Origin of the sequence: Rhodoferax sp. (assembly GCF_023700745.1) — a bacterium.
Lineage (GTDB): Bacteria > Pseudomonadota > Gammaproteobacteria > Burkholderiales > Burkholderiaceae_C > Rhodoferax.
The window spans coordinates 1-182882 of record NZ_JAMPYG010000004.1 but is presented as its reverse complement, the minus strand read 5'-3'; the positions used below and the strand labels follow the sequence as shown (position 1 = coordinate 182882).

The following is a 182882-nucleotide window of genomic DNA, read 5'->3' as shown; positions in this document are numbered from 1 at the left end:
TGCGCTGACAAAATTTTCCCCCACCCCTGTCGTTCATATAAAAGGAGACAACCATGTTCAAACGCAGAACCATTGCATCGGTGATTGCCGGTGCCGCCTTGCTGGTGGCTACTTCCAGCTTTGCCCAGTTCGCCGAGCGCACCATCAAGTGGACCAACGGCGTCAATGAAGACCACTCGGTCGGACTGGGCGTCAAGAAGATGCAGGAGGTGCTTGATGCGAAGACCGGCGGCAAGATGAAGATCAACGCTTTCTGGGGCGGTTCTGCGGGTGGTGACCTCGCAGGCGCTCAGGCAACACGCGCGGGTACGCAGGAGATCGTGTGCACGTCCGGCTCGGCCTTGATGGGTATCGTCAAGGAACTGGGCGTCTTTGACCTGCCCTTCCTGTTTGCCAATGAGAAGGAAGCCTACGCTGTTCTGGACGGTCCGGCCGGCCAGTACTTCAACAAGAAGCTCGAAGCTGCCGGGCTGGTCAACCTGGCCTACTGGGAAAACGGTTTCCGCAACCTGACCAACAGCAAGCGTGCCGTGGCGAAGGTGGAAGACTTTGACGGCATGAAAGTACGCATCATGCAAAACACCATTTTCCTCGACACCTTCAAGACACTGGGCGCAAACCCCACGCCGATGGCCTTTGGCGAAGTGTTCATGGCACTGGAAACCAAGGCCATTGATGGCCAGGAAAACCCGTTCTCTACGATTGAGACGGCCAAACTCTATGAGGTGCAGAAGTATTTGTCGGTAACGCGTCATGCTTATTCACCGTTCTTTGTGCTTTACAGCAAGAAGTTGTGGGATCAGCTCAATCCGCAGGAGCAGGCAGCGTTGCGTGAGGCGGCATTGGCAGGGCAGACCGTCCAGCGCGATGCAAGCCGTGCGCAGGATGAAAAGTCACTTGCCATGCTCAAGACCCGGGGGATGGTGGTCACTGAGTTTTCTCCTGCTGAAAAGGCTCGCATTGTTGCCAAGCTGAAGCCGATCTATGACAAGCACGTTCCCAATATCGGAGCAGAAGCCGTCAACATCGTGCAGGATGCCCTGAAGAAGGTACGCGGAGGTTAGTCAAGCAAAACCAGGAGACCGAAAAGAGCAATTTTTGACGTCTTTTTGAGTCTGTCAAAAACGGATCTTTCCCAATGCGCGGCTGGTCCACGCATTGGTTTTACAAACTGGCCGGTCTGGCCTTTCGCAAGAGGTGCCGTGGCGGTGGTAGCCTGGCTGGGGGTTCAGGCCGTGAGATCACCAAAGCCATTTTGCCGCCAGGCCTCGAAGACGGTCACGGCCACCGCGTTGGACAGATTCAGGCTGCGCTGACCGGGCATCATGGGCAGTTTGATGGTTTGTTGCTGCCCAAACGACTGGCGCACGGCATCGCTCAGGCCCTTGGTCTCGGAGCCAAACACCAGATAGTCACCGGGCTTGAAGTTCGTTGCGAACACGTTTTGGCTGGCACGGGTGGTCAGTGCAAACAGCCGCTCAGGCAAAGGGTGCTCGTCATCCAGAAAGGTTTGCCAGTTGGCATGGCGTTTGACGGTGGCATATTCGTGGTAGTCCAGTCCGGCGCGGCGCATGTGTTTGTCGTCCATCGAAAACCCCAGTGGCTCCACCAGGTGCAAGGTGCAGCCGGTGTTGGCCGCCAGACGGATGACGTTGCCGGTATTGGGTGGAATTTCGGGCTCGACCAGAACAATATGAAACATGTCGCCATTGTCGCGCAGGCTTATTCGGTGCGCGCAATGACCAGGCCCGTAATGTGGGCTGCTCCCGCTGCCTTGAGCACCCGTGCGGCGGTGTTCAAGGACGCGCCGGTGGTCATGACGTCATCGACCAGCACCAGTCGCGCGTTCTTCACGACGGAGACCTTGAGCGGCTCTACGGCAAATGCCTCGTTCAGGGCGGTCAAGCGCTGGGCCCGTTTGAGGCCATGTTGTGCGGGTGTGTCGACCATGCGCAGCAACAGGTCCGTCCGTGTTTTTGCGGCATTGAGCTGGCGTGCCAGCAATTGGGCCTGGTTGTAGCCACGTACCTGCAAGCGTTGTCTTGACAGCGGCATGGGCAACAAATAATCAGCCCCCTCCAGCGCCGGTTCGACCCAGGGTGTGGCCTTGAGCAGGTGGGCAAAAAAACGGACCAATGCGGGTTGGTCATGGAACTTGAAATCGGCCATCAAATGTGCCCATGGGAAGGCGTAGGGCACGGCAGCCAGGCACATGTCCAGTGGCGGGGGGGCTTTCAGGCAGGCACCACACTGCGATAGACCGGCTGGCAAGGGCAGTGCGCAGGTGTGACAGCGTAGCTGGGGCTGGGCAAATTCGGCCACGCAGCGGTCACAAACGGGCTGCGCCGGCCACGTGCGGCAAATCCGGCATTGGCTGGCAGGTGGGCGCAAGACCCTTGAAAGCAAGCTGATGAACATACAGTCAATATACTCGCGTCTCTTTTCCAAATGCGTTATGGCTGATCAATCTCCCCCTTCTGTCGACTCTCAGGCTGCGCAGCGCTGGCACAACCGACCCGCAGCAGAGTCCGCTTGGCTGCACGAAGAAGTGGCTCGGCGCATGCAGGAGCGTCTGGATTGGATCACGGTTCAGCCCGAGAGTTGGGTGCATTGGTCGCCGCTCAACGGCGGGCTGGCGGCGCATGCGTTGTTGCGGCAACGCTATCCCCAGGCGCTTTGCACCTTGGTCGAGGCAAACCCGCAGCGGGCCCAGCATCTCGCGCGGGCTGTGACGCCGCCCTGGTGGCAAGTACAGCGCTGGTTGCGGTCCAGTCCCCAGGTGGTCAATCAGGTGACGCAGCCAGCCCGGATGTTGTGGGCCAACATGAGTCTGCACATGGCTGACCAACCCCAGGCCTTGCTGCAGCAGTGGCATCAGGCTTTGGTGGTCGATGGTTTTTTGATGTTTTCGTGCCTGGGGCCTGACACCCTCAAAGAACTCCGTGTGCTTTACCAGGCACTGGGCTGGCCAGCGCCCAGTCATGAATTTACCGACATGCACGATTGGGGTGACATGCTGATCGGGGCCGGCTTTGCCGAGCCGGTGATGGACATGGAGCGCATCACCCTCACATTCGAGTCGCCACAGCGCGTCTTGCAGGAGTTGAGGGGCTTGGGGCGAAATCTGCATGTCGAACGCTTCCAGGCATTGCGGGGACGACGCTGGCACAGTCAACTGCTCCAGGCGATCGAAAAAAATGCCATGCAACTGACCTTTGAAGTGGTTTATGGGCATGCGTTCAAGCCCGCGCCCAAACTCACGGTGCGGGCGCAAAGTGAAATCTCCCTGGACCAGATGCGTGCCTCCTTGAGGCGCGGCAAAGTCGCAGGCGCAGCACGATCCACCACCCACCTTGGTCAAGATGAATGAGATCAACGTTCACCGGGTGCTGATGGTGTTGCTGGTTGGGCTCACTGCCCGCACTTTCTGGGCGCCCTGAGGCCCATTCTGTAGCCGCCGTGCCGGCTGGCTTGGGGTTTTCCCTTGTCGTTTTGCGCGTGTTTCCTAGCCAATATCCTTTAGAATCGTTTGATAAATATCAAATAATTTTGAGATATTCAACCATGAGAACAGCATTCATGCGTGGCTTGTCTGCGTATTTCACGCAGTGCGAGTAATCACAAGGGCTCTCACACGCGCCGCACCGGCACCACGCAAGGCGTGGACGGCGGGTCGGTGCTGGAAGGTCCGACAGTCGGGGCCAATGAACACGTTTTTTAGTTGATCCTATTGATAGCCACTGACAAAGAAAACCATGAACCTTTCAGCGCCCTCCGCCAGAACCACCGACAACGATCCTGGTGATATGTTTAAAAGTGCCGCCAATCTTGCCGTTAAAGTGGCCATCGTGGCGGCGGTTGTGATCGGTGCAATCATTTTGCTGGCGGTGATGGCGGCGCCTGAGAGTTCGAGTCATGGCGATATGTCGGACAAGGCGGTGGCAGCACGCATTCAGAAGGTGGGCACTTTGACCTTGGGTGAGGCTGCCGGTAGCGGGCCACGCTCTGGCGAAGAACTGTTCAAGGTGCGTTGTGCCGCTTGCCACGCCGCTGGTTTGATGGGGGCGCCAAAGTTGGCTGACAAAGCCGCCTGGGGCCCACGCATTGCCAGTGGTTATGCCGCCCTGTTGAATGCTGCGCTGAAAGGCAAGAATGCCATGCCGGCCCAGGGTGGTGCAGATTACAGCGATGTTGAAGTGGGTCGTGCCCTGGTCTATATGGTCAACGCATCGGGCGCCAGTTTTGCCGAGCCTGAGGCTGAGTCTGCGGCCGCAGCGACGGCGCCCGCCGTCAAAAATGCCAAGCCCTGAAGTGCTGTTCAGTGCCATCGGTTTTCAACGTACGGAGTCGGGTGAATGTATCGCCGAGGTGGGTGCGGTTCGTCAAAAGAACCACGCCTTTGGTTAAATTTTTTGGCAATTTAGAAATGAAAAAACTGGTCTTCGCTCACTTCGCTTTGCTCATTGCCCTGGCATCGGGGCAATCTTCCATGGCGCAGACCGTGGAAGGTAATGCGACCAATGGCCGCCAGAAAGTAACCCAGTGCATCGGTTGTCATGGCCTTGAGGGTTATCGCGCCAGCTTCCCTGAGGTCTACCGTGTTCCCAAGATTGCCGGCCAAGGCGCCAAATACATTGCTTCTGCATTGACTGCCTACCAAAAGGGCGAGCGCCGACATCCGACGATGCGTGGTGTGACCAGCAACTTGAACGAGCAAGACATTGCCGATGTGGCTGCTTATTACGCCACTTTGGGGTCGGCTTCGGCGCAGGCTGACAACGGGGCGGGTCACGCCAATGCCAGAGCCTTGGCTTTGATCGAAAAGGGCGGCTGCAAATCCTGCCATGGCGACAACTTGAGCAAACCCATTGACCCCAGCTATCCCAAAATCGCTGGCCAGTACGCTGACTACTTGTTGGTGGCGCTCAAATCCTACAAAACAGAACCGAATGCTGTGGTTGGACGTGGTAATGCGGTGATGGGAGGCATTGTCAAGCAGTTCAGTTTGGCAGAACTCAAGGTGATGGCTGACTATGTTGGTTCGCTGCCAAGTGAGCTCAAGGTGGTGCAGGAGGCCAGGTTTCGTTAAAGGACGTGGGTTATTTTGCGCGTTGGTTCGGTCTGAGAAGGTCGACTTGGCGCGAGCCTGAAAAAGGTCTGGCTGAGGGGTTGCGCAGATGCGATGCACGCCTTCAATCAAGTGTCATTGTGTGATTTTAGCGCGTGGCGTTTGGCCTGAATGTGTCAATTAAGAATGGAATGAGTGTTCATGATGAGAATATTTAGCAAAGCTCTCCAGCGTCGATCGGCTGCGCTGCTCGCCTTGGGTTTGTCCGGTATGGCCAGTGTTGCCCATGCTGTGGCTGACTTGCCTGGCGGTCCTGCGGTCAATCAGTTGAATCTGCACCCGCCCGTCACTGAAATTGCAACAGGCCAATCGCAATTGCACTGGTTGATGCTGGTGATCTGTGCCATCATTTTTGTTGCTGTGTTTTCCGTGATGTTTTATTCGATCTGGAAGCATCGCAAGTCGGTGGGTCACAAGCCAGCCGATTTCCATGAGTCACTCACAGTGGAAGTGATTTGGACTGCCATCCCCTTTCTGATCGTGATCGGCATGGCGCTACCAGCCACCAAAGTGGTGATCGCCATGAAAGACACGACCAACGCCGATCTGACGGTCAAGATCACAGGGATGCAGTGGCGCTGGGGTTATGACTACCTGCGCGGCGAGGGTGAGGGCATTGGTTTCATTTCGGCGCTCGACCGCAGTCATCGTATTTTGTCGGATGAAGGCGGGCCAAAGGCGGGTTCCGATGTCGCTGATTACCTGTTGAAAGTGGACCACCCCATGGTGGTGCCTGTGGGGAAAAAAATCCGCCTGATTTTGACTGCCAACGATGTGATTCACTCTTGGGCTGTCCCGTCTTTCGGTGTTCACCAAGATGCGATTCCGGGTTTTGTGCGTGACACCTGGTTCCGCGCTGACGCGGTTGGTGACTACTATGGCCAGTGTGCCAAGATTTGTGGCAAAGAGCATGCCTACATGCCGATTCATGTGAAGGTGCTGTCCGCAGCCGATTACACGCGATGGGTTGAGGCTGAACAGAAAAAAATGGCTGCTCTGGCCGATGATCCGAACAAGGTCTGGGAGGTGGCTGAGTTGACCAAGCGTGGTGAAGCGGTTTACGCGGCCAATTGCGCCGCCTGCCACCAGCCCAATGGCAAGGGCATGGGCCCGATCATGGCTTTGGATGGCTCTGCGGTTGTGCTCGATGCCGACAAGTCGAACCAGATCAAGGTGCTTCTGAATGGCCGTGTGGGTGGCGCTGCCGCCATGCCGTCCTGGCAACAACTCAGCGATACCGAAATTGCCGCCGTCATCACCTATACCAAGAACAGCTGGTCCAACAAGACAGGTCAGCTGGTTCAGCCTTCTGAGGTTGCTCAGGCTCGCAAGTGAGCCGTGGTGAACAAGTTAGACAAATTGCCAAGGAGAATTCAATGAGCGCCGTTTTAGATCACCCAGCCCACGGGAACGATGGACACGCGGATCACCACGAACCGTCAGGCTGGCGTCGCTGGGTGTACGCCACCAACCACAAAGACATCGGCACGATGTACATGCTGTTCAGCTTGACCATGTTGATGGTTGGCGGGGTCATGGCGCTGTTGATCCGTACTGAGTTGTTTCAGCCGGGGCTGCAGTTCATCAACCCGGAGTTGTTCAACCAACTGACCACCATGCATGGCCTCATCATGGTGTTCGGGGCCATCCTGCCGGGTTTTGTGGGTTTTGCCAACTGGATGATTCCGTTGCAGATTGGCGCCAGTGACATGGCGTTTGCACGCATGAACAACTTCAGTTTCTGGCTGCTGATTCCTGCGGCCCTGCTTTTGGTGACCGGCTTTTTCCTGCCAGGCGGCGCGCCCTCTGGCGGTTGGACGCTGTATGCGCCCCTGACCCTGCAAATGGGCCCGGCCATGGATACCAGCATTTTTGCGCTGCACATCATGGGCGCAAGCTCGATCATGGGTGCGATCAACATCATCGTGACCATCCTGAACATGCGCGCGCCTGATATGCCGCTCATGAAGATGCCACTGTTTCCCTGGACCTGGTTGATCACGGCGTTTCTCTTGATCGCTGTGATGCCTGTCCTGGCCGGCGCGATCACCATGACCTTGACGGACCGCCACTTCGGCACCAACTTCTTCAATGCCGCCGGTGGTGGTGATCCGGTGCTGTTTCAGCACATCTTCTGGTTCTTCGGTCACCCCGAGGTCTACATCATGATCTTGCCGGCCTTCGGCGTGATCAGCCAGATCGTGCCGGCGTTTTCGCGCAAGAAGCTGTTTGGCTACACCTCCATGGTGTACGCAACTTCCAGCATTGCGATTCTGTCGTTCATCGTCTGGGGCCACCACATGTTCACGACCGGCTTTCCGGTCGCAGGTCAGCTCTTCTTCATGTACGCGACCATGCTGATTGCCGTGCCCACCGCGGTCAAGATCTTTAACTGGATTGCCACCATGTGGCGAGGTTCAATGACGTTTGAGACGCCGATGCTGTTTACGGTTGGCTTCATCTTTGTGTTCACCATGGGTGGTTTCACCGGTCTGATTCTGGCCATGGCACCGATTGATATCCAGATTCAGGATACCTACTACGTGGTGGCGCATTTCCATTACGTGCTGGTGGCGGGGTCCTTGTTTGCCATGTTTGCGGGCTACTACTACTGGTCGCCTCGCTGGACTGGTGTGATGTACAACGAGACCCGCGGAAAACTCCATTTCTGGTGGTCACTCATTTCATTCAACGTGACTTTCTTCCCGATGCATTTCTTGGGTCTGGCCGGCATGCCCCGTCGTTACGCCGACTACCCGATGCAGTTTGCTGATTTCAATGCCATCGCTTCTGTGGGGTCCTTCTTCTTCGGATTTGCCCAGTTGTACTTCCTGTTGTTCATTGTGCTGCCGACCATGCGCGGCCACGGGAAGCCGGCACCCCAGCGTCCCTGGGATGGCGCTGAAGGCCTGGAGTGGGAATTGCCCGCACCGCTGCCTTTTCATACTTTTGAAAACCCGCCCAAGCTGGACGCCACGGCGACCAAGATTGTCGGTTGACCAGGATGGACGTCATGGAACAATATGAAATCGATCCAGGAAAGGCGAAGGCCAACCGCAAGTTGGGCCTGACGCTGGCGTTGATCGCCGCCGTTTTCTTTCTTGGTGTCCTGTTGCGCATGAGTTTGTTTGGTCGTTGAGCCGTGAAGTTCTGGTCTGAAAACACCTCGTTGAAGTTCAAGCTGGTCTTGGTGGCGCTGTCGATGTTCGGCTTCGGTTATGCCATCGTGCCCTTGTACGAAGTGTTTTGCGACGTGACCGGCATTAAGGTGCTGGCTCTGGGTGATCGGTTCATCGAAAGCGCAGGCGACTACAAACCCTTGAACACCCAGGTGGACGACACCCGTACCGTGACGGTGGAGTTCGATGCGAACGTGCGCGGACTGTGGCGCTTCAAGCCAGAGAAGAGCAGTTTGCGTGTTCACCCAGGTGAGATGACCACGATCATGTATGAGTTTCAGAACATGCAGGGCCGCAGCATCACCGCGCAGGCTGTTCCCAGTTACGCACCTGAACAGGCGGGTCCGAATTTTCACAAGCTTGAGTGTTTCTGCTTCAAGGAGCACACATTGGCGCCTGGTGAGAAGAAGTCATGGCCTGTGGTTTTTGTGGTCGACAGCGGCTTGCCCAGAGATGTCAAGACCATCACCCTGTCCTACACCTTTTTTGAAGTCGGCGGAAAGACGCCACCCGTGCCGGTTGCCAGTAACGAGGCTAATGATAAGACCAAGGAGGGTTCCTGATGGCCGAACTTTTGCCTGAAGCCAAGGACTCCGGTAAGGTGTCTTTTTGGCGCACTCTCCGGGTGGTGGCCTGGGCCTTTGTGGGCTTGCGTAATCGCAGTGGACACCAACAGGATATGGCGCAGGTCAAGCCGGTGCATGTGATCGTGGTTGGTGTGCTGGGGGCCTTGTTTTTGGTGTTGGCGCTGATCTGGTTGGTCAACACCGTGCTGGCTGCGTAGGGCGGTTGGCGGTTTGGATTGGTGAAAAATTAAGCGTTAAAGGTGAAAATAGAATGAGTATTACTGAACACGACAAGACGCCCTATTACTTTGTGCCGTCGCCTTCCAGTCATCCTGCCCTGGGCGCTGTGGGGCTTTTCTTTGTGCTCCTGGGTGCCGGTAATTGGATGAATGGCATTGCATGGGGCAAATACTCTTTGGCTTTCGGTTTGCTGTGGTTCCTCGTGGTTTTGTTCCAGTGGTTCAAAGATGCCATCGGTGAAAGCGAAAGCGGAAAGTACAGCCGGCGCATCGACGTTTCCTTCCGTTGGAGCATGGGTTGGTTTATTTTCTCTGAAGTGATGTTTTTCGGCGGCTTTTTTGCCGCACTGTGGTGGTTGCGCGTGCACTCGGTGCCCAACCTGGCTAATGCCGAAAATGCTTTGCTGTGGCCTGAATTCAAAGCGCTGTGGCCCAGTGTGATGGCCGGCGTGACCGCTGCCCCAGCCGGCATCATTGAGCCGTTTGAAGCCATGACACCGTTCTGGCTGCCCACCATCAATACCGCCTTGCTGCTGACTTCCGGGGTCACATTGACCGTGGCTCACCATGCGCTGATTGCCGGTGACCGCCGTAAGACCATCAATTGGATGTGGCTGACGGTGATTCTGGGGTTGATCTTTTTGTTTGTACAGGGCTACGAATACTCCCACGCCTACAGTGAGATGAACCTGACGCTGGCCTCGGGGGTCTATGGTTCCACCTTCTTCATGTTGACCGGCTTTCACGGTTTTCACGTGTTCATTGGCATGTTGATGCTGTTGTTCATCACCCTGCGTCTGCGCAAAGGCCACTTCACGCCCGAGCACCATTTTGGCTTTGAAGGTGCCGCTTGGTACTGGCACTTTGTGGACGTGGTGTGGTTGGGTCTTTACGTCGTGGTCTATTGGCTCTGAACTTGGTCGCCTGCTCAGGCCCCGCCTTGCGCAGTGGCTGCCAAAAAACGCCTAGTGGGCGTTGGTTCCTTAGGGTGTGCCCGTGGGTGAAATCAGCCCCAGCCACCAGGCCACCAAAATGCTTGTGAACAGCAAAATAGACAAACCAACCCGTAGCGCCAGCGACTTGGCCATGTGCTTGGCGCGGTTTTTGTCACTGCCGTCTTTTTTCATCATGAAGACGAACGCCGAGGCCAGGCTGCCCAAAATACCAATGAAGGCCACAATGACTATGTATTTCATGAACGGGATTATCACGTGAGTGCACGCGGGCGTTTCTGGATCGTGAGTTGTTTCTCGTTGTTGGTATTTGTGCTGGGCCTGGCACTGGGGCAATGGCAGCTGGGCCGTGCCGTTCAGAAACTCGCGATGCGCGACGCGATCGCTGAAAACCAGGCCAGACCGCAACTGGATAACGAGGGTTTTCTGGCCATGCTTGGCACGGGTGAGCTGCTTTATCGGCGCGTGAAATTGACGGGCCGCTGGTTGGCCGACGCCACGGTGTTTCTGGATAACCGGACCATGAACAAACGCGTGGGTTTTGTGGTGGTGACGCCTTTGAAGCTTGAGCCCACAGGGCAGGTGGTTCTGGTGCAAAGGGGCTGGGTGGCACGCAATTTTGTAGACCGTCAAGCTTTGCCCCATGTTGCCAACCCATCGTCGGTCGTTCAGATTGAGGGCATGGTATCCCCACCACCGTCCCGCCATTTCGATTTGGGCGGTGGTGATGACGGGCGCATCAGGCAAAATCTCGATCTGAAGACCTATGGTGATGCTTTGGGTTTGGGTCTGGCGCCTATTTCCGTGCAAGAGACTGGCGATATGCGCGACGGGTTGTCCAGAAATTGGCCGCAGCCTAATACCGGCGTCGACACCCATTACGGTTATGCATTTCAGTGGTTCGCCCTGAGCGGGCTGGTCGCTCTCTATTACCTTTGGTTTCAAATTGTTAAACGATTCCGACGCAACCAAGTCTGAAGACTGGGATACACCGTTGACCATGGTTGTCAACACCGTGCCAACTGCAGAGGAGGCTCTGCGCGATCCGCCCGGGCGCACGCGCCGGGGGCGTACTTGGCTGTTGCTGGTCTGGCTGGTGTGTGCCGCGCCTGTTGTGGCGTCCTATCTGACGTTCTACTTTTTCAGGCCGGATCGGATCAAGAGTTTCGGCGAACTGATTGAGCCGCAGAGGGATGTGCCGGTTTTGCTGACCCATGGCCTTGATGGCAAGCAGGACCAACTCGTCTCGCTCAAAGGCCAATGGCTGCTGGTCAGCGTTGCCGGCGGTGCATGCAATGCACAGTGTCAACAGCACTTGTATTTGCAGCGCCAACTGCGTGAGACCATGGGTCGCGACAAAGACCGGATGGACTGGGTCTGGTTGGTGGATGACCAGGCCGAGGTGCCGCAAGCCCTGTTGCCGGCCTTGAGCAGTGCGCTGGTGTTGCGGGTGGATGCCGCAGGTCTGGCGCAATGGTTGTCGCCTGGCAAGGGGCAAAAGCTGTCTGATCATCTCTATGTGGTCGACCCTTTCGGCAAATGGATGATGCGTTTTCCGGCTGATCTCGACGTCAAGAACGCGGCCCAGGCCAAACGCGATCTGAGCCGATTGCTGACCGCTTCGACGTCCTGGGACAAGCCCGGGCGAGTCGACAAGCCTTGAGTTCACCGTGACTTCTTTGTACGATTTATCGCCTCTGGCGCAGATGCTGCTGATGGTGGCCTGCGTGGTGGTGCTGCCGATCGCCTGGATCTGGCGCCGCCACCCCACGCTGCAGGCAAGACGCCATGCTTTGACGGTGCTTCTCTTGTTCGTGACCTTTGACCTGGTGGTCTTTGGTGCCTTCACGCGGCTGACCGACTCGGGTCTGGGCTGCCCGGATTGGCCGGGTTGCTATGGCAGCAGTTCGCCGCTTGGGGCGTCACAGCAGATCGACGAAGCCCGGAGCGCGATGCCCAGTGGGCCGGTTACCCACAGCAAGGCATGGATCGAAATGTTGCACCGCTACCTGGCTTCAAGCGTTGGCGCTCTGATCGTGGTGCTGACGGCGCTGGCTTGGCGTCAGCGCTGGTTGGTGCGCAGTCAGGTTGATTTGACAACGCAGGCCGTGGCAGGTCCATGGCTGCCAACATTGACCCTTTTCTGGGTTTGTATGCAAGGCGCTTTTGGTGCCTTGACGGTCACCATGAAGCTGTATCCGGCGATCGTCACCTTGCATTTGTTGGGGGGTCTGGGTTTGCTGATGCTGCTTGGCCTGCAAACGACGCATGGAGATTCGATGGCACAGGCGCTGCCGGCCATCCCCCGTTCACTCCAGCGCTACTTGTCCCTGGTCCTGTTGATGTTGGTTGTGCAAGTCATGCTTGGAGGCTGGGTCAGCACCAACTACGCGGTGCTGGCTTGCGAGGAGTTTCCGAAGTGTCAGGGTCAGTGGTGGCCTGCGATGGACTTTCGCCAAGGGTTTGAGGTCTGGCGTGCGCTGGGTCTGACAGCCAGCGGCGTCCCCATCGACTTTGCTGCCCTGACCGCTATTCATTACGTGCACCGTTTGATGGCTTACCTGTTGCTGGCCTTGTTGTGTGTGTCAGCCTGTTGGTTACACCGCGCCAGTTGGCGGCGCCCGGCCAAGATGTTGGCCGTCTTGACCGCCTTGCAGTTGATCACGGGGCTGAGCAATGTGGTGTTTGACTGGCCTTTGCTTGCCGCCTTATTGCATACCGCCGGTGCGGCGGCCCTGGCCCTGTTGTTGACCTGGCTTGTGACAAAGTCAAGCGCATCTCGGACAGTGAAGCACGTGGCCACTCTGCCATGAAAGAATTCCGGAGCGTCGCATGAACCAAGCCACTCAACCGACCAAACCCAGCATGGCCAGGGAAGCCTCCATCTGGGCGCAGTACTACGCGTTGACCAAGCCGCGCGTCATTCAGTTGATTGTGTTTTGCGCCCTGATCGGCATGCTGCTGGCGGTGCCGGGCGTGCCGTCCTGGCATGAGGTTGGTGTGGCCGCGATGGCTTGTTTGGGTATTTGGTTGGTTGCAGGGGCCGCGGCCGCGTTCAACTGCATCCTTGAAAAAGGCATTGACGCCAAGATGAAACGCACCGCTTGGCGCCCGACAGCGCGGGGCCAACTGGGAAATCATCAAACCCTGCTGTTTTCGGCCGTCCTCTGCGCACTGGGTTCGACGCTGCTCTACTTTGCCGTGAACCCGCTCACCATGTGGTTGACGTTTGCCACCTTCATTGGCTACGCGGTGATTTACACGGTGATCCTGAAGCCAATGACCCCGCAAAATATTGTGATTGGTGGTGCCTCCGGGGCCATGCCGCCGGTGCTGGGCTGGGCTGCCATGGCGGGTAACGTGGGGCCGGAAGCGCTGATTTTGTTTTTGATCATCTTCCTGTGGACGCCACCGCATTTCTGGGCACTGGCGCTGTACCGGGTGGAGGACTATCGCAAGTCCGGCCTGCCGATGCTGCCTGTGACCCATGGCAATGAATTCACCCAGTTGATGGTGCTGCTCTACACCTTCATCCTGCTGGCGGCGTGTCTGCTGCCCTTTATCTACGGCATGAGTTCCTGGCTGTATCTGGTTGTGGCCGTGGTGCTGAACGCCGGATTCATCCTGCATGCCTGGTGGTTGTGGCGTGATTATTCTGATTTGCTGGCGCGTAAAACCTTCAGGTTTTCCCTCATTCACCTGAGCCTGTTGTTTGCCGCGCTGCTGATCGACCACTACCTGTAACGGCCAGGGCTTCAACCTGCCCGGTTTATCATCAACTTCATGAACAAACGAAACGCGCTCAAATCAATCACAGCTTGCGCTATGGTGCTGGGGACGACAGGTCTTTTCTCAGCCTGCTCGCCTAATGCCCCTCAGTTCACAGCCATTGACATCACTGGTGCGGATTACGCCAAAGGATTTTCCCTCACCGACCACAACGGGCAGACACGCACGCTCCAGGATTTCCAGGGCAAAATTGTCATGATGTTCTTCGGCTACACCCAGTGCCCCGACGTTTGCCCGACCTCCATGGCCGAGATGGCCCAGATCAAGCAATTGCTGGGCAAAGACGGTGAGCGTGTCCAGGGCCTGTTTGTCACCATTGATCCCGCACGCGACAAGCCCGAGATGCTCAAGGAATACATGGGCGCTTTTGATCCCTCCTTTCTGGCGCTGGTGCCAACACCTGAGCAGTTGGCCGTGCTTGCCAAAGACTACAAGGTGTATTACAAAAAGGTAGACGGTCCAACCCCCACCAGCTACACCATGGACCACACCGCTGGCAGCTATGTTTATGACCCCAAGGGCAAACTGCGCCTGTTCACCCGTTACGGTACCAAGCCTGAATTGACGGCGGCTGATATCAAACAGTTGCTTGCGTCGGCGTCCTGAGAGCCGGCTACAACCGTGTGAGGCCTTGCGCCGTGTGTGTGAAACCTGCGTATCCTCACCTTGCTGGTGCCGGGCTTGAGGTAAAGTGAAACCAGTTAATGAATTGCTTGTGCCGGACCAGTAGCCGGACTTAACCCAGGAGAACTCACATGCAAATTCAGGTGAATACCGACGACCACATTCAGGGTGGCCAGTCCCTGGCCCAATGGGTGCGCGAAGAAGCGGGCAGCCGTCTGGCCCGGTTCACAGACCATATCACGCGTCTGGAAGTCTTTTTGACCGACCTCGACAGTGCCAAGTCGGGTGTCAATGACAAACGCTGTCGACTCGAGGCCCGCGTGGCCAGTCGTCAGCCCGTCACCGTCACGGCCGAGGCCGACAAGATGGGCGTTGCCCTCATCAATGCGGTGGACAAGCTGGCAAGCGCCCTGGACGCCGACCTGGGTCGCGTCAAGGATCGCAACGGGCGTGACACGATTCGCGCAGCTGCACAAGATTAGGCGTCTGTCGACGTTTTTGCCGGGCACAGCCTCTCCATGGGTCAAAGGGCTTGCCCCCGGCAGGGTGACCCGTGTTGCCCGGATGTTGCCGCCATCGCTATTGGTTGCTCACGTCCAGTGTTTTGATGATGCCGCCATACATGCGGGTATCTGCCTGAATTCGTTTGACCAGGCCTTCCGGTGACGAGCCCACCACTTGCCAGCCCTGGGCGTACAGTTTTTGCCGTACCTCGGGTGTGCGGGCAATGTCACTGACCAGCACGGCCAGTTTGGCCACCAGGGCGGGGGGCATCGATTTGGGCGCGGCCACCGCATTCCATATTTCCAGGTTGAAGTCAGGCACGCCCACTTCCGCCATGCTGGGCAGATCGGGCGCCAGGGCGCTGCGGCCGCTTGAGGTCACGCCGATGGCACGCAGCTTGTCGCCCTTGACCTGGGCTATTGCCAATGCGGGCGGCAGCATTGACAGATGCAACTGTCCGCCAATCATGCCGGTGGCCACCTGCGCGTAACCGGGGTAGGGCACGTGCACGGCCTGGGTTCCGGTTTTGCTTTTGAAAAGCTCCATGCCAATGTGGCCGATGGTGCCGACGCCAGGCGAGCCATAGCTCCAGCGGTCGCCCGCTTGTTTGGCAGCCGCCAGAAAGGCTTGGGCATTGGCGCCAGGCGCAGATTTGGGCGCCATCAGTACCAGTGGCGAGACTCCCACCAGACTCACAGGCAACAAATCCTTGAGCGGGTCGTATGGCAGCTTGGGGTTAAGCAGTTTGGCGGTGGTCAGGTTGCCGTTGATCATCAGGCCCAGGGTATGGTTGTCAGTGGCCTTGGCCACGTAGTCGGCCGCAATGTTGCCACCGGCGCCCACCTTGTTTTCCACAATGACTGGCTGGCCGAGCGCTCTGGACAGGGGCTCAGCCAGCGTGCGGGCCGTCAGGTCAGGTGAAGAGCCGCCCGGGAAGCCGACGATGATGCGTAAGGTCTTGCTGGGCCAGGCCGGCACTTTGGGAGCAGCCTGAGCTGTTGCCAACAAGGGCAGGGTACTGGCTGCGATTGATATGACGGAAAGTTTGATCCATTGGCGGCGCATGATGACTCCTGTAAAAAAATACCCCTGACGTCGGGGCTGTCAGGGGTATTGTGGCGCAGAGCGCAGGGCAACCAGCGCCGCTTCGCCGGCGAATCAGGCAAATTCAACGAGCGCCTTCTTCATCTTTTTCATGGCGGCAACTTCAATCTGGCGAATGCGCTCGGCGCTGACACCATAAACCGCTGCCAGGTCATGCAGCGTCATGCCGCCCGAGTTGTCATCATTCACCTTCAGCCAGCGCTCCTCCACGATGTGGCGGCTGCGCTCATCCAGCGTAGCGAGCGCCTTGGCAATGCCGTCGCTGGCCAGCATGTCGCGGTGCTGTGCTTCCAGCATGGCGGTGGGTTCGTGCGCAGCATCGGTCAGGTAGGCAATCGGGCCAAACGCGTCTTCGCCGTCATCAGAAGGGCTGGGGTCCAGCAGCACATCACCGCCAGCCAGTCGCGCCTCCATTTCGATCACATCTTCGCGCTTGACGTGCAGCTCGACGGCCATGGCATCGATCTGGCTCTCGTTGAGCGTATTGCGGTGTGTATCAAGCTCAGCCGCTGCATCATCACTCTGGTAACGCTGCTTCATGGAACGCAGGTTGAAAAACAGCTTGCGCTGGGCTTTTGTCGTGGCCACCTTGACCATGCGCCAGTTTTTCAGGATGTACTCATGAATCTCTGCCTTGATCCAGTGCATGGCATAGCTCACCAGACGCACGCCCTGGTCGGGGTCAAACCGTTTGACGGCTTTCATCAGGCCGACATTGCCCTCCTGGATCAGGTCGCCGTGCGGCAAGCCATAGCCCAGATACTGGCGCGCAATGGACACCACCAGCCGCAGGTGCGACAACACCAGCCTTCCGGCCGCTTCCAGGTCATTGTCCTGGCGCAGCTTGTGGGCGTAGCTCTGTTCTTCTTCCAGGGTCAGCATGGGCATGCGGTTGACGGCCGCAATGTAGGCATCCAGATGGCCCAAAGCAGGCACCACTGACCAGGGATTTGCCAAGGTCAGCGGGGTGCCAGTAACGCCAGTGTAAGTAGACATGCCAGAACTCCTTGTTGCTCGAATTTGCAATGTTAGCACTCTATGTGATTGAGTGCCAATCAAAAAGTTCAAATTTCAGGCAGGCTTGTGTTTCAGCCGAACCTGGCTTGTAACAGGGAGGGCTCGATTGCACGGCAGTCGTTGGTTCAGATCGGTGATGACTTGACCGCTGGCGTGGCAAGCGGGGTGGTGGCCAGTTCTTCAGCCACAACATGCAGAGTCAGCAGATCACGGAAAGCCGCCAGATCCAGAAGGGGGCAAAGCTTTGACTTGACTTTGATGAAGAGGCAACTGTCAATGAAAGAGAGCGCCTGTTCGCCAGGCCAGAGGTGAGTCAGCATCGTCATGACTTGCGGGTAGGAGGCAAGGTCTCGACCCGGATGCCCAAACCTGGTCAGATCGGGAACCTGCACGTTGAAGTGCTGTCGGCAGACGTTGCGCAAGCGGTCGAATTCGTCGGCCTGGTTTGCGTGCTGGTAAATCCCCAGCAGGTCCATGCAGATCAAGGGGTTGGGCAGTTCGGCGTTGGCAATGTGCAGACTCAGGATATGGATGGCACGATCGGCTTGCCCCAGGGAGACAAAAAAATCAGCCTGCTGACGGATGTCCTGAACGACGTCCGGGTTGATTTGGAAAGGTGCGACAGACACGACTGGCACAGGCTCTTTCGGGGCCGGATTGCTTGCTTGCGCAGCGACGTCAGACGGCAAAAAAGCGACGGGCTCGTCTGCGGCAGGGTGCTGCCACCATGACTGCGCAGCCGTCGTCAACTTTTTCTGACCGCGCCAAAGCCAGAGCAGTCCAGCCACACCCAGGAGCAACAAGGCGATCAAGCCATAAAGAAGGGTGGTTGTCTGCTGTTGTGATTGCGCCAGTTCGAGTTGGCTGCGCAGCTCCAGCAGGGTGCGGTCGTTTTTGACAGTCAGGTCCCGCATGGATTTGACATCGGCTTGCAGGGCTGCGATTTGCCTGCTTTGCAGCAGCGCATCTTCGGCCGGCGTGAACGGCATATTGAGTTCCAGGTTGTCCATCCGGTCGGAGAGAATCTCCATGGGGTCGAGTTTGAGCACCGATTTGACCGGTTGAACGCCTCCTGTTTTCTGCTTGCGTTTGGCTGTGACTGCTTTAGCAGTTTGTTTTTTGACAGTTTTCTTGACTTGTCCTTTGGATGAGCCAGGTTTGCGCTTGGCCAGCACACTGGGTTTAGGTGTTTTCGCGACAGCCCCCTGGGCTAACACCACCTGGGCCGGCGCCAGTGCCGGATCGGTCCTGTCCAACGGGGTTGTGGCGGCTGGCAGAGGGGCGTTTGCCACCACGTTGGCACTGAAATCAGGCGGTAAATCCACCAGCAGCACATAATTCCGGATCTGGCTGGCGCCACAAAACGTACGCAGCTGTACGGTCACGACCGGTTCATTGACCGGCTCAGCCAGTTGCAACCGCAGTTGGCTGGCTTGAATGGTGAGGCGTGGCGATTTTTGCGGCGCGTCACCATAATGGATGTCGGCGCGCACGCACCCTTCAGAAAGTTCATCGCCCTGGCCGGCCCGGACCGGTACGCTCAGGTCCAGTGCACGACCCATCAGTGCCTGACCCTGGAGTTCCCCCAGCGTCATCGCATGGGCACTGAACACTGCCCCGGTCAGGAGGGCGACACCCAGGTTGGTGATTGCCCTAACACTATTTTTTGTGACAGCTTTTCTCATGTGCGTTGGGGTCATGGACGAATCAAATTTTTCGGAGGCAGCAAGAGAAGGACTTCATGTTCGTCATAATTAACAGCTGAAACCTCTGACAACATAGCCGATCAGGGGCGTTGTTGACCGTCATAAAGCGCCTTGTGTTTATTTTTGTAACTGAATAATAGCGCTTTTGGTTTGACTGCCGACTATGTCCTATGCCAAGGCCAAGGATATATGTGCCAACTTCTGGGAATGAACAGCTACTTGCCGGCCAGCCTGACGCTGAGTTTTACCGGTTTTTCGCAGCGCGGCGGCTGTACCGATCACCATGGTGACGGCTGGGGCATTGCCTTTTTCGAAAGCGACTGCGCCATTCCGGGTAAGGGGGTTCGCCATTTTGTGGACAAATCCAGTGCTGCCACTTCGCCCATTGCCCGCATGCTCAAAAGTTACCCCATCAAGAGCCACAACGTGGTGGCGCATGTGCGCAAGGCGACCGTGGGGCAGGTGGCGCTGGAAAACTGTCACCCTTTCGTGCGCGAGCTGTGGGGGCGCAATTGGGTTTTTGCCCACAACGGTGACCTGAAAAATTACGCGCCCAGATTGCATGGCAGCTTTTATCCGGTGGGCAATACCGACAGTGAACTGGCGTTTTGCTGGTTGATGCAGGAGCTCGCCAAATCTCACGTTGGTGTGCCGTCGGTGGGTGAGTTAAGCTGTACTTTGCGTGAGTTGGTGCCGCACATTGCAAGACATGGCACCTTTAATTTCTTGCTCAGCAACGGCCAGGCCTTGTGGGCACATGCCACGACCAAGCTGCACTACGTGCTGCGCAGCCATCCATTCCGTGAAGTACACCTCAAGGACGAAGACGTCTGCGTCAACCTGGCTGAACTCAACAGCCCCGAGGATCGTCTGGTGATTGTGGTCACCGAGCCCCTGACCACCGATGAGGACTGGCTGGCCATGTCACCCGGTGAACTTGCCGTGTTTGTGGACGGGGCGCGCACCACGCTCTGAGACAATGCCTTCGTGCTGCAAATTTTTGTCATTACCTTTCCCTTTTTTGCGTTGGTGCTGTGCGGCTACCTGGCCGCCCGCGCGCGCATGCTGCCGCTGGAGGCCATTCCTGGTCTGAACGGTTTTGTGCTGTTTTTTGCCCTGCCGTGCATGTTGTACCGATTTGGCGCCAACACGCCGATTGGACAACTGCTAGATATGGGCGTTTTTGCCACCTGGCTGCTGTGCGCACTGCTCACGGTGGGCTTGACGGTGGCGGTCAGTCTGAACGCCCGCATTGGCTGGAATGACGCCTCCTTTGGCGCGCTGGTGGCGGCATTTCCCAATTCCGGGTTCATGGGCGTGCCACTGCTGGTGGCTTTGCTGGGCGCGCAATCGGCCGGCCCGGTGATTTTGACCATGGTGATCGACATGATTGTGACCACCTCGCTGTGCATTGCGCTGTCACGACTGGATGGCGCTGAGGCGCACGGTGCCGCCAAGGCGTTCAAAAAAGCCCTCAAGGGCGTTCTGGCCAACCCGTTGCCCTGGGCTATTTTATTGGGAGCACTGGTGTCTGTGGCCGGTTGGGCGCCTCCCAAACCGGTGGCGCAAACGATTGGTTTGCTGGCCGATGCGGCCTCCCCGGTGGCGTTGTTCACGATTGGCGCGGTGCTGGCGCGCGCCCAGATGCTCGCCAAAGCGGGGCATGTTACCGCGCCACTGCTGCGGGATTATTTGCCGGTGGCAATGTTCAAGTTATTTGTGCATCCGCTGCTGGTGCTGCTGGTGGGCTCCGGGTTGATCAGTCTGGGGCTGCCCCTGTCGCGTTTCGCCTTGACGGTGATGGTGCTCACGGCGGCATTGCCAAGCGCCAGCAATGTGTCGTTGCTGGCCGAACGCTTTGGCGCTGACAACGGGCGCATTGCCCGCATCATTCTGGTCTCGACTGCCACGGCGTTTGTGACGTTTTCAATGGCCGTGGCATTGATGGTTTAGACGGGCCGGGCGCTTTCTTCCGCCAAAGCCTGTTTGCATTTTGATCCAAATCAATACAGGGTTTTCCCCCGGGTGTGTAATTGGTCTTGGAAATTTTTTGATGCCTTGGGTGGTTCACACGCCCGTTATTTGAAAGAATGCAATGCCCTCCTGGTTTTCATATACCTTCTTTACTGTTGTCGTGGTGCTGGCCAGCACCGCTTTGTTTTTCTTTACCTTGACTCGTGGCGCGCTGCTCATGCGCGGTATCACCGGACGACTCACGCACGATGCCGCGCATGTGTACCCGATCTATTCCAATATGCGCTTGATCCGTTTGATTGACTGGCAGCCCATCATTTCAGCGATTTTGCTTTTCCAGTACAGCCACCTGGTGTCCCTCATTGTGCACGGCCTGAATCGGGACAACTTGAAAGGCAAGCAGGTATTGATCACCTCCTGTGCCTTTGGCAATGTCATGCCGCGCGTGACGCAGGCTGCTGTCGACGCCGGGGCCAGCAAGGTACTGGTGGCCGACATCATTCAAAACGAGCTGGACCATGCCGAGCGCAAGCTGACCGCGCACGCCGACAAAACCATTTACATGCAGGACAATGCGATTGCCATGAACCAGGCTGACGGTTCAGTGCGCGCCAATGTCATGTTTTTCCTGTTGCATGAATTGCCAAATCACCTCAAGATTGAAGCGCTCAACGAAGCCATGCGGGTGCTTGAGCCGGGCGGCAAGCTGTATCTTGGCGAGTTCCACAAACCTCGCCCCTCGGTGCTGCGCGCCTTGAGCTGGACCTATTTCAAGGTTTTTGAACCCTATGGTCTGGCGCTGTGGAACACGCACGACCCGGTGTTGCAACTGCAGGCCATGCCTGGCGTGACCTGTGAGCGCCACACCGTATTTTTTGATAATTTCCAAGTGATTGTGGCTACCAAAGCAGCAGCCTGAACTTGGCCACTCGTGGATACTCGCTCAGATATTGTGCGGGTCCACGTCGATTGCCCAACGGATCACGCCTTTGCATTCTGGATGGGCACGTGTGCTGTGCAGTACCCCTTGCCAGGCACTTAAAAACCGCTGCAGCGCAGTGCGCGAAGGGCTTTCCACCAGCATTTGCGCGCGCTCGATGTTGGCAATGCGCGCCATGCTCATTGGCACCGCCGGGTAAAGTGTAATTTGTGTCAGCAGGGTTGCCGTGTCACTTTGGCTGCTGGCGGCTTGACTGGCCAGGGTTAAAAAGCCTTGTGCGGCTTCCTGGCTGCGCGCTTCGGACCGGATCAGCGCCTGGAAGCTGAAGGGCGGCATGGCAGCCTGCTGACGCTCTTTCAGCTGTGAGGCTGCAAAAGCGGGGTAGTCATGTTTTTTCAGCGCTTCATACAAGGGGTGTTTGGGCAGAAAAGTCTGCAGCCACATTTCGCTCTGGTTGGTCACGGTTTCATCGCGCCCGGCGCGTCCGGCGGCCTGCATCAACAGGCTGAAGAGTCGCTCGGGGGCGCGAAAATCGCTGGAAAACAAGGCGTTGTCAGGATTGACGGCGGCCACCAGCGTGATGCGCCGGAAGTCATGCCCTTTGGCAATCATCTGGGTGCCCACCAACACATCCACCTCGCCCGTGTGCACCTGGGCCAGTTGTGATTCGAGCGCGCCCTTGAGCCGTGTGGTGTCGGCATCAATGCGCACAATGCGCACCGGTTGTCCGTCCGGGCGCTGCACCCCTGCCAGCAATTCAGCCAGGTGTTCTTCCAGCCGTTCGGTACCTCGCCCCAGCGGGGTGATATCGGGGTTGCCGCAGGCGGGGCAGGCGCGCGGTACGCGCTCACTCAAACCACAGTGGTGGCAGCGCAGGGTGCGGTCGATCTTGTGGAACACCCGGTAGGCGCTGCAGTGGGGACATTCGCTTTTCCAGTCGCAGTCGCTGCATTGCAGCACCGGGGCATAGCCGCGCCGATTCAAAAATACCATGCTTTGCTCACCCCTGGCAATGCGCTGGGTGATCGCCGCCAGCAAGGGTGCAGAGATGATGCAGGACTTGGGCTGGTGGTTCATGTCGACCCGGCGCACCAGTGGCAACTGACCGCGGCCAATCCGGCTCGGCATTTCCAGCCTCAGGTAACGCCCGCCCTCTTCGGCCGGGCGGCTGTGGTGCCAGCTTTCCAGTGATGGCGTGGCTGAACCCAGCATGACCTTGGCCCCTTCCAAGTGGCCCCGGTAAATGGCCAGATCGCGTGCCGAGTAGCGCGCCCCCTCACTGCTTTTGTAGCTCGGGTCATGCTCTTCATCAACAACGATCAGTTGCAATTGCGGCATTGACGCAAATACCGCCATCCGGGTTCCGAGCACCACGCGCGCCGCGCCACTGTGGGCGGCCAGCCAGTTGTTCAGGCGTTGTGCCGGGCTCATGCCGCTGTGCATCGACACCACCGCATCTGCGCCGTACAGAGGACAAAAGCGGGCCTTGAAGCGCGCTTCTAGCTGGGGTGTCAGGTTGATCTCAGGCACCATGACCAGCGCCTGCGCTTCGGGCTTGCTGGCCAGTAGCGCAGCGGTGCAGTGCATGAAGACTTCGGTTTTGCCGCTGCCGGTGGCGCCAAACAGCAGGAAGGGTCCGGGCTGCTGGTGGAACTGGCTAATGGCCTGGTGTTGCTCCTGGGTCAGTACAACGGCTGGGGTTGCGGCGTCTGGTTCTGGTGTCGGTGCCGTGTCGGTCTCTGTGGCTGGTTTGACCACGGCTTGGGTGCGCTTTGCCGTCGCCGTGGCTAATTTCTTCAGCCGACGCTCCAGTTGGACGCTGCTCATGTCACGCAGTTGTGGCGGCAGGGCGGCCAGGGCCACCTCGCCTGCCGCGCGTTGGTAGTAGCTGGCGGCAAAGCGGATCAGGTCACGCCAGTGGGCGCTCAAGGGCGGCATAGCATCCAGGACCGTTGTCACCGGTCGCAGTTTGGCCGGATCAAGTGTCGCGTCAGATGCGCTGGTCGAATCGATGGACCACACGACGCCCAGCAGTTCGCGCTGTCCCAACGGCACGCGCACCAGGGTGCCTGGAGGCAGGGGGGCCTCGCTCCAATAACTGAGTGCACCCGCCATCTGGCTGTGCGCCGGGGTATGTACCAGGACCCGTGTCAAGCAGTTTCCAGGGACTGGTGGTTCGGGCATTTTGTTCAAGTGAACTTGCGAAAAAAGCGATAAGTGCTTGATTTTGAGGGCTTTTATAAGTCATCCAAGTTTTCTGTGGATAACTTTGTTGATAAAGAACCAAGAAGCATGGCCAAGCCTTGCAAATCAAGGCTTTTGTTAGCTTGCTCAGAAAAAAGGCAAATTTTAAAAACTATATAAATCAATAGCTTATGAAATTTTTTGCTTTAAGGGTAAGCCCGTGGAAAAAAATAAATCAGCTTCACTTCAACTCTGATTTTGTGCATAAGTAGCAAAGATTTTTGTCCTTTGGGCTGGTAAAACAGGCAAAAAGATGCTAGTGGCCCAATTCAGGCGAGATATTCTGGGGAGCACAATCCGTCAGTCTGCAGCGCGCATTTGGCGTGAGTGCTGATGTACGGCTTGCACCAATGCGGCGACATGCTCAGGTGCCGTGTGCTGGCTGATACCGTGGCCCAGATTGAAGATGTGCGTCGGACCGGCGCCACTTCCGAGATGCGGTGTGCCAAAAGCGTTCAGAGTCTTGATCACTTCAGCTTCGATTTGCGCGGGCTGGGCAAAAAGCACGTTGGGGTCGAGGTTGCCCTGCAACGCTTTGCTGCCACCCACCAGGGCGCGCGCCTTGGCCAGGTTGACGGTCCAGTCCACGCCCAGCACATTGCAGTCCAGTTCAGCCATTTCTTCGAGCCACAGGCCTCCGCCTTTGGTGAAAACAATGCTGGGAATGCGCGCACCGTTGTACTCTTTGTGCAATTGCGCCAGAACACGGCGCGTGTAGGCCAGGCTGAATTCCTGGAATGCACCATCGGCCAGCACGCCGCCCCAGCTGTCAAAAATCATCACGGCCTGAGCGCCGGCTTCAATCTGGGTGTTGAGGTAAAGCGCCACCGCGTCGGCATTGATCTGCAACATCTTGTGCATCAGGTCCGGTCGGCTGTACATCATGGTTTTCACCAGACGGTAGTCGTCCGAACCTGCACCTTCGACCATGTAGCAGGCCAGTGTCCAGGGGCTGCCGCTGAAACCGATCAGTGGTACTTTGCCATTGAGTGCTTTGCGGATCGATGTGACGGCATCGAATACATAGCGCAGCTTGGCCATGTCAGGCACCTCCAGCTTGGCCACAGCGGCTTCATCGCGCACGGGGGATGCGAATTTGGGGCCTTCACCCAAGGCAAATGACAACCCAAGACCCATGGCATCGGGCACGGTCAGGATGTCGCTGAACAAAATGGCGGCATCAATTGGAAAGCGCTCCAAGGGTTGCAGCGTGACTTCGGTGGCAAAATCGGTGTTGGTGGCAAGCCCCATGAAACTGCCGGCTTTGGCACGTGTGGCGCGGTATTCAGGCAAAAACCGGCCGGCCTGGCGCATCATCCAGATGGGCGTGTAGTCGGTGGCCTGGCGCAAACAGGCGCGCAGAAAGGTGTCGTTTTGGAGGGGGGCGAATGAGGATGGGGTGGTCTTCGAATTCATGCGCCGATTGTCGCATTCCGGCATAGCCAAAATGCGGCAGGCTGACAAATCCAGTTGCTAAAGCGTTGCCAGCGCGCTGCGCACTTCGGATACCGACAAAATTTCTGACAGCACCACAGGCGCACGTCCAGTCTGGTACAGCACGTACACCGGTACACCATTGCGCCCCAGCTGCGCCAACGCCGCGGTGATGTCGGCATCACGGCGCGTCCAGTCGGCACGCAGCAGTGTGACTTGTCTGCTGGCAAAGTCGGCCAATACCTCTTTACTGGCCAGTGTGGTGGACTTGTTGTACTGGCAGGTCACACACCAGGCGGCGGTAAAGTCCACAAACACGGGTCTGCCGGTTGCCAGCACCTGATCCACCTTGCCCGGAGCCCAGGGCTGCCACAGCGCTGTGCTGGCTGTGACGTTGTTGTTTTCCAGGGGTTTGATGACGTTTTGGCCGATAGAACCCGCCAAAAAGGCGAGCGTCGCCAGTGAAACTGTCGCCATCACCATGCGGCTGCGACCCTGCAAACCAAGCGCCCAGATCACCAGCGCCAGACTCAGCAGCAGCGCCAGCAGGGCCGCTGCACCATTGATGCCGCTTTGTTGGCCCAGCACCCAGACCAGCCAGACCACAGTAGCAAACATGGGGAACGCCATGGCGTGGCGGAAAGTCGCCATCCATATCCCGGGGCGTGGCAATTTGCGGGCCAGTGCTGGCGACCAGCTGACCGCCAGATAGGGCAGCGCCATGCCTAGCCCCAATGCGGCAAAAATCGTCAACGCCTGTGTTGCGGGCAAAGCCAGTGCCAGTCCGAGTGAGGCGCCCATAAAGGGGGCGGTGCAAGGCGAGGCAATGACCACCGCCAGAATACCTGACAAAAATGCATTGACTGACGGGTTTTTGGCCTCCAGCAAGGCCACACGGCTGGGTACAAACTGGCCAAATTCGAACAAGCCGGTCAAATTGAGTCCGATCACGGTGAACAGCACGGCCAGCGCCGCCACCATGGCCGGTGACTGCAGCTGAAAGCCCCAGCCCAGTTGTTCGCCGGCACTGCGCAGCCCCAGCATCAGCGCGCCCAGCGCGACAAATGACAGCACCACCCCTGCGCTGTAGGCGAGGCCACCGACGCGCTGATGGCGTTGGTTGCTGCCATGACGGGCAAACCCGACCACTTTGATGGCCAACACCGGGAATACGCAGGGCATCAGGTTCAGGATCATGCCGCCCAGCAGGGCGCCCAGCAAGGCCATCCAGAGTGAAACGGGCAGGTTTGAGGCCGCAGTTATGGGTGGGCTGGTTGCCGCTGCGCCGGACAGAGACAGAGGCGCCTTGACGGGCCAGCTACCGCTCACTTTGGCCTGGGTAATAAAGCCCAGGCGCTCGTTGCCCACTTTTCCGACCAGCACCAGCGGCATGACCTCCGGGCTGGCGCTGCGGTGTGGCGAGAGTGGCACCTCAGCCGTCCACACATCACCCTGCCAGCTTTGTTTCCATTGAGCTGCGGTCGCGATGATGTCTGGCGTTTCCGGGAAAAAGTCCAGGGTTTTCCCCTTTAAACTGACAGGCAACCCCGCCACGGACGCTTTGAGCGTCTGACCCTCAATGGCAATGCTGCCTGCCTCTTGAAGCGCCTGGGGCTGGGCTTTCAAGGCGGCATCGAAGGCCGCGCCATGGATGGCGGTAGAGCCCTTGACCGGAATGCGCAGCACAAATTCACCGTCCTGCGGCACACATTCGAGCTTGCACACCAGCCAGCTGGCTTGCAATTTGATGTCGAGTTCGGGGTTCACCACCGAGGGTTTGAAGTCGGGCGTGATGGTCAGTGGTACCGGCAGCAGCACGGTGTTTTCATAACCGTAGTTGGCGAGGTTGCCAATCGGGATCTTGACTGGCAGCGGCCAGGCAATGTCGCCAGCCAGCACACCGGTGGGGAGTGTCCAGCTGAGACGGGTGGCCAGACCGGAGTCGCCGGAGTTCTTCCAGTAGGTGTGCCAATCCGGCTGGTGGCGCAGTTGCAGCCCGACCCAGACCGTTTTGCCGGGGTCAACGCCATCGGGTGCGTGGGCTATCAGCTCGGCCTGGATCTGTTCGGTGGTGACGGTGTTTTTTACGCTGTCTTGTGCCATGACGCCTGTCGACAGCAAAGAAATGGCAGTGAAAACCAGGGCAGAGAAGGGGCGCGTCAGGCGTTTCAGGAGAATCATGGTGTTGTAGGAGGCAGAAGTGGTCTTGAAGTTCCGCGGATGAGCTGGCCGCTGTTTCAGACTACTGAAACTTCGGCACCAAGCAGCGATGTCTGCTCAGGTTGTGGGCTGAAAACCGTGGGCAGCTTGGTCGGGGCCTTGATGCGTAATTGCTTGTTGACGTTTTCCTGGCCAAATACCACCTCGATGGCGGCCACATTCACCCCGAATAGCGGCGCCAGAAAGCGCAGCATGTGGTCGGTGGCTTTGCCGTTCAGCGGTTTGGCCGTGACGCTGACCTTGAGTTGGGTGCCCTTGGGCTTGCCAATGGCATCCTTGCTGGCGCTGGGTTTGCCCAGGATATTGACCACCAGCACGTCGCCATCCCAGGCAAAGAAGGAGTCACCCGTGACGTTGCGTGAACTTTTTTGAGTCATGCGCGAATGATACGTGCAAGCTTCAGGTGATCCTGTGCGGCAGGCGCTGAGGGCCGCGCCTGCCAGCAAGTGGCCTGCTTTGTGTCACACTCATGTCACAGCAGCCAGTGCATAGTCGAGGGTCATTGGTTTTTCATTTCTCTGGAGATTTTGTATGTTCACTCCTCATCCCACCCGCCGTCGCGTCCTCGGCATGGCGCCTGTCGCAGGCCTGTCCGCCCTGGGCGTCAGCCTGTTGCCGCAGGGCCTGCTTCACGCACAGGGCACGGTGTCGGGCAATCTGTCCTTGTACACATCGCAGCCTGACCGCGACGCGCGTGGCACCATCGAAGCGTTCAATGCGCGTTACCCTGACGTCAAGGTCAATGTGTTTCGCTCCGGCACCACCGAGGTCATCAACCGCCTGCGCACCGAAATCGCCGCAGGCAGCCCACGTGCCGACGTGCTGCTGATTGCCGATGCCATTTCCATGGAGTCGCTCAAGGCCGATGGCCGCCTGCTGCGCATGACGCACCTCAACACCCAGCAAATTCCCGCGCGCTACTTCGACGCCGAGCGCACCTACATCGGCACCAAGCTGATCAGCACTGGCATCGTGGTCAATGCCAAGGCTGCCTTCAAGCCCAGGTCCTGGAAAGAGCTGCTCAACCCGGCGCTCAAAGGCCAGCTCATCATGCCCAGCCCGCTTTACTCGGGGGCCGCGGCCATCACCATCGGTGCCTGGAGCCGCGCGCCCGAGCTGGGCTGGCCGTTCATTGAAGGCCTGAAGGCCAACAAGATGATCGCCGTCAAGGGCAATGGTGCGGTGTTGCAGCAAGTGGCCACCGGCGAGAAAATGGTAGGTGTGCTGGTGGACTTCATGGCCTTCAACGCCAAGACCAAGGGCTCGCCGGTCGAATTCATTACTCCCAAGGAGGGCCTCACCTACGTGACCGAACCCGCCGCTATTCTGAACACCACCAGCAATTTGCCAGCAGCGCAAGCGTTGGTGAGTTTCCTGGTGTCGCCCGAGGGGCAGAAGTTCTCCACGACTTTGGGTTATTTCCCGCTGCAGGGCAATATCTCGGCGCCTGCGGGATATCCGAAAGTGGAGAGCTTGCGTTTCCTGCCGTTTGATGCTGACGCACTGCTCAAGGGAGCCGAGGCCGACCGCAAACGTTTCTCGGACATTTTTGGCGGTTGATGGTTTGACGCTTTTGACGGTTCCTGCGGCGGTGGTCTCGGATTCGGACGCGCAGGAGCGCGGTCTGCTCTGGCTGGCACTGCTTTTTCTCGGCCTGTTCACGCTGTTACCCGCGGTTTACCTGGCTGTTCAGACCGGGTTGGCGCTGGTCGGACCGGCGCGCGAAGCGGTATGGGCGACGCTGACCTCCGTTGACGCCTGGCGTGCCAGTCGGCACACGCTGGAAGTGGGCGTGGGCGGCACCCTGCTGGCGCTGCTGTACGGGCTGGTGTTTGCGCTGTTTGTCACACTCACCTCGGCGCGACCGCGCCAGTGGCTGGTGTTTGCTTTTGTGGTGCAGGCGCTGCTGCCGCCCCAGGTGGTGGCGCTGGCCTGGACGCAACTCTGGCTACCGCTCAAAAACGCGGTGATCGCCCTGGGCTGGAGCGACTGGCAGACTGTCAGCAACCCGCTGCAGTCGCGCGAAGGCATCGTCCTGCTGCTGGGTATCCACTACGCGCCGCTGGTGTTTTTGACGGTGCGCGCCGGCTTGCTCAAGCTTTCGCCCGAGGTGATCGAGGCGGCCCGGGTGAGTGGCGCTGCGCCGCGCACCGTTTTGTTCCGGGTGATCCTGCCGCTGGTGCTGCCTTCGCTGGTGGCTGGGGGCGCACTGGCGTTTGTGTCGTGCATCGGCAATTTCGGCATTCCGGCGTTTTTGGGCATTCCCGGTGACTATCTGGTGTTGCCAACGCTGATTTACCGTGAACTCTCAGGCTTTGGCCCGGCCGCCATCCCCAACGCGCTGGTGCTGTCGGCGCTGGTGGCGTTGCTGGCGGCGCTGGGCATGGGTGTGCAGCAGGTGTATTTGAAGCGCGGGCGCGTTGATGTGATTGCCGCGCACCTGAAAGTGGCGCCGTTCGACTTGGGGCGGGCGCAGCAAGTGGTAGCCATGGCGTTGTCGGTGTGGGTTGGTCTGCTGCTGTTGGCCCCCTTGTTGGCCTTATTGGCCAAGTCGGTGTCACCCGGCCTGGGTATCCCGCTCACCTTGGACAATCTGTCCCTGGAGCATTACGCCTATGTTCTGTTGCACAACGATGCCACGCTGCGCGCCTTTGTCAACAGTGTCAGCCTGTCGGTCGGCAGCGCGGCGGTGCTGGCGGTGGTGTCTCTGTTTCTGGCTTACCAGATGGAATACCGGCGCAGCGCGCTGCTGCGCCGGCTCATGCCGTGGATCGAGGTGCCCTACGCGATCCCGGGGGTGGTGCTGGCCATTGCCATGATCCTGCTCTACCTCAAGCCCTTGCCGCTGTTGGGCTGGTCGCTGTACAACACGCTGTGGATCATCTTCTTTGCCTACTTGGCGCGGTTTTTGACGATTCAGTTGCGCCCGGTCATCAGTGGCTTCATGCAGATGCCGCGCGACATGCTGGAAGCTGCCGAGGTGTTTGGTGGCACGTTGTTGAGCCGCATGCGACGCATCATCGTGCCGCTGATCTTGCCCTCGGTCACCGCCGGGGCCTTGTTGGTGATGCTGCTGTCGCTGAACGAACTCACCGTGTCCGCCCTGTTGTGGGCCAGCGGCACCGAGACGCTGGGGGTGCTGGTGTTCGGGCTGGAGCAGGGCGGCGAGTCGGCCGCCGCCTCGGCCGTGGGGGTGATCTCGATTGTGCTGACGTTGCTGTGTATGCTGCTGGCCTCGCGGCTGGGGCGTCGTTTACCTGAAGGTGTGTTGCCGTGGCGCGCATAAAACTACAAGATGTTCATAAGCACTACGGTCGTGGTGCGGCGGCTTTTCACGCCCTGCGCGGCGTTTCTCTGGAAATGTACTCCGGCGAATTTGTTGCTTTGTTGGGGCCATCGGGTTCAGGCAAGACCTCACTGTTGCGCGCCGTGGCCGGCCTGGAAACGATAGACAGTGGCAGCATTGAGCTGGCTGACGATGTGGTCGCAGCACCCGGCCGGCATGTGCTGCCTGAGCGGCGCAACGTGGGGGTGGTGTTTCAAGGCCATGCGCTGTGGCCACACATGACGGTTTTTGAGAATGTGCTGTTTCCGCTACGCGAATCCGGCTTGAACGAAGCCCAGGCGCGCCCGCGTGTGATGGAGGCGCTGGCGCAGGTGGAGCTGCAAGCCCTGGCCGGGCGCACCCCCGGCGAGCTCTCGGGTGGGCAAAAACAGCGCGTGGCACTGGCACGTGCCATGGTGGCCAATCCGCGCGTGATCCTGTTTGACGAGCCGCTGGCCAGCCTGGACGTGGAACTGCGGCGCGACATGATGCGCCACATCGACCAGTTGCGCCGACCTGACAGCAGCATGATCTACATCACCCACAACCAGGAAGAAGCGCTGGCGCTGGCGGACCGCGTGGCGGTGCTGTTTGACGGCTGTATCGCCCAGATCGACACCCCGGTGCGTTTGTGCCGCGAGCCTCAGACCGAGCGCGTGGCCCGGTTTGTCGGCGCGGGTAACCTGCTGCCTGCCCGGCGCGCCGGCACCGCTCATAACGGCTGTTCGCAAGTGGCGCTGGGTCAATACCATTTTTCGGCACGTGATACATCAACAGGCGTCAGCGAGACTTTGCAGCTGTGTCTGGGGCCCACGGCGTTTGCGCTGGTCGGGCCCGACGCACCGGGTCTGACCGTGCGGGTGGAGCATGTTTTTTTTCAGGGCAGCAGCTATGCGGTGGACGCGGTTCTGCAAGGGGCGCTGGCCGTGTCCTTGAGTCTGGTTCTGCCGTTTGAGACGCAACCCCGACGCGGCGACCTGCTGCGCTTGCAGGTGCGTGACGCATGGGTCATGCCCGGGCCTCCCGGTAGCGCCTGAGGCGCTGGTTCTGGACCGTGAACGGGCCTCGTACACTAGCAAGGCCGCTATCCTGCCATTCACTCATTGACGCACTCGCCATGTCCAACTTACCCGCCTGCCCCCAATGCACCCTGGAGAACACCTATCCGGACGGTGACAACTATGTCTGTCCGGACTGTGGTTTTGAGTGGCCGCAGGCGGTGGCGTCTGAAGGCAGTGACGAGGCCGGTGGGCCGGTCAAAGATGCCAACGGCAACCCGCTGGCCGATGGTGACACGGTGATCCTGATCAAGGACCTGAAGGTCAAGGGGTCTTCCATCGTGCTGAAAAAAGGCACCAAAATCAAGGGCATTCGCTTGCCCGAGGGCGCGGGTGACCACGAGGTGGACTGCAAGACCGACCAGGGCGGGTTCATGCTCAAGGCCGAATTCATGAAGAAAGCCTGAGCCCCGCCATGACCACTTCTTCCCGTTTCTGGGCTGACTGGACCACGCTTGACTTTGAGCGACTGCGCAGCGGTGGCGAGGTGGCGCGCACCATGGCCGTGTTGCCGGTGGCGGCAACCGAGCAGCATGGCCCGCACCTGCCCTTGAGTGTGGACAGCGTGCTGGTCGATGGCATCGTTACGGCCACGCTGGAGCACTTGCCGAACGGTTTGCCGGTGCTTTTTTTGCCAACGCAAAGCATCGGCCTGAGCCCCGAGCACGTATGTTTTCCGGGCACCCTGACGCTCAAGACCGAGACCATTCTGCGGCTTTGGACCGACATCGCCGAGTCGGTGGCGGCCACCGGCATCCGCAAGCTGGTGCTGTTCAACAGCCATGGTGGCAATGTCAGCTTGATGGACCTGGTGGCGCGCGACCTGCGTGCCCGGCTCGACATGCTGGTCTACAGCGTGAGCTGGTTCAATTTGCCGTTGACAGACGCGCAGGGACAGGATGTCAATGCTCTGTTCAGTGCCGAAGAACACCGCTTTGGTGTCCACGGCGGCGACATCGAGACGTCGATGATGCTGGCGCTCGACCCGGCCCACGTGGACATGGCGCTGGCGCGCAACTTTGAGTCCAAGGCACAGGCGCGCGCCAGCCACTTTGAGATTCTGGGCAACGGCAAAAGCGCCAAGCTGGGCTGGCAAACCCAGGACTACAACCCGGCTGGGGCGGTGGGCGACGCGGCCAACGCCACGGCAGAAAAGGGTCGGGCCATGGTGGCCGCAGCCGGGCTCGCGCTGGCCAGGCTGCTGGCTGAAGTGGATCGCTTACCCGCCGACACCTTGCTCCCCAAACCCGCGCTCGGGTAATGGCACCCTACGACCTGCTGGCCCTGGGGGCCGCTGCCTGCTGGGCGGTGGGCAGTGTGATGTCGGTGACGCCGGCGCGCCATCTGGGTGCTTTTGCCTTTACCCGCTGGCGCATGGCCATGGTGGCGGTGATGTTGTGGACCGTGGTGGCGGTCCAGGGCAGCTGGCACAGTTTCGATGGCCACGCCTGGGGCATCATGGCCATCAGCGGCCTGATTGGCATCTTTATTGGCGACACCGCGCTGTTCTCGGCCATCAACCGGTTGGGGCCACGCCGTGCGGGTGTGCTCTTTGCCACCCACGCCGCCTTCAGCGCGGCGCTGGGCTTCGCGCTGCTGGATGAAAGCATGAGTTTGCAGGCCCTGTCGGGCGGGTTGCTGACACTGGCAGGCGTGATGCTGGCCATTCTGCTGGGTCGCCATAAAGGCGAAACCCATGCCTGGGAGGCAGACCACGGGCATGTGGGAACGGGTGTGGCGCTGGCTTTGCTCGCGGCGCTGTGCCAGGCCGTGGGCTCCCTGATAGCCAAGCCGGTGATGGCGCAGCAGGTGGACCCGATCATGGCTTCGGCGGTGCGCGTCACGGTGGCCACTGCCGCGCACGCTGTGTTGTTGTTGGCGGGTTTTCAGGCTGCTCGCGCCAGCCAGCCGCCCACGCTGCAGGTGTTGGCGCAAACCGGCCTCAATGGTTTCATTGCCATGGGCATTGGCATGACGCTGGTGCTGCTGGCGCTGGAAAAAGGCGACGTCGGCATGGTTGCCATTCTGTCGTCGGTGTCGCCCATCCTGGTCTTGCCGTTATTGTGGCTGCAGCTCAGGCGTGCACCAGCCCCCGGGGCCTGGCTGGGTGCGGTGCTGACGGTGGTGGGAACGGCATTGATTTTGTGGCGTTAGGTGTCTGCCAGCTTGACCCGTTAGAGGTGATTCCCTAAATATTTTGCTGCGCTGCAACAAAAAAGACTTGTGCAGACCTGGGTTGTCCCTATAATTCAAACCATGCTGCACTGCAACATAAACCGCTCACCCGGATGTTTCAACGCAATTAACCCCATCAAAGGAACACATCATGTTTATCACTGCTGACCAAATCACTGCCTCCAACCAAGCCGCTTTCGACACCACCAAGGCGCTCGCTACCAAATCTTTCGCTGGCTTCGAAAAGCTGGTTGACCTGAACATGGCAGCTGCCAAGGCCTTGATGACCGAGTCTTTCAGCAATGCCCAGGCTGCACTGGCGGTCAAAGACCTGCAGCAAGCGCTTGCCCTGCAAACCGGCCTGGTCGCCCCTGTGGCTGAAAAGTCGGTGGCTTACAGCCGTCACGTATACGGCATCGCTGTTGAAACCGGCGCTGAATTCACCAAAGCCTTTGAAGGCAAAGCTGCTGAAGCGCAAAAGGCGTTCAACCAAGTCGTTGAAAACGTGGCCAAGAACGCACCGGCTGGTACCGAGTCGGCTGTGGCTGTGTTCAAGAGCGCTCTGGCTTCCAGCCAGACCGCCATTGACTCTGCCCAAAGTTCGGCCAAAAAGGCTTTGGCTGTGGCTGAAAGCAATATCGCTGCCGTGACCGAACAAGCACTGAGTGCTGCCGCAGCTGTTGCCAAGAAGGCTTGATCACCCACTGCCTGCGGGCAGTCTGAAAGGCACCTGCGGGTGCCTTTTTTTTGGAGAGGGCGCGGCGTCAGGTGTGGTGCATCCATTTCAACGTGAGACGTACCACGGGTTGGGCAACGCGCCCGGGCGCAACGTCATCGCATCAAGCCGGTAGACTGGCGGCGTAGCTTTTCAGTGCCACGGCCAATGCCGCCACGCCGCGGTGAATCTCGTCCACACTGGGTGTGACAAATGACAAACGCAGTGTGCGCTCGTCGCCATGGCCGGCGTAAAACGGCGCGCCCGGCACAAAGGCCACACCTTGTTCGACGGCAAAGGGCAACAAATCCACCGCGTTCATTCCTTGGGGCAGGCGTGCCCACAAAAACATGCCGCCTGCAGGGGTGTTCCAGGTCAGCGATTGATCGGGCCGGCTGCCGGCATCGGGGAAGTGTTGCGTCAGCGCATCCAGCATGGCATCGCGCTGTGCTTTGTACAGTGCGCGAATGGTGGGTACATGGCGGTCCAGAAAGCCGTCTTTCATGACCTCGGCAATCATGCGCTGGTTAAAACCGGGGCTGTGCAGGTCGGCAGCCTGCTTGGCTTGGAGCAGTTTGGGATAAACCGCTTTCGGTGCCACCACAAAGCCCAGGCGCAGGCCTGGTGCCAACACCTTGGAGAACGAGCCCAGATAAATGCAGCCATCCGGGTTGCGTGCGGTCAGGGGCGCGGGCGGCGGTGTGTCAAACCACAGGTCGCCGTAGGGGTTGTCTTCAATCAGGGGCAAGCGACGTTCAGTTGCCAAGCTGCTCAAGGCCGCGCGGCGGCTCTCATTCATGGTGTTACCCGTGGGGTTTTGAAAATTGGGCAGCACGTAGAGAAAACGGGCATCGTCGGCTTTTTGCGCCAGGTCAGCGATGTCCACGCCGTGCGCGTCACTGGCCACGCTCACCACCTTGGGTTCCATCGGGATGAAGGCCATGACCGCACCCAGGTAGGTAGGCGACTCGACCAGGATCTTGCTGTCCGCGTCAATCAGCACCTTGGCCACCAGATCCAGTCCCTGCTGTGAGCCGGTGGTGATCAGCACTTGCGCTGGGTCGACGTTCCAGGGCAGCATCTCGGCCACCTGTTCGCGCAGTGGCCCGTAGCCCTCGCTGGCGGCGTACTGCAGGGCACCGGACGGGTCTTCCTTGAGTACTTTGGCGCATGCGGCATCAAACTCCGTTACCGGAAAGGTTTGGCTAGAGGGTAGGCCGCCGGCAAAACTGATGATGCCCGGTTTCTCGGTGACCTTCAGGATTTCGCGGATGACAGAGGGGTTCATGCGTGCGGCGCGACGCGCCAGATGCCAGGGGGAAGCGGAGAGGGTCATGAAGATGGCTTTGAGGTTCTGGAAAAAACAGGGGGTGGTGCAGAAAAACGTTTGCCCAAAAACACGGTGGCCATCACCGCGAGTGCAAATGCCAATGTTACCCATTCCAGGGGTTCACCCAGGATGGGAACGGCTGCCAGAATGCTCAAGAAGGGTTGTAGTAGTTGCGTTTGGCTCACTTTCAGGGCGCCGCCCATCGCCATGCCGCGGTACCAGGCAAAAAAACCCGCCCACATGGAAAACACGCCCACGTAAACCAGACCCAACCAGGCCGATGGGTTGACGCTGTGCGCCGGCCAGGTGAGCAGCGCACCGGGCACGGTCAGTGGCAGCGCCATCACGCAGACCCAGCAAATGACGCGCTCGGCACCCAGGGCGTGGGTGACTTGCGCGCCGTACACGTAGCCCATGGAGGCTGCCAGCACGGCACCCAGCAGCAGCAAATCAGCCCACTCGAAGCCAAAGCCGTGACCCTGCTGGTGGGCGCGCAGCAGTGAAAACACCACCACCAGCGCGCTCCCCAGACCCGCACACAGCCAAAAACCCAGGCGTGCCCGTTGGTGCAGCACCCAGGCGGCAATGGCCGCCGTGGTCAATGGCAGCAGCGCGGTGATCACGGCGGCGTGGCCAGAAGTGACCTGTCGCAGTGCAAAACCCAGCAACAGCGGGTAGCCGATGGCGTTGCCCAGCAGTGCCATGCCCAGTGATTTGCGTTGCGTGACGGTGGGTAAAGCAGATCGGGTCACCAGCAGAAACACCAGCGACAGTGCTCCGGCGAGCGCTGCCCGCCCGAAGGTGACAAACCAGGGGGAGAGTTGGGGTGCCTCCACCGTGCCTGTGGCCAGCCGCGTCATGGGCAGAGTCACCGCAAAGATCGCGACGCCCAGCACGCCCAGCCACATGCCGAGAGTTTCATGCCTCATGGCGTTTGTGGGCATCGCGCTGACAGGAATGTGCTCATTGGTCGGGTGCCGTCGGCCTAGACCGTAGCCATCCACAGCGCGGTGGCCACCAGTACAGCCGCCATGCAGCGGTTGAACCAACGCAAGCGCCGCCCGCCATGTTCCGGGTCGGCCAGCCATTGGCGCAAGAGTGTGCCGACCAACGCGTAGCTCAGGTTGCTGGCCAAGGCAAAAGCCAGCAGCACCGGCAATACCAGCGCAAATCGCGCCCAGAGATCGGCGCGTCCGGCCAGCCAGCCGGCCACCACGGTGAGGGCCAGCATCCAGGCCTTGATGTTGAGAAACTGTAGCATCACGCCCTGCGAAAAGCTCACGTTAAGCTGCCTGGCATTGGCTTGAGAAAGTTGGTGGGCCTGCCAGAGCTTCCAGGCCAGCCAGAGCAGGTAGGCCACGCCTGCGCCTTTGACGCCCAAGCGCAGCGGCGGTAAGCTCACCACCAGCGCACCCACACCGCTGGCGCACAGGCTCAGCAGCAAGCCCCAGCCCACCGGCACCGCCAGCACAAAACGCAGCGCACGACGCAAGCCAAAGTTGGCCGCCAGTGCCGTGGAGAGCGTGGTGTTGGGTCCGGGTGTGAAGCTCACCGCTGTGCACAGCAGCAGCAATGCGGTGATCTCTGCGCCGCTCATGCGGTGTGCACACCGAGTTCAGGTTGCGCCATGGGACGCTGGCTCGGGGCAAGGGCAGGCACTCTAATCAACGGATGGATGGCTCAATGAATCACGACCGGGTTCTGCGCCAGTTCAGCATATTGCTCCAGCGTGTCTTCCACCTCTTCCTGCGTTGGCGTTTTGGTTTGCCATGCAGAAATTTGCTGTTGAAACAGCTCGGCCCAGGAGCCGTCGAGGTACACCTCCTTGTTGGCGCGCTTGTCGACAATCTCAAAGCCGTGGCGTACCAGTTGCGGCACGATCAGCAGTTGCTCGCCCGCCTTCATGTCATCCGGCTGAACGTCTGCCGTGACGGCATTGGCCAGCATGTGGGTAACAGAATAGGTCTCAGAGTCGTAAAGCGTGTGCATACGTCAAATTATCCATGAATCCAGATGATCTTGAAGCTGGTTGCAAATTGCGGGATTTCAAGGGCTGACTGTGGCTGCAGTCGCTTCCCATTTTTGATCCACGTAATCACCATTGGCTTCGGTGATGCGGATACGTGCGGGCAGGTAAGCCAGGCCGGGCGCCAGCCAGACCTCGAGTTTCTGGTCATACATCTGACGTGGCTGGCGTACCAGTTTCAAACCCTGCTGGGTCCCGCCGGGCAGTTCCAGGGTTTCCATGTTGCCAAACGTGAACAGCCAGAGGTCAGCACTTCTGGGGCCAATGGTTTGCACCTGCAGCGTGGTGCCGGGGCTGAAGCCCTGGGGCGCGCTGGCAACCAGGGCCGCAAGTTGCGCCAGCACGCTCAGACGATCCTGGGCGCCGGGTTGCAAAGGAATGCTGGGGGTATTGGCGCTGAAGCTCACCAGACCCTGCGCACGGTTGAAATGCGCGGCTAATTCGCTACGGTATTTGTCAGAGAAGCGCTCTGGCGCCAGACCCAGTTGATCAATCGTTCCGCGGCTGGTCTGCACCCGTGATTGCCCCAAAGCATTGATGCTCAGATGCGCCTGGTAACTGCTTTCATCGTGCTGCCAGGTCAGCTCGCTGCGCAGCGTGTAGGGGAACTTGTTGGCATCAACCCGGTACACCAGTTTGACGGAACCCGGCAAACCGTCGGCGCGAAAGGCGACTTCCTGAACGGGCAGAACGGGCCCTGCTTCCATCACGGGCGCTGGCTCGGCGCTCACAAGGGGCTGCTCTGTTGCCGGGATGGGGACACTGGCCGGAGCTGAAGCCGGACTGGCGATGGGCTCAGCCGTGGGTTCGACAACAGGATTCACGTCAGTGTCGGTCGTGTCGGCTGCTGCCATGGCTGAACTGATGTCTGCCGGAACTGAAGGCGCGGGCGCCGTGACTGGCTGGCGTACTGGTTTCGGTTTAGGGGCTGTTCGCCGGGCTGGCTTGCCCTCAATGGCTACCGTTTTGCTCGGGGCTGGTTTGGAGGAGGTCGCCAGCACGACCGTGCGTGTGGCAAAACTGGAGCTGCCTTCCTGGGGCAACGCAGGCACATGCAGGGGGATTTTTTGCAGCAATACCAGGTGCACCAGCAATACCAGCAGGCCCAGGCTGAACCAGGTTTTCAAGGTCATGATGCAGGCTTCAACTGGCTCTGGCGTTACAGCTTCACGCGCGCGCGTCGCTCGGATACCACGTGTGTGAGGGCGTTGGTAAAGACCGGGCTATTGCCAACCGGATCGGTGATCAGGCTCCGCAAAAAGGCGACTGAATCGAAGGTGTAATTCATGGCATGGCGAGCCATTCAACTGGCGTACAGCGTGTCGAGCGCGGCAAAGCCCTTGACCTCGATCGGGTTGCCAAATGGGTCACAAAAAAACATCGTCCATTGCTCACCTGGTTGTCCGGCAAAACGCAATTCCGGTGGCAGGATGAAGTCGATGCGGGCCTGCTCAAGGCGCTGCGCCAGCGCCTGCCAATCGGGCAGCGCCAGCACCAGGCCAAAGTGCGGCATGGGCACCAGGTGGTCGCCCACATGACCGGTGGGTGAGGTCTTGAAAGGCTCGCCCAGATGCATCGAGAGCTGGTGCCCAAAAAAGTCAAAATCGACCCAGGTGGCCGTGCTGCGGCCTTCGCGGCAGCCCAGCACACCGCCATAGAACTGGCGCGTGAGGTCGAGATCGGTGACGTTGAAGGCGAAGTGAAATAAGCTGTTCATGGCCGACAGAATAGCAGGCACGACGCAGGGACGACTTGCTGTGCAGCGTCAATGCCATAATCGCGCCCGATGAATTCCCTGCTCACGTTGCGCAACACACCCAGTCTGACCCACGTGGCGCTGTTTGGGCTTGACTGACTGCCTGTCAAAAGCGGCGCCAAGTGCGACAGCCTGGCGGTCGGCCCCATCAAGATTTTTTGTGCCCCGCGGCTGGGACGGCAGTCCTGGCATTGACCGTGTCTCTGCGCCAGTGCACTGATTAAACCCAAAGGAAACCCCATGAAAATCAATTCCCTCCTGGCTGCTGCAGTCTTGTTCACGACTGTGACCGGTGCGATGGCTGCCGATGCCGCACTTGAGGTCCAAGCCGCTTGGGCACGCGCCACTGTCAAAGGTCAAATGGCGACCGGCGCGTTCATGACGCTCACTGCCAAAACAGATGGCAAACTGGTCGGCGTGGTCTCCCCGGCGGCCGGCGTGGTGCAGGTGCACGAGATGAAGATGGAAGGCGGCGTGATGAAAATGGCCGAGGTCAAAGGTGGCCTGGCGCTGCCAGCGGGTCAAGCCGTCGAGCTCAAACCCGGGGGCTACCACGTCATGCTGATGGACTTGAAGCAACCGTTGCTCAAGAACAGCACCCTGCCGCTGACACTGGTGTTCAAGGATGCCAAGGATGTGGAAAGCCGGATAGAGATCAAGGTGCCTGTCGCGGCCACAGCACCCGGGGCCATGGTCAAGCCAGCGCCCATGGACCATTCGATGCACAACATGCAGGGGATGCAGCCGGCTCCCCGGCAATAACGCCTCGTTTGGAGCGGCAATGGGGTAAGCTGTCGCCTGTGCCGTGACAACCACCCTTTAGGAGAGCAATATGAGTGATTCACAAAACGCCGGTTTTGGCAAATTTGTCCCCGGGTTTGATTTTTTGCAGAATCTGGCCAAGGGCGCGACACAGGCCGTGCCGCAAATGCCCACCATGTCCAGCTGGATTGCGCCTTCACTCAACGAAGAAGAACTGGACAAGCGCATCAGTGAACTCAAGGCGGTGCATTTCTGGCTCGATCAAAACGCCAAGGCGCTGGGCGCCACGGTACAAGCGCTTGAAGTACAAAAACTCACCCTGGCCACACTCAAAAGCATGAACCTGAGCATGGGCGACATGGCCAATGCATTCAAGCTCAAGGCGGCCGACACGGTGGCCAGTGAGGATCAAGTTGCGGAAAAAGCCGAGGTCAAGGTCGAGGCAAAGGCCGAAGAAAAACCTCAGGCTGTCGCTGACAAGAGGGAAGAATCGGCCGTGACGCCGGCTCCCGCTGCAGGGGCCGCAGGTCTGGTTGACCCGATGCAGCTGTGGACGGCGCTCACCCAGCAGTTCCAGCATATTGCCGCAGGGGCCATGAAGGAAGCCGGCAAAGCGACCGCCATGAACTTGGGCAAAGGCGCCGGCAATGGAACGGCAAAAACCGCCACGTCGCCAGCCAGGAAAAAAACGGCTGCCAAAAAGGTCCCGGCCAAAAAAGCCCCGGTCAAGGCGGTCAAAAAAGCAGCTGCCAAAACCAGCGCGCGGGGCCGTTAACCCCGGGAATTTGAATCGCAGGTCCCGCGCATGAAGTTGTTTCCCTATGGCCACGCCACCCACCCGCAGTGGGGCATGGCGGCCAACTTGGTGCTGGCCCAGCTGCGTGCCCAGATGGCGCTGCACGGCTATGCCGGCAGCCCCACCCTGGCGTTGCTCTACATCACCGACCATTATGCGGCCCATGCCCAGGAGATTCTGGAACACCTGAGCGCTGAATTGCCCGAGATCACCGACTGGTCCGGCACGGTGGGCGTGGGCATTGCCGCCAACAACGTCGAGTACTTTGACGAGCCGGCACTGGCGGTGATGCTCCTTGAGTTGCCCGGTGACCAGTACCGGGTGTTCTCCGGCGTGGCGCCGCTGGGCCTGGCATTCGAGGCGGATACCGCGCTGGTGCATGCCGACGGCCAAACGCCTGACGTGGCCGAGCTGATCGGGGAACTGGCCCAGCGCACCGATTCCGGCTATGTGTTCGGCGGCCTGGCGTCCAGCCGCGGTGCGGCGGTGCAATTCGCCGTCTCGGGCAATGGCAATGTCAAGGGACAGGGGGCTGCCAGCGGCGTGTTCAGTGGGGGCTTGAGTGGGGTGGTTTTTGGCCCTGAAGTGGCGCTGGTGTCGCGCGTCACGCAGGGCTGCCTGCCCATCAGCCGGGCGCACCAGGTTACCAGCGCAGAGCGCAACGTCGTGTTGACGCTGGACGGTGAGCCCGCGCTGGAGGTGATGCTGCGCGAGTTGAAGGTGTCGCTGGACGCCCCGCGTGAGGCGCTGCAAGCTGTGCGCGCCACGCTGGTCGGACTGACCGAGCCCGCCACCCTGACCGATGTAGCTCCCACCGTGACGCGTACCGGCAATTTTGGCCCGGATGTGCTGGTGCGCCACCTCATCGGCCTGGACCCGGCGCGCGCCGGTGTGGCGGTGGCCGACTTGGTGACCGAGGGCATGGAGCTGGCCTTTTGCCAGCGCAACGTGCAGGCGGCGCGTGCTGACCTGATGCGCATTTGCGCCGAGATCCGTGAGGAACTGGAGCCGCAGGAACAGGCGCTGGAAACAGCCTCTGCCTTGGCGCAATCCGAAGCCGAGGCGGCGCCGCACCCGGCGCGCGCCATTGCCGGCGCCATTTATGTGAGCTGTTCCGGCCGCGGCGGCGCCCATTTTGGTGGTGACAGTGCCGAGTTGCAAATCATTCGCCGTGCCCTGGGCGATGTGCCGCTGGTCGGTTTTTTCGCCGGTGGTGAAATCGCCCGTCACCACTTGTATGGCTACACCGGCGTGCTGACGGTTTTCACCGGCAAGTAAAGCGCAGGTCTCCTTTTGCCACGATGGCGTCTCATGCCATGATTCGCAGGGACGACTTCAGACCCCGCGTGCCCGGTCGGCCTTGAATTGCTGGCGGAAGGCGCCAAAGCTGCCGGCATCGAGCGCAGCGCGCACCTCACGCATCAGGTTCAGGTAGTAGTGCAGGTTGTGGATGCTGGCCAGCATCGGGCCGAGCATTTCGCCGCAGCGGTCCAGATGGTGCAGGTAAGCCCGGCTAAAAGCTCCGCTGATCGTGCCGTTGGGGCGCGTTGTGCCTTTGCAGGCATAACAGGTGCAGGTGGCATCGAGCGGTCCGTGGTCAGCCTTGTGGCGCGCGTTGCGCATTTTCAGGTCGCCAAAACGGGTGAACAAGGTGCCGTTGCGCGCATTGCGGGTCGGCATCACGCAGTCAAACATGTCCACGCCTTGTGCCACGCCTTCGACCAGGTCCTCCGGCGTGCCCACGCCCATCAGGTAGCGCGGCTTGTGCCAGGGCAGGCGGTGCGGCGTGTGCGCCATGATGCGCAGCATTTCTTCCTTGGGTTCGCCCACGCTGACGCCGCCCACCGCGTAGCCGGGGAAGTCCATGGCCACCAGTTGCTCCAGCGACTCCTGGCGCAGGCCCTCGAACATGCCGCCTTGCACGATACCGAACAGGGCGTTGGGGTTTTCCAGCCGGGCAAACTCGTCCTGGCTGCGCTTGGCCCAGCGCAGGCTCATTTCCATCGAAGCCCTGGCCTCTTGTTCAGTCGTTTTCTGACCCCGGGTCTTGGGTTCGACCGACAGGTAGGGCGTGCATTCGTCGAGCTGCATGGCAATGTCGGAGTTCAGCGTGGTCTGGATCTGCATCGACACTTCGGGCGACATGAACAGCTTGTCGCCGTTCACCGGGCTGGAAAAATGCACGCCTTCCTCGGTGATTTTGCGCATGGCACCCAGGCTCCAGACCTGGAAGCCGCCCGAGTCGGTCAGGATGGGTTTCTTCCAGCGCTCAAAGTCGTGCAGGCCGCCGAAGCTCTGCATCACGTCCAGCCCCGGGCGCATCCACAGGTGGAAGGTGTTTCCCAGGATGATTTGCGCGCCCATGTCTTCCAGGCTGCTCGGCATCACGCCCTTGACCGTGCCGTAGGTGCCGACCGGCATGAAGATGGGGGTTTGCACCATGCCATGGTTGAGTGTGAGCGTGCCACGGCGGGCATGGCTGCCCGCATAACCGGTGTCGGCCACCGGCGGGTCGGTTCGGAGCAGGTCAAACTGAACCACGGGTTGCGCCGGGTGCGGATGCGGATGGTCGTGTGGGTGATCGTGTGTCATGGCAATGAAAAAGAACTTGGCTTAGGCGCGCGTCAGCAGCATGGCGTCACCGTAGCTGAAGAAACGGTATTTTTCGCGAATGGCATGGGCATAGAGCGCCATGATGTGCTCGTGGCCGGCAAAGGCGCTGACCAGCATCATCAGGCTCGACTTGGGCAGGTGGAAGTTGGTGATCAGCGCGTCCACCAACTTGAAGCCAAACCCCGGTGTGATGAAGATGCTGGTGTCGCCGCTCACCTGGCCACTCGAGGCCCAGGATTCCAGCGTGCGCACCGTGGTGGTGCCCACCGCGATGATGCGACCACCGCGCGCGCGGCAGTCGGCAATGGCCTGTTGAGTTGCTGTCGGCACCTCATACCACTCGCTGTGCATCTGGTGCTCGGACAGGTCTTCTGTCTTGACCGGCTGGAAGGTGCCCGCGCCCACGTGCAGCGTGACGTGCGCGCGCTGCACGCCCACGGCGTCAAGCTGCGCCAGCAGGGCTTCGTCAAAATGCAGCGCCGCCGTGGGGGCGGCAACCGCGCCCAGGTTTTTGGCGAAGACGGTCTGGTAGCGCTGGGCATCCTCGGCCGAGTCGGCATGGGTGATGTAAGGCGGCAGCGGCACGTGGCCGTGGCGTGCCATCAGGGTGTAGGGGTCATCGCCGGCGTCGTTGGCCAGCACAAAGCGGAACAGCGCGCCATGTGCATCGGGCCAGCGGCCCAGCAGCGTGGCGCTGAGACGCTCGGGGTGGCCGGGCGCGCTGACGAGTGTGACGGTATCGCCAATGGCGGGTTTTTTACTGACGCGCAGGTGCGCCGCCACCTGGTTGCCGCCCAGCACGCGCTCGATCAGCAACTCGAGTTTGCCGCCGCTGGCTTTTTCGCCAAACAGGCGTGCATTCATGACCCGGGTGTCGTTGAACACCAGCAGGTCGCCGGCCTTGAGCAGTGCTGGCAATTCCCTGAAAACCCGGTCGGTGGGCGCGCTGGCGCTGCCGTCGAGCAGGCGTGAGCCACTGCGTTCAGGTGTCGGATGCTGGGCAATCAGACCGGCAGGAAGTTCAAAGTCAAAGTCGCTCAGGCAGTAGCGACGGTGTGCATCAGGCGGATTGGACATGGGGCGGGCAAAGAGCGCGGCGTTGCGCTCCAGAAAGAAAAAACAAGCGCGATTGTCGCTGCGTTAGACCGGCCAGACCACGCCGTGATCGTTCAGAATGGCGTCCATCGGCAGGTCGTGCGGTTCGGGTTCAAAATCGGGCAAAAAGTCGGTGCCAAAGCCCAGGCCGACGGTGAACGGACGCGGCTTGATGTTGGCCAGGGTGCGGTCATAAAAACCGCCGCCATAACCCAGACGGTAACCGCCGGCGGCATAGCCGACACAGGCGACAAACAGCAGTGTGGGCGTGATGACCTCGGTGTCTTTGGGTTTCGGGATGCCGTAAGCGTCTTCTTCCATCGGACAACCGGGGTACCAGGTATGGAAGGCCATGGTTTTGTGAACTTTGTCCACCACCGGGAGTCCTATTTTTCGCAGTTGCTGTTGCTCGATGAGTTCGCCGTCTTCTTTCCAGCGGTGCAGGGCTGGCAGCGGGTCAAACTCCCCCTTGATGGGCCAATACGCGCCAATCACGGTGTCGGGACGCCCCACCAGCCAGATGCGCAGCACCTGCTGCAGCATGGCAACACGCTGCTGGCGGTCCGGTAGTCGCAAACGTTGCTCAATCAGCCGCTTGCGTAAAGCTTTTTTTTCAATGGCCTTTTGTTCGTCAGAATTATTCATAATCACACCATGCAGTTCAGAACCATTTTGACATTGATCGGCTTGCTTGGCGTGTTGGGCAGTGTGCCTGCCCCGGCTCAAGGCCAGGCATCCGGCTTGAACGCGTCCGATGCGGTGATCCTGGAGATGCGTGAGGCTTTTGCCAAGGGGCAAACCAGTCGTCTGACCGAGCTGTTGCCGCGAACCGGTGGCCATGTGCTGGCGCCCTGGGCTGCTTATTGGGAGCTGCGCGCCCGTCTGGAAACGGCTCAACCCGAGGAAATCAGCCGTTTTCTCTCCCGCTTTGCAGGCACTTACCAGGAAGACCGCTTGCGCAACGACTGGTTGCTGCTGCTGGGTAAAAACCGTGATTGGGCCCGTTTTGTGCAGGAAGCATCCAGTTTTCGCATGCAGGACGACCGTGAAGTGCGCTGTTATGTCCTGGCCATGGAGCACACTTTGGCCAGGGTGGACATGTCCCGGGAAGCCAAGACACTTTGGTTGGCCCAGAAAAACAGCGATGAGGGTTGTGCCTATGCGGTTCAGACCCATTTGGACAGCCAATTGCTGAGCGCGCAGGATGTCTGGGAAAAAGTGCGCTCGGCGCTGGAGCTGCGGCGTCTTGCAGCCGCCCGGCAAGCGTTTGACATGGTGGTGCTCCAGGCCGGCCCGCAATGGACCGCACTGACCGCCGGGCCCGAGCAATTCCTGGTCCAGACAACGCTGTCGAACCAGCGGCAAACCCAGGAGCTGGTGGTGCTGGCGCTGATTCGACTGGCCCAGAGCGACCCCCAGCGGGCCGCCGAGCTGCTGGCCGGTCGCTGGCAAAAACACCTGGGCCAGAACCAGCGCGACTGGGCCTGGGCCGCCATTGGGACACAAGCTGCGCAAAAACTGTCAAATGATGCTCTTGAATTCTTTGCCCACAGCAAGTCCTCGGCCATGCAGGACGAACATCTTGCCTGGTATGCCCGTGCCGCATTGCGCCAGGGGGACTGGCGGCGGGTGTTAAGCGCTATTGAGGCCATGACTGCCGGGACCGCGGCAGAATCCACCTGGGTTTATTGGCGGGCACGGGCCCTACTGGCGCTGCCCGGGAGCGACGACGCTGTGCGGCAGCAGGCGCGTCAGTTGCTGCACAGCGTGGCCGGCGTACAAGGGTTTTATGAATTGCTGGCGCTAGAAGAATTGGGTCGACCGATCACCCCGCCGCCTTTGCCCGAGCCCCTGACCGAGGCTGAAAAGGCGGCTGCCAGCAGCAACCCGGGCTTGCAGCGCGCACTTGTTGCCATTGCCCTTGGACTGCGCAGTGAGGGTGTGCGTGAATGGAACTACAGCGCCAACTTGCACACCCCGGGCGGCATGAGTGACCGCGAACTGCTGGCCGCGGCCGATCTGGCCTGCCGACATGAGGTGTGGGACCGCTGCATCAACACCAGCGAACGCACCAGGAGCGTGATGGATTTGACGCAACGCTTCCCCATGCCGCACAAACAGGCCGTGCTGGCGCGCACGCGTGACATCGGGCTTGACCCGGCGTATGTCTATGGCCTGATCCGGCAGGAGAGCCGTTTTGTTGTGGATGCCCGCTCGGGCGTGGGCGCTTCGGGCCTGATGCAGGTGATGCCCGCCACGGCCCGCTGGACTGCCAAAAAAATTGGCATGACCAGCTTCCAGCCCCACCAGATCACCGACCGTGACACCAATATTGCGATTGGCACCGGTTACCTCAAGCTGGTGCTCGATGACTTTGCCGGCTCCATGCCGATGGCCGCCGCCGCTTACAACGCCGGCCCCGGCCGGCCGCGCGCCTGGCGCGGTCAACCCGGCGCGCCGGTGCTGGAGGCCGCGATCTGGGTCGAAAACGTGCCTTTCAGTGAAACCCGTGATTACGTCAAAAAAGTGCTGGCCAACACCACCATTTACGCGGCCATGATCAGCGGCCAGACCCAGTCGCTCAAAGCCCGGCTGGGGCAGGTGGGGCCAGCCGAAGGCTCGCTGACAGAAAACCGTGAACTGCCTTGAGCCGCATGATGAAACTCTACATTGGCAACAAGAATTACTCGTCCTGGTCGATGCGCGCCTGGGTGCTGCTGACCCAGGCCGGCATCCCGTTTGAGGAAGTGATGGTGCGTTTTGACGCCTTCACCCCCGATTCGCAATTCAAGGCCACGCTGCGTACCTTGTCACCCACCGGCAAAGTGCCGGTACTGGTTGATGGCGCCCTGGTGGTGTGGGACACGCTGGCCATTGCCGAATATGTGGCCGAGCAGTTCCCTGACAAGGCGCTGTGGCCGCGGGACACGGCAGCAAGGGCCCGGGCCCGCAGCCTGTGCGCCGAGATGCACAGCGGCTTTACCGGCCTGCGCACGCATTGCCCGATGAACATCGAGGCCAGCCTGCCCGAGACAGGCGCACTGGTCTGGCGTGACCAGCCGGCGGTGCGCACCGACGTGGCCCGTTTGGTCAATATGTGGCAACAGTGTCTGGACGAACGTGGCGGGCCCATGCTGTTTGGAGACTTCAGCGTGGCGGATGCCTTTTTTGCCCCCGTTTGCGCGCGGTTGCTGACCTATGCCTTGCCTTTGCCCACTGACATTGCGGCCTATGTGAACCGTGTATGCCTGCTGCCGGGAGTCAAGGCGTGGATCGATGGCGCGCTGGCCGAGCAGGATTTCCTGGATTTTGAAGAGCCTTACCGCTTGTCGCGCTGAGGTGGCGGGGCCTGACATGCAGCTTTATATGGTTGGCGGTGCGGTGCGCGATGCGCTTATGGGGTTGCCGGTGAAGGACCGCGACTGGGTGGTGGTGGGGGGCACGCCGGAGCACATGCTGGACCAGGGTTTTGTCCCGGTGGGCAAGGATTTTCCGGTGTTCCTGCATCCCCAAAACCATGAAGAATATGCGTTGGCCCGGACCGAGCGCAAAACAGCACCGGGCTACCACGGTTTTGCCATCCATGCGGCACCGGATGTGAGCCTGGAGCAAGACCTGGCACGGCGCGATCTCACCATCAATGCCATGGCCGTTGCTGCTGCGCAGCTCGACCCGGACGGCGTATGGGACAAGCAAAATCCGATCGACCCTTATGGCGGTGCGCAGGATCTGGTGAACAAGGTGTTTCGCCATGTCGGTCCGGCGTTCCGCGAAGATCCGGTGCGCATCCTGCGGTTGGCGCGTCTGGCGGCCCGTTTTGCCGATTTCACACTGGCACCGGACACGCTGGCACTGATGCGCGAGATGGTGGCCAGCGGTGAGGTCGACCACTTGGTGCCCGAACGCGTCTGGCAGGAACTGGCCAGAGGCCTGATGGAAGCCAAACCTTCGCGTATGTTTGCAGTGTTGCGCGATTGTGGCGCGCTGGCCAGATTGCTGCCTGAAGTGGACCGCTTGTGGGGTGTTGCACAGCGTGCCGACTACCACCCCGAGGTGGATACCGGTGTTCATGTGATGATGGTGATCGACATGAGCGCGCGACTGCAGACCCCGCTGCCGGTGCGGCTGGCCTGCCTGTGCCACGACCTGGGCAAGGGCAACACCCCGGTCGATATCCTGCCGCGCCATCTGGGGCACGAGCAGCGCAGCGTCGGGTTGCTGCAAAGTCTGTGCGCACGCCTGCGTGTGCCCACCGACTGCCGTGAACTGGCCGATGTGGTAGCACGCGAACACAGCAATATTCACCGCTCAATCGGGCTCGATGCGGCTGCGCTGGTGCGTTTGCTGGAGCGCTGCGACGCGCTGCGCAAACCGGCACGTTTCGCGCAGATCCTGCTGGCCTGCGAATGTGATGCGCGCGGGCGGTTGGGTTACTTTGACGCAGCTTACCCGCAGCGTGCGCATTTGCAGGCGGTATTGCTGGCCGCCCAGGGGATCGACACCCATCAAATTGCCTCGGATGCCATGGCTGGTGGCGCCAAAGGTCAGGATATAGCGAAAGCCATGCAGGCCGCCCGGGTGGCAGCGGTCCAAGCGGCTTTGGCATGAAGGTGTCAGAGCGCATGAACTCCTCGGGTATGCTTGCATCATGTCCAGTTTGCTGATCATTGAAGACGACGAATTGCTGCGCGATGGCTTGTCTGCGCAGTTCAACCAGGCCGGCCACAGCGTTATGACTGCCGCGGATGGCGAAGCCGCACAGGCCCTGATTGAGTTGCATCGCTTTGACGGCGTGGTGCTGGACCTTGGGTTGCCAAAAATCAGTGGCATGGAATTGTTGCGCTGGGTGCGCAAACGCCTGCCCGCCTTGCCGGTGCTGATTTTGACGGCGCGTGAAGGGGTTGATGACCGGGTGCAAGGGCTCAACGCCGGGGCGGATGATTACCTCACCAAACCTTTCAATATGGCAGAGCTGCAGGCCCGCATGGGCGCCTTGTTGCGGCGCGCGCGCTTGCCAGCCTTTGGCGGCTCCCTGGAGTTGGCCGGCAGCCCGACGGCCCGGCCACTGCGGGTCGATGCCACGCTGCCGCAAGCCTGGCTGGGGGATGAGGCGCTGGAACTCACGCAACGCGAGTGGGCCCTGTTGTCGTTGCTGGTTTCCCAGGCCGGTCGCGTGGTCAGCCGGGAGGATGTGCTGGAAACCTGGCAGGGCGAGCCTGGTGAACCGGGTGCCTTGGCCTCCAATGCACTGGAGGTTTACATTCACCGCTTGCGGCGTAAGCTCGTGGACTCGGGTCTGAATATTCGCAATGTGCGTGGCCTGGGCTACATGCTGGAAACCTCCACGACATAGACCTGCCATGACCCAGGACACGGCCACCCCACTGAAGCCTCGCGGGCAAGGTCTGTCACTCAAGCGTCAGTTGTTGTTGTGGTTGTTGCTGCCCCAGCTGGTGTTGTTTCTGGTCGGCGGTGCCCTGGCTTACCGGGTTGCGCTGAAGTACGCCGAAAAAGCCATTGACCAGTCACTGACCCAGTCGGTGCGTTCGCTGGCGCGTCAGGTCAAGCCGATTGGTTCGGGCCTGCTGATTGACTTTCCGCGGGCCGCCCAGGACATTATTGAACAAGACCCCGAGGACCGTGTGAGCTACATGGTTTCGAGCCCGCCCGGTAGTTTTCTGCTGGGCAATGGCAGACTGCCGGGCCCGACTGAAGAACAGCCGCTGCCGACCCATGAAGCGCTGCTCTACAACGCCCAGGTGGACGGCAAGTCGATGCGTGTGGCGTTGCTGGAGGTGGACTACGGTGAAGCGGGCTCGCCCCAGCGCATGCGGGTCCAGCTGGCCAAAAGTCTGACTGCCCAGCAGCGATTGACCACCGAGCTGATCGCCGACATGCTGGCGCCGCTGCTGTTGCTGGGCATGGTGCTCAGTGTGCTGGTGTATGGCGGTATCTCCCGTGGCTTGCAGCCCCTGACCCGGCTACAGGCGCAATTGGGTGACCGGCGTGATCATGCCCTGTTTGATGTGTCGCCGATCGAGATGACCGAGGCGCCGCAGGAAGTGCACGCGCTGGCCGGTGCTGTCAACCACTTGCTGGCCGCAGTACGGCGCAGCCTGGGTCAGGAAAAGCGGTTTTTGAACGATGCCGCGCACCAGTTGCGCACCCCGCTGGCGGGATTGATCAGTCAAACCGAACTGGCGCTGGCCGAGCAGGACCCGCAAGCCCTGCGTGCGCGGCTGGGCAAGGTACTGGCTGGCGCCCAGCGCAGTGCCCATCTGGTGCAGCAGTTGCTGTCGCTGGCACGTAACGAGGTCGAGGTCAAGCTGAAGCCGCTCGATGTCGCCAGCCTGGCGCGTGAGGTGGCGCGCGACTGGACACCGCGCGCGCTCAAGGCCGGGATAGACTTGGGTTATGAAGGTGTCGACCACATGATGTTCCCGGGCGAGGCTTTTTTGCTGCGTGAAGCGCTGAATAATCTGATCGACAACGCCCTGATGTATGCAGGGGCCGGCAGCGAAGTGACTCTGAGTGTGCAAATGCAGGGAACGCAGCTTGTACTTGAAGTCGCCGACAACGGTCCGGGCCTGTCAGCGCAGGACTTGCCGCATGTGTTCGAACGCTTTTGGCGGGCCAGCGATGTGCCGGGGGGCTGTGGTTTGGGCTTGGCCATTGTGGCCGAGATCGCCCAGCGCCATGGCGGTGAGGCCCGGGTGCTGGCGGTCCAGCCCCATGGGCTGCGGGTGCAGTTGTGCTGGACAGTGGGTCATGCCGAAAATCAGTTTGTGTGACCCTCAGGGGCATTTTTTGGAAAAAGATTTATGGTCAATGTAGATTCTGTAACCAGTACCGGGCAGGCTATCGCCGAATTCTGGCAAACCTTGCTGGCCAGTATCAGTCAGGGTGTGTGCGTGTTTGATGCCAATGGCTGTGTGGACCATTTCAATCCCTGCCTGCCCGAGTTGCTTGATGTGCCGCCAGAGTTTCTGGCAAGTGGTCCCTCCCTGCGCGAGATTTATGATTTTCAGATGCAGCGCGGGGATTTTGCTGGCGCACCCCATCCGCTGGATCAGCCGATTCAGCAGACCTCGCCTGATGCTGACCCGGCGTTGGTGTCAGAACATTACTTGCGTTTGAAGCACCTCGGACGTACCCTGCAAGTGCAAACCAGACGCCTGCCGGATACCGGCCTGGTGCAGACGGTGTTGGATGTCAGTGATTACGTGCAGGCTGAGGCGGGCCGTAAGCGTGCCAACCAGTTGCTTTTTGCCACCCAGGCGCTGGCCGAACTGGGCGGCTGGGAAGTGGACTTGCAACACAAGCAGGTGACTTGGACCGACGGGGTGTACCGCATTTTTGAGACCACCCCGCAAGCCTTCACGCCGACACCTGCCACGGTCCTGGCCTTGTTCACCGACGAGTCGCTGGCCATCAACGAAGCGTCTTACCAGCCGTCGGGTCAGCCCACGACGACCCATGAGTTCGAAATTGAAATGCTGACCTTGAAGGGGCGGCGCATCTGGTTGCACTCACGCGGCACCACGACATGGGAGCAAGACCGACCGGTCAAGCGCACCGCCATCGTGCAGGACATTACCCGGCGCAAACAAACCGAGATGGCCTTGCGGGACAGCGAGGCGCGCTGGAAGCTGGCGCTGGAAAGCGTCGGTGACGGGGTCTGGGACCTGCAGGTGCAGAGCGGCGAACAGTACCTGTCGCCGAATCTGCTGCGCATGTATGGTTACGAAGAGGGCGAGCTACAGCCCAGCGTGGCCGAACTCGATGCACTGGTCCACCCTGAGGACTTGGGGCGTTTGCAGCACGACCGGCAGGCTCATCTGGACGGTATCACGCTCACCTACAGCAATGAGCATCGGGTGCTGTGCAAGGATGGCAACTGGAAATGGGTACACAGCCGCGGCATGGTGATCAGCCGGGATGTCAATGGCAAGGCGCTGCGCATGCTGGGCACCCATGCCGACATTACCGAGCGCAAATCAGCGGATGCACTGGTCTGGCAGCAGGCGCACTTTGATGCGCTCACCGGCTTGCCCAATCGGCGTCTGATGCGTGAACGGCTGATCCAGGAGATCAAGAAATGCCGTCGCACTGAGCAAAAACTGGCACTGTTGTTCATTGATCTGGACCATTTCAAGGAAGTCAATGACACACTCGGGCATGACCGCGGCGACGATCTGCTGGTCGAAGCAGCGCAACGCATTCAGCGCTGTTTGCGCGAAACCGATACGGTGGCCCGCATGGGGGGTGATGAGTTCACCGTGATCATTACCGGATTGAACGACGAGTCCAATCTGCAGAGCATCCTGCCCAAGCTGCTGAATGCCTTGAGCGCATCATTTCAGTTGGGTCTGGATCAGGTTTTTGTGTCTGCCAGCATGGGTGTGACGGTCTACCCGACCGATACGCTGGAGGTGGAAGACCTGCTGAAAAATGCCGATCAGGCGCTCTATGTGGCCAAGGCGGCAGGGCGCAACCGGTTCAGTTTTTTCACGCCGGCGCTGCAGGAGGCCGCCATGCAACGCGCCCAATTGACCCACGACCTGCGCGCGGCCTTGCCGGCGCAGGAGTTCCGCGTGGTGTACCAGCCCATCGTGACTTTGGCTACCGGAAAAATTCACAAGGCCGAGGCCCTGATCCGCTGGCAGCATCCCAGGCGCGGTTTGATCAGCCCGGCGGAATTTATTCCGGTCGCAGAAAGCAGCGGTCTGATTGTTGAACTGGGAGAGTGGATTTTTGCCCAGGCGGCAGCCCAGGTGAAGAACTGGCGTGCCGAATTGCACCCGGAGTTCCAGGTCAGTGTCAATAAATCTCCACTGCAGTTTGAAAATCCGAATCCCAACCATATTCCCTGGATCGACCAATTGCGTGTGCTTGGGCTGCCCGGTGAAAGTGTGGTGGTTGAAATCACCGAAGGCTTGTTGCTGTCCACCAGCAACGGTGTGGTTGAACAACTGCTGAAGTTGCGTGACGAGGGTATCAACGTGTCGCTCGATGACTTTGGTACCGGTTATTCGTCGCTGTCCTACCTGCAAAAATTTGACATTGATTTCATCAAGATTGACCAGTCCTTTGTGCGCCACCTGAAGGCGGCTACAACCGACCTGGTGTTATGTCAGGCCATCATTGCCATGGCCCATGCCCTGGGCATGAAGGTGATTGCCGAAGGGGTCGAGACGGAGGAGCAGCGTGATTTGCTGAAAGCCGCAGGCTGCGACTACGCGCAAGGGTATTTTTACTCGCGCCCGGTCAGTCCCGCAGAATTTGAAGCCATGGTGCAACGTTCGGGGGAAGCGCTGTACCAAGCTGGGTGATATACCCTGGCGTGTCAGGTCAGGTCAGGTCATGCCAGGCGCAGGCCGGTTTGCGCGTCGAACCAGTTGTTGTGGTTGCTGCTCACCGTCATGCCCACTGTGTCGCCCATTTTTACTTGTGTGTTTGGTGGCGTGCGCACCGTGATCAAACCGACATTGGTTTTTACCACCACGTAGGTGTCGGCACCGGTAGGCTCAACCAGCATCACCTGGCCGCGCCAGGAAGCGTCGTCGCTCAAGTGGACGTGTTCGGGGCGTTGTCCCAGGATCACACTGCCGGTAGCCGGACAGGGCAGTGCCAGGCTCCCGCCATCAAAAGAAAACAAACCGCTCTCACCTGCGCCACTGGTCTGACCCGTGATGAAATTCATGGTGGGTGAGCCGATAAAACCCGCCACATAGGTGTTGGCCGGGCGGCGGTAAATCTCATCGGGCGAGCCAATCTGCTGCAAGATGCCGTCTTTCATCACGGCAATGCGGCTGCCCAGTGTCATCGCCTCGATCTGGTCATGCGTCACATACACGGTGGTGATGCCGCTGACCAGGTGCAGGCGTTTGATTTCGGCACGCATTTCGACGCGTAACTTGGCGTCCAGGTTGCTCAGGGGCTCGTCAAACAGAAACAGTTGCGGGTCACGCGCCAATGCGCGACCCATGGCCACACGCTGGCGCTGGCCGCCCGAGAGTTGTGCCGGGCGGCGGTCCAGCAGGTGCTCGATCTGCAACATAGCGGCGACTTCATGGATGCGCTTGGTGCGCACTTCCAGCGGGACCTTGCGCATTTCCAGCGCAAAGCCGATGTTGTCGGCCACGCTCATGGTGGGGTAGAGCGCATAGCTCTGGAACACCATGGCAATGTCGCGCTGCGCTGGGGCCACGCCGATGACGTTTTTGCCGGCGATTCTGAGTTCGCCCTCGGTCGGGTCCTCCAGGCCGGCAATGATGTTGAGCAGGGTGGACTTGCCGCAGCCCGAAGGCCCGACCAGGATCAGGAACTCACCCGGCGCCACTTCGATGTCGATTTTTTTCAAAACCTCGACGGCCTTGTCGCCTTTGCCGTAAACCTTGCGAACGCCTGCGATGTGGAGTGATGCTGCCATGATGGGTGAGTCCTTCTTATCCTTTGACCGCGCCGGCAGTCAGACCTTTGACGAAATACTGACCGGCCAGTACGTAGACCAGCATGGTCGGCAGGCCGGCAATGATGGCAGCCGCCATGTCCACGTTGTAGCTTTTCACACTGCTGGTGGTGTTGGCCAGGTTGTTCAGGCCAACCGTGATGGGTTTGCTGTCGGCGCCGCTGAAGGCCACGCCAAACAGGAAGTCGTTCCAGATGTTGGTGAACTGCCAGATCAGCGTCACCATCAGGATCGGGGTCGACATCGGGATCACGATGCGGTAGAAGATGCGCCAGAAACCGGCGCCGTCCATGCGTGCGGCCTGAATGAGCTCACGCGGAATGGCGGTGTAGTAGTTTCTGAAAAACAGCGTGGTGCTGGCCATGCCGGCCAGACAATGCACCAGCACCAGGCCGGCGACCGAGCTTGACAGCCCCAGAAATCCCAGCACTTGGCTCATCGGCAACAGTACCACCTGGAACGGCATGAAGACGCCAAACAGCATGAAACCAAACAGCAGGTCGCTGCCCTTGAACTTCCACATACTCAGCACGTAGCCGTTCAAAGCGCCCCAGGCCGTCGAAATCAGCACTGCAGGTACGGCCATGCTCACCGAGTTCCAGAAATAGGGCTTCAGGCCACGGCAGTCGACACCCGTGCAGGCGGTCGACCAGGCCAGTTGCCAGGGCTCAAAATTCAGTGATGTCGGCAGGCTCAGCAGGTTGCCGGCGCGCAACTGGTCGGCGTCCTTGAGCGAGGTCACCAGCATCACGTAGAGCGGTGCCAGGAAGAAGAAGGCCGCCATGCCCAACACGGCGTACACCGCAAAACGGGAAATATTTTTAGCGTTCATGATCAGCTCCGAACTCAACGCTCGTGCGGCTTGGAGCGCAACTCGCTGTACAGGTAAGGCACCACCAGCGCGGCCACCATGGCCAGCATCATGGTGGCACTGGCTGCACCCAGGCCGATCTGGCCGCGGGTAAAGCTCATGGTGAACATGAAGGTGGCGGGCACGTCCGACGCATAGCCGGGCCCGCCGGCGGTGAGCGCCATCACCAGGTCGAAGGCCTTGATGGAGAGGTGCGACAACACCAGAATGGTGGAGAACACCACCGGACGCAGCACCGGCAAAATGATGCGCCAGTAAATCCGCGGCAGGCTGGCGCCATCCATTTGTGCGGCCTTGATGATGCTGTCGTCAATGCCGCGCAGGCCGGCCAAAAACAGCGCCATGGCAAAGCCCGCCGACTGCCAGATGCCGGCAATCACCACGCAGTAGATGGCGGTGTCGCTTTGCACCAGCCAGTCAAAGCTGAAGCTGGCCCAGCCCAGGTCCTGCATCAGTTTTTCCAGACCCAGGCTGGGGTTCAGAATCCATTTCCAGGCGGTGCCGGTGACAATGAACGACAGCGCCATGGGGTACAGGTACACCGTGCGGATCACGCCTTCAAAGCGGATTTTCTGGTCCAGAAAAATGGCCAGCAGCATGCCCAGCAGCATCGAGCCGCCGACGTACAGCACACTGAATATGCCGAGGTTTTTCAGCGCCACGTACCAGCGGTCCATTTCCCACAGACGCACGTACTGTTCCAGTCCGACGAATGCGTCGTAGTTGGGCAACATGCGCGAATTGGTCACGGACAACAAGCCGTTCCAGATCATGAAGCCGTAAATGAAGGCGAACCCGAGCACAAAGCCAGGCGCGATCACCAGCTTGGGCAACACGTTTTCAAAAGATTTCATAAACATTTCGCCTTTGGGTTAAAAAAGCTGTGGCTTGTTGGTGTCGCACCTGCGCTGCTAGCTGCTATTTGTTATCGGATCAGACGGGCCGGGTATTTCACTTCGTTCGTGTCCCCCGACCCTAAGCCTGCGGCTTAGGGTCTCCTCCTTTACCTCACTACGCGAAACACCCGCCCCGTCTGATCTTGGGAGGACTTTGCTTGGTTCAACACCAAGAACAAGTCAGGACCGGCAAGGTTTTGGGTTCCTGCCAGCAAACTCACCGCACAAGCAGAAGGGCTGGGGTGCATACCAAAGCGAAGTAAAGGAGGAGCCCGTCAGGGCGGGGGACATGAGCGGCGGTATGTACCCCAGCCCTTCTGCGGGCTTGGGTAACAGTCACCAACGTACCCCCACAGCTTTACTTGGTCGCCGCCGCCTTGGCGATGCTCTTCACCCCGTCTGCCACACTCATTTTGTCGTTGTTCCAGAACTGGCTGACGGCGTCCTTGATGGCGCCTTCGGCGGCAGGTATCACCGCCATGCCGTGCGCAATGGAGGGCAGCAGGCCACCCGATTTCGCGGTTTCAACAAAGTCTTTGCTGGACAGCTTGGCGCAGTCATCGAACTTGGCCATGTCCATGTTCAGACGTACCGGGATCGAGCCCTTGTTCAGGTTGAAAACTTCCTGGAATTCGGTGCCCATGATGGCAGCGGCCAGATCAGCCTGAGCTTTCTGGGCGGCGGCATCCTTGAGCTTGAACATGGCAAAAGAGTCCACGTTGAAAGTGAAGGCGCTGGCCGTGCCGGGGGCGGCCGCGCAGATGTAGTCCTTGCCCGGGACTTTGCCGGCGGCCGTGAACTCTCCCTTGGCCCAGTCCCCCATGAATTGGAAGGCGGCTTTTTCCTGGATCACCATGGCGGTGGCCAGATTCCAATCGCGCCCGGGGGCCGCAGCGTCGGTGTAAGCCTTGACCTTGCGGAAGGTTTCCAGCGACTTGGTCATGGTGGCGCTGGTGAGTGTCTTTTGATCCAGTTTGACCAGCGCATCACTGTAGAATTTTGCACCGCCCACCCCCAGCACGACCGATTCGAAGGTGGTGAAATCCTGCCAGTTCTGACCACCGTGGGCCACCGGGATCAGACCGGCTTTCTTGACTTTTTCAGCCGCCGCAAAAAACTCATCCCAGGTTTTGGGTGTGCCCGCGACACCCGTTTTTTTCAGCACGGCTGCATTGGCCCACATCCAGTTGACGCGGTGCACATTGACCGGTGCAGCGACAAAGTTGCCTTTGTATTTCATGACATCAGCCACCACCTTGGGCAGCAAGCTGTCCCATTTTTCGGTCTTAGCCGTTGCATCGAGGTTGGCCAATACCCCTTCTGAGGCCCATTCCTGAATCCCCGGGCCCTTGATTTGAGCGGCGGCGGGCGGGTTGCCAGCCACCACACGGCTCTTGAGCACGGTCATGGCGTTGTCGCCACCGCCGCCAGCCACGGCAAAGTCTTTCCAGGTGTGGCCCTTGCCCTGCATGATTCTTTTCAGCTCGCCGACCGACTTGGCTTCGCCACCGGATGTCCACCAGTGCAGTACTTCCACTTCACCGGCCATCGCTGCGCTACCAGCTGCTACCAAGGCCGCGGCTGTCGCCAATTTTGTAAGCTTGAGCATGTCATCTCCAGTTGGTGTGCCTGGATGGCCGACAAGGCCAGGAGGCGCGGGTTGAATCGGGCAGACACCATGTTGCCATAATTAATTAATTGTTAATTAATTTTCAATCCCGTGCAAGAGGGTATTTACCCTAACCCCCGGCCTTCTGATGAAGGAGATGTGTTTGACAAATTCTTGCGGCCTCTGCCCCCTTGCTGCCGATCGAAGCAGGAAGGGGGTTGGGTCGATGCGCTTATTTGCCGGCGCGGATTTTCTTCAGCTCGGTCTGGGTTTCGTTCCACAGGTCCATGCCGACATCGGCTGCCACAGAGGCGTATACCCTGGTCAGCTTGTCGCGCATGCGGGCGGACTCGGCCGGTGACAGCTCGTTGATTTCCATGCCTTTGGCTTTCAGGTCGCCCATGGCTTTGGCGGCTTCGGCGCGTGTGTCCTTGCGCTCAAAGTCGCGGCTGGTCTTGGCGGCGTCCATCAGCACTTTCTGCTCGTCCTTGGACAGTTGGTCCCACCACTTCTTGCTCACCGTGACGATCCACGGGCTGTAGACGTGGTTTGTCACCGTCATGTACTTCTGCACTTCGTAGAACTTGCTGGACAAGATGGTGTTGAAGGGGTTCTCCTGACCGTCCACCGTCTTGGTTTCCAGCGCGCTGAAGAGTTCGGAGAACGCCAGCGGAATGGCGTTGGCACCCAGCGTCTGGAAGCTGTTCAAAAACACGTTGTTCTGCATCACCCGCAGCTTGATGCCTTGCATGTCTTCCATCTTGGTGATGGGGCGCTTGCTGTTGGTCAGGTTACGGAAACCGTTTTCCCAGTACACCAGGCCCACCAGCCCTTTTTCTTGCAGCTTGGCTTTGATTTTTTCGCCCACCGGGCCGTCCAGGAGGGTGTCAGCCTCCTTGGCGTTGCTGATCAGAAACGGTGTGTCCCAGATGGCCATCTCCTTGGTGATGCCCACCAGCGTGGCCGTGGAGCCCACCATCATCTCTTGCGCACCACCAATCAACGCTTGCTGCATCTGGTTGTCCGGGCCGAGGGCGGCGGCACCGATGGCGCGCACCTTCATCTTGCCGCCCGAGAGTTTGGCCACCTCGTCGGCAAACACCTTGGCCGCGCGGCCCTGGTTGCTTTGCTCGTTGAGGCCGTAGCCAAAGCGGATCAGGCGCGGCTTGATGTCTTGTGCCGTGGCTGCAAACGAAGCGCTGAGCACCGCCACGCTGGCGGCGGCAATCAGGGTTCTGCGAATGAAATTCATAACAATCTCCTAGGGTTAAGGTCGTACGCGTGAAAAAAACGGTTGAAAAGTGAGGTCAGCGCATCCAGGCCACAGGTGCGGTGACGATCTGCGGGAACGCAATGAACAAGGCCAGAATCGACAGGTAGGTGATCAAAAACGGGCTGATGCCCCGGATCACGCTGTGCAGCGGCATGCGTCCCACGCTGGCCACCACATTGAGCACAGTGCCCACCGGCGGCGTGATCAGGCCAATGGAGCCGTTCAGGATGAACATCAGGCCAAAGTACACCGGGTCAATGCCCGCCTTCATGGCAATTGGCAGCATCACCGGCGAGAAAATCAGAATGGTGGGTGTCAAGTCGAGTGAGGTGCCGATCATGATCAGCACGATCATCATCACCACCATCAGCAGGCGCGGGCTTTCCACCAGCGGCCCCAGCCAGGCGGTCAGCACATTGGGCAGGTCGGCCAAGGTCACCATGTAGCTGGCCACCTGGGCGCCAGCGCACAGGAACATCACGATGGCGGTGGTGCGTGAGGCGCGCACCAGCACGTCGTACACCTGCACCAGCTTCATTTCGCGGTGGATGAACAGCGACACCACCAGCGAATAAAACGCCGCCACCACGGCAGCCTCGGTCGGTGTGAACAGGCCGGATTTCATGCCGCCAATGATGATCACCGGCATCAGCAACGCCCAGAAGGCCTGCAGAGTAGCTTTCAGGCGCGCCTTCATGGGCAACGGTTCGCCCTTGGGCAGATCCATGTCGCGCAGCACCAGCTTCCAGGCAACGATCAGGCCCGCACCCATGATCAACCCCGGCACGATGCCCGAGAGGAACAGCAAAGAGATCGAGGTGTTAGTCGTGACACCGTAAATGATGAACGGCATGCTCGGCGGAATGATCGGCGCGATGATGCCACCCGCACCAATCAGGCCGGCCGAGGTGTGCAGCGGGTAGCCTTGCTGGCGCATCATGGGTAGCAAAATGGTCGCCAGCGCGGCGGTGTCGGCCAGGGCTGAGCCGCTCATGCTGGCCATCAGTACCGCCGCACCAATCGCGACAAAGCCCAGACCACCGCGAATGTGCCCAACCCAGGCCTGCGCCATGGTGATGATGCGCTGGCTGATGCCGCCAGCATTCATGAGTTCACCGGCGAGGATGAAAAACGGCACCGCCAGCAGCGGGAAGCTGTCCACCCCGGCCACCAGGTTTTGCGCCAGCAGTTGGGTGTCCCAGAACCCCAGTACCCAGGACATGGCTGCACCGGTCAGCGCCAGCGCCAGGCCCATGTTCATGCCAATGCCCAGGAGCGACAGCATGCCGCCCAGGAAAACGATAAAAGCCAGACCTTCGGTAGACATGATGGCTTACTCCTGCTCTGCGGCAAAGCCCAGATGCAGGGGCGTGCGCTTGATCAATTCAACAACGGCCATCACGCAGATCGCGCTGGCACACAAAAAGGCCGGCAGCGGCAACAGCGCCGTGGGGTAGCGCAGCACCACCGAATAACTGTCCATGCCCACCACCACCTGCTGCCAGGCGCCCCAGGCAATCAGAGCGCTGGAGGTCGCCACCAGCAGGCGGATCAGCAGCGTAGCTGCCAGCATGGCGCGCGGCCTGTGGTGCAGCAAGCCCACCAGGCTGGTGAAGGTCATGTGCTCACCCACCGGGTAGGCAGCGGTGGCGCCAATGAACACCATCCAGACAAACAGCAGGCGAGAGAGTTCTTCACTGGCCGCCACACCGCTGCCAAAGCCGTAGCGCAGCACCACGTTGATGAACACCGACAAGGCCATCACGCCCAGGCAGCCAGCCATGACCATGCTGCTCACACGGCGAAACAGTCCCTCGCGGGGGGGCGAATGGGGTGCGGTGCTCATGTCAACTCCTTTGTCATCCAGGTGGCGACCTGGTCTGTCAGGTGCTGTAGCGGCTCGGTCGCATCCAGCGCCAGCACGCCGGGTTCACCGGTGGGGTCCTGCAAGGTGGCAAATTGGCTGTCAACCAGCGTGGTCGCGAAGAAGTGTTCTTTGGCACGGGCTTGCACCCTGACTTGGGCATCATTGCGGCTGATGTCAAGAAAAGCGAAGCGCAATGCCGGGGCAGCATGGCGCAAGCGGTCCCGGTAAACTTTCTTGAGCGCCGAACAGGTCATGACGACACCTTCAGGGTAGGCACGCAGTTGTTCGCACAAGGTATCCAGCCAGCCATCGCGGTCCGCATCGGTCAGTGCGATGCCCTGACTCATTTTGCTGCGGCTGGCAGCACTGTGGAAATTGTCGCCCTCAATCAAAGGAATGCCCAGGGTCCGCGCCAGCGCCGCCCCCAGGCTTGACTTGCCGCAACCGGCCACGCCCATGATCACGATTGAATTATTCATTTCAAAATTGGGATAGCGCTATCCAATAAAATCAAATAAAAGACCTTTTCAGGTCGACCAATTTTTCCGATGCATCCGGGCGAATATTGAAGAATTAAATTTAATTTCTTGCCAATCGACTACGGATAGCGCTATCCTACACCAACTGAACTTATCTGTCCTAAGTATTTACCCTAGGTTGCCCATGTCAAAATCTGCAAGATCACGCGCCACTGGCCGCACGACCCTGTCGGATGTCGCCCGCTTGGCGGGGGTGAGTCCCATCACGGTGTCGCGTGCGCTGCGCGGTGAACGCGCCGTGGAGGCCAGCCTGGTGGCGCGCGTTCAGGCAGCCGCCCAGGAGCTTGGCTATGTCCCCGACCCGGCTGCCAGAGCGCTGGCGTCCCGCCACAGCGCGCAAGTGGTGGTGCTGGTGCCGATGCTCTCGAATGCACTGTTCGTTGATCTATTGGAGGCGGTGCAACGCAGGTTGCGGCCTGCGGGCTACCAGATGCTGATGGGCGTCACCCATTACGATGCTGCGGAAGAAGAAAATCTGCTGCGTGAATTGCTGCAGCACCGCCCGGCGGGACTGCTCATTACCGGTCTGGAACAAAACGAAACCAGTCGCAAGCTGATCGCCCAGAGTGGCGTGCCTTGCGTGCATCTGATGGAGGCGGTTCAGGACGAAGGCGTGTACAGCGTCGGTTTTTCGCAGGCCGATGCGGGTGCCGAGATGACCCGGCACTTGCTGCAACGGGGTCGTCGTCACATTGTCTTTGCCGCCGCCCAGCTCGACCCGCGAACCCTGCAGCGACTGGCGGGCTGGCAACGCGAGCTGCTGCGTGTCGGCCTGTACCAGCCCGCGCTGGAATGGCGCAACCCGGCCCCCTCGTCGATGGCTTTGGGTGCCGAGATGTTTGACGCCATCCTGCAGGCCCAGCCTGACACGGATGCCATTTTTTTCTGCAATGACGACTTGGCCCAGGGCGCGCTGCTGGCAGCCCTGCGCAGCGGCATCAAGGTTCCCCGGCAGGTGGCCATCGCAGGGTTTAACGACCTCACCGGCAGTGACCAGATGTTGCCCGCGCTGACCACGGTGCGCACCCCGCGTGGTGAAATCGGCAGCGCGGCCTCGGCCATGCTGCTGGCGCTGATCAACGGCGAAGCCGTGGCCGAGCCACGGGTTGACCTGGGCTACCAACTGGTCGAGCGTTCCAGCACCTGAAGCTGAATTGGTCCAGCCTTCGAGCGGTATCAGGCCACCAGCGCCAGTGCGCCAAAGTCGCCCACACGCTCCCCCAGGCCGGCGCTGACCAGTTCGCAGCCATTTGTCAGGGCGGGCAATTTGCCTTGCAACTCGGCGCGCAGGCGGGGCAGCAGGTAGTCGCGGTGATGCCAATAAACACTTCCGCCAATGCTGATGCGTTGCAGGTCAAGCGTGGCGATCAGGTTGTAGAGCATGCGCCCCATCACCCGGCACAGCGCATCAATCAACCCGATCGCGGTGTTGTCCCCTGCATAAGCCGCCATGAAGAGCGCTGCAGCATCCGGATAACCCAGTGGCAGAAAACGCCGGGCGATGGCGTTACCCGCCACCAGGCCTTCGACATCGCCCACGTTGCCGCAGCCGCACAAGGCATCGTTGTTGTCGCTGACAAACAGATGGCCGGCATGGCCGGCGTTGCCATTCTTGCCGCGCAGCACATGGCCATCGACACACAGGCCGGTGCCAATGCCGGTGCTCCAGGTCACGTAGGCACAGTTGGCCAGCGCCACGCCGTCCGTTTGCAGGGCGCCCCAGCGCCGCTCGGCCTCGAGCGCGCCAATGCCGTCGTTTTCGACCCGAACCTGGGCAAAAACAGCGCGCAAGGGGGCTTCGAGCAGGGCGGTGGGCCAGTCGTTGGGCAGGCCGCGTGCCTTGCCCGCCAGACCACCGCAGATGTTGGGCGCGGCCAGCTCGACCAGGCCCTGGTTCAGCACAAACGGGCCGCAGGAGGATACCCCGACACGCGCAATGTCTGACGTCTGAACGCCGGCCAGCGCACAGCTCTGGTCGATCAGCCGGATGATCTGCTGCGCCAGTGCATCGTTGTGACCCTGGGTGGCGGTTGGCTCGGTGAGCTTGCCGTGGCTGCCCTGCTCATCGACGATGTTGACCGCCACCTTGGTGCCGCCAATGTCGACACAGGCCACCGCTTTGCTACCAGCCGGCAGGCGCAAGCCCTCGGTCAAAACGTGGGTGGTCATAAGAATTGGCTCAAAAATGAAAAAACATCAGCCCCGACCATAGTCGTCGCCCAGGCGCACGATGTCGTCTTCGCCCAGGTAGGTGCCAAACTGTACTTCAATAATTTCCAGGGGATCCGACGTTATATTGGCAAGCCGGTGCACCTGGCCCAGCGCAATGTCGCAGTGTTGTCCTACCGTGAGGTCAAAAGTTTCCGCACCGAGCGTGACACGGGCCGTGCCTTGCACCACCACCCAGTGTTCAGCACGTTGGCTGTGTTTTTGCAAGCTGATGCATTGCCCCGGTGACACGCCTATGCGCTTGGTCTTGTGCCCCGGCGCCTCAGCCACGGTTTGATACCAGCCCCATGGGCGCAGGGTGCACCCGGTACGCTGGGCAGTCTTGGGGTCGTTTGGCATGGTCATGGCGGTAAATTGTGAGGCCGCTATGCTAAACCCTGGCGTGGGTGCAGGTTACCTGGCCATTACGCCAATTGTTCAGCATGACGCGCCGTGATCGGATCTGGGTCAAACAGAAACTTGATTCCATTTGCGACGGCCGACTTCCTTGAGCAAGTGCTGCTTGAATGCCAAGGCCAGCGGCGACAATTTTTTGCTCGAGGGATGGACGATGTGCCAAGCAGAGGGCAAGGGGAAATTCTCAACGTCAATCACACAGACGCCATGTTCTTTTTGGTGACCGTGCAGGGCGTGGCGTGAAATCACACCAACACCCAATCCTCCCGCCACGGACTCCTTGATCGCCTCATTGCTTCCCAATTCGAGTCGAACGTCAGGCCGGAACTTCATCTTCCGAAAAAACTGATCTCCAGTCATGCGCGTTCCGGAGCCTTTTTCGCGCAGGATGAAGCGGCGCTGCGCTAGCTCATGCAAGGGCACATGATTCCGGCTGGCCAGAGGGTCCGAGGTTGGGGTAATCAGCACAATCGGATTGGCCATGAATACATCGTCGCCCAGGTCCATGTCTGGCGGCGGCTTCGACATGATGTAGAGGTCATCGCGGTTCTCGCGCAGGCGATGCACCACGCCGTCACGGTTGAGTATTTCCAATGAAACGTCGATCGAGGGATGTTTCTCGCAAAAACTGCCGATCAGGCGTGGCATGAAGTATTTTGCGGTGCTGACCACCGCAACCCGCAGTTTGCCCCGCGACAGGCCTTTGACTGCGTCCACGTTCTGCTCAAACGCATCCCAAATCTGCGTCATGGCGCGCGCGGTCGCAGCCAATTCCTTTCCCGTGTCGGTCAGGTAGATTTTCTTGGCCACGACTTCGTAGAGCGGCAGCCCCACGGATTGGGTCATTTCTTTCAATTGCATGGAGGCTGTGGGCTGCGTCACATGCATTGCCTTGGCGGCCGAGCTGACGCTCCCAGTGTCTGCCAACGCCTGGAACAGCCGCAATTGGCGGAAGGTGAGATTCATAGACTTTTATCTATACAAAGATGTATGTAAATCGATTTTACTTTAACTCCTGAAAATCTTAGGATACCCGGAAGGAAAAAAAAATGCACAACCTACTTGATCCAGCCATCCTGTTCTTCGTGATCGGCGTCGTTGCCGGCACCGTCAAATCGAATCTCGAAATACCCCACGCCATCTCAAGGTTCCTGGCCTTGTACCTCTTGATGGCGTTGGGGTTGAAGGGTGGTTTTGCACTTTCTCATTCAGGCCTGACGGCCAGCGTGGGCGCCAGTCTGGCAGCAGCCGTCTTTCTGGCCGTCTGCATTCCGCTGTTGGGCTACTGGATCCTGCGGCGTTTTGTTTCCGGTTTTGATGCAGCGGCAGTTGCCGCAACTTACGGGTCGGTCAGTGCGGTCAGCTTTGTCACGGCGGTCCAATATCTGGAAAATCAACAGCTGCCATATGGGGGGCACATGGCCGCGGCAATGGCTTTGATGGAGTCACCGGCCATCATCATGGCGGTTGTCCTGGCCAACGCGCTTCGCCAAAAGGCCAGCTCTGGCTTGATCGCCCTCGGTGGGGGCGTTGCCGGTTTGAGCGCTCAACCGGTCAGACAGGGGGGAGCGTTGGGGAAAATCCTGCATGAATCGTTCACGGATGGTGCGCAGTTGTTGCTCCTCGGCGCGATGGTCGTGGGGCTGCTCACTGGTGACGCCGGAAAGGTCGCCATGCAACCCTTTTCAGGCGACTTGTTCAAGGGCATGCTGGCGTTCTTTTTGCTCGACATGGGCTTGCTGGCCGCACGCAATTTTCCTCCGGCACAGGCCAGGTCGCATGTGCTGATTGCTTATGCGGTGTTGGGGCCGATTTTGCATGCCAGTCTGGCGTTGGGCCTGGCTTTCCTGCTGAAACTGCCGACCGGCGATGGCGTCTTGCTGATGGTCCTTGCTGCGAGCGCCTCTTACATTGCGGTACCCGCCGTACTCCGTCACGCACTGCCCGAGTCAAATCCAGCCCTTTATTTTGGCCTGAGCCTTGGCATCACTTTTCCCCTGAACATCATGGTCGGAATACCCGGTTACACGGCAGTGGCGCGAGCGGTTCTGCATTGACGCATCTTGCGTCGTGACATCCGGCGGATCAACACCTGACGCCAGGCTGTCGGGTTACGTACGTCAGCTGTGCGGCAAATGCTGCCGCGTCCAGCGCACAATGTCTGCCGCGCCCATGGCACCGGCCTGGCGCGCGACCTCCCGACCGCCAACAAACAAGGCCAGCGTGGGAATGCTGCGGATATTGAAACGCGCGGCCAGATTCTGCTCGGCTTCGGTGTCTACCTTGGCCAGCCGCACCGCAGGTTCCAACTGGGCAGCAGCCTGCTCGAAGGCGGGCGCCATCTGGCGACAGGGGCCGCACCAGGGTGCCCAGAAATCAACCAGCACCGGGATCTGGTTGCGCTGGATGTGGCGCGTAAAACTGGCTTCGTTGAGCATCACCGGGTGGGCGGTAAACAGCGGCTTGTGGCAGCTGCCGCAGTCTGGCGCGTTGCCCAAATTGGCGCGGCTGACGCGGTTGGTGGTGTGGCAATGCGGGCAGACAAGGTGCAGGAAATCGGTCATGGCAAATCCTTTCAGGTCCTGTAAATGGACACGCCCGGCATGAATTCAAGCGCCAGGATTAAAGGAATTTGGCAATCGCAGCCGCCACCAGGCTCAGCACAATGGTGGTTGTCAGCGGAATAAAGAATTCCTTGCCAAAAACCTTAAAGCGGAAATCACCTGGCAATTTGCCAAAGCCAAGACGCTGCAACCAGGGTGTGACGCTGTTGATCAACACCAGCACCAAAAAAACAACGATGAGCCAGCGGAACATAAGTCGGGCCCTGCTTACAGGGTGTGCGTTTTGTCGCCCAGATCGAACCCCAGCGCCTGCCAGGGATCGCCCTTGTAAAAACCGATCACCTTGAAGAGTTCACCCATTTCATGCTCCATGATGAGTTTTTGCGCCATGACCCGGGTTGGCAGGTCAGCGGCTTCCATCTGCTGGAGCAAGCCGCAGTTCATCAGAAACCGGCCCTGGTTGCAGTAGCCGAGCACGCCCAGGCCGGCGTCGATGCCGGCCAGCGCAATGCCGGTAAAGTTGACGTGGGCGGTGATGTCTTTCTGGCCGACCCGAGTCAGCGGATCTGGGTCCACCAGATGCGCCTGGTGGCACATCACGGTGCCCATGTGGCGCTGCGGGTGATAGTACTCGGCCTGCGGGAAGCCATAGTCGATCAAAAACACCGCGCCGCGTGACAGCCTGGCCGCCAGCGTGCGCACAAAGGATTCTCCTTGCTGGTGGATTTCGGTCAGGTAATCCTGGGGTCCATCAATGGCCAGTGGTGGGCGCAGCGCTGTGGGCCGGTCGGCCCAGGCAAAAGTGGGCGTGCCATTGGTGTCAACCATACCTTGCACGACGCCGCGCTCATGCCACTCGCCATGCACCCGCGCCAGCAATTTGACTGGCATGGCATCAAGCACCTCGTTGCCCAGCACCACGCCCTGCAAGTCGTCCGGCAGGGTGTCGACCCAGCGCACTTGTTCCGCAAAGGCAGCCAAAGTGGCTTGCTGGCGGGCGCGCAGACTGCTTGAAATGTCGACGATGGTGTAGCGCGGCAAGGGCATGCCCTGGGACTGCAGGGCTTGCAGAACCTGCAACGCCAGCGCGCCCGAGCCGGCGCCAAATTCCCAGATTTCCTGCGTTTTTGTCACCTCAAGCGCCTGCGCCACCTGTTGCGCCAGCGTCCAGCCAAACAACGGCGTGATCTCGGGCGAAGTGACGAAGTCGCTGCCGGCCATCCGCGCACCGTCCTGTACGGTGTAGGGCAGGGCGCCAAATTTGGTGCTGCCGTGGGCGTAGTAACCCAGACCGGGGGTGTACAGGGCCAGGTCCATGAAGACATCGAAACCAATCCAGCCACCGGCCTCAAGAATTGTCTGGTTGATGTGGCTTGCGAGCTCGCTCGTTAAACTGTGGGGTGTTGTCATAACCTGGAATTGTCCCCGAATGTCTCACCCTGTCGCGTTGCCGTAGTGTCCGGCCCCATTTTCATTGCCCCATTTCTTACACCATGACCTACTACACCAGCAGCCATACTTTGGGCCAGCAAATCCTGACGCTCACCGGCCTGCGTTTTGATGCCAATTTAGGCATCCTTGAAGCCGAAAAAATCGCACCGCAACCGATCCAGGTGGATGCCGAACTGAGCCTGGGGCTGCAAGCCCTGCTGCCGTCAGACGACGACATCATGCACGTGCTGGACTACCGCAAGGTGCGCAAAATCATCATTGACGAATGCACCGCTGAGCACGTCAATCTGCTGGAAACGCTGATTGGCAAGCTGGCCAACCGGCTCATGCAGCTGCCAGGTGTCAAGGGCGTGCGCGTCAAGATCGCCAAGCTCGAAATTTTTGCCGACTGCGAAGTGGCCATTCGCGTTGAAACCGGCCAGTGGAACAAGGATTAAGCGATGAATGCAGTCTGGACCGACATAGAAACCCAGGACGTCAACCTGACGCCTGACCCGCGCACCCCGGAGGCCGCGGTAGCGCGCGAACCCAAAATAGAGCGGGAAATCCACAAACTCGAGAAACGCCTGTGCCGCCAGGTTGGCCAGGCCATCATCGATTTCAACATGATCGAAGAGGGCGACCGCGTCATGGTGTGTGTGAGCGGTGGCAAGGACAGCTACGGGCTGCTCGACATCCTGCTGAAATTGCAGAAGCGCGCGCCGGTCAACTTCGAGATCATTGCCGTCAACCTCGACCAGAAACAGCCGGGTTTTCCAGCGCACATCCTGCCCGAATACCTGGCCAAGCTCGGCATCGAGTACCACATCGAGACCCAGGACACCTACAGCATCGTCAAGAAAGTGGTGGCCGAGGGCAAGACCATGTGCAGCCTGTGCAGTCGGCTGCGCCGCGGCATCTTGTACCGGGTCGCCGATGAGCTCAAGATCACCAAGATTGCGCTGGGTCACCACCGCGACGACATGCTGGCCACCTTCTTCCTGAACATGTTTTTTGGCGGCAAACTCAAGGGCATGCCGCCCAAGCTGGTGAGCGACGACGGCGGTCACATCGTGATCCGGCCACTGGCCAACGTGGCCGAGAAAGATCTCACAAAATGGGCCGCACACCGGCAGTTTCCGATCATCCCGTGCAGCTTGTGTGGCAGCCAGGAAAACCTCCAACGCCAGTTGATTGGCCAGATGCTGCGCGACTGGGAAAAACAATACCCGGGACGCACCGAGACCATGTTTACGGCTTTGCAAAACGTCGTGCCTTCCCATTTGATGGATGCCAGTCGCTATGACTTCAAAAACATCAAAATCACTGGACAGGCCGATGCCGAAGGTGACAAGGTCTTTGACGAGGAAGAATTTCCGCTGCCCAAATTGGCGGATTTTCAGGTCGTTCAGCTCTGATGGTGATGGCAATCCAGCTGCCCAGGATGACGATGTTCTTTCACTTGAAATTGAAGGGTAATAGGTTGTTCGCCGCGATAAATATGGCGAGGTTGGCCTTGTTGACTGTGGTTTTTCTGGCCACGGGTTGCACCAGCGTGCGACTGATTGACAGCCAGGTCAACAGCTTTGCGCCGCAAGTGATCGCTGCAGGTTCCAGCTACCAGTTTGAGCGTCTGCCTTCCCAACTGGCTGATCCGGTGAATCAGGCCAGGCTGGAAAAACTGGCCGAGCAGGCATTGGGCAAAGTTGGCCTGAAACGTCAAAATGGAAGCCTCTTGCGCGTTCAGGTGACCGCGGTGCAGCGTCAGGAAAATACGGTCAATCAGAGCGGTGTGGGTATTGGCTGGGGTCTGGGCTGGGTGGTGGGTCATGGCGAATTGAGTGTGGGCAGCCGTGGCACCCTGTTGCCATGGCTGGAGACACAAACCAGTTATTGGCGCCAAGTCAGTTTGATTATCCGCAACGCCGCGGGTGCGGTGGTGTTCGAGAGCCACGCCAGCCATGATGGCATCTGGGCCGACAGTGACGCGGTATTGGCCGCCATGCTCGATGCTGCCTTGCAGGGCTTTCCGACGCCGCCGGCCGGTGTGCGCCGCGTCAACATTGAAATTCCTAATTAATGCAAGTAACCCGCATCATTGCCATCCGCCACGGAGAAACCGCCTGGAACGTCGATACACGCCTGCAAGGCCATCTTGACATTGGGCTCAACACCAAAGGCGCCTGGCAGGCCGGGCAAGTTGCGCGCGCACTGGCTGGTGAAGCTGTCCAGGCCATCTACACCAGCGACCTGCAACGCGCCTGGCATACCGCTAACGCCATCGCGCAAACCACCGAGGCACCGATGGTGGCCAGCCGGGATTTGCGTGAGCGCTGCTTTGGCAGTTTTGAAGGCAAGACCTATGTCGAGCTTGAAGCGCAGTGGCCCGACGACGCGCTGCGCTGGCGCAAGCGGGAGCCCGACTGGGCACCACCTGGCGGCGAATCGCTGCTGGCCCTGCGCCAACGCATCAGCCGCACGCTGGCGGTCATGGCACAACAACATTTGGGTGGCCAAATCGTGCTGGTTGCCCACGGCGGTGTGCTGGACGTGCTGTACCGGCTGGCCACTGGTCAGGAACTGCAAGCCCCGCGCACCTGGCACCTGGGCAACGCTGCCATCAACCGCCTGCTGTGGACGACCGAAAGCCTCACGCTGGTGGGCTGGGGCGATACCCGCCACCTGGAAGAAGCGACGCTGGACGAAAGCAGCGTCTGACGCTGTCCCGGTACAGCGCAAGAGCCTTCAACCAGACCCCGTCACTGCGGGCGTAGCGCGGCAGTCCATGCCGTCGGAAGTCATGGATTGCCTCGCTTGCGTATCGCAATGACGACGTTTTTTGACGTTAACATGGTCATTTTTGGCTACCCATCCATGGAGAATCTCAGTGCAGCTCGTTTGTCTTGACCTTGAAGGTGTCCTCGTCCCTGAAATTTGGATCGAGTTTGCCCGTCGTACCGGTATCCCGGAACTATCGCGCACCACCCGCGACGAGCCCGACTACGACAAGTTGATGAGGTACCGGCTGGACCTGCTCAAGACCCACCAACTGGGCCTGCCCGATATTCAACAGGTGATTTCGGAGATGGGACCGATGGCCGGGGCACGCGACTTTCTGGACGCGTTGCGGCGCGACTACCAGGTCATCATCCTGTCAGACACTTTCTACGAATTTGCCATGCCGCTGATGGCCCAGCTCAACATGCCGGTGCTGTTCTGTCACAAGCTGGAAGCCGATGCCAATGGCTTTCTGGTGAACTACCACCTGCGTATGCCGAACCAGAAAAAAGAAGCGGTACAGCGCTTCCGTGAACTGAAGTTCAACGTGATTGCCGCAGGCGACTCGTACAACGACACCGCGATGCTGGCCGAGGCCAATGCCGGCATCCTGTTTCACCCACCGCAGAACGTGATCGACGAGTTTCCCCAGTTTCCTGTGACGCTGAACTACACCGAGCTGCGCGCCGAAATCGATCGGGCGGCCCGGCAGCTTTGCCTTTGAACGAGCCAGAAAAGGCCCTGATCCGAACCCTGTCGGCTTCCAGCGTATCGGTCGGCTCAAATTATGGTGGCGCCGCCGAGGTGCTCTCAGGCAGGTCTTCGCCAGGGAGTTCCAGATCCATTGCGGTTTGCACCTGATGCAGGGGGGCTTCGTTCTGGCGCCAGAGCTTGTGTTCTGACGCTGTCATCAGGGAGCCCACGCGCACCCCCAGCAGGCGCAGTTTTTGCTGTAACGGCACCCGCTTGAGGCAGTGGCCGGCATGGTGGCGGATCGTGGCCGCATCGGCGGTGTAATGGGGCAGCGTCGTGTCACGGGTGGCGCTTTTGAAATCGTCATAACGCAGCTTGATGCCGATGGTTCTGCCGACATAGCCTTTGCGCACCAGATCTTGTGCCACCTGTTCGCACAGGCGGGTAAAAATGGCACCCAGCTCGGCTTTGTCGCGCACTGCGTGCAGGTCGCGCTCAAACGTGGTTTCGCGGCTGATGGACACAGGCTCACTTTCCAGCACCACGGGGCGGGAGTCCACGCCGTGGGCGGCGTCAAACATCCAGGCGCCTGTTTTCTGGCCAAAGTGGTCGATCAGCCAGCCCACGTCTTTTTGCGCCAGCTCGCCGATGGTGTGGATGCCCAGTTGCTTCAGTTTTTCATCGGCCTTGGGTCCGATGCCGTTGATTTTGCGGCAGGCCAGCGGCCAGATCCTGCTTTCCAGATCGTCCTCGAACACGATGGCGATGCCATTGGGTTTGTTGAATTCGCTGGCCATTTTGGCCTGCAGCTTATTGGGTGCCACGCCCACAGAGCAGGTCAGCCCGGTGGCGTCAAAAATGGCTTTCTGGATCAGTCGCGCCAGCACCCGGCCACCTTCGCGCTGGCCGCCGGGGACCTGGGTAAAGTCGATGTACACCTCGTCAATGCCGCGGTCTTCCATCAGCGGGGCGATGTCCAGGATGATGTCCTTGAAGGCGCGGGAATAGTGCCGGTAGGCGGCAAAGTCGACCGGCAGCAAAATCGCCTCGGGACAGAGCCTGGCTGCCTTCATCAGCCCCATGGCCGAGCCCACGCCAAACTGGCGCGCCGCATACGTGGCGGTGGTGATGACACCGCGCCCGCTGTAGTCCTGCAGTCGGGGAAAATCGTTCACCGGGATTTTGTGCAGGGGGCGCTCGCCCTGGCGTTCTTTCAGATCGTCGTCCTGCGGCCTGCGCCCACCGCCAATGACGAGTGGCAGCCCTTTGAGCTGGGGGTAACGCAGCAACTCCACGGACGCATAAAACGCGTCCATGTCCAGGTGGGCAATGCGGCGTAGCGGGGCAGTCCGTGGAGTGTTCATGACGCCCTGATTTTCGGGGCAAATGGGGCCGGCTTGTGGGCTTGGGCGCAATGTGGCATAAAGTGGTGCAATTGCCTGTATCTCTCATGAGCCAGGTCAAAAAAGATCACGCCATTCCGGTTAAGCTCAGCCTCATTTGCAACAAGGACTATTTGTCAATAGGTGGCTTCATGGACAAGCATTTTTTGAGTTCTCTGTTTTCACCGGCCTCGATCGTGGTGTTTGCCGGCAAGCCCGAGGAGCCCGACACCCTCACGCCGCAGGCACGCGTGCTGCACCAGACCATTTCGGCCCAGCGCTTTACCGGTAGACTGATTTTCCTCGACATTCATGCCAGTGGCACCCTGGCCGACCTGGCCGCTGTCAATGCCGACTTGGCCATCATTGCGCTGCCGGCCGCCGAGGTTGCGGCCGCTTTGGAAATTGCCGGGCGCATCAAATGCCGTTCAGCCCTGGTGATTTCCAGCGGCATTGAGGCCGCTCTGGCAGCCGATCTGCACAAAATGGCGACGCGGGACGGCATTTATCTGTTGGGCCCCAACAGTCTGGGTTTTCAGCGGCCGCACCTGCAGCTCAACGCCAGTGTGGCGGGTGAGCTGGGATCGCAGGGGCCACTGGCGCTGGTGTCGCAGTCGGGGGCGCTAACGGCAGCGATTCTGGATTGGGCTAAAAAGAACGCGGTTGGCTTTTCAACGGTGGTGTCGCTCGGACCCAATACCGCGGTGGACATGGCCCAGGTGCTGGATTTTCTGGCATCGGACGCCAAAACACACAGCATCGTGATTTACATGGAAGGCATCACCAATGCCCGGCGCTTCATGAGCGCGCTGCGCGCGGCGGCCAACGCCAAACCGGTGGTGGTGCTGAAGGCCGGGCGCAAGGCTGCCAGCAATCAGGCGGCCTTGACCCATTCGGGCACCATTGTGGGGAGCGATGACGTCTTTGATGCCGCACTGCGGCGTGCCGGTGCGGTGCGGGTGCGATCGTTTGTGGCCCTGTTCTCTGCAGCCAAGTGCCTGGCCTCGCGTTACAAGCCGGTGGGCAAGCGCCTGGCCATCATCACCAACGGCGGTGGCCCGGGTGTGCTGGCCGCTGATTGGGTGAGTGAAATCAATCTGACGATGGGGCGGCTCACGTCTGAGCAAGCCCTGGCCATCAAGCCGCAAATGCCGCCCCTGGCCACCCTGGCTGATTTGATTGACGTTTCGGAAGAAGCCGGACCGGAACATTTCCGGCTCGCCATCGAGGCCGTCAGCAAAGCGCCCCAGATTGACGGTATTCTGGTCATTTATTCGCCCAAAATGGGCTCTGATGGTGATGCCGTGGCCAGCGCCATGGCCAACTTCAATCGTTATGTCAGCAAACCCTTGCTGACATGCTGGATGGGCGATGCCACGGTGGGAGATGCCCGGAAAATTCTGAACGACGCCGCCATTCCCACCTTTCGCACGCCGGAGGCGGCAGTGGGTGCGTTTGGCAATATTGCCTCTTTCTACCAAAACCAGCAGTTGCTGCAGCAAACACCTCCCCCGTTGTCCGACCTGGCAAAGCCTGATGTGGAAGGCGCCCGACTGCTGATCGAGAGCGTGTTGGCCGAACGCCGCAAGGTACTCACCGAGATGGAATCCAAGGCGCTGCTGGCGGCTTTTCATATCCCGGTGACCAAGACGATTCTGGCGCGCAGTGCCAATGAAGCCATGATGATTGCCACCCAACTGGGTTTTCCGGTGGCGCTCAAGATCGACTCGCCGGACATCAGCCACAAGTCCGACGTGCAGGGCGTGGCGCTCAATATTCTGAATGCCACCAGTGTGCGCGACACCTACCTCGCCATGATCCAGACGGTGACCAAATTGCAACCCCACGCCCGCATCAACGGGATAACGATCCAGAACATGGCGAACCAGAAGCGCGGCCGTGAGGTCTGCGTGGGGCTGGTGACCGACGAACCGTTTGGCCCGGTGATCGCCTTTGGTGCCGGTGGCACCATGATTGAACTCATCAACGACCGTGCCATGGAACTGCCACCGCTGAACCAGTTCCTGGCCCGCCGCCTGATCGAGCGTTCGCGGGTGGCGGAAACCCTGGGGGTGTGGCGCGGCGCGCCGGCGGTCGACATGGAGGCGCTGGAGCAGATCTTGCTGCGCGTGTCGGAGATGGTGTGCGAATTGCCGCAACTGCGTGAGATGGACATCAACCCCATCATCGTTGATGAAACCGGTGCGCTGGCCGTGGATGCCCGCATTGTGGTGGACAACGCCGCGCCGTCAGTACGCCATTACAACCACCTGGCCATCCTGCCTTACCCGTCGCAGCACGAGCAGTTGTGTCCCTTGGCCGGCGGCGGCGAGTACATTGTGCGCCCGGTCCATCCAGACGATGCCACCATGCTGCAGGATTTTGTGCGCAGCCTGTCACCCGAGAGCCGTTATTTCCGCTTTGTGTCGAGCATGCAGGAACTGCCGGCCACCATGCTGTCGCGCTTCACGCTGATTGACTATGACCGGGAAATGGCGCTGGTGGCACTCATCACCGAAGAAGTCACCAATGCGCAAGGGGAAACCGTGGCGGCCACGCGGATCATTGGCGTGTCGCGCTACATCACCAACCCGGATCGCGCAAGCTGCGAGTTTTCGCTGGTGGTGGCCGACGAGTTCAAGGGGCGTGGCCTGGGTTCACGCTTGATGCTGTCAATCATGGACTTCGCCCGTGAGAAAGGCCTGACCGAGATCGAGGGCCTGGTGCTGGCCAACAACCCCAACATGCTCAAGCTCATGAAAGGGCTGGGCTTTGTCGTCAAGTCCTTCCCAGAAGACCCCGACTTCAAGCTGGTGACGCACCATTTACAGGTGGTCTGAGTTGGACCTGATCCGCCATGGACATTGAAACTGAGCAGCAACTCCGCGCCATCTACCCCGCCCCCAAAGAGCGCATCATCAAAAAACAGCTCTCGGCTCTGGATGTCCACTGCCAGCGATTTATCCAGCTTTCCCCTTTTGTCGTTATTGCCAGTGCCAGCCGGTCGCTGGCAATGGATGCCTCCCCACGCGGTGGCGTTCCCGGCTTTGTCAAAGTATGCGACGAACAGACCCTGCTCATCCCGGATGCCCCAGGCAACAACCGACTCGATACGTTTGAAAATATCATCGAAACCGGACAGGTCGGTTTGCTCTTCCTGATCCCCGGATTTGACGAGACTTTGCGCATCAATGGTGCGGCACGCCTGTCCTGTGCTGAGGCGTTTATCGGTTATTTTGCCAACGAGCAACGTCCGCCCAAACTGGTCATGGAAGTCAAGGTTGACGCCGCCTATCTGCATTGTCCCAAAGCGCTGATGCGTTCAAGGCTATGGCATTCCTCGGCCCAAACGGATCGCACACTCTTGCCGACGGTGATCGAAATGATTAACGACCAAACCGGGATCAGTGTTCCGGTGCAATCGCTTGAGGCAACGCGGGCAAACTTTGCCCAAGACTTGTAGTCCAAAAAAACGGCTGAATCCCCAACCAAGGCAAGCTGAGTTCATCCGTCATGGTTTGAAAAGGATCGCAATCAGGGTGCCAGGATTGTTCTGGTTCCTAAGCGGGGTAGGTCCCTGGCAACAAAATCCTCTTGTCCACGTTGTCAACGTGCGTGTGGCCGCAAAAGGCCATGGTCAGATCGAGCTCCTTGTGGATGATCTCCAGCGCCCTGGTTACACCGGCTTCGCCCATGGCGCCCAGGCCGTACAGGAAGGCGCGGCCAATGTAGGTGCCGCGGGCGCCCAGGGCACGCGCCTTGAGCACATCCTGGCCACTGCGAATGCCGCCGTCCATGTGCACCTCGATCTGGCTGCCCACCGCATCGACGATGGCGGGCAGGGCGCGAATGCTGCTTTCCGCGCCATCAAGCTGGCGCCCGCCATGGTTGCTCACCACCAGCGCATCGGCCCCGGATGCAGCGGCGAGCCGGGCGTCTTCGACGTCCTGGATGCCTTTCAGGATCAGCTTGCCGCCCCAGCGTTGCTTGATCCACGCCACATCATTCCAGCTCAGCGTCGGGTCAAACTGTTTGGCCGTCCACTCGCTCAAGCTGCCCATGCTGTCGATGCCCTTGACGTGGCCGACGATGTTGCCAAAGTTGCGTCGCCGGGTGCTCAGCATGCCCAGCCCCCAGTGCACTTTGGTCATCATGTTGACCCAGTTGGGCAGGCTGGGCCGGGGCGGTACCGACAGTCCATTCTTGAGATCCTTGTGGCGCTGGCCGCTGATTTGTAAATCGAGCGTCAGCATCAATGCCGAGCAATTGGCCGCTTTGGCGCGGTCAATCAGGCGGGCGATGTAGTCGCGGTCACGCATCACATAGAGCTGAAACCAGAACGGATGCCCGCCGGTTTCCCTGGCCACGTCTTCGATCGAGCAAATGCTCATGGTGGACAGGGTGAACGGTACACCGAATTTTTTGGCTGCCCTGGCGGCCTTGATTTCACCGTCTGCGCACTGCATGCCGGTCAGGCCGGTGGGTGCCAGGGCGACCGGCATGGCCACGTTTTGCCCAATCATGGTGCTGGCGGTGCTGCGGTTTTCGATGTTGATGGCGACCCGCTGGCGCAGTTTGATTTTTTGAAAATCATCCGCATTGGCATGGTAGGTGCTCTCGGTCCACGAACCGGTGTCGACATACTCGTAGAACATGCGCGGCACGCGTTTTTGGGCCAGTACGCGAAGGTCTTCAATCTGGGTGATCACGGGCATAAGAGGGCTCCTGGACAGGGCCTCCATGGTAACGAGGTGCGGGGGCGAAAAACGGGACAGCCCTTCACTTACACTGTGGCCTGCCCGGGGTGTGCTGTGTCAGCACTGAGATGGACTTCCAAACCCGCGAACTTGATCCGGTTGATACCGGCGTAAGAAGTGCCAAGCGTTTTGTCATTGCCATGTTTCCTGCCACACGGGCATCATGGGTCAACCAGTGACCTGTCGCGTTTGATCTTGTCCTGTTTGCAGCTTGGTTGCCCAAACTCCCGCGCTGTTTTCAACCCAACAGGAGATCAATCCCATGAATGCCCCCGACAAATTCAGTCAGTTGATGCGTTTGACGCGCGAGCCCTTGCCGGCCTCGCGCAAAATTTATGTGCCCGGCTCGCGAGCCGATATCCAGGTGCCGATGCGTGAAATCATGCAGAGCAATGGCGAGGCAGTCACGGTGTACGACACCTCCGGTCCCTATACCGACCCTAATGCCGACATCGACGTGCGCCAGGGTCTGCCTGGTGTGCGCAGCCCGTGGATTGAAGCGCGTGGCGACACCGAGTGTTACACCGGGCGCGCCCCATTTGCGTTGGACGATGGCCTGAAAACCGGCGAATCCGAAGCGCTGGCGGCCTTGCGCGCGCAAGCCAGCGGGCTGCAACGTACCCCGCGGCGTGCCCGGGCGGGCGCCAATGTGTCGCAAATGCACTATGCCCGCCGCGGCATCATCACCCCCGAAATGGAATACGTGGCGATCCGCGAAAACCAGAAACAGGCCTGGATGGCGCAGTACCTGTCCAACGCCGAGCGCGAACAGCGCCTGGCCGGCAACAGCTTCGGCGCGGCCATTCCCAAAGTGATGACGCCCGAGTTCGTGCGCGACGAAATCGCGCGCGGCCGCGCCATCATCCCGGCCAACATCAATCACCCTGAAGTCGAGCCGATGGCGATCGGCCGCAATTTCCTGGTCAAGATCAACGCCAACATCGGCAACTCGGCCGTCACGTCGAGCATCGAGGAAGAAGTCGAGAAACTCGTCTGGTCGACGCGCTGGGGCGCCGACACGGTCATGGACCTGTCCACCGGCAAAAATATCCACACCACGCGCGACTGGATTTTGCGCAACGCATCGGTGCCCATCGGCACCGTGCCAATCTACCAGGCGCTGGAAAAAGTGGGCGGTGTGGCCGAAGACCTGAGCTGGGAAATCTTCCGCGACACGTTGATCGAGCAGGCCGAGCAGGGTGTGGATTACTTCACCGTGCACGCCGGCGTGCGTCTGGCTTTCATCCACCTCACGGCGCAGCGTGTGACCGGCATCGTGTCGCGCGGCGGCTCGATCATGGCCAAGTGGTGCATTGCCCACCACAAGGAGAATTTCATCTACAGCCATTTTGATGAAATGACCGAGATTCTCAAGGCCTATGACGTGAGCTACTCGCTGGGCGACGGCCTGCGCCCCGGCTCGGGCGCTGACGCCAACGACGAAGCCCAGTTTGCTGAACTGCGCACGCTGGGCGAGCTGACGCAGAAAGCCTGGCAGCAGGACGTGCAGGTCATGATCGAAGGCCCCGGCCACGTGCCCCTGCACATGGTGCAGGCCAACATGACGGAGCAGCTCAAGCACTGCCACGAGGCGCCGTTTTACACCCTGGGCCCGCTGACCACCGACATCGCGCCCGGCTACGATCACATCACCAGCGGCATCGGCGCCGCCATGATCGGCTGGTTCGGCACTGCCATGCTGTGCTACGTGACGCCCAAGGAGCACCTGGGTCTGCCGGACCGCGACGACGTCAAGGTCGGCATCATCACCTACAAGATTGCGGCGCACGTGGCCGACGTCGCCAAGGGCCACCCCGGCGTGCGGACGCGCGATGACGCCTTGTCGAAAGCGCGTTTCGAATTCCGCTGGTTGGACCAGTTCAACCTGTCGCTGGATCCCGACACCGCGCGCGACTTCCATGACGAAACCTTGCCCAAGGACGCGTCCAAGGTGGCGCATTTCTGCTCCATGTGCGGGCCCAAGTTCTGCTCCATGAAAATTTCGCAGGAGGTGCGCGACTACGCCAAGGACAAGGGCGTCAGCGATGAGCAGGCGATGACCGAAGGCATGGCCTCCATGTCGGATGCGTTCAAGCGTGCCGGTGGCGAGATTTACGTGCCGATCCAGAAAGTGGACTGACACGCGTTACAGTGTTTGCATGAGCTATCCCGATTGAAAACCATGCAAACCACAGACGTTCTCATCATCGGTGCCGGCATGGCTGGCGCTTCGGCGGCCTACTTTCTGGCACCCCATGCCAAGGTGGTGCTGCTGGAGCGTGAGCCGCAGCCTGGCTACCATGCCACCGGGCGCTCGGCTGCGCTCTATTCGGAAACTTATGGCAACGCCACGGTGCGCGCTATCACCACGGCTTCCAGGCCTTTTTACTTCCAGCCACCCGAGGGCTTTTCAGCCTATCCGCTGGTCACGCCACGCGGCGCCTTGATCGTGGGCGGCGCAGCCGAGCACGACGCGCTGCGCCAAACGCTGGACGCCATGCGCGCCCTGGTCCCCAACATCGAATGGTGGACGCAAGCGCAGATCATGCAGCGGGTGCCGGTGCTGCACCCCGAGGCCGCCGTCTTTGGCGTGTTTGAGCCCGATGCCATGGACATGGACGTGCATGGCATTCACCAGGGTTTTCTGCGCGGTGCCAAGGCGGCCGGGGCGCAACTCGTGTGCGACGCGGGCGTGAGCCGGATCAGGCATGACGGCCGGGCCTGGTGTGTGGACACTGCGGCAGGGTCGTTCAGCGCCCCCATCCTGGTCAATGCCGCCGGTGCCTGGTGTGACGAATTGGCACAACTGGCTGGCGTCAGACCGGTGGGACTGGTACCGATGCGTCGCACCGCGTTCACCTGTGAGGTGCCGGCGTCGGTGCAAATGCAGGATTGGCCCCTGGTGATTGATGCTGCCGAGACCTTTTATTTCAAGCCCGAGGCCGGCTTGTTGCTGGTCTCCCCGGCCAATGCCGACCCGGTGTCGGCGCAGGATGTGCAACCCGAAGAACTCGATGTGGCGATTGCCGTGGACCGGCTGGAGACGGCCACCACCTTGCAGATCCGGCAGGTACGGCGCAAATGGGCGGGTTTGCGTTCGTTTGTCGCTGACAAGACGCCTGTGCTCGGCTTTGCGCCGGATGCACCGGGTTTTTTCTGGCTCGCGGGGCAGGGCGGTTACGGCATCCAGACCGCACCCGCCATGGGTGAACTGACAGCGGCCCTGCTGCGCGGTCACCCGGTACCGCCCGCCATGGCGGCGCTGGGTGTGCGTCAGGCTGCGCTTGCGCCAGGGCGGTTCGGGGTTAATTAGTTGGGGTCAGAGCACATCGTTGCGGGAGTGGTCTGAATCCTAATCAGTTGAGGACAGAGCAAATTTGCTTCGCAAATCTTGGTCTGTCCCGCAAGGTCTCAGGTCTTTTAAAAAGCTTTCAGGATCAGCGCGCCGCGGTACAGGTAAGGCTGCAGCGGTTGCGCGCCTGGCTCGGCGCCACCGCGGTTTTCGACACTGATCGCCAGCTGCCGCACCGTGGCCAGGGCTTTTTCGGTCACCGGCAACTGGGCGGTCTTGAGCTTGGGTGTCAGCACCCCCAGCGATTGGGGTTGACCGCTGACGCTGGTGTCCCACAACTGGAGGCTGTCGTTGGGCCCTTCCTTGATGTCGGTCAGGCGCTGCAACTGCAACAAGCCGTCCTGCGGGTCAAAGGTGACCAGCACGCCGGGTGCCTGTTGGGCGTCGAGCAGCACCGCGATGTACTTGGTTTGCGGCACGTTCTTGAGCTTGGCCTGCAGGTGGCCGATCTGGGCGTTGAACATCTCGTACATGCCGACCCCGCTGGCCGCTGCCACGGCCAGGATCACCAGGCAGACGATGGTCGCCAGACGCCAGCCGGTGGTGTAAGGGGGAATCGGCTCGGTGGTTTCAGGTGTGGTCATGGGTTCAGCCCAGTCGGACCCGGTGCCTGGCAATTTGTGCACGCACCTGATTGGGTGCGGTGCCGCCCAGGATGTCGCGGGCGTTGAGCGAACCGCGCAGGCTCAACACTTCATACACGTCTTTTTCGATGTTCGGGTTATACCCTTGCAGCACCGCCAGCGGCAGTTCTGACAAGTCCACCTGGTGGCTGATGGCCGCCTTGACCGCATGGGCCACGGTTTCGTGGGCGTCACGGAACGGCAGGCCTTTCTTGACCAGGTAGTCGGCCAGGTCGGTGGCCGTGGCGTAGCCGCGCAAGGCGGCCTGCTCCATGGCAGGGGCGTTCACCGTGATGCCGCCTTCCTTTTTTCCGCTGGCCGGGTTCAACTGGCCGCCGATCATCTCGGCAAAAATGCGCAGCGTGTCGGTGAGCGTGTCCACGGTGTCAAACAGCGGCTCCTTGTCTTCCTGGTTGTCTTTGTTATAGGCCAGCGGCTGGCCTTTCATGAGCGTGATCAGGCCCATCAGGTGACCCACGACCCGGCCGGTCTTGCCGCGCGCGAGTTCAGGCACATCGGGATTTTTCTTCTGCGGCATGATGGAGCTGCCGGTGGTGAAGCGGTCGGCTATTTTGATGAAGCCAAAGTTTTGGCTCATCCACAGAATGAGCTCTTCGCTGAGGCGGCTGATGTGCACCATGCACAGGCTGGCGGCGGCGGTGAATTCGATGGCGAAGTCGCGGTCGCTCACTGCATCCAGCGAGTTCTGGCACACCTGCGCCTGGCCCTGCGCGTCGACCATGCCCAGGGCGCGGGCCACCCGCTCGCGGTCCAGTGGGTAGCTGGTGCCAGCCAGTGCGGCGGCGCCCAGCGGCAGGCGGTTGACCCGGCGGCGCACATCGGCCATGCGCTCGCCGTCGCGGCTGAACATCTCCACATAGGCCAGCAGGTGGTGGCCAAAGCTCACCGGTTGCGCCACTTGCAGGTGGGTGAAGCCGGGCAGGATGACGTCGACATGCTGCTCGGCCACCTCGAGCAGCGATTGCTGCACCTCCGTCAGCAGGGCGCTGATCAGGTCGATTTCACCGCGCAGCCACAGCCGCACATCGGTGGCCACCTGATCGTTGCGCGAGCGCCCGGTGTGCAGGCGCTTGCCGGCGTCGCCCACGAGCTGGGTCAGGCGCGCCTCGATGTTGAGGTGCACGTCTTCCAGATCGAGCTTCCACTCGAACGCGCCGGACTCGATCTCGGCGGTGATCTGCGCCATGCCGCGCGTGATGTCCGCCAGGTCCTGGGCGCTGATGATGCCTTGTGCCGCCAGCATGTCCGCGTGCGCCAGCGAGCCGGTGATGTCGGCCTGCCACAGGCGTTTGTCAAAAAACACGCTGGAGGTGTAGCGCTTGACCAGATCGCTCATGGGTTCGGAAAACAGCGCCGACCAGGCCTGGGACTTTTTGTCGAATTGGTTTTGGCTCATCGCGGATCAAAGTTAAGAGGAGGGCGGGTTGCCCGAGAATCATCAATAATGGCCCCAGTGACCAAGTGGGCCACCAATCAGGCAGATGCATGCAAGAACCCCAAATTTTATCGGTCTTCCACGACGCAGCCGCAACCCTGGCCGAGAACGCCGCGCCGGGTCAGGGCCGAGGTGCCCGCATGACCCTCCGCGTGTTGCTGGTGGACGACGAAAGCCTGGCGCGCAGCCGTCTGAAAACCTTGCTGGGCGATTGCATGCAGCCCGGTGCGCAGGTGCTGGGTGAGGCCGCCAATGCGGTGCAGGCGATCGATTTTTTGCAGCACCACGAGGTCGATGCGGTGCTGGCTGACATCCACATGCCGGGTGCCGATGGGCTGATGCTGGCGCAGGCGCTGCGCCGCTTGCCCCATCCGCCTGCGGTGGTTTTTGTGACGGCTTATGCCGAACATGCCGTGCAGGCTTTCGAGCTGGAGGCGCTGGACTACCTGACCAAGCCGGTGCGGTTCGAGCGCTTGCAGGCCGCGTTGCAAAAGATTGCCCGGGTGACACGGCAGGCGCAGGACACGGCCACGGACGTGGTCGAGGACGTCCTGGTGATCCAGGAGCGCGGCCGTGCCGAGCGGGTGCCGCTGGCGCAGGTGCTGTACCTGAAAGCCGAGCTCAAGTACATCACGGTGCGCACGGCCAGCCGCAGTTATCTGCTGGAAGGCACGCTGTCCGAGCTGGAAGCCCGTTATGGCAGTCGTTTCATTCGCATTCACCGCAATGCGCTGGTGGCCCGGCGTGCCGTGCGGGCGCTGGAAAAACACCATGACCCCGAAGAGGGCGAGGGCTGGGCGGTGCGGCTGGATGGGGTGGCGGAGGCGCTGTTTGTTTCACGCCGCCAGTTTGCCGCTGTGCGGGCGCTGGTGAGTGCGGTGTGAGGCTCATGGCACATACTGTCACACGCCTCAAAGTGCTGAGTGCCGGCATTTTTAGCCTGATTCTGGTGCTGGGTGTGGCCCGTTTTGCCTACACGCCGCTGTTGCCGCTGATGCAGCAACAGGCCGGCCTGGGCGTGGCAGAGGCTGGCTGGCTGGCAGCCATCAACTACGCCGGGTACCTGACGGGTGCGCTGATGGCCTCGCGCATCAGCAGCCTGGTGCTGAAAGACCGGCTTTATCGCATCGGCATGGTGCTGGCCATTGTCAGCACGCTGATGATGGGCCTGAGCACGAATCTGCTGGTGTGGGCCATCTCACGCTATGTGGCGGGCCTGACCAGCGCGGCGGGCATGCTGTTGGGCACCGGGCTCATCATGAACTGGCTGATTCGCCATAACCACCGTAGCGAGCTGGGCATTCACTTTGCCGGCATCGGCCTGGGCATCGCCGGCTGCGCCGGCGCGGTGATGCTGTTCACCCCCTGGCTGGACTGGCGCGAACAATGGTTTGCCTTCACCGCCCTGGGCTGCCTGCTGCTGGTGCCGGCGCTGCGCTGGCTGCCCCCGCCCGACACCAGCGGTCTCACCACCAGCGGCCAGAAGCTGCAGGACCAGCCGCCAAGCAGCCTGTATTTGCGGGTGTTCATGGCGGCCTACTTTTGTGCCGGCTTTGGTTATGTGGTCAGCGTGACCTTCATTGTCGCCATCGTGAACCAGCTGCCCGGTCTGCACGGCTGGGGCAATCTGGTGTTTTTGGCGATCGGCATCGGGGCGGCGCCGGCCTGCATCAACTGGGATTTCATCGCCCGCCGCAGCGGCGACCTGAACGCGCTGATTCTGGCCGCGCTGCTGCAGATTGTGGGCATTTTGCTGCCGGTGCTGGTGCCGGGACTGTGGGCCGCGATGCTGGGTTCCCTGCTGTTTGGCGGCACCTTCATTGGCATGGTGAGCCTGGTGCTGAGCATGGCCGGGCGCTACTACCCCGGCATGCCCGCCAAGATGATGGGCAAGATGACGCTGTCCTACGGCGTCGCGCAAATCATCGGCCCGGCCGTCACCGGCCAGATCGGCGCCCAGTTTGGCAGCTACAACGCCGGCTTGTACGTGGCGGCCGCCGTCATGGCGCTGGGTGCCGGGCTGCTGGTGCTGCTCAAGCTGGTGGAACGGCGCGACGCGCTCTCAGGCGCATGATCGGTGGTACGGCGATCATCGCCACGGCGCCGATCCACAAGCCCATGGAAATCGGGCTCTCGATCAAAATGCCCAGTTCGCCGTTGGTGATTGACAGTGCGCGGCGCAGGTTTTGCTCCATCATGTCACCCAGCACAAACCCCAGAATTAGCGGCGCCATCGGCACGCCCTGTTTGCGCAGCAGGAAACCCACCACACCAAAGGCCGACATCAGCATCAAGTCGAAGGTGGTGGCATGGACCGAATAGACCCCCACCGCACTCACGGCCAGGATGCCTGGCACCAGCGCCCAGTTGGGCATGCGCAGCACCCGGGTGAACACACCCACCATCGGGATATTGATCAGCAGCAGCAGCACATTGGCCACAAACATCGAGGCGATCAGGCCCCACACCAGCGTCGGGTTTTGCGTGAACAAGGCCGGGCCGGGGGTGATGTTGTAGAGCGACAGCGCCCCCACCATCACGGCAGTGGTACCAGAGCCCGGCACACCCAAGGTGAGCATCGGCACAAACGAGCCAGCAGCCGAGGCATTGTTGGCCGCCTCAGGGGCCGCCACACCGCGGATGTCACCCTGGCCAAACTGGCCACTGGCACCCGACAGGCGTTTTTCGGTGGAGTAAGCCATGGCGCTGGCGATCGTCGCACCGGCACCCGGCAACACACCCACCACAAAACCCAATACCGCCGAACGCACGATGACCCAGCGTGTGAGCAGCATTTCCTTGAAGTTGAACAACGAGCGTCCGGTCACCTGGAGCATGCCGTCGCTGCTGTGGTGCATCTCCAGCATTAGCAAAATCTCGCTGATCGAAAATACGCCAATCACCACCACAATGAACTGGATGCCGTCCGACAGGTGCAGGTTGTCGCCGGTGAAGCGGTACACGCCCGAGTTGGAATCCAGCCCGATGGTGGACAGCGACAGACCAATGATGGCCGCCAGCAGCGCCTTCATCGGTGCCTCACCCATCAGTCCGGTGATGCAGGCAAAGGCAAAACACATCAAGGCAAAGTATTCGGCCGGACCAAAGGCCAGCGCCCAGCGTGCCAGCAGTGGCGCGAACAACACGATGCCGATGGTGGCGATCAGTGAGCCAACGAACGAACTCCAAGCCGAGATCGACAGCGCCACACCGGCCATGCCTTTTTTGGCCATGGGGTAGCCGTCCAGCGCGGTCATGATGGCACCCGCGTCGCCCGGCACATTGAGCAGAATCGACGAGATGCGCCCCCCGTACTCACACCCCATGTACACAGCGGCCAGCAGGATCAGCGCGGTCTCGGGTGGCAGATGCAGGGCAAAGGCCAAGGGCATCAAGATGGCCACACCATTGATCGGACCCAGCCCGGGCAACATGCCGACCATGGTGCCGATCAAAGCACCGACGGCAGCCACCATCAGGTTGCTGGGCGTCATGGCAACGCCAAAGCCGGTCAGCAGGTATTGCAGCGTATCCATCAGCGGCCTCCGAAAATGAACGACAGCAAGCCGGTAGGCAACACCACGTCCAGCAATTTGTCAAACAGCAGGTAGAGCACCAAGCCCAGCCCGACACCACCGGCCAGAGATTTTTTCCAGCCCCCACCAAAGGCCATGCCCACTGGCAGCGCCATCAGCGCCGTGGCCAGGGTAAAGCCCAGCAACTGAAACAAGCCCGCATAAATAAACACCGCGAAGACCGACAGGCCAAACGGCAACAAATGGCTGCGTGGCATGTCAAAGACGTGCGGCCCCGGTCGCACCACCAGCCAGGCACCGGCCGCAGCCATCAGCCCGGCCATCAGCATCGGGAAAGAACTCGGGCCGACGGGCTCGTAAGAAATAGGCGCTACATAGCCGCGTGCTGCCCAGGCCATACCGGCGCCCACGGCAATGCACACCGCGCCAAGAATGCGGTCGCTCATTGATTTGTCTCCTTGAATTAAACCTGACCCGACCCGTGGGTCAGGTCATCACACGGGTTTACTTGGCGACGTTGAGGCCAAATTCAGCGGCCATGCCGCGGTAGGCCGTCACTTGCTTTTTCACATAAGCATCGAGTTCAGCACCCGTCATGGCGAACTTGAACAGGCCACGCTCACCGCGCAGTTTGTTGAATTCAGGCGTAGCCATCATCTTGTTGAAGGTATCGACCCAGACCTTGTAGTCCGCATCACTGACCTTGGGACCAACGTAAAAGCCGCGAACAATTGGCCATTCGACATCCATGCCCTGTTCCTTGGCCGTGGGTATGCTGGCCAGACTGCCTTCCAGGCGCTTGTCGGACATGACTGCCAGCAAGCGGATCTTGGCACCGCCCTTGATCTGCTCTTCGGCCTCGGAGGCGTCCCCCGAATACACCTGCACATGGCCACCTTGCAGTGCCGTGATGGCTTCGCCACCGCCTTCAAACGCCACAAAACGCATTGACTTGGGGTTCAGACCGGCAGCGCGTGCGGTCAGCGCAGCCTTCATCCAGTCCTGGCTGCCAATCGAACCACCGGCGCCAAAAACCACCTTGGTCGGGTCGGTCTTGACCGCTGCGATCAGGTCCTTGAGGGTCTTGAAAGGCGAGTTCTCAGCCACGATCACCGCGCCAAAGTCGCTGCCTACCGCCGACACCCAGCGCACATCGTTTTCGTTGTAGCGACCGAACTTGCCTTGCGCAATGTTCAGCAGTGAGCCGCCCGAATAGGCGACCAGGGTGTTGGCCTCGGCGGGGCGCTGCGCAATGATGGTGTTGTACGCCACCGCACCAATGCCACCGGGCATGTAGGAGATCCGCATCGGGTCGGCAATGTACTTGCCTTGCATCAACGCTGACTGCGCCAGTTTGCAGGTGAGGTCAAAGCCACCGCCCGGCTTGGCCGCTGCAATGCACTCGGTCTTATCGAGCGGACCGGCCGTGCCAATAGCAGCAACGCTGGCCAGGATCAGTGAAAGGAGGGGTGATTTCAGTTGCATGGTATCTCCAATAGTTTTCGGGTTACATCCCCTGCCATGGACGACGCTGCGGCAGGAGTGGGCGAACTTTATCGGGGTCGTGCTTTCAGGGTGCTTTCAGGAAAAATGCAAATTCATAAGGGAAAACCCTTGTCTTATCCGGCCGTTGGCCGGCGCGGCAAGACGATCGATGCGGCGAATCCCTGGTCATTGGCACCACTGTCCAGGCGCAGTTCCCCCCCATGTCGTTCGGCGATGGAGCGCACGATGGCCAGCCCGAGGCCGGTACCCTGCAGTGAGGCGTTACTGCCCCGAAAAAAACGATCAGCGGCGTGGGCGCGCTCCTGCATGGGGAGGCCGGGGCCGTTGTCGATCACGCTGATCACCCCCTCGCATTCGCTGTGCGTCAGCTTGACCGTGACCCGACCGCCACGCGGCGTGTAATTGAGTGCGTTATGCAGCAAATTGGACAAGGCTTCCTGGAGCAGCGCGGCGTCCGCCACCACACGCAGGGTCTCGGCGTCAGGCTCAAATCCCAGGTCGATGTTCAACTCACGTGCCGCCGGCCACCACTTGCGCGTTGTCTTTTCGACAAGCTCGGAAACATCCAGGGTGTCCGCCCTGAGCGCCGCGCTGTCCACGCGCGCCAGTGTCAGCATCTGATTGGTCTGCCACACGGTTTCTTCAAGCTGCGTCTTGATCGCGAGCAGTGCCTCGCGCTGCTTGGCCGGGTCGGGCTCACGCAAGGCAAATCCGATTTGCGTGGTCAGCGTGGCAAGCGGTGTCCTCAATTGGTGGGAGGCATCCTCTACAAAACGCTGGCGTGCCTGGGTTTGCTGGCGGCTGCGTTCGACATGGTGGTTGATCGCCTCGACCAGCGGCAGCACATCGGCGGGGATACCCATCGGCAGAATGGGGGTTAGGTCCAGAGCAGACCGTGCCTCGACTTCGTTGCGCAGCCGTGTCAATGGCCGTAGTGCCCAGCCGACCGCTCCTGTCATCAAGCCAATGGCCACGACCAGCAGCAACAGATCGCGCGCCACCGACTCCAGTACCAGCGCGCGCGTGAAGGCCTGACGCGACTCCAGTGTTTCTGCGATTTGAATGATCACGCGCTGCCCCGCAGCCTGCCCGGCCAGTGGCGGGTCGAGTACACGGGCGTATGAGCCAACCCGTACCGGTTCATCATAGTAGGTGGCGTCGCTGTATTGCGGTGATTCGGACACCAGCACCCGCGGCGGGGGCGGCAAGTCGGCGTTGCCAATGTCCACCAGGCCATCCTCCGTGGCGACACGGTAGTACACCCGGCCATTGGCGGTGAGTTCGAAAAACTCCAGCAAGCGATACGGCAGTTCGACACCGAGTCCGCCACTGGCGGTTGAGATGTTGGCGTCCATGGCCTTGATGGCACCAAGCAGCGATCGGTCGTAGGCGGCGTTGGCTGCGTCAACGGCGGTGCGCCAGGTCAGCCACACTTCGGCGCCGCCGACCAGCAACAATCCGGGAACAAGCACCAGCAGCAAGGTTCGCCGCAGGCTCAGGGTGTGCAAGGCGTTCAGGTTCACGGGTGGGCCTCCTCCAGCACGTAGCCCAGGCCGCGCAGCGTGGTGATGCGCACCGGGTGCCCCGCAAGGCGCTTGCGCAGCCGGTGCACCAGGACTTCAATGGCTTCCGGATGCACATCCTGCTCGTCGGAGAACACCCGGTCCAGGATGTCCTGCTTGGACAGGGGTTCGCCACTGTGTTGAATCAGCGCACGCAAGGCTGCGTGTTCGCGCGGCGTCAGCGTCAAGGGCTCGTGGGCCAGGGTGAACTGCCGGGTGGTGGCGTCAAAAACCAGTGGTCCGCAGGCGAAGCGCGGGTGCTCGCTGCCCCGCGCCCGGCGGATCAGCGCGATAAGCCGCGCCTCCAGTTCGGCCAGTTCAAACGGCTTGGCCAGAAAATCATCCGCACCCTCGCGCAAGGTGCTGACCCGCTCGGCCAGGGAGTCGCGCGCTGTCAGGATCAGGACGGGTAACCGATGATCGGCCTCACGCAGGTCAGCCAAGACGTCGTGTCCGCCCAGCCCGGGCAGACCGAGGTCAAGGATCAGGGCGTCGTAGCGTGTGCCTTTGAGGGCGCTGCGCACCAGCCGTCCGTCATTGACCCAGTCGACCTGAAAATCAACCTGCTGCAGCGCTCGCACCAGCCAAGTGGCGAGTTCGCTTTCGTCTTCTGCCAGGAGGATTCGCACGGTTTGGTTTCCGAAAAACTAGGATCAGGAGAATTCATGGGTCGGTGCGTGATTGTCTGGCAATAAATTGCGAAACGCGCGGACCCCAGACGAGCACCATCAGAAAGCGTGCCAGTTGCATCGCCATCACAAAGCCGGCATCGACGGCACTGGTCGCGGCGATGATGGCCACTGAATCTGCCCCGCCCGGACTGCTGGCCAGATAGGCGGTCAGCGGGTCATAACCCGCCCATTGGTTCAGGCCCACGGCAATGGCGACACCGACCCCCATCAGCGCCAAGATCGACCCCAGCACGGCGGGCAGGGCACGCAAGGCATGCCACAGGATGCTGGGTGTGAAGCGCAGGCCGATGCTCCAGCCGATCACGGCATAGGAAACGGCCAGCAGTGCGGGCGGCAATTCAATGACCAGCAGGCCCATGGCCTGCAATGCCGCGCCCAGGATCAGCGGCAGCACCATCGCGCCGCCCGGAATTTTCAGCCAGCGCGCCAGGCTTGAAACGGCAAAGGCGAGCACCAGGGTCCAGCCCAGGTTGCCTGTATGGAGGACCGAAAACCAATGCACTTCATGGGCTATGGGGGGCGCTGTCTGGATGGTCCAGAAATGGGCGACAAGCGCGGCCACCGCAGTCACCACCGCAACGCGCAAATACTGCATGAAGGCGACCAGCCGCACATCGGCCCCATAGGCCTCCGCCATCAAGACCATGGCTGAGGCCGCACCCGGTGCCAGGCCCCATACCGCTGTGGTTCCAGGGAACACCTGGCGCCGCATCAGGAACCAGCCCAGGCCGGCGCTGGCGGCGATGATCGAAACGGTTGCGCCCAGAAAGAGGGGCCAGTCCGCCGCGACCCGAGCCAGCGTGGCGGGTTGCAGGCTCTGGGCCATCAGGCAACCCAGCACACCTTGCGCCAGCGCAAACAGCGGCCTGGGGACACCCAGCCGAATATCCCGGGAAGACAGCAGGATTCCCGCCAGCATGCAGCCGAGCAGTACCCCGGCCGGTAAATGGAGTGTGGTAAGCGCCCAAGCCAGGACAGCACTGATCAGGAGCAGGACGCCCCACCATAAGGCAGGCATCGTTTGACGTGGGGTGGGAAGCATGGAAAGTCAAGATGCGACCAGCGATCTGGCCGCGAACGTTGTGCCGTTAGTTCAGGAAACTCAATCGAGGTGGTTCGTCAATGTCCGGGTTCAGGGCGGGTGCCTAGCCCGTATTGCGCAGCCCCGCGGCAATGCCGTTGATCGAGATGTGGATGCCGCGTTTGAGCCGGGCGTCGGTCTGACCGGCACGGAAGCGGCGTACCAGTTCCACCTGCAAATGGTGCAGCGGGTCGATGTAGGGAAAGCGGTGGCGGATCGAGCGTTGCAGTGCCGCGTTGTGCGTCAGGCGCTGTTTGTCGCCGGTGATCAGTTCCAGTGCCCGCGTGGTGCGCTGCCATTCCAGCTCGATGGCGCTGAAGATTTTCTTGCGCAGGCGTTTGTCGGCCACCAGCTCGGCGTAGCGCGAGGCCAGGGCCAGGTCGCTTTTGGCCATGACCATGTCCATGTTGGACAGCAGCGAGCTGAAAAAAGGCCATTGTTTTTGCATCTGTTGTAGCAGCGCCAGGCGTTGCCTGGTGATTTTTGCGGTGGCGCCGGGCGGCTTTAGAAACGTCTCCACGGCGCTGCCAAAGCCGAACCAGCCGGGCAGCGTCAGGCGGCATTGGCCCCAGCTGAACCCCCAGGGAATGGCACGCAGGTCTTCAATTTTTTGTGTCGCCTTGCGCGAGGCCGGGCGTGAGCCGATGTTGAGTTCGGCAATTTCCCTGATCGGTGTGGCATCGAAGAAATATTCGGTGAAGCCGGGGGTTTCGTACACCAGCTTGCGGTAGGCCGCCATGCTCGATAGCGACAGTTCGGCCGCCGTTTCCAGATAGGCGGGCTCAGCGGATTGGGTCGGGTGCAACAGGGTGGCTTCGAGCGTGGCCGCCACCAGGGTTTCCAGGTTGCGTCGGCCGATTTCGGGGTTGGCGTACTTGGAGCCAATCACCTCGCCTTGCTCGGTCAGGCGAATCTGGCCGCGTACGGTGCCGGGGGGTTGCGCCAGGATGGCCTCGAAGCTGGGGCCGCCACCGCGCCCCACGGTGCCGCCACGGCCATGGAACATGCGCAAGCGGATCGGGCTGACTGCGCTCTGGTTGATGCCGTCAAACATGTCCACCAGCGATATTTCAGCCTGGTACAGCTCCCAGTTGCTGGTAAAAATGCCGCCATCCTTGTTGCTGTCAGAGTAACCCAGCATGATGTCCTGCTCGCCATACTGGTCTGGCGCACCGCGTTGCACCATCGCCAACACGCCGGGCAGGGCGTAATACTCGCGCATGATGCTGGCCGCATTGCGCAGGTCTTCGATGGTCTCGAATAGGGGCACCACGATCAGGTCGCAACTGGCATGGCCGTCCAGCGTGCCCTGCATCAGGCCCACTTCCTTTTGCAGCAGCATCACTTCCAGCAGGTCGCTGACGGTTTCGGTGTGGCTGATGATGTAGTGGCGAATGGCCTGGGTGCCAAACAGGGTGCGCGATTGTTTGGCAGTCTCGAAAATGCTGATTTCGCTGTTCACATGGGCACTGTAGGCATGGCCCATGACGCGCAGCGGGCGCGCGTCCCAGAGTAAATCCATCAACAGGGCCCGTTTGGCGGTTTCGTCGAGTTGCCCGTAATGCGGTGTGATGCGGGCCACGGCCAGCAGTTCGGCCAGCACCGCCTCATGTTGGTCCGAGCTTTGCCGCAGGTCGACCGTGGCCAGGTGAAAACCGAACACTTCCACCGCCCGGATCAGCGGTTGCAGCCTTTGCCCGACCAGGGCTTGTGCCTTTTGCGTGATCAGGGACGATTCGATCACACGCAAGTCGCGCAGCAGTTCCTCGGGTGTCAGGTAGGGGTTTTGCGGTGCCACCGCATGGCGCGCGGCTTCACCGCCGCTGAGGTCCTTGAGGGTGGCGGCCAGCCGCGCATAGACGCCGATCAGGGCACGCCGATAAGGTTCGTCCTTGCGGTGTTCGTTGGTGTCGGGCGAGCTTTGGGCCAGCGCCTGCATCTCGGGCGGAAAGTCCATCAGCATGGCAGACAGCGACAGTTCGCCGCCCAGGTAATGCACCTCGGTCAGGTAGTGTCTGAGCGCCATGTCCGATTGGCGGCTTAAAGCGTGGGTCAGGGTTTGGGCGTTGACGTTGGGGTTGCCGTCGCGGTCGCCGCCAATCCACTGGCCCATGCGCAGGAAACTGTGCACCGGGTGCGACCCCAGGGCCTGTTCCAGGTTGGCATAGAGTTTGGGGATTTCACGCAGGAAGGTGGATTCGTAATAACTCAGCGCGTTTTCGATCTCGTCGGCCACCGTCAGTTTGGTAAAACGCAGCAGCCGGGTGTGCCACAACTGCAGCACAAGGGCGCGCAACTGGGCCTCGTTGCTGGACAATTCGCGCGGGGTCAGTGCATCGTGCGCGACCTTGTTGGCGGCCGCCTGTGCCAGGATGTCGTCGCGTGCGGTGAGCAGCTGGGCAATGGCGCGTTCGGCGTCCAGAATGCTTTTGCGCTGTACTTCGGTGGGGTGGGCGGTGAGCACGGGTGAGACAAAGCTGTGAGCCAGCATCTCGCTGATGGCTTGCGGCGTGATGCCGCCACTGCTCAGGCGCTTGAGGGTCATGTCGATGCTGCCGGGGCGGATGCTGCCAGCACGCTCATGCACGGCGCGGCGGCGGATGTGGTGGCGGTCTTCGGCCAGGTTGGCCAAGTGGCTGAAATAGGTGAAGGCCCGCACCACGCTCACGGTCTGGTCGCTGCTGAGGGACTTCAGCAATTTGTTGAGCGCCTTGTCTGCCACCGGGTCGGCATGGCGGCGAAAGGTGACCGAGAGCTGGCGGATTTGCTCGATCAGGGCATAAGCAGCCTCGCCTTCCTGTTCACGAATCACATCGCCCAAAATGCGCCCGAGCAGGCGGATGTCTTCTACCAGTGGGCGCTCGCTGCTGGGGATGGCAGTATTTTTGGGTGCGGGGTTGGGCTTGGGCATGGCAGTTTTGAGAGTCGGTAGGAAATAGCTTAAGCAAAAGCCATGCTAGCATTCCCGGATTGAACAAGATTACGAAAAGGTTACGGCATTGTGCCAATCAATATGCATCAATTCACCATTGCAACAAGAGAAAGTCGCCTCGCCATGTGGCAGGCCGAGCATGTCCAATCCCTGTTGAATGACATGGGCCATCGGGTTGCGCTTTTGGGCATGACCACCCAGGGGGACCAGATTCTGGACCGCGCCCTGAGTCAGGTCGGTGGCAAAGGCCTGTTTGTCAAGGAACTCGAGGTGGCACTGGAAGAAAAGCGCGCCGACCTGGCTGTGCATTCGCTCAAGGATGTGCCGATGGAACTGCCCGAGGGCTTCAGTCTGGCCTGCGTCATGGAGCGCGAAGATCCGCGCGATGCCTTTGTGTCAAACACCTATGCCAATCTGGATGCCTTGCCGCAAGGCGCGGTGGTGGGCACCTCCAGCCTGCGCCGCGTGGCCTTGCTGCGCTCCCAGCGACCCGATCTGCGCATTGAGCCCTTGCGTGGCAACCTTGACACCCGTCTGCGCAAGCTCGACGACGGCATGTATGACGCCATTGTGCTGGCCGCGGCCGGTCTCAAACGCCTGGGCTTGTCGTCCCGCATTCGTGCCGTATTTGAACCCTCGGTGATGCTGCCAGCTGCGGGCCAGGGCGCGCTCGGCATTGAGGTGTGCTCCGATCGTGCCGATGTGGTGGCGGCGCTGGCACCGCTGGTGCACAGAACCACCTGGCTGGCCGTGGCGGCAGAGCGTGCCGTGAGTCGTGCCATGGGGGGTAGTTGTTCGATGCCGCTGGCGGCCTACGCCACGCTGGCCGACGACACCCTGACGATCGATGCGGCCTGGGGTGATACCGAGGGGCGGTTGCCGCTGGTGCGTGTATGTTTGAGCGGTCCGGTGAGTGATCTGGCCAGTGCTACCGATCTGGGTCAGCGCGTAGCGGATGACCTGCGCGCCAAGGTGCTGGCGCAAGGCGGTACTTTGGCGCATTTGGCCGGATCCGCCAGTCAACCGGTGTGAACGTGCGGCTCATCGTGACCCGGGTGCAGCCGCAGGCGCAGCAGTGGGCTGACCGGTTCCAGGCCATCGGCCATGATGCGCCGGTGTTGCCGCTGATTGAGGTGCGTGGTCTGGCCGATGCCACTGCGGTGCATGAGGCCTGGCTGGATCTGTCCCGCTACAAGGCGGCGATGTTTGTCAGCCGTCATGCGGTCGACTACTTTTTTCAGGCAAAACCGGTTCCGGAAATCGGTGCCCAGGCACTGGATGCCATGGCCACAAGATGGTGGTCCACCGGCCCCGGAACGGCCCATGCCCTGCTGGCGCACGGGGTGCCAAGGCCGTTGCTGGACACGCCTCCGGAACAGGCCGGGCAGTTTGACTCCGAGGCGCTCTGGCAACAGGTACAGACCCAGGTCCGACCAGGCGACAAGGTGCTGATCGTGCGCGGTGACAGTGTGGTGTCTGACGGTGCATCGGTGGATGACAATGACCAGGGTGTTGGCCGCGAATGGTTGGCCGAGCGGCTGCGTCAAAGTGGTGCCCAGGTAGATTTTCTGGTGGCATACCAACGTGGCGCGCCCGTTTGGACCAGCCAGCAACGTGCGCTGGCGCAGTCTGCTGCCAGCGATCGCTCGGTCTGGTTGTTCAGCAGTGCCGAAGCGTTGGGCCACTTGCACAGCTTGTTGCCTGGTCAGGACTGGTCAGCCGCACGTGCTGTGGCGACCCACCCCCGGATTGCGGCGGCAGCCCGGGGCTTGGGCTTTGGTGTGGTAGCGCAGACACGGCCCACTTTGGAAGATGTACTGGCCTCGATAGAATCCCTGGCATGAACCCCCAGCATTCTCCTGATCCCGCTGACATCAGCCTCCCAGCTGAACCAAGCTCCGGTACGGTTGCTGTGGACGCAGGCCCTGCGGCTACCAGCGCAACGATAGCGCGATCAGTCTTGTGGGTGCTCGGTTTTACGGCCTTGCTGGCCTTGTTGACGGTCGCTTTGCTGTGGCAAAAAGTTGCCGGCATGCAGGAGCAGCTGGCGCGCCAGAGCGCAGAGGCGCAGTCGCAGTCGCTGGAAGCGAGGGCACTGGCCAAGCAGGCGGTGTCCCTGGCGCAGGATACCGCAGCTCGCGCTGCGGTACTGGATTCACGCTTGAGCGAAGTGGCCCTGCAACGCAGTCAACTTGATGATCTGATGCAGAGCATGTCGCGTTCGCGCGATGAAAACCTGGTGATTGATATCGAGGCCGCCCTGCGTCTGGCCCAGCAACAGGCGCAGTTGACGGGCAGTGTGGAGCCCTTGCTGGCGGCCCTGAAAAGTGCTGATCAGCGTATCGTGCGGGCGGCGCAGCCTCGCCTGGTTTTGCTGCAAAACGCCATTGCTCGCGACATTGACCGGGTCAAGTCTTCCGCCGTCAGCGATACCCCCACCTTGCTTGTCAAGCTGGACGAATTGGTGCATCTTGCCGATGAACTGGTACTGGCCAATGCGGTGGCACCGGCGCGCCAGAATGAGAAAAGTCTGGTCGTGCGCCCGCCGTCTCCCGTCAGTTGGTGGCAAAGCGGGTTGCAGATGGTGATCGGGGAAGCGCGTAATCTGGTCAGGGTAAGCCGTGTCGAGACGCCCGATGCAGCGCTGCTGTCGCCCGAGCAGTCGTTTTTTCTGCGGGAAAATTTCAAGCTCAAGTTGCTTAACGCCCGTCTGGGGCTGCTGGCCCGGCAGATTGATTCGGCGCGGTCAGACCTTGCCGATGCCGAAGCCATGTTGAAGAAATACTTTCAGGCCAATGCGCGTAAAACCCAGGCGGCGGCTGCTTTGCTGCAACAGGTGCAGGGGCAAATGCGCACCCTGCAGTTGCCACGCATTGACAACACGCTGGCGGTGCTGGCGACCGCCGCTGCCGGACGCTGATCATGCGCGCCGCCTTGTGGTTTTTGGGTTTGTTCGGTGTGGCCGTCTTGCTGGCCTTGTTTGTCAGCAGCAATGAGGGCACCATCACCGTCTTCTGGCCCCCGCATCGGGTTGACCTGTCGCTCAATATGGTGGTGGTGCTGTTGGGCCTGTTGTTTTTGCTGGTCCATCTGGCGCTCAGGGCCCTGGCTGCCGTGTTTGCCCTGCCGGGACAGGCGCGCTCGTGGCGTCTGCGTCACCAGGAGCAGGTCATGCATGCCACCCTGCTGGAAGCCTTGTCCCATTTTGTTGCGGGTCGGTTCCTGCGGGCCAGAAAGGCGGCGCTGGAAGTACTGGCGCGTGAATCGGCCATGGCGGGGGGGGAGGGCGGTTCTGCCGCTGTGCGTTTGCGGGTAATGTCTTATCTTCTGGCGGCTGAAAGTTCCCAGGCATTGCAAGACAGGTCCGCGCGCGATGCTCACTTACAAAAGGCCTTGGCACAGTCTGCCAGTCTGGGTGCTTTGGGGGTGCGCGAGGGATTGTTGCTGCGTGCCGTGCGTTGGGCGCTGGAGGACCGTGATGCAGAGGCGGCTCAGGACTGGTTTGGGCTGTTGCCGTCCGGGGTGGCGCGGCGCACCGTGGCCTTGCGTTTGCGACTCAAGTTGGCGCGTTTGACGGGGCAGTCCGGTCTGGCGCTCGATACCGCCCGCTTGCTGGTCAAGCATCGTGCCTTTTCAGATGTCTCTGGCCGTGGGTTGGTGCGTGCCCTGGCGCTGGAAAACATTCAGGATGCCCGTGACACCGAACAACTGCAGCGCGTCTGGCACAAGCTTGAAGCTGCCGAACAAGCCATGCCCGAGGTGGCCAGTCTGGCCGCAGAGCGCTACCTGCTCCTGGGGGGGGATCATGCCCTTGCCCTGGACTGGCTGCTGCCGGTGTGGGAGCGCATGCTGACAACCCAGGAAGGCTTGGGTCAAAGCCAGAAAATTGGCCTGATCCGGGTGCTTGAAACGGTATTTTCCCGTTCCGTCGATTCGGTCTGGCTGGCTCGTATAGAGCAGGCGCAAATAGCCCAGCCGGGCGATGCCGTGTTGCAGTATCTGGCGGGCGTGGCTTGTCTGCACCTGGAGCTGTGGGGCAAGGCCCAACAATTGATCAAGCAGGCCTTACCGCGCCTGCACGATCACCGCCTGACAGCCCGTGCCTGGTTGATGCTGGCCGACCTGGCGCTGCGCCAGGGCGATACGGAACAGGCTGCGGCGGCCTGGCGACAAGCCGCACAGCTGGCGTTGCGCCAGGACGATTGATCAATTTGCTGTGGTGCAAGCTCACTTGCAGACTTTTTCCAGCTTGGTTTCTTGTTGCGGATGGTCTGGCGGTTAAAGTTGCCGGATGCACATCGCCATACTGACATTTGACGGGTTCAATGAACTCGATTCGCTGATTGCTCTCGGGATTCTGAATCGCATCCGCAAGCCTGGTTGGCGTGTCACGCTGTCCTGTCCTACGCCGACAGTGACCTCCATGAATGGTGTTACGTTGCACGGTCAGTCCACACTGGCGGAGGCTTGTGACGCAGACGCAGTGCTTTTTGGCAGCGGTATGAAAACCCGTGAGATCGTCAACGACCAGAGCATCATGCGGCAATTGAAGCTGAGCCCCTCAAGGCAGCTGATCGGGGCCCAATGTTCGGGCACGCTGATGCTGGCCAAACTCGGTTATTTGAAATCGATTCCCGCCTGCACCGACCTGCTGACGAAGCCGTGGGTACAGGAAGCCGGGATTGATGTCCTGAATCAGCCCTTCTACGCAGATGGCAATGTCGCTACAGCGGGTGGTTGCCTGTCTTCCCAGTATTTGGCAGCATGGGTCATTGCGCGTTTCGAGGGGCTTGATGCCGTCAGGTCAGCGCTGCACTACGTCGCCCCGGTCGGCGAAAAATAACTTTATGTTGGTCGTGCGCTGGCCAATATCTTGCCCTATCTGCCGATAAATTCTCGGCAATAAAAAAGGCACCCGAAGGTGCCTTTTGACTGGCGTGGCCAGGTGTTACGCTTCTTCGGTCTGCTCGAACGGCAGCTTCTGGTCGCGCAGGTCGCGTTTGGTCTCCACCAGGACCAGCGGCTGGTCGTCCAGCACGGGCAGCGGGGGGCGTTGACGGGGCACATGGACCGGCTTTGGCGTCGCTGCAATGGCTGCCTGGGCCGTGGCGACCTTGCTGGCATCGGATTGCACCCACTGCAAACCTGACGACTCGGCGACTTGCGCCAATTCGTCCAGCGGCAAGGCGAAGGGCTGCACCGCAGGCATGGCTTTGGCAGGTGCTGCCGGAGCTGCTGCCACAGGGGCTGCAACTGCTGCCACCTTGACGATCGGTGCAACAGTGGCAACTGGTGCCGGTGCAGCGACCGCTACTGCAGGTACGGTTTCTTGCGTTGCCACAGGCGCTGCCACGGGTATTGCCGGGGCTGCCACTACGGCTTCGGGCTGGCTGCTGGCTGCGGGTACCGTGAAGTAAGACTTGCGCACCGGTTCCTGTTCAGCGGCGGCTTCCGTAGCCTGCGGCTCCTGGTCTGGCTGATCGGTCGGCTCGCTGCGTTCAGTGCGCTCGGCGCGGGGTTTGCGGTCGCGGCCATAACGGTCACGCGAGCGTTTCTCCCTGGGGGCACTGTTTTCATCACGCACGGTGTTGTCCGCGCCGACCTGGTCCGCCAAGGTGGCGGAGCTGTCTGCCGCTTCGGCAGCGGCGGTGACACCTGACTCACTGGTGCGGAGTTCTTCTTCGGGGCGGGGGGCGCGCTCTGGGCGTGGCGGACGATCTCCGCGCTCGTTGCGGCCACCGCGTTCGGTGCGTGGCGGGCGATCGCCGCGCTCGGCATTGCGGCCACCGCGATCGGGACGTTGCTCGCCGCGAGCGGCTGTATCTGGCGCAGCGTTCAGTTCGGGGGTGACATTACCCGCGTCAAAAGAGCTTTGCACTTCTGTGCGGTCCTTGCCGGAGCCATTGCGATCAGGGCGACCTTGGCGGTTGCCCCGGTTGTCGTTGCGGCCCTCGCCGCGGCCACCGCGTCCCTGTCCCTCATTTCGCGGACCGCGTCCTTCGGGGCGGCCTTCGCCACGACCGTCCGGGCGACGGGTGCCGTCTCGGCCAGGACGGCCTTCACGCGGTGCGCGGGTTTCATCTTTGCTTGCAGCTGCGGCTACGGGAGCGACCGGGGCAGCCTCCGGGGCGGCGCCAAATAGATTTTTGAGCCAACCGAAAAAGCCTTTTTCGGCCACCACAGGCGCGGTTGCAGGCTTGACTGGGCGCGCCACCGGGGCGACCGCCTTCACTGGCTCGGGCTTGGGAACGGCCACGGGTGCGGGCGCATCAGGCAACACGCCCTTGATCACCGGGGTTTGCCGGTTGGTGGGTTCTTGCGAGCGACGTGTGACGGCCGTTGCTTCTTCAACTTCATCGGCCATTTTGTAGCTGGCTTCGATGTTGTCCAGACGCGGGTCGTCGTGTTTCAGGCGCTCCAGCTTGTAGTTGGGTGTTTCCAGCGATTTGTTGGGCACCATCAGCACGTTGATGCGCTGCTTGAGCTCGATCTTGGCGATCTCGGTGCGCTTTTCGTTGAGCAGGAAGGACGCCACTTCGACGGGTACCTGGCACAGCACGGAGGCGGTGTTGTCTTTGAGTGACTCTTCCTGGATGATGCGCAAAATTTGCAGCGCGCTTGATTCGGTGTCACGGATGTGGCCGGAACCACCGCAGCGCGGGCAGGGAATGGAAGCGCCTTCCGAGAGTGCCGGGCGCAGCCGCTGGCGGCTCATTTCCATCAGGCCGAACTTGCTAATGGTGCCGAATTGCACACGGGCGCGGTCCTGGCGCAGCGCGTCGCGCAGGCGGTTTTCCACTTCGCGGCGGTTGCGGCTTTCTTCCATGTCGATGAAGTCGATCACGATCAGGCCACCGAGGTCGCGCAGGCGTGCCTGGCGTGCCACTTCGTCAGCGGCTTCCAGGTTGGTGCGGGTGGCGGTTTCCTCGATGTCGCCGCCCTTGATGGCGCGGGCCGAGTTGACGTCGACCGACACCAGTGCCTCGGTGTGGTCAATCACGATGGCGCCACCGCTGGGCAGCGTCACGGTGCGGGCATAGGCCGATTCGATCTGGTGCTCGATCTGGAAGCGGCTGAACAGCGGTGCGTCGTCGCGGTAGCGTTTGACGCGTGCGGCGTGCTCGGGCATCACATGCGCCATGAACTGCTGGGCCTGCTCGTACACGTCGTCGGTGTCGATCAGGATGTCGCCAATGTCGTGGTTGAAGTAGTCGCGGATGGCGCGAATCACCAGGCTGGATTCCTGGTAAATCAGGAACGCACCCTTGCCGCCCTTGGCCGCGCCGTCAATGGCGGACCACAGCTTGAGCAGGTAATTCAGGTCCCACTGCAGCTCGGGCGCGGCGCGGCCAATACCGGCGGTGCGGGCAATGATGCTCATGCCGTTGGGGTATTCGAGCTGGTCCAGCGCCTCTTTGAGCTCGGCGCGGTCCTCGCCTTCAATGCGACGCGAGACACCGCCGCCACGCGGGTTGTTGGGCATCAGCACCACGTAGCGGCCGGCCAGCGACACAAAGGTGGTCAGCGCTGCGCCCTTGTTGCCGCGCTCTTCCTTTTCCACTTGCACCAGCAGTTCCTGGCCTTCCCGGATGGCGTCCTGGATGCGCGCCTGACTGACCGCGACGCCTTGCTGGAAATACTGTTTGGAGATTTCCTTGAACGGCAAAAAGCCGTGACGCTCCTCGCCGTAGTCGACAAAGCAGGCTTCCAGTGACGGCTCCACCCGTGTCACCACGGCTTTGTAAATATTGCCCTTGCGCTGTTCGCGCCCTTCAATTTCGATTTCGTAGTCGAGTAATTTTTGTCCATCGACAATGGCGAGGCGGCGTTCTTCCGCCTGCGTCGCGTTGATCAGCATCCGTTTCATGGGTCGCGTTCCTTCAATTCAAATAGCAATAACAAGCTCATGACGAGCATTGATACACGAACTGACGCTTTGAAACGAGGCGGAAATAGCCGGAGAACCCAAACTCAAGTACTGAGTCTGGGTATGGGCGCGTGGAGGGGAGCGATCGGGATGGGTGTTGGGTTTGCTATTGATCTAATAGCTTTTTGCGTCCGTTTGGCGGGCGCCGAAACCTGATAAATGCCAAATAGCAGCATGGCTTCACGCTGCAGGCAATTACACATCAGGTTGATCAACACAAACATATCGCTTCATTCCATTCACAGCACAGGTCTGTGAATTTTGGGTATTCCATATCAGGGTTTCAATGCGTCGTTTTGACCCTTCACCCACTCTGCCATGGCTGACAATGGGTCAGACATTTGCGGGCAAGGTGTCAGGCGGTATCGACTTTTCTGGCAGGGCAAGAGGCGCGTGAACTAAACTTCACCGACCTAAAGAATGAATGATTCGTTAAATCAACCACTTACAGCACACCACCAGTGAAAGTCATTATAGAGGGCAAACCCTCTGCGTCCGCACCCCAGGTTAAAACCGTCTGCATCGATGAGGACAGTGCCGGCCAGCGTGTCGACAATTTCCTGATGCGGCACCTCAAGGGCGTGCCAAAAACCCATATCTACCGCATGATCCGCAGCGGCGAAGTGCGCATCAACAAGGGCCGGGTGGGCGCCGACACGCGCCTGGCCGAAGGCGATCTGGTCCGTGTGCCGCCGGTGCGCGTGTCGGAACGGGTGGTCGAAAAGGCGCAGGCCATGGCCCAGGGCGCCGTGCGCGGTGTCCCCGCGCGTGACTTTGCGGTTCTGCTCGAAGACGAGCACCTGCTGGTGATCAACAAACCGGCGGGGGTGGCCGTGCATGGTGGTTCTGGCGTAAGTTTTGGCGTGATCGAGCAATTGCGCATGGCGCGCCCGCAGGCCAAGTTCCTGGAGCTGGTGCACCGGCTGGACCGTGAAACCAGCGGTATCCTGCTGGTGGCCAAAAAGCGCAGCGCGCTGAAAAACCTGCAAGACCAGTTTCGCGAGCGTCAGACCGGCAAAACCTACCTGGCCATGGTGCGCGGTGCCTGGCCTGCAAAGCTCAAGGTGCTTGACAAGCCTTTACACAAGTATTTGCTCGACGGCAAGGACAACCAGGCCGGGGAGCGTCGCGTCAAGGTGGTCGCGCGTGATGACGCCGACGGCATGCCTTCGGTGACCTTGGTCAAGGTGCGCGAGCAACTGGCCCAGGGCACCCTGCTGGAGGTCACGATCAAAACCGGCCGGACCCACCAGATACGGGTTCATCTGGCCAGCGAAGGGTATCCGATTCTCGGCGACGACAAATATGGCGACTTTGATCTCAACAAAGTGCTGGCCAGCGCCGCGGCCCGGCCCGGCCTCAAACGCATGTTTTTGCACGCCTGGCGTTTGCAGTTCAATCACCCCGCCACCGGCGAGCGCCTGGAAATTCTGGCAGAGTTGCCGCCCGAACTGGCTCAATTTTCTTCATCCCCGGCGCCTGTGCGCCCGCTACCATGACTTTTCGACGTTTTGACCTGATCGCCTTTGACTGGGACGGTACCCTGTTTGATTCCACCGCCATCATTGCCCGCTGTATCCAGGCGGCCGTGCTCGACGTGGGCGGGCAAAAACCCAGTGACGCGGCAGCCTCTTATGTGATTGGCATGGGCCTGATGCAGGCCCTGGCCCACGCGGCACCTGATGTGCCCAAGGAGCGCTACCCGCTGCTGGGTGACCGTTACCGGCACCATTATTTTGCGATTCAGCATGAGATCAGCCTGTTTGAGGGCGTGTTGCCGATGCTGGCGGCGCTCAAGGCACGCGGCCACCTGCTGGCGGTGGCGACTGGCAAAAGTCGCCGCGGACTCGACGAGGCCTTGGCCACGTCCACGCTGGCGGGCACGTTCGATGCCTCGCGCACGGCCGATCAGACCGCCGGCAAGCCCGACCCCTTGATGTTGCGTGAACTGATGGCCGAGTTTGATGTGCCGCCCGAGCGCACCCTGATGATTGGCGACACCACCCACGACCTGCAAATGGCGCTCAATGCCGGCTGCCCCAGTGTCGGCGTGAGCTACGGCGCCCATGAGCCGGAGGCATTTGTGGAACTCAAGCCGCTGGTGGTGGTGCACGATGTGGCGCAACTGCATGACTGGCTGCATGCCCACGCCTGAACGCAAGCCATGACCCAGGCGGTTTTCCTGTGTGAAGCGCACGCGCTGGTGGACAGCAGCCTGGCTGTGCCTTTCGAAGTGCGCTTTTTGGGCAAGAACCATGCTGCCTTTGCGGTGCGTTACCAGGGTCGGGTCCATGCCTATCTGAACCGTTGCAGCCATGTGCCGATGGAGATGGATTACCAGCCCAATCAGTTTTTTGACCTCTCCGGACAATGGCTGATGTGCGCCACCCATGGCGCCACCTATGCGCCGCAAACCGGTCAGTGCCTGCTGGGGCCCTGCCGTGGTGGCCTGGAAAAAATTGAGTTGAGCGAAGCCGATGGCCTGGTGCACTGGCATACTTCAGATAAATTTCAACTGCCTATCTAATATGAACGAACCTGTCCCCGAACCCTCCGAGCCGTCGACCGGGGCGCCCGAAACTGCGCAGGATCAGGCGCCAGGTCAAGCCATGAAGGCCCCCAAGGCGACAAACAAAAATGTAGACATGGCGTTACAAGATGGCCCGACTTGGGAACGCGCCACGCTGGAAAAGCTGCTTTTCGCGAATTTGCATGAGCAACGGCTGGCGCGTCGCTGGCGCACTTTTGTCCGGCTGGCCTGGCTGCTGTTTTTTGCGACACTGGGTTGGCTGGTTTTCAGTGAAGGGGTGGCCAATCAAAATGTGTCCACGCCGCACACGGCTGTGATTGAAATCAAGGGTGAAATTGCCTCGGGTGCCGAGGCCAGTGCCGAACTGGTCGTCGACTCCGTGCGTGCGGCATTTGAAGACACCGGCGCCCAGGCGGTGGTGTTGCTGATCAATTCACCCGGTGGCAGTCCGGTGCAGGCCGGCATCATCAACGACGAGATCAAACGCCTCAAGGAACTGCATAACAAGCCGGTCTATGCCGTGGTGGAGGAGTCGGCGGCTTCGGCGGCTTACTATATTGCGGTGTCGGCCGACAAGATTTTTGTCGACAAGGCCAGCATTGTCGGCAGCATTGGCGTTCTGATGGACGGCTTTGGCTTCACCGGCCTGATGGACAAGCTCGGCGTCGAGCGCCGGCTCATGACGGCGGGCGCAAACAAGGGTTTCCTTGATCCGTTCAGCCCGCAAACCGAAACCCAGCGCGCCTTCGCCCAGGCCATGCTGGACCAGATTCATCAACAGTTCATTGCCGTGGTCAAGGAAGGGCGGGGTGAACGCCTGAAAGAAACCCCCGAGACGTTCAGCGGTTTGTTCTGGAGCGGACAACAAGCCGTGGAAATCGGACTGGCCGATCAGTTGGGCAGCCTGGATTTTGTCGCGCGGGAAGTGGTCAAAGCCGAAGAAATCATCGACTACACACGCCGGGACAACGTGGCGGAGCGGCTGGTCAAACGCTTTGGCGTAGCCATGGGCGCCGGCGTCATGTCGGCGCTGAAGGCGGGCACGGCCCCGCACTGACGCTTTTGACCGGGCTGTTCAGGCCCTTCTCCGTCAAACAGGCGGTTTTCCTGATCAGCGGCCGATGGCAAACACGGCGGGTGTGGTGTTATACAGGCTTACCGGCTTGTTTTTCCAGTTCTTGACGCTGTCGCTGGCGATGCTGGCGCTCTCCAGGGTGAGCCCACTGCTGACGGCCAGCCGGGTGTTGTGCTGCAAGGTTTGCAGCAGAGCCTGCAGCATGGCCAGGTTGCGGTAGGGCGTCTCGATGAACAGCTGGGTCTGGCCGGTTTTGAGTGCCAGCCCTTCCAGTTCCCGAATGCGCTGAATGCGTTCCTGCGGGTCCTGCGGCAAGTAGCCCACAAAAGCAAAATTCTGGCCATTGAGCCCGCTGGCAGCCAGCGCCAGCAGCAAGGACACCGGTCCCACCAGCGGCACCACCCTGATGCCCAGATCATGGGCGGCGCGCACCACCGACGAGCCGGGGTCGGCGACGGCGGGCATGCCCGCCTCGCTGAGCAGGCCCATGGGGTGACCTTCGAGTGCGGGTTGCAACAGCGCACGGGCATCGAAGTTGCCGTTGTGGTCGCCTTTTTTGTGCACTTCGCGTGGCAGTTCCACCAATGCCAGGGCCTGGATCGGCTGGCACAGCGGCGTGATTTCGTTGACGCGTTTGAGGTAGGCACGCGCCGATTTGGCGTTTTCACACACCCAGTGCGCCAGGCTGGCCGCCATCGTGATGGTGGCCATGGGCAGGGTGTCGCGCAAATCGGCGCTTTGGACGCAACCAAAGTCCAGCGGTGCCGGCACCAGGTAGAGCACGCCTTTCATAACACCGGGCGCCCGGCGGCTTCGAGCAGGTGGCAGGTGCGAATCAGCGGCAGACCCACCAGCGCGCTCGGGTCGTCGTTGTCGATGCGCGCCAACAAGGCAATGCCAAGCCCCTCGCTTTTGGCACTGCCGGCGCAGTCGTAGGGTTTTTCAGCCAGCAGGTAGTGTTCGATCTGGTCGTCAGTCAGATTCTTGAACTGGACTTTGATGGGCGCGAGCTCGGTTTGGGCGAACCCGCTGGCCTGGCATACCAGCGCCACTGCGGTTTGAAAAATGACCGTCTGTCCGCGCATGCGCTGCAGTTGCGCCACGGCGCGGGCATGGGTACCGGGCTTGCCCAGGGCTTCACCATTGAGGTCGGCCACCTGGTCGGAGCCGATGACCAGGCAGTCGGGATGCAGCGCGGCGACCGCTTGCGCCTTGGCCAGTGCCAGGCGGCGGGCCAGTGGCTCGGGGCCCTCGCCGGGCAGTGCCGCTTCGTCCACATGCGAGGCGATCACGGTAAACGGCAAGCGCAGGCGTTCCAGCAACTGGCGGCGGTAAATAGAGGTGGAGGCCAGGATGATCTGGCGTGGCGGGGTTTTGATCATGCCCCGATTCTCTTACACTGCACCCATGACGCTACACCAACGCCCCCCAAAACTTGATGTCAGGCAAGCCGGACAAGCAGCGCAGCACGTCGTCGGCCAGGACGTGCTGTCCAATTACGAACGCCTGATGGAGGAAACCCAGGGTCTTGGCGCGCACAACACGCTTCATTGGACCGTGCGGGGTGATCTGCAGTCAGACGCCAAAGGCCAGCCACAGGTCTGGTTATTTTTGAAGATCAACACCGTCCTGCCCCTGACCTGCCAGCGTTGCCTCGGGCCGGTGGATGTACCGGTGCAGATCGAGCGGGCTTTCCGCTTTGTCGAGACCGAGGCGCAGGCCGAGTTGGAGGACGACACCTCTGCCGAGGACGTGCTGGTGCTGAGCCGGGACTTCGACCTGGCTGCGCTGATTGAAGACGAGGTGTTGATGGATTTGCCGGTGGTGCCGCGCCACGACACCTGCCCCTCGCCGGTCAAGCTGTCCGCTGTGGATGCTGACTTTGAAGAACCCTCGCCCAAGCCAAGTCCCTTTGCGGTGCTGGCAGGGCTGAAAGTGGTCGACAAGCGGTGATGTTTTCAAGTCTTCAAGCTTGAGTTATACTCTACAGCTTTTGCGCATGACGATGTGCGCTTTTTAATAATCCCAATGGGTTGCCGATGCGGCAGCTTATAGCCTTAAGGAGCGGAACATGGCCGTCCAACAAAACAAAAAGTCCCCTTCCAAGCGCGGTATGCACCGTTCGCACAACGCTCTGGTCGTGCCCGGTATCGCCGTGGAAGCCACCACCGGCGAAACCCACTTGCGCCACCACATCAGCCCCAACGGTTTTTACCGCGGCCGTCAGGTGATCAAGAGCAAGACTGAAGCCTGATTCTGTCAGACACCCAAGGCCCGGGGCTACCCAACGCGTAGCCCCGGGCCTTTGCTTTTTTGAGTCTGATGCATGTCGGACGCGTCATTGATGTTTGTTGGGCGACCTGTTATTCATGATCACTATTGCTGTTGACTGCATGGGGGGCGACCATGGTCCTGAGGTCACGTTGCCTGCGTGTTCCCGTTTTCTGGACCAGCACCCCGATGTGCAACTGATCCTGGTCGGTTTGCCGCAAAGCATGGCTGGCTTCACCCATGCGCGGGCGACCGTGGTGCTGGCCAGTGAGGTGGTCACCATGGACGATCCGCTGGAAGTCGCGCTGCGGCGCAAAAAAGACTCTTCCATGCGCGTGGCCATCATGCAGGTCAAGGACGGCGCGGCCCAGGCCGCGGTGTCGGCGGGCAATACCGGTGCCCTGATGGCCATTTCACGTTACCTTCTGAAAACCTTGGACGGGATTGACCGCCCCGCCATTGCCGGGCAAATTCCCAATGCCAAAGGTGCCGCTACCACCGTGCTCGACATGGGTGCCAATGTGGATTGCACGGCCGAACATTTGCTGCAGTTTGCCGTGATGGGGTCGGCGCTGGTGTCGGTGCTCAGCGGTGAAGACAATCCAAGTGTTGGGCTGCTCAATATCGGCGAGGAAGCCATCAAGGGCAATGAAGTCATCAAGCAGGCCGGCGAGTTGCTGCGCGCCGCCGGCAAGGCGGGCGACCTGAACTTTTATGGCAACGTTGAAGGCAATGACATCTTCAAAGGCACGGCCGACATCGTGGTGTGTGACGGTTTTGTCGGCAATGTTGCCCTGAAGGCCAGTGAAGGTTTGGCCGGCATGATCGTGGACTTCCTGAAAAAAGAGTTTTCGCGCAATATCTTCACAAAAATGTCAGCTCTGGCGGCTTACCCTGTGATTGCTGCACTCAAGAAGCGCATGGACCATCGGCGTTACAACGGCGGTGCCTTGCTGGGTTTGCGCGGTCTGGTGTTCAAGAGTCATGGCTCGGCCGACCAGATGGCTTTTGGCTACGCCCTGACGCGGGCGTATGATGCAGCCCGCAATAATTTGTTGGATCGTGTTCGGGTCCGGATCGCCCATGCCGCTCCGCTGTTGGCGGGTGACGACGTGCCAATTTAATCGCAGACGACTTCTTCGGTTTGATTCATGAAAACTTACTCTCGTATCACTGGTACCGGCAGCTATTTGCCACCACGACGGCTCACCAATGCTGATTTGGTGGCTGAACTTGCCACCCAGGGTGTGGCGTCCAGTGATGACTGGATTGTTGAACGTACGGGTATCCGTGCCCGGCATTTTGCCGCTGCCGGTGTGGTTAGCAGTGAGCTTGCCTTGCCTGCTGCGCGCCAGGCGCTACAGGCTGCCGGAGTACAGGCCGAAGACATTGACCTCATCATTGTGGCCACCTCGACGCCCGACATGGTGTTTCCCTCGACAGCCTGCATTTTGCAGGGCAAGCTTGGCGTCAAGGGTGGTGCTGCCTTTGACGTGCAGGCGGTTTGCAGCGGTTTCATCTACGCCCTGACCATTGCCGATTCCCTGATCAAGTCGGGTACCGCGAGCAAGGCGCTGGTGATTGGTTCCGAGGTGTTTTCGCGCATCCTGGACTTCAAGGACCGCACCACCTGCGTGCTGTTTGGTGACGGCGCCGGCGCGGTGGTGCTGGAAGCGTCCACCGAGCCCGGCATTTTGGCGACCGACATTCACGCTGATGGCAGCTATACCAACATCCTGTGTGTGCCAGGGCATGTCTGCGGCGGCAGCATTCTGGGGGACCCCCTGCTGCGCATGGATGGCCAGGCGGTGTTCAAGCTTGCGGTCGGGGTGCTCGAAGAGTCGGCGCGTGCGGTCTTGACCAAGGCGGGCAAGACCGATGCCGACATCGACTGGCTGATCCCGCACCAGGCCAACATCCGCATCATGCAGAGCACCGCGCGCAAGCTCAAGTTGTCGATGGACAAGGTGGTGGTCACGGTGGACCAGCACGGCAACACCTCGGCGGCCTCAATTCCGCTGGCCCTCGACACTGCGGTACGCCGTGGCCAGGTCAAGCCCGGGCAAACCCTGCTGCTCGAAGGCGTTGGGGGCGGTTTTACCTGGGGTGCTGTGCTGCTGAAGCTGTAGGCGACCTGCTTGCCTGTTCACGGACAAAGTCGTTTCCCTCCTTTCCATCTGAAAAAATGAAACCTTTTGCATTTGTATTTCCGGGCCAGGGCTCGCAATCCGTGGGCATGCTCGATGCCTGGACTGATCATCCGCAAGTCAGGCAAGCCCTGCAAGAGGCCTCTGACGCGCTGGGTGAAGACATCGGCCTGCTGATCAAGGACGGCCCCAAGGAGGCGCTGGCGCTCACCACCAACACCCAGCCCGTGATGCTCGTGGCCGGTGTGGCGGCCTACCGGGTCTGGATGGCTGAGGTGGGTGTGGCGCCGCAGGCCCTGGCGGGGCATTCGCTGGGTGAGTATTCGGCGCTGGTTGCTGCGGGCGTGTTGACGCTGTCGCAAGCGGCACCCCTGGTGCGTTTTCGGGCCCAGGCGATGCAGGACGCCGTACCGGTGGGCATGGGCGCCATGGCGGCCATTTTGGGCATGGATGCTGCGCAGGTGTCGGCCGGCTGTGCCGAGGTTACGGCCTCTTTTGGTCAAAATTCTGCCGAGGTCGTAGAAGCAGTCAATTTCAATGACCCCGGCCAAACCGTGATCGCGGGCTCCAAAGCGGCCGTCGAACAAGCCTGTGTGGCGCTGAAAGCCCAGGGTGCCAAGCGTGCCTTGCCCTTGCCGGTGTCGGCACCGTTTCACTCCAGCCTGATGAAGCCGGCCGCGCTCAAGCTCAAGGAAAAACTGCAGGCCACGGTCTTTGCTGCACCCCGGATTGCGGTGGTCAACAACATTGATGTCGCTGTCGAGCAGGAGCCCGACCGGATTCGCGACGCGCTGTACCGCCAGGCCTTTGGTCCGGTGCGCTGGGTCGAGTGTGTCCAGGCCATGGGCGCGCGCGGCTTGCCCACTCTGGTCGAGTGCGGCCCGGGCAAGGTGCTGGCGGGCATGACCAAGCGTATCAACGCCGAGATGCAGGGCATGTCCCTGTTTGATCTGGCCAGCCTGGCGGAAGTAAAAACTTTTATTCTGGATGCGCAATAACATGAGCGAAGTGAAATTTGAAGGTCAGGTGGCCCTGGTGACGGGTGCTTCGCGCGGCATTGGTGCGGCGATTGCGCTGACGCTGGCCGCGCGCGGCCTGAAAGTCATTGGCACGGCGACCAGCACCGACGGCGCCGCCAAGGTGTCGCAGTCGTTGTCGGCCTTTGCCGGCTGTACCGGCCGGGTGCTGGATGTCAATGACCCGGCCGGCGTGGATGCGCTGATTGACGCCATTGTCAAGGAGCACGGCGGCTTGCAGATCCTGGTCAACAACGCCGGCATCACGCGCGACAACCTGGCCATGCGCATGAAGGACGACGAGTGGGACGCGGTGCTCGACACCAACCTCAAGGCGGTCTTCCGCATGAGCCGTGCGGTCATGCGCACCATGATGAAGCAGCGCTACGGCCGCATCATCAGCATCACCTCGGTGGTGGGTGCTTCCGGCAACCCGGGGCAGGCCAATTACGCGGCTGCCAAGGCGGGTGTGGCCGGCATGACGCGCGCCCTGGCGCGTGAATTGGGCTCGCGCAACATCACGGTCAACTGCATTGCGCCTGGTTTCATTGAAACCGACATGACCGCCAATTTGGCCGATGAGCAGCAAAAAGCCTTGCTGAGCCAGATTCCCCTGGGTCATCTCGGCAAACCGGCCGACATCGCGCATGCGGTCACTTATCTGGCGTCGCCGCAGGCGGCCTATGTGACGGGTCAGGAATTGCACGTCAACGGTGGTATGTTCATGGCCTGAGGGCCAAGGCGCCATTGATGTCACAATAAAGCCGCGTTATCCGTACGGCAGCCGGGTTCAGGAGTCCTCTCCAAGCCCGGCTAAAATCACGGATCTTTTCACAACCCTTTGAGGGAACCCATGAGCGATATTGAAGCACGCGTTAAAAAAATCATTGCCGAACAACTCGGTGTTGAAGAATCCCAAGTCACCAACGAAAAAGCCTTCGTGGCTGATCTGGGCGCAGACTCCCTGGACACCGTTGAACTCGTGATGGCACTGGAAGACGAGTTTGGCATTGAAATCCCGGACGAAGATGCTGAAAAAATCACCACGGTGCAAAACGCTGTCGACTACGCCACCAACCATAAAAAAGCGTAAAGTTGCAGGCTGACGCCCTGCCTGGGCGTCGCCACGGTCAGCATTACAGGCCAGTCCTTGACCGGGTCTTGGATGCTGGCAGTACCCCATTCTGATCCCACCCTGTCTCGGGGTGAGATCCCATTTGGACGAACCTCTGACTGCTTATGAATATGCCCCGTCGTCGCGTTGTCGTTACCGGTTTGGGTTGTGTCAGTCCCGTTGGCAACACGGTTGACACGACCTGGGCCAACCTGTTGGCGGGTCAGTCCGGCGTCGGCCTGATCACCCATTTCGACGCATCCACGTTCAACTGCAAAATTGCCGCTGAGGTCAAGGGCTTCGACATCGAGTCCTACATGAGTGCCAAAGAGGCGCGCACCATGGACACTTTTATTCACTACGGCATTGCGGCCGCGGCTCAGGCTGTGGCAGATGCCGGCTTGCCTACGGGTGACGAACTGAGTGAAGAACTGGCCACGCGCATTGCCTGTGTGATCGGCTCCGGCATCGGCGGCCTGCCCATGATTGAAAACGTGCACGCCGAATTTGTGCAGCGCGGCGCGCGCCGGATCTCGCCGTTTTTTGTGCCGTCCACCATCGTTAACATGATTGCTGGCCACGTGTCGATTCGTTTTGGCTTCAAGGGCCCGAACCTGGCCATTGTGACGGCCTGCACCACCGGTTTGCACTGCATCGGCCAGGCAGGGCGCATGATCGAATACGGTGACGCCGATGTGGTGGTCGCCGGTGGTTCCGAGGCCACGGTGTCGGCGCTGGGTGTGGGTGGTTTTGCCGCCATGCGTGCGCTCAGCACCCGCAATGACGACCCCGCCACGGCCTCGCGCCCCTGGGACAGGGACCGCGACGGTTTTGTACTCGGCGAAGGTGCTGGTGTCATGGTGCTCGAAGAGTACGAACACGCCAAAGCACGCGGTGCCAAGATTTATGCCGAGCTGGCTGGTTTTGGCATGAGCGCCGATGCCGGCCACATGACCGCGCCCAACATGGACGGCCCGCGCCGTGCCATTGTCAGCGCCCTGACCAATGCCGGCATCAATGCCGACCAGGTGGACTACGTCAATGCCCACGGTACGTCAACGCCGCTGGGCGATGTCAATGAATCCAACGCTATCAAGGCAGCTTTGGGCAGTCATGCCAAAAATGTGGTCGTGAATTCCACCAAGTCCATGACGGGCCACCTGCTTGGTGGCGCGGGTGGACTCGAGTCTGTGGTCACGGTGCTGGCCTTGCACCACCAAAAAAGTCCCCCGACGACCAACATCTTCAACCAGGATCCCGAATGTGACCTGGATTACTGCGCCAATACCGCGCGTGACATGAAAATCGAGGTGGCTGTCAAAAACAACTTTGGCTTTGGCGGTACCAACGGGTCCCTGGTTTTTAAACGGGCGCCCTGACGTTTCGGCATCTGCCTCAAGCCCCATGTACAACGCCCCAGCGGTGACTTATCCGGTGGGGCGTTCGCATTTTCAGGCGGGCTTGACGCTGGCCGTGGTGGCGGCGGGTGCCTTCGCCCAAGGCGCCTGGGGGCTGTTGTCGGTCGCGTACGGTGCAGGTCATCTGCTTGGTTTTTTGCTTTGGCTGCTTGTTGGAGCCTGGGCGCTCTGGTCTGTCTTGCACACGCCCCGGTCGGAACTGGTTTGGGATGGCCAGAGCTGGTACAGGACCGCTGGTACAGCCATCCTGCTGGAGCGGCCGCAGGTGATTCTGGATGCCCAGCACAGTTTGTTGCTTTGTGTTCGGCAACAAGGAGGCGCTACGGCATGGCTCTGGCCTACCCAACGGACGCAGCCAGAGCGCTGGCTGGCCTTGCGTCGTGCGCTGTTCAATCCTGCGTCCCCAGAGGTCTGAATGCCGGCCGATCAGTTACCCGACAAAGACTTTGAACCGCAATCCGGCGACAGTGATGCCATGCTGGTGGAGCGGGCGGTTGCTGGTGACCAGCGCGCCTTTGAATTGCTCGTGATCAAGTACCAGCGCCGCATTGAGAGGCTGATCGGGCGCATGGTGCGCGACGCCAATCTGGTGGAAGACATTGCCCAGGAAACCTTTATTCGTGCTTATCGGGCGTTGCACCAGTTCCGCGGAGATGCCCAGTTCTACACCTGGCTTTACCGTATTGCCGTCAATACCGCCAAGCGTTTTTTGCTCAAACTCAAGCATGAACCTGCTGTTTTGCAGAGCGCCATGCAAGCCAATGACGAGGACGATGAAACTTTCCAGCGTAAAAATGAACCAAGTACAGACGAAACACCCGAGTCGGTGTTGGCGGCCAAGGAAATTGGCCAGGCAGTCAATGACGCGCTGGCGGCCTTGCCTGACGATTTGAAACAGGCATTGACCCTGCGCGAAATAGAGGGGTTGAGCTACGAGGAAATTGCTGACGTGATGAATTGCCCTTTGGGTACGGTGCGTTCGCGTATCTTCAGGGCGCGCGAGGCTGTTTCCAGCAAGGTGAGACCCATGCTGGAAAAGCAGACTGGCAAGCGTTGGTGAAAACAGTGGTTCTGATAAGGACAAGGCATCACGGCAAAGGCATATAAAAGCATGACAGACAGCTTGATTGAAAACAGTGAATTGGTTTCGGCCCTGGTTGATGGGCAATTGCGCGAAGCCGAATTTGCCCGGGCCATGGCGCACTTGGAGAGCAGCAGCGAGGCACGTCAGCGCTGGCACAGCTACCATGTGCTGGGCGACGTCATGCGTACCGGGCAAGCCGGCGTGCGAGCCCGTGATGCCGACTTTGTATTGCGGCTGCGCGCCAGATTGCAACAGGAAGCCGTGCCTCTGGTGGTGCCGAATGCGCCGTCTGTAATCGTTGCTGGCAGCAGCAAGTCAAGCGCCAACGACCATCGCTGGCGGCTGGTGGTGGGCTTGGCTTCGGTCGCCATGGTGGCGGTCGTCGCATGGCAAGGTTTTCAGGGTCAGGCTTCACCGGATCCGCAATTGGCCGCGGCTCCTCCCAGCGCTCAACCCACAGCGTCCCCGCTGGCGCAGTCCGGTGCACTGGCTAATGCGATGGGCGGCGCACCGGTCATGATTCGTGATCCGCAGCTTGATGCCTTGCTGGCGGCGCATCGCCAGTTTGGCGGCACTTCGGCATTGCAAATGCCCACCGGCTTTCTGCGCAACGCCACTTTTGAAGAAGGTGCGCGTTGAGTCGGCGCGGCGTTTTATTACTGGCCTTGAGCCTGGCCTGCATCGCCAGTCCGGGCTGGGCGCAAAGCCTGTCCAGCCCGCCAGTCACCCAGGCAATCAAGGCTGAAGACACGCCGATCAGTCGCTGGCTGATGCGCTTGCACGATGCCGCCAGGCAACAGACCTATGTGGGCACCTTTGTGGTGACAGCGGGTGACACCATGTCGTCCTCGCGCATCTGGCATGTGTGCGACGGCCAGCAGCAAATGGAGCGGGTAGAAGCCCTTACCGGTGTGGCCCGTACCACGTTTCGCCGAAATAACCAGGTGGTGACGTTCTTGCCTGAGCGCCGACTGGTCATTTCTGAAACCCGCGAGTCGTTCGGTCTGTTTCCCAATTTGCTGAACCGGGCCGATTCATCGATTGCCCGGTTTTACGGCCTGAAAGTTCTGGGGCGTGAACGCGTTGCAGGCCTGGTTTCTGATGTGGTGCAACTGGTGCCGGTGGATACCCTCCGATTTGGCTACCGGGTCTGGACTGAACGGGAAACCGGTGTGGTGCTCAAGCTGCAAACCCTTGATGCGACCCAGGGGGTGCTGGAGCAGGCTGCATTTTCAGAATTGCAGCTGGGCGAACCGGTCAGCATGGCCAGGCTGGCGGCACTGATGGACAACACAGAGGGGTTCAAGGTGCTCAAGCCGGAACTGGTCAAAACCACGGCTGCCCAGGAAGGCTGGTTGTTCAACGGCCAGGTGGCTGGGTTTCAATCCATGGCTTGCCAGAAGCGGGTGAGCGCAGCGCAATCAGGGGCCAGCGCCAATACCTTGCAATGGGTTTTTTCGGATGGTCTGGCGTCGGTGTCGCTGTTCATAGAAAACTTTGATGCTGCACGACATCGCGACATGGTGCCGCACGAGTCGCTTGCCATTGGTGCCACCCATATGCTGACGCGGCGCCTGGGGTCCTGGTGGATCACGGCCGTGGGCGAGGTACCGTCAACAACCCTGGCTATTTTTGTCCAGGGGCTTGAAAGAAACAAATGAGTCTCCAGATTTCTGTGTGTTTTTTAAAAAGGCCGATCATGATTCGATTCAACTTTAAAGCTTTGTCTGCCTGTGCCCTCAGTACCGCTCTGGCTGCCACGGTATCCACGGTGCTGTTGCCCATGACTCCGGCTGTTGCCCAAGTGCGCGTATTGCCTGACTTTACCGACCTGGTGGAGCAGGTAGGGCCGTCAGTGGTCAATATCCGGACGCTGGAAAAAGTTTCGCCCCGGTCGGCGCCAGGTGGCCAGTTCGATCCGGACATGCTGGAGTTTTTCCGCCGTTTTGGCTTGCCTATCCCCAATATTCCCAATGGCCCGCGGCAAAGCCCGCCACCCGGACATGGCCAGCAACCCAACCAGGAAGAGCAACCGCGCGGTGTCGGTTCTGGCTTCATTCTGACCTCGGACGGCATGATCATGACCAATGCCCATGTGGTCGATGGGGCTGACGAAGTCATCGTGACACTCACCGACAAGCGCGAATTCAAAGCCAAGATCATTGGTGCCGACAAGCGCAGCGACGTGGCGGTGGTCAAGATTGAGGCCGCCGGCCTGCCTGCGGTCAAGGTGGGGGATGTGAGCCGGCTCAAGGTGGGTGAGTGGGTGATGGCAATTGGTTCACCGTTTGGCCTGGAAAACTCGGTGACGGCCGGCATTGTGAGCGCCAAGCAGCGCGACACCGGGGACTATTTGCCCTTTATCCAGACCGACGTGGCCATCAACCCGGGCAACTCGGGCGGGCCGCTGATCAACATGCGTGGTGAAGTGGTCGGCATCAACAGCCAGATTTATTCCCGCTCGGGCGGCTCCATGGGTATTTCTTTCTCGATCCCGATGGATGAAGCCGTGCGCGTGAGCGAACAACTGCGTGCCACCGGGCGCGTGACGCGGGGCCGTATTGGCGTGCAAATTGAACAGGTGACCAAGGAGGTGGCCGAGACGAACGGCCTGGGTACGCCTTATGGCGCGCTGGTGCGCGGCGTCGAAACCGGTGGTCCGGCCGACAAGGCGGGCGTTGAAGCCGGTGACATCATCATCAAATTCGATGGCAAGAAAGTTGAAAAATCCAGCGATCTGCCGCGCATGGTGGGTGGCACCAAGCCGGGTGTCAAAAGCAATCTGACGGTGTTTCGACGTGGCGCAAGCAAAGACCTGACAGTCACCATTGCCGAGATCGAGGCTGAAAAAACAGCCGCAAAAACGCCAGAGAAAACACCAAAAGAATCCAAAATGGCTCAGGCGATGGGCCTTGAATTGAGCGATTTGACCGATGCCGTCAAGAAAGAGTTGAAGATCAAAGGTGGCGTGCAGGTCAATGCCGCCAGCGGTGCGGCCGCGCGCGCGGGTTTGCGCCAGGGTGACGTGATTCTGTCGGTGGCCAACGTGGCGGTGGCCAGTGTGGCCGGTTTTGAAAAAATTGTCGCTGATCTGGACAAATCCAAACCCGTCAATATCCTCTACCGTCGCGGCGACTGGGCCCAGTACACGGTGATCCGGTTCAATCCCTAATCAGTTGGGGTCAGAGCACATCGCTGCGCGAGTGGTCTGACCCGCAAGGTATTAAACGGTTGGGTTCAGAGCACGTCGCTACGCCAGTGGTCTGACCCGCAAGGCATGTCGGATGGGTACTGCCTGACTTAATTACAATCGGGCACTTAAGTTTGGTATAGCCAATCCGTTTGGTTCGGGGCGCGTCTCTCTGGAACGCGCCCTTTTTTCTGTTGCTCAATCACTCTTTACATCGGTTTCTTGGATGCATCACATCAGAAATTTCTCCATCATTGCCCACATTGACCATGGCAAGTCCACGCTGGCCGACCGTCTGATCCAGCGTTGTGGTGGTTTGCAGGAACGCGAAATGGAAGCCCAGGTGCTCGACTCGATGGACATCGAAAAAGAGCGCGGCATCACCATCAAGGCGCAAACTGCGGCGCTGCATTACAAAGCCCGCGACGGTCAGGTTTACAACCTCAATCTGATCGACACCCCCGGCCATGTGGACTTTTCCTACGAGGTCAGCCGTTCCCTGTCGGCTTGTGAAGGGGCCTTGCTGGTGGTCGATGCCAGTCAGGGTGTCGAAGCGCAAACGGTAGCCAATTGCTACACCGCGCTCGATCTCGGGGTGGAAGTGGTGCCGGTGTTGAACAAGATGGACCTGCCCAACGCCGACCCTGACAACGCCCGCTCTGAAATTGAGGACGTGATCGGGATTGACGCCTCCGAGGCGATCGCCTGCTCGGCCAAGAGTGGCATGGGCATTGACGACATTCTGGAAGCCGTGGTGGCCCGCATACCGCCACCCAAAGGCAATCCGAACGGCCCCTTGCGCGCCATGATCATTGACAGCTGGTTTGATCCGTACGTCGGCGTGGTCATGCTGGTGCGCGTGGTCGATGGCCGCCTGGCCAAGGGTGAGCGCATCAAGCTCATGGCCACCGAGACCACCTACAACGCCGACAGTTTGGGTGTTTTTACGCCGGCCAACGAGCCGCGCCAGGCCCTTGAAGCCGGCGAGGTGGGCTATATCATTGCCGGTATCCGCGAACTGCAGGCCGCCAAAGTGGGCGATACCATCACCCTGATCAAAGCCGGCAGCGGCGGCGCGGCGTTCACGGCCACCGAGCCTTTGCCGGGTTTCAAGGAAATCCAGCCGCAGGTCTTTGCCGGCCTGTATCCGACCGAGGCCAACCAGTACGAAGGTCTGCGCGACAGCCTGGAAAAGCTCAAGCTCAACGACGCCTCGCTGCACTACGAGCCAGAAGTTTCGCAAGCCCTGGGTTTTGGTTTCCGATGCGGCTTTTTAGGCCTGCTGCACATGGAAATTGTGCAGGAGCGGCTTGAGCGCGAATTTGACCAGGACCTGATCACCACCGCGCCGAGCGTGGTTTACCAGGTGGTGTCGGTCGACGGTGAGGTCAAGATGGTGGAAAACCCGTCCAAAATGCCCGACCAGGGTCGTCTGGACGAAATCCGTGAACCCATCGTCACCGTCCACCTGTACATGCCGCAGGAATATGTCGGGCCGGTCATGACCTTGTGCAACCAGAAGCGCGGCGTGCAACTCAACATGGCCTACAAGGGGCGCCAGGTCGTGCTCACCTACGACATGCCGCTGGGTGAGATCGTGATGGACTTTTTTGACAAACTCAAAAGCGTCTCGCGTGGTTATGCCTCGATGGACTACGAGTTCAAGGAATACCGCCCGGCCGACGTCGTCAAGGTCGACATCTTGCTCAACGGCGAGAAGGTCGACGCGCTGTCGATCATCGTGCACCGTTCCCAGTCGCAGTACCGCGGCCGCGCGGTGGTGGCCAAGATGCGCGAAGTGATCTCGCGCCAGATGTACGACGTGGCCATTCAGGCAGCCATCGGTGCCAACATCATTGCGCGCGAAACCATCAAGGCGCTGCGCAAAAACGTGATCGCCAAGTGTTATGGCGGCGACATCTCCCGTAAGCGCAAGCTGCTGGAAAAACAGAAGGAAGGCAAGAAACGTATGAAGCAAATTGGTTCGGTCGAAGTGCCGCAAGAGGCCTTCCTCGCCATTTTGAAGGTGGACGCGTGATGCAAGCGATCACTGCCGTGATTCTGGCCGCCTTTGTCGGCTATGTGGGGGCCTGGTATCTGGGGGCACTCGAAGGCAACTTCGCCCTGCTTCTGTTCCTGGCCACCGTGGTGACAGGCATCTACTGGCTTGCTGAGCGCTTTTATTTTTTGCCGAATCGCCAGAAAGCGGCTGCTGCCCTGGAGGCGCAGGCCATCACACGCCAGGTCGAACTCAGCAAAATGGGCATCAGCAAGGTTGACGGTGATCTGGCTGAGGGTAAGCAGCGCATCCTGGCACAGCCCTGGTGGCTGGATTGGACGGCGGGCTTGTTCCCGGTGATCATTGGCGTTTTCATCCTGCGCTCGTTCCTGTTCGAGCCTTTCAAGATTCCATCGGGTTCCATGATCCCGACGCTGTGGGTCGGTGACCTGATTCTGGTCAACAAGTTTCATTACGGGCTGCGCTTGCCGGTGCTTAACACCAAGATCACTGAAGGCACGCCGCCACAGCGCGGTGATGTCATGGTGTTTCGCTACCCACCCAAACCGAGCCTGGACTACATCAAGCGCGTGGTCGGGGTGCCTGGCGATGAAGTGGCCTACATCAACAAGCGACTGACAATCAATGGCAAGCCGTTGCCCACCAACGCCTTGCCTGAGTTCTTTGACGAAGACACCATGCGTTACTTTCCTCAGTTTGAAGAAACCCTGGGGGCACAGCCGCATCGCCTGCTTAACGATCCGGCGCGGCCTGCTTTTATTCCGGGTGTTGATGAATTTGAATTCAAGAACAATTGCCGCTACAGTATTGAAGGCGTGGTGTGCAAGGTACCCGAGGGGCATTACTTCATGATGGGCGACAACCGCGACAATTCGCTGGATTCGCGCTACTGGGGGTTTGTGCCCGACAAGAACATTGTGGGCAAGGCTTTCTTCATCTGGATGAATTTCGGCAACCTCAAACGCATCGGCTCTTTCAATTGACCAGGAGACGGACATGATTTCTTCTTGTAAATCCGGCCAGCGCGGCATCACCATGATCGGTGTGCTTTTTGTCGGGGTGCTGCTGGCGGGAGCGGGTGTGCTGACCGCCCAGGTGGTACCCACCGTGATGGAATATCAAACCATCTTGAAAGCCGTGAACAAGGCGAAAGAAGGCAATACCGTTCCCGAAGTGCGCATGATCTTTGACAAGGCCGCGAGCATTGACAACATCAGTTCAGTTTCCGGAAGAGACTTGGAGATTACTAAAGAAAATGACAAGGTGGTGGTCCGCTTTTTCTATGAACGCGAAATTCACCTGATGGGTCCGGCTTTTCTGACCCTCAAGTACAGCGGGAAATCGAATTGAAACAACAGGTGATGGTTTGAATGCCGGTCTGGCCGCGCTGCAACAGCGTTTGCAGCTTCAGTTTGCTGATGCCGATTTATTGAAGCAGGCGCTCACGCATCGCAGTTTTTCATCGGATCACAACGAACGCCTGGAGTTCTTAGGCGACTCGGTGCTCGGCGTGGTGGTTGCGGACATGTTGTTCCGGCGTTTGCAAAAATTGCCCGAAGGCGATTTGTCCAGGGTGCGGGCCAATCTGGTCAAACAAGACACGCTGCATCAACTGGCGGTGTCGCTGGGCTTGCCCGATGTGATTTTGCTGGGTGAGGGTGAACTGCGCTCTGGCGGCCAAAAACGACCTTCCATTTTGGCTGATGCCCTGGAGGCCGTGATTGGTGCGGTCTACCTGGATGCCGGTTTTGCCGCTGCGCAAGCTTTGGTGCAGCGGCTCTACCAGGCAGTGCAAATCAACTCCGAGATGGAGGCCATTGGCAAGGATCCCAAAACCGAGTTGCAGGAGTGGCTGCAGGGACGCCGCATGAAGCTGCCCAATTACCGGGTGGTGGCGACGCTGGGTGCTGCACACAAGCAGAGTTTTGATGTGGAATGCGAAATTCCTGAACTCAACCGTGCCGAGCGTGGCCTTGGCGGTTCGCGTCGTGCTGCAGAACAGGCGGCTGCGACGGCAATGTTGCAATTTTTGAAAGCGACGGTGACCTGATATGAATACCTCCAAGAAAACAGCTTCCGATGCCCCAGCAGTTGAGGTGCAGGACAACCTGGAGGATCTGTTGGCAGGCATGCGCCACGACATGCGCCCAGCGGGCGTCGCCGAAGCGCCGGTCGTGGGTCAGCGTTGCGGCCTGATCGCCATTGTGGGTAAGCCCAATGTTGGCAAATCCACCTTGCTGAATGCACTGGTGGGGCAAAAAATCAGCATCACCTCGCGCAAGGCGCAAACCACGCGCCATCGCATCACCGGCATGCACACCATGGGTCTGACCCAGTTTGTGTTTGTTGATACGCCGGGTTTCCAGACCCTGCATGGCAATGCGCTGAACAAGTCGCTCAACAAAACCGTGGTCGGCGCGGTGGCCGATGTGGACCTGATCCTGTTTGTGGTGGAAGCCGGCAGCTTCACTCCGGCCGATGCCCGCGTGCTGGCGCTGCTGGACAAAAAAATCCCCACACTGCTGGTTGCCAACAAGCTCGACAACGTGCACCGCCGTGGCGACATTGCACCCTGGCTGCAGACCATGCAGGAAAAACACGCCTTTGCCGAGTTTGTGCCGATGTCGGCCAAGAGCGCCAAAGATGTGGAGCGCCTGCTGGGTATCTGCGAAAAATACCTGCCCGAACAAGCCTGGTGGTACGCCGCCGATGAGCTCACCGACCGCAGTGAACGCTTCATGGCCGCCGAGATGGTGCGCGAAAAGCTGTTTCGGCTGACTGGTGACGAACTGCCCTACACCTCGACTGTCATCATCGACAAGTTTGAAGAAGAGCCACCCCAGAAAAAAGGCCAGAAGCGCCTGCTGCGCATTGCTGCCACCATTGTGGTCGAGCGTGACGGCCACAAGGCCATGGTGATTGGCGACAAGGGCGAGCGCATCAAACGCATCGGCATGGAAACCCGCGTCGAGCTTGAAAAACTCTTTGATTGCAAGGTCTTCATCGAGATGTGGGTCAAGGTGCGCTCGGGATGGGCCGATGACGAAGCGCGCGTGCGCTCCTTCGGGTACGAGTAAGTACGTTGAGAGGTGGCTACCAAGCGCATTTCTGACGAACCCGCCTTCGTGCTGCACCGCTACGACTGGAGCGAAAGCAGCCTGATTCTGGAGGTGTTCACCCGCCACCACGGTCGCATGGCGTTGGTGGCCAAAGGTGTGAAGCGGCCCAGTTCCAGTTTTCGGCCTATTTTGCTGCCGCTGCAACCGCTGCATCTGGCCTATGGTGGCGACGCTGAAATCAAGACGCTCAAAGCCGCCGAATGGCAGGGCGGTCACGTCATGCCCACCGGTGATGCGCTGATGTCAGGCTATTACCTCAATGAACTGTTGATGCTGCTGCTGGCGCGCGAAGACCCGCATCCGATGCTGTTTGATGTCTACGCGACCATCGTGCAGATCATTGCCAGCGAGCATGGTGAAGTGCTGGAAGCGGCCTTGCGCGCCTTTGAGTTGCTATTGCTGCGCGAAATTGGCCTGTTGCCCGTGCTTGACGCCCAGACCATGACGCTGCTGGCGCTGCACCCTGACGAACATTACAGCCTGGTGCCCGAAGGTGGACTGCGTCAGGCCAACGACACCGACCGCAGCAGCCTCAGCGGGGCCCAGTGGACGGCGCTGCAACAGGCCCTGGGCGAGCGCGTGCCGCTGACCACCGTGCTGCGCGTCTGCGCTGAAGTGGCCAGCGCGCTCAAGCCCCAATTGCGCGCCTTGCTCAATTACCATTGCGGGGTGCCCACCCTGCGCACCCGGCAAATGATGATCGACCTGCAAAGCCTATGAAAACTACTTCCTTGTCCGTCAACCTCAACAAGGTGGCGCTGGTGCGCAATACCCGGCACCTGGGGATTCCGAGTGTCACGCGCGCCGCCACGCTGTGCCTGCAGGCCGGTGCCAACGGCATCACCGTGCACCCGCGCCCCGATGAGCGCCACATCCGGGCCAGCGATGTGCCAGAGTTGGCAAAGTTGCTCCAGGACTGGCCGGACCGTGAATACAACATCGAAGGCAACCCCCTGCACAACCTGATGGACGTGGTGGGGTCGCTGGTGGCGCAGCAGCTGCCGGTGCACCAGGTCACGTTTGTGCCCGACGCGCAAGGCCAGTTCACCAGCGACCATGGCTGGACCTTCCCGGCCGATGCCCCCGTTTTGAAGCCGCTGATCGCCCAGGCCCATGCCTGGGGCCTGCGTGTCAGCTTGTTCATGGATGCCGACGCGGCGGCCATGGCGGCGGCCAAAGCCGTGGGTGCCGACCGGGTTGAGCTCTACACCGAGCCTTATGCCGCCGCCTGGGGCACGCCTGGTGAGGCCGCGCAACTGGCACGTTTTGCCCAGGCCGCCCAGGCGGCGCTGGACGCGGGCCTGGAAGTGAACGCCGGCCACGACCTGAACCGCGACAACCTCACAACCTTCATTGCCCAGGTGCCGGGTGTCAGCGAGGTGTCCATTGGCCACGCGCTGATCGCCGATGCGCTGGAGCTGGGCTACAGCGCCACCATCAAGGACTACCTGCGCTGCATTCGTGACGCCGCATGATTTACGGCATTGGCACCGACATCTGTGACGTGCGGCGCATCCAGGCCAGCCTGGACCGCCACGGCGAGCGCTTTGCGCAAAAAATACTCAGTGAAGCGGAACTTGCCACCTGGCATCAGCGCACGCAGCGCTGGCCAGAGCGCGGGGTGCGCTACCTGGCCACGCGGTTCAGTGCCAAAGAGGCCTTCAGCAAAGCCATTGGCTTAGGGATGCGCATGCCCATGACCTGGCGCCTGTGTGAAGTGGGCAAGCTGCCCAGTGGCCAGCCACACATCGTGTTGCACGGCGAACTCAAAACCTGGTTCGAGGCCCAATCCTTAAGCGCCCACATCAGCGTGACCGACGAGACCGACTATGCTGCGAGCTTTTGTGTGGTGGAAATCATTGGCAAAAACGGTCTTTAATCGCGATACATTCAGCGCCTGACGCAATTTACCTGGGAACACATCATGACCCTGCACGCCCCCCTGATCATCGACATCGCCGGTCTCACCCTCAGCAAACAGGACAAGCAGCGCCTCAAGCACCCGCTGGTGGGCGGCATGATTTTGTTTGCCCGCAACTGGCAGAGCCGTGACCAGCTCATGGCCTTGTGTCACAGCATCAAGAAAGTGCGCAAGGATTTGCTGATTTGTGTCGATCACGAAGGCGGTCGTGTGCAGCGTTTCAAGACCGACGGCTTTACCCATTTGCCGCCCATGCGCGCCCTGGGCGAGCTCTGGCTGAAAGACGGCAAAGCGGGCGAGGGCAGTGGTGCCCTGCGGGCCACCCGCGCCGCCACCGCCTGTGGCTACGTGCTGGGCGCCGAGTTGCGTGCTTGCGGCGTTGACCTGAGCTTTACCCCGGTGCTGGACCTCGACCATGGCGACAGTGGCGTCATCGGCGACCGCGCCTTGGCCCGCGACCCGCGCGTGGTGAGCCTGCTGGCCAAGAGCCTGATGCACGGCTTGTTGCAAAGCGGCATGGCCAACTGCGGCAAACATTTTCCTGGCCATGGTTTTGTCAAGGCCGATTCGCACACCGACATCCCGGTCGACAAACGCAGCCTGAAAGCCATTCTGGCCGACGATGCCCGGCCTTACGACTGGCTTGGCACGACGCTTGCCAGCGTCATGCCGGCGCATGTGATCTACCCCAAGGTCGATGCCCGGCCGGCTGGTTTTTCAGACAAGTGGCTGGGCGACATCCTGCGCGGTCAGCTTCGCTTCAACGGCGCGGTGTTCAGTGACGACCTGTCGATGGCCGGTGCCCGCGTGCTGGACGGCCAGCCGGTCAGCCCCACCCAGGCAGCCGTGGCAGCGCTGAATGCGGGTTGCGACATGGTGCTTTTGTGCAACCAGTCAACAGGCGAAGGCACCGAGCTCGATGCCCTGATCAACGGCCTGACCGAAGCGCAAGTCAAGGGGCTCTGGCTGCCGAGCGATGCCAGCGAAGACCGCCGGCTGGCCCTGTTGCCCGTCGGCCACGCCACGCCCTGGGACGATTTGATGGTGCAACCGGCCTACATGCAGGCGCTGGACCTGATCCCGTAAGTTCAGGGCGAACGGTGCAACCGGGGCGCCGACAACTCGGCGATCATGTCATTGGTGGCCGCGTCTACATTGGGCTGGGACTTGAGCAGGTTGGCCGCGCTCAGTAGCTTGCGCAGGTCCTGCAGGTCTTTGACGGTGGGCGCCACCTTGATCTGGGCAATGGCGGCGGTGCTGTTGCCGCCCTTGATCAAGGCGACGATTTTGGGTGCCCAAACGCTGGGACGTGACATGAGCTGATTCCTCTGAATGGGGTGGGGGCCTATTTTGGCTGATCCGGCCGCCTTGTGCGAGACAATGTGAACCTAAGAACTTTGCGGGTCAGACCACCCGTGCAGTGACGTGCTCTGACCCCAACGAATATGAAAGACAAACTCCTCAGCAGTGGCCTGGTGTACAGCACCGACAGCGGCCGCATGTGCCCGCAATGCCGCCGACCTCAGGCGCAGTGCAGCTGTCGCCTGGCCGTCAAACGCCCGGCGGGCGATGGTATCGTGCGGGTGTCGCGCCAGACCAAGGGGCGTGCCGGCAAGGGTGTGACGCTGGTCAAGGGGCTGGCGCTGGACGATGCGGCCCTGAACGCGCTGGGCAAGCAGCTCAAAACGGCCTGTGGCTCGGGCGGCACGGTGAAAGATGGCGTGATCGAAGTGCAGGGCGACCACATCGAGCGCGTCATGGAACTGCTCAAGGCCCAGGGCCACAATGTCAAACGGGCCGGCGGCTGAGATGAACCCCGACGACCTGCTTCTGCTGGTAACGCGAACGATGCCCTTTGGCAAGTACAAGGGCCGCCTGATTGCCGATTTGCCGGGCGACTACCTGCGCTGGTTTGTCCGTGAAGGGGTGCCCAAAGGGGAGATGGGCCGCCTGCTCGCGCTGATGCACGAGATCGATCACAACGGCTTGTCTGACTTGCTCAAGCCGCTGCGCTGATCAGTTGGGGTCAGAGCACGTCGCTGCGCGAGTGGTCTGACCCGCAAGGCCTCACGATGCCTCCCACAACCGCACACCTGCGGTTTCCAGGTGGGTCAAGTACACCCGCACCTCGAATTCAAGCTGGTGGTAGCCGGGCTCCATGTGCTTGCAGAGCTGGTAAAAAGCCTTGTCGTGGGCTTTCCCCTTCAGGTGCGCCAACTCGTGCACGGTGATCATTCTGAGGAATTCGTCGGGCACATTTTTGAACAGCGTGGCAATGCGGATTTCGCGCTTGGCCTTGAGTTTGTTGCCCTGCACGCGTGACACGCTGGTGTGGGTGCCCAGGGCGTTTTTCACCACATGCAGCTTGCTGTCAAAAAGCACCTTGTTGACCGGATCGGCACCACGTAGATAATCGGTTTTAAGCGCCTGCACGTAGTCAAACAGGGCGCGATCGGTGCGTACCGTGTGCGCCTGCGGGTATTTTTGCAGCAGCCAGTCGGCCACCTTGTCGTGCTGCAGCATCTGCGCTACCTGCACCAGCGTGGCAGCAGGGTAGCCTTGCAGGTATTTCAGCGCGACAACAGGTGGGGAGGCGAGTGAAGGGTTCATGTTCAGGTAGGGTGGCGGATCACCATGGCGCGCCTTTTACAATGCGCACTCTTCATCTTAGTGGCAGTGTTGTCCATTTCCCATTTTCATGCATCTCCCTCACGAACCTTCCCATTTACCCGTCGAGGTGCCAGACCCTGCCGCGCAGGATGAGCGCACCGTGGTCCCGCTCAAGATCGAGGACTGGCTCACCGTGATCGTCATGGGCTTGCTTGCACTCATTACCTTTGCCAATGTGTTGGTGCGCTATTTCACCAACCAGTCTTTTGCCTGGACCGAAGAGTTATCCGTCTTTTTGATGATTGTGCTGGCGTTGGTGGCGGGCTCGGCCTCGGTGGCGCGTAACCGCCACATCCGGATTGAATTTTTTGCCGACGCCGGGTCCCCCGCAAGGCAGCGGGCGCTGGCGCGTTTTGGCGCCCTGGTGGTGGCTGGGCTGTTCGCCTTGATGGCTGCCTTGAGTATGCGCATGGTGTATGACGACTTCCAGTACGGCGAAACCTCGCCCGGCATCGGTGTGCCGCAGTGGTGGTACAGCATGTGGCTGCCCATACTTGCCAGTGCAATTGCACTGCGGGCCCTGGGCCTGTTCATTCGCAGGGGGCGACGCACGTGATTGCCACACTGCTGTTTGTCGTATTCTTGGTCATGATGCTGGTCGGTGTACCGATTGGCGCCGCTTTGGGCTTGGCGGGTGCGGCCGCCATTGGGCTCGCCAACGCGGATGCGCAATGGTATGGCCTGCTGGCGGTACCGCAGAACTTCTATGCGGGTCTGGGCAAGTACCCCTTGCTGGCGATCCCGATGTTTGTGCTGGTCGGCTCCATTTTTGATCGCTCGGGTGTGGCGCTGCGCCTGGTCAACTTTGCGATTGCCATCATTGGGCGCGGCCCCGGCATGCTGCCCGTGGTGGTGATTGCTGTAGCCATGCTGATGGGGGGTATCTCCGGTTCCGGACCCGCCACCGCTGCGGCCGTCGGGGGCGTGATGATTGCCGCCATGACCCGCTCGGGCTACCCGCCGGCGTTTTCAGCCAGCGTGGTGGGTGCGGCGTCGTCGATCGACATCCTGATTCCGCCCTCGATCGCCTTCATCGTTTATTCGGTGCTGGTGCCGGGCGCCTCGGTACCGGCCATGTTCGCCGCTGGCATGCTGCCGGGCTTGCTGGTGGGTTTGGCCTTGATGGTGCCAAGCGTCTGGCTGTCGCGCAAATACCATATGGGCCAGCACGAGGCGCAGTTGCCCAAGCCGCCGTTCTGGGCCAGCCTGCGTGAAGCCTCTTGGGGCCTGGCCGCACCGGTGTTGATTCTGGGCGGCATGCGGGCGGGCTGGTTCACGCCGACCGAGGCGGCCGTGGTCGCGGTGTTTTACGGACTCTTTGTCGGCATGGTGATCTACCGCACCATCCGGGTTCGCGACCTGTTCCACATCCTGCGCGAATCGGGCGAGTTGTCGGCCATCATTTTGCTGGTGGTGGCGTTGGCGGGCATTTTTGCTTATTCGCTGTCCACCCTGGGCATCATTGACCCGGTGACGCAAGCCATTGTGAACTCGGGTCTGGGTGAATACGGGGTGCTGGTGCTGCTGATTTTGATGTTGGTGGCGGTGGGCATGTTTCTGGACGGGATTTCGATCTTCCTGATCTTTGTGCCGCTGCTCCTGCCCATCGTCAACTTCTACCACTGGGATACCGTCTGGTTCGGCGTGTTGTTGACGCTGATGGTGGCGCTGGGCCAGTTCACACCGCCGATTGCGGTGAACCTGATGGTGTCATGCCGCATTGCCGGGGTACGCATGGAGGAAAGTGTGCGCTGGGTGTTGTGGCTGATGGCCGCGCTGTTGTGCGTGCTGTTGCTGGTTATCATCTTCCCTTCGATTGCGCTGTGGCTGCCCACGCGCCTGGGCTATTGAGCTCTGTCATTTTTTTTTAAACAAGGAGATTGATGTCATGAAAGTTCGTTCGTTACTCAAATGGGTGCTGGCCGCTGGTGCACTGAGCGTGGCCACGCTGGGTTCTGCGCAAAGCTATAAGTCGGAATACCGCATGTCGCTGGTGCTTGGCCCGGCCTTCCCCTGGGGCAAGGGTGGCCAGATCTGGGCCGACCTGGTGAAGGAGCGCACGCAAGGCCGCATCAACATCAAGCTGTACCCGGGTGTGTCGCTGATCCAGGGCGACCAGACGCGCGAATTTTCAGCGCTGCGCCAGGGCGTGATCGACATGGCGGTGGGCTCCACCATCAACTGGTCACCGCAAGTCAAGCAGCTCAACCTGTTCTCCATGCCATTCCTGATGCCCGACTACGCCGCCGTTGACGCACTGACCCAGGGGCCGGTGGGCAAACAGATTTTTGCCACGCTGGACAAGGCGGGTGTGGTGCCGCTGGCCTGGGGCGAAAACGGCTACCGTGAACTCTCCAACTCCAAGCGCGCAGTGCGTGCACCGGCCGACCTCAAGGGCATGAAAATCCGTGTGGTTGGCTCACCGCTGTTTCTCGACACCTTCACCGCCTTGGGTGCCAATCCGACGCAAATGAGCTGGGCCGATGCGCAGCCCGCGTTTGCCAGCGGCGCCGTGGACGGTCAGGAAAACCCGCTGTCGATCTTCACCGCCGCCAAGCTGCACAACGTCAGCCAGAAGCATGTGACGATGTGGGGTTATGTGGCCGACCCGCTGATTTTTGTCGTCAACAAGGAGATCTGGGGCTCCTGGACGCCGGCTGACCAGGCCATCGTGCGCCAGGCTGCGCTGGATGCGGGCAAGCAGGAAATTGCGCTGGCCCGCAAGGGTCTGGTGGAGGCCGAACAGCCGCTGCTCAAGGAAATTGCTGCCCTGGGTGTGACTGTCACGCACCTGAGCCCGGCTGAACGCGACGCCTTTGTCAAGATGACACGCCCGGTCTACGACAAGTGGAAAAACACCGTGGGTGCAGACCTGGTCAAGACCGCCGAAGCCTCCATTGCGGCGCGCAAGAAGTAATTCAAGTCCTCTTGCCTGTACTGGCCTCCCTGCCCGGGAGGCCTTTTTTTTTGGCCTGACGGAATGGCGTCAGGCCGGTTCGTTGGTCAGCACTTCGCCGCGCAGCGTGAAGGTGCGGGTGTCGGTGATGGTGACGTCCACCATCTGCCCGACCAGGCGTGGCTGGCCGACAAAATTCACGACCCGGTTGCACTCGGTGCGCCCCATCAGTTCGGTGGCATCGCGCTTGGAGGCGCCCTCCACAAGAATGCGCTGCACCGTGCCCATGCGGCTCTCGGAAATGCGCTTGATGCTGTCGTTGATCACGCCTTGCAGGTGCTGCAGCCGGCGCAACTTGACCTCGTGCGGCGTGTCGTCGGCCAGATTGGCCGCTGGTGTGCCGGGACGCGGGCTGAAGATGAAGCTGAAACTGTTGTCGAATCCGATGTCGTCAATGAGTTTCATCATTTTGCCAAAGTCTTCCTCGGTCTCACCCGGAAAGCCCACAATGAAGTCGCTGCTCAGCGCCATGTCAGGGCGGATGGCGCGCAGCTTGCGCACCGTGCTCTTGTATTCCATGGCGGTGTAGCCGCGCTTCATGGCCATCAAAATGCGGTCGCTGCCGTGCTGCACCGGCAGGTGCAAATGGCTGACCAGTTTGGGCAGCTTGTCGTAGGCGGCGATCAGCGAGGGTGTGAATTCGTTGGGATGGCTGGTGACATAACGGATGCGCTCGATGCCGGGAATGTCGGACACGTATTCGAGCAGCGTGGCAAAGTCGGCCACCTCGGCGCTCGCCCCCATCGGCGCGCGCCAGGCGTTGACGTTTTGCCCCAGCAGGGTGATTTCCTTGACCCCCTGGTCGGCCAGCCCGGCCACTTCCACCAGCACGTCCTCGAACGGGCGGCTCACTTCTTCGCCGCGCGTGTAAGGCACCACGCAGTAGCTGCAGTATTTGGAGCAGCCTTCCATGATGCTCACAAAAGCGCTGGCGCCTTCCACGCGGGCGGCGGGCATGTGGTCGAATTTTTCAATCTCGGGAAAGCTGATGTCGACCTGCGAGCGGTCAAGACGGGCGCGCTCGTCGAGCATGTGCGGCAGCCGGTGCAGGGTTTGCGGACCAAAGACCACATCGACATAGGGCGCGCGGGCAATGATGGACTCACCTTCCTGGCTCGCCACACAGCCGCCGACACCAATCAGGGCGCCCCGCTTTTTCAGGTGCTTCACGCGCCCCAGGTCCGAGAACACTTTTTCCTGCGCTTTTTCGCGCACCGAACAGGTGTTGAACAAAATCAGGTCGGCCTCTTCCACGTTGTCGGTCGGCTCGTAGCCCTGGGCGGCGCCAAGCACGTCGCTCATCTTGTCCGAGTCGTACTCGTTCATCTGGCAGCCGTAGGTTTTGATGAATACTTTTTTGCTCATGGTAGAAATGGTGTGTTGTGTGTTGGTAAGGGGCACGCTTCGGGACGATGGCTTGTCAGGGGGCAATCGCGGCGAGGGCGCCGCTCCCACAAGGCGCCGCTCCCACAGGGTGCAGGTCCCACAGCGGGCAAAGCCCGAAATCTCACTGGCCCTGGTTGAACTTTGGCAACTGGTTGAACGGGGTTTTGCCGTCGTCAGTCTTGGGCTTGTCGGCATCCGAGCCGAAGACAAAGTTGGTCACCGGCTCCATGCCGGCGCGCTTTTCTTTCGCTTCGGCCGGATTCAGCAGCCACACTTCATGGACCTGGCCCTGCAGGTCGCGCAGGTAGTTGATCAGCAACGCCTGGCCGACCAGACTGCCCGACAGAACGATCATGTTGCTGGGGTTCTTGATGCGGGCACCGGGCGACAGGCGCTCGGGTTGGCCGTTGATCAAAATGTTGGGCGGCTGGGTGACTTCCAGCGTACCGCGCTTGGCCGCAGCCGGGAATTGCCGCACCAGGCCTTGCGCAGCCAGTGGTTCGGGCGCGAGCGTGACCAGCATCAGCAGCAGGGACATCAGTCCCAAAGACAAGCCCTTGAGGGCAGCGAGGCAGCGGTTCATGGTGTAAATCCAGAGGCTGTGAAAGAAGCCGCGATTTTAAGGCACAGGCGTTTTGCTGTTTGACGCCAGTGCGCGCAGCTTGTCTTTTTTGCTCGGGCGCAGGCCCTTGACGCCGCCGTTGCTGGGAGCGTCGGGAAGGTTTGAGGCTGGCGGGGCGGTCTCAAGGGCTTCAAAACCGGGGATGCTTTCCAGTTCAAGCGCCAGCCGCTGTCGTTTGGCGATCAACCGCCAGTGCGGCAGCGTGGCGGCACTGACAAAGCTTACCGCCAGGCCCGGTTCGCCAGCGCGGCCGGTGCGGCCGACACGGTGGGTGTAGTCGTTGGCCGAGCGCGGCAAGTCAAAGTTCAGCACCACCGGCAAGCCCGCAATGTCCAGGCCGCGCGCCGCCACATCGGTGGCCACCACCACGGCCAGGCGTTCTGCCTTGAAATCGGTCAGCACCTGGGTGCGTTTGCCCTGGCTCAGTTCGCCGTGAAAGGGCTCGGCCGTCACACCGACCTTGCGCAGCTTGTCGGCCACAATCTCGGCGGCAAATTTGGTGGCCACAAAGACCAGCACCCGTGACCAGGCGTTCTGCTGGATCAGGTGGCGCAGCAACTGGGTGCGCCTGGGTGTGTCGACGGCAATCGCGCGCTGCACGATCTCCAGCGGTGGCGCGGCGTCGGGACGCACGTCCACGCGCACCGGGTCGTGCAGCAGGGTGTTGGCCAGCGTCTGCACCGCTGGCGCGAAAGTGGCCGAGAAAAACAGGCTCTGGCGTTTCGCAGGCAGGAGCGCCAGCAACTGGTTCAATTCTTCGGCAAAACCCAGGTCAAGCAGGCGGTCGGCCTCGTCAAGCACCAGCAGCTGCACCCCCGAGAGCTTGACCGCGTTGTGCGCCACCAGGTCCAGCAGCCGCCCCGGTGTCGCCACCAGTACCTCGGTGCCGCCGCGCAAGCCCATCATTTGCGGGTTGATCGAGACGCCGCCAAACACCACGCTGACCCTGGGTGGCCGCGGCAGGTGTTGTGCCAGGGTACGAATCGTGTCGCCCACCTGGGTCGCCAGTTCGCGCGTGGGCACCAGCACCAGCGCCTGGGCCTGGCGGCCGGGCGAACCCGACAGGGTTTGCAGCAAGGGCAGGGCAAAGGCCAGCGTTTTGCCCGAGCCGGTGTGCGCGCAGCCCAGCAGGTCGCGGCCCTGCAGTGCCGGCCCGATGGCGCCGAGCTGGATGGGCGTGGGGGTGTCAAAACCCAGGCTGCTGACAGCTTCAGACAGCGGGCTGGACAATCCAAGTGTGGAAAAGGACATAAACGTGGTCTGAAGTGAGGGCAGGAGCGGCAAGCAGGAATAGCGACGTAGTGGGGCAGTTTACGTGTTTCGCACCGGCCGGTGCTGGCGGGCGGCGGTGATGGGGCTGGACGCATAATCACCCCCACGCATGGCAGCCTTGGCAGGCCGCCAACTATCGCTTCAAAGGACAGCATGAAAAAAACATTCCAACTCAACATCGAAGGCAAAAACCGCGACCGCGTGCTGGACGCCACCAAGCATGAAATCCGCCAGTACATCAAGCGCGAGCGCCGCAAGGCGCTGCCCGAAGGCGTCGACTTCTGGGACTTTGACTGTAAATTTGGCACCACCGCAGAGAATGCGCAGGGGGTTCACCTTGCCACCCTGACGGCTCTGATCGATGCAGTGGTCAAGGAGGGTGGCGATGCGTTTTACCTGGAACTGCTGGCCAAACCAGGGCACCGCATGCCTCGTACCGGCGCCGAGTCAACAGGTGCCGCCCTGCAGTAAATGAAAAAGCCGCAAAGGCTGTTGCCGATGCGGCTTTCAGGTGACCAAACTAAGCATATACCCTGATCCACAAAGATTTTTTCGTCTCGTGGATGCTGCGATTGGTCGAATCTGTCCCGTGCGGCCTATGCCGCCGCCTGGGTTTTGATGTAGTCACTGCCCGCGTCCATGTTGCAGAAGTTGCAACCCACGGTGCGCTCATCCGGTCAATGGCACGGATTTCAGGTCGCGTTGGCTGGCAAAATACTTTTCAGACCTGCCAGAAATGATTTGATTTGCAGTTCAATCACCTTCTCGACGTTCAAGGCCGTCTGGTCCCGGTAAATGTGTCGGCGTATCGCCAGATGGGACACTGCGCCATGCAAAATCCAGCAGATTTCCTGGGCCTGGGCTTGATCGATTGGACTTTGCAGGCCGGCCTCGTCAAGTGCCTCTTTCATCACGATGTCGAGCAAGTGCTTGATGATGGACCCAATATAGGTTGGCGCCATTTCAACTTCCGCCAGTGATGCATACAAAAACAATCGCATCCAGCTACGCGTCAGGACGGTATCGTAATACTCGCAATAAAAATCCTTGAGACGCTGTTCGATGGGCTTGCTTCTGTCCTGGAGCTGTACAAACCATACAGCCTTGAAGACGCCGGCAATGGCGGTTTCGTATACGGCATTGATCAATGCCGATTTGTTGGGAAAGATGCTGTAGAGAAGCCTTTGCGATACCCCGCAGGACTCGGCCAGTGCGCGTGTTTGTGCGGTCAGACCATATTCCGAGAAGAACTCGAAGGCTTTTTTCAGGATCTGTTCACGACGTTCTGCTGCAGGCATGCGCACGGTGACGCGCCTGCCCTTTCGTGTGGGAGCGCTATTTGCGGACTTTTGACGCAGGGTCGTTAGATGATCTGATTTGGCGCGCATGTGACGTTTAAATTGAAAAGGGTTCTACTTTAATGGCAAAATAAATCTTCAGTTGACGATGAGTGAAATGAAACTACTTTATGGCGTGCCTTCGGGTATTCCAAACCATTTATATATGGGGAAAAATCATGATTCTAGAAATGCGTACGTATCAGATTCAGGCTGGAAAAGCACCTGAGTTTCTGAAAATTTACCAGGCCAATGGCTTGCACATCATCACCCGTTATGCCAGATTAATCGGCTGCTGGACCAAGGAATCCGGGGTGCTGAATTCTGTTGTTTTCCTCTGGGCTTACGATGATTTTGCGCACCGCAGCGCCCAGCGCACCAAGATGGCTCAAGACGCCGAGTGGACGGCCTTTGTGCCCTCGATCCTGCCCTATCTTGTGCATCAGGAAAGCGTGTTTCTTAATCCCGTGGGTTTTTCGCCGATCCAGTGAGGCAGACCGGGTCAGGCTTGTCTGCACCGGCAGGGTGCATCAACCCTGGCACGCAAAATGCTTGGTCTGATTTGCCGAATATTTGTGCAAGCACGTTAGGGTTATCGTCAATTGACGATATAAAAAATTGGCGTAACAATGAACTCGGTTCAGTCTGACGGTGGGCGTCAATCTGATCGATAACAAGCAGCCATTTGGCGTGCTGTGGCCATCAACATAGGAGAAGGAAATATGAGCAATATATGGACAGAAGGTTCGAGTCGTCGTGATTTTCTAAAGATGACTGCCTCGGCTGGCGTGGCTGGATCCGGGTTGTTGTCGCTGCCCGGTCATGCGCAGACTGCGCCGCTGAACTTTTACACGTGGTCGGCTGCGGTGGATACCGTCAAGAGTCACCTGGGGGCGTTCGAGGCCAAGACCGGCATCAAGGTCAACTACAACAATGCGCCTTGGGCGCAGTACCGCGACACCATGGTGACCAAGTTTGTGGGCAAGGCGCCGCTGGACGTTTTATGGGTTTCCGACAGTTGGCTGCCTGAATGGGCGGACGCGGGTTGGTTGGCCCCAATCAACAATTTTCCCGAGTTGATGAAATACAACGCAGAGGCAGACGACTTCAGCACGCAGTCGATGCAATACAAAGGCAAGCAGTATGGCTTGAGCTATTACACCGACTATATGGCGTTCTTCTATGACGAGGAAAAGCTGAAAAAGGCCGGCATCAAGGCGCCACCAACGACCTGGGACGAGCTGGTTCAGCAATCACTCAAGATCAAGGCGGCCGGCATCTCCGAGTACCCCATGATGTTGCCCATGGCGCGTGAGAGCTGGCTGATCGAATTCCTGACCGCCATGGTGTATTCCAATGGTGGTGGGTTTACCGACGCCAGCGGCGCGGCCATCATGAGCGATCCGAAAAAAGGTGCCGTGCAGGCCTTGCAATGGATCGTCGATGCCGTCAACAAGTACAAGATCATTTCGCCTGCCTGCGTTGAAACCGGCGAGCTCAACGGCCTGAAGTCATTCAGCTCCGGCAACCACGCGTTTGCCCTGCTGAGCCGCTACCGCATCCGCACCCTCAACGATCCCAAGCAGTCGCAGATTGCCGGGCATGTCAAGCAGGCGCTGATGCCGGCTGGCGTCGGCGGATCTCATGCCACCGTGGGATGGATGCGTTTTCACGGCATGACGGCGCAGGCTGCCGCCGATAAAACGCGTGCCGCCAATGCGGCCAAGCTGATCGAATGGTTTGGCGGCAAGGCCGAGGGTCAATACCGGTTCCAGAAAATGCTCTTTACCGACATTGGCTCCGGTTTTGCGGTGAAGGACTTGTTCAAGGACCCTGAAGTCCAAGCCTCCTACGCAAAATACTCCGATATAGCCATGTTCGAAAAGCAGCAACAGTTCGCTCGCAAAAAGGACGTCATCACGCGTTGGTTTGGCGAGTGGGACGAAATCAACGGCTCCGCCTGGCAGTCGGCCGTCATCGGCAAGATCACGCCGGCTGACGCGCTGAAGAAGTCGGCCCAGGCCTGGAACGACCTGCGCAAGCAGTCCTGAGCATATGGCGATTCCGGGGGGGGACTCACAACGCCCCCGGATGTGCATCCTGAAAGAGGCAATTAGATGAGCAACAAAAGCAAGGGGCTACGCCGGTTGATCGGCACCCCGGTCAGTGCGTATGACCAGAAAAGTGCCATGCTTTTTCTCGCACCCATGATGGTCATCCTGACTGCCGTGGCGGTTTTTCCGATCCTGTATTCGTTCTGGATCAGCCTTTTCGACCTCAAGCTGACGCGCCCGCACCGTGCGCCCTTCGTCTGGTTCGACAACTATGCCAACATCTTTCAGGATCAGATGTTTTGGGATTCGGTTGGGCGCAGCACAAGCTTTACCCTGATGTCGGTGACGGCCATCATGTTGATCGCGATGCTGATGGCCTTGCTGCTCAACGAGGAATTCCGGGGCCGCCGCATTCTGTCGGCCATTTTGTTGATTCCCTGGGCGATTCCCTATGTGGCCAACGGGCTCATGTGGAAATGGATTTACGACTCCGGCTACGGCGCCCTCAATGGTCTCCTGTTTCAGCTCGGTCTGATCGACAAGTACCTGGTGATGCTCGGGGACGTCGAGAAGACCATGTTGCTCATCACCAACTCTTTTGTCTGGAAAGAGGTGCCACTGGCCACCATTCTGTTGCTGGTGACGCTCAAATCGATTCGCGCTGACTTGTACAGCGCCGCCAAAGTCGATGGCGCCAATGTGTGGCAGCGCTTCATTCACATTACCCTGCCGGCGCTGACGCCGGGCTTTGCCTTGGTCATGATTTATGAAACGATGATGGCCATACGGCATTTCGATCTGTTTTTCATTCTGACCGAAGGCGGACCGGCCGATGCATCGCACGTGGTCGCTTGGCAGGTTTACGTGGAAACCTTTCGCAAGCTTGCGTTTGGTACCGGGGCGGCGCTCGCCTACATCATGGCGATCGTCACCTTCACGCTGGCCTTTTTCATCATCCGAAGCACGAGCCGCAAGCTCTAGCCGGACATTGCAACCCGAGTTCCATGCAACCTATGAAAATCCCCCACCTTGGCAGACGGGCGCTGCTCTTTTTTGCCTCGCTGCTCTTTGCCCTGTATGTGCTGGCGCCGATCGGCTGGCTGGTCTCATCGTCATTTCAGTCGGAGGCAGAGATCACTTCGGTGCCACCGCACTGGATACCCGATCATCCCACGCTTGAAAATTTTGCGACGATCTTCACCGCCAAGGACAAGGTGGTGACCTATGAAAATCGCAAGGAGGGGGATACCGCAACGGGAGGCTTCATTCCTTCCACGGCCAAAAATCTGCTCCCGTCCATGTGGAACAGCCTGGTGGTGGCGGTGGCGGTGGTGATCCTGAACCTGCTGGTCAGTGTGCCGGCGGCCTATGCGCTGGCCAAGATCCGTTTCATCGGGCGGGACAGTTCGATCTACTTCATGCTCACCACCCGTGTGATCCCGGACATTGCGCTGGTGGTGCCGTTCTTCCTGTTCGTGCAGCAGCTCGGCTTGCTCGACAGCAAGCTGTCGCTCATCATCACCTACCTGGCCATCACGGTGCCGTTCAGCACTTTCATTCTGACCGGCTACTTCGAGTCGCTGCCGGATGACCTGGACAAGGCGGCGCGGGTGGATGGCTGCTCACGCTTCCAGACCTTGACGCTGGTGTACCTGCCACTGGCCCTGCCATCCCTGGTGGCGGTGGTTCTTTTCACCTTCCTCACCAGCTGGAATGAGTTTTTGCTGGCGCTGATGTTCACCCAGACCCTGGCATCGCAAACCATGCCCATCGTGGTGGCTTCGTTCACATCGGATTTCAACATCAGCTTTTCGTTCATCAATGCCGCTGGCGTGCTGGCCATTGTTCCGCCGGTGGTGGTGGCCATCATGTTTGAGCGCTATATCGTCTCCGGCCTGACCGCCGGTGCAGTCAAAGGTTAAAGGAGTAAATACGTGGCCCGGATCAAATTTGAAAGCGTCGGTAAACATTATCCCAATGGGTTCGTCGCACTGGAAAATCTCAACCTCGACATCGCCGACAAGGAATTCCTGGTGTTGCTCGGCCCCTCCGGTTGCGGCAAGTCGACCACCCTGAACATGATTGCGGGGCTGGAAGATGTGACCGAGGGAAATCTGTATTTCGACAACGAGGTGATGAACATCGTCCCGCCGCACAAGCGCGATGTGGCGATGGTGTTTCAGAGCTACGCGCTGTACCCGAACAAGACGGTGTACGAGAACATCGCGTTTGGCCTGCGCATGCGCAAACATCCCAAGGATGAAGTGGATCGCCGCGTGCGCGATGCGGCACGCCGGCTCGAGATCGAGCCGCTGCTGGAGCGGCGCCCGGACCAGTTGTCAGGCGGCCAGCGCCAGCGCGTGGCACTGGGGCGGGCCATGGTGCGGCAACCTGCGGTCTTTTTGATGGACGAGCCGCTGTCGAACCTGGATGCGACGCTGCGTATTTCCATGCGGGCCGAGATCAAGCAGTTGCATCAGGCCATGCAGACCACGTTTGTCTACGTCACGCACGATCAGGCCGAAGCACTGACGCTGGCCGACCGCATTGTGGTGATGCGCAGCGGCGTGGTGCAGCAGATTGGCAAGCCGGACGACATTTACGAGCGCCCGCGCAACATGTTCGTGGCTTCGTTCCTGGGCAATCCGCCGATCAATTTCATGGACGGCACCCTGGCCATGGAGGGAGGACAGATGGTGTTCCGGCGTGGCCAGCTGACGCTGATGCTGCCGCCACACGTTGCCGAGCGGGTCAGCGGTCAGGCCGGGCGCGACGTGGTGCTCGGTATTCGCGCCGAGGACGTGACATCGCACAGCGGCGAATCAGCCGGGGATTGCCTGCAGGGCCGCATCCTCTCGGTGCTGCCGGTCGGGTCCGACCAGTTCCTGGAAGTGGAAGTGGAGGGAACCAAGTTGTTCTTCCGCGTCGGCAAGGAAGGCCAGCACAAGGACGGCGAAAACGCCGTCCTGCGCGTGAACCTGAACCGCCTGCACTTGTTCGACAAGCAGGACAGCCAGAGCCTGGTCTGGTAGGACGCGTTTGTGAAACCCGCTGCATTTGACTACCTGCGCCCCAGCTCGCTCGAAGAAGCGCTGCAACAACTGGCGGCTGGCGGTGACCATGCCAAGGTGATTGCCGGTGGCCAGAGCCTGGGGCCCATGTTGAACATGCGGCTGGCGATGCCGTCGGCGCTCATTGACCTGAATGACTTGACGGAGCTCGCCTACATCCGCGAAGGTGGCGCTTTTCTGAGTATTGGCGCGCTGACCCGACATGAGCAGATTGCCGGCTCCGCGCTGGTGCAATCCCGCTGCCCCTTGCTCGGGCAAGCGGCAAAAACCATTGGTCACTATGCGATTCGCCAGCGCGGCACCCTCGGCGGGAGTCTGGCGCATGCCGACCCGGCCGCGCAGTTTCCCCTGATTGCGATGACGCTGGGCGCGGAAATCGAGATCGCACGCCAGGGCGGGTCGCGCCGTGTGCCGACCCAGGCCTTTTTCCAGTCCGCCATGACGACGGCGCTGGCGCCGGATGAAATCATCCGTTGCGTGCACTTTCCGACGCTCAGCGGGAATGAGGGGACGTCTTTCGAGTTGTTCAATCGCCGTCATGGTGACTACGCGATCGTCGCGGTGGCCGCCACGGTGGCACTGCAGGACGAGCGCGTCGTGCGCGTGCGCCTGGGCCTGAGCGGCGTGAGTGCCATCCCGCGGTCGTGCGATGACACGGTGCGCCCGTTGCTCGGTCAGCTTGCCAATGCGGCCTGGGCGGCGGACGTGGCGCGCGTGGTGCGTGCCGCCGTGGCGCCCGAAGACGACGCGGGCGTCACGGCGGTGTACCGCAAGGAATTGACCGAAAAGCTGGTGCAACAGGCATTGGAGCGCGCCTTGGGTCGCGCCAAAGGATGAATCAAATGAGTCATGTGGAGAAACGAGCGATCACGCTGACGGTGAATGGTGAAAACCACGAACTGTGGGTTGAACCCCGCAAGCTGTTGGCAGATGCACTGCGCGAGGACTGCCGTTTGACCGGCACCCATGTCGGCTGCGAGCATGGTGTGTGTGGCGCCTGCACCGTGCTGGTGGATGGCAAGCCGGTGCGCTCTTGTCTGACCTACGCCATCCAGATGGAGGGGCATGAGGTGTCGACGATCGAGTCGGTGGCCGTCAACGGCGCCTTGTCACCGTTGCAGCAGGCGCTGCACGAGGTCCATGGCTTGCAGTGCGGCTTTTGCACGCCCGGCATCGTGATGACCTTCGAGGCCTTTCTCAAAATCAATCCGGTACCAAGCGAAGAAGAGATTCGTGATGTGCTGTCGGGCAACCTGTGCCGCTGTACCGGCTACCAGAATATTGTGAAGGCCATCCAGATGGCGGCGGCCCAGATGAGAAGGAATGCGGACCATGTCGCAGCCTGAATTTCGTCACATCGGCCAGCACCTTCCGCGCAAGGAAGACTACCGGCTGCTGACCGGGCAGGGCCGCTTCGTGGACGACATCGACATACCGGGCGCCCTGCATGCCTGCTTTGTGCGTTCACCCCATGCCCATGCCCGCATCGTTGCCATCAACGCCAGCCCGGCGCGTGAGATGCCCGGTGTGGTGGCGGTGTTCACGGGGCAAGATCTGGCGCAGTGGACCACGCGTCAGCGCATGGCGCCGCCCATCGCGGGGCTGCAGCCGATGGAGATGGACACCCTGCCCATCGACAAAGTGCGCTTTCAGGGCGATCCGGTGGTCTGCGTGCTGGCGACCGACCGTTATCTGGCAGAAGACGCTGCCGAGCAGGTGCTGGTGAATTACGACGTGCTGCCTGCGGTCAGCACCATGTGGCAGGCGCTGACGCCGGAGGCTCCCCGGGTGGATGACAGTCTGAGCTCCAACCTGTTGTCGCATCAGCATGCGGACCACGGTGATGTCGCAGCGCGCAAGCGCGAGGCCTACCGGGTGATCGAGAGCACTTTTTCCCAGCACCGGCAGACCCATTTGCCGATTGAGACGCGCGGCTGCATCGCGGTGTGGGATGACGGGCGCCAGCATCTGACCTTCCACGTCGGAACCCAGGTACCGCATCCTTACCGTACCACCTTGGCCAGCCGATTGCGCCTGTCGGAATCCCAAGTCAGTGTCATTTCGCCGGATGTGGGAGGCGGCTTCGGCCAGAAAATCGCTCTGTACCGTGAAGAGTTGACGGTGGCTGCGCTGGCGCGTCAGCTGAAGCGGCCGGTGCGCTGGCGCGAGGACCGGCTGGAGAACCTGTTGGCCTCTTCACAGGCGCGAGAAGACTTCTGCCGGACCCGTGCCGCGGTCAGCGCCGACGGCCGCCTGCTCGGCCTGGAGCTGGAGATCGTGGAGGACTTTGGCGCCTACAGTTTTTATCCGGGCAACTATCTGGCCCGCGTGGTGGCCATGATCCTCACCGGCCCCTACAAGGTGCAGGACTACAGTTACGACGTCAAGGTGGTGTTGAGCAACAAGGTCGGCAATGGCCCGATGCGCGCGCCCATGGCCATCACGAGCTGGGTAATGGACGGCACGATGGACGCGATTGCGCGCGAACTTCAGCTGGATCCGGTGGCCGTGCGGCGGCTCAACATGCTGCAGCCACAGGATTTTCCGTACACCATGGCGACCGGCGAGGTATTGGCCGACATCACCCCGCGCGAAACCCTGGAAGGGGCGCTCGCCGCCATCGATTACGAGAATTTTCGCCAGCGCCAGCAGCAGGCGCGCGCCCAAGGGGTTTATCTGGGTCTGGGCATTTGCACGGTGGTCGAGTCCACCACCTATGGCTCCCGTTTTTACAAAGCCGCCGGCATTGCGGGGTCGGGGCATGAAGCGGCCTGGCTGCGCATTGAGCCCTCGGGCGCGGTGAATGCCTCGGTGGGCCTGGGCGCCACGGGCCAGGGCTATGAAACCTCGTTGGCCCATGCCGTGGCCGAAGGCCTGGGTATTTTGCCGCAGCAGGTGCATTTGCATATCGGCCATACCGACATCGCCCCCTACGGCATGGGTAGCCGGGGCGCCCGCGGCGGTACGGCTGGCGGTGGCACGCTGTATTTGTGTGCCCAGGAGGCGCAGGTCAAGGTGCTGGCGATTGCAGCCAGGCTGCTGGACCTGGGCGACAGCGTCGCGCTGCGCTTGCAGGATGGCTGCGTCGAGAAGATCTGCGACGGCGTCTGGACCGCCACCGGCGTGGGTTTGGCCGATGTCGCGCGCACGGCCTATCTGGACCCCTTGGCCTTGCCCGCCGGGATGGCTCCCGGGCTGGAGTTTCACAAGACCTATGAGCCACCGCCCATGACCTATTCCAATTCCACGCATGTGTGCGAATTGGAGGTGCAGGTCGCCACCGGGGCCATCCGTTTTGTCCGTTATGTGGTGGCGGAGGATTGCGGCACGGTGCTGAGCCCGGTGGTGGTGGAGGGGCAGCAGCACGGGGCGATTGCCATGGGCTTGTCCGGTGCATTGTTCGAGCAGGTGCGGTACGACGCAGCCGGACAGAACCTCTCGGGGACCCTGGCCGATTACCTGGTGGCCACGGCCTGTGAACTGCCCCATTTCGAGCTCATTCCGATGCACACGCCGAACCGGGCGACGCCGGCGGGCATCAAGGGCATGGCCGAGGGCGGCGTGATGGGCGCCATCGGGGCGCTGACCAACGCCGTCAATGATGCGCTCGCACCTTTCGACGTGGTGGCCGACCAGCAGCCGCTGACCCCAATGTATTTGCGCGATCTGCTGCGCGAAAAAACCGTATTCATCAACAAGGTATGACAAATGACTGATAGCAAAAACAAACCCCGCGTGGGCTTTATCGGATTGGGCAATATGGGCCAGAGCATGGCCGGGCACATCCTGCAGGCGGGTTATCCGCTGCGTGTCTACAACCGGTCACGCGACAAGGCAGAGACCTTGCTGGCGCGTGGTGCTGTCTGGTGCGACAGCCCGGGCGAGCTGGCAGCCAACGCCGACGTGATCATCACCATCGTCGGTTATCCGCATGACGTGGAGCAGGTCTATCTCGGCGACAACGGCATTGTGGCGCGGGCGCGCGGGGCCTTGCTGATCGACATGACAACCTCCAGCCCCGAGCTGGCGCAACGTATTGCCAAGGCGGCTGCCGAGCAGGGCTGCAGCGCGCTGGACGCGCCGGTTTCCGGTGGCGACATTGGTGCACGCGACGCCAAACTCGCCATCATGGTGGGCGGTGCGCAGGCGGCGTTCGATGCCGCCCTGCCGATACTGCAATTGCTGGGCCCCAACATTGTGCTGCAGGGCGGCCCTGGTGCTGGACAGCATACCAAGATGTGCAACCAGATTGTGATTGCTGCCACCATCATGGGCGTGTGCGAAGGGCTGGCCTACGGCAAGGCTGCCGGGCTGGACCTGCCGACCGTGCTCAAATCCATTGGCGGTGGCGCCGCGTCGGGGTTCCAACTGACCGTGATGGGGCAGAAAATCATCAATGGTGACTTCGCCCCGGGTTTCTACATTGAACACTTCATCAAGGATCTGGGCATTGCCCTGGCTGAAGCCCAGCGCATGCAGCTGGACCTGCCGGCGCTGGCATTGGCACGCCGGCTGTATGAGGAACTGGCGCAGCAAGGCCACGGCCGGCTCGGTACCCAGGCGCTGTTCAAACACTACGAGGCATAAAACATGGCGATGGAATTCTCCGGGGAATACCGCATCCCTGCCCGGCAGCAACAGGTCTGGGACGCGCTCAATGATCCCGCGGTGCTTCAAGCGTGTATCGTTGGTTGCAAGCAACTTGAGAAATTGTCGGATACCGAAATGTTTGCCACCGTGGTGGCCACCGTGGGCCCGATTTCGGCGACTTTCAAAGGCAATGTGGTGCTCAGCGACCTCGATGCGCCCAATGGCTACACCCTGACGGGGCAGGGGCAGGGTGGCGCGGCCGGTTTTGCCAAGATGGCGGCGAAGGTCGCGTTGAGCGAAGATCAGAACCAGACCGTACTCAAGTATCTGGCCAGCGCCGAAATCGGTGGCAAGCTGGCCAGTGTTGGCAGCCGTCTGGTGCAGACTGTGGCGAAAAAAAATGCAGATGACTTTTTTGCCGCCTTTGCCCGCCAGCTGGGCGGCACGGGCGTGAAAGAAGCGGTGGTGTCAACGCCAGCAGCCGCGCCAGCGACGCCGGTGCCCGGCGCGATAATGCCGGTCGCAGCTGCTCCTGCCAGATTATTCAGCTCGCTGGGCGCGCCGGTGCCGGCCTGGCTGGTGGTGTTTGCCTGCGGTCTCGGCATTGCGCTGGGCTATTGCTTCGCACGCTTGCCCTGAGCGTCGGTATTACACATCCTGTTGGGACCGCATGGCTATATCAGTCTTTGATTTGTTCAAGGTGGGCATCGGCCCCAGCAGCTCGCACACGGTAGGCCCGATGCGCGCGGCCGCCATGTTCGCGCTGTCGCTGGAGAAAGAGGGGCTGCTCGATCAGGCCGCCAGCGTCAAGGCCGAGTTGTATGGCTCGTTGGGTGCGACCGGCAAAGGCCACGGCTCCGACATCGGCATCATGCTCGGCCTGATGGGCCAGACGCCGGAGTCGGTTGACGTCGATGCGGTACCCGGTCTCATCAAGGCCGTGCGTGCACAGCAGACGCTGGCCTTGCTGGCGCGTCAGCCGATCGTGTTTTGCGAGAAGGAACACTTACTGATGTACCGGCGCGAAGCGCTGGCCGAGCATCCCAACGGCATGCAATTCAGCGCCTTTGATGCGGCAGGCGGCCTGCTACGTCAAAGCAAGTACCTGTCCGTGGGCGGCGGTTTTGTCGTCACGGTGGGCGCCTGCAATGATCAGGTGCTGACGGCCTACCAGCAGGTGCCTTATCCTTTCACCTCGGGTGACGAACTGCTGGCCGTGTGCCAGCGCCAGGGCTTGACGATCAGCGAGGTCATGTGGGCGAACGAGCGCACCTGGCGCAACGATGATGAAATCCGCTGCCAGTTGCTGGCGCTCTGGCGCACCATGCGCGAGTGCGTGCAGCGGGGCCTGACGCACGAGGGCACGCTGCCGGGCCCGTTCCGGGTGCAGCGCCGGGCGCCGGTGCTGGCGGCACAACTGCGGGCCCGCGCGGAACGGGTGCTGAGTGACCCGCTGTCGGTGCTGGACTGGGTCAACGTCTATGCCTTCGCCGTGAACGAAGAGAACGCCGCCGGTGGACGCGTGGTCACGGCGCCGACCAACGGTGCGGCAGGAGTGATCCCGGCCGTGCTGCATTACTACGACAAATTCATCACCAATGCGACCGACGAGGGCGTTATGGAGTTCCTGATGACCGCAGCGGCCATCGGTATTCTCTACAAGCTCAATGCCTCGATTTCAGGCGCCGAAGTCGGCTGCCAGGGCGAGGTCGGGGTGGCCTGTTCCATGGCTGCGGCTGGCTTGGCGGCGGTGATGGGGGGCAGCCCAGGGCAAATCGAAAACGCCGCCGAGATTGGCATGGAGCACAACCTGGGGCTGACCTGTGACCCCGTCGGCGGCCTGGTCCAGGTGCCGTGTATTGAGCGCAACGCCATGGGGGCGGTCAAGGCACTCAATGCGGCACGCATGGCGCTGCAGGGCGACGGCCAGCACGTGGTGAGCCTGGACAAGGTGATCAAAACCATGCGCGAGACTGGTGCGGACATGAAAACCAAATACAAGGAAACCGCACGCGGCGGGCTGGCGGTCAATATTGTTGAATGCTGAACAGGAATCGACATGAAAGTCATTGAATTCATCGCTGCCCAGGCGGCGACCCTTGCCGTGGCCCGGCGCGAGATCCACTCCCATCCCGAGTTGGGTTTTGAGGAAATTCGTACCGCCGATCTGGTGGCCCGGAAGTTGACCGAGTGGGGCATCCAGGTGCATCGCGGCCTGGGCGGAACCGGTGTGGTCGGCATGGTCAAAAACGGCAGCTCGCAGCGGGTCATCGGCTTGCGCGCCGACATGGACGCGCTGCCCATGCAGGAGTCCAATACCTTTGCGCATGCCAGCCAGCATGACGGAAAAATGCACGCCTGCGGCCATGACGGTCATGTCGCGATGCTGCTGGCAGCGGCCCAGTACCTGGCGCAGCACCGCAATTTCGATGGCACGGTGTACCTTGTTTTTCAGCCGGCCGAAGAAAGTGGCGGCGGAGCGCGCGAGATGGTGCGCGACGGCCTGTTCGAGAAGTTTCCGATGCAGGCGGTGTTTGCCATGCACAACTGGCCGGGTATGCCGGTTGGCAGCTTTGCCGCCAGCCCGGGACCGGTGATGGCATCCAGTAGCGAGTTCAAGATCACCATCCGTGGCAAGGGCGGGCATGCGGCCTTGCCACACAACGGGCTCGATCCGGTGCCCGTCGCCTGCCAGATGGTGCAGGCCTTCCAGACCATCATCAGCCGCAACAAGAAGCCGATTGACGCCGGTGTCATCTCGGTCACCATGATCCATGCCGGCCAAGCCAAAAACGTGATCCCGGACAGCTGCGAACTGCAGGGCACGGTGCGCACCTTCACACCGGAAGTCCTCGATTTGATTGAACGGCGCATGCAGGAGGTGGCCGAACACACCTGCGCGGCATTTGGGGCCAGCTGCGAATTTGAATTCGTGCGCAAGTATCCCTCGACCATCAACTCGGCCCGTGACGCCGCCCTGGCCCGTCAGGTGATGATCGACATTGTGGGCGAGGCCAATGTGCTGGTGCAGGAGCCGACCATGGGCGCTGAAGATTTTGCTTTCATGCTGCAGGCCAAACCGGGGGCCTATTGCTTCATCGGCAACGGCGAAGGCAGCCACCGTGAGATCGGCCATGGCGGCGGTCCCTGCATGCTGCACAACCCGAGTTATGACTTCAATGATGCTTTGATACCGCTGGGCGGTACCTACTGGGTTCGATTGGCAGAAGCATGGCTGGCGCAGGACGTGTGACCAGACGCCAATGGCAGCCTGATTTGAAAATGTTGAGGGGGATGGATGGAAAGCCTTGATCTCAGAGTGCTGGCAGATGCCCTGGCGTGGCGCCGTGCCAGTCATGCCGTCACACTGGTGACAGTTGTGCAGACCTGGGGCAGCGCGCCACGGCCAGCAGGTTCCATGTTGGCCGTGCGCGACGACGGCGTGGTCAGTGGCTCGGTGTCCGGTGGTTGTGTTGAAGATGATTTGATTGCCCGCACCAAGGCTCGTTTCAGGCAAGTCGATGGCGGAGCTTTCGGGCTGGAGAAGCCCGCCATGATGGCCTATGGTGTCAGCCAGGACGAAGCTGCCCGCTTTGGCTTGCCCTGCGGCGGCAGCTTGCGACTGGTGCAGGAGCCTCTGCTGGACACCGCCTGGGTCGAACAATTGCTGGCCAGCACGGCAGCCCACCAGTTGGTGGCACGCACGCTGACCTTGGCGACCGGCGCGGTACAGCTCACCCCTGCGCTGCGTGGCCATGCCATGCAGTTTGATGGCAGCACGCTGACCACCGTGTTTGGCCCGAAGTGGCGCCTGCTGCTGATTGGCGCCGGCCAGTTGTCGCAGGCGGTGGCGCAGATGGCCATCATGCTTGATTTTGACGTGCTGGTATGCGACCCGCGCGAGGAATATGCCGCTGTCTTGATGGCGGGCATGCCAGGGGTGCGGCGTATTGACGGCATGCCCGATGATGCTGTTCGCGAACTGGTACCGGATGCCCACACGGCCATCGTGGCCCTGACGCATGACCCCAAACTCGACGACATGGCATTGCTCGAAGCGCTGCAGTCCAATGCCTTTTATGTCGGCGCCTTGGGCTCGCGGCGCAACCAGGCAACCCGCAAGCTGCGATTGGCTGAACACTTCGATGTGAGCGCCGAGGCGCTGGGCCGCCTGCATGGTCCGGTGGGGCTGGCGCTGGGCGCAAAAACGCCAGCCGAGATTGCGGTCTCCATCGTGGCCGAGATTGTGCAGACGAAAAATGCGGCTGCCTCTGTCACGGTGACAGCCCGTCCGGACAGCGGGGTGCTGACTTGAGTTTGCCCACCGTCGTTATTCTGGCCTCAGGGCGTGGGGAACGTTTTGCTGCATCTGGCGGAACCACCCATAAATTGCAGGTGCGGTTAATGGGGAAAACCGTTCTGCAGCACACGCTGGACGCCGTGCGGGGCAGTGGGTTGCCGTGGCATCTTGAAGAAAGCGCACATCCCGGCATGGGCGACTCCATCGCCGCGGCGGTACATAAAACATCGCAAGCGGCTGGCTGGCTGATCCTGCCGGCGGATTTGCCGCTCATTCAAAGCGGCAGCCTGGTCGCGGTCGCGACTGCGTTAACGGGGCAAGACGTGGTGGTGCCGGTGTACCGGGGGCGGCGCGGCCACCCGGTGGGTTTTTCCGCTGTTTGTCGCCGGTCCCTGCTGAACCTGAAGGGAGATAGGGGCGCGGCTCTTGTCGCTCAAGCTTATGCTGCTATGGAATTGGTTGTGGAGGATGTCGGTTGCGTGACTGACATTGATACCATTGATGATCTGCGAGTCGCAGAGCGTCTTTTGCACAATATGGGTGTCTACGGGCAGTGTTTTGTTGATGGATATGCCTTGCCCCCGGATTGCCTTGGCAGTCAATTCCCGTCGATAGCAGCCGATAGACGCAAAAAAACCCTAAGCCGTTGAATAACTTAGGGTTTTATGGTTTTCGACAGGCGAAAGCATGAATCTTGGTGGTGATAGGTGGATTTGAACCACCGACATCAGCATTATGAATGCTGCGCTCTAACCAACTGAGCTATATCACCAACGAGGCGAAATTATAGCGGGTTGTGAGCCGCTTTTGGCGGCCTGGCGTCATTGGTGGGTAAAAACGGCTTTGCGTTTGTTGACGAACGCGTCCATGCCTTCTTTTTGGTCTGCCGTGGCAAACAAGGCGTGAAACAGGCGGCGCTCAAACATGATGCCGTCGTTCAGGGTACCCTCGAAGGCGCGGTTGACCGACTCCTTGGCCGCCATAACGGCCACCTGCGAGAATTCGCTGATCATCAGGGCGGCGCCCAGCGCTTCTTCCATCAGCTTTTCCAGCGCCACCACACGGCTGACCAGTCCTGAGCGCTCCGCTTCCACAGCGTCCATCATGCGCCCGGTCAGTGCCAGGTCCATGGCCTTGGCCTTGCCCACGGCACGCGGCAGGCGCTGGGTGCCACCGGCACCGGGGATGATGCCGAGCTTGATCTCGGGCTGGCCAAAACGCGCGTTGTCGGCGGCAATGATGAAGTCGCACATCATGGCCAGCTCGCAGCCGCCACCCAGGGCAAAACCGCTCACCGCGGCAATCACGGGCTTGCGCACAGAGCGGATTTTTTCCCAGTTGCGGGTGATGAAGTCCTGCTTGTAGACATCGGCAAAGTTGTAGTTGCTCATGGCGCCAATGTCGGCACCGGCGGCGAAGGCTTTTTCACTGCCGGTGATGATCATGCAGTGGATGCCGGCGTCGGCATCGAAGGCTTGCAGTGCGTTACCGAGCTCGGTCATGAGCTGGTCGTTGAGCGCGTTGAGCTGCTTGGGGCGGTTCAAGGTGATGATGCCCACCTTGTCGGCTTCGGTGCGGACGGTGATCAGTTCGTAAGTCATCGGGTCTCCTGTATGGTAAAAAAATAAGGGATCAGGCGGGGCTTTTGCCATCAAGCCAGGTGTCGACCTGTTTCGGGTCAGTCACCCCGAGTTTGACATTGCGCACCGTGTCCGGCAAGCTCAATGACAGCGTCAGCAGGCGCTGGTCGCGGGCAATCAGGGCTCGGCAGTGGGTGTCGCTGCCAAGGTAAGTGGCCAGATCGTCGAGCTTGTTCAGGCGCCAGCGTTGGCTGCTTTTGCCCTGGCCTGTGGCCACGCCCAACCACTCGTCACCGGCGGCAAAACCCGCCTGTTCGGCGGCACTGCCGCGCAGCACGCTCTTGATGCGGATGCCTTGTTGCTCATGGACTTTCATGCCCAATTGATCCGGGCGTGGAACGGGCTCTTCGTCATAACGGACGCCGTGCTGCTTGAGCAACTTTTTAAGCGGCAGGTCGGCCGTGCCATGGACCCACTGCTGCAATTGCGCCGCATAGGATTGGCCCGACAAGTCTGTCAGCACCGCCAGCAGGTCGTCCTGCGTCATGGGGCCGCCCTGGCAACGCTGCCACAGCGCGCGCATCACCGCATCCAGGCTGGTTTTGCCGCCGTGGCGCAAGCTCAGGTCCAGGCACAGCGCAACCAGCGAACCCTTGGTGTAGTAACTCACCGTGGCATTGGCCGTGTTCTCATCCTGCCGGTAGTACTTGACCCAGGCGTCACGGCTGGACTGGGCCACGCTTTGCACCTGGCGTCCGGGCGTTTGCAGCACCTGGTTGATGGTTTTGGCCAGTAATTTGAGATAGTGCGTGGTGTCAATCCGCTTGGCCCGACGCAGCAGCAGGTCGTCAAAATAGCTGGTAAAACCTTCAAAAAACCACAGCAACTCAGTGTAATTTTCCTGGTCGTAGTCGTAGCGGACAAATTCGGCCGGGCGCAGCCGCTTGACGTTCCAGGTGTGAAAGTACTCATGGCTGATGAGGCCGAGCAGGGTGGTGTAGCCATCGGATGGCTCGCCCGTGCCGGCTTGCCCCAGGCGAGGCAAATCGGCCCGTTTGCAGATCAGTGCGGTCGAATTGCGGTGTTCCAGCCCGCCATAGCCGTCCTGCACGGCATTGAGCATGAACAGGTAGTGGCGCTGCGGGGCCTGTTGCGGCTGGCTACCGTGCCAAAAGCTGATTTCAGCCTCACAAATGGCCTGGGTATCGGCCAGCAGGCGCGCGCCGTCAAAGCTGGCGGACGCGCCCGAGACAATAAATTGGTGCGGGATACCGGCGGCGACAAATTCACCGCGCCAGAACGGGCCAAGCTCGACCGGGCTGTCCACCAGTTCGTCGTAATTGGTGGCCAGATAATCGCCAAAACCGCGTTTTGTGACGCGTTGTGCGCTCAGCGCCGTGGCGGCTTGCCAGTCTTTGGGCAGATCATCGTCGGTCAGTGTCAACTGGTGTGGCCTGTCTTCCTGTCCGTGCACGCGCAGGCACAGGCTGGTGCCGTTGAAAAAACCGCGCTGGCTGTCGAGCCAAGCCGTGCGCACCGAGCTGTCAAAGGCATAGACTTGGTACTTCAGCGCCAGCGCCTTGCCTGCTTGGGTGTGGATTTGCCAGCTGCATTTGTCAAGCTGGCTGATAGCCACCGGTTTGTTGCCTTGCCGCGCCTGCAGGCCCTGCAGGTGTTTGGCGAACTCGCGCACCAGGTAGCTGCCCGGAATCCACACTGGCAAACTGACGACCTGATCGGCAGCGGGTTGGGCCACGGTGAGCGTGACTTCGAACAGGTGCGCATGAAGGTCCAGCGCGCGCACCCCATAGCCCACCTGGGCTGGGGCGGTGGAGGGCGTCCGCGATTTCATCAGTTCAGGCGTTTTTCAACCTGATCGGCACCAATCGCGCCGGGCACGCGGCTGCCGTCGGCAAACACCAGCGTCGGCGTACCGTTGATTCTGAACTTGCGGCCCAGTTCCACATTGCGGGCCACGGCTGCGCTGTCGCAGGTGGCCGCTGTTGGCGTGACATCGCGCACCATCCAGTCCTGCCAGGCCTTGGCCTTGTCCTTGGCGCACCAGATGTTTCTCGACTTTTCGCCAGAGTCGGGGCCCAGGATCGGGTAGAGAAACATGTAAATCGTGACATTGTTGACTTTTTGCAGGTCCTTTTCAAAACGCTTGCAGTAGCCGCAGTTGGGGTCCTCGAAGACCGCCAGCTTGCGCTTGCCGTTGCCGCGCACCATGGTGAAGGCATCCTTGAAAGGCAGGGCGTCAAAGTCAATGGCCGAGAGTTTTTCGATGCGCTCTTCGGTCAGGTTGCGCTTTTGCCGGGTGTCGATCAGATTGCCTTGTACCAAGTAGTTGGCCTCGGCGTCGGTGTAGTAAATCTCGTTGCCATTGACGCGAATCTCGTACAGGCCGGGGATGGGCGATTTGATGACCTCGTCAAGTTGTTGCAGTTGCGGAATGCGTTCGCCCAGATTTTTGCGAATGGTGCTTTCTTGCGACCAGGCCGTGCTGGCCAGCAACAAGGCGCAAGCCATCAGGGAAGTGAAGAGTCTTTTCATGGATGTCCAGTGAGGTGTTAAGTGGTGTCAGACCAGCTTGCGTGCAATAAGTTCTTGGTTTTGCGTTCAGATGCCCATGGCCCGTCGCGCTGCCCAGTGTTTGGAGAAGCCCACCTGCTCAAAGCCCGACATGCCCCAATTGCGCAGTTTTTGCCAGCCATCGCCAGGCTTGTCGAACAGCTGTTGCAAGGCTGTCATGGCGGCGTCGGTGGCGGTGACTTCGGTTTTGCGGGCACGTTCGTACTGGCGCAGCAACCTGACATCGTTCACCGGGCGCCAGTAGGCCCGGCTGTGCAGAATGTGCGTGAGCTCGGCCACGTCCCCCAAGCCCAGGTTCAGACCCTGGCCCGCCAGCGGATGCACGGTATGGGCTGCGTCTCCTGCCAGCGCCCATGATTGACCATCGGCGACGCCGATCCAACGACTGGCCTGCGCCGACTGCAGCGGCCAGGCTTTGCGCGGGCTGACCAGCGTGAGTTTGCCCAAAACGCCTTCGCTCAAGTGCTCAATCTGCTCGCAAAAGGCGTCTTCGCTGTCGTCGAGCATCTCCAGCGTGCGGCCGTCGCGGACCGACCAGACCATGGCCACGGTGTTGCCCCGGGCACCGTGGAGCGGCAAAAAAGCCAGAATCTCACCCTGGGTGAACCACTGGCGTGCGACTTGCCCATGCGGTTTTTCGCAGGTGAGCCGTGCGGCAATGGCGTGTTGCGGGTAACGCGTGGCGGCAAATTCGACGCCAAATTCTTCGCGTGTGCGGCTGGCCTTGCCTTCGCACACCACGGTCAGGGTGGCCGGACGAGGTGCGTCAAGCAGTTCGATATGCGGCTGGAAACGCACCGCGTCCCGCAACTGGGCTTCCAGCGCGGGTACATCCACAATCCAGGTCATCGCGGGCACCGCCAGTTCGGTGGCCGAAAAATTGACCAAACCACCGTCATCGCCCTTGACCTCCATGTCCAGCACCGGCGTGGCATGCGCCAGGTCGGGCCAGCAGCGCACCGATTCGAGCAGCGCTTTCGATTTGGCGTTGAGCGCATAAGCCCGCACGTCGGGCTCGTTGTTGGCAGGCATTTCGGGTGCGAACAAGCCAATACGCAAGCGGTCGCGCGCCAGCAACAGCGCCAGGGCATGCCCCACAATGCCACCACCACGGATACAAATATCAAAACGTTGTGTCATGGCCGGGATTGTAGGAGGTGGTTAGCTCGGCACAAGCAGGTGAAATCAAGCGTTTGACTCGGTCAGACCGGCATTCCTTTCAAGGACTGGCAGTAGTTTGCTACAAACCAGCTTCACACGAAGGCTAAACGCCACGGCGTTTGCGTGTAAAAATTCCTTCCATGTGGCAACGATTGATTTCCAGACTCTCACCTTTCAGAAGCATGCGCGGACGATTTTCTGCGGCCATGGGGGTGAGTGGCATTGTTTTTGGTTTGTTGTTGACTGGACTGATGCAGTGGCGCTGGGAGGCCAGCGCCAAAAACAGCGAATTTGAGGCGCTCCATCAGATCGCGCACCGGATTGCGAGCAGCCTGGATCAGGACTTGTCGCACCGCAAGGAAGAATTGCAAATAATCTCGGACCTGTTGCAGCGGGCCAAGCTGTCCAACCCGACTGAGATTCGCGGCGTCTTTGACAAGCTGCAAGCCAGTCAGCCGGAATACGCCTGGATTGGCTTGGCTGGATCCGATGGCACGGTCCTGGCGGCCAGCGCCGGCTTGCTGGAGCAGCAGGACGTTTCGAAACGCCCTTGGTTTGTGGGTGGGCGACAAGGGCTTTTTTTTGGTGATCCACATGTAGCCGAACTCCTGGCTTCGGTCCTGAACGTACCTGAATCGGGTGAACCCCTGAGGCTTGTCGACGTGGCCGTACCGGTCAAAATCGCCGGTAATTCCAACACCGGGGTATTGGGTGCACACCTGCATTGGCATTGGGTCAGGGGCATTATCGAAGCAAGCCTGGACGCCACAGACAAGAAAAAACAGGTTGAGGTGCTGATCGCCGATGAGCGGGGGGAGTGGCTGCTGAAACCCCCTGCAGAAAGCGCCGCTAATCTTGTGGCGCTTAAAGAGCAAACAAGCTGGCGCGACTATTTTTCCGCGGAGACACGCATTCAATCCTCCCCGAGCCAGCAGGGACTCGGGTGGGTCGTTGTTGTGCGCGCATCATCAAGTCTTGCGCTTGCCGACATTCACCAGACACGCCTGTTGATGTTATGGCTCAGCTTGATATTTTCCGCCAGCTTCGCGGCCGTGGCCTGGTTCATCTCGGCAAGGGTGGTACGGCCCATTGAGGCACTGGCTGATCAGGCCAGGGCGCATCAAAACGTCAGGAGTGTGCCTGCAGATATCAACCGGGAACCCCCGTCCCGCGATGAGGCTGGAATGCTCGGCCAGGTCATGCATGAGTTGGCCTTCTATGACAGGGTCACAGGACTGGTGAACCGGCGCTTGTTGATGGAGCGCCTGGAAATGGCCTTGAGTGACAACGCCAGGACGCGCAATCAAGGCGGTCTGATTCTGATCAATCTGGACCATTTCAGCTTGCTCAACAACACCCGCGGCCATGATATTGGTGACCTCTTGCTGATTGCAGTGGCCCAACGCTTGTCGACGGTGGTCCGTTCCCAGGACACCTTGGCGCGCCTCCGGAGTGATGAATTTGGCGTCTTGTTGGGTTCCCTTGATCCTGAGCCTGACAAGGCCAAACAGCAAGCTTCGGCCATTGGAGCGCAAATTTTGGCGAGCTTTCAGCAGCCTTTCGAACTCGCGGGTGAAGCGTATACAGGTAAAGCTTCTATCGGCATCAAGATGTTCATCGGGGGTGATATCTCCGCTACCGACGTGATCAAGCATGCCGATGTTGCCATGTTCGAGGCCAAGCGCGTCGGGCATGACCGTTGCCAGTTTTTCGATGACAGCCTGCAGGTCTTGGTGGATGAACGATTCCAGCTGGAGCGCGACCTGCGCAAGGGGATTCCGGCTGAGCTTTTGCTTTTGTACCAAAAGCAGGTTGATAGTCGCGGTCATATTCTGGGCGCCGAATTGTTGGTCCGGTGGACCCACCCGGTCCTGGGGATGGTGTCCCCCGCCAAATTCATTCCGCTGGCAGAGGAAACCGGTTTAATCATGATGTTAGGCAGTTGGGTGCTGGAAACCGCTTGCACCCAGCTCAAACGCTGGGAGCAGCACCCTGAAAGACGCGACCTGGTGCTGGCTGTGAACGTCAGTGCCAAAGAATTCAACCAACCCGGTTATGTGGAAAGTGTTGTCGGCACGCTGAAGCGCACAGGTGCCAACCCGAACCGCCTGAAGCTTGAAATGACCGAGAGCATTCTGGCGGCAGATATTGAGTTGGTGGTGCAAAAAATGCAAGTCTTGCGTGCCCTTGGTGTTAGCTTCTCGCTGGATGACTTTGGTACGGGTTTCTCTTCCTTGGCCTACCTTCAGAAAATGCCGCTTGATCAGCTCAAGATCGACAAGTCATTCGTGCAAGATATGGCTACCAATGTGAACGATGCGGCCATCGTGCGCACGGTGATTGGCTTGGGCCAAAGCCTTGGGCTGCAAGTGATTGCCGAGGGTGTTGAAACTACCGAGCAGCTAAATTTTCTTGAAGTCAACGGCTGTCATCTGTACCAGGGCTACCTGTTCAGCCAACCCATCACGCTGGAAGAGTTTGAAAAACAAGTAGGGGCTTGATACATCAGACGGTTGAGGCTGCTCGGTTTAAATGATCAGCGTTGCTTTGTCCAGCTTGCCGACCTCGCTGCATAAGTACAATCGATGCCACTTCTCCAGAATAAATGCCGGACAAAACTTTGCAATATTGCGATGTTTTGAAACGTCGCGTTTTGGTCTTTTTTGCCTCGCTGTCAGCTATGGATCGGGTGCGCCAGAGATGTCCGCAAAGGATTCGATGGTGCGAGCGGGTTGTTGATTCTTAAGGATATTTCATGAAATGTGGCATCGTGGGCTTGCCCAACGTCGGTAAATCGACCCTGTTCAATGCGCTGACCAAGGCGGGCATTGCGGCTGAGAACTACCCCTTTTGCACCATCGAGCCCAATGTGGGCATCGTTGAAGTGCCTGACTCGCGGCTTGACGCGCTATCAGCCATCGTGCACCCGGAGCGCGTGCAGCGCGCCATCGTCGAATTTGTCGATATTGCCGGCCTGGTGGCTGGCGCCAGCACCGGCGAGGGCTTGGGCAACAAGTTTTTGGCGCACATCCGCGAAACCGACGCCATCATCAACGTGGTGCGCTGCTTTGAAGACGACAACGTGATCCACGTGTCGGGCCGGGTTGACCCGATTTCTGACATCGAGGTGATCCAGACCGAACTCTGCCTGGCCGATCTGAGCACGGTCGAAAAGTCGCTGGCGCGTTATCAGAAAGCAGCCAAATCGGGCGGCGACAAGGAAGCGGCCAAACTGGTCGGCATCCTGGAGCGCTGCCAGGCCGCCCTCAACGAGGCCAAACCGGTGCGCGCACTGGACTTCAGCAAGGAAGAACAGCCCTTGTTGAAACAGTTTTTCCTGATCACGGCCAAACCCGCCATGTTTGTCGCCAACGTGGCCGAAGACGGCTTTGAGAACAACCCCTTGCTGGACCGCCTGACCGCCTACGCCGGCGCACAGAAAGCCCCGGTGGTGGCCATTTGTGCCAAGCTGGAGGCCGAAATGGCCGACATGAGCGACGAAGACCGGCAGATGTTCCTGGAAGAAATGGGCCTGCATGAGCCGGGCCTGAACCGCCTGATCCGCGCCGCCTACGATCTGCTGGGCCTGCAGACCTACTTCACCGCCGGTGTCAAGGAAGTACGCGCCTGGACCATCCACAAGGGCGACACCGGCCCGCAGGCGGCCGGCGTGATCCACACCGATTTTGAAAAGGGCTATATCCGCGCCCAGACCATTGCCTATGACGACTACATCACCTACCAGGGCGAGCAGGGCGCCAAGGATGCCGGCAAGATGCGCGCCGAAGGCAAGGACTACGTGGTCAAGGACGGCGACGTGATGAACTTTTTGTTCAGCTCCTGAAATTTTTTCTAGCCACCAAAAACGCCCATCAACGCCGCCGTCATGGTGATATAGCGGGCGCATTTGCCGATGGCCATGTAACCCAGGCAGGGCCAGAACGGCAGTTTCAGCCAGCCTGCGACCGCACACAGCGGGTCGCCCACAATGGGCAACCAGGCCAGCAGGCAGGCCTTGGGGCCGAGCCGCTCCAGCCAGGCCAGGGCGCGCAGGTGGTGTTTGGAGTGCTGGTATTTGTCCACCACCTTGTGCGACGCCAACCCCATCCACCAGCTCACGGCGCCGCCCAGGGTGTTGCCGATGGTGGCCACGGCGATGGCCGGCCAGAACAGTGACGGATTGAGTTCCACCAGGCCGAACACCGCAGGCTCCGAGCCCATGGGCAGTAATGTGGCTGACACGAACGACACCACAAAAACACTGCTGAGTCCAAACTTGGGCAGTGCCAGCAGGGTTAGAAGGTGATCGAGCCAGAGGTCCATGGGTGACGGAGTATAGGTTTTGTGCCCCATCTCCCCCACATCGGTATTTATTTCATTTGCTGAAATTTTGGGCAGCTAGAATCCTCCATCCCCAAACACTTTGTTACCTATCTTCCGTTGGCATTTCCATTTGCTTTGAACACGTTCGCATGAACATCGGTCCCTACGTTTTGCCCAATACCTGTTTTGTCGCCCCCATGGCCGGGGTGACCGATCGGCCGTTTCGCCAGCTGTGCAAGCGGCTCGGCGCGGGCTACGCGGTGAGCGAGATGGTGACCAGCCGACCCGACCTGATGCGTTCGCTCAAGACTTCGCAGCGCGCCAACCACGACGGCGAGCCCGGCCCCATTGCCGTGCAGATTGCCGGCACCGATGCGCCGATGATGGCCGATGCAGCGCGCTACAACATCGACCGGGGTGCCCAGATCATCGACATCAACATGGGCTGCCCAGCCAAAAAAGTGTGCAACAAGTGGGCCGGTTCCGCCCTGATGCAGGACGAGGTGCTGGCGCTCGACATTGTCTCGGCCGTGGTGCAGGCCTGTGCGCCGCTGGGCGTGCCGGTGACGCTCAAGATGCGCACCGGCTGGTGCCATACCGCCAAAAACGCGGTGCAATTGGCCAGGGCGGCCGAGTCGGCCGGCGTGCAGATGGTGACCGTGCATGGCCGTACCCGCGAGCAGGGCTACCGCGGCCAGGCCGAGTACGACACCATCGCGGCGGTGAAAGCCGCGCTGCGCATTCCGGTGGTGGCCAATGGCGACATCGACAGCCCCGGGAAAGCGCGCGCCGTGCTGGCTGCCACCGGTGCCGACGCGGTGATGGTTGGCCGCGCAGCCCAGGGGCGGCCCTGGATTTTCCGGGAAATCGTGCATTTTCTGGCCACCGGTGAGCAACTGGCGCCGCCGCTGGTGGCCGAGGTCAAGCAACTGTTGCTGGCCCATCTGCAGGACCATTACAGCCTGTACGGTGAATTTATCGGTGTGCTCAGTGCGCGCAAGCACATTGGCTGGTATGTACGGGCGTTGCCTGGTGGCGAGGCCTTCCGGGATCTCATGAACACCTTGCCGGATTGCCGGACGCAGTGGGCTGCGGTGGCTGATTTTTTTGACGAACTCAATGCGCGCATGGATCGCCTGCCCCAGCCCATGCGCCCGACACATCACCTTGATAGCGACCTCAATAAGAACATGGAGACACTTCAATGAAACCTCTGCATATTGCAGATTGTGTACGTAGCAACCTGGAAAATTACCTGAGCGATTTAGGCCACAGCGAGCCCAATGGCATGTACGACATGCTGCTGGCCGTGGTGGAAAAACCGCTGCTGGAAGTGGTGATGCAGCGCGCTGACAACAACCAGTCCAAAGCCGCCCAGTACCTCGGTTTGAATCGCAACACCCTGCGCAAAAAACTGCTGGAACACAAGCTCATCGAATAAGCCAATGAAGTCTCGCGACTTGACCACCGTCACTGCGAGGCCGCAGGCCGCGGCAGTCCATGAACTCTGGATTGCCGCGCCAGGCGCGCAATGACGAATTCGGGGCTCCCTCCTTTTTTTCCTAAATTAACCACCTTTTAACCCATGAACGCTCTTCTATCTGTCTCCGACAAAACCGGCATTGTTGAATTTGCCCAGGCGCTGCACGCGCTTGGCATCAAGCTGCTGTCCACCGGCGGCACAGCCAAACTGCTGGCCGACCAGGGCCTGCCGGTGACTGAGGTGGCCGAAGTGACCGGTTTCCCCGAGATGCTCGATGGCCGCGTCAAAACCCTGCATCCCAAGGTGCACGGTGGCCTGCTGGCCCGGCGCGACCTACCCGAACACATGGCCGCGCTCAAGGCCCATGCCATCGACACCATCGACCTGCTGGTGGTCAACCTGTACCCGTTCGAGGCCACCGTGGCCAAGGCCGGCTGCACGCTCGAAGACGCGATCGAGAACATCGACATCGGTGGTCCGGCCATGGTGCGCAGCGCAGCCAAAAACTGGAAGGACGTGGCGGTGCTGACCGACGCCTCGCAGTATGCGCAAGTGCTGACCGAACTCAAGGACGGCGGTTTAACGCTCCAGACCAAGTTTGCCCTGTCGGTGGCGGCGTTCAACCGCATCAGCCAGTACGACGGCGCCATCAGCAATTACCTGTCGTCGATCGCGTTTGAAGAAGGCGCCAGCACGCCGGCGCGCACCCTGTTTCCGGCGCAGGCCAACAGCCAGTTTATCAAGCTGCAGGATCTGCGCTACGGTGAAAACCCGCACCAGAGCGCTGCCTTCTACCGCGACCTGTACCCGGCCCCTGGCTCGCTGGTGACCGCGGTGCAATTGCAGGGCAAGGAACTCAGCTACAACAACATCGCCGATGCCGACGCCGCCTGGGAATGCGTCAAGAGCTTCGACACGCCGGCCTGTGTCATCGTCAAGCACGCTAATCCCTGCGGCGTCGCCGTGGGTGCCGACGCGCTGGAGGCCTACAGCAAGGCCTTCCAGACCGACCCCACCTCGGCCTTTGGTGGCATCATTGCCCTCAACTGTCCGCTTGATGAGCGCGCAGCGCTGCAAATGTCCAAGCAGTTCATCGAGGTGCTGATGGCGCCCAGTTTCACGCCCGAAGCGCTGGCCGTGTTCAAGAGCAAGGTCAACGTGCGCATCCTGCAAATCGACCTGCCGCCGGGGGGCGCCAGCGACTGGGACAACGGCCGCAACGCCATGGACATCAAGCGTGTCGGTTCCGGCCTGTTGATGCAGACGGCTGACAACCACATCCTCACGCTGGCCGACCTCAAGGTCGTGACCAAACTGCAACCCACGCAGGAACAGTTGCAGGACCTGCTGTTTGCCTGGAATATTGCCAAGTTCGTCAAGAGCAACGCCATCGTCTTCTGCAAGGGCGGCATGACCATGGGTGTGGGCGCGGGCCAGATGAGCCGGCTTGATTCGGCGCGCATTGCCAGCATCAAGGCCGAACACGCGGGCCTGAGCCTGAAGGGCACGGCGGTCGCCAGCGACGCTTTCTTCCCGTTCCGCGACGGGCTCGATGTGGTGGTCGATGCCGGCGCCACTTGTGTCATTCAACCGGGTGGCTCCATGCGCGACCAGGAGGTGATCGACGCAGCAGATGAGCGCGGTGTGGCCATGGTGTATTCAGGCGTGCGCCATTTCAGGCATTGAGCTGCCAGGAACCGCTGTCAGTTGCCCCGATGGGGGCTTGGGCCCCCGCCTCATACTGTCAGACGCCCAGAAATCGGCGGGAACCCAAGCCCCCATCGGGGCAGGGTCTTATTGCTTTGACAAGGCCTTAAATACCTCTGCCGCCGCCGCCACGGTCTCTGCAATGTCGGCATCGGTGTGGGCCGCGCTGACAAAGCCGGCTTCGTACAACGCCGGCGCAATGTAGACGCCACGGTCGAGCAGGCCGTGGAACAGCTGGTTGAATTTGGCACCATCGGTCTTCATGACCTGGCTGTAGGTGTGGGGCAGGGTGTCGAGCAGGAAAAAGCCCATCATGCCGCCTTCCGAGTCGCCACTGAATGCCACGCCTTCGGCTTTGGCAGCCTGGCTCAGACCGCTGATCAGGGCGCGGGTCTTGCGGGCCAGCTCCTCGTAAAAACCGGGCTTGGTGATCTCATTCAGTGTGGCCAGACCGCAGGCCGTAGCCACCGGGTTGCCACTCAGGGTGCCAGCTTGGTACACCGAGCCCAGCGGCGCCAGGTGTTCCATCACCGCCCGCTTGGCGCCAAAGGCGGCCAGCGGCATGCCGCCGCCAATCACCTTGCCCATCACCGTCATGTCGGACTCGAAGCCCGGAATTTCTTTGGCATAAACACTTTGCGCGCCGCCCAGCGCCACGCGAAAACCCGTCATGACCTCGTCCAGCACCAGCAGTGCGCCGTACTGGGTACACAGCTCGCGGCAGCGCTTCATGAAGGGCACGGTGGCGCGCACGAAGTTCATGTTGCCGCAGATCGGCTCCATCATCAGGCAGGCGATCTCGTTGCCTTGTTCGGCAAAGGCGGCTTCGAGTTGTTCGATGTTGTTGAATTCGAGCACCAGCGTGTGCTGCACCACTTCGGGTGGCACGCCGGCACTGGTCGGGTTGCCAAACGTGGCCAGACCCGAGCCGGCCTTGACCAGCAGCGCATCGGCATGGCCGTGGTAGCAGCCTTCAAATTTGATGAGCTTGCTGCGGCCGGTGGCACCGCGCGCCAGGCGGATGGTGCTCATGCCCGCTTCGGTGCCCGAGCTCACCAGGCGCACCATGTCCATGCTCGGCATGAGTTTCAAAATAGCCTCGGCCAGTTCCACCTCGCGTTCGGTCGGGGCGCCGAAAGAGAAGCCTTCCAGCAACGCTTTTTGCACGGCTTCCACCACCGCCGGGTGGCCGTGGCCCAGGATCATCGGGCCCCAGGAGCCAATGTAGTCGGTATAGCGCTGGCCGTTGGCGTCCCACATGTAGGCCCCTTGGGCCCGGCTGATGAAGCGGGGTGTACCGCCGACTGCACGAAAAGCGCGCACGGGCGAGTTGACACCCCCCGGGATCACCTGTGTGGCGCGGGCAAACAAAGTGGCATTGCGATCAGAGGAGTTGTTCATGGTTTGGATCAGGCAGAATAAGGCGATGGGTACCGGGCTTGTTTGTTGGAATCAAGTCAGGGTGCGAATGATGAGACATTCTATTGGAAGGCCTTGGACACTGTGACGCAATCGACAACCTGGATGTGCCTGATTTGTGGCTGGATTTACGACGAGGAAGCGGGCGATCCCGAACATGGCGTGCCGGCTGGCACGGCCTGGCGCGATGTGCCACTCAACTGGACCTGCCCCGAATGCGGTGCCCGCAAGGAAGATTTCGAGATGGTCCAAATTTGAGGCCTTCCCGGATTGCGCTGAACTTCATCCGTGCTACTTTGCCTCCGGCACACCTGACTTCTTGACCACCGCATAGCGCTGCAATGTTTTGGCCCGGGCCTCGTCGTGGGCCACCACGGGGTGCGGGTAGTTTTGGCCCAGCACCACGCCGGCCATTTGCCGCTCCAGCGGTTTGGCGGCCCAGGGTGCGTGGATGGTTTTGTCGGACAGTCCGGCCAGTTGCGGCAGGTAACGGCGGATGAATTTGCCTTGCGGGTCGAACTTTTCACTCTGACTGACCGGGTTGAAGATGCGAAAGTAGGGTTGGGCATCACAACCGCTGGACGCCACCCACTGCCAGCCGCCGTTGTTGGCCGACAGGTCGAAGTCGTTGAGTTTTTCGGCAAAGTAGCGCTCGCCCCAGCGCCAGTCAATGCCAAGATCCTTCACCAGGAAACTGCCCGCCACCATGCGCAGACGGTTGTGCATGTAGCCGGTCTGGTTGATCTGTGCCATGGCCGCGTCGACCAGCGGGTAGCCGGTGCGCCCCTCACACCAGGCCTTGAACAGTGCTTCTGCGCCCGGACCACTCTCCCACTGGATGGCATCGTATTCGGGCTTGAAGGCGCGCTGCGCCACCTGCGGGACGTTGGCCAGAATGGCAAAGTAAAAATCACGCCACACCAGTTCGCTGAGCCATACCGCTGCGCCCGCGCTGCCCGCGGCCTGGCGTTGCAGGGCGATACGCACCAGCTGGCGGATCGACACGGTGCCAAAGCGCAGGTGCACGCCCAGGTAACTCGGGCCCTTGACCGCCGGGAAATCCCGCGTGGCGTGGTAGTCGTCCATGCGCTCAAAAAAGGTGTCCAACAAGGCCTGGCCACCGCTTTCACCGGTTGGGATTTTCAGGTTGGCCAGGTTGGTGGGCTCGAAACCAAGCGCGTGCAGGCTGGGCACGGGCTGTTGCAGTGCTGGCGGACGTTCCAGCAGGCGCTGCCCCAGCGGCGTGCTGTCGTGCTGCGCCAGGTGTTCCGGCGCGACCCGTGACAGCCAGTTGTTTTTGTAGGGCGTGAAGACGCCGTAGGGCGTGCCGGACTGGGTCAGGATCTCGTGGCCTTCAAAAATGACCTGGTCCTTGCAGGTAAAAAACGCGCAGCCGGCTTGTGCCAGCGCTGCGCGCACTGTGTCGTCGCGCGCCAGCGCTTGCGGCTCGTAGTCGCGCGCGGCAAATACCGCCTGCACTTTTAGAAGCGCCGCCAACCGGGGCAACTCGTCGCTGGCCAGCGCATGGCGCACGATCAGGCCGGCCCCCACCTTGCCACTGAGCTGGCGCAGGGCCGCGTCCAGTTCCACCAGGGATTCGCGGATAAATTCGACGCGCCGGTCCGCGTGCGGCAGGTCCGCCAGAATCGCTTTGTCATAAATAAAAACGCAGTGCACCTGACGGCACCGGGAGAGTGCCAGGTGCAGCGCGGCATTGTCCGCCACGCGCAAATCGCGCCGGAACCATATCAGACCGGTGTCAAGATTTTGGGTCATGTTCATCGCTAAAATTGTTCCATGTCTTCTGATTCTGCTCCCATCAACCTGACGAATCATTTTTTGATCGCCATGCCCGGCCTGCAGGATCCGCTCTTTGAACACAGTGTCGTTTATCTGTGCGAGCACAGCCCACGGGGAGCCTTGGGGCTGGTCATCAACAAACCCTGCGACATTGACCTCAAGGGTCTGTTTGACAAGGTGGAACTGCCACTGAGTCGCTCCGACCTGCAAACCGCTCCTGTTTTCTTTGGCGGGCCGGTGCAGACCGAACGCGGCTTTGTCCTGCATGAAGCCACCTTTGCCGATGATGCTCAGCCCGAGCAACCGGTTTATGCCAGCACCATGGTGATCCCTGGCGGCCTGGAGATGACCACCTCGCGCGATGTGCTGGAGGCCATCTCTACCGGCGCTGGGCCACGCAAGGTTTTGATTTCATTGGGGTATTCTGCTTGGGGTGAGGGTCAACTGGAATCTGAACTGGGTGACAACAGTTGGCTCACTGTCGAGGCCGACGCCCGGCTGATCTTTGAGACCCCGGTGCCCGAGCGCTATGCCCAGGCCCTCAAGCTGCTGGGCCTGGAGCCCTGGATGCTGGCCCCCGACGCCGGACACGCATGAGCACTTTGCCGGACAGTTCAAGCGTCAACCCACAGCCGGTGGTGCCTACCCATTTGCAAACCTTCATGGCGTTGGACTTCGGCCTCAAGCGCACCGGCTTTGCGGTGGGCAACCGACTCATGCGCACTGCCCAGCCGCAGGGCACGATCGTTGCCGAGGGCAAGGCCCGGTTTGACAAGGTGGCGCAGCAGCTCAACACCTGGCAGCCCGACGCGCTGGTGGTCGGCGTGCCGTTTCACCCCGATGGCGCCGCGCATGAAAACACGGTGCGGGCGCGCCGCTTTGCGCGCCAGTTGCACGGTCGCTTTAGCCTGCCGGTCTTTGAGGTCGATGAGCGCTACACCACCACCGAGGCCCACTCGCATGGTGCCCGCGACGCCGATGCGGCGGCCGCCTGCATCATCCTGGAACAGTTTTTAAGGAGTCTTCCATGAGCACACTGGCACTTGATGCCGAGGCCCTGTATGCCGATCTGGCACACAATTTACGCCCCTTGCTGCAACCGGACACGCAGCTGTTGGGCATCGCTTCGGGCGGCGTCTGGCTGGCCGAGCGCCTGCAGCAGGACCTGGGCCTGCTGCAGCCGTTTGGCGTGATCTCGTCGGCCATGCACCGCGACGATTTCGCCCGTCGCGGCATGACCAGCAGTGCGCAGACGCAAATCCCGTTTGACGTCAACGGCGCCCATGTGCTGTTGCTCGACGATGTGCTGTTTACCGGGCGCACGGTGCGCGCCGTGCTCAACGAGCTGTTTGACTTTGGTCGCCCGGCCAGCGTCAGGCTGGCGGTGCTGGTGGACCGCGGCGGCCGCGAACTGCCGATCCAGGCCGACCTGTGCAGTGCACGCATCCATCTGCCCGCCAGCCAGTCGTTGGCGCTGGTGCGCCATGAGGATGGTCGCTTCAGTTTTAACGTGAAGGACATTTAGCCATGTTGTACCAGCGTAACCCGCAGCTCAATAAAAACGGCGAGCTGATCCATTTGCTCTCGACCGAGGGCCTGCCCAAAAGCATCCTGACCCAGGTGCTCGATACCGCCGCCAATTTCGTTTCGGTGGGCAACCGCGAGGTCAAGAAAGTTCCTCTGTTGCGGGGAAAAAGCGTCTTCAACCTGTTTTTTGAGAACTCCACGCGCACCCGCACCACGTTCGAGATTGCCGCCAAGCGTCTGAGCGCCGACGTCATCAACCTCGACATTGCCAAGTCGTCCGCCGCCAAGGGCGAGTCGCTGCTCGACACCATTGCCAACCTCAGCGCCATGGCTGCCGACATTTTTGTGGTGCGCCACAGCGAGTCGGGCGCGCCTTACCTGATCGCCCAGCACGTGGCGCCGCATGTGCACGTGGTCAACGCCGGTGACGGCCGCCACGCCCACCCCACCCAGGGGCTGCTCGACATGTACACCATTCGCCATTACAAGGGCGACTTTGCCAACCTCACGGTGGCCATCGTGGGCGACGTGTTGCACTCGCGTGTGGCGCGCTCTGACATCCACGCGCTCACTACGCTGGGCTGTGCCGAGGTGCGCGTGGTCGGCCCCAAGACCCTGGTGCCGTCAGACATGGCGCAGATGGGCGTGCGGGTTTGCCATACCCTTGAGGAAGGCATCAAGGACGCCGATGTGGTGATCATGCTGCGCTTGCAAAACGAGCGCATGAGCGGTGCGCTGCTGCCGTCCAGCCAGGAATTTTTCAAGAGCTTTGGCCTGACCCCGACCAAGCTGCAATTGGCCAAGCCCGACGCCATCGTGATGCACCCCGGCCCGATCAACCGCGGCGTCGAAATTGATTCGGCGGTGGTCGATGGGCGCCAAAGCGTGATCCTGCCGCAGGTGACCTTTGGCATCGCGGTGCGTATGGCGGTGATGAGCATCGTGGCTGGCAACGAAGCCTGAACTTTTTTGAGAACAACCAATGAACAAGCAAACACGTGTGCTCATTCAAGGCGGCCGGGTCATCGACCCCGCCAGTGGTCTGGACGCCAAAGCGGATGTCGCCCTAGCCAATGGCGCGGTCGTCGCGATTCAAGATATCCCTGCGGATTTCCAGGCTGATGTGACGATCCAGGCTGGTGGCTGCCTGGTCTTGCCGGGCCTGGTGGATTTGGCGGTGCGCCTGCGCGAGCCGGGCAACGAGCACGCCCGCATGCTCGAATCCGAAATGGCCGCAGCCATGGCCGGTGGCGTCACCAGCCTGGTCTGTCAGCCTGATACCGACCCGGTGCTGGACGAACCGGGCTTGGTGGAGATGCTGCGCTTTCGGGCCGAAAAGCTGGAGCAGGCGCGCGTTTACCCGCTGGGCGCGCTGACGCGCAGCCTCAAGTGCGAAACGCTGACCGAGATGGCGATGTTGAGCGACGCCGGTTGTGTGGCTTTCAGCCAGGCCGAGGGAATGCTGGGCAATACCCAGGTGCTGCAACGCGCTTTCCAGTACGCGACCACTTTTGGCTACGCGGTGTGGCTGCGCCCGCAAGACTATTTTCTGGGGCAGGGCGTGGCGGCCAGTGGCGCACTGGCCACCCGCATGGGCTTGAGCGGCGTGCCGGTCATGGCCGAGACCATTGCCCTGCACACCATTTTCGAGTTGATGCGCGCCACCGGGGCGCGTGTGCACCTGTGCCGCATCAGCAGCGCCGCTGGTGTCGCCCTGGTGCGCCAGGCCAAGCTGGACGGCTTGAAAGTGACTTGCGACGTCAGCATCAACTCCTTGCATCTGACCGACGCCGACATCGGCTACTTTGACAGCCGCGCGCGCCTGAACCCACCCTTGCGCCAGCAGCGCGATCGCGACGCGCTGCGCGCCGGTCTGCTGGATGCCACCATCGACGCGCTGGTGTCGGATCACACGCCGGTGGATGAAGACACGAAGAACTTGCCGTTTGCCGAAAGCGAGCCCGGTGCCACCGGCCTGGAGCTGTTGCTGAGTCTGGCCTACAAATGGCATCTGGACAGCGGCATCGATCTGGCGCGCGCCATCGCGGTGGTCACCGACGGCCCGGCCCAGGTGCTGGGCGCGGCGCTGGGCCCCCGGCTCGGTCGCACCGGACGCTTGCAGGTGGGTGGTCTGGCCGATGTCTGTGTGTTTGACCCGCAAGCCGGCTGGACGGTGCAGGCCGACAGCCTGGTCAGTCAGGGTAAACACACGCCGTTCTCGGGCTACGAGTTACCTGGACGTGTGCGCTGCACCCTGGTGGCTGGTCGCGTGGCGTATCAGGCGGGTTGATCTGGCAGTCCATGCATGAAAAAAGTTTTCTTTGCCCTGGCTTTCCTGTCCGCATCGCTGGGCGGTGTTGCTGAAACCGTGGGCGACGTCAGTACCACCTTCAAATTATTGAGTCCCAACGACAAAGTGGTTGTGGAAGTGTTTGATGATCCTGACGTGGCCGGGGTAGCCTGCTATTTGTCGCACGCTAAAACAGGTGGCTACAAAGGCGCGCTGGGCTTGGCAGAAGACACGTCTGACGCCTCGGTGGCTTGCCGCCAGATCGGGCCGATTGCCTTCAAGGGCAAGATCGCCATGCAAGACGAAGTGTTCAATGCCCGCACATCTTTTCTGTTCAAGCATGTGCGCGTGGTGCGTATGGTTGACCGCAAGCGCAACACGTTGGTCTATCTGGTGTACTCCGACAAACTCATTGATGGCAGCCCGAAAAACAGCGTGACGGCAGTGCCGGTGCCGGCAGCGCAGCCCATACCGCTGAAGTAAGCGCTGGTCAATGGTCTCGGGTCGGTCGAAACCGGTCGGGGTGGTCAAACCGGGATCGCGTCACACGCCGGGTTCAATGCTCTCAAGCGGGCCAGCTTTGCGCAGCAGGCTGGCGAATTCTTCTGCGGGGACCGGATGTCCAAAGAGGTAACCCTGAATTTCGTCGCACCCCTGGGCACGCAAATAATCAAGTTGGAACTGTGTTTCCACACCCTCTGCGATGGTCTTGAATCCAAGCCCGTGGGACATATTGATGATCGCTCGCACAATGGCGCCGTCATTGTCATCATGCCCCAACTCGCGCACAAATGACTGGTCAATCTTGAGTTTGTCGATTTGGTAGAGCTTGAGGTAACTCAAAGAGGAATACCCGGTGCCGAAGTCGTCAATCGACAACGTGACACCCATGGCATGCAGCTTTCTTATCTGCTCAACTGCCAAGCTGGAATCCTCCATGGCAATGCGCTCGGTCAATTCCAGTTCCAGAAGCGCAGGCGACAACTGGCTGTTCTGCAAGGCCGCACCTACTGTTTCACACAAGGTGGACTGGTGAAACTGGAGCGCCGATAAATTGACTGCCACGGGGACAACGGACAGACCTTCGCGTTGCCAGCTGGCGACCTGCTGTACTGCCGTGCGCAAAACCCAGTCACCGATCGCCAGGATCTGACCGCTGTTTTCCGCAATGGGAATAAAGCGGCTTGGCAAGACCAGGCCCCATTCAGGGTGCTGCCAACGTATCAGTGCTTCTGCGCCAATCATCCGACAAGTCAGAGCATCGACTTGCGGTTGGTAGTAAAGCAGCAGTTCCCCCTTGGACAGCGCTTGGCGGAGCTGATTCTCGATGAGCAAGATGTCGTTCACCTGCCCATGCATTTGTTCGGTAAAAAACTTGAAGTTGTCTCGGCCGTTGAGTTTGGCCTGCTTCAAGGCGGCACCGGCACACTGCGTCAATTTTTCAAGGTCAGTGCCGTTGTCGGGGTAAATGGCTGCCCCGACGCTGGCTGTCAGCCGTAGCTCCTGCCCGCTGTCAAGCACCACAGGCTCTTTGATGATGGCCAACATTCGACTGGCCGCGTGTGCCGCGCCGTGGGCGCTGGTATTGGGCAGAAGCAAGATAAATTCATCAGCGCTGTGCCGGCACACGGTGTCATCGGCCTGCAAGTTCCTGACCAGGCGGGTGGCAATCGTCCGCAAAACCTGATCACCCACAGACCGGCCAAGTGAGTCGTTGATGTACTGGAAACGGTCGATGTCAAGAAACAACATGGACACGCGGCCGCTGGTGCGTTTGGCGGTTGCCAGCGCAAGGGCGGCTCGGTCAAACAAGAGATCAGAATTGGGCAGCTGGGTCAGTTTGTCATAGTGGTCCAGGTAAGCAATGCGCTCCTGGTCAGCTTTCCTGTCGGTGAGGTCTGACAGGATGCCGATGTAGCTGGTAATACTTCCCGAAGCGTCTTTGACGGCACTGATGGACAGCCACTCCGGATAAATGACCCCATTTTTGCGTTTGTTCCATAACTCTCCCTGCCAATAGCCATCCGTCTGGATGTCCTGCCACATCGCAGCATAGAAGGCCTGGTCGTGTCGACCGGATTTAAGGAAGCCGGGAGAGCGGCCAATGGTTTCGGCTTCGCTGTAGCCGGTAATGGTCGTGAACGCCGGATTGACCGAGAGCACACGGTTGCGTGCATCGGTGATCACGATGCCATCGCGGCTGGAGGTGAACATCTGCGCGCCAAGTCGCAATTGCTCCTCACTTTTCTTGCGTTCCGTGATATCACGCGAAATCACGATGAAACGGGGCTCGCCGGCACCGATGTCATTTTTGCGGGCAATGGAGAGCTCAAACCAGTGGAGCTCGCCGCCAATCGGAATCTCGATTTGTTGCCCTATGGAAAAGCCATTGGCATTGGCCTCCTGCAAGGCGTCGCGGGAAATCAAGGAGGCCTGTGCAGGCAGGACTTCGGAGATCAACTTGCCCAAAAACATTTCTGGCGGAACCGCCAACAGGTTGAGCCGGGAGGTACGAAACGCGTGATAACGCCCCGCCAGATCGACTTCGAACAAAACATCAGGCACGGCATCCAGCGTGGCTTCCAGCTCGGCCTGGGTCTGGCGTAATTCCTGCGTCATTTTGCTGGCCAGTACAACGGCCCGTTCACGCCCGGTCAAGAGGAGCCAGGACAGCCAACCCAGCAAGAAACTCAGTGCGATGCCCATGAGGGCGATCAACGAATGTGCATGTGTGTTGTTAAAGTTGTTTTCAAATGCCGGCAGTGTGCGAAAGACCAGGGTCCAGCGCTTGCCACCCATCTCCAGCGTTCGGGTGATGTTCAGCTCAGATGTCGGGTCTGTTACACCGGACGCAGTTTTCCAGCCAACAAGTTGCGCCCCCGGCAACGCTGCTTCGCCTTCATAAATGTCAAAACCAACATCGTCTGGAATCTGTTGTTCCATGCTGCGCAACAGGTTGTGTATGTGAAAAGGGCCGCTGACCCAACCAACCAGCGCCTCACGGCGCCCCTCTTGCGTACCGATGCGTCCGTCTTTGGCGTAAATGGGTACATACATGACAACGGCTGACAAAGCATCCGTGTCGTCTTGCACCAGTTTGATGCGACCGGTCAATGCCATCTCTCCCGTGTCGCGCGCCCTTTCCAGTGCGTCTAGCGAGCCAGGGTTGGACGTAACGTCAAATCCAAGCGCTTTGACATTGCTGCCCTCAAAAGGCTCAATCAAAACAATCGGTGCATATTGGGCGCGTTCTCCTTCCGGCTTGATCCGGTAGTCGGAAATACCGAGGCTGTTCATCTCAGCAAGGTGGCGGGGCTTGTGTGCCTGGGACACCCGGACGGCGATGGCAAGCCCCTGCAGGCTGTGCCTTATATGTTCCAATTCCAGCGACTTGTAGTACTGTCGAAAGTCGCTGCGCGTTACCTCACTGGAGCTCTCGTACAGCCCCTTGACGCCGCGCAGTACCACATTGATATTTGAAATGCTTTGGTCAATGTTTTGTGTGACCAGATTGGCGGCCTCCTGAAAAACTTGCTGACGCTTAGCAAGCAACTCACTTTCCTCGTTGGCCCAATAGCCAGCCGTGACCCCCAGCATGGTCAGCGTGACCAACGGTGCGACTAATTTATTCGGTTGCCAATGAGTGGACATCTTTTGACTGACATTTTGAAATAGCAGCTTGTCATGCTACATGCGTTCCTGCTGATGCCTGAACACAAATGTCAGTCAAATCGAATATTTTTCTGGGTGCTGCACCAGCTCGGCCGGTCGCACGGTGTACTCGCAGGGCATGCGGCACATGCGGCCGTCGTGCTGCGGGCAGTCGCGGTTGAAGGTCACCACATGGTCAACCTGGGCGCGAATGCCAATCCACTCGCCCAGGGAATGGTCATGATGACTGGGCACCAGCGCCATCACGGTTTCGCCTGTGGCCAGGCGCAGCGTGTACAGGAATTCGGCACCGCGAAACGCCTTGCGCATGATCTGCGCCTTGACCGGCGCATCGTCGTCGTGCACGATGTCGTCGGCGCGCAGCAATACATCACAGGCACCGTTCGAGTAGGCGCAGGGCAGCGGGCACTCGGCCATGTCCGACAGGTTGCCCAGCGGCGTTTGCACCACCACCTGGCCTGCCACGTCGCGGATCACCGCCGGGGTAAAAACGCCATGGCCGATGAACTCGGCGACAAAGCGCGAGGCCGGACGGTGGTAAAGCGTGTAGGCGTTGTCCCACTGGTGCAACTGGCCCTCGTGCATGACGCCAATGGTGTCGCCCACAGCAAAAGCCTCCAGCTGGTCGTGGGTGACAAACAGGGCTGTGGCATGGGCCGCCTTGAGGATGCCGCGCACCTCGTAGGCAAGCCGCTCGCGCAAGTCCACATCAAGGTTTGAAAAAGGCTCGTCGAGCAACAACAAGCGCGGTCCGGGCGCGAGTGCGCGCGCCAGCGCCACGCGCTGTTGTTGTCCCCCCGAGAGCTCGTGGGGGAAGCGTTTCTCCTGCCCCTCCAGACCCACCAGCGCCAGCACCTCGGCCACCCGGGCCTGGCGCTCGGCACGCGGCAAATGCGCAATGCCAAAGGCCACGTTGCGGCCAATGCTCAAGTGGGGAAACAGCGCGTAGTCCTGGAACACCATGCCCACATGGCGCAACTCCGGCGGCAGCGACTGGCCGGCCTGGCTTACCACCTCACCCCCGAGTCGGATGACACCTGCGCTGGCTTGCTCCAACCCGGCCACCGCGCGCAACAGCGTGGTTTTGCCGCAACCCGACGGCCCGATCAGCACGCCAATATCCCCGGCACGAAGGCCGAAAGACACGTTCTGCACGGCCGGACTGCTTTGACCGGCATAGGTGACACTGAGCTGAGAGACTTCTAGAAACATGAAAATGATTGTAAATGCCTACAATTCGCATTTGCTCTTTTAACCCATTTATCCCTACATGCGCTTGCTCAGACTGCGTCAGTTTTTGTTTTTGCTGTTGACGGCGGTCTTCATGCTCCCGGTGTTGGCCGTGATGGTTTCCTGGTTGTCCATGGGCGACGCCGACAGTGCGGCCTGGCAAATCCTGCGTGAGATGGCGCAAACCGTGTTGCCTGATTACCTGGGGACGACGCTCGTCCTGAGTGTGCTGGTGGGTGTCGGGGTGGTGGTGGTGGGCTTGTCTTGTGCGGCGGCGGTCACGTTGTTTGATTTTGCCGGAAGGCGGTTTTTTGAGTGGGCGTTGCTGTTGCCGCTGGCCATGCCGGCTTACGTGGTGGCTTATGCCTACACCGACTTTTTGCAGTTCAGCGGCCCGTTTCAAACCATGGTTCGCGAACTCACGGGCTGGCAGGGCAGGGTGTTTCCCGAAGTGCGCAACCTGGGCGGTGCCGCCTGGGTGTTCATCTTTTCGCTCTACCCCTATGTCTATTTGCTGGCGCGCACCGCCCTCAGTGAACGGGCGGCGCAGTTGATGGAGGCTGCCCGCCTGCTCGGCGCGCCCATGCGCCGGCGCATGTTCGAGATCGCCTTGCCACTGGCGCGTCCGGCGGTGGCGGCTGGTACCGCGCTGGCCCTGATGGAAACCCTGGCCGACTTTGGCGTATCGAGCTACTTTGGCATTCAAACTTTTACCGCGGGCATCTACAAGGCCTGGCTTTCAATGGACAACCGCCTGGCTGCGGCCCAGTTGTCCACCATGCTGCTGGTGATGGTGGCGCTGCTGCTGTTTCTGGAGCGCCGTTCCCGCCAAAAATTGCGCTTTGCGGCCAGCCGCGGCGCCCGGGCCGGGTCCATGGATGCGCGGGCGCAGCACCTCACGGGCGGGCAGCTGGGTCTGGCCTGGCTGCTGTGTGGCTTGCCGGTGCTGGCCGGCTTTGTGTTGCCGGTGTTGTTCATGCTGCGGCCACTGATTGCCGATTGGTCGGTGCTGTCCTGGGGCTCATTTTCAGGCTGGGCCCTGAATAGCGTGCGTTTGGGTTTGATCAGCGCGGTGCTGGCGGTTGCCCTGGCTTTGGTGCTGGCGTTCAGCGTACGGCGCCGCCCTGATGCGCCCACCCGCTGGGCGGTGCAACTGGCGGGCCTGGGTTATGCGGTCCCTGGCGCAGTGATTGTGGTTGGCCTGCTGCTGCCCGTGGGCTGGTTGCAGGCCCGCTGGCCCGGGAGCGGTGCGGGTTACCTCATGACCGCCACGGCGCTGGGTCTGGTGTGGGCCTATCTGGTGCGCTTTTGTGCGGTGGCACTGCAGTCGGTGCAAAGCGGCTATGCCCGTATCCCGGCCAGTTTTGACGACTCCGCACGCATGCTGGGCAGTGGCGAATGGGGGCTGTTGAAACGGGTGCACTGGCCGCTGCTCAGGCGCTCCACCGCGGGTGCCTTGTTGCTGGTGTTTGTCGATGTGATGAAGGAGTTGCCCGCCACCCTGGTGCTGCGTCCCTTCAACAGCGACACCCTGGCCGTGGTGGCTTACCAGCTGGCGCGCGACGAGCGTCTGGGTGAAGCGGCGCTGCCGTCGCTGGTGCTGGTACTGGTCGGCTTGATTCCGGTGATCATGTTGAGCCGCACGCTCAGGTCCAGTCCGGCTTGAACGTAAAATCAAAAATGTAAGTTTGTTGCAAGTTGCGAGTAAACTTTTGATAGCTTCAAGAACAGATTTCACCCGAGCTCCATGAGCCATAAGGACACTGCGTCATGCCACTTCAGCCGACTTCCACGGATAAGCCAAAAACACTCAAAACCGATCAGACGTTTGAGTCGGCTGCTGACTTGTTTCGTGTCATGTCGGCGCCCATGCGGCTCAAGATCATCAATTGCCTGTGCGATGGCGAAAAAAATGTCAGCTACCTGCTGACACAGGTGGACACCACGCAGCCCAATATGTCGCAGCATCTCAATACCCTGTACCAGGCCGGTATCCTGGGCAAGCGCCGCGAGGGTGTGCAAATTTTTTACCGCATCATTGATCAGCGCATCGTGTCGATTTGTGAGGCGGTGTGTCACGAAATCGACCGCAAGTCAACCCCTCATCCGTGATGACGGAAACACACACTGCGTGCCCTGGCGGATGTGTCTATCTGGTGGGCGCCGGCCCGGGTGAGCCCGAGCTGTTGACGCTGCGCGCCGTGCGCCTGCTCCAGCAAGCCGATGTGGTCGTTTATGACAACCTGGTGTCCGATGGCGTGCTTGAATTTGTGTCGCCCAAGGCCGAGCGCATCTACGCTGGCAAACGGCGCAATGAGCACACCCTGCGCCAGGCGCAGATCAACGCCCTGCTGGTGAAGCTGGCCCGCGAGGGCAAGCAGGTGGTGCGTCTCAAGGGCGGCGATCCCTTCATTTTTGGCCGCGGCGGCGAAGAACTCCAGGCGCTGGTCTCCGCCGGGGTGGCATTTGAAGTGGTGCCCGGCGTGACGGCCGCTGCCGGGGTGGCGTGTTATGCGGGCATTCCGCTCACGCACCGCGATTACGCGCAGCGTTGCCTGTTTGTCACCGGTCACCTCAAGGATGGCACGGCCGACCTGGACTGGCCCAGTCTGGTCAGATCCAATCAGACGGTGGTCATTTACATGGGACTGAGTGGCTTGCCCGATATATGCAGGCAGATGGTGCTGCATGGGGCGGCGCCCGACCTGCCCATTGCCGTGGTTCAGGACGGCAGCATGCCGACCCAGGTGGTTGTCACCGGTACCTTGTCGAACATGGCAGAGCGGGTGGCGCAAGCCGGTCTGAAATCACCGTGCCTGACGATCATTGGCGAAGTGGTCAAGCTGCACCAGGAACTGGCCTGGTATGCGCTTGCCAATGCCACGCTGGACTGACTGACGCAGTCTGCGTTATCCGCGCCACGGTGGCGCAGCAATTCGATCGATCTCACCCGGGATGGTCGCAAAGCCGCCATCCGCCCAGCGCCTGGCTGCTTCGGCAATGCGCTCCCGATCCGATGCCACGAAGTTCCACCACATGCGTACCGGCTGTGCCAGTGGCGCGCCACCAATCACCACCAGCCGCGCGCCACGCGGGCCGGGGCGCAGTGTTGCGCCTGAGTGGGTGGGCAGCACGGCCATCTCCTGTGCCGCCATCGCCTGACCGTTGACTTGAAGGCTGTGCTCCGGGCTGTAGAGCGCCATCTCGGCGGCCAGTGGTGGCAGCGTCCATTCACGGTGTGCGGCCAACTGCAGGTCTAGGTAAAGGGTGGGCGACGCGGTCAGCACCGGGCTTTGCACGCCAAAGGCCGCGCCGACCAGCACGCGGATGAGGATGCCGTCGTTTTGCTCCAGCGTGGGCAGATCGGCCGCTGGCACATGCTGAAAAGCCGGGTCACATGTTTCGCGTGCCGGTGGCAGTGCCACCCAGAGCTGCAAACCGTGCAGGCGGCGTGACTTGCCACGTTGCGCATCCGTCACACGCTCGCTGTGCACGATGCCGCGCCCGGCCGTCATCCAGTTGATGGCGCCCGGTGTGATGGTCTGCACCGTTCCCAGACTGTCACGGTGCAGGAGACTGCCCTCAAATAAATAACTCACCGTCGCCAAGCCAATGTGCGGGTGGCCGCCAACATCACTGTCAGTGCTGGCCTGCAGGGTGACGGGGCCGAAGTGATCAAAGAACACAAAGGGCCCGACCGCGCGCCGGGCTGCCGAGGGCAGGATGCGGCGCACTGTCAGACCTTCAGCCAGGTCGCTCACACGGCCGCTCAGGCGCAGAAGTTCGGTCATGGTGGTGCTCTCTCAGGCGATTTCCCCGAGCCGGCCATCGCGGAAATCGCTCAGCGCCTGGTAAATCTCATCCTGCGAGTTCATCACAAAAGGGCCGTACTGAACGATCGGTTCCTTCAGGGGCTGGCCTGAAACCAGCAACACCCTGGCGTCCACGCTGGCCTCGATCACGACCCCATCGGCCTGCGCCGCATTGGCCAGTATGGCCATGCGCTGAGCAGGCACCGCCTTGCCGGCAATGCTGACCTCACCGCGGTAGACATACACAAAAGCATTGTGACCGGCCGGCAACTGCTGGGCAAAATGCGAGCCACCCGGCAAATGCAGATCCAGGTAATTGGGCTGCGTGGCATCGCGCGTCACGGCACCGTGCACGCCATGACTGGCGCCGGCAATCACGGTGACAACCACACCTTCTGCCGTGGTGAACTTGGGCAACTCATCGGCCTTGAAGTCGCGGTACCAGGGCGTGTTCATCTTGTCGCGCTTGGGCAAATTCAGCCAGAGCTGAAACCCCTCCATCACACCTTCTTCCTGCTGCGGAATCTCGGAATGGATCACGCCCTTGCCGGCGGTCATCCACTGCACCCCGCCGTTCTCCAGCAGGCCTTCATGGCCGGCGCTGTCACGGTGCAACATGCGCCCGGCAATCATGTAGGTAATGGTCTCGAAACCGCGGTGCGGGTGGTCGGGAAAGCCGGCGATATAGTCGTCAGCCTGGTCGCTGCCAAAAGCATCGAGCATCAGGAAAGGATCGAGCCGATGCTGCAGGTTCTGCGTCAGCACGCGGTTGAGCTTGACGCCAGCACCGTCCGAGGTGGCTTGGCCGGCAACCAGCCGCTCAACCGTGCGCGTGACCTCAACACTGGGCTTGTTCGTGGTGGTATTCATGTGCAAATTTTTCATCAGGCCAGGATGCGCATCGGCACCCTGGCGGGTTCAGGCGTTCTTCAAAAACCAGATTCAAGCGCGGCGCGAATCGAGACTCCAGGCGCCTGCGCCATTGGCGGCAATCGCCAGCAAGCCACCGACCACGGCCATGTTCTTGTAAAACAGCAGTTGCTGCATGAAAGCCTGATCGGCAGGAACACCCCAGTAAGCGTGGAAGAAAAAGCTGGCCACCAGCGTGAATGCCGCCAGCACCAAGGCCGCGATGCGGGTACCGAAACCCGCCAGCAGTGCCAGGCTACCGACAATTTCAACGATCATGGCTACGGCGGCTGCCAGAGTGGGCAGTGGCAAACCCACCGAAGCGATATACCCCACGGTGCCGGCAAAGCCGGTGAGCTTGCCGATGCCGGCGGGCAGGAACAAGGCGACCATGAGCAGGCGGGCGGCCAGGTTAAGCGGGTTTTGAATGGCTGTGGACATGATGGGATTCCTTTAAAAGTTGAGATGAACTTAGGGTGTTGCGATGGATGAAGTTTATTTGTCAACAATGAAATTGAGAATCCCTTGATATGGATATGATTGATCCAATTTAGGAACAATCAAACCCGGGCATGGACCCCAATGCACTCTTGACATGGCCAACGTCGTGGCCTTGGGGCAGCGCCGGGCCTGCCGGTTCAGGCGCGCTCAGGCGCCGAACAACTTGTTGGCGGTCTCGGCGATCAACCTGCCCTGAAAGCGGGCCCCGTCCAGCTCAATGGCGCTGGGTTGACGCTGGCCCTGGCCACCGGCGATCGTGGTGGCACCGTAGGGGCTGCCGCCGACGATCTCATCGAGCGTCATCTGACCCTGATAGCTGTAAGGCAGGCCAACGATGGTCATGCCGAAGTGCATCAGGTTGGTGATGATGGAAAACAGCGTGACTTCCTGCCCGCCGTGCTGGGTGGCGGTGGAAGTGAAGGCGCCGCCCACTTTGCCGTTGAGTGCGCCGCGCGCCCACAGGCCGCCCGCGGCATCGAGGAAAGCGGCCATTTGTGCCGGCATGCGGCCAAAGCGGGTGGGCGCACCGACGATGATGGCGTCGTAGCTTTCCAGTTCTGCCACGGTCGCTACAGGAGCAGCCTGTTCGACCTTGAAATGGGCCGACCTGGCAATCTCCAACGGCACCGTTTCTGGCACGCGCTTGACCTCAACCGTGGCCCCGGCTGAGCGAGCCCCCTCTGCCATCGCTTGCGCCATGGTCTCGATGTGGCCATAGGTTGAGTAATAGAGGACGAGAACTTTGGACATGGAAGCTCCTTGGGGAAGATTGCGCCTGTTGAATCGCCGGCCGCATCGCGAAAAGCACTATGGGCCGTCCATCTTAATCACAAAGTCAGGAACGCGTTGATTGGCCAATTGTTGGCGTTGTCCGCAGGGGCGCCATTAGCAGACCTCACAGGCCTGTACCGCCTGGTTGACTTCGATGCGCGTCTGCTCAGTCAGATACTCCAGGAAAACACGTGTGCGCTCAGGCATGAATTGACGGCTGGGAAGTGCTGCATACAAGCTGAGCCGGCCCGTGATCCACGGGCGCAAGACGCGCACCAGTTCACCGCGTGACAAGTAGGGCGCTACCAAATCGACGGCGACCGAGGTAATGCCGGCCCCATCCAGGGCCGCCCGCAGCAGGGTATCGGTATGGTTGATCCACAGACCGGGTTCCACCATCACATCCAACGCCTCGTCCTGACGCGCTGAATTCAACAAGCGCCAGGTGTGCGACCGCAGGCCCGGCGCCTTCAAGCGCAGAATCTCATGGGCAGCCAGATCCTGCGGTGTTGCTGGCGCGCCTTTACGCTGGAGGTAGGCGGGTGAGGCGACCAGAACGGCTTCCGTGGCGGAAATCTTGCGCGCAATCACATTGGCGTCAAAGGCTTCATCGGTCGGCAGCAGCGTGATGTCGTAGTCCTCAATGGGTGGCTCCTTGAAAGAGGCCACCTCGATGTTGAGCAGGATCTTCGGGTAAAGCTGCCTGAACCCTGCAATCAGGGGGGCCAGAATATGTGATGCCAGCACGGGTGGCGCCAGCACACGCAAGACACCACTGAGTTCATGCGTTTGGGAGCTTGCCAGCCTGTCGGCCTCGTCAATGTCCTGCAATATGGCGCGCAACCGTTGCAAATAGGTCTCACCTGCCACACTGAGTGACAAACGGCGGGTGCTGCGGTGCAGCAAGCGCGTGCCCAGATGGTCCTCCAGATCGGCCACCAGGCGCGTCACCACCGCTGGCGACATGTCCAGCGCCCGGGCGGCTGCGGCAAAGCCACCTTCATCGATGACTTTCTGAAAAACCCGCATTGACATCAATCGATCCATGGTACTTCCGGTGAATTGGACGCCGTGATTATTGCGCAATCAACAACATGCCAATGATTATTGCATCATTTATCTTTTGAAATAGAAATTTAATAATTCAACCCATCGATGAGGCGCACACCATGAAACGCTTCAGAGAGAACGGACAGGCAAGAAATGACCTTCATCTGCCCAGACTTTTTTAACTTATCAAGGAACCT

The 182882-nt window shown here is 60.4% G+C and carries 183 protein-coding genes, 1 tRNA gene and 1 riboswitch; of the genes, 114 read left to right on the top strand and 70 right to left on the bottom strand.

The annotated features are described in order from the left end of the window. The first annotated feature begins 53 nt into the window (after window positions 1–53). Window positions 54–1064: a TRAP transporter substrate-binding protein gene (locus NDJ10_RS06125; RefSeq protein WP_296160314.1), complete on the top strand. Its 1011-nt coding sequence runs from the start codon at window positions 54–56 to the stop codon at window positions 1062–1064. Window positions 1065–1228: 164 nt separating this feature from the next. Here the strand turns inward: NDJ10_RS06125 and trmL are convergent, their stop codons facing one another. Continuing rightward, the gene (gene trmL, locus NDJ10_RS06120) at window positions 1229–1702 is read right to left on the bottom strand and encodes a tRNA (uridine(34)/cytosine(34)/5-carboxymethylaminomethyluridine(34)-2'-O)-methyltransferase TrmL (RefSeq protein ID WP_296160313.1); all 474 of its coding nucleotides are present in this window, start codon (window positions 1700–1702) and stop codon (window positions 1229–1231) included. 20 nt (window positions 1703–1722) lie between these two features. Beyond that, window positions 1723–2322 carry a ComF family protein gene (locus NDJ10_RS06115; protein WP_363318688.1) on the bottom strand — a complete coding sequence of 200 codons (600 nt, stop codon included), beginning with the start codon at window positions 2320–2322 and terminating at the stop codon, window positions 1723–1725. Between the two features lie 133 nt (window positions 2323–2455). On the opposite strand from NDJ10_RS06115, the gene NDJ10_RS06110 reads away from it, so the two are divergent. From NDJ10_RS06110 to NDJ10_RS06070, 9 genes are all read left to right on the top strand, one after another. Next, window positions 2456–3370, top strand: a complete 915-nt coding sequence (locus tag NDJ10_RS06110) for a biotin synthase (RefSeq protein ID WP_296160311.1) — start codon at window positions 2456–2458, stop codon at window positions 3368–3370. A gap of 385 nt (window positions 3371–3755) precedes the next feature. Further along, the gene (locus tag NDJ10_RS06105; protein ID WP_296160310.1) at window positions 3756–4310 is read left to right on the top strand and encodes a c-type cytochrome; all 555 of its coding nucleotides are present in this window, start codon (window positions 3756–3758) and stop codon (window positions 4308–4310) included. A gap of 116 nt (window positions 4311–4426) precedes the next feature. Beyond that, window positions 4427–5089, top strand: a complete 663-nt coding sequence (locus NDJ10_RS06100; RefSeq protein ID WP_296160309.1) for a c-type cytochrome — start codon at window positions 4427–4429, stop codon at window positions 5087–5089. Window positions 5090–5269: 180 nt separating this feature from the next. Continuing rightward, window positions 5270–6463, top strand: coding sequence for a cytochrome c oxidase subunit II (coxB, locus tag NDJ10_RS06095; protein ID WP_296160308.1), 1194 nt, complete (start codon window positions 5270–5272; stop codon window positions 6461–6463). Between the two features lie 41 nt (window positions 6464–6504). Further along, the gene (gene ctaD / locus NDJ10_RS06090) at window positions 6505–8127 is read left to right on the top strand and encodes a cytochrome c oxidase subunit I (protein WP_296160307.1); all 1623 of its coding nucleotides are present in this window, start codon (window positions 6505–6507) and stop codon (window positions 8125–8127) included. Between the two features lie 14 nt (window positions 8128–8141). Next, window positions 8142–8267, top strand: a complete 126-nt coding sequence (locus tag NDJ10_RS06085; protein WP_296160306.1) for a cytochrome oxidase small assembly protein — start codon at window positions 8142–8144, stop codon at window positions 8265–8267. Window positions 8268–8270: 3 nt separating this feature from the next. Beyond that, window positions 8271–8870, top strand: coding sequence for a cytochrome c oxidase assembly protein (locus NDJ10_RS06080; protein WP_296160305.1), 600 nt, complete (start codon window positions 8271–8273; stop codon window positions 8868–8870). Beyond that, window positions 8870–9091, top strand: coding sequence for a DUF2970 domain-containing protein (locus tag NDJ10_RS06075; protein WP_296160304.1), 222 nt, complete (start codon window positions 8870–8872; stop codon window positions 9089–9091). Before NDJ10_RS06080 ends, NDJ10_RS06075 begins: the two co-directional genes overlap by 1 nt. Before the next feature lie 53 nt (window positions 9092–9144). Beyond that, window positions 9145–10026: a cytochrome c oxidase subunit 3 gene (locus NDJ10_RS06070; RefSeq protein WP_296160303.1), complete on the top strand. Its 882-nt coding sequence runs from the start codon at window positions 9145–9147 to the stop codon at window positions 10024–10026. Between the two features lie 69 nt (window positions 10027–10095). Here the strand turns inward: NDJ10_RS06070 and NDJ10_RS06065 are convergent, their stop codons facing one another. After that, window positions 10096–10308, bottom strand: coding sequence for a twin transmembrane helix small protein (locus NDJ10_RS06065; protein WP_296160302.1), 213 nt, complete (start codon window positions 10306–10308; stop codon window positions 10096–10098). 15 nt (window positions 10309–10323) lie between these two features. Between NDJ10_RS06065 and NDJ10_RS06060 the strand changes: the two genes are divergently transcribed. The 6 genes from NDJ10_RS06060 (at window position 10324) to NDJ10_RS06035 (ending at window position 14960) form a co-directional block, all read left to right on the top strand. Beyond that, window positions 10324–11043 (top strand): SURF1 family protein, encoded by a 720-nt coding sequence (locus NDJ10_RS06060; protein WP_296160301.1) that lies wholly within the window; start codon window positions 10324–10326, stop codon window positions 11041–11043. A gap of 22 nt (window positions 11044–11065) precedes the next feature. Beyond that, on the top strand, window positions 11066–11728 hold the full coding sequence (locus NDJ10_RS06055) for a hypothetical protein (protein ID WP_296160300.1): 663 nt from the start codon (window positions 11066–11068) through the stop codon (window positions 11726–11728). A gap of 7 nt (window positions 11729–11735) precedes the next feature. Next, a complete protein-coding gene (locus NDJ10_RS06050; protein WP_296160299.1) occupies window positions 11736–12878 on the top strand; it encodes a COX15/CtaA family protein in 1143 nt (380 codons plus the stop codon). 19 nt (window positions 12879–12897) lie between these two features. Beyond that, entirely contained in the window at window positions 12898–13809 is a 912-nt protein-coding gene (cyoE, locus tag NDJ10_RS06045) for a heme o synthase (RefSeq protein ID WP_296160298.1), read from the top strand. 39 nt (window positions 13810–13848) lie between these two features. After that, on the top strand, window positions 13849–14460 hold the full coding sequence (locus NDJ10_RS06040; RefSeq protein ID WP_296160297.1) for an SCO family protein: 612 nt from the start codon (window positions 13849–13851) through the stop codon (window positions 14458–14460). A gap of 149 nt (window positions 14461–14609) precedes the next feature. Then, entirely contained in the window at window positions 14610–14960 is a 351-nt protein-coding gene (locus NDJ10_RS06035) for an HPF/RaiA family ribosome-associated protein (protein ID WP_296160296.1), read from the top strand. 97 nt (window positions 14961–15057) lie between these two features. On the opposite strand, the gene NDJ10_RS06030 is transcribed toward NDJ10_RS06035, so the two are convergent. From NDJ10_RS06030 to NDJ10_RS06020, 3 genes are all read right to left on the bottom strand, one after another. Beyond that, on the bottom strand, window positions 15058–16047 hold the full coding sequence (locus tag NDJ10_RS06030) for a tripartite tricarboxylate transporter substrate-binding protein (RefSeq protein ID WP_296160295.1): 990 nt from the start codon (window positions 16045–16047) through the stop codon (window positions 15058–15060). Between the two features lie 93 nt (window positions 16048–16140). Continuing rightward, window positions 16141–17082 carry an RNA polymerase sigma factor RpoH gene (rpoH, locus tag NDJ10_RS06025; protein WP_296160294.1) on the bottom strand — a complete coding sequence of 314 codons (942 nt, stop codon included), beginning with the start codon at window positions 17080–17082 and terminating at the stop codon, window positions 16141–16143. A gap of 146 nt (window positions 17083–17228) precedes the next feature. Next, complete coding sequence (locus tag NDJ10_RS06020; RefSeq protein WP_296160293.1) at window positions 17229–18716, bottom strand: hypothetical protein; 1488 nt, start codon at window positions 18714–18716, stop codon at window positions 17229–17231. 282 nt (window positions 18717–18998) lie between these two features. Between NDJ10_RS06020 and NDJ10_RS06015 the strand changes: the two genes are divergently transcribed. The 3 genes from NDJ10_RS06015 (at window position 18999) to NDJ10_RS06005 (ending at window position 21702) form a co-directional block, all read left to right on the top strand. Then, window positions 18999–19784: a class II glutamine amidotransferase gene (locus NDJ10_RS06015; RefSeq protein ID WP_296160292.1), complete on the top strand. Its 786-nt coding sequence runs from the start codon at window positions 18999–19001 to the stop codon at window positions 19782–19784. A 12-nt stretch (window positions 19785–19796) separates the two neighbouring features. Next, window positions 19797–20762 (top strand): AEC family transporter, encoded by a 966-nt coding sequence (locus NDJ10_RS06010; protein ID WP_296160291.1) that lies wholly within the window; start codon window positions 19797–19799, stop codon window positions 20760–20762. A gap of 142 nt (window positions 20763–20904) precedes the next feature. Beyond that, window positions 20905–21702 (top strand): class I SAM-dependent methyltransferase, encoded by a 798-nt coding sequence (locus NDJ10_RS06005; RefSeq protein ID WP_296160290.1) that lies wholly within the window; start codon window positions 20905–20907, stop codon window positions 21700–21702. Window positions 21703–21726: 24 nt separating this feature from the next. Here NDJ10_RS06005 and priA read toward each other — a convergent pair whose 3' ends face one another. From priA to NDJ10_RS05985, 4 genes are all read right to left on the bottom strand, one after another. Further along, the gene (gene priA / locus NDJ10_RS06000; RefSeq protein WP_296160289.1) at window positions 21727–23907 is read right to left on the bottom strand and encodes a primosomal protein N'; all 2181 of its coding nucleotides are present in this window, start codon (window positions 23905–23907) and stop codon (window positions 21727–21729) included. A gap of 360 nt (window positions 23908–24267) precedes the next feature. After that, window positions 24268–25383, bottom strand: a complete 1116-nt coding sequence (hemE, locus tag NDJ10_RS05995) for a uroporphyrinogen decarboxylase (RefSeq protein WP_296160288.1) — start codon at window positions 25381–25383, stop codon at window positions 24268–24270. 57 nt (window positions 25384–25440) lie between these two features. After that, window positions 25441–27504 (bottom strand): thioredoxin family protein, encoded by a 2064-nt coding sequence (locus NDJ10_RS05990; RefSeq protein WP_296160323.1) that lies wholly within the window; start codon window positions 27502–27504, stop codon window positions 25441–25443. Window positions 27505–27638: 134 nt separating this feature from the next. Then, a complete protein-coding gene (locus tag NDJ10_RS05985; protein WP_296160287.1) occupies window positions 27639–27998 on the bottom strand; it encodes a DUF167 family protein in 360 nt (119 codons plus the stop codon). A gap of 154 nt (window positions 27999–28152) precedes the next feature. On the opposite strand from NDJ10_RS05985, the gene NDJ10_RS05980 reads away from it, so the two are divergent. The 7 genes from NDJ10_RS05980 (at window position 28153) to phaP (ending at window position 34876) form a co-directional block, all read left to right on the top strand. Then, a complete protein-coding gene (locus NDJ10_RS05980; RefSeq protein WP_296160286.1) occupies window positions 28153–29181 on the top strand; it encodes an ABC transporter substrate-binding protein in 1029 nt (342 codons plus the stop codon). Between the two features lie 4 nt (window positions 29182–29185). Next, entirely contained in the window at window positions 29186–30907 is a 1722-nt protein-coding gene (locus NDJ10_RS05975; RefSeq protein ID WP_296160285.1) for an iron ABC transporter permease, read from the top strand. Beyond that, window positions 30895–31983: an ABC transporter ATP-binding protein gene (locus NDJ10_RS05970; RefSeq protein WP_296160284.1), complete on the top strand. Its 1089-nt coding sequence runs from the start codon at window positions 30895–30897 to the stop codon at window positions 31981–31983. The genes NDJ10_RS05975 and NDJ10_RS05970 overlap by 13 nt, the downstream gene beginning before the upstream one ends. 80 nt (window positions 31984–32063) lie before the next feature. Continuing rightward, the gene (locus NDJ10_RS05965) at window positions 32064–32411 is read left to right on the top strand and encodes a zinc ribbon domain-containing protein YjdM (protein WP_296160283.1); all 348 of its coding nucleotides are present in this window, start codon (window positions 32064–32066) and stop codon (window positions 32409–32411) included. 8 nt (window positions 32412–32419) lie between these two features. After that, window positions 32420–33265 (top strand): creatininase family protein, encoded by an 846-nt coding sequence (locus NDJ10_RS05960; protein ID WP_296160282.1) that lies wholly within the window; start codon window positions 32420–32422, stop codon window positions 33263–33265. Next, window positions 33265–34158 (top strand): DMT family transporter, encoded by an 894-nt coding sequence (locus NDJ10_RS05955; RefSeq protein WP_296160281.1) that lies wholly within the window; start codon window positions 33265–33267, stop codon window positions 34156–34158. Before NDJ10_RS05960 ends, NDJ10_RS05955 begins: the two co-directional genes overlap by 1 nt. Before the next feature lie 172 nt (window positions 34159–34330). Beyond that, a complete protein-coding gene (phaP, locus tag NDJ10_RS05950) occupies window positions 34331–34876 on the top strand; it encodes a TIGR01841 family phasin (protein ID WP_296160280.1) in 546 nt (181 codons plus the stop codon). A 142-nt stretch (window positions 34877–35018) separates the two neighbouring features. Here phaP and NDJ10_RS05945 read toward each other — a convergent pair whose 3' ends face one another. The 7 genes from NDJ10_RS05945 to NDJ10_RS05915 form a co-directional block, all read right to left on the bottom strand. After that, on the bottom strand, window positions 35019–36230 hold the full coding sequence (locus tag NDJ10_RS05945) for a PLP-dependent aminotransferase family protein (protein WP_296160279.1): 1212 nt from the start codon (window positions 36228–36230) through the stop codon (window positions 35019–35021). After that, entirely contained in the window at window positions 36227–37153 is a 927-nt protein-coding gene (locus NDJ10_RS05940; RefSeq protein ID WP_296160278.1) for a DMT family transporter, read from the bottom strand. The genes NDJ10_RS05945 and NDJ10_RS05940 overlap by 4 nt, the downstream gene beginning before the upstream one ends. 56 nt (window positions 37154–37209) lie before the next feature. Next, window positions 37210–37821 (bottom strand): LysE family translocator, encoded by a 612-nt coding sequence (locus NDJ10_RS05935; protein ID WP_296160277.1) that lies wholly within the window; start codon window positions 37819–37821, stop codon window positions 37210–37212. Between the two features lie 83 nt (window positions 37822–37904). Further along, window positions 37905–38213, bottom strand: a complete 309-nt coding sequence (locus NDJ10_RS05930) for a DUF3567 domain-containing protein (protein WP_296160276.1) — start codon at window positions 38211–38213, stop codon at window positions 37905–37907. Between the two features lie 57 nt (window positions 38214–38270). Next, window positions 38271–39383 carry a DUF3108 domain-containing protein gene (locus tag NDJ10_RS05925; protein ID WP_296160275.1) on the bottom strand — a complete coding sequence of 371 codons (1113 nt, stop codon included), beginning with the start codon at window positions 39381–39383 and terminating at the stop codon, window positions 38271–38273. Window positions 39384–39409: 26 nt separating this feature from the next. Then, complete coding sequence (locus NDJ10_RS05920) at window positions 39410–39538, bottom strand: hypothetical protein (protein WP_296160274.1); 129 nt, start codon at window positions 39536–39538, stop codon at window positions 39410–39412. Between the two features lie 15 nt (window positions 39539–39553). After that, window positions 39554–39967, bottom strand: coding sequence for a VOC family protein (locus NDJ10_RS05915; protein WP_296160273.1), 414 nt, complete (start codon window positions 39965–39967; stop codon window positions 39554–39556). A gap of 279 nt (window positions 39968–40246) precedes the next feature. Between NDJ10_RS05915 and NDJ10_RS05910 the strand changes: the two genes are divergently transcribed. The 3 genes from NDJ10_RS05910 to NDJ10_RS05900 all read left to right on the top strand — a co-directional run bounded on the left by NDJ10_RS05910 (window position 40247) and on the right by NDJ10_RS05900 (window position 42842). Then, window positions 40247–40768 carry a copper chaperone PCu(A)C gene (locus NDJ10_RS05910; RefSeq protein ID WP_296160272.1) on the top strand — a complete coding sequence of 174 codons (522 nt, stop codon included), beginning with the start codon at window positions 40247–40249 and terminating at the stop codon, window positions 40766–40768. 70 nt (window positions 40769–40838) lie between these two features. Further along, a complete protein-coding gene (locus NDJ10_RS05905) occupies window positions 40839–41543 on the top strand; it encodes a PhaM family polyhydroxyalkanoate granule multifunctional regulatory protein (RefSeq protein WP_296160271.1) in 705 nt (234 codons plus the stop codon). A 30-nt stretch (window positions 41544–41573) separates the two neighbouring features. After that, complete coding sequence (locus tag NDJ10_RS05900) at window positions 41574–42842, top strand: FIST N-terminal domain-containing protein (protein WP_296160270.1); 1269 nt, start codon at window positions 41574–41576, stop codon at window positions 42840–42842. 57 nt (window positions 42843–42899) lie between these two features. Here the strand turns inward: NDJ10_RS05900 and tgt are convergent, their stop codons facing one another. From tgt to NDJ10_RS05885, 3 genes are all read right to left on the bottom strand, one after another. Further along, window positions 42900–44105 carry a tRNA guanosine(34) transglycosylase Tgt gene (tgt, locus tag NDJ10_RS05895; protein ID WP_296160322.1) on the bottom strand — a complete coding sequence of 402 codons (1206 nt, stop codon included), beginning with the start codon at window positions 44103–44105 and terminating at the stop codon, window positions 42900–42902. A 72-nt stretch (window positions 44106–44177) separates the two neighbouring features. Beyond that, complete coding sequence (queA, locus tag NDJ10_RS05890) at window positions 44178–45254, bottom strand: tRNA preQ1(34) S-adenosylmethionine ribosyltransferase-isomerase QueA (RefSeq protein ID WP_296160269.1); 1077 nt, start codon at window positions 45252–45254, stop codon at window positions 44178–44180. Between the two features lie 63 nt (window positions 45255–45317). After that, a complete protein-coding gene (locus NDJ10_RS05885; protein ID WP_296160321.1) occupies window positions 45318–45890 on the bottom strand; it encodes a 5-formyltetrahydrofolate cyclo-ligase in 573 nt (190 codons plus the stop codon). Between the two features lie 36 nt (window positions 45891–45926). Here NDJ10_RS05885 and NDJ10_RS05880 point away from each other — a divergent pair, with 36 nt between their 5' ends. The 6 genes from NDJ10_RS05880 to NDJ10_RS05855 are packed head-to-tail and all read left to right on the top strand — an operon-like array spanning window position 45927 to window position 54604. After that, window positions 45927–47921, top strand: coding sequence for a lytic transglycosylase domain-containing protein (locus NDJ10_RS05880; RefSeq protein ID WP_296160268.1), 1995 nt, complete (start codon window positions 45927–45929; stop codon window positions 47919–47921). A 5-nt stretch (window positions 47922–47926) separates the two neighbouring features. Next, window positions 47927–48610 carry a glutathione S-transferase family protein gene (locus tag NDJ10_RS05875; protein ID WP_296160267.1) on the top strand — a complete coding sequence of 228 codons (684 nt, stop codon included), beginning with the start codon at window positions 47927–47929 and terminating at the stop codon, window positions 48608–48610. 16 nt (window positions 48611–48626) lie between these two features. Beyond that, a complete protein-coding gene (locus tag NDJ10_RS05870; protein WP_296160266.1) occupies window positions 48627–49880 on the top strand; it encodes a multifunctional CCA addition/repair protein in 1254 nt (417 codons plus the stop codon). A 40-nt stretch (window positions 49881–49920) separates the two neighbouring features. Next, complete coding sequence (locus tag NDJ10_RS05865) at window positions 49921–50625, top strand: response regulator transcription factor (RefSeq protein WP_296160265.1); 705 nt, start codon at window positions 49921–49923, stop codon at window positions 50623–50625. Between the two features lie 7 nt (window positions 50626–50632). Beyond that, window positions 50633–52063: a sensor histidine kinase gene (locus tag NDJ10_RS05860; RefSeq protein WP_296160264.1), complete on the top strand. Its 1431-nt coding sequence runs from the start codon at window positions 50633–50635 to the stop codon at window positions 52061–52063. 30 nt (window positions 52064–52093) lie between these two features. Next, the gene (locus tag NDJ10_RS05855) at window positions 52094–54604 is read left to right on the top strand and encodes an EAL domain-containing protein (protein ID WP_296160263.1); all 2511 of its coding nucleotides are present in this window, start codon (window positions 52094–52096) and stop codon (window positions 54602–54604) included. 29 nt (window positions 54605–54633) lie between these two features. Here NDJ10_RS05855 and NDJ10_RS05850 read toward each other — a convergent pair whose 3' ends face one another. The 8 genes from NDJ10_RS05850 to NDJ10_RS05815 all read right to left on the bottom strand — a co-directional run bounded on the left by NDJ10_RS05850 (window position 54634) and on the right by NDJ10_RS05815 (window position 62738). Continuing rightward, entirely contained in the window at window positions 54634–55704 is a 1071-nt protein-coding gene (locus NDJ10_RS05850) for an ABC transporter ATP-binding protein (RefSeq protein ID WP_296160262.1), read from the bottom strand. 16 nt (window positions 55705–55720) lie between these two features. Next, the gene (locus NDJ10_RS05845) at window positions 55721–56575 is read right to left on the bottom strand and encodes a carbohydrate ABC transporter permease (RefSeq protein WP_296160261.1); all 855 of its coding nucleotides are present in this window, start codon (window positions 56573–56575) and stop codon (window positions 55721–55723) included. 14 nt (window positions 56576–56589) lie between these two features. After that, window positions 56590–57474, bottom strand: coding sequence for a sugar ABC transporter permease (locus tag NDJ10_RS05840; RefSeq protein ID WP_296160260.1), 885 nt, complete (start codon window positions 57472–57474; stop codon window positions 56590–56592). A 394-nt stretch (window positions 57475–57868) separates the two neighbouring features. Next, window positions 57869–59119, bottom strand: a complete 1251-nt coding sequence (locus tag NDJ10_RS05835; protein ID WP_296160258.1) for an ABC transporter substrate-binding protein — start codon at window positions 59117–59119, stop codon at window positions 57869–57871. A 232-nt stretch (window positions 59120–59351) separates the two neighbouring features. Next, entirely contained in the window at window positions 59352–60371 is a 1020-nt protein-coding gene (locus tag NDJ10_RS05830; RefSeq protein ID WP_296160257.1) for a TRAP transporter substrate-binding protein, read from the bottom strand. A gap of 55 nt (window positions 60372–60426) precedes the next feature. Beyond that, the gene (locus NDJ10_RS05825) at window positions 60427–61719 is read right to left on the bottom strand and encodes a TRAP transporter large permease subunit (protein ID WP_296160256.1); all 1293 of its coding nucleotides are present in this window, start codon (window positions 61717–61719) and stop codon (window positions 60427–60429) included. Between the two features lie 6 nt (window positions 61720–61725). Then, the gene (locus tag NDJ10_RS05820; protein WP_296160255.1) at window positions 61726–62238 is read right to left on the bottom strand and encodes a TRAP transporter small permease; all 513 of its coding nucleotides are present in this window, start codon (window positions 62236–62238) and stop codon (window positions 61726–61728) included. Continuing rightward, window positions 62235–62738 carry a gluconokinase gene (locus NDJ10_RS05815; protein ID WP_296160254.1) on the bottom strand — a complete coding sequence of 168 codons (504 nt, stop codon included), beginning with the start codon at window positions 62736–62738 and terminating at the stop codon, window positions 62235–62237. The genes NDJ10_RS05820 and NDJ10_RS05815 overlap by 4 nt, the downstream gene beginning before the upstream one ends. Window positions 62739–62922: 184 nt before the next feature. On the opposite strand from NDJ10_RS05815, the gene NDJ10_RS05810 reads away from it, so the two are divergent. Beyond that, complete coding sequence (locus NDJ10_RS05810) at window positions 62923–63945, top strand: LacI family DNA-binding transcriptional regulator (RefSeq protein ID WP_296160253.1); 1023 nt, start codon at window positions 62923–62925, stop codon at window positions 63943–63945. Window positions 63946–63974: 29 nt separating this feature from the next. Here the strand turns inward: NDJ10_RS05810 and NDJ10_RS05805 are convergent, their stop codons facing one another. From NDJ10_RS05805 to NDJ10_RS05795, 3 genes are all read right to left on the bottom strand, one after another. Beyond that, window positions 63975–64967 carry an ROK family protein gene (locus NDJ10_RS05805; RefSeq protein ID WP_296160251.1) on the bottom strand — a complete coding sequence of 331 codons (993 nt, stop codon included), beginning with the start codon at window positions 64965–64967 and terminating at the stop codon, window positions 63975–63977. A gap of 27 nt (window positions 64968–64994) precedes the next feature. Continuing rightward, a complete protein-coding gene (locus tag NDJ10_RS05800) occupies window positions 64995–65372 on the bottom strand; it encodes a phosphomannose isomerase type II C-terminal cupin domain (RefSeq protein ID WP_296160250.1) in 378 nt (125 codons plus the stop codon). A gap of 102 nt (window positions 65373–65474) precedes the next feature. After that, the gene (locus tag NDJ10_RS05795; RefSeq protein ID WP_296160249.1) at window positions 65475–66389 is read right to left on the bottom strand and encodes a LysR family transcriptional regulator; all 915 of its coding nucleotides are present in this window, start codon (window positions 66387–66389) and stop codon (window positions 65475–65477) included. 83 nt (window positions 66390–66472) lie between these two features. Here NDJ10_RS05795 and NDJ10_RS05790 point away from each other — a divergent pair, with 83 nt between their 5' ends. Next, window positions 66473–67480: a sodium-dependent bicarbonate transport family permease gene (locus NDJ10_RS05790; RefSeq protein ID WP_296160248.1), complete on the top strand. Its 1008-nt coding sequence runs from the start codon at window positions 66473–66475 to the stop codon at window positions 67478–67480. Window positions 67481–67543: 63 nt separating this feature from the next. Here the strand turns inward: NDJ10_RS05790 and trxC are convergent, their stop codons facing one another. Genes trxC through NDJ10_RS05775 form a run of 3 tightly spaced genes read right to left on the bottom strand, consistent with a single transcriptional unit; the run spans window position 67544 to window position 69397 of the window. Next, window positions 67544–67987 (bottom strand): thioredoxin TrxC, encoded by a 444-nt coding sequence (trxC, locus tag NDJ10_RS05785; RefSeq protein WP_296160247.1) that lies wholly within the window; start codon window positions 67985–67987, stop codon window positions 67544–67546. A gap of 58 nt (window positions 67988–68045) precedes the next feature. Then, window positions 68046–68240 carry a DUF2905 domain-containing protein gene (locus NDJ10_RS05780; protein ID WP_296160246.1) on the bottom strand — a complete coding sequence of 65 codons (195 nt, stop codon included), beginning with the start codon at window positions 68238–68240 and terminating at the stop codon, window positions 68046–68048. 14 nt (window positions 68241–68254) lie between these two features. Next, entirely contained in the window at window positions 68255–69397 is a 1143-nt protein-coding gene (locus NDJ10_RS05775; RefSeq protein ID WP_296160244.1) for an SAM-dependent methyltransferase, read from the bottom strand. Window positions 69398–69480: 83 nt separating this feature from the next. Between NDJ10_RS05775 and NDJ10_RS05770 the strand changes: the two genes are divergently transcribed. The 5 genes from NDJ10_RS05770 to thrH all read left to right on the top strand — a co-directional run bounded on the left by NDJ10_RS05770 (window position 69481) and on the right by thrH (window position 72920). Further along, window positions 69481–69876, top strand: a complete 396-nt coding sequence (locus tag NDJ10_RS05770; protein ID WP_296160243.1) for a dihydroneopterin aldolase — start codon at window positions 69481–69483, stop codon at window positions 69874–69876. Window positions 69877–69879: 3 nt separating this feature from the next. Then, the gene (gene ttcA / locus NDJ10_RS05765) at window positions 69880–70836 is read left to right on the top strand and encodes a tRNA 2-thiocytidine(32) synthetase TtcA (RefSeq protein ID WP_296160242.1); all 957 of its coding nucleotides are present in this window, start codon (window positions 69880–69882) and stop codon (window positions 70834–70836) included. Window positions 70837–70934: 98 nt separating this feature from the next. Further along, window positions 70935–71498: a DUF4136 domain-containing protein gene (locus tag NDJ10_RS05760; RefSeq protein WP_296160240.1), complete on the top strand. Its 564-nt coding sequence runs from the start codon at window positions 70935–70937 to the stop codon at window positions 71496–71498. Beyond that, window positions 71498–72136, top strand: a complete 639-nt coding sequence (locus tag NDJ10_RS05755; protein ID WP_296160239.1) for a histidine phosphatase family protein — start codon at window positions 71498–71500, stop codon at window positions 72134–72136. The genes NDJ10_RS05760 and NDJ10_RS05755 overlap by 1 nt, the downstream gene beginning before the upstream one ends. Window positions 72137–72305: 169 nt before the next feature. Next, complete coding sequence (thrH, locus tag NDJ10_RS05750; protein WP_296160238.1) at window positions 72306–72920, top strand: bifunctional phosphoserine phosphatase/homoserine phosphotransferase ThrH; 615 nt, start codon at window positions 72306–72308, stop codon at window positions 72918–72920. Window positions 72921–72981: 61 nt separating this feature from the next. Here thrH and NDJ10_RS05745 read toward each other — a convergent pair whose 3' ends face one another. Further along, window positions 72982–74253, bottom strand: coding sequence for a DNA polymerase IV (locus tag NDJ10_RS05745; RefSeq protein ID WP_296160237.1), 1272 nt, complete (start codon window positions 74251–74253; stop codon window positions 72982–72984). A gap of 170 nt (window positions 74254–74423) precedes the next feature. On the opposite strand from NDJ10_RS05745, the gene NDJ10_RS05740 reads away from it, so the two are divergent. Further along, window positions 74424–77111: a bifunctional acetate--CoA ligase family protein/GNAT family N-acetyltransferase gene (locus NDJ10_RS05740; RefSeq protein ID WP_296160236.1), complete on the top strand. Its 2688-nt coding sequence runs from the start codon at window positions 74424–74426 to the stop codon at window positions 77109–77111. A gap of 17 nt (window positions 77112–77128) precedes the next feature. After that, window positions 77129–77734, top strand: coding sequence for an MSMEG_1061 family FMN-dependent PPOX-type flavoprotein (locus tag NDJ10_RS05735; RefSeq protein ID WP_296160235.1), 606 nt, complete (start codon window positions 77129–77131; stop codon window positions 77732–77734). 97 nt (window positions 77735–77831) lie between these two features. Here the strand turns inward: NDJ10_RS05735 and NDJ10_RS05730 are convergent, their stop codons facing one another. Beyond that, window positions 77832–78986: an alpha-hydroxy acid oxidase gene (locus NDJ10_RS05730; protein WP_296160233.1), complete on the bottom strand. Its 1155-nt coding sequence runs from the start codon at window positions 78984–78986 to the stop codon at window positions 77832–77834. A gap of 75 nt (window positions 78987–79061) precedes the next feature. Then, window positions 79062–79163, top strand: a riboswitch (TPP riboswitch). 127 nt (window positions 79164–79290) lie between these two features. Here NDJ10_RS05730 and thiC point away from each other — a divergent pair. Further along, window positions 79291–81168: a phosphomethylpyrimidine synthase ThiC gene (thiC, locus tag NDJ10_RS05725; protein WP_296160232.1), complete on the top strand. Its 1878-nt coding sequence runs from the start codon at window positions 79291–79293 to the stop codon at window positions 81166–81168. A gap of 42 nt (window positions 81169–81210) precedes the next feature. Then, a complete protein-coding gene (locus NDJ10_RS05720; protein WP_296160231.1) occupies window positions 81211–82341 on the top strand; it encodes an FAD-binding oxidoreductase in 1131 nt (376 codons plus the stop codon). A 107-nt stretch (window positions 82342–82448) separates the two neighbouring features. On the opposite strand, the gene NDJ10_RS05715 is transcribed toward NDJ10_RS05720, so the two are convergent. After that, window positions 82449–82964, bottom strand: coding sequence for an anti-sigma factor (locus NDJ10_RS05715; protein ID WP_296160230.1), 516 nt, complete (start codon window positions 82962–82964; stop codon window positions 82449–82451). A gap of 4 nt (window positions 82965–82968) precedes the next feature. Continuing rightward, window positions 82969–84420 (bottom strand): argininosuccinate lyase, encoded by a 1452-nt coding sequence (argH, locus tag NDJ10_RS05710; protein WP_296160229.1) that lies wholly within the window; start codon window positions 84418–84420, stop codon window positions 82969–82971. A gap of 179 nt (window positions 84421–84599) precedes the next feature. Between argH and NDJ10_RS05705 the strand changes: the two genes are divergently transcribed. Together NDJ10_RS05705 and NDJ10_RS05700 are read left to right on the top strand one after the other, a co-directional pair. Then, window positions 84600–85343: a LytTR family DNA-binding domain-containing protein gene (locus NDJ10_RS05705; protein ID WP_296160320.1), complete on the top strand. Its 744-nt coding sequence runs from the start codon at window positions 84600–84602 to the stop codon at window positions 85341–85343. 5 nt (window positions 85344–85348) lie between these two features. Next, entirely contained in the window at window positions 85349–86533 is a 1185-nt protein-coding gene (locus NDJ10_RS05700) for a YbfB/YjiJ family MFS transporter (protein ID WP_296160228.1), read from the top strand. Here the strand turns inward: NDJ10_RS05700 and NDJ10_RS05695 are convergent. From NDJ10_RS05695 to ppc, 7 genes are all read right to left on the bottom strand, one after another. After that, window positions 86493–87995: a tripartite tricarboxylate transporter permease gene (locus NDJ10_RS05695; protein WP_296160226.1), complete on the bottom strand. Its 1503-nt coding sequence runs from the start codon at window positions 87993–87995 to the stop codon at window positions 86493–86495. The two genes, NDJ10_RS05700 and NDJ10_RS05695, sit on opposite strands and share 41 nt — an antisense overlap. Beyond that, a complete protein-coding gene (locus NDJ10_RS05690) occupies window positions 87995–88441 on the bottom strand; it encodes a tripartite tricarboxylate transporter TctB family protein (protein WP_296160225.1) in 447 nt (148 codons plus the stop codon). The genes NDJ10_RS05695 and NDJ10_RS05690 overlap by 1 nt, the downstream gene beginning before the upstream one ends. Window positions 88442–88499: 58 nt before the next feature. Further along, window positions 88500–89480, bottom strand: a complete 981-nt coding sequence (locus NDJ10_RS05685; RefSeq protein WP_296160224.1) for a tripartite tricarboxylate transporter substrate binding protein — start codon at window positions 89478–89480, stop codon at window positions 88500–88502. Between the two features lie 134 nt (window positions 89481–89614). Then, window positions 89615–91024 (bottom strand): sensor histidine kinase, encoded by a 1410-nt coding sequence (locus tag NDJ10_RS05680; protein ID WP_296160223.1) that lies wholly within the window; start codon window positions 91022–91024, stop codon window positions 89615–89617. Further along, window positions 91021–91692 carry a response regulator gene (locus NDJ10_RS05675; protein ID WP_296160222.1) on the bottom strand — a complete coding sequence of 224 codons (672 nt, stop codon included), beginning with the start codon at window positions 91690–91692 and terminating at the stop codon, window positions 91021–91023. Before NDJ10_RS05675 ends, NDJ10_RS05680 begins: the two co-directional genes overlap by 4 nt. 34 nt (window positions 91693–91726) lie before the next feature. After that, the gene (locus NDJ10_RS05670) at window positions 91727–92773 is read right to left on the bottom strand and encodes an AbrB family transcriptional regulator (RefSeq protein WP_296160221.1); all 1047 of its coding nucleotides are present in this window, start codon (window positions 92771–92773) and stop codon (window positions 91727–91729) included. 127 nt (window positions 92774–92900) lie between these two features. After that, window positions 92901–95747, bottom strand: coding sequence for a phosphoenolpyruvate carboxylase (gene ppc / locus NDJ10_RS05665; RefSeq protein WP_296160220.1), 2847 nt, complete (start codon window positions 95745–95747; stop codon window positions 92901–92903). A gap of 102 nt (window positions 95748–95849) precedes the next feature. Here ppc and hemC point away from each other — a divergent pair, with 102 nt between their 5' ends. The 5 genes from hemC to NDJ10_RS05640 all read left to right on the top strand — a co-directional run bounded on the left by hemC (window position 95850) and on the right by NDJ10_RS05640 (window position 100611). Continuing rightward, window positions 95850–96800 (top strand): hydroxymethylbilane synthase, encoded by a 951-nt coding sequence (hemC, locus tag NDJ10_RS05660; RefSeq protein ID WP_296160218.1) that lies wholly within the window; start codon window positions 95850–95852, stop codon window positions 96798–96800. A gap of 2 nt (window positions 96801–96802) precedes the next feature. Then, window positions 96803–97612, top strand: a complete 810-nt coding sequence (locus NDJ10_RS05655; protein WP_296160217.1) for a uroporphyrinogen-III synthase — start codon at window positions 96803–96805, stop codon at window positions 97610–97612. Further along, window positions 97609–98688 carry a uroporphyrinogen-III C-methyltransferase gene (locus NDJ10_RS05650; protein ID WP_296160216.1) on the top strand — a complete coding sequence of 360 codons (1080 nt, stop codon included), beginning with the start codon at window positions 97609–97611 and terminating at the stop codon, window positions 98686–98688. The genes NDJ10_RS05655 and NDJ10_RS05650 overlap by 4 nt, the downstream gene beginning before the upstream one ends. A 2-nt stretch (window positions 98689–98690) precedes the next feature. Further along, window positions 98691–99974 (top strand): heme biosynthesis HemY N-terminal domain-containing protein, encoded by a 1284-nt coding sequence (locus NDJ10_RS05645; protein ID WP_296160215.1) that lies wholly within the window; start codon window positions 98691–98693, stop codon window positions 99972–99974. A gap of 85 nt (window positions 99975–100059) precedes the next feature. Further along, a complete protein-coding gene (locus NDJ10_RS05640) occupies window positions 100060–100611 on the top strand; it encodes a DJ-1/PfpI family protein (protein WP_296160214.1) in 552 nt (183 codons plus the stop codon). A gap of 105 nt (window positions 100612–100716) precedes the next feature. Here the strand turns inward: NDJ10_RS05640 and NDJ10_RS05635 are convergent, their stop codons facing one another. Next, window positions 100717–103635 (bottom strand): Rne/Rng family ribonuclease, encoded by a 2919-nt coding sequence (locus NDJ10_RS05635; protein WP_296160213.1) that lies wholly within the window; start codon window positions 103633–103635, stop codon window positions 100717–100719. Window positions 103636–104156: 521 nt separating this feature from the next. On the opposite strand from NDJ10_RS05635, the gene NDJ10_RS05630 reads away from it, so the two are divergent. The 4 genes from NDJ10_RS05630 (at window position 104157) to NDJ10_RS05615 (ending at window position 107282) form a co-directional block, all read left to right on the top strand. Further along, window positions 104157–105194: an RluA family pseudouridine synthase gene (locus tag NDJ10_RS05630; protein ID WP_296160212.1), complete on the top strand. Its 1038-nt coding sequence runs from the start codon at window positions 104157–104159 to the stop codon at window positions 105192–105194. Beyond that, a complete protein-coding gene (locus NDJ10_RS05625; protein ID WP_296160211.1) occupies window positions 105191–105850 on the top strand; it encodes an HAD-IA family hydrolase in 660 nt (219 codons plus the stop codon). Before NDJ10_RS05630 ends, NDJ10_RS05625 begins: the two co-directional genes overlap by 4 nt. Window positions 105851–105859: 9 nt before the next feature. After that, entirely contained in the window at window positions 105860–106222 is a 363-nt protein-coding gene (locus tag NDJ10_RS05620; protein ID WP_296160210.1) for a Rieske 2Fe-2S domain-containing protein, read from the top strand. Window positions 106223–106304: 82 nt separating this feature from the next. Continuing rightward, window positions 106305–107282, top strand: coding sequence for a S49 family peptidase (locus NDJ10_RS05615; RefSeq protein WP_296160319.1), 978 nt, complete (start codon window positions 106305–106307; stop codon window positions 107280–107282). A 54-nt stretch (window positions 107283–107336) separates the two neighbouring features. On the opposite strand, the gene NDJ10_RS05610 is transcribed toward NDJ10_RS05615, so the two are convergent. Both NDJ10_RS05610 and NDJ10_RS05605 read right to left on the bottom strand, forming a co-directional pair. Then, window positions 107337–108092, bottom strand: coding sequence for an SAM-dependent methyltransferase (locus NDJ10_RS05610; protein WP_296160209.1), 756 nt, complete (start codon window positions 108090–108092; stop codon window positions 107337–107339). After that, window positions 108089–108682 carry a Maf family nucleotide pyrophosphatase gene (locus NDJ10_RS05605; RefSeq protein ID WP_296160208.1) on the bottom strand — a complete coding sequence of 198 codons (594 nt, stop codon included), beginning with the start codon at window positions 108680–108682 and terminating at the stop codon, window positions 108089–108091. Before NDJ10_RS05605 ends, NDJ10_RS05610 begins: the two co-directional genes overlap by 4 nt. Before the next feature lie 25 nt (window positions 108683–108707). Between NDJ10_RS05605 and NDJ10_RS05600 the strand changes: the two genes are divergently transcribed. From NDJ10_RS05600 to nagZ, 22 genes are all read left to right on the top strand, one after another. Next, the gene (locus tag NDJ10_RS05600) at window positions 108708–109253 is read left to right on the top strand and encodes a YceD family protein (RefSeq protein ID WP_296160207.1); all 546 of its coding nucleotides are present in this window, start codon (window positions 108708–108710) and stop codon (window positions 109251–109253) included. Between the two features lie 118 nt (window positions 109254–109371). Then, on the top strand, window positions 109372–109554 hold the full coding sequence (rpmF, locus tag NDJ10_RS05595) for a 50S ribosomal protein L32 (protein WP_296160206.1): 183 nt from the start codon (window positions 109372–109374) through the stop codon (window positions 109552–109554). Between the two features lie 115 nt (window positions 109555–109669). Further along, on the top strand, window positions 109670–110695 hold the full coding sequence (gene plsX / locus NDJ10_RS05590; RefSeq protein WP_296160205.1) for a phosphate acyltransferase PlsX: 1026 nt from the start codon (window positions 109670–109672) through the stop codon (window positions 110693–110695). A 27-nt stretch (window positions 110696–110722) separates the two neighbouring features. Continuing rightward, window positions 110723–111700 (top strand): beta-ketoacyl-ACP synthase III, encoded by a 978-nt coding sequence (locus NDJ10_RS05585; protein WP_296160204.1) that lies wholly within the window; start codon window positions 110723–110725, stop codon window positions 111698–111700. A 56-nt stretch (window positions 111701–111756) separates the two neighbouring features. Beyond that, window positions 111757–112716 (top strand): ACP S-malonyltransferase, encoded by a 960-nt coding sequence (fabD, locus tag NDJ10_RS05580; RefSeq protein WP_296160203.1) that lies wholly within the window; start codon window positions 111757–111759, stop codon window positions 112714–112716. Between the two features lies 1 nt (window position 112717). Continuing rightward, window positions 112718–113467 (top strand): 3-oxoacyl-ACP reductase FabG, encoded by a 750-nt coding sequence (gene fabG, locus NDJ10_RS05575; RefSeq protein WP_296160202.1) that lies wholly within the window; start codon window positions 112718–112720, stop codon window positions 113465–113467. 120 nt (window positions 113468–113587) lie between these two features. After that, on the top strand, window positions 113588–113827 hold the full coding sequence (acpP, locus tag NDJ10_RS05570) for an acyl carrier protein (RefSeq protein WP_296160201.1): 240 nt from the start codon (window positions 113588–113590) through the stop codon (window positions 113825–113827). 152 nt (window positions 113828–113979) lie between these two features. Then, window positions 113980–115227 (top strand): beta-ketoacyl-ACP synthase II, encoded by a 1248-nt coding sequence (fabF, locus tag NDJ10_RS05565; RefSeq protein ID WP_296160318.1) that lies wholly within the window; start codon window positions 113980–113982, stop codon window positions 115225–115227. A 25-nt stretch (window positions 115228–115252) separates the two neighbouring features. Beyond that, window positions 115253–115681 carry a hypothetical protein gene (locus NDJ10_RS05560; RefSeq protein WP_296160200.1) on the top strand — a complete coding sequence of 143 codons (429 nt, stop codon included), beginning with the start codon at window positions 115253–115255 and terminating at the stop codon, window positions 115679–115681. Then, window positions 115682–116326, top strand: a complete 645-nt coding sequence (rpoE, locus tag NDJ10_RS05555) for an RNA polymerase sigma factor RpoE (RefSeq protein WP_296160198.1) — start codon at window positions 115682–115684, stop codon at window positions 116324–116326. 51 nt (window positions 116327–116377) lie between these two features. Then, window positions 116378–116989 carry a sigma-E factor negative regulatory protein gene (locus NDJ10_RS05550; RefSeq protein WP_296160197.1) on the top strand — a complete coding sequence of 204 codons (612 nt, stop codon included), beginning with the start codon at window positions 116378–116380 and terminating at the stop codon, window positions 116987–116989. Then, window positions 116986–118011: a MucB/RseB C-terminal domain-containing protein gene (locus tag NDJ10_RS05545; protein WP_296160196.1), complete on the top strand. Its 1026-nt coding sequence runs from the start codon at window positions 116986–116988 to the stop codon at window positions 118009–118011. Before NDJ10_RS05550 ends, NDJ10_RS05545 begins: the two co-directional genes overlap by 4 nt. Window positions 118012–118049: 38 nt before the next feature. After that, window positions 118050–119522: a Do family serine endopeptidase gene (locus tag NDJ10_RS05540; RefSeq protein ID WP_296160195.1), complete on the top strand. Its 1473-nt coding sequence runs from the start codon at window positions 118050–118052 to the stop codon at window positions 119520–119522. Window positions 119523–119766: 244 nt separating this feature from the next. After that, a complete protein-coding gene (gene lepA, locus NDJ10_RS05535) occupies window positions 119767–121578 on the top strand; it encodes a translation elongation factor 4 (protein WP_296160194.1) in 1812 nt (603 codons plus the stop codon). After that, window positions 121578–122543, top strand: a complete 966-nt coding sequence (gene lepB, locus NDJ10_RS05530; protein ID WP_296160193.1) for a signal peptidase I — start codon at window positions 121578–121580, stop codon at window positions 122541–122543. The genes lepA and lepB overlap by 1 nt, the downstream gene beginning before the upstream one ends. A 52-nt stretch (window positions 122544–122595) precedes the next feature. Continuing rightward, the gene (locus NDJ10_RS05525; protein ID WP_296160192.1) at window positions 122596–122910 is read left to right on the top strand and encodes a DUF4845 domain-containing protein; all 315 of its coding nucleotides are present in this window, start codon (window positions 122596–122598) and stop codon (window positions 122908–122910) included. A 16-nt stretch (window positions 122911–122926) separates the two neighbouring features. Next, window positions 122927–123610, top strand: a complete 684-nt coding sequence (gene rnc, locus NDJ10_RS05520) for a ribonuclease III (protein WP_296160191.1) — start codon at window positions 122927–122929, stop codon at window positions 123608–123610. Between the two features lie 79 nt (window positions 123611–123689). After that, the gene (era, locus tag NDJ10_RS05515; protein ID WP_296160317.1) at window positions 123690–124637 is read left to right on the top strand and encodes a GTPase Era; all 948 of its coding nucleotides are present in this window, start codon (window positions 123690–123692) and stop codon (window positions 124635–124637) included. 12 nt (window positions 124638–124649) lie between these two features. Beyond that, window positions 124650–125399, top strand: a complete 750-nt coding sequence (recO, locus tag NDJ10_RS05510) for a DNA repair protein RecO (RefSeq protein ID WP_296160190.1) — start codon at window positions 124650–124652, stop codon at window positions 125397–125399. Next, window positions 125396–126154 carry a pyridoxine 5'-phosphate synthase gene (locus NDJ10_RS05505; RefSeq protein ID WP_296160188.1) on the top strand — a complete coding sequence of 253 codons (759 nt, stop codon included), beginning with the start codon at window positions 125396–125398 and terminating at the stop codon, window positions 126152–126154. The genes recO and NDJ10_RS05505 overlap by 4 nt, the downstream gene beginning before the upstream one ends. Further along, on the top strand, window positions 126151–126558 hold the full coding sequence (acpS, locus tag NDJ10_RS05500) for a holo-ACP synthase (protein ID WP_296160187.1): 408 nt from the start codon (window positions 126151–126153) through the stop codon (window positions 126556–126558). Before NDJ10_RS05505 ends, acpS begins: the two co-directional genes overlap by 4 nt. 45 nt (window positions 126559–126603) lie before the next feature. After that, a complete protein-coding gene (nagZ, locus tag NDJ10_RS05495; protein ID WP_296160186.1) occupies window positions 126604–127686 on the top strand; it encodes a beta-N-acetylhexosaminidase in 1083 nt (360 codons plus the stop codon). Between the two features lie 2 nt (window positions 127687–127688). Here the strand turns inward: nagZ and NDJ10_RS05490 are convergent, their stop codons facing one another. Then, window positions 127689–127916 carry a hypothetical protein gene (locus tag NDJ10_RS05490; RefSeq protein WP_296160185.1) on the bottom strand — a complete coding sequence of 76 codons (228 nt, stop codon included), beginning with the start codon at window positions 127914–127916 and terminating at the stop codon, window positions 127689–127691. Window positions 127917–128045: 129 nt separating this feature from the next. On the opposite strand from NDJ10_RS05490, the gene NDJ10_RS05485 reads away from it, so the two are divergent. Both NDJ10_RS05485 and NDJ10_RS05480 read left to right on the top strand, forming a co-directional pair. Then, complete coding sequence (locus tag NDJ10_RS05485; protein ID WP_296160184.1) at window positions 128046–128408, top strand: translation initiation factor Sui1; 363 nt, start codon at window positions 128046–128048, stop codon at window positions 128406–128408. Between the two features lies 1 nt (window position 128409). Then, on the top strand, window positions 128410–128616 hold the full coding sequence (locus NDJ10_RS05480; RefSeq protein WP_296160183.1) for a DUF3820 family protein: 207 nt from the start codon (window positions 128410–128412) through the stop codon (window positions 128614–128616). Between the two features lie 51 nt (window positions 128617–128667). On the opposite strand, the gene NDJ10_RS05475 is transcribed toward NDJ10_RS05480, so the two are convergent. Continuing rightward, window positions 128668–129210, bottom strand: coding sequence for a YgjP-like metallopeptidase domain-containing protein (locus NDJ10_RS05475; protein ID WP_296160182.1), 543 nt, complete (start codon window positions 129208–129210; stop codon window positions 128668–128670). Window positions 129211–129298: 88 nt separating this feature from the next. On the opposite strand from NDJ10_RS05475, the gene NDJ10_RS05470 reads away from it, so the two are divergent. Genes NDJ10_RS05470 through NDJ10_RS05460 form a run of 3 tightly spaced genes read left to right on the top strand, consistent with a single transcriptional unit; the run spans window position 129299 to window position 132187 of the window. Further along, a complete protein-coding gene (locus tag NDJ10_RS05470; protein WP_296160181.1) occupies window positions 129299–129826 on the top strand; it encodes a TRAP transporter small permease in 528 nt (175 codons plus the stop codon). Beyond that, a complete protein-coding gene (locus tag NDJ10_RS05465) occupies window positions 129823–131121 on the top strand; it encodes a TRAP transporter large permease (protein WP_296160179.1) in 1299 nt (432 codons plus the stop codon). The genes NDJ10_RS05470 and NDJ10_RS05465 overlap by 4 nt, the downstream gene beginning before the upstream one ends. Before the next feature lie 37 nt (window positions 131122–131158). Then, window positions 131159–132187: a DctP family TRAP transporter solute-binding subunit gene (locus tag NDJ10_RS05460; RefSeq protein WP_296160178.1), complete on the top strand. Its 1029-nt coding sequence runs from the start codon at window positions 131159–131161 to the stop codon at window positions 132185–132187. A gap of 69 nt (window positions 132188–132256) precedes the next feature. Here NDJ10_RS05460 and miaB read toward each other — a convergent pair whose 3' ends face one another. The 3 genes from miaB to NDJ10_RS05445 form a co-directional block, all read right to left on the bottom strand. Continuing rightward, window positions 132257–133591 (bottom strand): tRNA (N6-isopentenyl adenosine(37)-C2)-methylthiotransferase MiaB, encoded by a 1335-nt coding sequence (miaB, locus tag NDJ10_RS05455; RefSeq protein ID WP_296160177.1) that lies wholly within the window; start codon window positions 133589–133591, stop codon window positions 132257–132259. 142 nt (window positions 133592–133733) lie between these two features. After that, window positions 133734–134195: a hypothetical protein gene (locus NDJ10_RS05450; protein ID WP_296160176.1), complete on the bottom strand. Its 462-nt coding sequence runs from the start codon at window positions 134193–134195 to the stop codon at window positions 133734–133736. A 36-nt stretch (window positions 134196–134231) separates the two neighbouring features. Beyond that, the gene (locus tag NDJ10_RS05445) at window positions 134232–135485 is read right to left on the bottom strand and encodes a DEAD/DEAH box helicase (RefSeq protein WP_296160175.1); all 1254 of its coding nucleotides are present in this window, start codon (window positions 135483–135485) and stop codon (window positions 134232–134234) included. Window positions 135486–135659: 174 nt separating this feature from the next. Between NDJ10_RS05445 and NDJ10_RS05440 the strand changes: the two genes are divergently transcribed. After that, a complete protein-coding gene (locus NDJ10_RS05440) occupies window positions 135660–135977 on the top strand; it encodes a DUF6172 family protein (protein WP_296160174.1) in 318 nt (105 codons plus the stop codon). 221 nt (window positions 135978–136198) lie between these two features. Here the strand turns inward: NDJ10_RS05440 and NDJ10_RS05435 are convergent, their stop codons facing one another. Beyond that, complete coding sequence (locus NDJ10_RS05435) at window positions 136199–136804, bottom strand: TetR/AcrR family transcriptional regulator (RefSeq protein ID WP_296160316.1); 606 nt, start codon at window positions 136802–136804, stop codon at window positions 136199–136201. Window positions 136805–137034: 230 nt separating this feature from the next. Here NDJ10_RS05435 and NDJ10_RS05430 point away from each other — a divergent pair, with 230 nt between their 5' ends. From NDJ10_RS05430 to NDJ10_RS05365, 14 genes are all read left to right on the top strand, one after another. After that, entirely contained in the window at window positions 137035–137334 is a 300-nt protein-coding gene (locus tag NDJ10_RS05430) for an NIPSNAP family protein (protein WP_296160173.1), read from the top strand. A 231-nt stretch (window positions 137335–137565) separates the two neighbouring features. Next, on the top strand, window positions 137566–138894 hold the full coding sequence (locus NDJ10_RS05425) for a sugar ABC transporter substrate-binding protein (RefSeq protein ID WP_296160171.1): 1329 nt from the start codon (window positions 137566–137568) through the stop codon (window positions 138892–138894). A 66-nt stretch (window positions 138895–138960) separates the two neighbouring features. Then, a complete protein-coding gene (locus NDJ10_RS05420; protein ID WP_296160170.1) occupies window positions 138961–139878 on the top strand; it encodes a sugar ABC transporter permease in 918 nt (305 codons plus the stop codon). A gap of 32 nt (window positions 139879–139910) precedes the next feature. Further along, on the top strand, window positions 139911–140819 hold the full coding sequence (locus NDJ10_RS05415; protein WP_296160169.1) for a carbohydrate ABC transporter permease: 909 nt from the start codon (window positions 139911–139913) through the stop codon (window positions 140817–140819). Between the two features lie 12 nt (window positions 140820–140831). Then, a complete protein-coding gene (locus NDJ10_RS05410; protein WP_296160168.1) occupies window positions 140832–141929 on the top strand; it encodes an ABC transporter ATP-binding protein in 1098 nt (365 codons plus the stop codon). Window positions 141930–141938: 9 nt separating this feature from the next. Beyond that, window positions 141939–142805, top strand: coding sequence for an FAD binding domain-containing protein (locus tag NDJ10_RS05405; RefSeq protein WP_296160167.1), 867 nt, complete (start codon window positions 141939–141941; stop codon window positions 142803–142805). Then, window positions 142802–143314, top strand: coding sequence for a (2Fe-2S)-binding protein (locus NDJ10_RS05400; RefSeq protein WP_296160166.1), 513 nt, complete (start codon window positions 142802–142804; stop codon window positions 143312–143314). Before NDJ10_RS05405 ends, NDJ10_RS05400 begins: the two co-directional genes overlap by 4 nt. After that, entirely contained in the window at window positions 143301–145673 is a 2373-nt protein-coding gene (locus NDJ10_RS05395) for a xanthine dehydrogenase family protein molybdopterin-binding subunit (RefSeq protein ID WP_296160165.1), read from the top strand. Before NDJ10_RS05400 ends, NDJ10_RS05395 begins: the two co-directional genes overlap by 14 nt. Window positions 145674–145676: 3 nt before the next feature. Further along, window positions 145677–146555 carry an NAD(P)-dependent oxidoreductase gene (locus NDJ10_RS05390; protein ID WP_296160164.1) on the top strand — a complete coding sequence of 293 codons (879 nt, stop codon included), beginning with the start codon at window positions 145677–145679 and terminating at the stop codon, window positions 146553–146555. A gap of 3 nt (window positions 146556–146558) precedes the next feature. Then, window positions 146559–147197: a carbon monoxide dehydrogenase subunit G gene (locus NDJ10_RS05385; protein WP_296160163.1), complete on the top strand. Its 639-nt coding sequence runs from the start codon at window positions 146559–146561 to the stop codon at window positions 147195–147197. A 31-nt stretch (window positions 147198–147228) separates the two neighbouring features. Beyond that, on the top strand, window positions 147229–148605 hold the full coding sequence (locus tag NDJ10_RS05380; RefSeq protein ID WP_296160162.1) for an L-serine ammonia-lyase: 1377 nt from the start codon (window positions 147229–147231) through the stop codon (window positions 148603–148605). A 12-nt stretch (window positions 148606–148617) separates the two neighbouring features. Continuing rightward, the gene (locus NDJ10_RS05375; protein ID WP_296160160.1) at window positions 148618–149811 is read left to right on the top strand and encodes a M20 aminoacylase family protein; all 1194 of its coding nucleotides are present in this window, start codon (window positions 148618–148620) and stop codon (window positions 149809–149811) included. A 45-nt stretch (window positions 149812–149856) separates the two neighbouring features. Next, the gene (locus NDJ10_RS05370; RefSeq protein ID WP_296160159.1) at window positions 149857–150873 is read left to right on the top strand and encodes an XdhC/CoxI family protein; all 1017 of its coding nucleotides are present in this window, start codon (window positions 149857–149859) and stop codon (window positions 150871–150873) included. Next, the gene (locus tag NDJ10_RS05365) at window positions 150870–151508 is read left to right on the top strand and encodes an NTP transferase domain-containing protein (RefSeq protein ID WP_363318687.1); all 639 of its coding nucleotides are present in this window, start codon (window positions 150870–150872) and stop codon (window positions 151506–151508) included. The genes NDJ10_RS05370 and NDJ10_RS05365 overlap by 4 nt, the downstream gene beginning before the upstream one ends. 45 nt (window positions 151509–151553) lie before the next feature. On the opposite strand, the gene NDJ10_RS05360 is transcribed toward NDJ10_RS05365, so the two are convergent. From NDJ10_RS05360 to NDJ10_RS05335, 6 genes are all read right to left on the bottom strand, one after another. After that, a tRNA-Met gene (locus NDJ10_RS05360) sits at window positions 151554–151630 on the bottom strand. A gap of 49 nt (window positions 151631–151679) precedes the next feature. After that, on the bottom strand, window positions 151680–152459 hold the full coding sequence (locus tag NDJ10_RS05355; RefSeq protein WP_296160158.1) for an enoyl-CoA hydratase: 780 nt from the start codon (window positions 152457–152459) through the stop codon (window positions 151680–151682). A 31-nt stretch (window positions 152460–152490) separates the two neighbouring features. Beyond that, on the bottom strand, window positions 152491–154290 hold the full coding sequence (locus NDJ10_RS05350) for a peptidase M61 (RefSeq protein ID WP_296160157.1): 1800 nt from the start codon (window positions 154288–154290) through the stop codon (window positions 152491–152493). Further along, complete coding sequence (locus NDJ10_RS05345; RefSeq protein WP_296160156.1) at window positions 154290–154991, bottom strand: DsbC family protein; 702 nt, start codon at window positions 154989–154991, stop codon at window positions 154290–154292. The genes NDJ10_RS05350 and NDJ10_RS05345 overlap by 1 nt, the downstream gene beginning before the upstream one ends. A gap of 66 nt (window positions 154992–155057) precedes the next feature. Further along, window positions 155058–156170, bottom strand: coding sequence for an FAD-dependent monooxygenase (locus tag NDJ10_RS05340; RefSeq protein ID WP_296160155.1), 1113 nt, complete (start codon window positions 156168–156170; stop codon window positions 155058–155060). 188 nt (window positions 156171–156358) lie between these two features. Next, window positions 156359–156637: a hypothetical protein gene (locus NDJ10_RS05335; protein WP_296160154.1), complete on the bottom strand. Its 279-nt coding sequence runs from the start codon at window positions 156635–156637 to the stop codon at window positions 156359–156361. Window positions 156638–156709: 72 nt separating this feature from the next. Between NDJ10_RS05335 and NDJ10_RS05330 the strand changes: the two genes are divergently transcribed. Both NDJ10_RS05330 and ychF read left to right on the top strand, forming a co-directional pair. Further along, window positions 156710–158692: a GGDEF domain-containing phosphodiesterase gene (locus tag NDJ10_RS05330; protein WP_296160153.1), complete on the top strand. Its 1983-nt coding sequence runs from the start codon at window positions 156710–156712 to the stop codon at window positions 158690–158692. 254 nt (window positions 158693–158946) lie between these two features. Further along, on the top strand, window positions 158947–160035 hold the full coding sequence (gene ychF / locus NDJ10_RS05325; RefSeq protein ID WP_296160152.1) for a redox-regulated ATPase YchF: 1089 nt from the start codon (window positions 158947–158949) through the stop codon (window positions 160033–160035). An 8-nt stretch (window positions 160036–160043) separates the two neighbouring features. Here the strand turns inward: ychF and NDJ10_RS05320 are convergent, their stop codons facing one another. Next, complete coding sequence (locus NDJ10_RS05320) at window positions 160044–160514, bottom strand: YqaA family protein (RefSeq protein ID WP_296160151.1); 471 nt, start codon at window positions 160512–160514, stop codon at window positions 160044–160046. A 149-nt stretch (window positions 160515–160663) separates the two neighbouring features. On the opposite strand from NDJ10_RS05320, the gene dusB reads away from it, so the two are divergent. The 3 genes from dusB (at window position 160664) to purH (ending at window position 163683) form a co-directional block, all read left to right on the top strand. Next, a complete protein-coding gene (gene dusB, locus NDJ10_RS05315) occupies window positions 160664–161722 on the top strand; it encodes a tRNA dihydrouridine synthase DusB (protein ID WP_296160150.1) in 1059 nt (352 codons plus the stop codon). After that, a complete protein-coding gene (locus NDJ10_RS05310; RefSeq protein ID WP_296160149.1) occupies window positions 161719–161955 on the top strand; it encodes a helix-turn-helix domain-containing protein in 237 nt (78 codons plus the stop codon). Before dusB ends, NDJ10_RS05310 begins: the two co-directional genes overlap by 4 nt. Before the next feature lie 144 nt (window positions 161956–162099). After that, window positions 162100–163683, top strand: a complete 1584-nt coding sequence (purH, locus tag NDJ10_RS05305) for a bifunctional phosphoribosylaminoimidazolecarboxamide formyltransferase/IMP cyclohydrolase (RefSeq protein WP_296160148.1) — start codon at window positions 162100–162102, stop codon at window positions 163681–163683. 108 nt (window positions 163684–163791) lie between these two features. Here purH and hemL read toward each other — a convergent pair whose 3' ends face one another. Beyond that, window positions 163792–165105 carry a glutamate-1-semialdehyde 2,1-aminomutase gene (gene hemL / locus NDJ10_RS05300; protein WP_296160147.1) on the bottom strand — a complete coding sequence of 438 codons (1314 nt, stop codon included), beginning with the start codon at window positions 165103–165105 and terminating at the stop codon, window positions 163792–163794. Window positions 165106–165228: 123 nt separating this feature from the next. Between hemL and NDJ10_RS05295 the strand changes: the two genes are divergently transcribed. Then, window positions 165229–165381, top strand: a complete 153-nt coding sequence (locus tag NDJ10_RS05295; RefSeq protein ID WP_296160315.1) for a rubredoxin — start codon at window positions 165229–165231, stop codon at window positions 165379–165381. Between the two features lie 33 nt (window positions 165382–165414). Here the strand turns inward: NDJ10_RS05295 and NDJ10_RS05290 are convergent, their stop codons facing one another. Beyond that, window positions 165415–166899, bottom strand: a complete 1485-nt coding sequence (locus tag NDJ10_RS05290) for a deoxyribodipyrimidine photo-lyase (RefSeq protein WP_296160146.1) — start codon at window positions 166897–166899, stop codon at window positions 165415–165417. 21 nt (window positions 166900–166920) lie between these two features. Between NDJ10_RS05290 and NDJ10_RS05285 the strand changes: the two genes are divergently transcribed. The 6 genes from NDJ10_RS05285 to NDJ10_RS05260 are packed head-to-tail and all read left to right on the top strand — an operon-like array spanning window position 166921 to window position 171223. Further along, window positions 166921–167520, top strand: coding sequence for a YqgE/AlgH family protein (locus NDJ10_RS05285; protein ID WP_296160145.1), 600 nt, complete (start codon window positions 166921–166923; stop codon window positions 167518–167520). Beyond that, window positions 167517–167954 (top strand): Holliday junction resolvase RuvX, encoded by a 438-nt coding sequence (gene ruvX / locus NDJ10_RS05280; RefSeq protein ID WP_296160144.1) that lies wholly within the window; start codon window positions 167517–167519, stop codon window positions 167952–167954. The genes NDJ10_RS05285 and ruvX overlap by 4 nt, the downstream gene beginning before the upstream one ends. Beyond that, window positions 167951–168448, top strand: coding sequence for a bifunctional pyr operon transcriptional regulator/uracil phosphoribosyltransferase PyrR (gene pyrR / locus NDJ10_RS05275; protein ID WP_296160143.1), 498 nt, complete (start codon window positions 167951–167953; stop codon window positions 168446–168448). The genes ruvX and pyrR overlap by 4 nt, the downstream gene beginning before the upstream one ends. A 2-nt stretch (window positions 168449–168450) precedes the next feature. Next, window positions 168451–169413, top strand: coding sequence for an aspartate carbamoyltransferase catalytic subunit (locus tag NDJ10_RS05270; protein WP_296160142.1), 963 nt, complete (start codon window positions 168451–168453; stop codon window positions 169411–169413). A gap of 19 nt (window positions 169414–169432) precedes the next feature. Beyond that, window positions 169433–170740: a dihydroorotase gene (locus NDJ10_RS05265; protein ID WP_296160141.1), complete on the top strand. Its 1308-nt coding sequence runs from the start codon at window positions 169433–169435 to the stop codon at window positions 170738–170740. Between the two features lie 15 nt (window positions 170741–170755). Beyond that, window positions 170756–171223, top strand: coding sequence for a CreA family protein (locus NDJ10_RS05260; protein WP_296160140.1), 468 nt, complete (start codon window positions 170756–170758; stop codon window positions 171221–171223). A gap of 60 nt (window positions 171224–171283) precedes the next feature. On the opposite strand, the gene NDJ10_RS05255 is transcribed toward NDJ10_RS05260, so the two are convergent. Beyond that, entirely contained in the window at window positions 171284–174337 is a 3054-nt protein-coding gene (locus NDJ10_RS05255; protein ID WP_296160139.1) for an EAL domain-containing protein, read from the bottom strand. A gap of 129 nt (window positions 174338–174466) precedes the next feature. Next, a complete protein-coding gene (locus NDJ10_RS05250; protein WP_296160138.1) occupies window positions 174467–175624 on the bottom strand; it encodes an ABC transporter ATP-binding protein in 1158 nt (385 codons plus the stop codon). Between the two features lie 58 nt (window positions 175625–175682). Here NDJ10_RS05250 and NDJ10_RS05245 point away from each other — a divergent pair, with 58 nt between their 5' ends. The 3 genes from NDJ10_RS05245 to cobA all read left to right on the top strand — a co-directional run bounded on the left by NDJ10_RS05245 (window position 175683) and on the right by cobA (window position 178536). Further along, complete coding sequence (locus tag NDJ10_RS05245; protein WP_296160137.1) at window positions 175683–177308, top strand: iron ABC transporter permease; 1626 nt, start codon at window positions 175683–175685, stop codon at window positions 177306–177308. A 104-nt stretch (window positions 177309–177412) separates the two neighbouring features. Next, window positions 177413–177754: a metalloregulator ArsR/SmtB family transcription factor gene (locus tag NDJ10_RS05240; protein ID WP_296160136.1), complete on the top strand. Its 342-nt coding sequence runs from the start codon at window positions 177413–177415 to the stop codon at window positions 177752–177754. Next, window positions 177754–178536 (top strand): uroporphyrinogen-III C-methyltransferase, encoded by a 783-nt coding sequence (cobA, locus tag NDJ10_RS05235; protein ID WP_296160135.1) that lies wholly within the window; start codon window positions 177754–177756, stop codon window positions 178534–178536. The genes NDJ10_RS05240 and cobA overlap by 1 nt, the downstream gene beginning before the upstream one ends. A 15-nt stretch (window positions 178537–178551) precedes the next feature. On the opposite strand, the gene NDJ10_RS05230 is transcribed toward cobA, so the two are convergent. The 5 genes from NDJ10_RS05230 to NDJ10_RS05210 all read right to left on the bottom strand — a co-directional run bounded on the left by NDJ10_RS05230 (window position 178552) and on the right by NDJ10_RS05210 (window position 182682). Then, complete coding sequence (locus NDJ10_RS05230; RefSeq protein WP_296160134.1) at window positions 178552–179433, bottom strand: pirin family protein; 882 nt, start codon at window positions 179431–179433, stop codon at window positions 178552–178554. Between the two features lie 12 nt (window positions 179434–179445). Further along, complete coding sequence (locus tag NDJ10_RS05225) at window positions 179446–180324, bottom strand: pirin family protein (RefSeq protein ID WP_296160133.1); 879 nt, start codon at window positions 180322–180324, stop codon at window positions 179446–179448. Window positions 180325–180396: 72 nt separating this feature from the next. Further along, entirely contained in the window at window positions 180397–180804 is a 408-nt protein-coding gene (locus NDJ10_RS05220) for a DoxX family protein (protein WP_296160131.1), read from the bottom strand. Window positions 180805–181011: 207 nt separating this feature from the next. After that, a complete protein-coding gene (gene wrbA / locus NDJ10_RS05215; RefSeq protein WP_296160130.1) occupies window positions 181012–181614 on the bottom strand; it encodes an NAD(P)H:quinone oxidoreductase in 603 nt (200 codons plus the stop codon). A gap of 135 nt (window positions 181615–181749) precedes the next feature. Then, window positions 181750–182682 (bottom strand): LysR family transcriptional regulator, encoded by a 933-nt coding sequence (locus NDJ10_RS05210; protein WP_296160129.1) that lies wholly within the window; start codon window positions 182680–182682, stop codon window positions 181750–181752. Window positions 182683–182882 lie beyond the last annotated feature (200 nt).

What these genes read in the sequence shown, in the direction of transcription:
- NDJ10_RS05380 (WP_296160162.1), top strand. Translation starts at nt 147,229, where the DNA reads ATGGCTATATCAGTCTTTGATTTGTTCAAGGTGGGCATCGGCCCCAGC.
- queA (WP_296160269.1), bottom strand. Translation starts at nt 45,254, where the DNA reads ATGTCCAATCCGCCTGATGCACACCGTCGCTACTGCCTGAGCGACTTT.
- NDJ10_RS05560 (WP_296160200.1), top strand. Translation starts at nt 115,253, where the DNA reads ATGTACAACGCCCCAGCGGTGACTTATCCGGTGGGGCGTTCGCATTTT.
- phaP (WP_296160280.1), top strand. Translation starts at nt 34,331, where the DNA reads ATGTTTATCACTGCTGACCAAATCACTGCCTCCAACCAAGCCGCTTTC.
- NDJ10_RS05880 (WP_296160268.1), top strand. Translation starts at nt 45,927, where the DNA reads ATGCAGTTCAGAACCATTTTGACATTGATCGGCTTGCTTGGCGTGTTG.
- NDJ10_RS05610 (WP_296160209.1), bottom strand. Translation starts at nt 108,092, where the DNA reads ATGAAAGGCGTGCTCTACCTGGTGCCGGCACCGCTGGACTTTGGTTGC.
- NDJ10_RS05910 (WP_296160272.1), top strand. Translation starts at nt 40,247, where the DNA reads ATGAAAATCAATTCCCTCCTGGCTGCTGCAGTCTTGTTCACGACTGTG.
- acpS (WP_296160187.1), top strand. Translation starts at nt 126,151, where the DNA reads ATGATTTACGGCATTGGCACCGACATCTGTGACGTGCGGCGCATCCAG.
- NDJ10_RS05260 (WP_296160140.1), top strand. Translation starts at nt 170,756, where the DNA reads ATGAAAAAAGTTTTCTTTGCCCTGGCTTTCCTGTCCGCATCGCTGGGC.
- NDJ10_RS05415 (WP_296160169.1), top strand. Translation starts at nt 139,911, where the DNA reads ATGAAAATCCCCCACCTTGGCAGACGGGCGCTGCTCTTTTTTGCCTCG.
- NDJ10_RS05940 (WP_296160278.1), bottom strand. Translation starts at nt 37,153, where the DNA reads ATGAGGCATGAAACTCTCGGCATGTGGCTGGGCGTGCTGGGCGTCGCG.
- thiC (WP_296160232.1), top strand. Translation starts at nt 79,291, where the DNA reads ATGAATGCCCCCGACAAATTCAGTCAGTTGATGCGTTTGACGCGCGAG.
- NDJ10_RS05230 (WP_296160134.1), bottom strand. Translation starts at nt 179,433, where the DNA reads ATGACCGAACTTCTGCGCCTGAGCGGCCGTGTGAGCGACCTGGCTGAA.
- trmL (WP_296160313.1), bottom strand. Translation starts at nt 1,702, where the DNA reads ATGTTTCATATTGTTCTGGTCGAGCCCGAAATTCCACCCAATACCGGC.
- NDJ10_RS05925 (WP_296160275.1), bottom strand. Translation starts at nt 39,383, where the DNA reads ATGACCTTGAAAACCTGGTTCAGCCTGGGCCTGCTGGTATTGCTGGTG.
- NDJ10_RS05620 (WP_296160210.1), top strand. Translation starts at nt 105,860, where the DNA reads ATGACCCAGGCGGTTTTCCTGTGTGAAGCGCACGCGCTGGTGGACAGC.
- NDJ10_RS05720 (WP_296160231.1), top strand. Translation starts at nt 81,211, where the DNA reads ATGCAAACCACAGACGTTCTCATCATCGGTGCCGGCATGGCTGGCGCT.
- fabF (WP_296160318.1), top strand. Translation starts at nt 113,980, where the DNA reads ATGCCCCGTCGTCGCGTTGTCGTTACCGGTTTGGGTTGTGTCAGTCCC.
- NDJ10_RS05775 (WP_296160244.1), bottom strand. Translation starts at nt 69,397, where the DNA reads ATGACAACACCCCACAGTTTAACGAGCGAGCTCGCAAGCCACATCAAC.
- NDJ10_RS05930 (WP_296160276.1), bottom strand. Translation starts at nt 38,213, where the DNA reads ATGCACACGCTTTACGACTCTGAGACCTATTCTGTTACCCACATGCTG.
- NDJ10_RS05475 (WP_296160182.1), bottom strand. Translation starts at nt 129,210, where the DNA reads ATGAACCCTTCACTCGCCTCCCCACCTGTTGTCGCGCTGAAATACCTG.
- hemE (WP_296160288.1), bottom strand. Translation starts at nt 25,383, where the DNA reads ATGAATTCGAAGACCACCCCATCCTCATTCGCCCCCCTCCAAAACGAC.
- NDJ10_RS05810 (WP_296160253.1), top strand. Translation starts at nt 62,923, where the DNA reads ATGTCAAAATCTGCAAGATCACGCGCCACTGGCCGCACGACCCTGTCG.
- NDJ10_RS06100 (WP_296160309.1), top strand. Translation starts at nt 4,427, where the DNA reads ATGAAAAAACTGGTCTTCGCTCACTTCGCTTTGCTCATTGCCCTGGCA.
- NDJ10_RS05540 (WP_296160195.1), top strand. Translation starts at nt 118,050, where the DNA reads ATGATTCGATTCAACTTTAAAGCTTTGTCTGCCTGTGCCCTCAGTACC.
- NDJ10_RS05350 (WP_296160157.1), bottom strand. Translation starts at nt 154,290, where the DNA reads ATGAAATCGCGGACGCCCTCCACCGCCCCAGCCCAGGTGGGCTATGGG.
- NDJ10_RS05605 (WP_296160208.1), bottom strand. Translation starts at nt 108,682, where the DNA reads ATGATCAAAACCCCGCCACGCCAGATCATCCTGGCCTCCACCTCTATT.
- pyrR (WP_296160143.1), top strand. Translation starts at nt 167,951, where the DNA reads ATGAGCACACTGGCACTTGATGCCGAGGCCCTGTATGCCGATCTGGCA.
- purH (WP_296160148.1), top strand. Translation starts at nt 162,100, where the DNA reads ATGAACGCTCTTCTATCTGTCTCCGACAAAACCGGCATTGTTGAATTT.
- NDJ10_RS05795 (WP_296160249.1), bottom strand. Translation starts at nt 66,389, where the DNA reads ATGAATCTCACCTTCCGCCAATTGCGGCTGTTCCAGGCGTTGGCAGAC.
- NDJ10_RS05400 (WP_296160166.1), top strand. Translation starts at nt 142,802, where the DNA reads ATGAATCAAATGAGTCATGTGGAGAAACGAGCGATCACGCTGACGGTG.
- NDJ10_RS06085 (WP_296160306.1), top strand. Translation starts at nt 8,142, where the DNA reads ATGGAACAATATGAAATCGATCCAGGAAAGGCGAAGGCCAACCGCAAG.
- coxB (WP_296160308.1), top strand. Translation starts at nt 5,270, where the DNA reads ATGATGAGAATATTTAGCAAAGCTCTCCAGCGTCGATCGGCTGCGCTG.
- rpmF (WP_296160206.1), top strand. Translation starts at nt 109,372, where the DNA reads ATGGCCGTCCAACAAAACAAAAAGTCCCCTTCCAAGCGCGGTATGCAC.
- NDJ10_RS05770 (WP_296160243.1), top strand. Translation starts at nt 69,481, where the DNA reads ATGACCTACTACACCAGCAGCCATACTTTGGGCCAGCAAATCCTGACG.
- NDJ10_RS05740 (WP_296160236.1), top strand. Translation starts at nt 74,424, where the DNA reads ATGGACAAGCATTTTTTGAGTTCTCTGTTTTCACCGGCCTCGATCGTG.
- NDJ10_RS05990 (WP_296160323.1), bottom strand. Translation starts at nt 27,504, where the DNA reads ATGGCACAAGACAGCGTAAAAAACACCGTCACCACCGAACAGATCCAG.
- NDJ10_RS06030 (WP_296160295.1), bottom strand. Translation starts at nt 16,047, where the DNA reads ATGCGCCGCCAATGGATCAAACTTTCCGTCATATCAATCGCAGCCAGT.
- NDJ10_RS06125 (WP_296160314.1), top strand. Translation starts at nt 54, where the DNA reads ATGTTCAAACGCAGAACCATTGCATCGGTGATTGCCGGTGCCGCCTTG.
- NDJ10_RS05650 (WP_296160216.1), top strand. Translation starts at nt 97,609, where the DNA reads ATGAACCCCCAGCATTCTCCTGATCCCGCTGACATCAGCCTCCCAGCT.
- NDJ10_RS05755 (WP_296160239.1), top strand. Translation starts at nt 71,498, where the DNA reads ATGCAAGTAACCCGCATCATTGCCATCCGCCACGGAGAAACCGCCTGG.
- NDJ10_RS05345 (WP_296160156.1), bottom strand. Translation starts at nt 154,991, where the DNA reads ATGAAAAGACTCTTCACTTCCCTGATGGCTTGCGCCTTGTTGCTGGCC.
- lepA (WP_296160194.1), top strand. Translation starts at nt 119,767, where the DNA reads ATGCATCACATCAGAAATTTCTCCATCATTGCCCACATTGACCATGGC.
- NDJ10_RS05390 (WP_296160164.1), top strand. Translation starts at nt 145,677, where the DNA reads ATGACTGATAGCAAAAACAAACCCCGCGTGGGCTTTATCGGATTGGGC.
- NDJ10_RS05820 (WP_296160255.1), bottom strand. Translation starts at nt 62,238, where the DNA reads ATGAGCACCGCACCCCATTCGCCCCCCCGCGAGGGACTGTTTCGCCGT.
- rpoH (WP_296160294.1), bottom strand. Translation starts at nt 17,082, where the DNA reads ATGTCTACTTACACTGGCGTTACTGGCACCCCGCTGACCTTGGCAAAT.
- NDJ10_RS05635 (WP_296160213.1), bottom strand. Translation starts at nt 103,635, where the DNA reads ATGAAACGGATGCTGATCAACGCGACGCAGGCGGAAGAACGCCGCCTC.
- cyoE (WP_296160298.1), top strand. Translation starts at nt 12,898, where the DNA reads ATGAACCAAGCCACTCAACCGACCAAACCCAGCATGGCCAGGGAAGCC.
- NDJ10_RS05860 (WP_296160264.1), top strand. Translation starts at nt 50,633, where the DNA reads ATGACCCAGGACACGGCCACCCCACTGAAGCCTCGCGGGCAAGGTCTG.
- NDJ10_RS05960 (WP_296160282.1), top strand. Translation starts at nt 32,420, where the DNA reads ATGACCACTTCTTCCCGTTTCTGGGCTGACTGGACCACGCTTGACTTT.
- NDJ10_RS05670 (WP_296160221.1), bottom strand. Translation starts at nt 92,773, where the DNA reads ATGCCTGCCTTATGGTGGGGCGTCCTGCTCCTGATCAGTGCTGTCCTG.
- NDJ10_RS05440 (WP_296160174.1), top strand. Translation starts at nt 135,660, where the DNA reads ATGAAAAAAACATTCCAACTCAACATCGAAGGCAAAAACCGCGACCGC.
- NDJ10_RS05600 (WP_296160207.1), top strand. Translation starts at nt 108,708, where the DNA reads ATGACGCTACACCAACGCCCCCCAAAACTTGATGTCAGGCAAGCCGGA.
- NDJ10_RS06065 (WP_296160302.1), bottom strand. Translation starts at nt 10,308, where the DNA reads ATGAAATACATAGTCATTGTGGCCTTCATTGGTATTTTGGGCAGCCTG.
- NDJ10_RS05385 (WP_296160163.1), top strand. Translation starts at nt 146,559, where the DNA reads ATGGCGATGGAATTCTCCGGGGAATACCGCATCCCTGCCCGGCAGCAA.
- NDJ10_RS05585 (WP_296160204.1), top strand. Translation starts at nt 110,723, where the DNA reads ATGAAAACTTACTCTCGTATCACTGGTACCGGCAGCTATTTGCCACCA.
- ruvX (WP_296160144.1), top strand. Translation starts at nt 167,517, where the DNA reads ATGAGCACTTTGCCGGACAGTTCAAGCGTCAACCCACAGCCGGTGGTG.
- ppc (WP_296160220.1), bottom strand. Translation starts at nt 95,747, where the DNA reads ATGCCCAAGCCCAACCCCGCACCCAAAAATACTGCCATCCCCAGCAGC.
- NDJ10_RS05505 (WP_296160188.1), top strand. Translation starts at nt 125,396, where the DNA reads ATGAAAACTACTTCCTTGTCCGTCAACCTCAACAAGGTGGCGCTGGTG.
- cobA (WP_296160135.1), top strand. Translation starts at nt 177,754, where the DNA reads ATGACGGAAACACACACTGCGTGCCCTGGCGGATGTGTCTATCTGGTG.
- ttcA (WP_296160242.1), top strand. Translation starts at nt 69,880, where the DNA reads ATGAATGCAGTCTGGACCGACATAGAAACCCAGGACGTCAACCTGACG.
- NDJ10_RS05370 (WP_296160159.1), top strand. Translation starts at nt 149,857, where the DNA reads ATGGAAAGCCTTGATCTCAGAGTGCTGGCAGATGCCCTGGCGTGGCGC.
- rpoE (WP_296160198.1), top strand. Translation starts at nt 115,682, where the DNA reads ATGCCGGCCGATCAGTTACCCGACAAAGACTTTGAACCGCAATCCGGC.
- NDJ10_RS06070 (WP_296160303.1), top strand. Translation starts at nt 9,145, where the DNA reads ATGAGTATTACTGAACACGACAAGACGCCCTATTACTTTGTGCCGTCG.
- NDJ10_RS05865 (WP_296160265.1), top strand. Translation starts at nt 49,921, where the DNA reads ATGTCCAGTTTGCTGATCATTGAAGACGACGAATTGCTGCGCGATGGC.
- NDJ10_RS05935 (WP_296160277.1), bottom strand. Translation starts at nt 37,821, where the DNA reads ATGAGCGGCGCAGAGATCACCGCATTGCTGCTGCTGTGCACAGCGGTG.
- NDJ10_RS05745 (WP_296160237.1), bottom strand. Translation starts at nt 74,253, where the DNA reads ATGAACACTCCACGGACTGCCCCGCTACGCCGCATTGCCCACCTGGAC.
- NDJ10_RS05735 (WP_296160235.1), top strand. Translation starts at nt 77,129, where the DNA reads ATGGACATTGAAACTGAGCAGCAACTCCGCGCCATCTACCCCGCCCCC.
- NDJ10_RS05645 (WP_296160215.1), top strand. Translation starts at nt 98,691, where the DNA reads ATGCGCGCCGCCTTGTGGTTTTTGGGTTTGTTCGGTGTGGCCGTCTTG.
- NDJ10_RS05850 (WP_296160262.1), bottom strand. Translation starts at nt 55,704, where the DNA reads ATGGCAGCATCACTCCACATCGCAGGCGTTCGCAAGGTTTACGGCAAA.
- NDJ10_RS05430 (WP_296160173.1), top strand. Translation starts at nt 137,035, where the DNA reads ATGCGTACGTATCAGATTCAGGCTGGAAAAGCACCTGAGTTTCTGAAA.
- NDJ10_RS05355 (WP_296160158.1), bottom strand. Translation starts at nt 152,459, where the DNA reads ATGACTTACGAACTGATCACCGTCCGCACCGAAGCCGACAAGGTGGGC.
- nagZ (WP_296160186.1), top strand. Translation starts at nt 126,604, where the DNA reads ATGACCCTGCACGCCCCCCTGATCATCGACATCGCCGGTCTCACCCTC.
- NDJ10_RS05445 (WP_296160175.1), bottom strand. Translation starts at nt 135,485, where the DNA reads ATGTCCTTTTCCACACTTGGATTGTCCAGCCCGCTGTCTGAAGCTGTC.
- NDJ10_RS05920 (WP_296160274.1), bottom strand. Translation starts at nt 39,538, where the DNA reads ATGAATTACACCTTCGATTCAGTCGCCTTTTTGCGGAGCCTGATCACC.
- wrbA (WP_296160130.1), bottom strand. Translation starts at nt 181,614, where the DNA reads ATGTCCAAAGTTCTCGTCCTCTATTACTCAACCTATGGCCACATCGAG.
- NDJ10_RS05310 (WP_296160149.1), top strand. Translation starts at nt 161,719, where the DNA reads ATGAAACCTCTGCATATTGCAGATTGTGTACGTAGCAACCTGGAAAAT.
- ychF (WP_296160152.1), top strand. Translation starts at nt 158,947, where the DNA reads ATGAAATGTGGCATCGTGGGCTTGCCCAACGTCGGTAAATCGACCCTG.
- argH (WP_296160229.1), bottom strand. Translation starts at nt 84,420, where the DNA reads ATGAGCCAAAACCAATTCGACAAAAAGTCCCAGGCCTGGTCGGCGCTG.
- plsX (WP_296160205.1), top strand. Translation starts at nt 109,670, where the DNA reads ATGATCACTATTGCTGTTGACTGCATGGGGGGCGACCATGGTCCTGAG.
- NDJ10_RS06105 (WP_296160310.1), top strand. Translation starts at nt 3,756, where the DNA reads ATGAACCTTTCAGCGCCCTCCGCCAGAACCACCGACAACGATCCTGGT.
- ctaD (WP_296160307.1), top strand. Translation starts at nt 6,505, where the DNA reads ATGAGCGCCGTTTTAGATCACCCAGCCCACGGGAACGATGGACACGCG.
- NDJ10_RS05900 (WP_296160270.1), top strand. Translation starts at nt 41,574, where the DNA reads ATGAAGTTGTTTCCCTATGGCCACGCCACCCACCCGCAGTGGGGCATG.
- NDJ10_RS05685 (WP_296160224.1), bottom strand. Translation starts at nt 89,480, where the DNA reads ATGCAACTGAAATCACCCCTCCTTTCACTGATCCTGGCCAGCGTTGCT.
- NDJ10_RS05825 (WP_296160256.1), bottom strand. Translation starts at nt 61,719, where the DNA reads ATGTCTACCGAAGGTCTGGCTTTTATCGTTTTCCTGGGCGGCATGCTG.
- NDJ10_RS06075 (WP_296160304.1), top strand. Translation starts at nt 8,870, where the DNA reads ATGGCCGAACTTTTGCCTGAAGCCAAGGACTCCGGTAAGGTGTCTTTT.
- NDJ10_RS05690 (WP_296160225.1), bottom strand. Translation starts at nt 88,441, where the DNA reads ATGAGCGACCGCATTCTTGGCGCGGTGTGCATTGCCGTGGGCGCCGGT.
- NDJ10_RS05845 (WP_296160261.1), bottom strand. Translation starts at nt 56,575, where the DNA reads ATGAACGCTAAAAATATTTCCCGTTTTGCGGTGTACGCCGTGTTGGGC.
- NDJ10_RS05425 (WP_296160171.1), top strand. Translation starts at nt 137,566, where the DNA reads ATGAGCAATATATGGACAGAAGGTTCGAGTCGTCGTGATTTTCTAAAG.
- NDJ10_RS06040 (WP_296160297.1), top strand. Translation starts at nt 13,849, where the DNA reads ATGAACAAACGAAACGCGCTCAAATCAATCACAGCTTGCGCTATGGTG.
- NDJ10_RS05870 (WP_296160266.1), top strand. Translation starts at nt 48,627, where the DNA reads ATGCAGCTTTATATGGTTGGCGGTGCGGTGCGCGATGCGCTTATGGGG.
- NDJ10_RS05395 (WP_296160165.1), top strand. Translation starts at nt 143,301, where the DNA reads ATGTCGCAGCCTGAATTTCGTCACATCGGCCAGCACCTTCCGCGCAAG.
- NDJ10_RS05905 (WP_296160271.1), top strand. Translation starts at nt 40,839, where the DNA reads ATGAGTGATTCACAAAACGCCGGTTTTGGCAAATTTGTCCCCGGGTTT.
- NDJ10_RS05490 (WP_296160185.1), bottom strand. Translation starts at nt 127,916, where the DNA reads ATGTCACGTCCCAGCGTTTGGGCACCCAAAATCGTCGCCTTGATCAAG.
- NDJ10_RS05840 (WP_296160260.1), bottom strand. Translation starts at nt 57,474, where the DNA reads ATGTTTATGAAATCTTTTGAAAACGTGTTGCCCAAGCTGGTGATCGCG.
- NDJ10_RS05780 (WP_296160246.1), bottom strand. Translation starts at nt 68,240, where the DNA reads ATGTTCCGCTGGCTCATCGTTGTTTTTTTGGTGCTGGTGTTGATCAAC.
- NDJ10_RS05525 (WP_296160192.1), top strand. Translation starts at nt 122,596, where the DNA reads ATGATCGGTGTGCTTTTTGTCGGGGTGCTGCTGGCGGGAGCGGGTGTG.
- priA (WP_296160289.1), bottom strand. Translation starts at nt 23,907, where the DNA reads ATGCCCGAACCACCAGTCCCTGGAAACTGCTTGACACGGGTCCTGGTA.
- NDJ10_RS05705 (WP_296160320.1), top strand. Translation starts at nt 84,600, where the DNA reads ATGACCCTCCGCGTGTTGCTGGTGGACGACGAAAGCCTGGCGCGCAGC.
- NDJ10_RS05450 (WP_296160176.1), bottom strand. Translation starts at nt 134,195, where the DNA reads ATGAACCGCTGCCTCGCTGCCCTCAAGGGCTTGTCTTTGGGACTGATG.
- NDJ10_RS05270 (WP_296160142.1), top strand. Translation starts at nt 168,451, where the DNA reads ATGTTGTACCAGCGTAACCCGCAGCTCAATAAAAACGGCGAGCTGATC.
- NDJ10_RS05730 (WP_296160233.1), bottom strand. Translation starts at nt 78,986, where the DNA reads ATGCCCGTGATCACCCAGATTGAAGACCTTCGCGTACTGGCCCAAAAA.
- NDJ10_RS05615 (WP_296160319.1), top strand. Translation starts at nt 106,305, where the DNA reads ATGAAGGCCCCCAAGGCGACAAACAAAAATGTAGACATGGCGTTACAA.
- NDJ10_RS05435 (WP_296160316.1), bottom strand. Translation starts at nt 136,804, where the DNA reads ATGCCTGCAGCAGAACGTCGTGAACAGATCCTGAAAAAAGCCTTCGAG.
- NDJ10_RS05375 (WP_296160160.1), top strand. Translation starts at nt 148,618, where the DNA reads ATGAAAGTCATTGAATTCATCGCTGCCCAGGCGGCGACCCTTGCCGTG.
- NDJ10_RS06110 (WP_296160311.1), top strand. Translation starts at nt 2,456, where the DNA reads ATGGCTGATCAATCTCCCCCTTCTGTCGACTCTCAGGCTGCGCAGCGC.
- NDJ10_RS05955 (WP_296160281.1), top strand. Translation starts at nt 33,265, where the DNA reads ATGGCACCCTACGACCTGCTGGCCCTGGGGGCCGCTGCCTGCTGGGCG.
- fabG (WP_296160202.1), top strand. Translation starts at nt 112,718, where the DNA reads ATGAGCGAAGTGAAATTTGAAGGTCAGGTGGCCCTGGTGACGGGTGCT.
- hemL (WP_296160147.1), bottom strand. Translation starts at nt 165,105, where the DNA reads ATGAACAACTCCTCTGATCGCAATGCCACTTTGTTTGCCCGCGCCACA.
- NDJ10_RS05830 (WP_296160257.1), bottom strand. Translation starts at nt 60,371, where the DNA reads ATGAATTTCATTCGCAGAACCCTGATTGCCGCCGCCAGCGTGGCGGTG.
- NDJ10_RS05420 (WP_296160170.1), top strand. Translation starts at nt 138,961, where the DNA reads ATGAGCAACAAAAGCAAGGGGCTACGCCGGTTGATCGGCACCCCGGTC.
- NDJ10_RS05985 (WP_296160287.1), bottom strand. Translation starts at nt 27,998, where the DNA reads ATGACTCAAAAAAGTTCACGCAACGTCACGGGTGACTCCTTCTTTGCC.
- NDJ10_RS05265 (WP_296160141.1), top strand. Translation starts at nt 169,433, where the DNA reads ATGAACAAGCAAACACGTGTGCTCATTCAAGGCGGCCGGGTCATCGAC.
- NDJ10_RS05800 (WP_296160250.1), bottom strand. Translation starts at nt 65,372, where the DNA reads ATGACCATGCCAAACGACCCCAAGACTGCCCAGCGTACCGGGTGCACC.
- NDJ10_RS05945 (WP_296160279.1), bottom strand. Translation starts at nt 36,230, where the DNA reads ATGACCCTCTCCGCTTCCCCCTGGCATCTGGCGCGTCGCGCCGCACGC.
- NDJ10_RS05485 (WP_296160184.1), top strand. Translation starts at nt 128,046, where the DNA reads ATGAAAGACAAACTCCTCAGCAGTGGCCTGGTGTACAGCACCGACAGC.
- NDJ10_RS05340 (WP_296160155.1), bottom strand. Translation starts at nt 156,170, where the DNA reads ATGACACAACGTTTTGATATTTGTATCCGTGGTGGTGGCATTGTGGGG.
- NDJ10_RS05225 (WP_296160133.1), bottom strand. Translation starts at nt 180,324, where the DNA reads ATGAATACCACCACGAACAAGCCCAGTGTTGAGGTCACGCGCACGGTT.
- NDJ10_RS05790 (WP_296160248.1), top strand. Translation starts at nt 66,473, where the DNA reads ATGCACAACCTACTTGATCCAGCCATCCTGTTCTTCGTGATCGGCGTC.
- NDJ10_RS05980 (WP_296160286.1), top strand. Translation starts at nt 28,153, where the DNA reads ATGTTCACTCCTCATCCCACCCGCCGTCGCGTCCTCGGCATGGCGCCT.
- acpP (WP_296160201.1), top strand. Translation starts at nt 113,588, where the DNA reads ATGAGCGATATTGAAGCACGCGTTAAAAAAATCATTGCCGAACAACTC.
- NDJ10_RS05700 (WP_296160228.1), top strand. Translation starts at nt 85,349, where the DNA reads ATGGCACATACTGTCACACGCCTCAAAGTGCTGAGTGCCGGCATTTTT.
- NDJ10_RS05855 (WP_296160263.1), top strand. Translation starts at nt 52,094, where the DNA reads ATGGTCAATGTAGATTCTGTAACCAGTACCGGGCAGGCTATCGCCGAA.
- NDJ10_RS05805 (WP_296160251.1), bottom strand. Translation starts at nt 64,967, where the DNA reads ATGACCACCCACGTTTTGACCGAGGGCTTGCGCCTGCCGGCTGGTAGC.
- NDJ10_RS05245 (WP_296160137.1), top strand. Translation starts at nt 175,683, where the DNA reads ATGCGCTTGCTCAGACTGCGTCAGTTTTTGTTTTTGCTGTTGACGGCG.
- NDJ10_RS05460 (WP_296160178.1), top strand. Translation starts at nt 131,159, where the DNA reads ATGAAAGTTCGTTCGTTACTCAAATGGGTGCTGGCCGCTGGTGCACTG.
- NDJ10_RS05290 (WP_296160146.1), bottom strand. Translation starts at nt 166,899, where the DNA reads ATGACCCAAAATCTTGACACCGGTCTGATATGGTTCCGGCGCGATTTG.
- NDJ10_RS06055 (WP_296160300.1), top strand. Translation starts at nt 11,066, where the DNA reads ATGGTTGTCAACACCGTGCCAACTGCAGAGGAGGCTCTGCGCGATCCG.
- NDJ10_RS06035 (WP_296160296.1), top strand. Translation starts at nt 14,610, where the DNA reads ATGCAAATTCAGGTGAATACCGACGACCACATTCAGGGTGGCCAGTCC.
- fabD (WP_296160203.1), top strand. Translation starts at nt 111,757, where the DNA reads ATGAAACCTTTTGCATTTGTATTTCCGGGCCAGGGCTCGCAATCCGTG.
- NDJ10_RS06015 (WP_296160292.1), top strand. Translation starts at nt 18,999, where the DNA reads ATGTGCCAACTTCTGGGAATGAACAGCTACTTGCCGGCCAGCCTGACG.
- NDJ10_RS05550 (WP_296160197.1), top strand. Translation starts at nt 116,378, where the DNA reads ATGACAGACAGCTTGATTGAAAACAGTGAATTGGTTTCGGCCCTGGTT.
- NDJ10_RS05875 (WP_296160267.1), top strand. Translation starts at nt 47,927, where the DNA reads ATGATGAAACTCTACATTGGCAACAAGAATTACTCGTCCTGGTCGATG.
- NDJ10_RS05915 (WP_296160273.1), bottom strand. Translation starts at nt 39,967, where the DNA reads ATGAACAGCTTATTTCACTTCGCCTTCAACGTCACCGATCTCGACCTC.
- NDJ10_RS05480 (WP_296160183.1), top strand. Translation starts at nt 128,410, where the DNA reads ATGAACCCCGACGACCTGCTTCTGCTGGTAACGCGAACGATGCCCTTT.
- trxC (WP_296160247.1), bottom strand. Translation starts at nt 67,987, where the DNA reads ATGACCGATTTCCTGCACCTTGTCTGCCCGCATTGCCACACCACCAAC.
- NDJ10_RS05320 (WP_296160151.1), bottom strand. Translation starts at nt 160,514, where the DNA reads ATGGACCTCTGGCTCGATCACCTTCTAACCCTGCTGGCACTGCCCAAG.
- NDJ10_RS05285 (WP_296160145.1), top strand. Translation starts at nt 166,921, where the DNA reads ATGTCTTCTGATTCTGCTCCCATCAACCTGACGAATCATTTTTTGATC.
- NDJ10_RS05815 (WP_296160254.1), bottom strand. Translation starts at nt 62,738, where the DNA reads ATGAATAATTCAATCGTGATCATGGGCGTGGCCGGTTGCGGCAAGTCA.
- lepB (WP_296160193.1), top strand. Translation starts at nt 121,578, where the DNA reads ATGCAAGCGATCACTGCCGTGATTCTGGCCGCCTTTGTCGGCTATGTG.
- miaB (WP_296160177.1), bottom strand. Translation starts at nt 133,591, where the DNA reads ATGAGCAAAAAAGTATTCATCAAAACCTACGGCTGCCAGATGAACGAG.
- era (WP_296160317.1), top strand. Translation starts at nt 123,690, where the DNA reads ATGCGCCACGACATGCGCCCAGCGGGCGTCGCCGAAGCGCCGGTCGTG.
- NDJ10_RS05695 (WP_296160226.1), bottom strand. Translation starts at nt 87,995, where the DNA reads ATGGATACGCTGCAATACCTGCTGACCGGCTTTGGCGTTGCCATGACG.
- NDJ10_RS05625 (WP_296160211.1), top strand. Translation starts at nt 105,191, where the DNA reads ATGACTTTTCGACGTTTTGACCTGATCGCCTTTGACTGGGACGGTACC.
- NDJ10_RS05640 (WP_296160214.1), top strand. Translation starts at nt 100,060, where the DNA reads ATGCACATCGCCATACTGACATTTGACGGGTTCAATGAACTCGATTCG.
- hemC (WP_296160218.1), top strand. Translation starts at nt 95,850, where the DNA reads ATGCATCAATTCACCATTGCAACAAGAGAAAGTCGCCTCGCCATGTGG.
- NDJ10_RS05715 (WP_296160230.1), bottom strand. Translation starts at nt 82,964, where the DNA reads ATGACCACACCTGAAACCACCGAGCCGATTCCCCCTTACACCACCGGC.
- NDJ10_RS05240 (WP_296160136.1), top strand. Translation starts at nt 177,413, where the DNA reads ATGCCACTTCAGCCGACTTCCACGGATAAGCCAAAAACACTCAAAACC.
- NDJ10_RS05295 (WP_296160315.1), top strand. Translation starts at nt 165,229, where the DNA reads ATGTGCCTGATTTGTGGCTGGATTTACGACGAGGAAGCGGGCGATCCC.
- NDJ10_RS05965 (WP_296160283.1), top strand. Translation starts at nt 32,064, where the DNA reads ATGTCCAACTTACCCGCCTGCCCCCAATGCACCCTGGAGAACACCTAT.
- NDJ10_RS05210 (WP_296160129.1), bottom strand. Translation starts at nt 182,682, where the DNA reads ATGGATCGATTGATGTCAATGCGGGTTTTTCAGAAAGTCATCGATGAA.
- NDJ10_RS05250 (WP_296160138.1), bottom strand. Translation starts at nt 175,624, where the DNA reads ATGTTTCTAGAAGTCTCTCAGCTCAGTGTCACCTATGCCGGTCAAAGC.
- NDJ10_RS05835 (WP_296160258.1), bottom strand. Translation starts at nt 59,119, where the DNA reads ATGCTCAAGCTTACAAAATTGGCGACAGCCGCGGCCTTGGTAGCAGCT.
- dusB (WP_296160150.1), top strand. Translation starts at nt 160,664, where the DNA reads ATGAACATCGGTCCCTACGTTTTGCCCAATACCTGTTTTGTCGCCCCC.
- NDJ10_RS05470 (WP_296160181.1), top strand. Translation starts at nt 129,299, where the DNA reads ATGCATCTCCCTCACGAACCTTCCCATTTACCCGTCGAGGTGCCAGAC.
- NDJ10_RS06005 (WP_296160290.1), top strand. Translation starts at nt 20,905, where the DNA reads ATGCCCTCCTGGTTTTCATATACCTTCTTTACTGTTGTCGTGGTGCTG.
- NDJ10_RS05255 (WP_296160139.1), bottom strand. Translation starts at nt 174,337, where the DNA reads ATGCTGGGGGTCACGGCTGGCTATTGGGCCAACGAGGAAAGTGAGTTG.
- NDJ10_RS05220 (WP_296160131.1), bottom strand. Translation starts at nt 180,804, where the DNA reads ATGTCCACAGCCATTCAAAACCCGCTTAACCTGGCCGCCCGCCTGCTC.